Genomic DNA, 167,681 nt, shown 5'->3' with positions numbered 1-167,681 from the left:
AAACTACCGGCTCCGCGTGATCGCCCAATGCGGCTGAAAACCCATCCTCAAAACCTCAACAAAAAGCCTCATCCCCAATCTTTGGTGTAGACCCATGGTTTGGAGCGTCGCGATGCTCCGAATGCTTTCAAACCCTTGCTGCGCAATGGGGTTCTCATCCCCCCCCCTTGGCTTTTAGATGAAGGGGAGTCGCTGAGCGATTGGATTCTCGGGAAATGGGAGAATCTTTGGTGGCGGAACGGGAGGGATTCGAACCCTCGGTAACCTTTTGAGCTACGTTCCCTTAGCAAGGGAGTGCTTTAGACCACTCAGCCACCGTTCCGTGAAGCAGGTCGAGAGGTTTGAACCATAGTGGATCGTTCCCGTCAACCATTCCGATGAGAATCTTTCGGAAAGATTCTCAAAGGGGGATTATGAAGGTTTTTCTGTTTCTTCGGCAGGCAGGTCTGCGGCTTCATCCGGTGTGGGTTCTGTCGCTGGAATCTCAGCGACTTCCAAAGGATCTGCAGCGACTGGAGCGCTTTCTGGCGTGTCATCTGAGGCGGTGACAGCTTCCGATGGCTCGGGAGTTTGCGCATCCGCGGTTGGCTCGGATTCGGCGGCAAGCTCGGCAGCCTCTGCGGCTTCCAGGGTGACGCCCGTTTCGGCGACTGAAAGGGGATCTTCGCTCGGTTCGGATCCGACCTCAGGAGCACTGGCTGTCGAACCTTCGGTGGTTTCGGCAGTTTCGGAATCTGCAGGTGCCTTCGGCGATTTCTTCGCCTTTGGCTTTTTCGGTGGGGTTGGTTCTCTTGGCTCTTGAACCACGATGGTATCGTCGGTGTAGAGCAGGATGTGACCTTGGTTGAGGAGCCAGAAAAGGTCAGCAGCGTATTCGGTGGAAGGCTCGGTCATGCCTTCGGGGAGGATGGCTTTCCAGAAACCATCGAGCTTGGCCGGTTTGTTGGCGCGTATCCACTCGACCATTGCAGCTGGGCGTGCAGCCAACACGGCGTTGGGCGCGAGGGCATGGGGCCGGGCTGGACCGGTATGCAGCTTGCCTTGGCGCTTGAACACGGGGAGGTGTTCTGCCTCCAAAGCCCGGCACACGGCTGGAATCAGAATAGCTGGGTGCTTGCGGGCGTGGCTTCCTGCCATCTTGAGTGTGGTGAGCAGGGAGGGAGATAAGTTTTTCCCGGGGAGGGCGGCGGAAACTTCGGCCTTGTGAACTTCCTTGAAGACTTTGCCAAAGGTGGTTCCTGTCAACGCGCGTTCTGCCTCGGCTTGATCATCCATCCAGGGATTTGGATTGGATGGGGCTTCTTCAGCGGAAGGGCCGGAAGTGGCGGCTTCGGTTTCTTCTTCGGTTGAGGCTGTTTCGGAATCGATAGCGGGTGCAGGTGCCGGAGCAGGCGTTTCCGATTTAAGGCGCCAGCGGGTCTTTTGCTTCATGCTTTCCAGCCATGCATTGACTGCTTCTTCACCGCGTTCGGTTCGGACCTTGGCGGCGTAGACTTCGAATGGCATGTTCGAAAAGCGTTCCCGGTGCAGGCGGCGGAGATTCGGTTGGTAGGCGTGGAAATTTGGTGGTCCCAGCCATTCACCGGAAATGCCACAGCGGGCGACGGATTGGAAATTTCCATTGGGTGGATCGACCTCAACGATTTCTTCCTCCAACAGCTCCTTGCGGAGATCGGAATTCCAAAGGTGGCGCACTGCTTCTTCTTTGGTGAGAAAAAGGGATTCGTCGAGAATGCCAGCATACATGGGCGGCCGACTTGGCTCCAGTTCGAACACGGCGCGGCATCGTGCGCGCTCTGCCAGCAAAATGCGGGCAACATCGAACAATGGGTAAACTCGAGCGACCTGGTGAACTTCGCGACCGATCAGATGAATCGCCTGAGCATCCGGAAGCAGCGTTACGCGGACTCCTTCAGCAGGTGGAATTTCTTCGCGACGCGGTGGGCCGCTGCGGTCGTAACCACCACGCGAGTTGCGGCCATCCCGACCTTGAAATGGGCGGCGTTGACCACGGCCTTGATCATCACGGCGGGGCGGGCGCGAGTCTCTGTCACGGCCATCCTGACGGGGCGGGCGCGGCTCGGTTTCACCGCGTGCCCAAGCTGGGCCGAGAGCAAATTCGGACAGCAGTCCGCGCAATGGATCATTTTCTGAATCGGTCACAGCCCCGAGTTTACCGGGTTGATCTGAAAATGACAAACTTAGGTTTCATCGGAAATGAGGGAAATCATTCGACGGGTCGCTCCCTCGTGCTGATTTAAGAGCTGGGAGGCGTGATCCGTGAGCTGTTGCGCGCTAGAAGGCTCGAGAACACGGCGGATGGCAGCGGTCAGTTCAGCTTGAGAATTCACACAAATCGCAGCGTTGGTCTCCACCAAGCGACTTGCCAAAGGCTGAAAATTCTCCATGTGAGGGCCGAAAATCAATGGCTTATGAGCTAAAATCGCTTCCGCTGGATTTTGCCCACCCTCAGCAAGGAAGCTTTTGCCAATGATGACCATGTCCGCATGGGCGGTCCAATCGCGCAGCTCACCGGTGGAATCGACGACCAGGCAAGCCGTGGCAGGATCGGCAGGTGGAGTGAATTTCGAACGCAATATCGGATCAAATCCGAGCGTTCGCAATGCTTGGACGACCTCGGTCCGCCGCTCGGCATGGCGCGGCACGATGACCGGGAGCGAGTTGTCGGCGACATCGCGCATGGCAGAGGCAAGCCATGCCTCCTCGCCGGTGTGAGTGCTTGCCGCCAGGATGACTTTGCGGTTTTGCCCGAATGCATTCAGCATTTGCTGAAATTCCGGGCGTCGGGTTGGTGCACTTCCAGTGCCTGGATCGAATTTGAGGCTGCCGGTGACGTGGATTTTTTCAGTGGAAACTCCCAGGCTTTCCCAGACTGGCTGATCACTGCTTTCTTGGATCGCCAGTGCATCGAGCATGCCGAACAAGGGAGAAATCCATTTTGAGAATTTGCGGTAACGGCGTGCGGATCGCGGCGAAAGACGCGCATTGATCAAGCTCACCGGGATGTCACGTTGGTTGCAGAGTCGCAGCAAATGGGGCCATGCCTCACCTTCGATCAAAACCAGTTTCGCTGGTTCAAAGCGATTGAGGTAACGCCGGACCATGCAGGGGAAATCGAGTGGCGAGTAGGTGACGCGGATATTCTTCAAGCCGGAACTGGTGGCTACGGCGTGGCCCGTCGCTGTGCCGACTGCGATGACAAATGGCCGATCCGGCTCGGTGGTTCTCCATTCGCGGATCAGCTTCAAGGCGAGCATGGTTTCGCCGACGCTGATTGAGTGGATGTGAATTTGGCCGCAGGGCTCATGGCCAAGCTCGCTGGTATAAATCGATGCCCGTTCTCCGAGTCTCGTGCCAATGCCTCCCCGGCGGATCATTTTAACCACCCAGCCCGGAAATGCAGTGATGAATAGCAGCGGCAGAGCGAGCCGGTAAATCAGGAGGGCGATTTGAAAACGCATGGATCGGGGAAAAATGAGGCGGAAGAATCAGAGCCTGGGGATGTTAAGTCGATGGCGATGCTGATTTTGAAAACAGTAGAATTGCGCAGCCACCATATTCTCTGCGATCGAGCAGCGTCCACGCCGGACTTGTGGGAGTTGGCTGGCTTGCCGAGATTTCTGCGATCAGCCAGCCATCGTCACTCAAGCGCTGAGGGAGGTGTTCGGATTCCAGCAGGGTCCGCACATGATCCGGATCACCGTACTGCTTGAAGTAGGGGGGATCCGCGAAAATCAGATCATAAAGTGCGGTATCTCTCTTAAGAAAAGATGTCACTTCAGCACGGACCACATTGCCGTTGTCGAGGCGTGCCTTTTTCAGATTTTCGCTGATGACAGCGGTTGCCTGGCGGTGTTCGTCGACAAACGTGCAGGACGCGGCGCCTCGGCTTAAAGCTTCAAGGCCAATGGCTCCAGAACCGGCAAATAAATCCAGCACTTTGGCCCCGTCGATCGAATCGGCTAGGATGGAAAAGATCGCCTGACGGACGAAATCCGTGGTGGGGCGGGCAACTGCTCCGGGGACTTTGATGGCGGTGCGCCCGGCTTTTCCGGCGATGATTCTCATGGAGTTCCAGTAGTTGATATGCCGATGGAGGGGCCTCCGTGGCCGAGGCTTAGTGTGATGGATTTCTCGAGACGTCCATACATTTCCAGATCCAGCGCGACTCGTTGCGGCGTGGAAAGCTCGGTGAGTTTCGGCGGTTCATTTAATTTCGGAAGCATCCGTCTGACCAGATTCTCGATGGATTCAGGAGGGGCGACCATGCGGAGGATGCCGGCGGAGCGTCCGTCGGGTCTCAACGTGGCATTGCCTAGAAACGAGAGATCGTCACCGATTAGGCGGGCGTCGACACAGGAAATCGAGCCTTGGCGCAGGATCGTGACCAGGCGTCCGGTGTCGAAGTCTCTTTCCAAATCGCCTGCTTTCACGGAAACCTTTTCCAGTTCTGCGACCAGATCACCTTGGATCGATGCGGGGGCGAGCAGCAATCCAATGAGGCGTGCGTGCAAGCTGGCCTTTTCCAATTTCATCTGACTCCCGGCAGTCGTCAGAATTTCGGGAACCGATTGCGCGGGGAATTTGTATTCGAACTGGGCAGGCAGTCCGGCGAGCATTCCCAGTCGAGCTTCGAGACTCATTTTCAATCCATCGGTTTCCAGCTCTACCGGTTTTAGATCAAGGAAGGGGGCTTTCCAGGTCAGCGGGGCTTTGAGGTTGGAGAAAACCGTTCGTCCGGCACAATTCATGGAGCCGATGCGAAGTGTCGAACTCGCAGCATCTCCGGCGACAGGTAGGCTGGAGGTCAGGTGATTCAGTTCGAAAATCGGAGTATTGATTCCGGCATAGACGATGGAAAATGAGGCGTCGTGCAGGTGAATCCAGCTCGTGGGAACTGGCTTTTTGGGCTTCGGTGGAGTGGGGGGCAGCGGAGGCGCAACAATCGGAGGCGGTTGCGGTTTCGGCGGCGATGGCTGCACTTCTAGCGAGGTTGGACCCGTGAGTGGATCGGGTTCGGGCACGGGGGCCACCGGGGTTGGATTCGCAGCGACCTCAGGCGAGGGTTCTGGCGTAGCGGTGGGCTGCGCGGGCTTCTGCTCCGGTGTCGGAGGGATGAGCTGGGAAATCAGCTGAAGAGGGAGGACGATCTTGGGGGAATCCAGGTGCAGCGCGCGAATCTCGCGATGACCGCGCAGCCAGGCGCTCCAGACTGGCTCCAGACGGATTTTTTCAATTTTTGCCACCGGCTGGGGCACGGCTTTTCGCAGCGCGGGTGGTTGCATGAGGCGGACATTTGAGAGGGAAATGCCATTCCAGGGTGACCATGAGGCGCCGCCGATGCTTGCCTCTAGGCGAGTGATTTTCTCGATTTTGCCAGCGAGGAATCCGCGTCCCCAAGCCGATGCGAGAAACAGATTGCTGCCGCCAAAGGCAAGCAGCGGAATCAACACGAAGACGATGATGCCGAGGTAAAACAAGATCCGCAGCCACCGGCGGGGGATCCGGCGCGCTCCGCGATCAGGAGCTGCCTGAGTGGTCATCGGCTCAATGTTTTTTCGTGGATGGCTCTGGGCCCATTGGGATTTGCCCGGCCTTTCCGAGCGCGAAACGAAGAACCAAGCTCTTGTCGATCAGGAGAGTTCCCTCACTGGAAACTTCCTGAACGCGGTAGATGATCAGGCCGTAGGGTTTGTCCGTGTATTTTCCCAGCGCGATGTTTTCCTTGGTTTTGCCGAGGCTAGTTTCCTCTTCGAAACGCCATTCGGAGCCAGTCCAGGACCCCAGCGTGCTTTCGGAATCCGCTTTGATATCTTCCAGCCGTTTCATCTCGCCATTCGGAGAAAGGAAAACGTCTTTCTTGGGATCGTAGCGCAGCGTCGAAATAGCACTGGCGGCCCCGGTAGCAGTGAGGGTCCAAGTGTCACCACTGCTTTTGCGCAGCATGAGCATCAGGTCGTCACTGACAGGCTTGAATTCGCGCTTCGCCCAAAGCTTGAGGTATTCGTTGTATTCCTCCTGCGTGATTCCCAGCTTTTCGTGGTACGGGAGAGGTTCACCTGGTTTGGCTTTGGCCGAGTAATCGTTGAACCAATCCGGGTCTTTACTCGCGGCTTTCTCAACCTTTGCGACGTATTTGTCGATTTCCGGCGGAGGAACTACCATGCCGTTTTGCGCTCGCACTGGCACGTCTTGCTCAAAAAGACCACTGAACACCTTCGGAACCTCAGCAGCGTGGAGAGCGGCAACGATCGGAAGGACGGGAAGAAAGGCGCGGAATTTCATGCAAGTGAGTGGCGAAATGCTGACGGCGGCAGGATTGGAACTCAAGCGGCAATGCAACTGCGGTGCAATTTCAGTGCCTGCAGCATGGTGCTGATTTTGGGAAATGCGAGTTTTGTTTGAAAAATGCTTCAGACGTCAGCTCGGTTCTCCGGCAGGGAAAATTTCCTGAATGGATGACTCTTTTTTCTCGTCCATCCATCGCTCCAAAGCCCGCTGCATCGGGGCGAGAACTTCCGGGCGTTGCTCAGTCAGTTCGTGTTCGCCGAATGGATCATCCGTGAGGTTGAACAGCGAGAAATGCCGTTTTCCAGATGAGGTGGGCGTGCAGACGATTTTCCAATGCTGGGTCCGCAGGCATCGCTGCTTGGCCTGGATCAGCCGGTCCAGGTATTGGTCTTTGAGGACGAATTGATAATTGTAGTCCGGGTCGATCTTGGTGAGCTCATCCATCGGCGGGAGCTTCGGGCGTTCAACTCCCGGGACGGTGAACTGAATGAACGGAAATCCGGTTTCTCCATAAAACGGGCGCCAGGCTTCAGGTGAGTGACCGTGCAGCCATCCCGCAAAGCTTTGCCCCTGCCAGATTTTTGGTTTATCGGCCCCAGCCAAATCGGCGATCGTTGGGGCTACATCGATCAAACGCACCGATTCAGGAATGACTTTCGCAGGTTCTCCGGGGACATAAACGATCATCGGGATGTGATTGGCCTGCAGCCCGCCATTGAAGGTGAGGCCGTGCCCTAAGGTAACTCCAGGTTCGTAGAGATCATCGCCGTGATCGGCAGTGATGATGACAATGGTATTGTCCGCCAGTCCATTGGCTTTCAATGAGGCAAGGATGCGGCCGACACAGGTGTCAAATTGCCGGGTGCAGCCGTCGTAAAGAGAGCGGATTTGCGATACTTCCTCCGGCGGCAGAGCTTTCCATTTGGATTCCAAATCCGTGCCTCCGATGAAGGTATTGATGTCGAAATCGACCCCCGTTTGGTTGGCACCACGGTAGTTCGGATCGCCGAACATGCTGCAATACGGCTCTTGGGATCGATAGGGAAGGTGAGTGCACGAATAAAAAACGTGCCAGAAAAATGGCTTCCGGTGGATCGCTGGATCTGCCAGGCGATCCTCGACGCGCTTGGTGACAACCTCCGGAGTTACGAATTCGGCAAACGCTCCGAGTTGCGGGAAAATTTTGTATCCCAGTGGGTTGTCAAAATAGAGCGGAATTTCGAAGTGGGCCATCACCACCGCCTGGCTCATGTAGATTTTAAAGCTGTCGAAGCTGGAAACCGAGATGTCGTCGAATCCCAGCGGCATCACATGATAATAGCCCGCACACCAATCGCCGATTGCCGCCGTCGAGTAGCCTTTTTTCTTCAACACATCCGCCAGCGGGATGGTGCTCTTCTGGGTTTTTTCGACCGTTTGTCGATTGGGATACATTTGCCGCAAGCCGTGCGACTGAGGGTATTCCGAGGTCATCAACGAAGTGCCGGATTCCAAGGTCGAAGCAATCGGAGTGTAGCAGTTTTCAAAACGGGTCGATTTCTCTGCCAGGCGATCAATCACCGGTGAAACACCAGCGGCTGCCAAACCGTCTTTGCGCGTTGGATGATTCCCGCCCACGCCAAGCTGATCCGCCCGTAACGAATCCGAGCCAATGATGATGATATTCGGAGCATCGTGAGCCGACTCAATGGTCGGTTTACGAAGATTTCCGATTTCCTGATATCCGAAAATGCCAAGCACAATCAGGGAAAGAGCACCAGCGGTGATCCATCCCCGTTTCCCGTGGCGCTGGATGTGCCAAATCCCCACACCGATCAAAAATAGCACCGGTAGGACATGAAAGAGCTGGAAGAAGCTCTGCGGCCGGATCGCGTTTGGGATCACATCCAGCATGCCATAGTAGCTGTTGCTGAAAGCATTGTCGTGAAGGAAATACGGCCGGGTGTCCACCAGCCGGAGCGTGCAATAACCATCGATGATTCCAGTCAGCAGGAGTGCCCGCAGTGCAACGGCCCAGGCGGCGCGAAATTTGGATCTTTTCGTCCAAAATGATGCCAGCGGCTGCACCAAAAGCGCACCGGCAACTGCGAGTAACAGATACGCAGGGATGAGCATCAGATTTTGCCCGATCAGAAACCCCATGTATTCGTCTTTCGCCAGCGAAGCGAATTTGTTGTCCATGGAGCCGGACCCGCCCGCGAGGCGGATAATGGCCTGCACGAATTGGTAGATGAAAAAGACGGAAACGCCGCCAAAAACAGGGAAAAACCGGGCTGCCGGGCGCTTGGGATCGGGTAGGGGCGAGTGGCTCAAGGGGCGGCAAGCATGCTACAACTTCGGAACACATCAAGTCTGGTAACAGTTCAGATTCGCAGAAATGACCGATTCATGAATGGCGAAACCGCCGTTGAACCGTTCATCGTTTCAGTGGCCCAGCTGGTGAAGGGGGGACTGCTTGCAGTGCGCCGTCAGACCGGTGACTCCAGATGCTTGAGGAAACGTCTGCAGTCCGGGCGGTAGTCGTGTGCCTCATAAAAAACATGGGCGTCCTTTTCCCGCCTGTCGCTACTGGTCACTTCCATTCTCGTGCAGCCGATCGAGATCGCGAAATTTTCAGCAGCTTTCACCAAGGATGCTCCAATTCCTTTTCTCTGGTGAACCGGTTCAACCGCCATGGCGGTGATACGCCCAAGCATCGGGATTTCATGGAAAAGAGGAATGGCGTGAAAACTTAAAAATCCCACCAACTCGGTTTCTAGAATCGCGACGAATGTTTTACTCAATGGATTCTGATAGGCTGCGATGCGGGAAATGACATCAGCTGGCTCCAGTTTGTAGCCGAGTACAGCAATCAAATGGGAGAGGGACTCGGCATCTTCAGCACAAGCTTCGCGTATTTGATAAAACATGGTGCGGGTTGGATGATCTTGATTTATCAGCGAATGAATGTTTTTTGAATCCTTGTCTTTTTGTTAGATTTTCATTTGGGCTCTCGTTTCATGAGAAAGTGGGTTTCGGTTTCTCCGATGTCGACAAAGCCGTGCCTCAGATATAGGTTTTTTGCAGGATTGATTTTAATGACTTCTAGTTTGATGGGTAAGGCCAACGTGTCAGCCTCTTGAGTCAACAGAGTCAGGAGGTGAGATCCAATTCCTTGGTTCTGGTAATCTGGTAAAAGATAAAATTCGCCAAGGTGCAGTTCTTGATCGTTTTTGATAATTTCGATGGTCCCGATGTCACAACTCCCTAATGTGATGATTTCTGGCTTTTGAGTCTCCCAGTCCTTTTGATGGAAAGCAATTTGCAGCTGCTCGTCCCATCCCCATAGCGATTCAACATACCGCATCAACGCTGCTTTTTTGATCCTATAACAGATAAGGCGATCTTCGTCGCCGGGAAGTCTTTTGCTCAAAATAGATATGTCTATTGGTGTCATGGATTTCAGCAAAATTTTCTGTTGAGAATGATCCAAGGTGAGTGTTCTCCGCACTTTATCTGAGTAAACGTGCCTGAAGTCATTAAATCATGGTGAGGTGAGATTTCATTTTGAGGAGAACAAAAAATGAATCAAAAATCCAAATTTTTCCGAAAAAGAATCCCGGGTAATTGATGCAATGATTGAATTTTTCGAACAGGTTCAAATGAACACTTTTGAGGATTGACGGGATGTCCCTCAAAAGGCAAAGGTCCTGACTGTGGACCCGTCACTGAGCGCCCTATTTATCGACTGCGACTCGTTTTTTGCGAGTGTTGAGCAGCATCTTGATCCGTCCCTGCGAGGAAAAGCCGTGGGGGTGGCTCCGGTGATGGCCGAGACCTCGTGCTGCATTGCCGCATCGTATGAGGCTAAAGCTTATGGAGTGAAAACGGGAACTGGGATTCGGGAAGCACGGATCTTATGTCCCGGGATCCACATTGTTGAAGCGAAACCGGCAGAATATGTTAAAGCGCATCACCGGGTAATCGCTGCGGTGGAAGATTGCATCCATGTGGAGGCAGTCCTTTCGATTGATGAGATGTGGGCTTGGTTACCGCTCAATTGGCGGAATCCGGAGTTTGTTCGAAATCTCGGTCAACAGATCAAAAGCAAAGTCGCGAATGATGTCTCACCCGTCATCAAGGTTAGTATCGGGGCGGCACCGAACCGCTATCTGGCGAAACTCGCAAGCAAGATGCGGAAGCCGGATGGGCTTTTCATCATTGAGCAGAATGACCTCCCGGTGGCTTTGCATGAATTGCAGCTTTCCGATCTAACAGGTGTCGGACGGAGCATGGAAACTCGCTTGCATGCTGCGGGAATTCACTCCGTGGAGTCTCTATGTGGAGCCTCCAAGGAGGTTTTACGAGGCGTATGGGGAGGCGTGCTTGGAGATCGGCTGTGGTATCTTTTGAGGGGAATGATCATGCCTGATCTGGAAACGGTGCGGAAATCCATCGGGCACTCGCACGTGCTGCCGCCTGAGTCGAGAAAACCGGATCAGGCCTGGCCAATTCTTTGCAAGCTGCTGCACAAAGCATGTGAGAGGCTACGCAATCATGGTCTGGTGGCAGGGTCGTTGACGATACAACTCGGCTTTTTTGGAGGACCCAGGTGGTCTCCGGAGATCAGTTTTTTTGAGACTGACTCCACTTTGGTTCTGATGCGAGCGCTTCACCGGTTGTGGCGGGATCGACCGGAACCTCATGCGCGTCTTCTTCAAGTAGGATGCGTATTGGGAAAGCTACTGGATCGTTCCAATCACACGCCCGATTTATTTGGCGGAACGATTAACGAAAGTTGTCCGGAAGATGCGGCGAAACATGCGCGTCTTGATCAGGCCATTGATCGGCTACGGGCAAAATACGGACGGCAATGTGTTTATATGGGTTCGGTCCATCACTCCCGGGATAAGGCTCCCATGCGCATTTCATTCACTCATATTCCAGAATTGGGCATTGAGAATGATCGTCGTGACGATGGCTAACCGGGCAAGAAGATGGTTTCGTGGGTAGATTTGAGAAGATTGTTTTCTTAGGACAATTTATGAATTGGGTTATAAGCAAAAAAGATGGGTGATATGCTTTTAGGCTTGCACCAGGATGTGGGTGGCCACTAAGCGTGGTAGATATTCGAATGGTTTTTAATCTGAAATTTGTCGATTTCAGGAAACAAAATTCGAGATGTAGTTTCATCTGAAATACCCGTCATTTCATGAAAAATCCGCAAATTCTGAAGAGCTTCCATCTAAAATCTAACAATTGGCGGAAACTTCAGATCGGATTGATTGCTGCATTTTTAGGTGGATTTATTCTTGTATGGTTGGAGACTAACCACAAGGAGGATGGTGATCACCAAACTGCCGAAAAACGTCTTGATCGGGAGATTCCCCGGAAATCTGCGAAGCAGAACGAGGGGTTGCGTCAGGAATGGGTAGACAGCTGGAAAACTCAGCCGGATTCAGGGGCGACACAGCAATTGATCGATCAATTGATTCACTCCAAAAAGATCGGTCCGGCGAGCTTGTTAGAAGGAATCGCCTCGGCTTATGAGAACGATCCGTCTCGTTATCATGAGTCGATGATTCGAATGGCTGAGGAGTTGTTTGAGCATGACCCGGCGGGAACGATGAGCTTTTTAGCCCGGCTTCATGCATCACCGGGAATTGTGCCATTGGAGAGAACGTTGATGAATCGTTGGGTTCAAAACGATGTGGAGGGAGTTTTAGGTCAATTCTCAAGTGTCGCTGCTGAATCAAATGCGCGACCGTTCGTGCAACTGGCTTTTGTTTCGTCGATTTGCCAGCACGAGCAGCAATCGCAATTGCCGGAGTTTTTAGCGTGGATCGAAGATTTACCAAAGGAACAAGAGGGAATTCGGAATGCTGCTTTGGAAGCCTTGGTAGAGACTTCAAGTCCGGCAAATTTCACCCAATTGGATGCGCTTTTTAAAAACAATCTTCAGGATCAAGCGGTGTCAGCATGGGCATCACAATTGGTCTCCCGGCAAGTGGATGAACAGCCGGATGAAGCTCTGGAGTGGATCCGAACGGCTCCATCATGTGCTGGACGAACCATGATGTTAGAGGATGTCATGGGTGCGCTTTCCCGTTCCCATCCGGAAATGGCGGCGGAGTTGATCAATCAGCCCGATGAGCTATTCAAACTTTTCGGCATGCCCGGCGGACCACCACAGGAAGCGCTGCGCGATCGGGCACTTGTTAGACTTCTGGAAGCGACGATGGGCGAGAATCCGGAATATGCCATGGAAGTCGCTTCGTATTTTTCTGACCCGAAACTGGCCAGCGACTACACGGAAAAAGCGAGTCGTTTGATTCAGGCAAAGAAGGACTAGTCCTGCCGTAGAGGCGGAATTTCTGGATTTCTGAAAATCCTCGAACTGATTTATGAAAAAAACACTGATCCGATTGTTAGGCGGAGCGTGCATCGCTGCGATGATTTCGATAGCGGTATATCGTCTTGCCGCATGGTCTGACCGATCTTCTCAATCAAGTCCGGTTCAAACTCAATCATCCGGATCCAGCATTGCGTTAGGGGCCTTGAATTCGAGCGATCGCGAAACTGCGAGAAAAAGGGGAGTCTATGGGAATGGGGATGATTTGACGAATTCGCCCGATGGCAGATTCCAAGCAGATGGCCAGTTTCTAACAGTTCCTAACCGGGAAGGATTCCGGCTTCGGCCGTTCGCCGTCAGCATGCGTAGTGATGATTTCGCCTGGACGGCTGAGGATGGAAAAACGGACGAGGCCATGCGTGACCTGTCGCATACGGAGGAAGAAGAGGATCGCTTGAAGACCGATAACCAATGGGTCAATAAGCGGCAGTTGGTCTATTGCTCTGATTACATCGAAAGCTTGGGCAAAGAAGTTGCGACTCAGGGCGCCGCCTTAAAGACCGCGAAGTTGCCGGGTTTTGATGGAAAGGAATATGAAGTTGAAATCGTTCGTGCGGAGAGTCCGCAAGGGACGAACGAATGGAATATTTCAGGCACCTTGAAGGACCGGCCTGATACCATGGTCGCGATGTCCAGTGTCCACGGTTATACCTCATTGGTGATTGTTTCTCCCGAAATTTATATTGAAGGAGATGCACGGGAACCTGGTGAAGTGGTTCTCAATCAGATTGATCGCGTGGCACGTCAAGCCGCGCAGCCACAAGGACCTGTGGAAACGGTAAGCCCTTTTGATGTGGGGAGCCCCTCGTCTCCGTGAAGTCAAACCCACTTTTCCATAGATGTCCGATTCATTTGTGGAAAACCCGAAACAAAAACTGAACTGGAAATGAACATAACAAAAAAAACGAAATCCTGGATGTTAGGATGCCTATCATCAGCATTCGCGGTGCTACTGGCACCCGGAGCGATGGCGGCGGTACAGGCGGATGTTGCTTACGGCTGGACCCCGAATCAGGCGACCCGGTATGGCGGGTACAATGCCTTGGCATCCCGGATTTCAACCCACAACGCCATTAGTAATACGGTCCACTCAAATAGTGGAACAGATGTGTATTGGCGAATCGCCGGCTACTATCAAATCAGCACCGATAACACAAACGGTTCCGGCTGGTGGCTGGACTCGTTGGCAAACGGCAGCGATTGTGCCGGCTTCCGCAGCTATGCAAGTGGTCGCGGAGCGGACCTTTTATTCCTGTGTTGCCCTTACGTGGATAACGCCGGCCTCGCCTATCAACCGGGAAATCATGGAACTTCCGGTCGTGACTCGGTCCAGTGGGAAATTTTCTCACATGAGATCGGACACAACTATGGAGCAAGCCACGAAGCCGGAATGTGCGCCGGAACCCAGGGCGGCACCATCATGGCGGCATGCAACGGAGCCAACATTCCGTATTATTCCAATCCGAACCTCTCGGTTGGTGGGGTGACCATTGGTGATTCGACTCATAATAACACTTCCACGGTTTATAACAACCGGAGCACCCGGGCCAGTCAGGCATCGGCGATCAGCGCGGTCACATTCTATCAGGATGTGAACTATGGTGGTGCGATGGGAGCCATGTTGACTCAGGGATATTATAACATGGCGGATTTGGCTGCTGTAGGTATACCCAATGACTGGGCGTCTTCCTGCACCATTCCATCCGGGTGGACGGTTACCATCTATCAAGATATCAATTTTACAGGGACCACCTGGAATCTTTATCCTGATGCCAATGGCGGGCAGGCTTATTTCACCGGTTACTCCGGTTTGAACGATGCCATGACCTCTGTTTGGATTCACTAAGGGAATTCTACTCAAAAAAGACGTCGTCGGGAAATCCGGCGGCGTTTTTTGCTTTCTGGTAGGAAAGGCTAGACATCGTCCGCCAGTTCGCGGCATCTTCGCCGGGTTCCGTGTGGGAGCGTCGCTGGAAACAGGGATTTCTGCATAGAACATGGCTCTTGCCAGAGGCTGGCGAATTACTCAATTTGCTGGAAGAGAAGAGCTTATGAAAAATGCCGCCGTGGTGGAATGGTAGACGCTGCGGACTTAAAATCCGTTGTCCGCAAGGACGTGCCGGTTCGAGTCCGGCCGGCGGCACTTTCGTAAAAACCGAGAAAACAGCTCGTGGAGGCGCGCTTAAAGGTCGTGTATCACTTTCGGAGGAAAGGCAGCTCGTAGGGCATTGAGGACGGCCAAAACATCGATGACTTCCTGTAAAATCGCTCCCGTTACCGGATTCAGGTAGCCGAGAGATGCGAAGATCATGCCGATGATGCTCAAGGCCATGCCGCCGACCGCGCTTTGCAATGCAATGCCTCTCATCCTTCGGCTGATGTGCATGAATTCGTCGACTTTTGTTAGAGTGCTATCGAGAATCACAACTCCGGCGGCTGCGGCGGTAACATCACTATTTTGGCCGATGGCCATGCCAACAGTGGCAGCCATCATGGATGGGGCATCATTGATGCCGTCTCCCACATACAAAGTTTTGGCTCGCGATGTTTCCGCGCGGACGATCGCCAATTTTTCCTCAGGACTCTGCTGAGAGTAGATTTGTTCAATGCCCACTTCATCGGCCAAATAGCGCACTTCCGATTCACGATCGCCTGAAACAATCATCACGCTTTGAAATTGGTGTTTGGGGCCGAGGTGGTTCACAAATGGCCGACTTTCAGCACGCGGGGCATCGCGAAAGCGCAGCATTCCGGCATATCGTTCGTCGATGACGACCACGCACTCCAGTCCACCGGCGATTGCAGGCAACTCGTCAGCCCCGGATAAATTTTGAGCCAGCACTTGCTTGCGACTGGTGATCATCACGCTGTGCCCGGAAACCGTGCCGCGTAAACCCTGGCCGGGTTTTTCTTCAACCTCGGTTGCTTCGGGCAGCTGGATTTTTCGTTCAGCAGTGGCATTCAGAATCGACTGGGCAAGGGGATGCTTCGAGTATCTCTCCAAGCTCGCAGCCATGGTTAGAACGAGGTCATCCTTAAAATCCTTGGCGCTGAGCAGTTCGGTTAGTTTTGGGTTCCCATAAGTTAGAGTTCCGGTTTTATCGAAAATCGCAGTCCGGCAGCTGGTGATTTGTTCCAAAACCACCGGGCTTTTGACGATAATGGCACGGCGGGCGCAAAGTGAGATCGAACCAATGATGGCGATCGGGATTCCGATCAAAAGCGGGCACGGGGTGGCGATGACGAGCACTGCTAGAAACCGCAAGACCTCGCCACTGATGAGCCACGCACTGATTGCGACTAACAAAGCGATGGGCGTGTAGATGGCACCCAGTTGATCTCCAAGGCGGCGCAGTCGCGGGCGCTCCGCCTCGGATTTCCGCATCACCTCCATGATTTTCGCATAGCGGGAGTCCGCTGCCAGGCGAGTGGTGCGAATTGTTAGAACGGCACCTCCGTTGATCGCTCCGGAAATCACAGAAGAGCCGGAAGTTTTGGTAATCTGGAAAGGTTCTCCTGTTAGATAGGACTCATCCATGGTGCCATGCCCATCAATCACCACACCGTCAGCGGGACAGGTTTCGTGAGGATAAATGATCAAGGTATCTCCAACTTCGATCTGCTCCAACGAGACTTCCGAAACTCCCGATTGTTGTTTCTTGTGGGCAATGGTCGGCATTCGCTGCGCCAGTGCTGACAACACGGAGGAGGCACTTTGTAACGCATATCGTTCCAATGCCTCACCACCGGACAACATCAGGACGATGATGGAACCAGCGAGGTATTCTCCCAAGAGGACGGATGTGATGATGGAAATGCCACCTAACAGATCAGAGCCAAATTCACGTTTGAACAGCTTGCCTGCCAATTCGTAAAGCATCGGCAGACCGCCCACCGTGAGCGTGATCCAAAGCGGTATGGAATGCACGTTTGCCGAACTATGAAATCCGAAACGAAGGAGCAGATGGGCGCCAATTCCCAAAATGGCCAACGCGGCGATCCAATTCGCTTTTTCTGACCACAGGAGGTTCCAACGAGCTCGAAACGAATCGGCATTTCGCTGGGTTCGGGATTGGATCGAATCCACTGGCATCGGCAGAGAATGCCATCAAAAGTCGGGGACTGGCAAAGCTTGTTTTTGTCAGTCTTGGTGACGATCGAGAGGAGTGCCGTTGCTCTCTGCCGTTTTGCGCTTTGCGGCTGCGAGTTTGCGACGCATGGGCAATAAGCGAAACTGGAGATAGGCGATCAAGATCAGTAAGATATCCAATGGAACCCAAAGCGTCGGGTCCACCCAGTAATCGCCCCATACAAAGCTGCCAGCTGGGTAGAGCCAATCGATGCCACCCGATATGGAATCGCATGCCATGTGTAAAAGGTAGGCAAATGACATGAATGCGGCGACCCGAAGCGAAACCTGAATTTTTGGAATCCGCGAGACCATGAGTAGCAAAAGAGTGATACCGGCCCAGCACGGAAGACCGTGCGACCAGCTGTGCATGCGCGCGCTGAGCGAGAGGTGGGGGTTGAGGATATCCGGCAAGGCACCGAAGATCCCGATCAGGATAAATTCTTTGCCGGAAAACGGCCTTCTCCTTCCCAATGTATTGCGAGCAATCAATACCGGGGCCAAGGCATGCGTGAAGATGTCCATGATCTGGAGGAATTAGATCATGGAATGCGCCCAAAACACCACGCTGTCATTCACATTTGCGATCATGCGCACCTGACTGTCCTGGGAAATGACGAAACCAATCACCGATGGCTCGACCGAACACAAACGGTAAACCGAGCGGTGGCGTGTGCCATCACCTTGAACATTCCAACTGGTGACGAAGGTTCCACCCAAATCGTGTGCTTGGCCGACCTGCAGGACGTTGCGGTCCACGCGGATTTCTCCACCAAATCCGATCACGGACATCCGGTTATCGATGATCAATGCTCCGTCGACTTGCATGAGATCGGAGAAAAAGCGGGCAAGCTCGAAGAACGCTTCCTCCATTTCATCCAGTTCACTATCCGAACTGTTTTTGAAGACCTCCCATGCTTCATCGGCGTCGGCTCCTTTTGGGCTGAGCTGACCAACACGACGCAGGATGGATTTCAACAAGGTGCGAAATCTTAATTCGTGGACATTCGGTTCTGCTGAATATTTGCAATCGATCCAGCGTGTTGTCACATCCTGGCCTTCCTCACCTGCGGGTAAAACCACTAAACTTCCACCGTGGCCGCTGGTCCGCACCAAATTGATGATGCGTTTGACGAACTGGAGAGAAATTTGGTGGGCGAGCGTTGAGTAAACTTCGACATCGAGTGTATCGGGCAGACAGCCGTTGGCGAGTTCACCGATCAAGCGTCTGCGCATCCCATCAAATCGCTCCTGCAGCAGATTGGACTGGAACACATCGATTCGCGGGCCGTGGAATTCACGCCCACGCCACTCAGCGATCAAGCTATAGCAATCATAAAACAGCAGCCATCCGGGATCGCGGATGTGAACGACAGGGAAGGGAATATCTTTTCCCATCGGCTTGCGGCCACCTGCGACGAGATTCAGCCAACGCGGTCCGGTATTGATGATGCCCCAGATGCGGAATCCGCGGTCGCGATCCGGCCAGACTCCTACTGCGGAATGGAAGAAACTGGCAGCTGGACTAATGCGCTTGATCTCGTTGGGCGAAAGTCCGTGCGAAACCGCAAAGCGGATGACATAGAGGCTATCCGGGGAATTGGCAGAAGACTCGAATGAATCCGGTGGCGCAATGATGACTCTGGCGCGGACTGCGCGACCTTCCTCTTTCAGCAAACTTGCCGCGTAGAGCCAGTCGCACAGCTGTCGAATCTGGATTTCTGATGGATGTCCTTCTATTCCGGAAAGTTGCTCAAACATCTGATGAACCAGTTCGGCAAGGGTTGGGGCGCTGGTTTCCTGCTCATCAGTCATGCCAAAACCTAGATTTCTGATTCCCGGAGGAAAGCGGAAATGCTGCAAAAACGAACTTTCTGGTGCGGAAGATGAGTTCATCCATCCGTTGGCAAATTCCTCAGATGAGGCTACTTTTGGTTTAATGTGGGAATCGGATCAAAAAGCAAAAGATCAGGAACACGCCGAAGCCATGCAAGAGGCGGACGAACGCACAGCTCCGCCCGGCAAGGTCGTCTATCATGCGATTTTGAATGAGGCGGATTTCGAGCTCTCCAGGCCGAGTGCTGCTTTGGCTTGGTCCGGATTGGCGGCGGGACTCTCGATGGGATTTTCGGTGGCGACTCCGGCATTGCTACGAAGTTTTTTGCCTGAAGCGGAGTGGACCCCTCTTTTAAGTAAACTGGGTTATACCATCGGTTTCCTCATCGTGATTCTGGGACGCCAGCAATTGTTTACAGAAAACACGCTGACGCCCGTATTGCAGCTTCTGAAATGCAAAAAACTCTCGGTGTTCTGGAATGTCGCCCGGCTATGGGGGATTGTTTTGCTCGCCAACTTGTCGGGTGGTTTCGCCTTCGCCTGGATTGCAGCTCACGGCGATGTTTTCGATCCGAGTGTCCGTGAGGAATTTGCAAAAATCGGTCGCGAGGCGATGGCTCACTCGTTCGGGGTGACGATGGTGCGAGCCGTGTTTGCGGGATGGTTGATTGCAATGATGGTGTGGCTGATGCCCTTCGCAGAAGTCGCCAGAGTCTGGGTGATTATCATCATCAGCTATGTCGTCGGAATTGGCCACTTCGCGCACATCATTGCCGGAAGTATCGAATCGTTTTATCTGGTGGTGACATCTGAGATTTCGATTTGGAAATCGCTAGGGTCGTTTGTGATTCCGACACTGCTCGGAAATATCGTCGGTGGCGTGGCGCTGGTTTCAGCCCTTGCCCATGCCCAATTCAATCGTGAGGAAAATGCCAAGAATTGAAAACGGTTCTTCTCTTCAACGAGTTAAATAATCGACGGCTGTTAGAACAAACATCAGCAATAACCAGAAACCGCCAGCTGCAGCGAAAACTCGAATCAAGCCGCTTTGATAACGGACATGCATGAAAAACCAGACAATGAGGGTGGCTTTGGCGGCTGCCACGGCTAGTCCCACGACCAGCTTCAGAGATCCATGGAGTGGCATGAACGCCATGCCAAGGGACAGGGCAAGCAATAATACCAGTCCAATGTAAACTGATAAGAGTGTTGAGAATTTCATAGCCTTTCCAGTCCGGTTAGATAGAGCAACGGCAATAGAAATACCCAGACGATGTCGACGAAGTGCCAGTAGAGACCGATGGATTCGACTCGAATCCGATCCGTTTGAGTCATTGGATCCTCTTTTGTACGTAGATTTTTCATGATCATCCACGCCATCACTCCGGTTCCTGCGATCATGTGAAAGGCGTGAATTCCTGTCATGATGAAATAAAAGCAAAAGAACAACTGCTGATGAGCGATGGCTGAAGAATCGGTTCCGCTTACGTTAAAATGTCGGCCCGGAATGAGTTTCTCGGTGAAGTCTTGATGATACTCGATGGCTTTGATGCCTAAAAAAATTACGGCTAGAATCACAGTGGCACAGAGATGCCAGTTCGTTCGTTTGCGATTTCCTGCATGGGCAGCTGCAACAGCAAGGGCGACGAAAAAGCTGCTGGTCAGGAGAATGAAGGTATTCAGTCCACCTAACCAGACGTTCAAGTGGTCGCTCGCAGCGACAAAATCCGCTGAATATTTGTGCCGATAGATCGTAAATGCGAGAAATAGTGCACCAAAGAATAGAACCTCAGTGGTGAGAAAAATCCACATCCCGAGTGTCGCCATTTCCGCCCGTTGATTTGAATCGGACAGATGGTCAGGCAGATCGCTGATATGGTCCCGGTTCATGGCGTTACCTCCGTTTCCGATGACGCCACGGCATCCATTTTAAGGTAATTGTAAGGCTCATCGTCAACGGTCGGAACTACCTCGAAATTGTGAGAAGAGGGAGGGGATGCGATGGTCCATTCAAGCCCGGTGGCTCGCCATGGGTTTTGGGGGGCTTTTGGGCCTCGGAAAAATGAACGCGGTAGATAATACAAGGGGAATAGATAGCCGACTGCGAGGATCGTAGCTCCTGCGGTCGATAAGATGTTCAACATCTGAAATTGCTCAGGATAGGCGTGATACCTTCGAGGCATTCCCAGATAGCCAAGTAGAAATTGAGGAAAGAATGTCAGGTTGAATCCTACAAATATAATGAGTGCCGATAATTGACCGAGTTTTTCTGGATACATCCGGCCAGTGATTTTAGGCCACCAGTAATGAATTCCCCCCAAATAAGCCATGACCATCCCTCCCACCATGATGTAATGAAAGTGAGCCACGACAAAATAGGTATCGTGAACATGGACATCAACTGCCAGAGTGGCGAGGAATAAGCCGGTTAAGCCGCCGATGGTGAAGAGTCCGATGAATCCGAGTGCATAGATCATCGGAGTGCTCAGTGTGATTTGGCCTTTATAGAGTGTCGTCGTCCAGTTGAACACTTTGATTGCAGAGGGGATGGCGACCATGAAGCTAAGGAAGGAAAAAACAATGCCAGCAAACACACTTTGGCTGCTAACAAACATGTGATGTCCCCAGACCAGAAATCCAAGCACTGCGATGGATACGCTGGCGAATGCTATAAACCGATAGCCGAAAATACGTTTTCTTGAGAAACACGGAATGATTTCACTAACCACGCCAAAGCCTGGTAGAATCATGATGTAAACCGCTGGATGCGAGTAGAACCAAAATAGGTGCTGAAATAATAAAGGATCTCCGCCGATAGCTGGATCAAAAATTCCAACCCCACCCAATCGTTCCAATGCGACCAGTACCAAAGTGACCGCCAGCACGGGAGTTGCTAGAACGAGAATGATGCTGGTGGAGTAAAGTGACCACACAAATAACGGCAACCTGAACCAGGTTTGGCCTGGGGCTCGCATTTTGTGGATGGTGGCAATGAAATTGAGTCCGGTGAAAATCGAGGAAAAACCCGAGATGAAAACTCCCGTCGCCATCAGAATGACATGGGAGTTCGCATACGTGCTGCTGTAAGGTGTGTAGAAGGTCCAGCCGGTGTCCACTCCGCCGATCACGATGGACCAAAGTGTCAGTATTCCGCCGAACATGAAAACATACCAAGATGCTAAATTCAATCTGGGGAATGCGAGGTCTTTCGCGCCAATCATCAATGGCAGGAGGAAATTTCCCAAGACGTTCGGAATCGACGGAATCAGAAAAAACCAAACCATAACTACCCCGTGTAAGGTAAATAGACGGTTGTAAGTGTCTGAAGTCACTAGATCACCTTTCGGAGTGGCTAACTCGCTGCGCATCAATCCAGCCGCCACTCCACCGATTAGAAAGAAGATGGTAATAGAGATGAGGTAGAGGATGGCGATGCGCTTGTGATCTCTGGTCAGAAACCAGGATCTGAATCCCATTCCGCTCTCTGTTAGATAAGACTCGTTCATGGATCTGGATTGGCTGATTTTGTGCCAGGCGGATTCGGGCGTAGCTCAAGGTGACTAGAACCCGCATCATTCTTCATCGATTTGATGTATTCAATCAACGCCATGACCTGAGATTCATTGAGCTGGCTTTCATAGGTAGGCATAAGCGGCTCGTAACCGGCTGCAATCTGTTTCAGCGGCAGCAAGATGCTATCACGGATATAGGTTTCATCGGCCGTGACGAATTCGCCGCTATCAAGTGGTATGTTTTTCCCATAAATACCTTCCAGGAGTGGTGCATGGACACTGGAGCCGGGAAAATGGCATCCGGCACAGCCCATTTCTGCGAAAAGTTTGCCTCCTTGTTTTGCCAGCGATTGATTTTGATTACCCTCAGTCAGCCACTTTTGATAATCCTGTGGGGCCATGACGATCACCTCGCCAATCATGGCGGAATGCTTTGTTCCGCAGTATTCCGCACAATAGAATGGAAATGTGCCAACCTTGTCTGGTGTGAAAGAGAGAGAGACATATTTGCCGGGTAGAACATCCTGCTTCATCCGCATGGATGGCAGATACAGGCTATGGATGACATCTTCGGAGGTCATGAGAAGTTGAATCGGCCTGCCAATAGGGAGGTGGAGTCGATTGTGCTCGCGCCTGCCATCGGGATAGCGCGTTTCCCACATCCATTGGCGTGCAAGAATATACACAGTGTCACTTCGTGGGGCGGATTGGTCGCCTTCAATGTATAATTTTGCCCCCCATGCGAAGATGCCGATAAAAATAAGACCAGGCAAGATGGTCCAAGTGATTTCAAGTTTTCTTGAATCGATTTTCAGCGGTGTGCGGTCGGCTGATGAACCTGCTCGATATCGGATGATGCAATACGTTATTAAAAACGTAAGTAGTATAACGATGCCAATGCTGACCGCGAGCAAACTGTAAAATAGATAGTCGACCCGGGTGGCATGTTCGCTGGCTTCAACCGGCAGAATGGATGCGGTTAAAAATCTCATGAAGCCACCTCCTTCCCGGGGCCTCGAAGATTACGAACGATGAAGAAGGCAAGCCAGAGGAGGGTCATGGCAGCGCCGACTTGAAGCGTCCGCCAAATGATCATACCGTATTGTCCATGAATCGGGTTATATTGACAGCAAAGTAAAATGAGCTCTTTGACTTTGTTGCCTTCTTTTTCCTCTCCAGCCTGATGGATGGCTTTTACGAGCTCTTTTGGTGGAAATTCAATGCCGTAAAAATACTGCGAGATTTTTCCTTTCGGGGTCACTACCGTCAACCCGCTTGCATGTGCGAATTGAGTTGAATTCGGTATTGTCTGATACCGAAATCCGATGGCTTGAGCTAATGCCGATATCGATTTTTGGCTGCCTGTTAGAAAGTGCCAACCGTGTGCGGTTTCTGGTTTTCCGTAGAGCTTGACATAAGAGTGCTTTTTTTTAGCTCCGAGTTTGGCGGTTTCGTTGGGATCAATACTGACAAAAAAAACATCAAAAGAAGTTCCGACCCGCGGTTTGATCTCGGTGAGCGATTCCACCAGTCCATTCATCACCACCGTGCATAGCTGGGGGCATTCGAAGTAGCCCATTACCATAATGGCTGGGCGGTCCGATCGGAAATAGTCGCCGAGGGGATGTTCTTGTCCGTCTTCATCATCACGGAATGGCAGATTCAGTGGAAGTTGCTGACCGATGTTTTGATCTATGCCCACTCGTTGCGGATCCATGCTATCAGCCTTTGCCTGACAAAACAGGGTGAGGAATAGAGTCAGGAGAGTGATCCATTTCATGGGTGCTCCTCCTTCTCCTCGATAAGCTCCATCGCACGTTCGATGGGTACCTGCAGTGTGCCATGGTTTTGATCTATCCATCGATAGCCGGTTAAATGCTTTTGATTTTCTGCGTCGATTTCTTTCCAGTTTTTTCGAATGCTACTGATTTGCTCAAACCTTTCAGGTGATTTTATGGAATTGTGATTCGTTTTATAGATCATCGCTAGTATAGCCAAAATCAGACCTAGGCATGCCAGTGTCCCGATGACGAATTGCCAAAGATGACGTGGATTCGCATCCGTGGTTTCATAGGGTGTGCTTGAGCTATTCTTATCAAATGTTTTCACGAATCGAATGCTGGTAAGAATTCATGAATCTACCCCCGGAGAAGCTGATTACTGCAATGATGATGAATGGATCAATCCAATGAGCACCGCTGATTCCACGATTTCCGAAGGAGGGGGCGATGAGCCAATATAAATAAATGACCTGGCAGCCAAAGATGAGTATCGCGACCTTCTGCAAACGCCTTGCCTGATCTTTGATCGAGCGAGCCAGCAATAGAAAAAACGGCACAAATAAATTGAATACCGCAATCAGAATGGAAATCGCCAGCCAAATGCCTGTTCCACGTTTTACATACCAGCCGATCTCGGATTCCAGATTCCCCATCCAGATGATCAGGAATTGTGTAAAAGCTACATAACTCCAAAATACTACCATGGCCATGAGAAGGCCACCGATGTCCCTCCAAGCCAAGGGCTCGGATTCATCGCTGGCTATTGTTAGTGTGGCCAAGGCCATGGCCATTAGTGCGGCGCTCGCCATGAATACCACGGGGAAGCCACTGGAATACCATTTCGGATCAATGGCCATGACTTCATCGATTGCAAAGAAGTATCCGACCAATGAAAAAACGATTAAACCACCAGCACCCGGTTGTTTGCCTTTTCGTATTGCAAACGATAAGCCTCCAAAGACCATGAAGTAGATGGCCCATCGGATGGTGTAAAATATCCGGTTCAGGAAAATCGCCCGATCACCAACATCGCTCCAATGATAGATGGTTGGCACAAAAACCAGAATAGGAATGAGTGCGAGCAGGCTCGGAATCACGAACGCGTTCCCAGCAAGTAACGCTGGCAGAAGTTTTTTGCCCCAGCGGCCTCCGGTTGTTTGAAAAAGCAGAACGAGGAACAAGCAGCCTAGTGCTGGCTGAATCACGGCTAGAATCGCTATCAAGTATCCCTGAATCATTGACTGGGGTGCAAAAATGCAACCGGCGATACTCAAAGCTGCGGCTATGGCAGATAGGCGATAGAGTTTCCCGGAGGTCATGAACCACTCCTTTCCTGTTCGAGTTTTTTACGCATCTCGGGATCTGCGATATCATCCAAAGTTGCATGTTGCCCCCTTTGTAAGGCACGAATGTAACTCACCACAGCCCATCGATCGGTAGCCTTGATTGTCCCACGGAATGGATACATCCGGCCATAGCCATTGGTGATCACATCGAACAGATGTCCATCCGGCGCGTTTCGAAGACGCTCGGTATGATAGGAGGGTGGAGATGGAAAGCCGCGCCGGACAATGATACCTTTGGCATAGCCGTCCTCTCCATGGCACACGGCGCAATGAATGTTGAATAGAAGCCGACCTCGTTCGATTCTTGCCTTGGTATATGGCAATGGTGAGTGTTCGGCTGCATTGCCGGTCGCTGGATCCACGCCAGTGGAAATACTCGGGTTCTCATCCCAATCCTCTCTCGCCAATGTTCCATCTGGAGCTATTCGTGCTGAAGTTCCATTTGGAAACAAATTCGATTCCTCCATGGGTTCAAATCGCGGTGTATCTGCCATTTCGTCTTTGGAGCAGGATGCAAAACATAATGTGGCAACGATTGGCCAAATCCATGCCTTCATGATTCCACCTCCTCCCATGAATCTGCATATCTAGCAGTTAGAAATGCACGTGCCTGATCGCTGTCCGGTAGCAGCAGGTAGAATCCTGCTTGGGCTGATTCTCGGAAACGACTGTCGTTGAAAACAGGATGACTCAAACGAGGCAGCTTCGACAAAATGGCTAGAGATAACGCACCACCCAGCGCTGCGAATAAAATAGTCAGTTCGAAAGTGATGGGAACGAATGCCGGCCAGCTGAAGTGTGGCCTTCCACCAACGTTGAAGGGATAGTGGATGGTGGCAGCGAAGCACATGGTGCCAAATGCGAGAACCGCTCCGGATATGCCACAGACCAGCATGATCCATGGTATGGGTGAAGGTTTGCCACCGATAGCTGCGGTTAATCCTTCCACCGGAAATGGCGTAAACGCATCCATCGGTGCCAGCTGCTCCGCGCGTGCCTGATTCGCAGCTGCGACCAATTCGTCTGGCCCATCGACTTTGAGTAAGAGCCCGTAACTCATGGGTCCTCCTTCCGTTTTTCCGTGATGAATTCGCGCATTTCTGTGATGCTGATCATCGGGATCAGTCGAATGAAGAGGAATAGCAGGGTGAAGAATAATCCAAACGTGCCTGCGAACGTAGCCCAATCCCATCGAGTCCCGTGATAACTCCCCCACGAGGAGGGAAGGAAATCACGGTGAAGGCTGACCACGACAATGACATATCGCTCCAGCCACATCCCGATATTTGCGAAGATGGAGATGATGAACAATGCGACAACGTGGTGCCGCACCCATTTGAACCATAGCGCCTGGATGATGATCGTGTTGCAAAGGATCAACATCCAATAGGCTGGAGCATACGGGCCTGCTGCCCGATTCCATACCAGGAAGCGCTCGAAGCCGTCACCGCTGTACCAAGCCATGAAGAGTTCGCAATAGTAGCCGAACCAAACCATGGTTCCTGTCGCAAGCATCACCTTTGCGGCTTTATCCAGATGGTTATCTGTGATGAATGGTTTCAATCCATAGATGGCTCGGACCGGGATCAAGAGTGTCAAAACCATGGCGAAACCAGAATAGATCGCGCCAGCGACAAAAAATGGCGGGAAGATGGTCGAATGCCAACCTGGTACAATGCCAACCGCGAAATCCATTCCCACGATGCTGTGAACCGAGATGACCAACGGGGCAGCCAATCCGCCGAGGATCAGATAGACGCGATGGTAATGTTCCCAATGCTTCGCAGATCCTCGCCAGCCGAGAGAGAAAATCCCGAATATCTTCGCTCTGAAAATTTTACCCTGTTGAAATGCGCGATCGCGTAAAACTCCAAGGTCAGGAACAAGACCAATATACCAAAATACCAAAGATACCGTAGCATAGGTGGAAACTGCAAACACATCCCACACCAGCGGGCTGCGCCACTGTGGCCAAAGCCCCATGGTATTTGGATATGGAGTAAGCCAATAGCAATATTCAGGACGACCAAGATGAAGGATTGGGAAAAGTCCTGCGCAGGCGACGGCGAACAAGGTCATGGCCTCGGTGAAGCGATTGATTGAGGTTCTCCATTGCTGATGAAGCAGGAGCAGGATCGCGGAAATAAATGTTCCCGCGTGGCCGATGCCAATCCACCAGACAAAGTTGATAATCGCGAATCCCCAGGCGACGGGGACGTTGATTCCCCAGATTCCAACGCCTTTGATGAAAAGCCAGCCTATGGAAGCCAGGAGTAGCATCAATAGTGAGAACGCGATAAAAAATCCAAAGATCCAGCCACGCCGGATTTTTCGCTCCAGAACTGCGCCTGCAACGGCATGGTCGAGCTCTGGCACCGTGGTTCCTGGAGCCAGCAATTCATCAGAGTGGGATCGCGGCTCAGACATGTCGGTTGGTTTGTTCTGCTAGATAGATCGTTCGCGGCCTGGTGTTCAAATCACCGAGGAGTGAATACGCAGAGTTGTCCTTGCGTTGTCTGGCAACCGCACTCATTTCATTTCGTAAATCACCGAAGATGATCGCTTCGGATGGACAGGCTTGCTGGCAAGCCGTGCGGATTTCACCTTCTCGGACGCGCCGTTGTTCCCGATCCGCTTGAATGACGGCGCGCTGGATACGCTGCACGCAGTAGCTGCATTTTTCCATCACGCCCCGACCACGAACCGTCACATTCGGGTTTGCCTGAAGTGAGCGCGGATCGTTTTTGCCTTTTTTGATGCGATAGTCGAAAAAATTAAAGCGCCGGACTTTATAAGGACAGTTGTTCGTGCAATACCGGGTGCCGACGCATCGATTGTAGACCATGGCATTCAGGCCATCCGCAGTGTGGACGGTTGCTTCCACCGGGCATACCACTTCGCATGGCGCTTGCTCACAGTGCTGACAGGTAACTGGCTGATAGACGATTCGCGGATCACTTTCGTTTTCGCCGATAAAGTAACGATCAATGCGGATCCAGTGCATTTCACGTCCCCGGGCGACTTCTTCCTTACCGACCACAGGGATGTTGTTTTCAGCCTGACACGCCGTAACGCAGGCGTTGCAACCAATGCAGCTACTTAGATCGATACTCATCGCCCAGGCATAGCGACCGTTCAAAAGCTCCGCTGGGTTCTGATAGAGCGTAATGTTTGGAACTTCAGGCGGTCGTTCGTTGGTAGGATGATTCCGATCAATCTGCCAGTAAAGTTCACGCCCTTCCATCATGGAATGATGTTGGGTGGTAACAAGTTCCCCTGTCTTGCCCGTGTTGGATAAACTGCTGATCCTTTTGGCATGGCCCAAGGGAAATACATTGGTGCCGACGCCGTTGCCCAGTTCACCCGCAGCGATCCTTCCATAACCCGTGTGCAAGGTCACTGTTTCATCCGCCTGGCCTGGTAGTATCCAAATCGGAATTTCGATGCTTTGATTCAGGCGAACGATATCGCCATTCTTGAGTTTTCTCGACTTTGCAAATTCAGGGCTTACCAATGCCGCGTTATCCCAAACGATTTTGGTGAATGGATGGGGGAGTTCTTGCAACCATCCATTGTTCGCACCTTCACCCGTCCCGATATGGGGATGGGGCTGGATCACGAGATCAATTTGATCTTCTCTCAACGATGAATTGTAATCTGATGATTCGTCAGTCTCCGTATAAGTCGGTAGTGTGGATGCTTTCCGCAGCGCTTCGGGTGATGCGCAGCCTTGATACAGGGACTTCTTCCAAAAGTCATCGAATGTGAGATCTGTATAATTACCTAACAACTGCCAGGTATTTCGAACCAGTTCGTAAGGTGCCTTCTCCGGTTTTAGAATGCAAATCGCAGGTCTGCCGTTGTAGAGTGGCTCAATGATGGGTTGGCAGATTGAAGGCGATCCGTCGTAGGAAAGAAGATCTCCCCAAGTTTCCAAACTGTGTGCTTCCGGGAGATGCCATTCACAGGCGAGGGATGTTTCATCTTCATGACTTGCCAGGTGAGCTGTGAAAGTCGCGAATCGAAGCGCATTTTTGAATGGGATATCTCCCGGGGTATTGTAAATCGGGTTACCACCGAGAATAAGCAAGGATTGGATTGCACCGCCTGTTAGATCGTTTGTTAGACGGTCCAGCCCTGGAAAGCCTGTGATGGTATCGGGAGGGGTTTGTCCTTGAATCGACTTTGAACGCAATTTTTTGAGGTTGGGAGACAAGTGGCTGCCAATGCGAATCAAGGTCTTGCCTTCGAACTTCTTGAGATCGTCTCTTAAGGATTCCACAAATCGCGATTCGTGAGGTTCCAGTTGGATCGATGAATCGGTAAGCGCGTTGACGACGAGTTCAATTCTGGATGGGCGGACTGCCAAACGATGATCCGCTTTGGCTCCCGTTAGAGTCGGTGTTGGTTCAATGACATAAAGTCGATTGAGTTTGCTGCCGGATTTTCGACGGCTGGTGAATTCCCGAATGTAACGCAGACTGTCGGGATGATTGGTGAAAAAGTCATCATCTATCGAAAGGATTAAATCCGGTTTTGAGAAATTTACGGTCGGCTGTGGGGCTGTTGGAGCAACCCCGGAATGCTGATAGATTTTCGCCTTCGGGTAACTTGTTAGCATTTCTCCCAGCAGGCGCTTCAGCGTGGGCGAGCTTGTTGGCTCGATTAGGATTCCGTAACCTGCGCCTGATTCGGATGCATGGCGCTGCAGAATTTCCCGATGGGCCTCGTCGAACTTATCCCAAGTCGAGATACGGCCATGATGTAAAACCGTTTTTGAACGATCCGGATCATATAATCCCAAGACACTTGCTTGGGCAACGGCATCGGTTGCTCCAAGACTGGCTGGATGATCTGGATTGCCTTCGATTTTGGTAGGACGACCTGAATGACTTTCGACGAGTATACCCCGAGCGTGACCTCGAAATGAAATCGCAGATGCATAGTATTTTGGAACTCCCGGAACTGTATTTTCCGGTTGATCCACATAGGGGACGATTTTTTCCTGCGGCTGTCTGCCACAACTGGTGAGCCCCGCCAAGCCCAAGGAGGCTCCCATCAGCTGGATAAACTTGCGACGTCGTATCTCGGTGCTGCCGAGTTCCTGATGATCCAACCAAGCTGCTCCAGCGGGAAATTCATCCCGTAGCCAGGTGTCGAGTTCGCGACTGCCAGCCAGTTCATCCAGGGATCGCCATGTTTTCATCGATGACATGTGGTGCAATCGGTTAGATGTTGGCCGCCGATGCGGAACTGATGCAGCAGCTCGACTTTGCGATTTTCAGTTAAATTCGATCGTGCAGGCGCGGATGGTGAGTAGATATCCTTTGGCTCACGAATGTATTGCGCGGGATCGCGGTGGCAATCCAGGCACCAGCTCATATAAGTTTGTTGGGCTTTTCGAGTGAGACGCTGGTTGCCGATGTCACCGTGGCAACTGGTGCAGCCAATGCCATTGGAAACGTGGACGCTGTGGTCAAAGTAAACGTAGTCCGCTAGATCGTAAACGCGGTTCCATTTGAGTGGAGTCCCGGTTTGTTCGCTCTGAACTGCAGCTGCGAGCATCGGACTGTCCGTAAAGACGCCTGAATGGCAGGTGAGACAAGTGCTGGTAGCCGGCATGCCTGCGAACGAAGATTGATCCACGGTGCTATGGCAGAATCGGCAATCAATTTTCAATTCGGTCACATGATGATGATGACTGAATAGAATTGGTTGATCTGGTGCCATTTGTTGTCCCTGCCACCAGTCGGAACGGTATCCATAGTAGAAGATGACCGTTGCCGTTGTTATGCCGCTGAAGATGAGAAAGAGAATCCATCGCGCCAGGTAATTGACCGATGGTGGAAAGAGCTGCCGGGACAATCGGGCTGAATTTCTTCCACCTTCCATAAACCGGTCAGATTACGGATTGATCAGGGGTGTTGCGTCCTTGCGATTCCCTTGCGTGGGATTTTCAAAATCAACATCGTATCCGGAGTTTGGAATCGGTCGCATTTGTGAAGATAGCACGCGTCCATTTTCCGACAAATGGTTTCCTCGATTCCGGTACGAGAGATTGCATTGCGGAGTTCAAAAAAACCTTCATGGTAAGGCCATGAAGGTTTTTTGGGCGATTGCAGTTTTTTCGATGGCGACGGCGCGGATCGCGCTGGCACAGGTTGAAATCCCGTCGAACCCGCTTGTGAAGCCACCGCGTCCTGCGACGCGAACCACTCACGATGGCACGGAATCCGATACCAAGCTCGAGCTGAATCGAAATGATGGGAAAGTGCGCACGGTGACTTACGTGGTTCTCTATGACACACGGATTTGGACGAGTTCAGAGGGAAAGCCGTTAGAAGCGAAATTGATCGCCTTTGAAGATTTGGTGATCGAGAGCAAGAGTCTGGATAGCGGAAAAGCACCTACGCCGCCCAGCAAGCCCACCGTTGTGAAAAATGGAAAAGCACGGTTTTTGGTGCACAACAAACCCGTCGAGATCGCATTGGATCGTCTGAGTGCTCAGGATCAGGAACTGATAGCAGGCATCAAAGCAGCCATTGAGAAGAAGGCGGCAACGGCTTCAGCTGCTGATGGGAAATGAGATTCGGAATTCGGCTCCAGAGCCTTCGGGACTCAGTAGCTCGATACTGCCGCCATGTTGATCCAGCAATCTTTTGACGATCGAGAGTCCCAGTCCGGTGGAAGTTTCATTCGCCGTCGGTGAGGCACTCAAGCGAGAGTAGCGCTTAAACATCCGTCGACGATCTGCCACGGTAAATCCGGGCCCTTCATCTCGAATGTGAATGTGGCCAATGCGTTCCGATGGTGTGAACCAGATGTGGACGTTGCTTTCCGGGGGACCAAATTTAATGGAATTGCTGGTCAGGTTTTCCATCACTTGCTCCAGCACCCAAGGCGATACCGAAAGGGATGTGGCATCATCCATGTTCACTTGTAGCGAAATGGATTTTGCATCGGCCGTTGGACGGAGCCTGCTCGCCACGGAATGAATCACTTGATCTGGATATTCGCAATATTGCGGCGTTCCATCGCGATTGTCTTTGGCTAGTGATTCGACAAGTTTCAGCGATTTTCCGACCGATTCTGAAATCACGGCAAGCAGCGGGTGAAGGCGCTCAGGAATGGACTTCAAATCTTCTTCTAACAAAGACGACGCCATCATGATGCCGCCTAACGGACTCTTGAGATCGTGGATCGCGACGTCGAACGAATTGCGGATTTTCTCTCGAACCAAACTGCTTTCCAGTTGTTCGACCACGAGTGCGGCCAGATCCCGCGTCAGATCAATTTCATCAGTGGTCCAATCTCTTGGCACGTAATCGATCACACAAAATGAACCCAGGACGAGGTAATCATCGGTGAGTAATGGAAATCCAAGATAAGAGCGAATACCCAAGTCGCTGACCGCCAGATTATCGGCGACTAATTCGCTTTGATGCGTATCCGTGATGATGATCGGGTTACGGCTGAGGACCGCATGTTTGCAAATTGAATAACTAAGAGGGGTGCTGCGTTCCTTGATCAGATGTTCGGGTAAGCCGCAGGCTCCTTTGAAGATTTGTTGATCTGAGGTGACGAGGGAAACCAAACAGATCGGAGTTTTAAGAATATTTGCGCCGATTCGGGTGATGCGATCGAACTCCTTATCACGAGGAGTTTCCGTAGCCGTCAAGCGACTGATGAGCTTGAGTCTCCGAGGATCTTCGAGCGGATTGATTTGAGTATCGGGATCGAATGACTCGGGCACGGCGAAGTTCCTAGCGTGAATTTGGTAAAGATGCAATCGCGGGATACTGTTCGAAAGTCCGCGAAAATGCAGACCGTGCGTGCGGAATGCATCATCGACGAGCGGATAAAACGATAGCATTTCATCGAATCCATCATCTTTGATGAAGAAAGTTTCCTTTTGCTATCGAGGGTTGTTGCTGAATCGCAGAACCGCGCGGCACGCTGGCATTTTCGCAGCTGAATGATGAAACATGATGAACGAAAAACACCATGATCGTCTGAAATCTTACATGAACGATGTGATTTCGATGGAACGAGACATCATTCAAGCCGTCTCCGAGCAGTTGGAGGATGAGAGAGTGATTGCAAATCTAGAACTTCGCCGATGGCTGAAGCAAATGATTGCCGAGTCTGCAGACCGGTTGGATTGCTTGAAGCTGGTGGCGGAAGAAGAGGGGGCCAGTTTGGGCGTCGCCGTGAAAGAGGCGACCGGAGTGGTCGCTGGCACCTTATCGCAAATGTTCGGGAAATTACGGGATCACCCATTGGCCAATATGGTGCGGGATGATTTGATCGCGATGAATTTGACCGAGACAAACTACTCGATGCTCTACACATTGGCGCTTGCCGTCGGGCACTCCAAGTGTGCGGATATTGCGTTCAATGGCGTGGAGAGCGCACCGCCCATCATTTTGGCGCTTACCGAAATGTTACCAGGATTGGTGACGAGTGATCTAGCCCTTGAAGCCCCGCTCGTAAATCCTGAGGCTGAGGCCACGGTGCTGGCTGCCGTGCACGATGCCTGGAATGCTTGATGGCCTTTCGACTTAATCGATCACCGCATCGATGAGGGAAATGACGCCCTCTAGTTTGTTGCTGGCATCGGCAACGAAGTAGAGGCGTCGGCCGGAGCGGAGCATGCGTCGCAGCACTTCATCCATCGAATCATCTTTCTCTACGGTCTTAGCTGGCTCGATCAGCTCATCAGGAATTTTATCCTCGTGGGCGAGTTCCATGCCCTGCAGTAAATCGACGAATTTTTCGCGTCGGATCGAGCCCACCAGATTCCGTTCATGATCGATGAGCGGAAATAGCGTGTAGCTGTAATGCTTAAAGATATCGAGCACTACGGCGATATTGGCATCACGGGGGATGGAAATCACTTTAGGCTGCATACGCTCGCTGACCTTTTGCCTGCGCACCGCTTCAGGGACTTTTGCGATCAGTTGATCCATTTCCTCGCGAGATGCGTATTGAAGCGAACTGGTGGTCACTTGAGAAAGGAATCCAGGGCTTGCAAGGGAGAGACTGCCGAAGATTTCACGTGGCAATATCAGCAACTCCGAGGCTTCGGTCGCAACTGCGGTCAATTGGCGTGGAGTGCCCACCAAAAGTTCTCGCTCGCCAAAATACTCTCCGGGGAAAATCGGTTTCAGCGAACCTTCATCGTCGCGGATTTCGACTTTACCGCGCTGAAGAATGTAAAAATTCACTGCAGGATCGCCTGCGGAATAAACGGCGTCATCCTTCTCAAGATGCATCATTGCCAGGCGTGGAGTGGCCTCGGTTCGCAACAGACTGAGATCGCGTGGGAAAATGACGTCCAGGGTCCAGTCGATCAGCACCCGCAGTTTTCTCTCAAAGCCTGGTAGCTTGGTGAGATAAATCGTCCGCCACATCCACCAGGCAAAAAAGCCGGAGAAGGTAACGCCGCCAATTTTGGCTACTGCATTGTGGTGGCCGATGGAGGCCAGTTCTCCGAGTCCGGTGAAACTGAATGGCTCCATCGGTTTGCCATCCGTCTGGTGGCGAATGTTTTCCGCGACCAGCTTGCCTTGCCGTTGGGCGAATTGTGCGGTAGCGGGCGATGGCGTGCCGTCGGGCTGTCTGATCAGCGCGCAGTCTCCCGCAGCCCACACCCCGTCCAACCCGCTCACGCGCAGGTTGCTATCGGTGATGATGCGGCCATGATCCATCGGCAGATCGCCCCGTTTTTCCAATTGTAGGATCAGTGGGTGAGCTGCGTTGCCGACGGTGGTGATGACCGTTTTGGCAGGAATCACTCTTTGACCAAGGTGGACGCTGTTTGCGGTGACAGCGGTGACTCGTTGATTGAGAATGATGTCGATACCGCGGTTCTTTAGGTTTCTTTGAGCAAAGTGGCCGAGTTTTTCGCCAATTTGGGGCAAAATATAAGGGCCGCTGTGAATTAACACGATGCTCGCCGGGGTTTCCTTCAGCCAGGGGAACATTTTCTTCGCTCCCTCCAGCAAGTCTGCGATTTGTCCGGCGGTTTCGACTCCGGAATATCCACCGCCGACCACAGCGAAGCTGAGGAGCCTGCGTTTGGCCTCAAGATCACTCGTGATATTTGCTTCTTCCAAGCGGTCGATCACGGTGGTGCGGATGCGAAATGCGTCACCGACGGTTTTGATGGGCAATGCATGTTCGCCCATCCCGGGGACGCGGCTGAGATCGACGACACCACCGAGCGCGATCACCAGGTTTTTACAGCGGAAGTGGCTCTGGTGTGAGTAAGGGCCAGACTGGGCGATGACCTCTTTTTTCTTCAAATCCACATCTTTGACGGCAGCGAGAAACACTTCGGTTCCCGGACAAAGATTCCGAATGGGATTTACGATGTGTCTTGGGGAAAGGGAGGCACCGCAGACTTCCGCAAGCATTGGGTGGAACAGCATCACGTTTTGATCAGCGATCAATCCTACCTTTAGATGGCTCTTTTTCCCCAACCGCTGGGCTACGGCGACCCCGGCAAAACCACCGCCAATGATCAGAACATCAAACTCACGCAGAGGGGAAGACAAGCCGGAAGGATGTTCGGACGGAGCGGTGGTCGGTGAATCCATGAGTGAAGAATATCGATTTGCGTCGCAGCGACCCTACAGCGACCTGGGGGCAAATCATCTCCTAATTTTCTACCGCGTGATTTCAGTCACGCGCTGGACGACGAAAAAGCGCGTGGAATCGAGCAATCCCGACTCATTCCACGCGCTTTGATGAAACCGAATAATTTTTTTGCCCTGATCAGGCTTTCCGACGTCGATAGCCGACCAGCATGAGCAAGCCAGTGGCACCCAGGGCAATCGACCCAGGCTCAGGCACACTGTTGAGGGAGGCGAAACTGTGGCCAATCACGATGTCCGCATCCACGCCGGTAGCCACCAGACTGCCATCGACGGTGATATGGATTGCATTGACCTCCAGAGCGCCGTTGTCAAATCCAGCACCCGATGATGAGGTGTCGATTTGCTCGTTCAGGACAATGCGAACGCCCGCGAGATCAAGCAAAACGTTGTTTGCTGTGCTGAAGGCATCTACAGGAATCGTGATGGCACTTCCAGCCACGCTGATTTGCAGGTTTTCAACGCCTGAAGTTCCAGTGAGGGTCATGGCGCCGTAGTCGCCTGAAACCATGGCACTGGAAGTTACGGTATCTGCCGTTACCGAGAGGGTATCGGCACCGATTCCACCCAAAAGGGCGAGATCTAGCGAATCCACCATGGCGGTGGAAGTTGAGGTGCGAATACCGAAGCCGCCGTCTACATCGGAATCGATGGAGGTGGTGACCGCGCCAGTATCGACGTTACCGAGCAATAAAGTCGTGGAAGTCACGCTAATCACGGTATCGCTATCGGTGAACGGTGATGATGAATCATCAGCAATTTCAGCGACCGGACCAACTTCCAGATCGAGCAGGCCACTGCCAAGGAGAGTGACCGAGGCATCGACCGTTAGTCCGGATGCTTCACCAGCGCCGGTGACGACCGCTGCATGGGAGGTTCCAGCCACCGCGAGGGAGGCCATAACCATCATGGGCGCGATGCACCGATTCAACATGGTTGATTTCAATTTCATAAGGGATGTCAACAGTTTGTGTTAGAGAATCCTCCGGCGTGTGTAGGGAAGGGGGGACGCCGGAAGACTGTTGAAATCCTATTCGATTATCAGCAACGTCGGGAGTTTCTTGTCTAACCGAAGTTCTAACAGGTTACAAATCAGATGGCTCTCCGCAAAATTCAGGGTCGCATCGGTTAGAGAGCTCAATGTCCCTGTTTTAGGGGGATTCGCGGTGCGTGGGCCTACATCGGATGAAGGAAAAAACATCGTGATGGGGCGATCTGCTTATCAGTATATAAATCGATGCCCAATGATGCTCAGTTAGTTGCGATTTCACGCATCTTTCCGATCATCCATTACCACTTCTTTTTCTCTGCCCTGGATTCTTTCTAACAAATCTTCACTGTGAGGAGTACGGCATTCATCGGAGTTCGTAAACCTATGCATCGTGATGAGGTTGCTACGGATTGCAAAATGAAATTTTCAGAATGCAAATGGCAACGATTTTGTAGCGAAAAAGCTGATAGAATCCCCAATTTATAAGGGTTTAAGTGATTGGGTCGGCATCTGCTAAGGATGCGGGCAATTGTGATCCTATCCCACCATGATTACCGTACACACCAATCACCGCAATTTTCAGTTGGATCTCCTCAATGAGCGACTGCCATCCGGTGTGAGTTTGGTCAATCTGGCGAATCCCCTCGGAATTCAGAATGACGGCAATCACACCGTCGAATTTGAAGTGGATTTCCGATACACGAGTCCGACTGCTTTTGCGCTCTGGATTCTGCGCAAACTTCGCTCGATCCCGGGTAATCACGCTTTGGTCATTCACGAAGAGAATATCTGCCTCGAAATGCCGGAGGCGATCGATCTGGTGGCACGTGCTGTGACAAGACAGTCACACGTGGCGGCATAATTGCCAAAAGTCTCCGATCGCGCGAAATAACGCTCATATTTTTAGATCCATTTGTCACCCAAGTTCTGGTCACTCTCAGCGCCATGCAGGACCCCGAGGCGGAAAAACCATTAGCAGATTTGGTTAAGGAAATCATGAGCGCAGTGACAGCGGAAGACACCATGCCTTCCACAATTCCCGTGTTGTCCGTTGCCGCGGGAGATCAAGCTGGTGCCGAGGCTCCTTGAATGGCGCTCGCTCCGACCTGCAGTGGAATCCATGGTTGGTGAGATCTTGGAAGAGGAGTATCCTGCAAAAATCTAACAAAGACTAACAACTCATTGGTCTTTTTGATAGCGGACGATCGGTGTCCCGAATCCTTCAGAGATCACGTATAATGATTTCATGTCCTTGGTAAATGCGATCGACTCGGCTTGGGGTAACAGGTGGGGACTTAGCTTGATCGGTTTCCGGTCAAATGTATCGCTCCAGGATTCCTTCGTTTGATGTCGAAAGAGGAATACACCAAAATAGGTCACGACGGCTGCCATCGAGCCGTCGGCTGAAATATCCAATCCGGTCGGCTGGCTGGCAAAGTGAACGAGGCTCGCCTTCGGGGCATCCACGTGGGTTTTGCCAATTTTTTTCGCAACCTGAGTTGCTTTGGAATCCGAGGGTTTTAGGGGTAATTCGTAGACTATGGGAGTCTTGGTGCGTTTGCTGATGAGTAGAATTTTCTGCTCCTGAGCATCCACGGCTACGGCTTCGCAGTCACGTGGGCCACCTTCATATTGATATTCGATTTTCCAGGCGATGTGGATTTTGGAAGCCAGGCTTTGGCCGGTTTTAGGCAGGGCCGGTTCTTCCACAATGTAAAGCATCCTGCTTTTATGCGATGACTGGTTGTCGCCTGAATCTGCGATCAGTAGATAGGATTTACCCTTCAGAGTAAATGACGCGAGGTCTTCCCAATCCACGTTTTTTGCTCCTTTCACCCGGACCACGCCACGGTCGGTCCCGTCTAGATTGAGCAGGTGGAGATCGGCCATGGCCCCGCTATCATTCACGACCCACATGAACTGGGGATCAGTTGGGGAGAAGGCGAGGCCACTTGCTTCACCGACGGTCCATGATTGTAGTTTTGGGCGCTCCTTTTGCAGATGAAACGCGAGCTTTTCGTTGCTGGAAGAGGCGATCCCGTAGCTGAGCATGAGACCTGCGAGAACGAAAAAACAGGGGTTCCGTTGCATGAATGCTGGAGTTAACACCGCGGTTGCGGAATCCGCAATGGCGGTGGGTCGTTTTTTGCCGCCGAGAAGCAGGATTCGTGCTCGTCAACGGGTGTAAATTTGTGCAATTTTCCATGCGCCACCCAGTTTTTATTCCATACCATGTCGATCCACGTCGCGCTGCATCACCGAACGAGTTATCAATACGATCGACCAGTTGAGCACGGCCCGCACGTAGTGCGGCTGCGGCCAGCACCGCATTGCCGGTCACGCATCTTGTCCTACAGCCTGAAAGTCGGGCCGATGGAGCATTTCGTAAACTGGCAACAGGATCCGCAGTCGAATTACCTGGCGCGCCTGATGTTTCCTGAGCCTACCGATCGTCTCGATATTGAGGTGAATTTGGTCGTCGAAATGTCGGTCCAGAATCCGTTCGATTTCTTTCTCGAACCAAAAGCGGAAGAATATCCATTTTCCTATGATCCGGTGATCAAACGAGAACTGGAGCCATTTCTTGTCTTGGAAGAGCCGGGGCCGTTGCTGGCGAAATGGATCAATACCTATCAAAACCGCAAGCAGCGCACCGTTGACTTCCTGGTCGAGATCAACGCCGCGTTGCAGCAGGCGATCGATTATCGGATCCGGATGGAACCGGGAGTCCAGACGCCTGAGGAGACTTTGGAAAAGCTATCCGGCTCGTGTCGGGATTCGGCCTGGCTGCTGGTGCAATTGCTGCGCCACCTTGGTTTGGCCGCGAGGTTTGTTTCAGGCTATTTGATTCAGTTGAAGGCGGATGTCGAGTCGCTCGATGGCCCGTCCGGCAGCGAGGTCGATTTCACGGATCTGCATGCCTGGGCGGAAGTGTATTTGCCGGGAGCGGGCTGGATCGGCCTGGATGCAACATCGGGATTGTTAGCAGGGGAAGGGCACTTGCCGCTCGCATGCTCGCCTGAGCCGATGAGTGCCGCTCCGGTCACCGGCGGCACTGCACCGTGCAAATCAACCATGGATCATGAGATGCACATTACCCGCATCTATGAATCGCCCCGCACCACCTTGCCCTATCGGGATGAACAATGGGCGGGGATCATGGAAACAGGCGATCAAATCGATGCCGACCTGCGTGACATGGATGTTCGTCTAACCATGGGTGGTGAGCCGACGTTCATTTCCATGGATGATTTCGATGGTGAGGAGTGGAACAACGCAGCGATGGGACCCACCAAGCGGGTACTATCCGATAAGCTGATCAAACGCCTCCGCGAACGTTTCGCCCCTGGCGGGTTGTTGTTTTACGGCCAGGGCAAATGGTATCCGGGTGAGCAATTGCCACGCTGGTCGCTCGCTTGTTATTGGCGGAAAGATGGCCAACCGATCTGGGAGGATGTCAGCCTCATCGCAGATGAATCGCGCGACTATGGTTATGGCGAGCAGGATGCTCAGCGGTTTGGCAAAGCATTGGCGGAAGCCTTGGATACGGATGCAAAGTGGCTGATCCCAGCCTATGAAGATGCGTTCTACTATCTCTGGCGTGAGAAGCGATTGCCGCGAAATGTCGATCCGGTAAAATCAAATCTGAAGGACAAGCAGGAGCGGGACCGCCTTGCTCGGGTATTCGAACAGGGACTGGATGAGCCGGTTGGCTGGGTGATGCCACTTCAGAAACAGCCGACTCCGGCTGGAAAGGTTTGGGCCAGCGGACCGTGGTTTTTGCCAGACGATACGATGTATTTGCTGCCCGGTGATTCACCCGTCGGGTATCGTTTGCCGCTTTCCTCGCTGCCATGGGTTAAGGAATCCGAGTATCCTTATTCGATTCCTCAGGACCCAACCGCCCCTCTCGGAGCATTGCCACCCCATGGTGGTGCCCAGGTAATCCAGCAGTCGCAGGTCGGTTTGCAGGATCAGAAAATGGATCCGAACGCAGAGTCTGTCCATGGTTCGCTGCACTTGGACAAATCCGCCATCCCGCCTGTCGCTGGCGGTGATGGGACCGAGTTGCCATGGGAAAAAGAGCCGACCGATCAAGAATCCGCTGCGTGGCTGATTCGCCGGGCGATTTGCTTTGAGGCGCGTCACGGCCGTCTGCATGTGTTCATGCCGCCGCTCGATACCACCGAAGACTTTCTGGAACTGGTCGCGCTGATCGAGCAAACGGCAGCGAATTTGCAGATGTCGGTGATCCTGGAAGGTACGCCACCATCGTTCGATCCTCGATTGGAAGTGGTCAAGGTGACTCCTGACCCGGGCGTGATTGAGGTCAATCTTCAGCCCGCAGCTTCCTGGAGTGATTTGGTCAGAAATACGACGGTGCTTTACGAGGAAGCTCGCCAGTGCCGCCTCGCGACTGAGAAGTTCATGATCGATGGCCGCCATTGTGGCACCGGAGGAGGAAACCATATCATCATCGGCGGAGAAACTCCATCGGACAGCCCGCTGCTCCGGCGTCCGGATTTGCTGCGAAGCATGGTAACCTTTTGGAACCATCATCCATCGCTGAGCTTCCTCTTCTCCGGCCTGTTTGTTGGGCCCACTTCTCAAGCTCCGCGGATCGATGAAGCGCGTAATGATTCAATTCATGAGCTGGAAATCGCATTCCAGACCCTCGGCGAGGACCTCACGCCACCTCCGTGGAAAATCGACCGGGCCTTGCGGAATTTACTCATCGATTCGACCGGAAACACCCACCGTGCCGAATTTTGCATCGATAAGCTCTACAGTCCGGATAGCGCGACCGGGAGACTGGGCCTGCTCGAAATGCGGAACTTTGAGATGCCGCCGCATCATCGAATGAGTCTCGCCCAGCACTTGGTTCTTCGCGGGTTGGTCGCCCGTTTTTGGAAAGAACCCTATGAAAAACCACTCGTTCGCTGGGGTAGCGAAATTCACGACCGCTGGATGCTGCCTCATTTCATTTGGCAGGATTTCAAGGAAGTCCTGGATGATCTTTCGGCACACGGCTATCAAACGGATCACGATTGGTTTGCGCCACACTTGGAGTTCCGGTTCCCGAAAATCGGCGATTACCAACAACTCGGCATTGATCTGGAAATCCGGCATGCGATCGAGCCATGGCACGTGCTCGGTGAAGACGGAACGCCCGGCGGCACGGTTCGCTATGTCGATAGTTCGGTTGAGCGAATGCAAGTGCTGGCCCGTGGCCTGACCGGTGAACGGCATGTGATCACCTGCAATGGCACGAAAATCCCTCTTCGACCAACGGGCACCCATGGCGAATACGTTGCCGGCATTCGCTATCGCGCATGGCAACCGCCGAATTGCCTGCACCCGACCATCGCTCCGCACACGCCACTGGTTTTGGACATACTCGACACCTGGAACGATCGTTCCATCGGTGGTTGCACCTACCATGCCGCTCATCCTGGCGGACGCAATCACACCAGTTTCCCGGTGAATGCGTATGAAGCAGAAGCTAGAAGGCTGGCCAGATTCTTCAGACATGGCCATACGGGAGGTAAAATCATCGCAAAACAAGCACCAACCAGCCCGGATTTCCCCTTCACACTGGACTTGCGGATGATTCCGACCAGCTTGTGAGCGGATTTTGGAAGCGCACTCAGCATCAATGGTTCCCCGCAACCGCAGCACGCCCCCCATTGCCCGCGCTCTCGCATCTGGCGCGGACGGCGCGGTGTGGGATGAACTCGCCGATTCATCAGGGCGGATCCGCTCCATGTGGAAGGACACTGCGGCGAAAATGCAGTCGTGGTCTCCGGATGAACGTGGTGTGCTAAGCACGACGGCAGCCCGGATGATGGAGGATCTGGGCACGACTTTTAATGTCTACAATGATGTGGCGGACGGTGCGCAGCCGTATCAACTTGATCCTTTGCCATTGATGATTTCCCGCGATGAATGGGCCAAAGTTTCCACAGGTCTGGTGCAGCGGGCGCGCTTGATGGCAGCATTGGTTGCGGACCTCTATGGCCCGCAGCGATTGTTAGCGGAGGGGATTTTACCGCCGGATCTGGTTCACTCGAATCCCTTATACCAGCCGCAAACTCGTGGGATGCAACCCGTGGGTGGTCGGTTTTTGATCACCAGCGCTTGTGATTTGGTCCGGAATCCTGCCGGGCAATGGATGGTCCTGGCAGACCATACGCGAGGAACTGGTGGCTTGGGGCAGGTGCTGCAAAATCGCCACGTGGTCTCGAATTTGTTGTCCGATTGCTTCGAAGCCGCACCGATTCACCGGCTTGGCCGCTATTTTGAACTGGAAAAACTCACCTTGCAGGAATTCTGCGGTTTGAGAACGGAGACGCCGAATGTGGTCGTGATGACCCCCGGATTCCGGCATCCATCGTACTTCGAGTATGCTTACAAGGCGAGATTGTTAGGTTTTCCCTTGGTGGAAGCTGCGGATCTAACCGTTCGTGAGCGGCGGCTGTATCTGAAAACTCTTGGCGGATTGCGCCGGGTGGATGGAGTTGCCTGCAGGATCGATGATAATGGGATTGATCCATTGGAATACTGGACCCTCGGTGGAGGTGGGGTGCCGGGTATGATTGAGGCCTGGCGCAGCGGGAATGTGGCGTTGGCAAATGCTCCGGGTTCAGGTTTCGCCTCATCGCCAGCACTGATGCCGTTCCTGCCGAGGGCTTGTAAATTCTTGTTAGACGAAGATCTCAAATTGCCATTCGTGGAAACCTGGTGGCTCGGCCAGGCATCGATCCGGCGTCAAATTCTGGACCAGCTGCATCGCTATGTGTTGATGTCTGCCTTCAATCCGCAACCTCTGCTGCCAATTCGCTGTGGAACCCTTTCCGCTGCGGCTCGCCGTAAATGGGTCGCTGCGATCGAGGAATCACCGCACGATTTCGTTGTCCAAAAAGAGGTCTCACCGAGCCAAATGCCTGCGTTGGAGGGACGTTCCCTTTCTTCAAAACCATTCTTTTGGCGGACCTTTGCCGTTCACGCCAAGGATGGGCCAAGTGTGATGCCTGGAGGTATGGCGCGAGTGGGTAAATCCGGCAAGCCGCCGCAACTTTGGCCATGGCATGCTGGGCACACCAAGGATGTGTGGGTTGCTGATTCGGCGATTGCCACACCTGGGCCGACTGCGGTCCACAGCTTGAACAAGACGCCGCTGAAACATGTGACGGCGATGGATGTTCCCAGCCGGATCGCAGAACAACTTTTTTGGGTCGGTCGCTACGCGGAGCGGATCGAGTCAGTAACGAGACTGCTGCGTGTCACGTTGCGCCAGATGGGTGGTGAAAGCGGACGTCGTCAACGCGAGCATTTGGCTGCTTGTCAGGCCTTGATCGAAGGCAGCCGCCTCTTTCCTGAAACCGATGGCATCCAGTCCGGCGCTTTGTTAAGCACTCTAACAAGTCTGGTCCATGATACATCCGACTACCGCAGTTTGGCACGGTTGACTCGGTCGCTGATGAGTAACGCTGCTGCCGCACGGGATCGGCTTTCCGATGATACCTGGAGATTGTTCAACCGGCTAGAGGGATTGCTCCATTCCCCATCGCATGCTCCTCGTGCAACCGATCTTGCCCAAACTTTGGATACGCTCATTCTCCATCTTGCGGCTCTAGCTGGCATGGAAGCGGAAAACATGACTCGGGGGCAGGGGTGGAGATTTTTTGAAACCGGCCGCCGCATCGAGCGGGCGATCTCAACCTTGAAGCTTCTGCAAACAGCTGCCGGAGATGACGGGCTAAAACTCGACCCATTGTTAGAGACCTGCGATAGCGTGATGACCTATCGGCGTCGGCATTTTTCCCGCCCCGATTGGGAAGGGGTTAGGGATTTGATTTTCTGGGATACGCTCAACCCACGCTCGGTCGCCTTTCAGATGGAGGTGTTAGACCGTGAAATGCAGAAGTTTCCTGGAGATCCAAAGCAGGGACTGTTTCCGGATGTGATGGAACTTTTGGCGGAGATGAATGCTCGATTCGCCCAATCAGGCGAGGCAGGTATCGCGGAATTCGAATGGCTGGAGGAGGCTTTTGAAAAGCTGTCCGATCTGCTCACGCAGCATTACTTCAGCCATTCGGTCCGGAGAGTTTATTAACGTCTATCGCTCGAATATCATGGTTCGGGCGATGTGATGTTCTGGGGAAATTATCAGAACCGCCACCCTTCGGATCGTAGATATGTCTTTGCCGGTGTGGGTCAGGTAGTCGAATTTTCCGCGCAGGTCGGTGTAGCCGTCCTTGTGGAAACTGATCTCGCCCGATTGATCTTCGGCGTAAACCTTGACGTAGACTTTGGATACCGGCTTTGTGGTTTCACGGTCGAACAATTGCAAGGTCCGGGCAGCCGCCTGGTTGCGGACGATCACAGGACTGTCGTCCAGAATCTGCATGGAAGTCGCATCGCCGGATTTAGCCACGACCAGGAGATTTCCTGAAGCCAGGTTTTCCGGGACTTCGATAGCGGTGGTTGATTCTGCATCCGTTAATGCGATCTCCGCCGTGTGGTTTGGAATCATCGGTGGTTCATTCGAATCACGGTCCCCCTCAAGGAATGGATTGGCAGAGAATAGCACTTCGAGATCGACTTGGAAGTAATCCAGGGTCGCTTTGCTAAAGCCGTGGTGCTTGAGCAGCAACCCTCCGCTGGTATCGGATGTGAGTTGCAGTTCCTGTGCAGGCTCTTCCTCAGTTTCTCCCGGGAGTTCGGAGTTCTGAAAAAGTACGGTGATTTCCGTAGTTTGATTGACAACTGCTTGATAGCGGTCCTTCCAGATGCCTGGCGGAAGGCTGGATAAATAGGTTTTTGCAATTGCTGAAGCTTCCCCAGGTTGGCCTCGATAGAACAAAGAGGTTGCTTTCAGGAAATCATATTGAAGCCGGGAACCCAGGCCACTCGGGTCGATCTGATCGAATTCGGCGATTGCTTCCCCAATGCGATCCTGCAGGAAAAGCAATGCGCAAAGATTGAGCCGATCCTCGGCGCTCAGCTCGGGTTTCCAGGCCAGTTGATCGAGAAAATCTCGATAGTATTTGAGGGCTAGATCATGGGTCAGGCGCGGATTGTCGCTAAAAAAGTGGGAGCGAGGATTCACCACCGGATCAAATTCCAGTTGCGACCAATTGAGATGGATCTGCGGCCGGAGCTGCAGCAGTGACGAGTCCAACCAATCACCGAGATGATGGATGAGGTCTGAGTTTTCCAGATAATCTGAAATTCCCTGCTCGTCGCGATGCAGGAAGGCGTAAGCGAAAACATTGGATGAAAACAGCATGCGATCCCGCAGAATCGAGGCGATTTGTTGGTAAACCTTTTGGTCCTTCAGACGCCACAAAATGCGGTCGATTTCCAATCCTTCCAGGGGGGCGTTTCGCAAATAGGAGTAGACTTGTTCCGGACTTCCATTTGCAGCGATGCCACGCCAATCATTGGTGGCAAGGTCACTTGGATTTCCATTGACCACGAGCTGTTGCGGAGAGGTGCGAGCCAGGAGTTTGCCATTTTCCGAAATGCCGAATGGGCAAATGGAATAAGTCCCTTCGCTTGGAAAATAGAAGGCGAGATTAAGATTGATGACCCCGAAAGGTTGGATTTTTTTCGAGATCGATAGAGTCTCAGGTTGACCTGCCAGCGGGATGGCACCGGTAGGAATTTGTGCAAGAAGATCAATCTGATGGCCGAAACCAGAGGTGTTGGTCACCACAAGTGAGATCCCATAAGCCGTTCCGGTTTTGAATTCGCCGGAGACATCGTTGCTGATTTCCTGTCCGTCAACTCGTCGGGTGGGTTGGTGCAGGGGGTAGAATGATTGACGAGTCAGGAGCGGTGAATCCTCATTGGCTTGTGGGACAGCGACCGTGTCTTTATAGAAAAGAACCATCGGGGCGCGGGCTTTCACACGCATCGTATTGTTTTCGCTCACGATTTCCGGTTGCTCGGCCTTGAATGGAAGATCAAGCAGGGCCAGACACATCAATGCCTCGTTGCCATTCGTATGGCAGGCGTTGAAATTTGGTGAGAGAAATGGACCATTTCCATCCCAGGCAGCCAGGTCCACCCAGAATTGGTTGAGAGGAATGAATGTCTCTCCTGTGTTACCACGATGTCTGTAGTAGTTTGATTCCCGCCAGATTTGGGTCTTTGAATAGGTGATCTGGGGCTGCCACCCGAATGGATCATCAGCTTCAGATGGTGCGTAAAAGTATCCTTCTATGTCGGCCTCACCATAACTTTCAGTTAATCGATCTATTTTTTCGAGCTCGGATGGTGGCGCGATGACGATCAGCTTCCCATTAGGAGTGAGAGTGGCTTTTGAACCCTCTGGGAAACGGACGCCACTTCCCTCCAGAAGCTCGGTAATTGAGGGACGCGCGGATAATGCTGGATCCAAGGATAAACCTGCGAATGGGTCGCCAGCTTGCAAAGAGGGACCATAGAGCTTATTTGCAAAATCAGGAGATACAGTGAAGGTGCGACTGGCCATGTCTTTTCCTGCACCAGTTTGTGGAACGAGCTTTACGGAAAAGTCGTCCGTTTTGTAACGCATTCCAGTCGCCTCACAGATGTAATTCAATGCAGTCTCTAGCGGGATATTACTAAGGTGTAAGTCAGAGATCCTTCTCTGAGCGAAATCCGTCGCGGAGGCTTGGCCTTGATCGATCATCATGTTTATTCCTTTTTTCGACGGATCGAGCTCGGTGCTATCCAGCTCCACAGCGCGCAGCCGGAGAAAATCGACAGCTTCTCGAAAGGTGATATCATTAAAATCAATCCTCGGGATGATGATGCGACGAAGCTTGTCGGTGAGCAAGGGAGAGCCTGCTGAATACGAATCATACTCGGCCAATCCAAATGGGTCCACATCGTCGTTTTTGGCCAAGCCTAGCGTATCGATCACGGCGAGGTCCGTTCCCTGCAAGGTTTGAGTAAATAGCTGGGTCTGTTGTTCGGGAGGTGGTGCTTCCGCATCCCAGCGGAGTTTCAGTTCACGCGCGATGCGATCCCTGGCTTCCGGCAATGCTTGGGCAAGGAGTGCCTTTTCCGCTGCATTGAGTCGATTCCAAGCGTAGGGCCGAAGGTAAGGACTTAGATCACGCTGGAGTAAGAGATCGTCGATGAACTCCGGCTGCGGTTTTGCCGCCAGCATCGGTTTGAGGTATCTTTCGAAGAACGGTTTGTCCTTGCGGGCGATGAATAAATCCAGCTCGTGGCATTGATATTTGGCCAGGAGTTCCAATTTGTCTTCTTCGGTGAGGTCCGGCCATTTTGTTAGAAATCGGAATTCTGCTAGATTTCGATCTGCCGTCATGCCGATCAGAAATTGATGGGCATCTTCCAGTGTGTTGAAGGCTCGCCAATCCGCATCGAGCAGGTTTTCGATGGTTGCCTCGGAATCTTTGAACAGTGCAGCGGCGCTGTGGCGGGCCACGTATGGAGTCGCGGGATCCAGCCCCCGGATCAAGCGCTGGTCGCGTAACTCTGGAGCTGATGGCTCAAGCGACACCTTCAATCGGTCACTCCCGGAGGAGTCGGCTGCGATGATCTCAATGAACTGTGAGTTTTTAAAATCGGCGATCGGTAGACGGATGATTCCGTTTTCATCCGGTGTGAGGTCGAACCGAACGACAGCCGGGTGGGCGAGGAAGTCGCAATTTTCTGAAGAGCTGCCCATTGTAGTGCCATCGCTTGAATCCACCATTGGCAATGGTGGCGGGCTGTAGGGCTCTTGCGATGCCCTGGATAAGGAGCGGCCACCGCCACCGAGTAGGACATCCTGTTCATCCTGCACGGCTTCTTCATCAGGCCAGCGATGTAGCAGAGTGCCGGGCCGAGGTAGCATGGAACCTGGAAATTTTGTAGCACCGCGCCGTTCCAGAATGTAGCGCATTTCATCACCGACCTTTACGCCGGTTCGATAGCCACAAGGCCAATAGCCGACCTTGGTTTCGGTGCGATTTGCTGCCTCGAATGGGATGGCTCCGCGGCCTGGAAACCATTCTGGAAATGCATACCGGTGGCCAACCACCGTGACGCGGGTGGTGGCGGTGTTATTATTGATTCGAATCAAGAGGTCATCGCCATCCCGGGTTTCACTCTCCACCATTGGAACGGCGGAATTTCCTACGGGAACGATTGAATTTTTGGTGAAAATGTGATCATCGCGGCGCACTCCATCGTAAACGTGAAGTGCTGTCTTTGAATCTTTCTGGAGGAGGCGATAGCTGCCTGCTTTCAAGCCGGTGATGACGAGGAAATTTGCGTCGATTGAGATTTGGTCAAAATGATCGCTCAATGCAGAATCGGACGAGGTGGTCTCGATCAATGAAAGTTGGAGCCGGTTGGTTTTTGTTAGTCCCAGAATGTTCGGGAGCCGGATTGTCTCACCGGAGATGCAATCGATGGAATCAGGAACATCGGTGATTCTACGAGATGGATCGTAGTGGGTTTCCGCGAGATCTGTGCCTGACACGCGGGCTTCGACGATCTGATCCAAGTCGCCCAGCATGAAAATGCCATTTTCATCAGTTCGGCATGCTGCTTCGAATGGCTGAGAATAGCCACTGTGGAACAGGGTGAGGTTGAATGAACGGGATGGGATCGGCTCGCCATTGCGACCACGGATTTCCAATTGATGCCCCGAGGTAGTTGGAGCAAAGAAAACCGTGGCGATTTGATCGTTCAGCAGTGAATGGTTCAGTTCATAGCTGCTGGTGGAGCTCAGGACAACTGGTTCGCCGCCGAGTGGAGACTGATATGAACCTTGGAGCGTGATTGAAAGTGACTGGAGATTTGCCGGGACGTGGAACGGGATTGATAGGCTGGGTGCAAGTTTCAGGTCCTTGCCGATGACTCTTTGTGTCACCGTATTTCCTAACAAAGTGGCGTTTAGCGTTACGGAAACCTGGCTCAGTCGAGTCAGAGGAATTTCAATGCCATGGTTGGTTAGTTGGAGGCGTAGAAGAAGCTCAGCTTGCCGTTCTGCGATCAGCTGTTCACGCTCCAGATGGATTCCCATATTCAGCGCCACTTGATCCGTACGATCGCCCAGCTTGATCGGAACGGCGAGTTTGCCTGCTATCAAAGTCCCTTGATCGACTGCTTGCTGCAGACTGTCAGGAATAACGATCACGCCTGCTTCATCTGCTTGGATTTTTTCACTCCCGAGATCGAGCAAACCATCCATGATAGGCTCGTTTTTTTCGTTATAAATTCGAATGCTCTGAGACTCAGCCGTTCGATCTAACAAAGGGGTGATGGAGCCTTTTTGGATCAATGCCCGGGATGAGACTCCGTTGCTGACCAGTTCGACGACCCACGTGCCAGGACCGGCAAGCTCTGGGAGTTCAAGTTCCTCGCGGTGTAGCTGAATGGATGGTTGATCAAATTTCAGTTGGCGCTCGTGGTGAGGAATCATTCCATCGAGGTTAATCGTCAAATCAGGTCGGCTTTGATGGGATTTCAGATAGTCCGGCAAGTTGATCTCGAAAATTCGCACCAGCACCGAAGGGGTGTTTTTCAATTTCAACGGGAGTATCACCGAATCGTCCGAACCGAGAATTTGCGGCGTTTGTGGGGCGAAAGAGAGGGTGACCCGGTTCTTCAGTTGATCGAGTTCTTCGGGCGTGAGTCCTGCTCCCCAGACGGCGGGATCGGCGCTATGGAGTAGTTGCGCAACTGTTTGCAAATGCTTCAACTGGGAAGACTCGATATATGGGGCGAAGTCGGACGCGTCACTTGATTGAGCCAGGAAATGTTGCAGCAGCCGGGTCACCATTTCCTCGTCGTTTTGAACTGGATGGCAGCCAGTGGCCTGCAAGTAGTCTTTGGTTAGATTAGGGGACGATGTTTGCTGCCGGTTCTTATCAGTAAGAATGAACGGGTGGTTGGTCCTTGGGATGGCAAGGTAGTCAAGAAACTCAGCTTTGGGATAGTTCCCGAGTTCTTCCTGCAACAGCAGATGATGGTAAAGCACATGCAGCTTCAGCGAGTTCAATGCCGGAGGTAGCGACTTGGTAAATTCAAGACATGCCTGAAGATGGGCAGCGCGCGCTTTGAGATCGCGCTCCAAATCAACCGTGGAGTTCGGCCGCATGCTTGTCAGGTAGGCGATGGTAAATGACTCATCCGCCAGCAATGTGGGATGAGACTGTGCCAACTGCTTGAGCTGATCATGTGAGAGTTGGCTGGAGCAGGGGAGATTGTGAAAAATCGGCGGCCTTTCGAGAGCGAGTAACCGGTCTAACAATTTCATGAAGCCGGGCAGGTCAGGGCGATCGATTTTTAGAGCGAACCAAAGTGCCTCGGCTTCGTCGAAATCAGCAGCATTTTCCAACTCCTGATAGAGCCGCTGTTTGACATAAGTTAGATAGGGTTTGTCTGGATTTTTGGTAGAGGCTATTTTTTCAAATGAGGAAGTGGTGATCCATGCAGGATCCACCTGTGTCGGTGATTCCGGGGCGGCGGAAATCGTTTCTGGCGGAGTGTCGTTGAATTTGAGGCCGAGCTTTTCCACCAGCTTTGGCAAAGCCTTATCAGGATCATCCGTATAGTTGAGAACCAGTTGGCGGTTTTCCAGATCACCCAAACCCTTCTGGGAGACCGGGTTGTCCTTGCGACTGGATGCGGTTTTCCAGTCCTTAATGGTTCGTGCAAATTCGCTTTGGTTTCCAGTGAGCTGAAAATGAAGCGCCTGATAGAAAAAGAAATCACGACTGCCTGGCGTGAGCATGGACAAGGAGGCTTCACGCGTTACCGGGTCGGCGAAGCGTTCCCTGAACAGGTCCGGATTTGCCAACAGTTGCGTCGCGGTAAGGCAAAGAAAGGCCAGGGTTTTAATCATTCTTCGGGTATATTGGCCGATCTGTTAGCGTGGAAGCTTCAATTTGACGATCAGCGAGATTCATTGAATTCCTTCGGATTTCTTGACATTTAGGTATTCCTGTTGTTGAAAGGTCGTGCAGTATGGCGAAACGTAAATCGGCAGCGGTGAAGCTTCACCGCCTTGAGGCCCGGACACGGGTGATCAGGGGCGTTACCTCCATGGTATTTGTCGTCTTCTGTCTATCCATCGGCTTTGTGGTGGTTGCGACAGCCTTTCCTCAGCGCCGCAAGCTCCAGGAACTTCAAGCTGATTTGGAACAAGCAAAAGTTCGTGAAACGGAGGCTTTGGCAGACCGTGAGTATCACCAGATCGAACATCGTGCGCTTCGGGAAGATCCTGCCTTTCTTGAGATCCAGGCGAGAGATCGACTGGAATACTACCACCAAGGCGAGCGTGTTTTGAAATTCAAGCACCAGTAGCGGTTATCTGCTGGTAGAAAATTGATCTTGGCCCGCGCCTGCGAACTGCATTAGGCAAGAGCATGCGCAATGATATCGAACGGGTATTGATCGACGAGGCTGTCATCGAACGCCGCTTGGATTCCATGGCAGTGGAAATCGAGCGGGATTTCCCGGACGGAACGCTGGTTGTGATCATCCTTTTGAAAGGAGCACTGGTTTTTGCCGCGGACTTGTTGCGCCGTGTGCCACGCCCACTCGAAATCGAATGCCTGAATGTTTCCAGCTACGAAGGTCTTGAAAGTTCAGGACAGGTTAATTTCCTGGATCGTCATTTTCCGGACGTGAAAGACCGGCACGTGCTCCTGCTTGATGATATCCTTGATACCGGGCGCACTTTGCACGCGGTATCAGAGCGGCTTTACCAAGAGGGCGCCGCCGTAGTGCACACGGGTGTTTTGCTGGCGAAGGACAAGCATCGTGCGGAAGAAGTGGAGGCGGACTATGTTGGTTTTGAAATTGGAGACGAATTTGTGGTGGGATATGGGCTGGATTACAAAGGTCGCTACCGCAATTTACCCTATGTCGGTGTGTTGAAGTTGGAGGCGGCCAATTAGGAATCCGTAGCCAACATTTAGCGGGTTGCGATTCCCATCGCGCGCTCCATGGCACTCTGGAGATCGTTGATCCTCACCGGTTTCGTGACGAACTCATCCATGCCTACTTCAAGGCAACGGACCCGATCTTCGGCCATGGCGTGGGCCGTCAGGGCGATGATCGGAATTCGTGAATTCAATGATGCGATATCTCCAGAGCGGATTCGCTGGGTGGCGGTGTAGCCATCCATGACTGGCATCTGGCAGTCCATCAAGATGGCATCGTAATTGATACCTTCCGCCAGCCGCGCCAGGGCCGCCGCGCCATCTTCTACGACATCTACCGTATGTCCGAGTTTTCCGAGCAAGCGGCAGGCCACCATTTGATTGACGGCGTTGTCTTCGGCCAGAAGCAAATGCCAACTTTTTTTGGCTAATGGAGGATCATCGCTGGATGGTTTCGACATGCTGAGCTCTGGGTTTTCACCCAGGGTGCGGGCGAGAATTCGTACAAGCGATGCATGGCGGATGGGTTTCGCGAGGATGGCAGAAAACCGTAATTGAGCGGTCTCGTTGGAATCTTGAGTCCGCGTGGAGGAAAGAAGAATCAGTGGTAGTTTTGCCAGCTCGGGGTGATTTCTTATGGTCGTGGCTAATACGATTCCTGGAAGGTGCGGCATGTCGGAATCGATCAATACCAGATCAACTGGGGAGCTCGAATTCAGTGTCTCTAACAACTTGGAGACCGCCTGACGAGAATCCTTACAGGTCTCAGCTTTGATTCCGAGCTCCTGGATTTGCTTTGCTAGAATTTCTGCAGCCTTTTCGTTGTCATCGATAATGAGAACGTGTTTGTCGCTCGGAATGTAGTTTTTTGGCGCTGCAGCCGATGGTTGGGTGTGGCGCAATGTTAGTGCAAACCAGAATTTCGAACCCACCCCTGGAGTGCTCTCGAAGTGGATGGTTCCGCCCATCAATTCGACAAGCTGGCGCGAAATGGCGAGCCCAAGCCCGCTACCGCCATAACGACGGGTGATACTCCCATCGGCTTGAGTGAATGGGTCGAATAAGTTTTTCTGAAAAGCTTCAGGAATGCCGATTCCAGTATCGGAAACTTCGAAGATGATGGTGGTTCGGTTTTGTTGCGTTTCTGATTTGCGGGTTCTAACAATGATTTCGCCCTCAGAGGTGAATTTGACCGCATTACCAATGAGGTTGATCAAGATTTGGCGGATCCGGCCGCTATCGCCATAGAGTCGGTGATCCAATGCCGGATCGAAATCGTCCATCAGCTCGATCGTTTTCTCGAATGCGCGGGGGGCCAGCAGCAGCAACGTTTCTTCTATCAACTCCCGCGGATCAAATTCGGTGTAATCAATGGAGAGTTTTCCCGCTTCAATTTTGGAGAAATCGAGGATGTCGTTGATGATGTTTCTCAAGCTCTCGGCGCTATGTTGAATCACGCTGCCGAGTTCGTATTGCTCGGAACTCAGCGGGGTGTCCATCAGCATGCCGCACATGCCCAGGATCCCATTCATGGGAGTCCGGATTTCGTGACTCATGTTCGCTAGGAACTCCGATTTCAGCCTGGATGCTGCAACCGCTTCGTCACGAGCTTTGGCGAGATGTTGCTCTAGGGTTTTACGTTCTGTGATATCCTCAAGTTGGGAAATGAAATGGACCGGTTGGGAATCGGTATTCCGGACCAGTGAAGCGGTGAGGCGGACCCAGACGATATGTCCATCCTTATGGAAATAACGCTTTTCCATTTGGAAGTAACGCTTGTCTCCATCAATGAGTTCTCGCACCTGTTTCAGGTCGGTTCCCAAGTCATCCGGGTAGGTCAGTTCTTGGAAGGTCGTTGCTAACAACTCCTGCGTGCTATACCCCAAAATATCACACACGGACTTGTTCACCCGCAGCCATGAACCATCCAAGGCAACGATGGCCATGCCGATCCCTGCGAATTCAAAGGCGTGACGGAATCGTTCTTCGCTTTGCTCCAGTGCTTGCGCATCTTTTTGACGCTCAGTGATATCTTGTGTGAGCATCATCACTCCGCCGATTTCTCCGTGAATGTGATGCCAGGGTCTGACTTCCCATGAAAGCCACTGGCGACGACCATCCAGTCGGTCAAAAGGATCGGCCTCGTTGCGTAGGATTTCACCCTTCAAAACGCGCTGATGGTGCTCCTTCCAGGTATCATTGATTTCAGGAAAAACGTCATAGTGCGATCGACCGATGAGCTTTTGTCCTTTCAAACCATAGTCCTCGATCCATCGATTGGTGACCACGAGATAGCGCATTTCCTGATCAAACATGGCGACAGCTGCAGGCGCATGTTCAGCAAATAATCTCATGCGCTGCTCACTGATTTTCAGGGCAGTTTCCATTTTGCGGCGCACGGTGATATTGCGTGCCACACCGATGTAGCCGGTGACGATTCCGTCATCGTCGCGAATCGAGGCAATACTGATAGCGACAGGAATCTGCTTTCCGGATTTTGGAACGAAGGTCCATTCCCGTTCGTCATAGCCCGTGACTTTAACGGTTGAGGCAAGGGCTTCGAATCCCGCTTCGATTTTTCGGCCGGTTTCTTTTTCTACTTCCTGAGCCCGGGCAATCATCTCGGATTCAAGATGGAAAATCGCCGGAGTTTTTTTACCGATCAATTCATCGCGCGAGTAACCGAGCATACCTTCGGCTGCGCTATTGAAATGAATGATCGTTCCCTTGAGATCCGTGGCGATGATCGCAAGCTGAGTACCTTCAAAAATCGCCCGATTCAGCGAGCTCGCTTTTTGATCGAAAGCAGCGGCTTTGTTGCATCCTGATGAGCTTCCGCCAGAACCCGGACGTGGTGCGAATTTCCATGTAAAGAAACAGCACGCGATGCAAACCAAGCTCCAGACCAATGCCTGGTTTTGAAAAGTCGTGACTTCACCCCGGAGCGCGTAAGTCGCGATCCAGCCTACCAGTAAGGAGGCAAAACAAATGATTGCCGGAAAGATTAGTTTCGCGGATTGCAGGGATACCATGAAAAATGGGAACCCATATTTATTGAACCATCATGACAATTAGGCAAGACAAAGCGTCACGAATCACCAGATCTGATAGATATGGTGAGTATTCTCAATTCTTTGCTGGAATAGGATCGCTTTTCGAAGCAATGATTAAAAATGGCGCAATCACCGCGACCCAGTGAAACACGAATTCATATCGACCGCTCATCAGGAAAACATTCCCACGATCAAATAATAGTCCGGGGAGGATGACGACCAGCAGCGTGAGTGGCCAGCGGCAGCCTCGAATAAACAAAATGCTTGCGGCGAGCAATGCGGCAGCAAGAGTCAGCAGGTGACCGGCTAGAGCAATAAATCCACCGCCTCGGAAAGTGGCCAGGTAGCTCGAATGCTCATGCATCAGCTGCACGATCGGTTTTCCCGTTGCTGACAGACCGCGACCAAAAATTTTAGAATCCTGGAATTCATTCCAAAAGGTTCGGTAGGCCGAGAGGCGACCCGCACTGCCTCTTTCGACCAAACCTTCCAAGTGGATATCTCTCGTAGGCGCCGGAGTCGTCGGGCTGGTGAGGTTTTTTTCAATCGCTCTCTCAGAACTGCGAGCCATCAAGGTTTCCTTCACGTGGAGACTCAAAACCCCGCAGGCCAACACACCACCGAGAACGGCAACAGCTGGTATGAGAAATGGTTTTTGCCGGCGAAACAAAACCAGAGGGATTGCTGCAAGCAACATGAGCCAGGCGCTTCTCGATCCGGTCAAGAACACTGCAGTGCCCAGCCCTAACGCGAGCAACCACCATGGCCATGCTCGTTTTGCTTTCTGAACTGCGAGATACTCGAAAATCATCACCATCCCGACGGCAAAGACAAACGCGGCATGGTTGGCATGTTCCCAACCGATTTGACCTCCCCAGATCCGCAAAGGCCAGATCAGCACCAAGCGGGTAGGCTCAAAATACTTCGTGTTGTGACCCATTGGGATCAGTTGGTCGATCGCCAGGAAATAGCAGAAATAGGAAATGACGAACATGCTTCCCAACATCCAGGCCGCTGTGATTTTTCCGGTTTTCCACCAACGTGGCTGAAGAAAGGTCGCCACAATCACCGATAGCCCGATCAGGGCGATCAACCCTTGCACCAATTGGTAGCTGACGGTGCCGAGGCTTACTCCATGAAGCAAGCCGCCTATCAGGGAGGAAAGGTGGGCGATCAAGAGTCCGGCGATGGCGCACTTGCTCAATTTACCAGGGCCCTTGAAGCGGTTTGGAAACACTCTCCAGGCTAACAGCAGGCAGAGCGAAAATGCCCACATCCTCGGTTTTGCACAGTATTGAGGAGATGAGAAAAGCATCTGCGGAATCAGTCCCAGGATCAATGCAAGGAACACCGGAGCTGCATCCAGTATCTTGTCGAGAGGTGATCGAGAAGACGTGGATGGATGGCTGATTCGCTCCGTATTCTGCATCAAGTCGCTGGTCTGATTGGAAGGGACTACGCTAGAAAATCACTTCTTCTTCGCATTTTGTAGCGCTTGGGAGAACCAGTCGTTGCCCGGAGCCGAGTTGGGCTTGAAATTTCCAGGCCGTGGATTGCCGCCGGAACGCGATGGGGCAGGGCGTGAGTCGCGGTCTCCTCTCGGGCTGCGCTGACCTTCCAGATCCGGTTTCGATTTCATGGAAAGCGCGATGCGGTTCCGTTTCAGATCCACTTCCATGACCGTGACCTGAACTTTTTGGCCGACTTTCACCACCTCGGATGCATCTCGTACGAAATGATCCGCCAGCTGACTCACGTGGACCAATCCGTCCTGATGGACACCTACATCGACGAACGCACCGAAGGCGGTGACGTTGGTGACGATCCCTGGCAGTTTCATGCCGACTTGGAGGTCCGATGGTTTTTCAACGCCTTCGACAAATGAGAAAACCTCGAATTGTTTGCGCGGATCGCGTCCCGGTTTGGCAAGCTCGCCAAGAATGTCCTGAAGGGTTGGGAGACCCACCTCGTCACTGATGTATTTCTTCAGGTCGATTTTTTTGCGGGCGGCATCATTGCCTAACAATTCTTCCACCTTGCAGCCTACATCCGCCGCCATTTTTTCAACCAGTGCGTAGCGTTCCGGATGCACTGCCGAAGAATCGAGGGGGTGGGCACCGCCCCGGACGCGCAGGAAGCCGGCCGCTTGTTCGAAGGCTTTATCACCCAGACGAGAAACCTTTTTGAGTTGTTCGCGTGAGCTGAAAGCACCGTTTTCGTTACGATAGATGACGATGTTTTCCGCCAGCGAGCTGTTGAGTCCGGAGACGTAGGACAGCAACTGCTTCGAGGCGGTATTGAGTTCAACACCGACTGCGTTCACGCACGAAATCACGATGTCATCCAGACTGGTTTTGAGCGCGCGTTGATCCACGTCGTGCTGATATTGGCCGACCCCGATTGACTTCGGATCGATCTTCACCAGTTCGGCAAGCGGGTCCATCAAACGGCGGCCAATCGATACCGCACCGCGAACGGTGACGTCCTGATCCGGGAATTCTTCTCGGGCCACATCCGAGGCAGAATAGATGGATGCACCACTTTCATTCACGGTGATCACGGGAATCGAAGCCGGGAGTTTCAGCTTTCTAACAAATGCCTCGGTTTCACGGCTGGCGGTGCCATTGCCGATGGCAATCGCTTCGATGTCATACTTTTTCACCATCGCCAGCAGCTCGGTCGCGCTTTCGTAGAGCTGGTTGTTAGAGCCAGCTGTCGCGTAAAGAACGGTGTGGTGCAGCAATTTGCCCGAGCGGTCCAACACCACGGTTTTGCATCCGGTGCGGAAACCGGGATCGATAGCTAGCAGGCGTTTTTCTCCCAGAGCCGATGCCAGAAGCAGTTCTCTGAGGTTGTCTGCGAAAACTTTGATCGCGGTTTCGTCGGCGCGCTTTTTGGCTTGGAGTCGCGCTTCGGTTTCCATCGATGGCATGAGCAGGCGCTTGCAGCCGTCTTCCACCGCCAGCGAAACCTGATGGCCGGCTTCGGCGGAAGATTTCACCCAATCCGGCAATGCTTCTGCCGTGACCCGATCCAACGAAACTTCGACTCGCATCAGCAAAAATCCTTCCTTCTCCCCACGACGAATCGCCAACATCCGGTGCGATGGGATCGAAGAAAGAGGCTCGGACCACTCGAAGTAGTCACGGAACTTGGCGGCTTCCGGGTCTTCATCCTTGCCGTACATCACCTTGGAGGAAACCGTGGCCGTTTCTTCGTAGATTTTACGAACCCGGCCACGCAGCGCGGCATCGTCGGCCACGCGTTCCGCGATGATGTCGCGTGCGCCAGCCAGTGCGTCACTTGCGGTGGCGACTTCCTTCTCTTCATCAATGAATTTGGCGGCTTCGTCGGCAGGATCTGCGGATTGATTTTCCAGCAGCCAGTCGGCGAGTGGAGTCAGGCCACGTTCGATGGCCTTGGTCGCGCGAGTCTGACGTTTTGGGCGGAATGGCAGGAAAATGTCTTCGACTGTCGAAAGCGTGGTTGCAGCTTCGAGCTTTTTCTTGAGTTCCGGGGTGAGCAGGGATCTCTCTTCCAACGACTTGAGCACGGTCGTGCGGCGCTGGTCCAATTCCGCCAACTGGAGCATCCGGTCACGAATCGTGGTGATTTGCACTTCGTCCAACGATCCGGTCTGTTCCTTCCGATAACGGGAAATGAAGGGCACCGTGGCTCCCTCGGATAGCAATTTGGCAGTGGAAGTGACGGAGGAAAGCGAAATGCCGGATTCGCGGGCGATAGTCTCGAGATGGGTCATGAAAATGGGAGGACAGCGGTGTCGTGTGGGAGGGGATTAAGCTCAGTGCGGCGAGGCACGGCAAGTCAAACGGTCAGGGAAGGCAATCATCCAAAGGTAGACGGGCCATCAAAGTAGGGTGTGTTCCTCATCAAGCCGGAGACGGGCGGTCTCCAAATACCCGAGATCCAGCTCGATCCCGGTAAATCCGGCCAAATTTTGGCGTTGTGCGGCGATGGCGGAGGTTCCGATGCCCAAGAATGGATCGATCAGCCGGGTGGCTTTGCCTTTGCCATGAATTCGAATGCATTGTTCCACCAGTGCGATGGGAAAGGTCGCGGGGTGGGGGCGTTCTTTGGCGCGAGACACAATGGTGTCGTAGGGGATGAACCAGTTGTTGCCACGGCAGCGTTTGTCCACGCCATCCGTGTGGCCCCAGCGTGCGATGTTGGATTTATCCTGATAGGGAACACCGGCAGCCCGACGATCCAGAGCGATATCGCCGGTTTTGGTGAGATGGAACACGTATTCGTGGCAGTCGTTGACGTAGCGCTTGGAGTTGATTGGCTTGAAATGGCCAACGCTCAGGAACTCCGACTGCCGGGTTTCCACGGTGATGGATTTAATCCAGTGGAAAGTGTTTTGCAGCACAAACAAGGGCTCCGGGCCATCCGTCAACGCAAGAATGAGCTGATGCGGCAGCAGCGGATTGGCAGGCGAGGCACCGATGTTGAGAAAAAACGATGCGTCATCTGCCATCACGCGTTTCAGCTCCGCCGACCACGACTTGCACCAATCGATGAATTCATCGCGAGGTGCGGTGTCCTTGAAGCTGCTGTAGGCGATGCCCAAATTATAGGGAGGTGATGTCACCACCAGATCGAAGGATTGCTCGGCCAGGGTAGGGAGCAACTTCAGGCAATCGCCATGGAGCAGATTCATGGATTCAGGCAAGCTTCCGCAGCGCCATGCTTATGCGTGGTGAAGCAAGATCGAATTGGCCGCGAAATGGTCGGACAAAATGTCAGAAACGATCACGATTGGCGTGCCCGGGCGGGCGAGACCTTCGGCGACGAGATGCTCGCCGACGCGTTTGATCGTTTCCTCGATGTTGGTGGCAAAAGCCATGCGGAATGGCGTGATGCCCCGGGTCAAGGCAAGCTGGCGGCAGACACGCTCGTTTGGCGTAAAGGCATAGAAACCAGCTGTTTTTGGACGTAGCATGGCGACATGGTTTGCCAAAACTCCACGGCGAGTGAGGACGACCAATCGACCTTCCGGCAAGGAGTCTGCGAGTGTCACCGCAGCGCGTGCCACCTTCTGGCGCTCATCGCGCAGCAACACGTTATGGCCATAGCCAAGACCGCCAGAACGTTCAATTCGAGTGGCGATGCGGACGATCGCTTCGACGCAACGTTCCGGATAGCGACCGACGGATGTTTCACCGGAAAGCATCAAGCAGTCGGCTTCTTCGTAAGCGGCATTCGAAACGTCGGTAACCTCCGCGCGGGTAGGTGTCGGGTTCGAGATCATCGACTCAAGCATCTGTGTCGCAACGATGACGCGGGTTCCAAGTTCGTGGCAGCGTTTAACAATCCGGCGCTGCACGATCGGCAGGTCTTCAAAGTCAATTTCCACCCCGAGATCGCCTCGGGCGACCATGATGACATCGGCCTCCTGGATGATTGCATCGATGTTTTTCATCGCCTCCTGATCCTCTACCTTGGCGACGATTTGTGCTTCACCGTCAATCGCCTCCATGGCTTCGCGCAGCTCGCGCACGTGGGCGGCGTCGCGCACGAAGGAGCCGGCGATGTAGTCGGCCTTGCACTCCACGGCGAGTGCCAGATCCTTGTGATCTTTTTCGGTTAGAGCAGGGAGATTCAAGCGCACGCCCGGCAGGTTGATGTGGCGGCGTGACCCCATGGTCCCGGGAGTTTTCACGTAACAAAGAATCCGGTCCTCCATCACGGAGTCGATCCGCATGAGCAGTGCTCCGTTATCGACGACAAGCGTGTTGCCTTGCTTCACGTCGGCCATCAAACCATCATAATTGACCGTGGTTGAAAGCGGGATGGCGGGAGCGGTGCCCGAATTGCGGAATTCGACCACATCGCCGAGTTTCAGTTCAAACGGTTTTTCGAGATCGCCAGTGCGAATCGATGGACCGGTGAGATCGAACAAAACGGGGATTTGAGCTTTGCGTTGTTCAGCGGCGCGGCGCACGCGGCGCGTCATTTCTGCCGCCCATTCGTGCTTGGCGTGGCTCATGTTGAGCCGGAAAACGTTGGTGCCAGCGTCGATCAGGGTTCCGATCATTTCTTCGGATTCCGTTGCAGGACCGAGGGTGCAGATAAGTTTGGTTTTTCGAGGCATGGGAAATACAGGAAAGTGCGGGGATACCGCCCGACAGCAGTGGCGCGGTCGGCGTCCGCCTAGCAGAACCTTTTGCGACCCAGAGTGCAAGCCGGGGAAACTCGAAATCTGCATGACACGAAATCTTCAAGAAGTTGCCATTCGGCTTTTTTGTAATACCGGATTATGCGCTGGGTCACCGGGCGAGTTCGGCGTTCAATCCTGAAAACCCTCATTCGAATTCATGATTTGCCTTTATCGACCGTTCTATAACAGCCGCATGGGAGTTTGCCTATTGGCTGGATTCCTGTTGACCAGTCCACTCCATGCGGAGGACAAGAAGCCGAATATCGTCTTCATATTCTCTGACGATCATGCCTGGCAGGCGATCAGTGCCTACGGCGACGCCAGGAAATTGAACCAAACGCCCCATATCGATCGAATTGCTAAAGAAGGAATGCGGTTCGACCGCTGTTTGGTTCCCAACGCGATATGCGGGCCGAGTCGCGCGACCGTGCTGACCGGAAAATACAACCATCTCAATGGTTTCATGAACAACGCCAACAGCAAGTTTGATGGTTCGCAAATGACGTTCCCAAAGTTGTTGCAGGCGGCGGGTTATCAAACCGCACTGATTGGGAAATGGCATCTTCTTAGCACGCCTACCGGATTTGATTTTTGGCAAATCCTGCACGGGCAGGGCGTGTATTACAATCCACCGATGATCCGCAACGGAACGGACATGAAATTCGATGGCTATGTGACGGATATCATCACGGATACTTCCGTTGACTGGATTAAAAACCGGGACAAAACGAAGCCATTCCTGCTCATGTGCCAACAAAAAGCACCGCATCGCGAATGGGAGCCACCGGTTGATTTGTTAGGGAAAGAACCGGATCGGGTTTATCCTGAGCCTGAAACATTGTTCGATGATTACAGCGGCCGCGGATTGGCAGAGCATGATCAGGACATGACCATTGCGAATACCATGAACAAGAGGGATTTGAAATTGGTGGCACCGCGTGGATTGACAGATGAGCAGTTGGAGCAATGGAATCGCTACTATAAACCTCGTAATGAGAAGTTTGAGCAGGCGAACCTGTCCGGGAAGGAACTCGTATCGTGGAAGTATCAACGTTACATGCACGATTACCTGACTTGCGTGGAAGCGGTCGATGATGGAGTCGGCAAGCTTCTCAAGACCCTGGATGATGAGGGCCTGACGGATAACACCATCGTCATCTATTGCTCAGACCAAGGATTCTTCCTGGGAGAACATGGCTGGTTCGATAAACGTTGGATCTTCGAAGAATCCCTGCGCACTCCGTTGCTGGTACGTTGGCCCGGACATATCAAACCGGGTTCCGTCAATAACCAGATGGTGTCGAATCTCGATTTTGCCGAAACCTTTCTGGATGCGGCAGGGATTGAAATTCCATCAGAGATGCAGGGCCGCAGCTTGGTGAACCTCATGGAAGGCCATACTCCGGAAGACTGGAGAAAGAGTTTCTATTATCAATATTACGAATACCCGGGCGCCCATCATGTTCGCCCGCATTACGGGGTTGTTACGGATCGCTACAAATTGGTCCAATTCTATGGGACTCAATATCACGATCAGGAACTGTTCGATTTGCAGACCGATCCCCACGAGATGACCAACGTCATCGATCTTCCCGAGAATGCGGAAAAAGTGAAAGAACTTCGGGCTGAACTCGCGCGCTTGCGCACGGAGTTCAAGGTCCCCGAAGTGATCCCTCCAAAGTGGTTTGGAAATCAGCGCATCGATCAGGAACGCTGATGGCTGAGTGAACAATTGTTAGTGAGTATCTGTATCGAGCATCTCGCATTCCAGGCGGATACCGCTGCCGGAACCGTCACTCCCTGAGCTGCCCATGATCTCTAGCGGCTGACCTGGCTCTAGCTGGAGTTTGGATTTGATACTGAACGATGGCCTGTTATCGCTTGGGCCGGATCGATAGTTGAGTCCCAGCTCGGTCAATCCGGGATTGGCTGGGTTGGCATCGCCAAATGTCGGGCTGATTTCCATCAGCCGCTCTGGCTCCTGGCCGAGTTTGCTGGTGCGGCTGATGCTTGCCGTTAGACCTGAGATGCCGACCAGTTGGGTTTTACCATTGCCGGTTAGAGTGACTAAAATATGCGGTGTTTCCGGATCATCCAATGTGGAAAAGTAGCGGTCGAATTCATCGAGGCCGTCATTTTGATCATTGGAGATCGCGATCACCCGTTCGCCCAAAGGATCGTAAGCAATGAAGGATGATTCTTCGATGGCGGATGGGGTGTGCTGTTGCAACCACGGCCTGAAATCCAGCAAATCATAGGGAATCGTGGCACGCAGGTCATCCGGGGGCGCGATCGATGCCAACTTGGGAAATTGCTTTTTGAGAAAGTCGCCAACCGGACGCCATTCCGAAGCTCCATCACTGGTGGCGGCGAACGGATCATCCATGCCTTTACCAGCCGGCTTGGTCTCAATCAAATTGGCGAAAACATCCAACGGAAACGGAAGCGCGTGCACCCAGCGTCCGTCCGGCAATTGGAATCGAGTGGATTTGAATTCATCGCTCACGCTCACCGCATCATTCCCGTGCTGCACCAGCGTGATCTGGTCTGTTGGAGTGCCGTCGATCAGTTCGGCTTTTGAAGAGAGGACCAAATCCATTCCTTTGCCATCGAGTAAATCGCGCGCGAACCAGCGTGATCCACCGGTTTCCAAATCAAATGCCGTATCTACCGTCATCGGCTGCTGGTCGCCCAGCCAGCTGCGGGTGCTGATTTTCACACTCGTCACGGTGTTGGTATCATCCAGCAGAGCTGTGCCGGTAGCCCCTAACAGATAAAATGGATCAGCCGCCTCCACCTCGAATTCATCGCTATCTGTCAGCCATGAAACGGTGGCAGCCGGCTTGGATGAAATGACAGGCCGTGATTGATCTGGTGGGACCTCATACAAACTCAAGGTCAGGCGAATGTGGGAGGGTTGATCCTGTCCGCGCAACCGTTGATGGATTTTCCACAGGTCGGACATTTCTCCCTTAGCGGTGACACGACCGGATCGCGCATCCCAGATGATCCACTCGATCTGGAGTTGTTTATTCATCTCGCTATCGGCAAATAGCGGCCGGATGTCCCAGAGTTCGTCGCCCGGTTGAAAGAATACACACTCTTCTGGTGGATAAGGTAACCGGATTACTCCCGGGGCGTGGAATGGTTCTGGCACCAAATCATCGACCGGGGCCTTCCAGGATACGATTTCCACAGCAGGAAGGGACGTGGATAATGCCGGAAGGGCGATCAGCAACGCTCGGAAAAGATTCATGTTCAGAGAATCACCTCATTGGGAAATTGTCACAAGAGCCAAATGCCGCGAATTTTTTGAATTCGCATTCCCATTGCCCGCCAGCTGGATATAAGATTCCCGCAACAATGCCATCGCGCGGCCGACATCAAAGTTCCTCCAAAGAATGCCACCAAATCATGCGCCGAATCGAAGCGCTCGATGGTGTCGTCGGGGTGATCATTGGTCGGTCTTTCGGTGGGAAATCCTTGGGAGCAGGCAGTCGGACAGGCTCCCTGAAAGTCCAGCGGCAAGTCTCCGGCGGCTTGAAGGCTGTCACTCAATCATCCAAGGGTCTCCAGGAAATTTACATTCGCATCGAGCCAGGCATGGAAGAGAAGGTCAGCGCGGAAATTTTGAATCTGCAGTTGTGACCCAATGATGGACTTGGAGGAATCACTCAGATCATATCCATATTTTTATCGCATCGCTTATGATTCGCCCGAACCGTTGTCGTTTGTTGCCCTGGCTGAATTGGTTGATGTTATTTTACGGCGGATGGCTGGTTTTGGTAATTAGCGGTGATTATTGGCAGGCGATCCGGGAACATTGGGGAATTGCGGTGGCGATGGCCATGGGATCCTATGCTGCAGGTGCAACTCCGATGGGTGGGGGGACGGTCGGGTTTCCGGTCCTGGTTTTGTTATTCAAACAAGCACCCACGCTGGGTCGGGATTTTAGTTTTGCGGTGCAAAGCGTTGGCATGACCAGCGCCTCGATTTTCATCCTATGCAGGCGCCAGGAAGTGGAATGGCCGATGCTGCGTTGGGCGCTGCTTGGCTCTCTCATTGGCACTCCGTTGGGGATTTTATATATCGCCCCACTCGCACCTCCGGTCATCATTAAGTTATTATTTGCCGTGGTGTGGTGCAGTTTCGGAGTGCTTCATTTGTATCGATTGCGCGAGTTATGCCAACACGAAGGTATGGCTCCGGGAGCGCATCGCTTTGATCGAAATGCCGGATTCCTCATTGGCCTTCTCGCCGGCTCTACCGTCGCCGCGATCACCGGAGTGGGAATCGACATGGTTCTTTATGCGGTTTTGGTGCTGCTCTGTCAGGCGGATTTGAAAATCGCGATTCCGACTTCGGTCATCATCATGGCTTGGACTTCCTTGCTGGGAATCTTGCTGAAAAATCTCACCGCCAGTATCCAACCCGGTGTTTTTGAAAACTGGCTGGCTGCTGCTCCCGTCGTGATTCTGGGGGCTCCGTTGGGTGCGTTTGTGGTCGAACGGGTTGGACGTAAAGCCACGCTCCTCATCGTGTCCATCCTATGCATCGGTCAATTCGTTTGGACCGTTTCTGATGAATGGCAAAGGCTCGGCTTGGTCGGTGTGATTGGCGCCTTGGGAGGTGTGCTGGTTTTCAACATGGGCTTCGAATGGTTGCATCGAGCTGGCATGAAACTTGCACGGCGAGGTCAATCGCGATGAGCGTGACCGCCATTTTATTCTGTTCAATTCAGGTGGAGAAAAATCCGTGACGATAATATTCCGTAAATAATCTTGCTTCTATTGGATGGGATCGAATAAGAAATCGCCACGTTAATCGATCCAATCTGTTTCAACCGATGAAAGTCCTTCGCCTCTCCAATTTTCGAGTTTCCTGGTATCCAGGAATGGGCGTTGTCTGATGGCTGGATCAATCTAACCAATCTGCCAGCCCCAACCACTTCCCGCGGGCTGCGCAACCAGATGAGTCTTGGATGCAACCCGCAGATCGCGGGGTTTCTTTTTTCCAATTCACTCATTACCCATGTCAAACCGGTCTACTTCTGATCCTGACAGTACCCTCCAGCCAATCAAGCTGTTGTGGAAACTGATGTCTGGATTCCGCGCGTATTACGGCAGAGCGATTTTCGCCCTGTTTGTGTTTACGCTGATTAATTATGCCACTCCACTTGTTGGAAGTGCGACACTTGATTCCGCGTTTTCGAAGTCCGCGCCGGAAAGTCCTTTGACGCGCCAATTGATCGCCTGGATGGGTGGAGCCGAGTTTATAAGAAATCACCTTTGGTTTCCCGCTCTGCTGATGATCGGGCTCACGTTGCTTGCCGGATTTTTTAGTTTTCTAAAAGGCCGTTTCGCCGCGATGGCATCAGACGGCATCGCTCGGAAGGTAAAAGATCAACTGTATGATCATCTCCAGCGATTGCCTGCGAAATATCATGACCGCGCCGAGACCGGCGATTTGATCCAGCGCTGCACATCGGACGTGGAAACGCTGAGAATGGCTTTATCAAGTCAGGTCGTGGATATCAGCAATGCTCTGTTGCTTCTGATTTCAGCAGTGCCGATCATGTTCCTGTTAGATGCCCGGATGGCGCTGATTTCATTCACACTGGTCGGGCCCATCATTCTTTACGGATATTTTTACATCGGCCGGGTGAAGCACTTGTTCCTCGAAGTGGATGAGGCGGAAGGGCAGGTGACCCGTGTTGTTCAGGAAAATCTAACAGGCTTGCGGGTCGTGCGTGCGTTTGCCCGGCAGGAATTTGAAATGAAAAAATTTGCCGAACCTAACAAACTCTACCGCGATCGGAGTTTGCGCCTGTTGCGGTTGATGTCCTGGTATTGGTCGACCTCGGATTTGATCGTGCTCGCCCAACAGGGGTTGGTGCTGCTTTCGGGCGCTTGGTTTATTTCCCAAGGTTCACTCACGGTTGGGACTCTGTTTGCATTCATCATGTTTCTCAACATCCTGCTCTGGCCCGTGCGGCAAATGGGGAGAACCCTGACGGACCTCGGTAAGTCAGCCGTGGCTTTGACCCGGATGGGGGAGATTCTATCTGAGCCTGAAGAAAGCAAACCACCTGGCAACTGTGTGCCGGATGGCCCTGCGAAGGGTCGGATCGAAGTGAAGGATCTCGTATTCAGCCACGGGGAAGAAACTGCGGCGATCAATGGCATCTCATTCACCGTCGAGCCTGGCCAAACGTTGGCCATATTGGGGCCGTCCGGTTCTGGTAAATCAACGCTGATGCATTTGCTGCTTCGTCTGTACGATTATCAATCGGGTTCGATCCAATTTGATGACAGAGAGCTCAAGGACCTGGACCGTCAATGGGTTCGCTCCCAGTTCAGCGTGGTCATGCAGGAACCCTTTTTGTATTCCAAGACGATTGGTGAAAACATCCGCTTGGGTCGCGAAGGCGCGGCAAACGAGGAAATCCAGGAAGCCGCAAGATTGGCGGATATTCACGATACCATTCGTGGGTTTCCCTCGGATTATTCAACTCTGGTGGGTGAACGAGGGGTGACATTGTCTGGTGGCCAGCGCCAGCGTGTTGCTCTTGCCCGGGCATTGCTGCGTGAAACGCCGGTTCTGTTGTTAGACGATGCCTTGAGCGCGGTCGACGCGGAAACGGAAGCAACCATCCTGCAAGCGCTCAGGCAGCGTCATGGCAAAAGAACCACGCTCGTCATAGCTCACCGGCTTTCAACTTTGTCTCACGCCGACCGTGTGGTCGTTCTTGAACATGGCAAAGTGATCCAACAGGGAACTCACGAAGAACTTGTTGTCCAGGAGGGGCTCTATCGCCGCCTTTGGACCATTCAAAACGCCGTCAAGGCAGAGGTAGAATTATCAACGGGAGATCAATCTCCCATCCATCCCATTTCACGATGAAAGAAGAGGCTCAGGAAGATGTGTTCAGCGATCGGCTGGACCTGAAGTTGTGGGGGCGCGTGTTTCGGCATGCGTTGCCTTATCGGCGATTGCTGATACCGCTTGCGATTTCGGCGGTGGTCATCGCCTTGTGTGATGCGAGTTTTGCCTTGGTGACCCGTTGGTCGGTCGACTCTGTCGTTGGTAAAACAGAAGTGAACTTGTGGCCGCCGATTGCGGTTTACACAGGTCTAACATTCATGCTCGCGATCGGTGTCTGGACGTTCATCAACTCGGCAGGCGGCTTGTCGAATAACATGAGCCACGACATTCGTGAGGAATGTTTCAAGAGACTGCAGGAACTGGAATTCGCTTACTTTGATCACCGCCCAACCGGCTGGTTGATTTCCAGGCTTACTTCAGATTGTGACAAGCTCGCGCGAATCATCGCATGGGGAAGCCTTGATTTGCTCTGGGCAGTTTGCCTTGTCGTGGTGATCGCGGTGATTCTCATCGTGCTTCATCCGGTCCTTGGTTTGCTGGTTTTATCAGTGGTTCCGCCGTTGGTGGTAATCAGCGCGATCTTTCAGAAAAAACTGCTGCTGAGTTCACGCGAAACGCGGAAGTATAACTCGATGATCACGGCTGCGTTTGCAGAAGCGCTGCAGGGGTTGAGAACTTCCAAATCGCTGGTTCGGGAAAAGCAAAACCTGCAGGAGTTCCAGGGATTGTCGTCCCAGATGTATGGCGTTTCGATCCAGAATGCCATGCAGTCGGCGGTTTACATTCCGATCGTTCTAACACTTGGAAGTATCGCTGCGGGAATCGCCTTGTGGAGAGGTGGGGTGGATGTGCGAAGTGGCGGCATGAGTGTCGGCACCTTGGTCGCCTTCATTTTCTATGCCGGGCAGTTTTTCAATCCGATCAATCAAATCGCCCAGGTTTTGGTTAACATGCAGGGAGCTCAAGCCGCTGGTGAACGTGTGCTCAGTCTTCTCGCGACCACTCCGGGCATTTCAGATAGCGATGCGGTAAAAGCCAGATTGACAGAGTGGAACCGCCCGGGTCGTCCAGCGGAACTTGCGATAGACGGGTATCCCGACAAGATTGAGGCCATTGACTTCGACCATGTTGATTTCGCCTACACCACAGGTGAGCCGGTGTTGAGTGGCTTCAATCTAACCGTTAGTTCAGGCCAGACCATCGCGCTGGTGGGAGCTAGCGGTGGTGGGAAAAGTACGATTGTCAATTTGGCTGCACGTTTTTACGAGCCAACAGGCGGCCGCATTCTGGTGAATGGTCAGGATTTGCGAGATCGCAGTCTCGATTGGTATCAATCGAATCTCGGTATCGTTCTGCAAGGTCCACATTTGTTCAGCGGCACCATCCGTGAAAACATCCGCTATGGCCGGTTGGAAGCGACGGATGAGGAAGTCGAAGCCGCAGCGCGAAGCGTCAATGCAGATGGGTTCATCCGGGCGATGGAGAATGGCTATGAAACCGATGTCGGTGAGGGCGGGAACCGCTTGTCGACAGGGCAGAAACAGCTGGTTTCTTTTGCTCGGGCGCTGCTTGCCAATCCGCGGATCTTCATCATGGATGAAGCGACCTCATCGATCGACACGGAGACGGAACAACTCATCCAGAACGGACTGAAAGCGATCTTTCACGGCCGCATCAGTTTCGTGGTTGCGCACCGCCTGTCGACCATTCGAACGGCGGATCGCATCCTGGTCATTGAAAAAGGACGGATTCTGGAAAGCGGCAATCATGACGACCTGATGGTTGCCAAAGGGCACTATTACTTGCTCTATACGCGCCAATTCGAAGCGGAAAATGAAGCATCCTTGATTGATACTTTAGCCAACGGATGAAGTGAGTTGAGATCACTTTCGGGATTTGGACATCGCTTCCAGAGCCATCAAGCAAGCTGCAGTTCTGGTTTCAACATTCAAGGCCATGAAGATTTCAAGGACATGCTTTTTGACCGTGCTCTCGCTGATTCCGAGGATGAGTGCGATGTCGCCGTTGGTTTTTCCCTGCGCTAGCCAGAGTAAGGTTTCTGCGACACGCGGGGTTAAACCAAATGCAGCGATGAGTGGGGCTGGCGATGCAAAGTCCGGTTGGAATCCGGTCCCTGTTTGTTCGGCTCGTCTCAGCCGTGATGAGATCGCGTTCAGTAAATCGGATTTCGCAACGGGTTTGGTGAGGTAGTCGTCGGCGCCCAGATTCATCCCGGCGCGGATGTCTGGTTTTTCACCGCGTGCGGTGAGGAAGATGAAAGGAGTCGCTTCGGTGGATGACTGGCTGCGCAACTCGGCTAAGACTCCATAACCATCAAGTTCCGGCATCATCACATCGCAAAGAATCAAATCCGGGCATTCACTCAGCGCGAGATCGACACCTTCTCTTCCGTTTCCTGCTTCTAACGGACGATATTTTTCGAGACGAAGGATGGTGGCAAGGTTGCGACGCATTTCGGGTTCGTCCTCAATGATGAGAATGGTTTTCATGCTAGTTCGGGGAAAAGCGGAATGGTAACGGTGAAGGTGGTGCCGCTGGATTGCCGGGTCTCGACTTCGATTTGGCCCTGATGAAGCTCGACACTTTGTTTAACGATGACGAGGCCCAGTCCGGTGCCCGGTGTTTGTCCGACGTTGGACCCACGGCGGAATGCTTCGAACAAACTCGGCAAGTCTACGTCCGGAATTCCAATGCCATGATCGCGGATTTGGAAGATGACGGAGTGGTCATTCGCCTGAGCGCGGAATTTCACCGGCTGCTGATCTTTCGAATATTTGACTGCGTTGTTGAGCAGATTGAGCAGGATGTGCCGCAATAACCTTTCATCAACCAATGCTTCTAACGGAAGGCGCGCGGTGGAAAACTCAATCGGGCAAAAGTTCTCGGTGCTGGAGCGGACTTCGTCGACCAAACGACGACACAATCCGGAAAGATCGAGCGGACGGGGCAAAAATTCCATCCGACCGGAATCGAGCCGACCTAACAATAAGACATCTTCCATCAAGCCAGCCATTCGTTTTGAATTCTTGATGATCGATTGCAACTGCTCATCGCGCTCCGCTGCTTCCAACTGTCCAAGGTAATCGTGAAGTATCTCCGCAGATGATTGGATGATGCCTAGCGGTGTGCGAAATTCATGTGAGACCATCGACACGAAATTGCTCTTCAGTTGATTCAACTCGCGTTCTCTTTCCAAGGCCCGCTTGAGCTCGGTTTCGGCCCGCTTGCGCTCGGAAATATCGGTGACCACCGCTTGCATCAGATGCTTTGCACCGGACTGGATACGGCTAAGAACCACCTCAACCTGGATCTCATGACCCAGCGTGTGGATATGTGTCCATTCGAATCGAGCGGTCCCGGCCTCCAGGCATTTGCGGATTTCCCGTTCGGCAACGATCGAGGAAAGTTCCCCTGTGGATTGATATTCCGGAGCGAGTGAGGCCGGGTGTTTGCCCACAAATTCCGCAGGTGACATGCCAAAAATTTCAGCTGCGGCCGGATTGACTTCGCTGAAGCAATGGTCAGCCGCATGCAACATCACGCCGTGGCTGGATTCTTCGAATAAGGTGCGGAATTTCTTTTCAGATTCACGAATGGTTTGCTCCGCCTGGCGGCGTGGCGTGATGTCTTCCACGATGCCCCATAGTTCTTCCTGCCCATCAATTCCACGGATGAGCATGCCATTGATCACGATGGGAACCAGATGTCCGTCGCGATGGATGTATTCTTTTTCGAATGGACCAAATCGGCCTTCGCGTTTCACCAGATCGAGAATTAACAATTCCTGATCCCGATATTTTTCAGGCGTGATGTCCCAATAGGTGAGCTGTGTGGTTTCTTCGGGTGTGTATCCGATCGTCCGTGCGAACGATTCATTCACTTGAAGCAGATCTCCCTCCCAGCTGACACGCGCCATGCCTAACGGTGAAAATTCGAACAAGGCCTTGAATTTTTCTTCTGACTCGCGCAACGCCGCTGTTCTTTTCGCGATCCGTTGTTCCAGATTCTGGTTCAACAATCGCACTTCATATTCTGCGAGTTTTCGATCGGTGTGATCCTCATGAACACAAACGACCTCGATGATTTTCCCTTCCGCATCGAATACGGGAAACATCGTAGATCCAATCCATTTGAGGCCTCTGGAAAGTTCGTCTGAGGTCAGGCGCAACTCAAACGGAATCGGCGGGACGACGGATATGTCACCTTCGAATGCGCTGCGAATGTTGTCGGTGATACCTGCTTTTTGTAATTGCTCGTCTTGTAAGATATTAAAATCAATCAAATCCTCCGCGGATAGATGAAACAGTTTCTCATAGGCGCTGTTGATCTGCCTGCTCGTTCCATCTGGTGCGAAAACCTGCATGCTCATGGGGAGCTGCTCAAACACGCGGCGCCACCGGGTTTCTGAAATCCTGAGATCGGCTTCGATTTGTTTGCTTCGCTCGATGTTCCGGGTGGTGGTCAAAATTAAAGTTCGGCCTGCAGAAGATAACGCGGTGGCGACCACATCGACATGAGTTTCCCGTCCGTCGAGACGACGCAGCAACCATTCAAAGCGGTGACTTCCATTCTGAATGGCTGAGCTGATTGCCTCTGCCGCAACTTCGCGCGAGGTTCTGCCATCCGGTTGATAATCCGGCGCCACTTTGGCAGGCGAAATCCCGATCATCTCTGAACGATCCTTGGCACCGACAGCTTTTGCTGAAGCCTCGTTGCAGTCGACAAACATGCCAGTCGCTGGATCAACCAGAGTCATCGCATCGGCACTGCGTTCGAATAACAGACGAAACCACTCCGCGCTATCGTGTAGCGGTTCAGAGTTTCCATCGCGGGGCGTCAGCATGGGTGAGTTTTATGCACGAAACCGGATGGTTTGAAAAGAGGCAGGTGATGCACCTTTCGGCCCATTTACGAAATCGAGTTAAGCCGAAATAGTCGCCGACCTCGACCCCGATCTGCCGATGAACTTCACTTTAATTCTGATCTGCATCACCAGTCTGGCCCTGGCGATTCTTGCCCTTGCCGATGAGCCGAGGAACTTGGGCTCCGGCTTTGAACCCGATGGGAAATTTAAAATCGAGGTGGCCATTCCCGAGGGTTCAAAACAAGCCGTGCTTGAGATTTCGGATCGCCTGGAACCGGAATCCAGCTGGCGAAAAATGATCGGAACCCAATCGGAGGGTTCCGCTGCAACCGTGACGTTCTGGCTCCCTGAGCAAGTGCGCCCCGCAGGGCATATGTTCGCTCGTGTCAGCGTCAGTCCGGATGACGATTTGCCGACAGTGGAGCTTCATGACAGTAATTTATGTCAAATCGAGTATGCCACGACCAACGGAAGTCAGAGACAGTTAGATATCATTTCTTTCGCAACCGGTAAGATGACAGAGTGGGGGGATTTGCCACGTGCGCAATCGCAACAAATGCTTATCAGTTGGTTGCTGGAACAACCGGAGGTTGCCAGTGCCAGCGTTTCAGCCATTTCCGACAGCGTCTCGTTCTTGTTCAAAGATGGAACCATTGGGATGTTGATGAACAAACCCAGATTCTCAAATGATCCGCCGGAGTCTCAAACGATATCATCGGCGCTGAGCGATCCATTTTCTCCCATCGCACCTGGCAATGCGAAAGCATTCGATGCAGGAAATTCAACGATCGAGCTACCGGGCAGCAACCTCGCGATCACTTCATTTTCGCTGGAGGAACATTTTCCAAATTCGGGTCCGGTCATCAATGGCTGGTTGAGTGCCAACCAATACAATACACACCATTACTCCAGTCCGACCTTGGCGGAGATCATGAATTGGTCCGCATCACAAGAGATTGGTGTGATGTTTTGGCAAAGCCATGGATGCGGATATCGAAAACCCGATGGATCGGACGCAGTTGGGCTCGTCACTCGGCAGATTGCGACTCAGGGACAGTATTCGGCGATGCTGAAGAGCGGTGAGCTTGGGCTTGCGGGAGAGGAAGGGCAGCCAGCTCCATTTTACACGATCAATGCCGGGTTTGTGAAAAACCATCTTCGCTTTGCCAAGCACTCACTCGTGGTGGTCGATGCTTGTTTCGGTGCAACTGCCGACATCGCTCAGGCATTCATTGATCAAGGCGTTGGATCTTACGCGAGCTACGATTGGCTTTCCGGAAATTACAGCGGAACCCCGTGCCTGAAAATCTTTGACCGGCTGCTTGGAATGAATCAGGAACCGCCGATTTCCAGTCCGAAGGAGCGGCCATTTACGTTTGCTGCGGTTGATTGGTGGATGGATGTCCGGGGTTACTACTATGACCCTAGTCCAAAATACCCGGATCAGAACCGGCCCAATGCGAAGCTGATCTGGAAACATCATCCGACTCAGCCTTGTCATCTGCTCAAGCCTTCGATCATGCGGGTTTTATCCGAGTCGGCTTATGATAATGAACCTTACTCGAAATATCTCATCGAGGGAGATTTTGGTGCGGATCCGGGCGAGACCAAGCGAGCTGTTGAATGGGGCGGCGTGGCGATGAAAGTCGTTCGCTGGGAGCCTGACGTTGGAATCACGATCCGCGTGCCTTCTTCTCCTCCAGTCGGAGCGATCCAGGTGAAATTGAATGATCCATTTCCAACTGTTAGCAATCCCGTTCCGATCACTCAATGGACGGTTCCCTTCAAATACGAGATCACTGGGCTGGGCTCGAAAAAAGTCGTGATGGATCTAAACGTGAAGTTCCGTGGTGATATTCACGGCAGCCGCGGTGTACCTGAAATGCCGGTGCAATATCTTCCGACCGCATTTTCCAATATGGCGGATTGTACCGGAACCATTTCCGCCTCGGGCACTCACCAGCCAGAGACCGGGGTTACGGTGACTTGGTCGGGCGGATCCACATTAACATCGATCGATCCGAACACTCCAGAGAATGACGGATCATTGCAAAAGGTGATCTGGAATTCAGGGGCAATCGATATGCTTAATTCCCGGATCTTTCCGTTCGGTCTGGTGGCGGATGGCACTTACGTGGAAACCACCAAAATCGTCCAGCCGGACGGAAGTATAAACACGGTTCATGAGACGATCGGGATTGGTTTGTCCGGGCTTGGTTATCCTCCACCTGAAATATCGATCAATCCTCTGAATGCAGTTTTTCGCGGTAATACCCTCACATGGCCGACTTCAGAAGGGTCGGTGAAAATTTCCTGGCCTTCCGTTACGCCCCAGATGGCACCGGATGAAAATACACAACATTGATACCAAACACTCACTTCGATGAACTTATCTAACAAAAATATCAGACAACCCGGTGAAGAAAACTTCATGCCGGTATTCGGCGGAGAATTCGACTTTTTCTTAAATGGAACGACCACGAATGGATGGCTTTCCGGTGGCTTGTACATTGCACCACCTCAAGATGGTCCGGCCCCGCACATTCACCACCGCGAAGATGAATTCTTCCTGGTGATAGAAGGCCGGTTCTCGTTCTTCTTTGACGGAACATGGACCGAGGGTGGACCGGGGACAGCGGTGTATCTGCCTAGGGGAAAAGCTCATACGTTCCGCAACATTGGAGACACTCCGGGCAAACTCTACGTGCTGACAAATTCAGACGGGTTAAAATCGTTTTTTTCCCAATGTGAGAAGCCCTTTTATCGGCCCGATGGCCCGGATTTCCCAACCATCGCCGAGATCGGAGTCGCCCATGGGATCGAATTTGTCGATCCCGCAACCCTGGTGCCCTCCTAGGCGGGTCTAGTTGAGATTCGGAGCTGGATCGGGAGCGTTTCGATCCAGCTTTGAGGTGAGGTGGGAATTGATCTCACGAATGGGTTGCGATTGTCGGAGGATGGAGCAGGTTTGGCGCCGATGCACAGCGTTCCTGATTCCGGCAAGCCTACGATATTTGGCGTTTTACGTCCGATTGATTGGCTGCTGCTTGCGGTGCCGGTGGCATTTGCAATCCGCTACGTGCCAGGATGGAATCATCAAACGCTGCTCTTTTTGATTTCTGGAGTCGGTATCATTCCGCTGGCTGGATGGATGGGGCGCGCGACCGAGCATTTAGGCGAACGCGCAGGGCCTGGCATTGGAGGTTTGCTGAACGCGACTTTTGGCAATGCCGCGGAGTTGATCATCGGTCTGATGGCCCTTTCGAAGGGACTGACAGGCGTGGTGAAGGCATCAATTACCGGATCCATCATCGGCAACATTCTGTTAGTGGTTGGAGCATCATTGCTGGCGGGTGGCATTCGTTATCCCCGACAGACATTCAACCAAACGGCGGCACGTATTTCTTCGACATCGCTCAGCCTTGCCGCGATCGGTCTAACCATTCCGACGATCTTTCATTGGTCCGCCGCAGCGACGCCAGCGGGATGGTCGCCGGATTCGGAACAAAAACTGTCATTGGCGATCGCCGGATTGTTGTTGGTGACCTATCTATTGTGGCTGTTGTTTTCTTTGGTCACTCATAAAGGATTATTCAACGGTGAAGATGATGGGGATCCGGAGAATGATGCCTGGTCGATCGGCCGGTCCACGTTGATTTTGGCAGGTGCCACGATTCTGGTCGCTTTCATGAGTGAGTTCCTCGTTGGTTCGATTGAAGCTGCTCGGCATGCGTTGGGACTGTCCGAAGTTTTTGTTGGTGTGATCGTTGTCGCAACCGTGGGCAATGCCGCCGAGCACTCGACAGCGGTGGTGGTCGCTTTAAAAAACAAAATGGATCTGAGTCTCGGGATTGCCACTGGATCCAGCATTCAAATCGCCTTGTTCGTGACGCCCGTCTTGCTCTTTGCGTCCTACTTTTTCGGTCAACCGATGAATTTGGAATTCTCGCTGCCGGAAGTGGTTGCCGTTGGAGTCGCCGTCGCAATCTTGGTTCAGATTTGCGGGGACGGTGAATGCAATTGGCTCGAAGGGGCGCAGTTGCTCTCGGTGTATCTGATCATCGCAGTGTTATTTTATTTTCTACCGGAATCGACCCAAGAGCCGATGCCAAACTCTGCGCCCAAAGTCCTGAACGAAGCCAAACCGTAGATTTATGAGTCATCCATCATCATCGATTGCATTCGGTGCCCCGGGCATCGAACCCCGTTGGACGTCGAGTGCCAAGATTGGGGTCGGGACCGCTTATTCAAGCAGCTCAAATGTCTGGTTCACCTTGAGTCATGGCATCGTGAACGAAATTTATTATCCGCATGTGGATCTGCCGAATACGCGCGATTTGCAATTCCTCATCAGCGATGGCGAAACGTTTTGCCATCAGGAAAGCACGGACATGGATCACGAGGTCGAGTATCCAGAGGAAAACGTGTTATTCTATCGCTTGATCAATCGCGATCGCGGTGGGCGTTACCGGATCATCAAGGAAATCCTGGGCGAGCCGCATTCGCCGGTCTTGCTCGTTCATACCAAACTCGAAATCCTTGATCCTAGCTATGAAGGAAAGCTGCGCATGTATGTCCTGCTCGCTCCGCATGTGAAGGGGACGGGTCGAAATAACAACGCTCGCTGGGAAGATGTTGGCGGAAGAAATCTGCTGCATGCTTATCGGGAGGAAATTCATCTCATGCTCGGCTGCCACCCGGATTTCTCAAAGCGCTCGGTCGGATTCGTCGGAGCAAGCGATGGCTGGCGGGATTTGATGGATAACTTCCAGATGGATTGGGAATTTCAGTCAGCCGTGGATGGCAACCTGGCATTGACTGCAGAAGTCGATCTAACCGATGGCTTGGAGTTCACGGTTGGCGTTGGATTTGGCTATAGCCAGCAAAGTGCATCGACACAGCTCCTCCAGGCATTCGCGACGCCATTCGATCAGCTGAAAAAAAGATATTTCGAGCAATGGCAGCGGACTCGTAATGATATGGATCTGGCCAGTCACACGGGGGATGGCGCATCGATGGTTCGTTTGAGCAAGTGCGTGTTGTTAGCGCATGAAGATAAGATTTTCCCCGGAGCCTCTGTGGCTTCATTGAGCATCCCATGGGGCGAGATTAAAGATGATAGCGATCGCGGAGGATATCATTTGGTTTGGACCCGCGACATGGTCCACACCGCCACGGCATTGCTGGCTTGTGGTGAAACCGAATCGCCACTGCGTGCATTGATCTGGCTTTCCTGTGTGCAGGCACCTGATGGCTGTCTGCCACAAAACAGTGGGATCAACGGAGCACCGTATTGGCAGGCGATTCAACTCGATGAAGTCGCCGCTCCGATTTTACTGGCGTGGAGGCTTTTGCAGCATGATGCCCTGCGGGATTTTGATCCGCGGACGGTGGTCTTCCGTGCCGCCAGATTTCTGATTCTGAATGGTCCTGTCACGGGGCAGGAGCGGTGGGAAGAAAATGCCGGCTACTCGCCATCAACTTTGGCATCGCTCATTGCGGGACTTGTCGGTGCTGCCGAATTCGCAAGCCGCCAGGACGATGACGAAACGGCCCGGATTTTGTTAGATCATGCGGACTGGCTCGAAGCGAATCTCGAAAAATGGACCACCACCAAGTGCGGTGAGTTGTTGGAAGGAACGCCCAAGCATTACATCCGCATCACGCCAGCTGATCCCGGAGATCCTGTGGCTTCACCGGATCCAGATACCGTGGAAATCCACATCGCCAATGGAGGTGGCATCCACCCGGCACGAAACGTCATTAGCGGCGACTTCCTGCAATTGGTTCGGCTTGGCATCCGTGATGCAAGCGACCCGCTGATTGTCGACTCCATCGCGGTGCTCGATCATGTGCTGAAGCGTGAATTGCCGCAGGGCCCGAGCTGGCGGCGATACAACCATGATGGTTATGGCCAGAATCCCGATGGAACTGCCTTCGACGGAACCGGCGAGGGACGCTGCTGGGTCATTCTTACCGGCGAGCGGGGTCACTACGAACTTGCGGCAGGCAAGGACCCTTTGCCATTCATCCAAGCCATCGAGGATTTCGCCAATGAGGGCGGTATGCTGCCGGAGCAACTTTGGGATGCGGAAGACCTGCCCGATGGAAAAATGAAAATGGGCGCCCCGACCGGGTCGGCGATGCCACTTTGCTGGTCCCACGCGGAATACCTGGCGCTGGTGAACAGTCGCCGAAATGGCGTTTGTTTTGATCGAATGGAACCCGTCTATCAGCGCTACGTCGCCAATCGGGTTGCCGCATCTGTTTCGATCTGGACGCTCTCTCACCAGCTTCAGTCGGTCGATCCGGGACAAAAAATGCGCGTGGTTCTCGATCAAGCAGCGATGGTCCGATTCAGCACGAACGATTGGAATACGCACACGGATCTGGAACTGGTTTATCATGAAACTCTGGATTTGTGGTGGGTGGATTTGCCGACTTCAGAGCTGAAATCCGGGACCTTGGTTCGATTCACCTTCTGCTGGAAACAGGGAAATCATTGGGAGAACCGGAATTTCCACTTCGTCCTTCGATGATCTGCTGCAACTTGCAGTTGCAGAATAGCGATCAGACGGACAGATTGCGCCGATGAAAGACGCAAGAATCGGATTTGTGGGTGTGGGCAGAATGGGGGCCAACATGGCGAGGCGCTTGTCGGATCTGGGCTACAAGGTCACCGTCGTCTACGATCAGCACACGACCTTGGCGGAATCTCTAGCCGCCGAATTGGGCTGCTCCTCCGCCAAATCGCTGCCGGAGGTTACGGCCGGAAGTGACGTGATTTTCACCGTCGTGACGGACGATGCGGCGATGAACGGGATTTTTTCTGGCGAGGAATCCTTGCTGGTGGGGGCCGAAGGACGCCTCTTCATCAATTGTGCCACCGTGAGCCCGGCGGCCCACGAATCGGCGGCGAAAGCTGCGGCAGAAGTCGGTGCGCAAACCCTTGCCGCTAGCATGGCTTCAAGCATCACACAGGCACGTCAAGGCACGCTTTACCTCATGATTGGCGGGGACGAGGAGGTTTTCAAGAAGGCCGAACCGTTGTTGAACGATCTTTCGACCTCGCTGATGCACGTCGGACCGGTCGGAAATGCCGCGAAAATCAAAGCTTTGGTCAACATGGTGATGAATATCAACACCGCAGGCTTGGCTGAAGGGCTCGGACTGGGCGTTGCGCTCGGACTAGACCCCGGCGTTTTGAAGAAAATCTTCTCACAAACCGGCGCCAATTCGCGGGTTCTGGAGACGGATGGCGACGACATGATTGCGCGGGAACACGACTGCTACTTTTCGGCGGCTCATGCAGCCAAGGATAGCGGCATAGCGAATGCTTTGGCGGACCATGTCGGCATCAATGTCCCGCTTTCTCAGGCAACCCAGGCCCAATATGAGCGTTTGATTGACCTTGGCCTTGGCGATCTTGATAAATCGGCCGTCGCCGAACTCACATTTGCGGATCGAGCTGGCGCGTAAAAATACCTCTGAATTCATGACTTCCAGCGAGATACGAAATACTTTTGGCGAGCGAATCGATCACAATTTCCATCCCGGTACCCGCAGCAATGTGCTGGTGGTGCTCGGACATGGCGTGACCGGAAATAAGGACAGACCACTATTGGTCGCCTTGGCCAAAGGTCTTGCCGCGAAAGGTTGGCCATGCCTGAGAATTTCGTTTTCAGGGAATGGCGAGTCCGATGGCGAATTCACGGACTCCACCATTTCCAAGGAAGTCGGGGATTTGTCATCCGTGCTCACGTTTGTTCCGCAGGATGTAAGAGTGGCCTACGTGGGGCACAGCATGGGCGCGGCGGTCGGGGTGCTGACGGCAGCGCGTGATCCGCGGATTCAGCTGCTGGTTTCCCTCGCTGGAATGACCTACACTCGCGAATTTCTGGATCGCGAATTCGGCGATGTGACACCTGGCGAAGGCTGCATGTGGGATGATCCCGATTGCCCGCTTTCCGAGGCGTTTGCCGAAGACATGAAGAAAATCGACAACACGCTCGAAGCCGCGTCCGGCATCACCCAACCCTGGTTGATCATTCACGGAACGGCGGATGACGTGGTGCCGATTCAACACGGCAAGGATGCTTTCGCTGCCGCGAGTTGCGAAAAACGCTGGGTCGCAGTGCCGGATGCGGAACATTCCTTCGATCAAGAATCGTATCCACAAATCATCTCGTGCGTGGACTCGTGGTTGACCGCGAATTTGCTGTAAGAGATAAGTGAGCTGATGGCGCGCGAATACACGATTCATCGCACAACTCCGGCAGCTCATGCTTCCGGAATCGATTACGTTGCCGCGCTCAATACCGAGCAATATGCCGCGGTTTCATCTCCGCCAGGCAAGGCATTGGTCATTGCAGGCGCCGGTTCAGGAAAAACCCGGACCCTGACTTACCGTGTCGCTTGGCTGTTAGATCACGGAGTGGAATCGCGACAAATCCTGCTGCTGACGTTTACGAACAAGGCATCGCGGGAAATGATCGAACGCGTCCGCGAATTGGTGCCGCAGGATATTTCCGATCTTTGGGCCGGGACGTTCCATTCGATTGGGAATCGGATTCTACGCCGCCATGCAGAGGATTTGGGTTTCACTAGGTCCTTTTCAATTCTGGATCGCGATGACCAGAAATCGCTGCTTTCCGCCGTGGTGGCATCTTGTGAAATCGATACCAAACAGCGCCGTTTCCCGAAGCCGGATGTCTTGGCCAGCATTTTCAGCCTGATAGAAAACACGGGTGCCACCTTGGAACAGGTCGTTGCGGGCCGGTATGCCTACTTCTACGATTGGATCGATGAGATCGCGAAAGTGAAAGAAGGCTATGCGGCGAAGAAACAGGCGACCAACTCGATGGATTTCGACGATTTGTTAGGCCAGACGGTCCGCCTATTCGAGGAGCAACCGGAGGTGCTGGCACTCTATCAAAAGCGCTTCCGGCATTTGTTGGTCGACGAGTATCAGGACACCAACTCGGTGCAGGGCAGGATGATTTTCCTTCTAACAGGTGGATCTAACAGCCTCATGGCGGTGGGCGATGATGCTCAGTCGATTTATTCCTGGCGCGGTGCGGACATGGATCACATTTTGAGTTTTCCAACGACCTGGCCGGGATCGAAGGTATTCAAAATCGAGACGAATTATCGCAGTGTTCCGGAAATTCTCGATTTATCCAACGCCGCCATTCGGGCAAATACTGCCGGTTTCGAAAAGGATCTGAGATCGTCGCGCCAAGGCACGGGGATCAAGCCTGCGTTGGTCGCGGTGGAGGACCCGAACACGCAGGCGGCATTTGTCGCGCAACGCATTCTTGAGCTTCGGGATGAGGGCATCGAACTTGAGGAAATGGCCGTGCTTTACCGCGCACATTTCCAGAGCCTGGAGGTGCAGATGGAGCTGACACGACGCGGTATTCCATTTGGCATCACCAGTGGATTGAGGTTTTTCGAGCAAGCACACATCAAAGACGTTGCTGCCTTCCTGCGGTTTGTGACGAACCGAAAGGATGAAGTGAGCTTCAAGAGAATGACCATGCTCCTTCCCGGAATCGGCCCGGGGGCTGCGGAGAAACTTTGGCAAAGCTGGCTCAATTCCGGTTTCATTGACAACCCCCAGCCACCGCCGAAGTGGTCGGATCTTTTCCTGCAGTTCAAAGCTCCGAAAAAATCGGCGAAGCATTGGGAGCAGCTTTGCTACACGTTGGACGAATTGTCACCGGATGGCGAATTTGTGGCACCGTCGCAAATGATTTTCAGCGTTCTGGAAGGGGTCTACGATGACTACATCAAGGAAAACTTCGATAACTACGACAATCGTCGTAGTGACATCGAGCAGCTCTCCCAGTATGGTGGGAATTTCACGGACATCGAAGAGTTTCTGGCGCAACTTTCATTGATGAGCGCCGTCGATGGCGAACCGACAGGGGACCGCAGTGCGAACGATGATGAAAAGGTGACGCTTTCTTCCATTCACCAAGCCAAGGGGCTGGAGTGGAAGGCGGTGTTTTTGATTTGGCTGGCGGACGGGCAATTCCCGAACGGGCGGATTTTGGATTCGGATGATCAGGCGGCACTTGAGGAGGAACGGCGCTTGTTTTATGTCGCTCTAACCCGTGCGAAGGATGATCTTTATTTGAGTTATCCGATGATGAATCCCAAATCCTACACCGGCGACATCATCACCCGTCCTTCGAGGTTCCTTGAAGATTTTCCAGCGGAAATGGTTGAGGAATGGAAAGTCGGGATGGATCGGGGATGGAATGATGATGAGCCGTTTTGATCGGGCTGGCGACATGAGCGGATTTTCAGGGAGATGGAATTACCCGGCTGAATTGCCGGTCGTGGAGCATCGGGACGAGATTCTCGCTGCGGTTCGGAAGCACCGTGTCGTCGTGGTTGTCAGCGAAACCGGTTCCGGAAAAACCACGCAATTGCCGAAAATGGTGGCAGAGGCATTAGGCGAAAAGGGTGGCCGTGTCGGTTGCACCCAGCCTCGCCGAATTGCCGCCGCAAGCGTTGCAAAGCGGGTGGCGGAGGAGCTGTCGGTCGAGCTCGGCGACTTCGTCGGTTATCAGGTTCGCTTCGAAGATAAAACCACGCGGGACACGCGGATCAAATTCATGACGGACGGCATCCTCCTTGCCGAAACCCAGGGGGATCGTGATCTGGGTCAATATGCGGCTTTGATCATCGATGAGGCACACGAGCGTTCGCTCAACATTGACTTTTTGTTAGGTTATCTGAAAGGCGTCCTGCAGCGCCGCCCGGATTTCAAAGTGATCATCTCATCCGCAACGCTGGATGCGGGTTCGTTTGCAGGTTTTTTCGAGTTCAATGGGGAACCGGCACCTGTGATCGAAGCTCCAGGCCGGATGTTTCCGGTTAGCGAGTTTTATCTTCCGCCGAAAGACGATGAGGATTTGCCGCAACATGTGGCTCGTGCGGTGGATGAGCTGACGGTGGTCGACCCGACCGGCGATGTGTTGGTGTTTTTACCGGGCGAGCGGGAGATTCGTGAATGTGCGGATGTGTTAGACGGTCGGAAATACCGTGGCACCGAGGTTTTGCCCTTGTTTGCCCGCCTGGGTTTGGGAGATCAACAGCGGGTTTTTCAGCCGGGAAACAAGCGGCGGCTGGTTCTTGCCACGAACGTCGCTGAGACATCGTTGACCATTCCTCGCATCGCTTGTGTGGTCGATGCGGGCGTGGCGCGAGTTAGCCGATGGAGTCCGGGCAAAGGGGTGCAGAGACTTCAGATCGAGCCCGTGAGCCAGGCAAGTGCCCGGCAACGAAAAGGCCGATGCGGACGGGTGCGCGAAGGAACTTGCGTCCGACTGTATGAGGAAGCCGATCTAACCGAACGGCCTGAATTCACTGACCCGGAAATACGCCGCAGCTCTCTGGCTGGCGTCATCCTGCGAATGAAATCGCTGGGTTTGCCGGAAATTTCTGAGTTCCCGTTTCTCGATCCTCCGGCACCCAAGGCCATCGCCGAGGGCTACCGGACCTTGCGGGAAGTTGGCGCGCTGGATAAGGCGAAGAATCTAACCGATTACGGTCGGCAGATTTCACGACTGCCGGTCGACCCGCGCCTCGGACGGATGCTGATCGAGGCGCGTAAGGAAAATTGCCTGGCGGAAGTTCTTCCGATTGTCGCCGCCTTGGAATCGAACGATCCACGCGAACGCCCGGCGGAAAAAGCACGTGAAGCGGATGCGGCACATGCCAAATGGAAGGACGCCGAGAGTGACTTCATCGGGCTGCTGCGGATGTGGAAAGACGTGACGGAGTTCCGCGATGATCGCGGCCGCTGGAAGCGCAACGCGCTGCGGAAATTCGCCGGTGCGTCATTCCTGAATGCTCGCCGGGTGATGGAGTGGGCGAACGTTGCGGATGAACTAACAAGCCTGATCGAGCGCGAGTGGAAAATCAAAGTTGGTGAGATCGGCAGCAGTTTTGCCTACGCTGCCATTCATCGTTCATTGCTGTCGGGCGTCCCACGGCAATTCGGGTTGTGGGATCGGGAGAACAAAGCTTATCGCAGCGCCTCGGGCGGATTTTTTGCCGTATTTCCAGGCTCCGGATTATTCAACATCGGCAAGCGCTGGGAGTGGGTGATGGGAATGGAATTGGTCGAGACCTCGCGCCTGTGGGCGAGACGTGTCGCCAAGATCGATCCTGCATGGGTGGAGGCGGTGGCTCCTCATCTTTGCTCCAGCAAATACGGTGAAGCTCATTGGGACGAGAAACAGGGGGCGGTTTATGGCAAGGAACGGGTGATCTGTGGTGGCTTGCCGGTGGTTCAGGGGCGGCGCATTCACTATGGGCGTGTCGATCCGAAAGCGGCTCACTCGGTCTTTTTGCGCGAGGGCATCGTTGGCGGAGGACTGCGTCGCAAGGCGCGCTTTCTCCTCCGTATGGAAGAGCTGCGTGAGGAGTTGCAGGCGATCGAGCAAAAACTCAGACGGCCCGGCGGCTTGTGGAGCGATGAGGCGGTGTTGCGATTTTTTGAGGATCGCATTCCAGAGCGAATCAACACGGCCGCGGCGTTTCACAAATGGAATGGTGAGGATGAAGATCGCCTCATCATGCAGGTGGCTGATGTGCTCGATGAAGATATGGCATATCTCGGAGTTGAGGGATATCCAGACTCATTGGGATACGGGGATGACGAATATCAATTGTATTATCACACCGCACCCGGTGAACGGGATGACGGTGTGACGTTAGGAGTCCATGTGGATCAGCTTCCCGGACTTCCTGATTGGCTGCCGGATTGGGGCGTCGATGGCGATCTCGCGGAACGTGCGGAGGTCTTATTGCGGTCGCTTCCCAAGGATTTGCGAAAAGCCTGCCAACCCATCGCCCAAGTGGCGGAGGGATTTGCGGAGCTGTGGAGATTTGCCCCGAAGGACCAGCCGATTTTTCGTGCCCTTGCCGAGCATGTGAAAGATCGAACCGGCGCGTTTGTTCCAATCGATGCATTCGATGCTGAACGCCTGCCCTTGTCATTGGTGACCAAAATCTGGGTGTGCGATGATGAAGGCGAGGAACTGGCGATGGGAACCCATGTGGCGGTTTTGAAATTGCAGCTCGCCGATTACATGCGGGTTCGTTTCGAGGCGGCGGCCAATGCGGATGTCGAGCGCAGTGGCATCAGTTCTTGGGACGGAGAGAGTCTGCCGGATCAGGTGATGACGCCGGGCGGCGCGGCGTTTCCGGCATTGGTTGACGAGGGGAAAAGCGTCGGAGTCAAAGCATTCAGCGTGGCGGAAGAAGCGACCCAATCCCATCGCCGTGGCGGTGCGCGGTTGCTGTGTTTGGCGCATGATGGTGAGGTGGCTTATTTGATGAAAAAGTATCCCTTGGGGATGATGGCGAAAGTCGAGCTGTCACGTCTGGGTGATGGTGGCACCACACTGGAAGATCTCATACTACTCGCAGCTGAAGGTGCTGCAGGTGGTGAATTTCCGCGATCGCCGGAGGATTTTCGCCAGCTGAATCAAAACGTCAGGGGCAAGTGGTATGAGGCGGCGACGATGGTCGGCCGATCGGTGGATGATCTGCTCGACCAGTTGCCGGAGATTCGCGATTGGATCGCGGATAAAAAGGGCGATCGGAATTATGGCGAAATCGCGGATGACCTGGACGAGCAACTTGCTTGGTTATTGCGCAGACAATTTGCCTGGCGTGTAGGATTTTCCGGGCTGAAAGACTATCCGCGTCGGCTCAAGGCGATTCGCTCGCGGCTTGGGCGCATTGCTTCGCTACCCATGGTGAAGGATTTGGAAAAAATGCAGCGATTGCGCGAATACTGGTGCCCATGGTTCGCGCGTTGGATCGAAAATCCGGATGATGCCACCTTGTGGAATGCCGGGTGGATGCTGGAGGAGTATCGGGTTTCGTTATTTGCTCCTGATGTTCCCTGCATTTGGAAAATTTCTGAAAAGCGGATCGCTGAAGTGGTTGGCAGGCTTGCCTGATCCCGGGTGGAGTGCTTGGTTTGGGCAAATGAGAGCGCGAGTGACCAAGGATTTCCGATTTGAGGCGGCCCACACCTTACCAAGCCTGCCTGCGGACCACAAATGCCGGCAGATGCATGGTCACAGTTTCAAGGTCGAGATCTCGATCGAAGGTGAAGTCGATGAGACCATCGGCTGGGTTTATGATCACAAAAACATTTCGGATGCGATGCGTCCGCTGCTGGACAAGCTGGATCATTCGTATTTGAACGATATCGAAGGATTGGAAAGTCCCACAATCGAGCGGATGGCTGGCTGGTTTTGGAAGAAGCTGGCACCGCAACTTCCGGGACTGGCGGAGATTGTCATTTTCGAAACACCCACCGCACGCTGCTCCTTCCGAGGCGAATTTTGAGGGGTGGATTCTCCGCGTTTTTGATCCACAGTGATGGATGAAGACTCGGATCGAAAAGGACTCGATGGGGGAGATGGAAGTCCCCGCGGACGCACTTTATGGGGCATCCACCCAGCGTGCTGTTTTGAATTTCCCGATTTCCGGAACTCCGGTGCCGCCGCGACTCATCCATGCCTATGGCAGCATCAAGCGTGCAGCGGCGCAAGCGAACGCACGACTCGGCATGTTAGATGAGGCCGTGGCGGATCGGATTGCGAAAGCTGCGGGAGAAGTCGCCCGGGGCACCTATGATCGCCAGTTCCCAATTGATATCTATCAGACCGGTTCCGGCACCTCGACCAATACCAATGTCAACGAGGTGATTTCGCACCTGGCTTCCACCGAGGAGGGCAAGGTTCACCCAAACGATCACGTCAATCTGGGGCAATCATCGAACGATACTTTCCCGACTGCCATCCACCTTGCAGCGGGATGTGCGATCGAGAATCAATTGAAACCCGCGCTCTCCGGCCTTGCAGCGGCACTGTCCGAGAAGGCGAATGAATTTCACAAGATTCTCAAAATCGGGCGGACCCATTTGATGGACGCAACGCCGGTTTCCCTGGGTCAGGAATTCAGCGGTTGGGCCCGGCAAGCGGAATTGTCGGCAGCACGTGCGCAAAAGGCGCTCGATGCTTTGTTAGAGTTGCCTCTCGGCGGCACCGCGGTTGGGACCAGGCTGAATACCCATGAGGATTTCGCCAAAACGGCCATCGGATTGATCGCCGATGAAACAGGCATTTCATTTCGCGAAGCTGCGAATCATTTCGAAGCACAAGCGGCGAAGGACGCCTGTGTGGAAGCTCACGGACAGCTGGCAACGATCGCGGTTTCGTTGCACAAGATTGCCTGCGATATTCGGTTGTTAGGGTCTGGCCCGCGATGCGGATTCGGTGAAATCCGGTTACCGGCGACTCAGCCAGGATCATCGATCATGCCTGGCAAAGTGAATCCAGTGATGTCTGAATCCATGACCATGGTTGCCGCAAAAGTTGCCGGGAATCAAACCACCATGAGCTGGTGCGGGGTGGGGGGATTTCTGGAATTGAATGTCTCCATGCCCTTGATTGGTGCCTGTTTGTTAGAATCGATCGAGTTGCTTTCCAATGTGGCGACGGCTTTCCGGGACAAGTGTGTGGTGGACATCGAAGCCAACCCGGAACGTTGCAATGAACTGATCGAATTATCGCTTTCGATGGTCACCGCACTGGCTCCCAAGATCGGCTATGATCGGGCTTCGGCGATTGCGAAGGAATCGGTGAGTTCGGGGCGAACGGTGCGCGAGTTATGCGAGGAGCGACTTGAGGAGTTGAATTTGACTGCTGAACAGTTGGGCGAATTACTCGATCCAGTGCGGATGAGCGGATTGTAAAATCACAAAAAAAGCCGCTGTCGCATGACAGCGGCTTTCCAAATCGATAGATCCCGAAAGTGGATCAATGTCCTTGTGGCATTGGGAAAGGAAGGCCGGATGATTCAGGAGCGTCCTGAATTTCCACCAATTCCAATTCGAAAATCAACACGCTGTTCGGAGCGATGTCCGCACCGCTACGGCTTTCACCGTAGGCGAGGTCGCTTGGGATGTATACTTTCCACTTCGATCCTACTGGCATGCTGGTGAGTGCTTCCTTGAAGCCAGGGATGACCTGGAGTGTCATGGCAACAGGCTCGCCTTCTGGAGATTTGTCGAACTCCTTGCCGCTGATCAAACTTCCCTTGTAGTTGACCATGAAGATTTTGTCGCCGTCCTCTTCCTTGTAGGTCTGGCCTTTGCCTTCGGTCAGAACTTCATATTGGAGTCCGCTTTCGGTGGTTTTGACGCCTTCGCGCTTGCCGTTTTCTGCAAGGAACTCCTGGCCAGTCTTGAGGTTGGCGGCTGCTTTTTCGGTTTCACGAGCTTGCAGGGAGTTGCCAAAAGCGGTGAGGGCAGCGTCGATGTCGTCTTGGGAAAGGCTCAATTCCGCACCGTCCAAGCAGCTGAGGAAACCTTTCTTGAAGGCTTCGATATCGAGATCGGAGCTAACGATGCCGTAGCTGGCAAGCTGGCGACCGTTTTGGTAGCCGAGTGCATAGGAAGCATTGGTTTTGACCGTTGCAGGATCGATCGCAGGAGCGGCTTCCTCTGTGGCTGGAGCAGCTGGGGCTTCTTCGGCAGCGGCGGTTTGCGCGTGGGAAGTGATGGCTAGACCGAGAACCAACGCGGCCGGGATGAATTTACGAATCATGATCGTTGTTTAATAGGTGTTTTCGAACGGTATGAGAATGATTTCTCTCTGTCGAGAGTCGGGTCAAGGAATCCTGGTTTTTTAGCAGCAAGCCGAGCCATTGCAGGACGGCGTTGCTGGCAGATCTGGATCTGCCTCAGGAGGGGTAAGGGAAGGATTTGGAGCGAGGGTGGAAAGTCCCAATTTGGAAAGCAGGGCCCGGTCTTTCTCCACCGCAGGATTTTTTGCGGTGAGGAGTTTTTCTCCGTAGAAAATGGAATTGGCTCCGGCAAAGAAGCATAGCGCTTGGGTCTCGTCGGAAAGTCTGGTGCGTCCTGCGGAGAGGCGGATTTTTGCCTTCGGAACCGCGATGCGGGCGACGGCAATCATCCGCACGAGATCAAATGGGTCAACCTGGGGGTTTTCGGCCAATGGAGTGCCCGGCATCGGCATGAGAGAGTTGATCGGCACGCTCTCTGGCTGCGGGTTGAAATTCGAGATCACCTCAAGCAGACGCAGCCGGTCGGTGATGGTTTCGCCGAGGCCGAGAATGCCGCCGCAGCAGACCGACATCCCTGCGGCCTGCACATTGCGAATGGTGCGAAGGCGGTCTTCGTAAGTGTGGCTGGTGACGATGTTTGGATAATGTTCCGGCGAGGTATCCAGGTTGTGATTGTAGGCGGTTACGCCGGCTTCACGGAGGCGGACTGCTTCTTCAGGGCCGAGTTCACCGAGGGTGACGCAGACTTCCATTCCAAGGGTGGAAACGTCTTTGATGATATCCAGAACTTGCTCGAAGCGCTGGGTGCCACCGCGTACGCCACGCCAAGCGGCTCCCATGCAAAAGCGGGTAGAGCCCGTATCGCGTGCAGCTTGAGCGCGTTCCATGATGGCTGCTTTTTCCATCAGGCGCTCACTTTGGACGCCGGAATTGTAACGAGCGGATTGGGCGCAGTAGGAGCAGTCCTCGGAGCAGCCCCCGGTTTTGATGGAAAGCAGGGTGCAAAGTTGCACCTCTGCTTCCGGCCAGTTTGCTTCATGAACCCCGCGGGAACGCTGAATCAGTTCGAAAAACGGAAGGTCGTAAAGGCTCTGAAGTTCTGAAAGAGTCATGGAAGATGGAAAAGGACATGCAGGACCAAAGCCCGGACGTCAACTGCAACGGTTCATCTAACCCAGCTTCCGCTTACGGTGGGCAATTTATTGTCTGTAATCGACAGATATGAAGTCGGTCCTTTTGCTCCTTCCATAGGCATGCCAACGGATTTTTTCCAGACGGCACTCATGCTTTCGCCCGTGTGGCAGCCCCAGCTTTTGCAATAAGCGTTTTTGCTGAAGACCGAGCTTTTGATGCGTGAGAGATCGTTTTCATGCAGCACTTGTGTCGAGGCGGCCATGATCTCATTGCCGTAGTCGAGAAGGAATGCATAGCGGTTCGAATGGCCGAAATAGTCGAAGGTTTCGACCGCACCACGTGGACGGGAATTGATCGCGCGGATCAGATCTCCAGATGAATTGACCCAGATCAATGAGGTATTTCGTTTCTTTGCCAGATTGGCGATCCAGGTCGTGTAGGGTTGGCTGTCTTCCTGGCCACGGGTGACGTAGCTTGGTTTATAGACGATCCAGACGACTTTTACATCGTTGCCATACGCGGTGCGCAACTCGTCGATACGAATGGTGGATGCGCGAACGAAATTTCCCCAGAAGCGATCATGTTGATCATCCTTAACCCGGAGATTTTCCCATTTCCGCAAAGTCGGTCCGCCAGTGACGATGACGTGCTCCTTTTGTTGGGAAACTGCCGTGCAACTTGTCAAAATTAGGAATGTTATCGCTGCAAGCTTCTGCCAAAGTCCTTTCATGGCGCATATGCTAGGCGCACCTTGCGATTCTGCAAAGTGAGAACTCAAAAAGCGGGGGAGATGAGTATAAAAAAATCCACCCCGCCGGAGACGAGGTGGATTTGGAGATGTTGGCGCCCCTCAGTTCGCAGGAGCGGATCCGTTGCGGATGATGTCGAGGAAGCTCTGAGGCTCCAAAGCAGCACCGCCGATGAGTGCGCCGTCGATATCCGGCTGGGCCATCAGTTCGGCTGCATTGCCTGGTTTCACACTGCCACCGTATTGGATGCGGATCTTGGCAGCCGCATCAGGTCCGTAGATCTCAGCGATGAGCGAGCGAACAAAGGCGTGGGCTTCCTGAGCTTGCTCAGAAGTTGCGGTAACGCCGGTCCCAATTGCCCAGACGGGTTCATAAGCGATGACAATTTCGTTCAGATCCTTCTCCGAAATGTCCTTGAGTCCTTGGGTAACCTGAGTGCGGAGAACGGATTCCAGTTTGCCGCCTTCACGCTCAGCGAGGGTTTCGCCGATGCAGAAAATCGGCTTCAGGTTGGCTTCACGGGCCTTCTTGATCTTCGCGTTGATCTTCGCATCCGTCTCACCATAGATCGAGCGGCGTTCGCTGTGACCGAGGATGACATAGTGGACAAAGAATTCACGCAGCATCATGACGCTCACTTCACCCGTGTAGGCACCCGAATCGTATTCCGAGCAGTTTTGGGCGGCGATTTGAATGGCGTGGGCATTCTGTCCGGCAGTCGCGGTGTGCAAGAGGTCGGCCAGCTTTGGCAGGGAAACAAATGGTGGGGCGATGACGATTTCACTGGTGAAATTCATCCCCTGGGTCTTGGAAAGGAAGCTCTTCACAAAGTCTTCCGTTTCGGAAGCCCCCTTGTTCATTTTCCAGTTGGCGGCAAAAATCGGCTTTCGGCTCATGGTAGCTAAATAATCGTTTCGGGCAGATGGGGGGTAGAATCACGCGTCGCTCAATGCGGCGACACCAGGCAGCACCTTGCCCTCGAGAAGTTCGAGGGAAGCTCCACCACCGGTGGAAATGAAGGTCATCTGGTCATCCAGACCAAATTGATTCACCGCAGTCACGGAATCTCCGCCGCCGACGATGGTGACGCCTTCATTCTTCGCCATTGCTTCAGCGATGGCCTTGGTGCCTTTGGCAAAACTTTCGATTTCGAACACACCCATCGGTCCGTTCCAGATGATGGTTTTCGCTTTGGCAACTTCAGCGACGAATTCATCGATGGCGACGTCGCCGATGTCGATGCCTTCCCAGCCGTCTGGGGTCGCGCCACCTTTTTCGTATGGATCGGTGACTTTGGTTTCAGCGCCTTCCTTGAATTCCTGAGTGATGCGGGTGTCGGCAGGGAGCAGGAAACGGACGCCTTTTTCCTTGGCCTTGGCGAGGATATCAAGCGCGAGGTCGAGTTTGTCGGCTTCCACACGGCTGTTGCCGGTGGCGTAGCCTTGAGCCTTGCGGAAGGTATTGGCCATGGCGCCACCGATCAGGAACGCATCGGCTTTTTCCATGAGGGCGGTGATGACCTGGATCTTGTCCGAAACCTTGGCACCGCCCATGATCACGAGGAACGGTTTTTCCGGATTTTCCAGCTTGCCGACGAGGTATTCGAGCTCGCGGTCGAGCAGGAAGCCGGATGCGGATTGGGCGATGAAATGAGTCACGCCTTCGGTCGAGGCGTGGGCGCGGTGAGCGGTTCCAAAGGCGTCATTGACGAAGATATCGGCGGAGCCGGCGAGTGCCTTGGCGTAGTCCTTGTCATTGGCTTCTTCCTCAGGATGGAAGCGAGTGTTTTCGAGCAGCAGCACTTCACCCGGCTGTAAGGCGGCGCGGAGTTTTGCGACTTCTTCGCCCACGGATTCCGGAGCGAGTTTGACTTCCTGGCCGAGGATTTCGCTGAGGCGAGCTGCGGCAGGCGCGAGGGAAAACTTGGCTTCCGGGCCGCTTTTCGGGCGACCAAGGTGAGAGGCGAGGACCAATTTCGCTCCACCGGCGATGAGATGCTTGATGGAAGGCACGGCCGCCTGGATCCGGGTATCATCGGTGATGACGCCGTCTTGGAGCGGGACGTTGAAGTCAACACGCATGAGGACTTCCTTGGATTTTACGTCGAGATCGCGAATGGAAAGTTTTGCCATGAGCGGGAATCCCGCCTGAGTCCGCGGCCGGTGTCAAGTCACAGGTGATTCAGGCTACGGCGGATGAAGTTATTTCGGAAACGGCCCTTCCAAAAAACGGTAATACTGGCGACGAATATCCGTGTAACCGATCGATCCCTGAAAATTTTCCCCGAGGATGAATTGATTCGACTTGGCTGACCATTCGACCGCGGCTTTTCGATCTCCCTTGGCAAATTGGATTTCTGCCATGGTATCCATGTAGGCTGGATTCTCAGGAGCATTTGCAAGCGACTGATTTTCCAATTGTTCGGCTTCATCGAGGTGGGATTTGGCACGCGCCGCCATCCATCCAATCGTATTCAGGCTGTTGTGAGCGTTTGGGTATTTTTTGATGATGGGAGCGAATCGTTTCCATGATTCTTCAAACCAGGCATCGCTTTCTTGGGTCAAACCCGCAGCCCGTATGGCGGGGAAGAAATAGTCGGCCAAACTGCCCGCCGTCGGCATGAGCTTGTGGCAATCGTCCAGCATTTTCAGGGCTTTTTCTCGGTCAGTAGGCAAGAGATCCAAGGCCTTGTAAACATCCGCTCGGAGGCGATAAGACAGGTTTTCTGTGTTGGTGATTGCGAGGTAGGCAGTACTTTGGGAGGCAATGAATTCGGCTAATGCGGCAGCTCGCTTCCAATCACCGGTATCGGTCACGGTATCGAGCAGAGAAGTGAACACGAGGCGGACTTCGATGAGGTTATCCGAACACTCCATTGCGGCCCTGTCCCACCAGACCTTTGAGTGAGTGTAATCCCCAAGGTCGTCGTAGGCGCGTGCAATCCCGGTATTCTGACCTAGGGCTAATCGGTCAACCCATTGGTCCTGTTCGGCAGCTTCTTGATCTTTGCCGACTCGACGCAAGGCGCTGGCAGCGTAAGCATGCATGATCGGATTCAGTTTGCCCTCGTCCGTCTGGATTTGTTCCAAATAGAAATCAGCCAACTCCTGCCAACGGTTCGCCATGATCAAAATGCTGGGACGGAAACTTTCGATGGGGCTCCTATCGAAAACGGCAGGTTCTTGATCCATCAGACGTAAAACCTCACCAAGCACGGGTTTTTTCAAAATCAGGAACGTTATGTTATCGAGTAGCTTCTGGCGGCGGGGTTCAGGGGTGTCCCCAATCGCTTTCCAAAAGCGGCCCATCCATAGCTCCCGGCAGTTCGCGGCCTCGGGGACATCGTAAGAAATGCCGCTTTGTAGCGACATGATGCCATCGTAACGATCTGCAGCAGACGACTCAGGGGCTACAGTTGCCATCCAGTCCAAGATGTCATCCCACTGTGGCTCATTACCTAAAATCACGGTATAACATTCCTTCCAACGCTGGGCATCATCTCCTGCCCAATCCATGGTCAGCTTCCGGTCGTAGGATAATAATCCCCGGTCATGAAAATAGGAGATCTCTTTCAATATCTCACCATCTTCGCCAGAGGCGATTTTCTCCATGATCGGATCGAGTGCTTGTGCGATTTCTCCACTGAGACCGTGGGTAGCCATCAGTGAGAGCAGAATATCCAACTGATACAGGTCTCCTGAATCAGCTTGTTCGAATTGTTCTCTGGACTGATATTTCTTGTAAGCGTCTTGAAGTGCGCTGACCAGATCTGGTTGATCCGGGTCGATTCCCAAGCACTTGAGCGCTTCAGGAATATCCTCTTTGCTAATGTAATACTCAGCCGCAATGGCTGGTCGTTTGATGCGCAATTCTGATAGCACCAGATCGGGCCGGGCGAGTTGGTAAAGGGCCTGGGCGGTGCCGTCTTCCACCCAATTCTCATTTCCCTGGATTTGGCGGGTGAGGGGAAGCAGATCTTCGTCGCTCAAGCTGCCTTGGGTCCAACGTTGGATCGCCAATTTGAGGTAAGTTCTGGAGTTATCCTGAATATCGGAGTTTCGCATCTGGAGTTCGAGCAATGGCACCGGATCGCCATGCAGCGCCGCCAATGTCGCTCCCAGGGTTGGTTCCTCGACCTGACCTGCCTGGCGCAGTGCGGATTCCAAATCACCGGAAGCTCGGTATAGAGCAAATAGCCAGGCGTCCTTGCCCTTGGCAGTGGAGGTTTTCGCCTTCTCCAATTCTGCGCCTAGTGTGCCTTGGGCGCGAAAAAATTCAGCCAGAGCAAGCAAGCCGCTCGCATTTGCGGGAGCGAGTTCCAGCAGAGTTCGTGCTCCCTCGGTATCGCCGCCGACGATTTTTTCACGGGCAGCGTATAGCGCAATGTTGTGAATGTTGAAGCTCCTATCGGATTCCATCTCGATTCGGACGGATGGATCGGTTTCTGCGGCGAAGAGTCTCAGCACTTGTCCCAGCGCTCTCATTTGAGTCATCGCCTGGAGAATGCCGATTTTCCTGGCAGGGCGTGCGGTGGCATATTCTTCCGCCAGTTTTTCCACTTCTGGATCCGTATCCGGCGTGATCAGTAACTGGATTTTGCGGAGCACTTTTTGGGCACGGAAGGCGACCTCTGGATCGTCACTTTGAGCCGCTTGCTTCAACTCATCCATGGCCGTGAAACCCAGCTTCCAAAGCGCCAGCGTAGCTTCCTCACGCGTGTGGTAATCCTCGGATGCCAACTCGGCCACGAGTTCCGCAGTGGTTTTCGGTGCTGGGTTGGCCGGTTGCGCCACTTCCGCAGCATGCAGGGTGGCCAGGCACAAAAGGGCGGTGGTCAGGAACGCGCCGGAAAATTTCATCCCGATCAGATTCGGGGAATTTCCCCGGAAAGCAATCCTGCAAAAAAAGAGAAACCGCTGTGCCGTTCTTGGCGCTATGAGCCACGTTCCGTAAGCTCAACAGGTGGGGCCGTCCAGTTTAAGTCGGTCTTCCTATAAAGGCGTGACCTTTTTCGCCGGATGAATGGCCCCTGTCTATTCATATCGGTTCGGGCTAGCTGCCAAAATCGAACGCACACAGCAGTCGGCGGTGACCATAGGAGAGGACCGCTCCGCCGCAAACAAAATTCCGACAAATCGACTGATGATTTTCAGCACGAGATTTTGCCTGTCAGACAGCAGCGCCAGTGCTAACAATCCCGTCCATGAGACTGCTCTGCCTGTTTGCCGCAATGTGCCTGATCGCTCGCGGTGAATCCACCGGACTTCCCGATCCAGACGAGGCTGCTTACCCAGCGATTGAGCGCTTTGTGCAGGTTCTTGAAACCGTCCGCGCCAGGCACCCGGATGTCGATAAGCTGGCCTATGATCGTCTGGTGAACCACGCGCTAGAGGGCATGCTGGCTAGTCTCGATCCGCATTCGTCCTTCATTCACCCGGAAATGGCGCGAATGACAGACCTGGACACGGAGGTGCCGTCCATCGGGCTCTCGCTCGGGCTACGCGATGATGGCCCCTACATCGCGGCCGTGGCTCCACTCGGACCTGCTGCTCAGGCAAAGGTTTTGCCGGGAAGCTCGCTCTTGAGCATTGATGGTCAGCCTACAAAAGGAGCGGAATTTGGCGACCTGCTAGCCAGTCTGCATCGCCAGGCCGGTGAGGTGACCCATCTCAAAATCAAGCCGGTCAACGAGCCGAGACCCGTCGAGGTGGCATTAACTCACCGCTACATCGAGCAGCAGTCCGTAACCGAGGCCAAAATTCTCAACGATGAAAAGCATCTTGGCTACGTCCGTCTTGCCAGATTCGGAGCGACTTCCGCTCGCGAAATGGAGGCCGCGCTGGATGAACTGGAAGACAAGGGGATGACTTCGCTGATTCTGGATCTGCGCGGCAACGGAGGCGGGGATTTGCACGAAACCGTGAAAATTCTGGGTTTGCTGCTACCACCCAACACGGCGGTCGTTACCACACGCGGGCGCGATGGCGAAATGGGCGAGCCAATGAAAACCCCGGAACGCCAACGCCGGAAACGGGAATACCCGGTGACTGTGATGATCGATCGCATGTCCGCCTCGGCTTCCGAACTGACGGCTGGGGCATTGCAGGATCTGAAACGTGCCACCATTGTTGGCGAAGTGAGTTACGGCAAGGGATCGGTTCAAAACATCATCCCGATGGGCGGTGGCACCGCGTTACGGCTCACCATCGCCACCTACCACACGCCCTCAGGAAGAACGCCACATGGCGTGGGAATTACGCCCGACATTCCGGTGGAAATCACCACCGAAGATCGGGAGAATTTCGAAAATTGGTGCCGTCTGGATTCGCTCCCACCGGAGGTTCGCACACGGATTACAGCCTGGCACGACAAAACCCTGGAGAAAGCGATCGAGACCGCCGAAAAATGAAATTTCGGCGCCGTTCAGGATTCCACTCCAGAGAACTTGAAGTGTTCGATCGCCATTTGAACGTCCGCCAGCGCCGCCGTCATCAAGCTGCGGGTTTCATCATTCATGTCCTCCGACTTGATCGCGTCTTCCAACGCACCGGCGAGAACTTTTTCGCCGCGCACGCATTCGCTCAAAATCGCATGCAATTCCTCGGATGACATGCTTTCACGGACGCCCATCCACCAACGATGCGCTGCGCCTTCCAGAGTCCCGTTCGCTTCGCTCGGGGAATCCTGATCGGTGGTGACCAGCGCGGTCAGTTTCTTGGCAACCGCCGCACGCTTTTTCGAAATCTCGACGAAAGCCGTTGAGAGATCGGTTTCGTCCACCAACTTCGCCGCGTGGGCATAGCCATCGCGCGAGTCCACATATCGGGCGACGACAGCACTGAGTTTGGATTGATTCTCTGAAGGTTCGGCGGATTTCATTGAGGTGTTGATTTTGTAAAATTGAAGAAAATGTCTTTGGCTCAGCGTTTCGATTTGGGCGTGGCGAGGAACTTCAACACATCCTCCAGCGGTCGTGTGTTGAAGACATCCTGTCGCCGCAGCCAACCTTTCTTCGCCATCCGGACGCCGAGGCCAATGTGGTGCAATCGGGCAATCGAATGGGCATCCGGGTTGATCGAACACAGCACTCCTTTATCGCGCGCGCGCTTCCACCAACGCCAATCCATGTCCATCCGCTTCGGGCTGCAATTGAGCTCAATGATGGTCCGGGTTTCCGCAGCGCAGTCGATGATGCGCGCGTGGTCGACCTGGTAGGGTTCGCGCTTCAGCAGGACCCGGCCGGTGACGTGGCCGAGCATCGTTACATGCTCGTTTTCCATCGCCCGGCAGATTCGCCGAGTCATTTCATCTTCGGAAAGATTGAACACGCCGTGGACCGAGGCCACGCAGAAATCCAACTGCATCAGCAACTCGTCGTCGAAGTCGAGCGATCCGTCTTTTAAAATATCGACTTCCGAACCAGCCAACAGTCGGAATTTTTCGTAACCCTTGTTGAGTTCGGCGATCTCTTTGATTTGCGCCATCAGGCGTTGTTCATTCAGTCCGTTCGCCTGCGGCGAGGATTTTGAATGATCGGAAATCCCGAGATATTGCAGGCCGAGATCGATCGCTTCCTCCGCCATTTCTTCCAGGGTGTGGTGGCCATCGGACGCAGTGGTATGGCTGTGAAAAGTTCCGCGAAGGTTCTCCAGCTCGATCAATTTCGGAAGCTGGTTTTCCGCAGCGGCTTCGATTTCTCCACGGTTTTCCCGCATTTCCGGCGCGATGTAATCCAAGCCCAGCGCAGCATAAATGTCCTTTTCCTCGTGAATCGGCGGAAGTTCCGAGGTGTCACCGGTAAATCCATATTCATTCAGGGAAAGCCCCTGCTTCAGGGCCAGGGAGCGCAATGCGACGTTGTGCTCTTTCGACCCCGAAAAATACTGCAGGGCGAAAGGGAATTGCTCGTTCGAGACGGCGCGCAGATCACACTGAATGCCGTCATTGAGTCGCACCGATGCTTTGGTTTCGCCGCAGGCAATGATGGATTTCACTTCCGGTAACAGGGTGAAGTCTTTGCAAACCTGGGCCGGCTCCTTGGTGGCGACGAGGAAATCGAGATCGTGCACCGTTTCCTTGGCGCGGCGGTAGGACCCGGCAACTGCACTGCGCGAAACATCGGGATGCTGCCGCAGGGTTTCGAGAATCGTTTCCACCACGGGCGTTACCATTCCCAGTAAGAAGCGATCGGCGAAGCTTTCACGCAATGCCAATGCTTCCAGAATCTTGACCTGGGTTTTGGCACCAAAACCGGCGAGCTCGGCGACTTTGCCTGCTTCACAGGCTTGTTTCAGATCTGCAATCGATCCGATGCCCAACGATTCGTGAAGTGCCTTCACTTTCTTTGGGCCCAAGCCCTGCACATCGAAGAGTTCAAACAGCCCCTCCGGGAATTGAGATCGCAAATCCTGATGGAATTTCAAAACACCCGTGGATGCCAGCTCGTGCAGCTTTTCACGCAGTGCCTCGCCAATGCCTTTGATGTCTTTCAAATCATCTGCCGTCGCTTTGGCGACGATGTCACCGTCATAGTTCAGAACGGCCTCCGCGCCTTGGCGATAAGCACGGATTTTGAACGGATTTTCGCCTTTCAGCTCCAGCAAAAGAGCGATCTCTTCCAGAGTCCCGGCCAGCGTCTCACGAGTCATGCGCGGAGCATGAAATGGGCACTTTGGGAAGTGAAGGGAAATCAGAAAATCAGCTGAAAGTTGAATTTCTAACCGTCCGTATCGCGGCCGTGCAGTTTTTAGGGATGGATCATTTGAAAATCAACCGGTTGCTGGCCAATTTGGCCGTGCAAGTGATTGCGGGGGCTATCTGGGTCGCACGTGCCGCACCCTTGCCGGAAGGGAAAAGCCGTCATGTGGATTACCCTGAAGTTCGACAAGCATCCGAGGGCCTCTCCTGGCCAGTCGGGCAGGCGATTCCGATTTTCGCGACACCTGCCAAATCACTCGATGCGATCGCTGCCCAGGATCTTTCCCGGGATGAATTGATCACCTTTTCCGCCTTGCAAGGGCAGGTGAATAAAAAGCAACCGCGGATCTATCTGTTCGATGCCAGAGCGGAAGAAAAACCCGAGACCTGGCCGGATACCGCCGGGTTTGCGTTGGATCCGAAGTATGATCGCAATACGAAGCTCGATCTCGTCGATAAGTATAAGCGGGAAATTGCAGGCGTGGTTCTCTACGATCCCAATTTGAATCCTCACTACCGGAATTTGGCAGGTACGGCCGCTGCAGTGATGAATGCCATACCTGTGACGCAGGTTGTATACGACGATCTGAAGAATCATGGCATCCGCTTCAAGGTTGTTGAGGATCTAACAAAGCTCGATTTGAAATCCACAGTTGAGATTTATGAATATCTCTATCAGCACTATTGGCCGAAATGTGAAAAACGGTTGATAGTAAGCGCCAAGCCGTTGGATCGGAAAGGAGGAGGGGACTATTTCCACACTCGGGATATCGCAAGTGCGGCTGGCGCCGCGGTGGTATGGCTGGATACGACGGTCCCCGAGGAAAGAAAAATGCTCGGCAAGTTTTTCAATGACATGAAGGCGGGTGAATCGATCGCTCTGGGTTGGTATGCCACCGAGCGATCCGGAATCACGGCAGCTTCCGAATATGGCATCGGAACATTGCCGGCGGACTTCTTCATCAGTGCGAGTGTCTTTGCTGGAACGACACACGAAATTAAAATTCCGCCGGTTCCCAAAATGCCGGAACTCAAGGATAAGGTCTATATTGCCATTTTCATCAGCGACGGAGATAACATCCAATACACCCAGCACGCGATGCGGAAGAACTGGGATCGCTCTGCGGATGTTCGCGGAAAAATGCCTCTGAATTGGACGATATCTCCAGGGCTGGTGGATATCGCGCCAGTCATCATGAACTATTACTATGGCCAGGCATCACCACTCGATTGTTTTGTGACTGGCCCATCGGGCATGGGATACATGATGCCATTCAACACCCTGAATGAACCAGGAGCACCAGTGGGGGATTACCTCAAGGACAAGCAGCGCATGGATGGCTACGCCCGTCTAACAGAAACTTATCTGCAGCGCTCTGGCTTGCGGGTCTCGACCATCTGGGATGATGCCACAACGATGCAGCGTGATTCTTATGAAACCTTTTGCCGAAGCTTGTATGGGGCAACGGTTCAGAATTTCAAAGATGTGCCATCGGTAGAGGGTGGAGTTACCAATCGCCGGGTCTTATTTGATAAACTGAAAATTCCTTATGCCGGATCTTACGATCATATTTCCGGCTCCATTCATCAGGAGATACAACGTTGGGATGGCAAATCTCCAAAGTTCATCGCTTATCAGGCGGATGTTTGGGGAGATCTTAGTTTGCAAAAACTGATCCAATTGCACGATCGTTTGAACGAAGAATTTCCGGATAAAGTGGAGTTTGTGAGAGCGGATCACTATTTCAATTTATCGAATGAGGCAGGGGGGATTCCCTACAATTTGTGTTTGGATGCCAACACGCAGATTCGGACCAGCAGTGATACCAAGGATGTCAACGGGATCATGGATGGCACCGTAGACACGATGTGGACTTCAAAAGGTGTCGATAAGCCATGGATCGGCCTCGATTTTCAAAAACCACATGTGATCAGCCGCTACGTCATCCGGCATGCAGGTGCTGCTGGTTTGGCGAAGAATCTGAATACCAAAGCGTTCATGGTGCAAACCAGTCTGGATGGGAATATCTGGACAACAGTCGACGCTCAAAAGGCGAACACGGCTGATGTGACTGATATCGAGTTCGCTCCAGTGAATGCCAGATACCTTAAAGTCACGATTTACGATTCGGGTAAGGACTCAACCGCCAGGGTTGCGGAACTCGAAGTTTTTGGACACTGAAAATTTAAATAGCCTTTGCTTGTTATTCATTAGTGGCACCTGTGAGGTGCTTTTCCCACTTGGTGCCAGCCAAATCGCTTTTCATTTGATCGATCAAAAACGGCATCGAATCCCTTTCTGTGGTTAACACACCGACCACAGGATAAATGGCACCAAAAGACGCGAATATGTTAAATTGGAATGGCTGTTCCAGTGTTAGCTCGCCATCATAAACGGAATGCGAACCCAATTGATAGTTCAGATGTGCAATCAGTTTGCCTGATCGTTGTGAGATTCGGCCCAACTTTTGCCCTGTAGGTGGATTTACTTTTTGGTTTTCTTCGCCAGGGGTGGTGATTAAATAGCCGATTTGTACCGGCTGCGAAACCAATTCTGCGGGTAATTGCTCGCCGTATGTTGGTCTCCAAATCTTGAGCATAAACGGCGCATTTTGTGTTAAGTCTGGTTCATCCGTGATTGCCAGCAACAATGCGCCCTCTTGCATCGGCACAAGATCGAGTGGGATGCCGCGCAGAACTTCTCCTGACGGATCTTCTGTAGCATCGATGTTTTCAACAAATTCCGAGTAACTTAAATGCCGATGATTCCAAAGCTCTACTTTCACCGAAAGTGGAGTCTCTTCACCTTCGGGTGAAATCTGATAATTGAAAACACCTCCATTCAGGTCTTGCGCCCAATAACTGATGGTTTTGTGATAGCCCTTGCCATCCTCATCCGCGACCAAGGGCGCAACCAAGGGCTTGTCACCAACGTAGTGCCATAGGTGCACGTAACCTGGCTTGGTCGATCGGATCGTGGCTTCTCTGAAGTCAGTTCTGACCCCATCCAGTTCTGTTGCCTTTTTGTGAACCGAAATGCTTGTATCCTGCTGGGTTTTTTCTTGTCCCTTGAGCTCCCCAGTTGAAAACGCGATGCCTGATGCGACTAGAAAATGAAAAATAGTTTTGGTTGGTTTTACATTCATGGATTTTTATGTATGGGTATGAATAGAATGTATAAATGTATTTATTGGATGCAGGAAGTGTGAAAATTGACTTTTATCCAAGCAGTTTGGCAAAGCGTTGCGCTTTCTGACGGGGTAGTAAGATTGCCAGTCATGAATAGATCAGGTCTGCCATTTACCTCCCTGGGACACGATGCAAATGGTAACTTGACATCAGACAGTCGCTGGAACTATGTATGGAACACTGTAAATCAGCTCATCATGATGACATCGACTTCTACCGCCCTTGGCCAAGGTGTGTCATATCAGGAATTATCGTTCAGTTACGATTGGATCGGTCGTCGGGTGCGGAAACAGGTATTCAATCGTGCATCAGTCTTGACTCCATTAAAGGAGCTAAAGCCCAAAAATTGTGGGACCGAGGTGATGAAGCCGTTAAGGAAGAAAATAGGGCGAGAAGATTGCTCGGGGAGCGGCTTCGTAGACCTCAATATTGGGACAAAATAGAAGATTGGAGTTAACAATGAAATATATTTTATGTTTTTTGCTGGTTTTGGGATTAACATTTTCCCCGATATGGGCGTCTGATCTTCACGAGGTTGATTCTGATGTTGCAATTATATCTAATTCGGATTTAGGTATCAAACTTCAAGTTGAGCTGAAAAATAATGGGAGTCTTGCCCAAATTTCGTTCACTAAGGGGGGAGAGACTTACATCGTCCCAGATTCGTTAATTGTTGACTCAGGGAAGATGATATCTCTTTCGAGAATAAGAGTTCTTGTTCTAAGGGCGGATCCTGAATCAAGATCTGAAGAATCACCTTTGTACAGAATTTTTTTTGCGTGTGGAGCGAGTGTGATTAACGAAAGTAAGCATTATGCATTTAATTCTCGTGACGAAGTTTGGTTTGATTTTGTCTCGAGTTCATTCGCATCAAGAGGGCGGTGTGTCTCGATGGGCGACTTAACTGGTAAATGGAACTTGTACTCGAAAGAAAGGGATGAAAATGAAGTTAAGGTTGAGACTGTTGATTCAGTTGTTAATCCTTTTGGATCAAGTATTATTAGCAAAATAGAATGAATGGCCCTAAAAAATGCCCTCCTAATGAATGCCGTAAGCGTAGTCTCATGTTGCAAGCTTGGCCCAGCCCCAGGAATGCGATGAATACGATCTTTGATTTTTGGCGGCGTCTCGGTACGGCCAGCATACTTCTTGCGGCGTTGGTATCGTGTTCGTTCGCAACTGGCAATGAGAGTTCACAGAACTTTGGCAAGCTCACTCTAAAGCTCATCCACAAGAGCACTGATGGAACTGGCAATGCAACGCTTGAATTTTTTGACGGAAGCAGCCGTGCCTCTCTGGTTATACAAGAAGTGCCTCTCGAACGGCTGATCTCACCGGATGGCTCGAAGTTGGCTTTACCAACCAAAGGAGGGACGCTCCTGATCGTTAATACTAGCTCAACCATTAAGGACGTGGTAGATCGAAAGGTGGAACGCTCGTTTCAATTTTTTGCGCGAACTCCAAGAGATCATAAATCGACATTTAAAATCGGAGTCCGCTTTGATAAGTGGAAGTCTGGAGAGGTTCTAACCATTGGAGTCGCTGAACCAGATTCCGACAAGTTAGTTGATGTGCTCGTCAATATAGACGTGCCACGCGGGAGGGTAAGCGAGAGCTACTTGCAGCGAATGTTGCAGATACGTGATTTCGATAACGAAATTGAATTGAGGGTAATCAGTGCTGCGGATCGAGCAGAAGGTGATAGCGCCGCAAAGGATATCCCACCACAGCCTACAAAGCCATGACCTGCTAAAATGCAAAGTTTTCTGCACCGATCTGAAAGGACTAAGGGACTGGCGTAATAGTAAGAACTGCGCTTGCCGAATTTTGCGAGATGGTAGAACTTGATAATAGGCAAGTCTCTAATCTGAATCGGAACTTGACATCAGGCAACCGCTGGAACTATGAAAATCAGCCCATTAATATTAGTTTTTCTTTCGGTTTTCATGCTTTCGTGTTCGCTCATGCAGGGTGATTTGATTTATTCAAAGTCAAAATATTACACTTGGAATGGGTTTGTTTCTGATTCAACCAAAGTGAGATATGGGAAAGTTATAAATTTGAAAGAGTTCCCGGAAGGTTTGAGTGATCGTCAATGTAGAAATATAACGATTAATGAGGTTTTATTGGTCCGAAGAAAAGAAGATGGTTTTCATTTATTCCAAGTAAGCGAAGAAAAGATTGGTGAGGGAATATCAATTAAGGGAAAATTAGACTTCGGAAAATTGGTCGGGGAACGAATTGATCCTGAGTCAAAACTTCATCAGTTCCTTGTAGTATCGGATTAGCATGAACAGGTGCATGACAAAAGGACATGGTAACGTGATACTTGGATCGGTGGAGTTTTCTACACCGATCTCCCGTACCATTCGCGACAGGCCTCTTATGACACGCTTTACATTCTGCGGTTCCACCTCGATGGCGGAGGGTTCGTCAGAAGTGTTTTGCGGAAAGGTTCTACTGCCTATGGAACTCTACATGTTATTGTGATGGATCAGTACGCAGCAGAGAACCCAACGACTTCGTTTTCGATTCTAGCCGCAATCAAGTGGGGCCGACTGTCCCTCATGGAACAGGAGCAAGTTGGACATCATACCTATCGAAATCATGAGAAATATACTGTTTGCACCTTTTTGGTTCTGTTTATTTTTCTTTTCTTGTGTAATGAGCATACACTCAGAAGAAACTTATGATATTTTTAAGCTCAAGTGGAGAGCATCGGCGTTTTGGTAGCATCAAGGATCAAAAACCGCATGTGGAATCAAAGTTAAAGGACGGCTCCACTTGGAGGATTTGGTATATCATGTTAGGCACCCGATCCGAAGGTATTCGTGGAGAATTGGTCGCACCAGACGGAAGCCTGATTGTGGGGGAAAAGTTGGATGAAAAGAAGAATGTTCAAGGAGTAGTGTATGTTTGGAAGGGCTCATTTAAGGGGCGAAAGAATCTCTTTGATAATACTGGCTGGTTGCATGAGAAGCTGGATGAGTATTCGCCTTCAAGAAAGGTAATCGAGAAGGCTTCCAAGTGAAGTGAAGACTGAAATTTTGCATGACAAAGGGACATTTGGATCGGTGTAGAAAATTTTGTCTTTTAGTAGTTCCTGATATGGGTTAAACGAGTCAAGGATTCACCATAGAGAGGTAGCCCTTTTGTCATAATTACACAACGCCATGAAAGTTATCAATATCTTTAAATTGATGATTATTGCATTCATCCTTTCTTCTTTTGGTGTGGCGGAAGAAGTGAAGGTTGATCGTATATATCCCTATATTTTTGCAGAGTCGACTGGGGATAATAAATTTACAATATGTGATAAATCCATAAAGCCGATCCGGAGATTTGCCTTGGACTCTAATATGGAGTCTGTAAATACTTTAATGGCTCTAAGATATAATGTAATTTACCCGAATTCAGATGGGACTAAAATATTTTTGAGAGGTGAATACAATATTGTTGATTCGTCCTTTAGATTGACGGGGTGGTTTATTGTTTCTCCTTTTGTGTCGCGGGATGTCGTGGATGTGAATAAATTACCTCAAGAATACAAAACAGTTAAGCGGGTCAATCTGGTGGCTGATGACTTTCGGATTCCGGTAACTAATCTTAAGTTGTATGTAAGGACAATTGAGTAGCTCATGGAACGGTGTAGAAAACTTTGTCCTTTAGCATGTCTAGATATGGATAAGCGGGCTAGGTTTTAGTCCAGGGAGCTTCTTGATAGAGTCAGCTGCGTAAAAATCGAAGGGCCTGCTGGAAGACCTGCTTGATGAAGTTACTCGCTTGCTGGTCGGCTTGGCCTTCGCGGTTCTTGCATGTTTTTTGTCACCAGTGCTTTTTCTTGGTTGTTTGAGCCGAGCTTTCATCGTATCTCGTTGCCGAATTAGAATCATCGAATTCCCATGCTCTGATCGTACTTTCGTGCGGCTGACATCGTACTCCTGAAGGTTGGGTTGCGATGGCTGGGGAAGTCTTGGGGGGGCTGCCCCGGTCCACCGGGTATTACGAGGCATGGGGCAATCGCCAAGAGATCCAACCGCATTGCGACGCGCCGACCATTAGAAAGTAAATTGCGCCACCAAGAAGGCGAAGTGGATCTGGATACAAAAACGGCCGGGAAAAGATATCCTTCCCGGCCGCTTTGAGTGTTAGAGCTTAAAAATAACTCAGACGTGCAGAATTTTCGCCACGCTAGGAGCGCGCAGACGATGGGATTCTGGCATGCCGGAGCCAAGCAGTGGGCGGCAGTAGGCGTGGAACTCTTGAGTCACACCGTTGCCTTCCGCATTGATGAAGTTGTCTGGCATGTGGCGGGTCTTGCCTGCGACGTTACCGATTGGCACCAGCTGGTAATCGACGCTGTAATCAAGCACTGGACGCTTGATGGCGACCGATCCGTCAACGTCGTCCCACATGGCGAATTGAACGGCCTTTTCGCCGACTTCGCGTGCTTCACGGGCGTCACGATCTGAAACGACTCCCATGAAGGAGCGTTGCAGGTAGCCGAAGGTGTCGGAACGGACGCGCTTGATGCCGAGGCCGTCGCGGACGGTGTTGGCGAGCAGGTCGCCGAGGGCGCCGGTGCCGGAAAGCTGGATGTTGCCGTGGGAGTCGCGCTCTTCCTTGCCGAGGAGCTTGGTGATCATCGGAGTGCCGGATGCGTCGGAAATCCCTTCCGAAACGGCGATGGTGACGAGACCGTGTTGCTTGTAAATGCGGTCCACATCGGCCAGGAATTTGTCCGTATCGAACGCACGCTCAGGCAGATAGATCAAGTGTGGGCCGTCGTCGACATACTTGCGAGCGAGGGCGGAGGATGCGGTGAGGAAGCCGGCGTGGCGACCCATCACGACACCGATGTAGACGCCACGGAGGGCACGGTTGTCGAGGTTGATGCCGCCGAAGGCTTGAGCCACGAAGCGGGCGGCGGAGCCGAATCCCGGGCAGTGGTCGTTTTCCTCAAGGTCGTTGTCGATCGTTTTTGGAATGTGGATCGCGCGCAGCTCGTAGTTGGCGGCTTTTGCCTGCTCGTTCACGATGCGGACGGTGTCCGAGGAATCGTTGCCGCCGACGTAGAAGAAGTAGCGAATGTCATGGGCTTGCATGACCTTGAACATGCGCTCGCAGTATTCTTCGTCCGGCTTGTCGCGGGTCGAGAGCAGACCGGAAGATGGGGTGTTGGAGACTTGTTCGAGGTTGTGGGTGGTCTCGCGGGTCAGATCGACGAAATTTTCGTCAATGATGCCGCGGACGCCGTGCACAGCGCCATAAACGGAAGTAACCTGGGTGAATTTTCGGGCTTCGAGGGCGACACCGACAACGCTTTGGTTGATAACCGGGGTGGGGCCGCCGCCTTGGGCAACGAGGACTTTTCCTACTAAACGACTCATGGGGCCGCGAGAATCGATAATCTTCAGAGAGAAGCAAGCCTTGAAAAATGACCACCAGCGGCTTGCCGCAAATGCTAGGATTCAGACTTGCATGCAAATCCACCTGAAAAAGCCGCTTTGTCCGTGGTTGCCAGAAGTTCATTCCCGCGAGAAACCATGGAAAAATCGCCCAAAGCAGGTCGAAAAGGATGCCGCTTTCTATCTGGCTGCACTGCAGTTCGCGCAATTTCAATGGCTTGAAGGCAAGCCGGCACAAGCGATTCTGCAGCTGAACAAATCGTGGATGGCAGACGAGCCAGATCCTCAGTTCCAGCCTCCCTATCAGGCGCTGGTGTGGATCATGGAGAACTCAAAACGGGGAGAATCAGGATTTATGGGGAATCCTGTCAGGCATTTCCAGCACCTCGCGAGCCGGATGAGTGGCCCGCGAGCTGAAGTCCGAAGCTGGAGGGCCTGGGTGTGCTTCCACCTCGCGTCGAAGTGGCTGGATCACGGCTATCCGCGCGATGGCATCCAATTGGCACGGGAGGGTTTGTGGATTCCCAGCTGGGAGAGGTCACTCTGGGAATTGCGCAAATCAGGCTGGCCTGCCGAATACTGCTATGCGGAGAAAGCGATGCACACATCCGTAAATTATCGCGCAAACGAGTCTATGTCTCATTAGACAAATCGGTGGGTGCCGAGAACGTTCTCTCAGCACCCACCGGATTTGCTCGGGGGGAATTTATCACCATCGCAGAACTCGGGGGGAAGAACTGTCGCGGCAACGCAAAGACTAGTATCCCATTTTCGGCCATAACAGCATTCCGCGATCATGTAGGGCGATCTGTTTTAAATCTGTAAACCAATAAAGATCAGTGACATATATTCGATTGAAAATGCAACAGATGATTGATTGATACACTTGATTTTATTTTTTTATTTCGGCGTGCCAACTTTTTGTAATGCGACAACAGAGGCCAATGGCGAGTTTTTTCACCACTTTGGAGCCGCATTGCATGCATCTTGAAGATGAATCAAATTCATGCTGAAATGCTCATAGATTGACCCTTCATCGATTGCGAAAATCACGTGTTTATTCGGTGATCTTCTCTTTGGTCAGTGTTTTGCGCATGATGAGGATCTCTTTGCCCGCTTTGATGCCGACATAGAATACGAGAAATGCGTACCAGAGAATCGATGCGGCTGCCAACAGCATCCAAAACAGAACAAATGGGTCGCTCATGATCAAATTGGGTTCGTGTTGTTTGATTTACTGAGGGAGCCGATCAGCATGCCCAGAGCGGCTAGTCCAAAGGATGAAAATCCTGCCACAGCTGGCTTAAGAATAACTGGGATCACGTTTGCTAAACCCCTGGATTGGAAGATTTCCGGATGCGCGGTCCAGATTTGCTCCACGATCAGGAAGGTGATGGGTCCGATTGCTCCGAGAATCAAGGCGCTGATGGCACCTACTTCATTAGCCCGCGGCCAGTAAAGGCCCGCCACCAGCAGCGTGAACACACTGGAAAGGTAGATACTGCCAGTTACAGCCATGTAATCCCATGCATTTCCGGGAAGTTGATACCATAGGCCGTAGAACAGGAGAAAAATGCCGATACCGATCACAATGGATCGGGTAAGCAAAAGGCGTCCGGCTTTGGACAACGGTTTTTTCAGGCAGGGGGAGATGATATCGTTGTAGATCACGGTTGCCCAGGTGAGCAGATATCCGCTATCGGTGGACATTTCCGCTGCAAGCATGGCGGCGATGACAATGCCAATGATGCCGGCTGGTAAAATCGTCGATAGATAGCGGGGCATCGCGGTTTGAGAGTCGATCCCCTCCGGAAGTCCGCCGTTTTTGGAAAAGTAGACAAAAGCCGCAGCACCCCAGAGCACCGGCAAAAGGAATCGGCCGACGAAGTAAAATGCGGTCCGTTGATACATGGATTTGGCCGTCGCTGAGTCGCGCGCGGATAGCACCCGGCTGATGGTGGTTTGCCAGGTGGTGACCACCGCCATTTGGAAAACAAACATCCACAGCACATAGCCCCAGCCCATTTTGTCGGAGAGAAACGGGTTGAAGGGATCCGAGGTCATTTTCATCCCCGCCTTTCCAGTCCAAGCGGCCTTCAAATCGGCCACTAAACCGAAACCGTTACCGTTTGCATGAAGGACGAGCACGGTGGTGATGACCAAGCCGACTCCCATTACCAGGAATTGCAGGTAATCGGTGACCAGAACGGAGAGCATGCCTCCGAGCGCGGTATAAAGGAGCACCAGTCCGAGCAAAGCGGTCATCACCCACTTCAGCCATTCTGGAGGCATCCCGGTCGACCAGACTAAAAACTTTCCACCCAGATTGAGAAATACTCCCATGTTGAGCAGGCCGCCAAGCACCACGAAAAGTCCTGCCAGCCATCGGACGCGAACGCTGAAGCGCTTTTCGAAAAGCTCGGGAATGGTCATTACGCCAGCATCACGGAGTGGCTCGATCACAAACCCCGTTTTACCGACGATCCACATGGCCAGGCACATCAGAACGCCAACGGTGGCGCCAGCCAGACCATTTTCGAATCCAAGCTGGGCGGTGTACATGATGGTCACCAATCCCAACTCTGTTGCCGCCAATGAGGCAATGCCGAGATTCACATCCATTTCGCGACCCGCTACAGCGAAATCCTCCACGCCTTTGACATATCGACGCATCATCAATCCGACCGTCATACATCCGACTAAATAGATACCGACAATGAGCCAATCGATGAGGGTCAATGTCATAGAAAATCGATGGCTACCATTTCGAGCCATATTGCGGATTTTCTATCAGAATTAAAGAAGATTCGACTGATGAATCGAAAATCACTCGTCCAAACACGATGCAATAGTGCGAGTGCGAAAACTCCAAAATCTGAAATATCCCCATCGTGGACTGGGAAATTTAGCAATCTCAGCCTAGGCCGTTGATCGAGTTTGGTAGCACGAACAAGAAGTAGGCTTATTGCCAGACCAGCTTTAGCTGGCTTCATCAAACCGCAGAAGTCTGGCGCTGTTGAAAATGACGAAGAATGCGGAAAATTCGTGTAAGCAAGCGGCGATGATGGGACTGACGAGGCCTAGGGCGGAGATGATGATGAAGAGCACGATCAGGAGAAATCCCCATAGCAGGTTTTGATTGATGATGCTCAGCGTCCTGTCGCTGAGAGCAAGGAAGTGAGACAGATGGCGTAAATCGTTACCCATGAGTGCAATGTCCGATGTTTTTATGGCAACATCACTACCCAAAGCTCCCATGGCGACTCCAAGATCTCCCGCAGCTAGTGCCGGGGCATCGTTTACCCCGTCACCGATGACCAGAACACTGCGGCCCGCTTCCTTCAGAGAGAGAACTTCTTCCAGTTTTTCTTGGGGCAAGCAAGATGCCACATAGCGGTCGAGTCCGGCGAGATCGGAGATTTCCCGAGCGACTGCTGGGCGGTCTCCGGTTAGCATGAGGCATTCTTCGATGCCGAGCTGTCGCAATGCCTCAACTGTTTCTTTGGCTTCGGTGCGTAGGGTGTCGATGAATTGAATGGATCCAAGCCAGACGCCATGTCCGGCTAGATGGAGTGCGGAGTCAGTATCTGCGGTGTCCGGGGTCTCGATGCCTCGGGAACTGAGAAATTCCCTACGGCCAATGGCGAATGGGCCGCTGTGGATGCCTTGGCCAGGGACCTCAGTGATGTCGGGCAGTTGTTGATAGGAAAGATTTCTTTCCTCGGTGGCAGTGATGATGGCTCGGGCGATTGGATGCGTCGAACCTGCTTCCAAAGAGGCTGCCAAGGTCAGCAGTTCACTTTCCGTGATGGAGGCAGAGGGATGAATCGCTGTGACGGCGAGTCGGCCAGTGGTAAGGGTGCCGGTCTTGTCAAAAACAACGGTGTCGATGCCTTGTGCAACTTCGAATGAGCGGGAACTTTTGACAAGCACTCCCATCCGGGATGCCACTGCGAGTGCTGCAACCATAGCTGCCGGACTGGCAAGGACAAAGGCACACGGCATCGCGACGATGATGACGGAGATGGCGCGCTGCACATCACGAGTGAAAAAGAGAACGAAGCCGACGAGAATGAGGACCACGGGCATGTAGTAGCGGGTGTAGTCATCAATGAGGCGCATGACAGGCGCGCGGGAAGTTTTTGCTTCTTCAACGATGGCGGCGACGTGACCCAATACCGTGTCACCGCCGGTTAGAAGAACCCGGGCATCGACCGAACCGGTGAGGTTTGTGGTTCCTGCGTAGATTCGGGTACCGGGTGCTGCATCCACTGGCAGTGATTCACCGGTGATGGAGGCTTGGTCGAGAGTGGTGTGGCCTGTCAGGATCTCCGCGTCGGCACCGACTGTGTCTCCTGGACGCAGTCGGATGGTATTACCCGGCTGCAGCAGTGAAGAGTCGACTGTTTCTTCGCTCCCGTCTTCACACACGCGTCGAGCTTTGACGCGTGTGAGTCGAGTCAGCGACTGGATGGCTTCCTCAACCCCAAGTGTGGCTCGTTCTTCAAGGATCTGCCCGATGATTAAAATGGCTGCGACAACAATGCCGGTCGCATATTGGCTGGTCGCAAAGCAGGCAAGAATGGCCAGGGCGACAAATTGGTCCATGTAGTAACGGGTGGCTTCAAACCCGTCTGACTTCAATGAGGTGAGGCTATCATAAAAAACGGGAAGAGCGGATAGGGCGAGACCAGCCATCGCCCAGAGTGAGGAGAGCTCTTGTTGATCGGGTCTCATCCACTTCAACAACAAGGAGATGAGAAAACAGACCACGCCGATGGCAACAAGCGTCGCGCGCAGGTGGATGCCGGAGAAAAGGGGGACTGCTGGCTCGGGGAGCGCTTCTACAGGTGTCGGACTTGCGGCTTGAGATTGGTTCATGGGTTGCCGGGGAGGAGGAGATCGATCGATCCACCATCCGATGGTAGAATGGTGGAGGTTTTGATTTGAGGGAACACGGCTTCAAGGGTTTCTGCCTTGAGACGAGACTCGAGGAGGAGAGGGGCAGCGGTGTGTTCGTTTGCAAGTGCTAGAAATGAAGCGGCTTCGGCACTGGCACGGGAGAGCAGCTGGCTTGCGGCTGCCTCCGCATCGCTACGCAGACGATAGGAGTCTGATTTCGCACGGGGAATGACGCGGGCACGATACGTCCTGGCGTTTTCCACGAGAGTTCGTGACTCCACTCGGGCACTGGTAACTTCGGCAAAAGCAGCAACTGTTGCTTCAGGCGGTGTGAGCGTATTCACCTCAAACGCAACCAGAGTGACACCGAGTTTGAGTGCATCGAGCCGCTCCTGAGCGAGTGTCAGAACTTTTGTACGGAAGGATTCCATTCCGGCCCCGAGTGCATCATCGACGGACATTCCTGCGAGAACGCGGGTGGCTGCATCGAAGAAGGAGGCGTCGATGAACTTGGCGGCATCGGCTGTTGACGAGTGACTCAACCAAGAAATCGGGTCGGTGATGCGATAGCGGGCAATGAAGCGAGCCTGGACCAAATTGACGTCACCGGTAAGCGTGTAGCCACGGGTGTAGGGGTGAAGCCCAGGACCCGGCGGGATGGGGAAATCTGCTGCCGCAGCCATATCGGAATTCATAGTCGCGGTGCTTACCCCGCTGATGATCATTCCGGGCCGAAGTGGGGCTGACGGCATGCCACCGGCTGATATTACCACACTCTCTTCATCAGGTGCCCAAGCCCGAAGGAAAACTTCATGCTGGGTGCGCGTGGGTATCCGGACCACGCGGTCAATAGGCTCTGGAAGAGCAAAAAGCAGACCCGGGGGATGAACGTCTGGAATTAGACGCCCGAAGCGATAAATGACGGCGTCTTCATGCGGGGCGACGCGGGTGATCCCGGAGCAGAAATAAAACACGCCCAAGCCCGCGAGCAGCCAGCGAAGCAATCCAATGGTGGAGGCAAAGGCACTGAAGAGAGCGTGTCCGGAGCGGACACGGGCATTACGGCGGCGTTGTGACATGGGACTTCAGCGATTCGGATTTGAATCGTCACTTCCGGACTGCTCGGGGGTGACAGGGAGAGGGCTGGATTTGAGCAGGTCAAACGGGGAGGTGTCGGTATCGAGAATCAGCGTGGTGTTGGATTGAGTGACTTTGCGCAAGGACTCGAGTTCGCGGGTAAACCGGTAGAAATCTGGGTATTTTGCATGGGCTTCAGCGTATATGTGTGCGGCTTCGGCCTCAGCTTTACCTCGGGTCTCCTCGGCAAGTTTTGCAGCCTCAGCGAGCAAAACGGTTTTTTCGGCATCGGTTCTGGCTCGGAGTTCTTCTGCTTCCTGGCGACCTTCTGCGCGATACTTGGCAGCATATTGACCACGTTCAGCACGCATGCGATCGAACACGTAGGTGGTGTTTGCTTCCGGGAGGGCGATGCGTTGGAACCCGGATTGTTCGATGACGATCCCGAAAGCATCGAGCGCTTGCGGAGCGATCATGTTCGTCAAACGAGTTTCGATCTCGGTAAGCTTAAGGTTGCCTGGATCGGTGGCGACGAGTTGCTGGAAATCATAGCCACCCAACAAGGCGTTTCGTGCTGAGGTTGCGAGTGAGTCGAGCTTGGAGGGGGCGGCTTCCGGTGTGCCGAGCGCTTGGAGAAATTTTAAAGGATCTTCGATTCTCCAAGCGATGAAGACTGGTAGAATGACATTGCGTTTGTCGCGGGTGAGAGCTTCGGACACACGCGTGTCGTAAAATCGAAGCCTGCGGTCGAATCGAGTGACATGATCGATGGGCCATGGATATTTCAGATGCAACCCAGGCGTAGTGAAAGTTCGGACAGGAGACCCGAAACGTGTCAGCACAGCACATTCATTTGATGAAACCTGAAAGCCGCACATGACGAAACCGAGAAACGCGGCAACGGCTAGCGCGATGAGAATTCGGACTAAAGTTTGCAAACGGGACATGGAAAATAAAGTTAGGGTTTCGCTGCTGCTCGTTTAGAAGTAACGGTTCGCTTAATCACCGGATTCGCTGGACGGATTACAGGAGCCGGAATGTTGGAATTTCTCCCTGTGGTCGTAGGCGCTAGGGCACTGGTATTTCCAAAAAGGAAGGTGCTGTGTTGATGAACCCCAGCTGGGAGTAGATAGAGCTGGTGGATACCACTTAATGCATTTTCAATAGCCTCCAATCGGAGCCGGGTGGCGTAAACTTCCGGCTGTTCTTGCCAGACTGCCGCGGGGGCAAGAAATCTGGAAGACTCACCCTCGGCCCGCGCAACCCGTTCCTCGGCCAATGCTTGCGAGGTAATCGTCGCTTGGAGAGCGCTGATGTGAGCCTCGGAAAGGTTGGTGACCGAGGCCGTATGCGCTTGGTCGATCAGTGATAGCCGCTGTTCCTCCGCGCTGACCACGTCCTGGTAAGCGGGGGCAACTTCAACCGGGGGATGAACATCTTTGAACCCCACAAAGACAATTTCTATTCCCAACCCCAGGCGATCCACCTCGGTTTGCAGTCTCGCCTTGAGTAAGGAAGCAACTTCCTCACGTCGGGAAGTCATCAAATCGAAAGCGGAATAAGCAGGAGTCAGGCGGAGGAGTTCGTGGTATCCAAGTGTTGTAAGAGCGGTGCGTGGATCGCCGCCTGTCGTCAAATAGGACACGGCATCGCGGATGCGATAGTGAACCGGGACGTTGACCGTAAGAAGTTCCTCGCCACCTCCGACGAGTAGATTTTGTTCTCCCTCGAAATGCTTTTCTGCCCACAGAATGGGGCCGGAGAGATCACGTTCGAAGCCGAGCGAAATCTCTTCGATTTTACCGGTGACAACAGGTGTAACTTGGCCCCACGGCCAAGGAGCATGGAAATGGAGACCGGGTTTTAGAGGCAGTGGCTGGAAGAATCCGTTGGTAGATAGCACTCCCTGGCTATCGACGGCAATGCGGGTAACGCCGGTGCCTGCCCACAATCCGAGAATGGTTAGTAGGATAAGAGGAGCCGCCAGCTTCTTCGCCAAATGGATAAGCCAGGTGTCGCCCAACTTTACGCCGAATGCGCTTTCCATACTTGCGGAAAGGGATGCTAGCGGTCCCGCTTGACCAAACAATGAGGGTAAGACTAAACCATGACCAAATATAGCTGCCCGCCGCAAGCGTTTCGGGAGATACAGGCGGGCAATCGCTCGAACAATTTCTTCCGTGATCAGGATGAAAGTTAGTGCGCCAAAAAGGATTTCAGCCTGGCGGATCCAGAGCTTTTGAAAAAACAACAGAGCGACGATTACTACGATCGCCACCGCTAGGGCAGCCGCTGCCAATCGGGCGAGTGGAACCAGAGTATCGAGGGCGATATGCGGGGATTCTTTTCTACTATGTGAACCGTAAGTTGCCAGAAAGTGCAATATGAAGGTGATCACCGCCAGAACGACGGCGATGAGTTTCAGTCGTTCGTCCGATACTCCAGCGATAATGCCCCATCTGGGGAAATAGAATCGTCCAGGAACTGCCACCACCGCGATGGTCCCCAATGCAAGAAGTAGAGGTCGTAAACGAAAGCGTAATGGGGGAATCAAACTGGATATCGCAACCAAACTGATCCAGCCCAACAGCATCGCCAGGGTGCGGAAAAAGGCCAGCCCGGCGGATTGTGCTAGATACTCCCCGCCAATGGCGCAGGCAGTGAATGCGATGGCATAACAGCTGAGCAACGCTCGGGGTGGAGAAGATGATTCCATGAACGGTGATTCTACTCAGAAGACGAGCTTGGCGGAAATTGAGAAACGTGCAGCTTACACAATTTCCGCCAAATCGAGATCCGTCGGTGACAACGACATCAAGGCGTTGTCACACGCAGGCGGGCGAAGAAGCGGGTGTCTGTGGCAGGGATGGTCACGGTTACGTGATTCAATCCTTCTGTTTCAGTTTCCTCGGTGACGATGCTCACGCCGTTGGTGCCGTCGGTAGCCGTGGTCCACTCGGTCAATTCCGTGGAGTATTCGATATTCCAGCTGGTGCTTCCCGTTTCGCTAACCACGTAGAATGAATAGACCAGAACGTTGGAGCCATCTACCGTTTGGAATTCACTGGCGGGTTGGATGCTTGAGTCAGGAGTGGTTGGGTCTCCGCCAAGCAGAAACTCCAAAATATTGGGGATGCCATCACTATCGTGATCGTCCGTTGCGGATTCACTACTAATTTCGTAGTAATTAAGAAAGGTTGTGAATGGCTGGTTGACACTCAATAAGGCGCTGTCACTCGTGTCTGTTCCCGCCGAATTGGAAACAATAACGTAGTAGCTTCCCGCATCCGCCAGGGCAACTGAATCAATGCTGTAAGTTTCACTGTTGGCACCTGAGATGGTGGATTCACCTTTGTACCACTGATAGGTTAACGGAGATGTGCCATCTGCAACCACGGTAAAATCAACTGAATCCCCGATGTCGACCGTTGCCGAATCCGGATCATCAGTAATGGTCGGAGCAGTGCTGGCTGCATTGACTGTTAGCGTGACCGTTTCGCTGGTATCAGATCCGGCAGTGTTGGACACGATGCAATAGTAGCTCCCAGCGTCAGCAGTGGTGGTGCTGGAAATCGTGTAGGTGTCGCTCGTTGCATCGGTGATGGCTCCACTGTCGACTTCATACCACTGATAGGTGAGTGGAGAAGTTCCAGTGGCGACGACGGAAAAAGTGGCGCTTTCGCCCTCTGTCACGGTTACCGATGTGGGTTCAGTGGTAATCGTAGGTGCGGTAGTCGAAGGGGTATAGTTGATGACGAGCTGGCGGTCTTCAACCAGTTGCCCTGTGTAGGTTTCGTTGTCCCAGGTGATCGTCCCGCTGGTAGGAGTGTAAACGCAGCGGGCGAGTCCTGATGATCCATAAGTTGATTTTAAACTAGATACCACGTTGTCACTGGGAGTGGCCGTTACCTCGTCTGACGGCATCAACTGCGAAGTCACATACTCGGTTCCGTTCACCCGGACCTTGAGGTGAAAATGCCGGATTCGGCCGGTATAAAGTCCGGGTTTGATGGTTAGGAAAGACCAAGCACCTGAAGAATCGGTGGTGCAGGTGCCATAACCTTGGAAATTTTTATCCCGATTTGCATAGTTATTGGTGCTGCTGGAAGAGGATGAATACCAATATATCCCTCCATTGTCAGCCTCCCAAAGCTCAATCAGAGCGCCGGAGATCGCTGTGCCTGATGTATTCACCAAAGTGCCAGAGAGCTTGGTGACCGTCCCGGTGGCTTGCGAGCTGGTGGAATAGATGTGGATCAGATCATTATCCGTTCCCTCGGTGGTTTGCAGGTGCGGCGCGTAATTCGAGCTGCTCGAGTTCAGCACGGTGTTTTGCGAACTCATGGTGTAGTAAGGCCCTTCGGTGGTGGAGGGGGTCTCATCGAGCGCTGAGGCGTTCCCCACCAAAACCAATGAGACAATGGACGCCAGATAGGATCTAGCGAAAATCGCGGATTTCATTTTAGTTTTTTGATGTTTTCGGGGGAGCGGAAACAGTCTGTCGATGTTTATGGGGCTTTATTCGAAAGCATGCAATCGTGAAATTGTGAAGAAATGGTAAGAGAGTTATCTGCGGTGGAGAACCGAAAATTCGATGCGCGCTCCTCGCGCTCTAATTCCGCATTCAATCCCGGACGCTGAGGATGGTCAGAAATTCAATTCTCCAAAAGATTCCGAGAATTTCGATTTCAAATCCGCCCGGTCCGCGCCAAAGTAGTGGCGGTCATGATTACACTCACACCCAAAGCCGCCGCCGAGTTGGGCACGATGCTGCAAGCGCGTGCAAAATCTCCGCAATCCGGTCTCCGTCTTGCCGTCCGCCGAGGAGGCTGCGCTGGTTGGCAGTATGAGATGCAAGTTGCTGATCCTGAAAACGGTGATGTGGTGGTGGAAGAGGGAGCGGCTCGCGTAATCGTAGCGGCAGATAGCATTTCAAAGTTGGAAGGCTGCGAAATCGATTTTTCCGATGATCTCACCGATGCGGGTTTCAAAATTAACAACCCTCAAGCTGCCCGTTCTTGTGGATGCGGAACTTCCTTCGAGGTGGCGAATGAACCACCAGGCGCTCACGCTGTCCCGGATGGTGAAGCCTGCGGAACTCCCTGAACCTCATTTTCCGAACTAAGTGCCACGCCCAGTCGAGGAACCCGCACCGAAACGTCCGCCATACTTCTGGTGGTTGCTTGCGAACGCGCTCGCTTTGTGCTTTGCCGTGATCTCCTGGGAAGCATGCCTTACGGTTTTCAAAAATCCAGAACGGCCGACGAACTATAAAATCCTGAAGAGGCTGGGCCGCCTTCCTGAACTGGAAAATTACAATTCCTTGAAAGCACCGGCGGCTCCCGCACTGCCTCCCAAGGAGCTGTATCGAAAGTATTTTGGTGTCGAGAATGATCAGTTGGGGCGGATGAACTCCCTGTTGCTCCGGAATTACATCACCAATTTCGAGCGGCCGCTGATGCTCACCTATATCGAGGGGAATTACCGAATCAATCGGCTGAAAGTTTTATCGAAGTCGGATTTCCTGAATAAGGGCATCGCCGTGCAAGCGCAGGCCATGGTCAAGCCGGATGATTTTACCGCGCCTGCCCCTTATCCTGTGTGGATTGAGTATCTATTTCCCACGGACGACGCGAATGCGGTGAACACGCTCAAGCCCGGGGACTTGATGGAAATTCAAAAAATTCCCAACTGCGCTGCCGTGATCCACGTCGCGAAAGTCGTTGAGAATGATGAGCCAGCTTTGCTTCTCACTGTCATTCCGATCGTCTACGGACCTTATAAAGTCGGGAAATATAGCGAGTTTCTGATCAATCCTCCTACCGAACTCGATCCTTCAGCTGGATTCCCGGTGTTCAAAGAGTGAGGAACCATCAATCAATTCCGAACCACTGCGAAGGCTCATCCTGGCGGGCGCAGTGGAGTTGAGTTAGCCCGTGCCCAAGCCCGTCCAGGCACTCCCGCAGGTGACGCAGAACCACTTCAGGGGAATTGCAGTCCGAGCTAAGATGCCCCAACACCACACGGACGAGTCCCGGGTGCGCGATTTCCTGAATCAGATCGCGGACCTGAGCATTGGAGAGATGCCCATGGCGGGAGCTGATGCGTTGTTTGATGGACCAGGGGCGTTTGGTATCGGCCTCAAGTAAATCGTCGTCGTAATTGGCTTCGACAAACAGGGAGTTCAATCCCTTCAGCTGAGCGGACATGCTGCGCGTGACGAACCCGGCATCCGAAAGCAAACCAAGGCGTCGTTCGCGGTGGCCGATGACGAAGCCGACTGGATCGACTGCATCGTGCTGGATGGCGAAGGACTCAATGACCGCGTCGCCGATGGCAAATGGGTTTCCGGCTTCGAACAATTTCCAGGTTCCTCCTGCAATCCCGGTTTCCTTGACCACCCGGGCTGTCGCAGGGGTTGCGTAAACCGGGACCTGGAATTGCTTTAGGAAAACCCTCAGTCCGCGCACGTGATCGCCGTGCTCGTGAGTTAGTAAAATGCCGTCCAGCTGGCTCGGTTCGAGGCCAAGCAGCCGGATTCTGGTGCTCAACTGCTTCGCGCTGAGCCCGGCGTCCACCATTAGCCGCAGATCACCACATTCGATGATCGCGGCATTGCCGCCACTACCACTGCCCAGCACCGCAAATCGCATCACGGCGGCAGGTTGAGGAGGGGACGATGGGGAATCAAGAGTTGGATTGGAAATCGAGACCGAGCTCACAAGCAGCGGTTTTTGATCTCCTCGGTGATTTCGGTGATGAACTGGTCCACGCTCATGGTGGCGAGTTCCTCGCGATCCCGATGGCGCACGGAAACCGTGCCTTCCTCGACTTCGCGGGCGCCCAGCACCAGCATGTAAGGCACGCGCTCAAGCCGGGTGTTGCGGATCTTGGCGCCGATCTTGTCCGGGGAGCGGTCGATTGCGACGCGCACGCCAGCATTGGCGAGTTTGGCGACGATTTCCTCCGCTGCTTCGAGAGTCTTATCGGAAATTGGCAACACGCGGACCTGTTCCGGAGCCAGCCAGGTCGGGAATTTTCCTTCGAAATGCTCGATCAACAGACCGGTGAAGCGTTCCAGCGATCCGAATGGAGCGCGGTGGATCATCACCGGGCGATGCTGTGCGTTGTCGGTTCCGATGTAGCTGAGATTGAATCGCTCAGGGAGCACGTAATCGACCTGGACCGTGCCGAGTTGCCAATCGCGACCGATCACATCCTTGACCACGAAATCGATTTTCGGACCGTAGAACGCAGCTTCGCCGGCTTCTTCGGTGAATGGCACATCCAGGGTTGCCGCAGCGGCGCGGCAGGCGGCCTCCGCTTGATCCCATTTTTCGGGATCGCCGGTGAATTTGCTGTCGTCCGGATCGCGCAGACCGACCCGTACCCGGTAGTCATGCATGCCGAGAGTCGTCAGCACGGTTTTCACGAGGCTAAGGCAGCCGATCAGTTCCTTGGCAACCTGGTCCGGGGTGCAGAACAAGTGGGCATCATCCTGGGTGAAACCGCGGACGCGGGTCATGCCGCCAAGTTCGCCGGATTGTTCCCAGCGGTAAACCGTGCCGAATTCGGCGAGGCGCACCGGAAGATCCCGATAGGAGCGATGCTCGCTGGCGAAGATCTTGATGTGATGCGGGCAGTTCATCGGCTTGAGCATGTAGCCCTCGTAGGTGCCCTCGTTCAGTCCGTTCACCAGCGTTGCGCAGCTGGTGTCCTCATCGGCCAGTTTTTCCAAAATATCGCGCTCAGGAATCGGCGGATACTGGCTTTCCTGGTAATACGGGAAGTGGCCGCTGGTGCGGTAAAGATCGAGCTTGCCGATGTGTGGGGTGAACACTTGGGAATAGCCCTGCTTGTCGAGTTCCTGCGTGATGAAATCCTGCAGGGCGCGGCGAACCAAGGCACCTTTCGGCTTCCACAAAATCAGTCCCTGACCGACAGCTTCGTCGATGTGGAAAAGATGAAGCTCGCGGCCGAGGCGGCGGTGATCACGCTTTTTCGCTTCCTCCAGGCGGACCAGGTGTTGGTCCAGCTCTTCCTTGGTCGGGAATGCCGTGCCGTAGAGACGCTGGAGTTGTCCTTTGGACTCATCGCCCATGTAGAATGACGACGAAACGCTCATCAATTTGGAGTGTTTGGTTTTCGCAGTGGAGCCGACGTGCGGGCCCGCGCAAAGGTCGATAAAATCGCCATTTTGGAAGCAGGAGATTTCTTCGCCTTCCGGGATTTTATCGATCAGATCCAGCTTGAATTTGCTGGGATTTCCGGGGCGCTCGGACAAGCCGCCAAGCCGACCGCTTTCGGCCAGAGCCTTCGCTTCTTCGCGGCTGATGACTTTGCGTTCAAAGCGTTGGTTTTCCTTCGCCACCTTGCGCATTTCCGCTTCGATTTTCTCGAAGTCATCCGGGGTGATCCGGTGCTTCATGTCGAAATCGTAGTAAAAGCCGTTTTCGAGCGGCGGGCCGTAAGCAAATTGCGCATCCGGCCACAGGCGGAGGATCGCGGTCGCCATGACGTGAGCGGTGGAGTGGCGGAGCCGCTCCAGGTCAGTCATTTGTTGGCGTTCGTCGAGAGTTTTGCGTTCGGACATGAGAAAAATGGGATGGGTTGGAAGCGGGGAAGCGCTGGATGCGAATTAGTGATCCAGCAGGGCGAATTTCAGTTCGGCTTCGGAAACGATTTCGCCGTTTACGAGGCAGCGGCAACGGGTTTGGCCGATGGAGCCACGGATTTTCAGGGTTTCAGCCTCGATGAAGAGGGTGTCGCCAGGGAGGACCGGGCGGCGCCATTTCACTTTATCCGCGCTCATGAAGTAGCCGATCTTGCCGGCGTTTTCTGGGATGCGCAGCATCAGGATCGAGGAAACCTGAGCCATGGCCTCCAGCTGCAACACTCCCGGCATGATCGGATGGCCCGGGAAGTGGCCGATGAAGTAAGGCTCGTTGATGGTGACGTTCTTGATGCAGATGCACTTGGTATCGCCCTCGATGCCGACGATGCGGTCGACCATGAGGAACGGATAACGGTGAGGCAGGATCTTGAGAACATCGTTGATGTTGAGAACGCTTTCGCCTTTCGGGATGGCCATCGGGGCAGGAACCATGGCGCGCATCCGGTTGTATTCGGATTTGAGCTGGGCTGCCATTTTGGTGTTCGGGCCGTGACCGGGTTTGATTGCGATCACGTGACCGAGGAAGCGTTTTCCTGAAAGCATCAGATCGCCGATGAGATCCAGGGCCTTGTGGCGTGCGAACTCATTGGTGAACCGCATTGGCTCTTTGGAAAGGACTTCGCCACCGCGGATGACGACTGCGCTTTCGATCGATCCGCCTTTGATCAGGCCCTTCTCAAGCAACGGCTTGACGTCTTCGTAGTAAACGAAGGTCCGGGCTGCCGCGATTTCCTTTTCGTAGGTTTCCGGGGTGACGATGGTGGAGAAATATTGGGTAAAGCGACCCTCGGGGCCGACGTTCGTGACCGAAACGCGGAAGGTTTTGCTCGGGACGATGGTGATCAAGGTGCCATCACCGGTTTCCATGTGGATCGGCTCGCGAATTTCCCAGGTTTTGCGCAATTCCTTTTGCGCGACGATTCCGGCGGACTTGATGAGCTCGACAAACGGACGGGAGGAGCCATCGCCGATCGGCGGCTCGTTCGCATCCATTTCAATGATCGCATTGTCGATGCCCATGCCGGTGAGGGCGGAAAGAACGTGCTCGACCGTGTGAACCTTCACCGAACCTTCCGCCAGTGTGGTCGCGCGCTCCACCGTTTGGACTTTGTCCGCATCTGCGGAAATGAACGGTTGGTCAGGCAGGTCGATGCGGCGGAACTTGAATCCGTGGCCTTCAGGGGCAGGCTTGAGGGTCAGGGTGACTTTGGCTCCAGTGTGGAGGGAAGTGCCTTCGAGAGTGGCTGAGCCTGCGAGTGTATGCTGGAGGTCGGCGGACATGGGAGGCGCAGCTTCTAAGGTCTGTCAAAAAGATTCAAGTGGAATGCTGCCCGGTTTTCTGCTAATGCGCGGATCTTGCGAAATCTGCCAGCATTCGATCTGGCGGCTTGATTCGTTGGGAGTTTCGGCCTGTGGTTTGTAGTCATGATAAGACTCGGCTGTTTGATCTTTTCCGCCTGTTTGCTTCCACTGGCTGCCAAAGAGCTGGTTCCGGTCCCGTCCGGACTGTCCGATTACGCCCTGGATGTTGCTCCTGAAACCTCGAAGTTGCTGCTGAAAAAAGGCGATCTGCTGGCGATCTGCGGCGATTCCATCACCGAGCAACGCCGTTATTCGGTGCTCATGGAAACTTACATCGCCGCTTGTTTGCCTGAGCTGCAAATCCGCTGCCGCCAGTATGGCTGGAGCGGCGAGAAGGCAGATGGATTTCTCGGCCGGATGAAAAGCGATGTCCTGCGCTTCAAGCCGGACGTCGCCACCACTTGCTACGGCATGAATGATTTCAGATATGTGGCTTATCAGGATGACATCGCCGCTGAATACCGGAAAAACCAAGAGTCGGTGGTCAAGATGTTCAAGGATGCTGGCTGCAAAGTCGTTTTGGGATCGCCTGGCATCATCGATTCCGTGCCGCCGTGGGTGAAAAACTCAGTCGTTACCCAAAAAGAACTGAATCTGAGCTTGAGCCGATTCCGCAACATCGACGTCGACATTGCCGGGGAGGAACAAGTTCCGTTTGCGGACGTTTACACCCCGATGTTGCTGGCGGATTACACCGCGAAGACCAAAATCAGTCCTGATTTCAAAACTTCCGGCAACGATGGCGTTCACCCGGATTGGGCTGGGCACGTGGTCATGGCTTACGCGTTTCTGAAGGGCCTCGGTTTCGATGGAAATCTCGGCACCATCACCTATGACGATTCCAAAGGAACTGCGACCGCAACGGGTGGCCACGAAGTGCTCTCCACAACCGATGGCAAAATCACCCTGCGCAGCAACAAGCTGGCGTTTTGCCCCGGGCCTGGTCCGTTGGATAAGTTTGACTCGATCCAAACCGGCATGGAATTAGTGGCGTTTGATGACGATTTGAACCGCTTTATCCTGCAAATCCCGTCACCCAAAGCCGCCAGCTATCAGGTCACCTGGGGCGACCAGACCAAAAGCTTCAGCGCAGCTGAAATGAAGTCAGGGATCAATCTGCCGAAGGAATTTGATGCCAATCCGATGGTTGGTCCGTTTAACAAAATCGAGGAAGCGGTAGCCCGGAAACAGGCTTACGAAACCCGCCAGATCAAGGATCTTGCTCACGGTCCTGAAGGCTCGGCAGATATCGATGAGACCTTTGACTTGAGCGAAAAAGCACGTGCTCCGCTGGCTGATCAAGTCGCCAAGGCATTCCGGCCGCTTGAGCACACCATCACGATCGTTGCAGGATCGTAATTTCAGCACCCCAAAATTCCCCTCAAGTTGAGAACGCTGCGATTGGTATTCGGGGCTCTGTTGATCCTCACGGTTTCCCTGCAGGCCCATGTGGTCAGCCAGTTGTATGGCGAATGGGTTCCGCAAAAAGAGGGTTCCTGGGAAATGCGTATCCAGTTTGAGGCGGGATACGCGGCACCAGAGATTCGTGACGACCCGAAAGCGATGGCGCCCAGCCGGTCCTGGCTGGTTGGCTTGGGCGAGGCCCGGTGGAGTGAAATGCGCAAGGAGGCAGAGCGTTATTTGCGTGAGTCCTTGGAAATTCGCTCCGCTGGCCAGAAGGTGGATTGGCAGGTGTCGTTTCCTGATTTTGAGAAATCGCCACCGGATTTTCCGATTTTGTTGAATGACGGTGCCTATTTCATGACCGTGATTCGTCCGACCCGCATGCCGGAAGGATCGGTGGAATTGACCTGGAACAAGGGAACGCAGCCGACCTTGATTTTGGATTTCCCGGGCGATGAGGATGATTATCTGACGCTTGACCCCGGCGATACGAAAGTCATTCACATCGATCAACCGCAGAAGACGGAGAAGCGCGGAGCTCTGCTAACGTCCTTCCTGCAGGGATATCATCACGTGATTCCGGAAGGTTGGGATCACGTTTTGTTTGTGCTTGGACTATTTTTTTACCGCAGAAAATTGCGCCCGCTTCTCGGACAATCGCTGGCATTTACTGCGGCTCATACCGTGACACTCGGGCTAGCTGCGGCTGGGATTGTGAAAATTTCCGGCAATTGGGTGGAGCCAGCAATTGCGGTCAGCATTGTCGCAGTTGCCTTGGAAAATGTGTTCCGGGGCAGGGAAGACGGCCCGGAGAAAAAAGTTCGCCTGCTGGTGGTTTTTGGCTTCGGGCTGATACACGGCCTGGGCTTCGCCGGTGCGCTTTCAACCTGGCTGAAACCAGGCCAAGGATTTTTGCCGTCGCTGCTGCTCGCTAACCTCGGCGTGGAGGCTGCCCAGGCGACCTTGTTGATCACCGCATGGATTCTCACCATCCGGTGGTGGAAAAGCAAAGCATACCACTACGCCCGGATCGGGATTTGCATCGGCATCTCACTCATCGGCTGCTACTGGACCTTGCAGCGGGTCGGATTGATTCCCTAAGAAAATCTCAATCCGTCTCTGGTGCCGGCTTGAAGGTGAACTTGATGCCCTTTTTGCTCCAGGCACGGGTGATATCGTCTTCAAGTTGTTTGTAAGTTCTACCATCTAACAGAACTGCCAATGCATCCTCGCCTTCCTTGCCGCTGCGGAGGGCTTTCAGGAATGCCTTGATCCGTTTGGCATCGCCATCACCATCCATTTGGAAGAAGTAAGTGGCCATGAGCATTCCCGTGCCATAGCTGAGCTGTGGCGTGGATAGGAATTCCGGATAAGTCTGCATCATGTAGGTTTTCATGTCCGGGAGAGTGATGTCCTCGCCGAGCGCTCTGCCGCTGACATCATCACTGCCGTAAGCGGTGGCCGTTTGGATGATGCTCTTGAGGTTGAAGCGAACATCGAACGATCCATTCCGGTAGGGAGTGTTTGCCACATATTCGGCAAGCCCTTCTGTGAACCATCCCAAGGATCCCGGAGCATCATAAGGTTCCGGTGTTAATTGGTGCGTCAGTTCGTGGCAGAGCGTTGAGTTATCCTTGCTGCGATCCAGCATGTAACTGCTGCCCACAGGTTTAACTCCCAGGCTTTCTAAAGGCACCATTACCAGTCCCAATCTCGGCATGAAAACACCAGCGCTGCTCGGTGGGGCTCCGGCTTTGACATAGTCCTTTTTGTGCTCGAATAACAGGATCTTATTTTTGCCTGTTGTCGGGTGCCCGCCATTCAGACCGATCGGCAACATCGTGCAGTAAAGATTCGTCGCTTCGAACATCACGGCAAATCCTTTCACGACCGATTGGGAGAGCCTAACATCGCAGACGTATTGATAGTTTTGGCTCTCATACACGAAACGCTTGGCATCGGCATCTTCCTCAACCACCTGGATTTCCGGGTCTTCTTTGAAATTCACCCTTTCCGGCCACGGACTGTCAAAGTTGACGGGTTCCGTGGTGACAACCTCTTTGCCATCCGAAGTGTCGGCGGCTTCTCCGTTTTCCGGTTGTTCAATGTGCAGATTTTGAACGTATTTCTGATCCTCGGCAGATAACTTTTCGAGTGGGTAGGGTACTTCCCGACCATTTGCCAATTTTAGGATCACGTTGCTACCGTCCAAACGCACAAGTGTAGCCTCAACTTTGCGGTCTTGGGAATCCGTCCAAGTCCGAGGCTCAGCGGCCAAAACGAGAGAACAGGAAAGAAGCAGAAGGATAATAGGCCGCATGACGCGGCTGTCATTAGAAGGAATCTTTAAAACTGTCCAGCAATCCTGAAGTATATCGGCAAAATCATAAAACTTGCATTTGCCGTGGCTTCGATTATGTAGCGCGCGTCCGGTGACTTTTTGACCGGTCGGAAGCCTGGTGGTTTCCATCCTTTTTCTGTCTTCATCGATGAGAGATAGTCCAGGATTTCTCCTACTCTCATCGACACCGCCAGCCACCGAAACCGGACGGGCAGGCCCAAAATTGAATGACTCCAGACTCCTTCGAGGCGTTGCCACTGGCTGCGCCCCTTCAGCGCGTTCTACTCGAACTCGAATACCATACGCCATCGCCAATCCAGGCCCAGGCGATCCCATTACTCCTGCAAGGCCGCGATCTTCTCGGCTGCGCTCAGACCGGCACCGGCAAAACCGCAAGCTTTGCATTGCCCATCCTGAACGCACTGCACGAAAAGCCGACCCGGCTGAAGCCGAAATGCCCACGTGCCTTGGTGCTTACTCCGACGCGTGAGCTGGCAGGTCAGGTCGGCAAAAGCTTCGCGACCTACGGCAAATACGTCAAATTCCGCCAAACCCTCGTCTACGGTGGTGTTGGCCAGGTTCCCCAGGTCAATGCGCTGCGCAGCGGTGTGGATGTTCTGGTAGCAACTCCAGGACGCCTTCTGGACTTGGTGGATCAACGGCATCTCGACCTCTCACAAGTCGAATTTTTCGTGCTGGATGAGGTCGATCGCATGTTGGACATGGGCTTTTTACGCGATGTGAAGCGTGTGGTCAGCCTGATCTCCCCTCGTCGGCAATCGCTCTTTTTCTCGGCGACGCTTGCTCCGAACATCGTTCAGTTGGCCGAGACTATCTTGCACAATCCAGCTTCGGTGACGATTGCTCCTGAGTCGACCACGGCCGAGCGGATTGAACAACAAGTCTGCTTTGTGAATCGCGAAAGCAAACGGCCACTTCTTGAGAAACTCCTGAAAAGACAGGATCAATCGGACAGCCAGAAGCTCACCATCATTTTCTCCCGCACCAAGCACGGCGCGAACAAGCTTGCCAAGAGTTTGTGTGCAGCCGGATTTCCTGCGGATGCCATCCATGGAAACAAGTCTCAGGCGCAGCGCGAAAAAGCTCTGGAACGCTTCAAAAAAGGAATTGTCCCGACCTTGGTTGCTACCGACGTCGCCGCACGCGGTGTGGACGTGAAAGAAGTGGGCCTCGTGGTCAATTTCGACCTTCCAAACGAACCAGAAGCCTACGTGCATCGCATCGGCCGGACTGGCCGTGCAGGAGCGGATGGCAGTGCGGTATCGTTCTGCACCGAAGACGAATTGGAATATCTGCGTGAAATCGAAAAAGTGATCCGCATGCAGGTTCCGACCTGGGAAGATCATGGCTGGCACAATGCTGAACTCGCTGAGAAGCACCTGCGCGAAAAAAATCTGCGCTCCCGCAGCAACCATCAGCCTAAATCCGGCGGAAACGGCGGGGGAGGTCGTCGCAACCGGCGCCGCCGCCCTGCGAGAACCCGCTAAGGATCAACGAAACCGTGGTCGCCCGAAATAGCCCCTTTGTCCAGGGATGAAGGGGGTTAAGGACGGCCGCGGAACCATCCGGTAATGCTGGCCCGGGTTTTCTTGGCCGGCAGCACTTCATGCCAGAAGTCGCCCGATAAGAAGCACACCATGGTGCCCAATCGGGGCTCGATCAGCTCAAAAGGACCATCTTCACAACCAGGTGTGGTGCGGATTTTCAGCTCACCACCATCGCCTGGCTGCCAGTCCGGATTGAGATAAAGGATGACGGTCATCAGCCGGTCCATCGACAGCCGGTGCCGATCCAGATGGGGTTTGTAAAATGCCCCTTCAGGATAAATGGCGAAGTGTCCTTCAAAATCGAGCAGGCCGAGAAACAGCGATTGGTTGATGTCCTGGCGCAAGCGATCCAGGCGCTTGAGGTAGGCGTTCTGGCAGTTGGTGATTTCACTTTCCTGAAGCCACATCACGTGATCCTTCCGCACGTCCTCACGGATTTTCAGATCTTTTCCACGACCAACCCCCGCGCGACGGAATTCGCCTTCTTGCCATGCGGCACGCACCTCATCGCTCAGGCCGTGGGATTCAGCACTGGAAAGATAATCGCGGGTCACCGACCAGCCTTGCCGGTGAATGTCATCAATAATAGGGCGATGATTGCTCACGGCGGCGTTCTGATCGTTGAAGAGCGCAGAATCTGCTGCTCGGAATCACGCTGGACGAGAAAAAAATTCGCAGATTTTCGCATGACCGCGAGGTGCATGGAAACCGCGTAAAACCGTCGATGGCGTCTGAATTAATCGCTGAGTTTTCAGAAGATCACTTGCCTAACAACGGATCTTGAACGAGGAGTGATTCCGCTATGAAGAGATACCTGAACTTTCCCTTGTGCGGACTTACCGCGATCGCAATTGCTGCCAGCATGACCTCCGTCAATGCCCAGGAAAAAACGGAAACGACCGGCAAAATGGAGCACATGCACATGCCTGCCGAGCCTACCAAGCTCATCGCCGTCATCCACGGACTGGGTGACAGCAAAGTCAAAGGCACCGTGGTTTTCGAAAAAGTCGAAGGCGGCGTTAAAGTCACCGCTGAAATCGGCGGATTGAATCCGAATCAAAAGCACGCCATCCACGTTCACGAATTTGGCGATCTCGGCTCGGAAGACGGCACCAGCGCTGGTGGCCACTTCAATCCGGAAGGTCACGACCACGCGATGCCAGACAAGGAAATGCGTCACGCTGGTGATTTGGGCAACCTTGATGCCGACGCCAATGGTGTAGCGAAGAAAACCATCGTCGTCGATAACATCACTCTGGGTCACGGCAAGGACGGCATTCTTGGTCGTGCCGTGATCGTTCACGCCAAGGAAGATGATGGCGGCCAACCAACAGGAAACGCCGGTGCCCGCATTGGAGCTGGTGTGATTGGAATCTCCAAAGATTCCAAATAACAAATTTTGATAGATGCTGGAAAGCCCGTCCAGAATCTGGACGGGCTTTTTTTGTAAGGTGTTTTCAGTATCACCCGTTCATTCAGCAGATGGGCAGATGCATGGCTCACCTGCCAGTTCGATATCGATGGTGACATGCTTGAATTCCGGCTCGAGCCGGTTGCGCACCAACTGCTTGGTTTGAACAATTTGTTCGCGAGTCGCCGTTTCATTCATCACCAAATGAATCGAGAGAACATGGCTCTCGCCATCCAGTGACCAACCATGGATGTGGTGCGACGATTCAACATTTGGCAGCGCATGGATTTCTGCTTCGAAAGCCTTCAGATCAAAGCTCTCCGGAGTGCTTTGAAGAAACACCACCATGACTTTCTTGAGATTCCTCGCCACGTTCCAAAGCACAAACAGGGACAACGCAATGGAGAGCAGCGGATCAATGATCGGAACATCCCAAATGGACATCGCCGCTGCTCCTAACAGAACCGCGAACCACCCAAGGGTGTCTTCTAACAAGTGCCAACTAACGATCCGTTCGGTTAGCGAGGAGGCACCTTTCATCCGCAGAACCGCCGCGCCGTTGAAAACAATCCCGACTACAGCTAGCGCAATCATGCCAGGGGCATTGACGCTTTCAGGATGGAATAAGCGGGTGGTTGCCTTCCACAGAACGACCGCCAGACCTGCTACCAGAAAGAGACCGGTGATCAAACCGCCGAGAAGCCGGTAACGTTTGAATCCGTAGGTGTGGCGACTGGTTCGTCCCTTCTTGGATAGATGCTCGAAATACCAGGCTAATCCAAGTGACGCGGAATCGCCGAGGTCATGGAGCGCATCGGTGATGATGGCGATGCTGTTGGTCCAGATGCCGCCGAAAATTTCGAGAATGGTAAAGGCGACATTGAGAAAAAAGGCGACCTTCAGATTATCCGAACTCGCGTGATCATGCCCATGGAGATGCCCTGCATGGGAGTGGGAATGATCGTGAGACATGAGCGTGGCGACTGGAGATTTATGCCGTGGCCTGGCACCAAGCCATGGCTTCGGAACGTTGAGACAACTCAAAGTATTTCACCTCGGCCGAAGTAAATGGTTTCATCAATTTGGTCATCCAGTCATGCCAGGTTTTCTCCCCGACTATGGCAATTTTGGAAAAATCATTCATGTGCTCCAAACCGAAGCCAGCGTCGGTTCCAAGCCCGCCAGGCGTCCAGCCGTCGAATTGATCCATCTCCCAGTAAAGCTGCACCTTGCCATGGAGTTTGATGGCTTCGGAGATGACGGGGAGGAATGCTTTGTAATCTTCTTTGTCTAACTTTCCGGAGAGACGTAGTGCGATCAGTGAGCCTTTGGTTTCTGGTAAAATCTGATACATGGCTATCGATGGGTTGTTCTGTTAGCGAATCAAACACACCATCGCGCGCAATCGAGTCAGGTCAAACGGCAGATCCCATTTTTGCTTCAGCTGAAGTCCTCAGAGAAAATTCGGACGGCGCGTTCATGCCCGTAAATGATCAGCAAGTCATTCTCTTTGAAAATGAAATCCGGTGTTGGGATTTCATCGATCGCCGTCGGCTCGACATCCTCACCTTTTCCATGCGGGCGCCGAACTGTGATGAGATTCAAGTGATGCTTTTGGCGCAAGTTCACATCCCGCAGAGCTTTGCCGATGAACGAAGCAGGAACCTTCAGCTCGGCGATCGCGTGCGTGTCATCGACACTGAAATGTCGGATCAAGCTTTGGTTATCGAGACGCCGCGCGAACTGCGCTGCAGCGAGAGATTCCACTTGAATCGTGCCTTCGACACCTGCCATTTCTAACAGATGGCTGTGAAGGTCGTTCACGATTCGAACGAAGAGCTTGTGCTGTCCGGAACGAACGAGGCAGGTCGTGACCAGAACGCTGGATTCGAAATGTTTGCCAATCGCTACCACCACCATGTCGAGAGAGGTGAGTCCCAACTCATCGATAACAGTTAGATTCGAAGCATCGGCCACGACGGCGAGGGTGGCATGATTCTTCACCTTTTCGACCGCAGCTTCCGAAATATCAACTGCGACGACTTCATGTCCGAGTTCGGACAATTCGATGACTAGATTGCGCCCGAAATTACCCAGGCCGATGACTCCATATTTCATAATAACTTCAGTTCAGAGGAAGCCGTGCTTCCGGATATTGGAAGTGCCGCGGGCGTGGACGCCCCGCCATGGTCAGAGCAAAAGTAAGGATACCGATCCGACCCACCAACATGGTGAGAATGATCACGCATTTTGAAAAAGGTACTAGATCCGCCGTGATGCCACGGCTGACTCCGACAGTGGCGAATGCACTCACGCATTCGAACAATACATCGTCCAATTTGAATTCAGGATTCGCGAGGCTGACCGCCGTCGTGGAGGCCAGAATCCAAAGCAGCGATAGCACCAAAGTCACGTGACATCGATCCAGAACATCGCGGGAAATTCTCCTGCCGAACACATTCACATCACTACGGCCTAACAGAATCCGCCGCAGTTCCAGCATGCCCAATGCAAAGGTGGTCGTCTTCAGGCCGCCTGCAGTACCTCCCGGGCTTCCACCAATCACCATCAGGAAACACATGAAGATGACCGAAGGGATCGAAAGCTGGCTCAAATCTGACACATTGAAGCCTGCAGTTCTAGCCGTCACGCTGTTGAATAGGGCGACCCATGGGTGTCCGTATCCACCTTCGAATTCCAGCAACCAGAAACCGAGCATGCCGAACACCACCAGTAAAGCCGTGGTTACCAGCACCAGTTTCGAATGCACCGGCACCCAAACATACGGTCGCCGCCGTCTCATCATCGAGGTGATTTTTCGCAGGACCGGTGCAAAGGTAAGCCCTGGCAATTGTCCGGTAACGACGAAGCCCAATCCACCGACGATGATCAAGATCATGATGATCGATTGAATGCCATACGATTCCCTCGCCGCACTGTCCATCAGGCCGGTGGAGAAGGTCGAAAAGCCGGCATTGCAGAACGCGGAAATCGAATGGAACGAGGCATGCCATAAACCGTGTTCAAGATCGCGCCATTGATAGTAAAGCCCTGCGGCTCCAATCCCCTCGATCAACAACGTGGTTAGCACAATTGTTCTAACAAAGTGGGTCACGGCCCGCACGTTTGTCGTCGAAAACATCTCATTGAGGAACACCCTGTCGCGCAGGGAAATGCCCTGGCCACTCATCAACGCGATGAAATAGGCGAGGGTCATTACGCCAAGTCCGCCGACTTGGATCAGGCCAAGGATGATGCCTTGGCCCGCCAGAGTGAAATCCAGAGCGGTGTCCTTGACGATCAATCCAGTCACACACACCGCGCTGGTGGAAGTAAACAGCGCATCGAGCCAACTGATTCCGGTATTCGTTGCGTTCGGAGTTTTCAGCAATCCAGTGCCAATCAAGATAACGACGACAAAGCTCCCGACGACCAACATGCCGGGCGGAATTTTTTTGAACCACTCGCTGCGGGTCAGGTCTAACAATCGCAGCAAGCCCGGGACCACCAACGTAAGTTGGCTCGCGGTGAGTAATGTAAGTCCTACTCCGCGAACTGCGAATTCTTCCTGCTGATGCCAAAATCCCCAACGCCGGGAGAGGTAGATTTGAATGATCGCAAAGACAGGGACCACGATGAAAATGATCGCGCGTCGCCACTTTTTGCGTTCCTCGCGGATGGTGATCAGTCGATAGAGTTCCATCACCACGACCGCGACTGCGAGGACCAGTGAAATGATCGTCGCGATTTTGCGATCACCTGAAGTGAGTGGCCATCCGATTTCCCAAACGAGGAGCGCGGCTGCTCCGGTTCCGAGCAGGAATGCCACAAAATCCAAAATCAGAGGATGGCCCTCTGCATCATCCGTGCTCAGTCTCAAGGGCGCTATGCTATCCACGCCGCCCGCTGATCGTCAAGACCAGCCAGAGGGGCTGAATTCAGGTAAAGTCGCTCATGGATGGAAAGAAATCGCGCAACAAACAATCTGCGGTAATCTATCGATGTGAACTCCACCCATCGCTTTCAACAGCTGGCACCTGATCTCTGGATGAAATCATTTCCGCTGAAAATACTGGGCATGGATATTCAGCGAAATGTTGCCGTCCTGAGGCTGAAGAATGATCAGTTGGTGATTCATTCTACGGCACCATTCAGCGAGCAGGATATACAGGATATTACCAGTTTGGGCAATCCGACTTGGTTGGTCGACGCGCTTCTCCGGCATTCCACGTTTGCTCGAGAGGGTGTGAAAGCGTTTCCCGATGCTCGGTATTTGGCTCCTCCTGGATTTGATCAAGAGGCAGAGGTGACGACGGAGAATTTACTCCAACCACCTGCGGAATGGAGTGGGGAGATCGAAGTTTTATCCATCGATGGTGCCCCCGATTTTGGAGAGATTGTGATGCTTCATGTCGCTTCGAAAACCTTGGTGGTTTGCGATCTCATCATCAATTTCCCGCATGAGAGCAGCTGGATTCAAAAGCAATTTCTCAAGCTAGGCTCGGTCGGCGGCAAATCCCATCCGGGAATGACAAAACCATTTCAGAATGCCATTCAGGATCGGGCAGCTTTTATCCAATCGATCCGTAAATTGTTAGAGTGGGATTTCGATCGCATCATCATCGGCCATGGAGATCGAATCGAGTCCAATGGAAAACGACTTCTTGCCAAAGTCTTCATGGATGCCGGATATCCTGTGCAGTGATTGAGAAAAGACGCGTCTTGTTTATTTGCTCCCGCAATCGATTGCGGAGTCCGACTGCCGAAGCGATTTTTTCGAATCATCCGGAAGTAGAAGTGGATTCAGCCGGATTGAGCAAAGATGCCGAAGTGCCGCTATCGAGGGAACAGCTGGAGTGGGCGGATTTGATTCTGGTGATGGAAAAAATTCACCGATCCCGACTGAACCGGAACTTTGGAAAATATCTGCGCGGCAAAAAAATCGCGGTGCTCAATATACCCGATCAATACGACTTCATGGAGCCAGCGCTGATCGACTTGTTGGAAAAGCGCTGTGCCAACCACTTCTAACCGATGGCCATTGCGGTTGTTCGATCGTTCTCAGCAGGTGGCGAGTAGCGATTCCTCCCAGTCTTTCCAGACAGGATCAAGCTTCTTTGACTTCAACATTGCAGCGACTTCAGCAGGGCTGCGGGTATCGGTGATTTTGAATTGCTCGGTCGCACGCTCGCAGCCGGATTTCTGTTCCAGTTCGACCCGGCGGCCTTTGACTGTGAGGTGCACATCGTCGTGGCCGGCGCCGGTGTATCCGCCAGGTTCGGTGCGCGCACCGGCTGACATCTGGGTGATTCCAAGCGTGGAAACTGCATCGCGCAGTGCCGCGGGTTCACGAGTCGAAAGGACGATTCCAACCTGAGGAAATAGAATTCGGAACGCGGTGATCAATCTAACAAACGCAGCATCCGGGAGGAACAATGCCGGATCCGTTTCGTATTGATAGTTTCCTGCGTAAGGGCGCATGCGTGGGAACGCCACTGTGAACTGCGCCTTCCAGCAGTGCTTGTAGAGATACTCAAGGTGTGCTGCCAGAGCGAGGGCTTCATGCTTCCAATTGGCGAGGCCGAACAGGGCGCCGATTCCGATCCTCCGAAATCCACCCATGTAAGCACGTTCGGGGCAATCCAGGCGCCAGTTGAATTTCTTTTTCGGCCCGGCAGTATGGAGGATCTCGTAGGTCTCCCGGTGATAACTTTCCTGATAGACCACCAGACCTTCAGCGCCGTGGTTTACGATATCAGCATACTGATCGTCCTCCATCGGCCCGACTTCCAGACCAAGCGTCGGGATGAATGACTTCAAGGCATCAAGGCAGTCCTGAAGGTAACCCTCGGAAACAAATTTCGGGTGCTCGCCTGCCACCAACAAAATATTTCGAAACCCCAGCCCGTGCAGATGCTTTGCTTCTTGCACCACCTGATCGATTGTGAGCGTGGTTCGAAGGATGCCAGCATCTCGGGAAAATCCACAATAAGAGCAATTGTTCACGCACTCGTTTGAGACATACAGCGGCGCGAAAAGTCGCATCGTGTTGCCAAAATGGCGGCGGGTGAGTTGCTGGCTTTTCCGCGCCATTTCTTCCAAAGGAGGAGCGGTTTCATCCGAAATCATGCGCGACAACCGCCGCATGAGAGGTGTCGGATTTGACATGAGCTGCGGGAAAACTTCCGAAAATGACATCGCGGGCGAACCATGCGGGTGCATCGATTCGGAATCAAGGGGAACCTATCGCTTGGCTTTCGTGGCGATGATTTCCATCAACCCAAGCCACGTCCTGGCTTGAGTGGAATGGGGGAATTCTTACGGTTCCAAATACTTGTTCAGCGAATCACGCAAAGTCGTCCGCGCACGGAACAGCAGACTTTTCACCGCAGGAAGGGTCAGATTCAGGACTTCACCGATTTCCTCGTAAGGCATTTGTTCATAACGACGCAATATCACCGCCATGCGTTGTTGTTCCGGTAGTGCGGCGATGGCGGCATCAACCGCCGCTTGCAATTCCGCCTGCAGAATCTCCGAGTCAGGCTGGCGGGAAATATCGTCAGGCACCAGCGCGTGGGAGTTTTCTTCGCGCGCATCGGATGAAACCTCATTGCGACGCTTTTTTCGCCTGGATTCGTTGAAAACCAGATTCCGGGTGATGGTGAAAAGGTAGGTCGTGAACTTCGCTTCCGGGCGATAGCGTTTCGCGTGACGCCAGACCCGCAAAAAGACCTGTTGGGCAATGTCTTCCGCTTCAGAGCCATTGCCTAACATCTTGGCAACGGTGCCAATCACCGCATTCTGATGTCGCAACACCAGTTCCCGGAAAGCGGCGTGATCTCCCTGACCGATGCGGGACATCAATGCGATGTCGCGGGCATTTTCATCGGTGTGCGCAGGGGTAGGCTCGGCCTCCATAGGAAGGTAAAGGGGTGTCGCGGCGATTCCGGCGCTGAACATGCATTCTGAAACCGACCACAGCCACTAAAGTTGCGGAGAAGCTCGTGCTTAGCCACAAAAAACGAGTGAACCCCATTCGGTTCACCCGTTCATGGATCCGGAAAGCCAGATTGGCCGATCAGAGCAGCTCTTCGATCAATTTCTCAAGCTTCACAATATCGGCTGAGAACTTGCGAATGCCTTCCGCAGTTTTGTCCACCGCCATGGCGTCTTCGTTGAACATCAAGCGGAACGATTTCTCATCGAGTGAAATTTTCTCCAAATCTGACGCTGCGGCGATTTCCGGCGAGAGGCGTTCTTCCAACGGTTCGGTGGATTGCTGCAGCTCACCGAGCAAGCTGGGCCCGATGGTCAGCAGATCGCAGCCTGCAAGTGCCACGATTTCGCCAGTGTTTCGGAACGAAGCGCCCATGACCTCGGTTTTGTACCCGAATTTTTTGTAGTAGTTGTAAATTTCCTTCACCGAGATCACGCCCGGATCTTCATCGCCGTGGAAATCCTTGCCCGTTTCCTTTTTATGCCAGTCGAGAATTCGTCCGACGAATGGGGAAATGAGGGTGACCTTGGCTTCGGCGCACGCAACGGCTTGGGCAAATGAGAACAACAGCGTCAAGTTGCAGTGAATCCCTTCAGTTTCCAGAATCTCGGCGGCTTTGATGCCTTCCCAGGTGGAGGCGATTTTGATCAAGACCCGCTCGCGGGAAATCCCTTCTTTTTCGTAAGCGGCGATCAGTTCACGAGCTTTGGCAACGGTTCCATCGGTATCAAAGGAAAGCCGGGCATCCACTTCGGTCGAAACGCGACCAGGGACGATCTTCAGAATTTCCAAGCCGAACAGGATGAGAATCCGGTCGATAATTGCCTTGGTAAGATCCGGCCCCTTGAGATCTGAGCTTTTCAGGTCCTCGACGGCTTTCTGAATCAGGTGCTTGTATTCCTCCTTGCCGACTGCTTGGAGAATCAGCGACGGGTTGGTGGTGGCATCCCGTGGCTGGTATTCCTTCATGGATTCGAAGTCTCCAGTATCGGCGACGACGACGGTGAATTTCTTGAGTTGTTCGAGTTGATTGGCACTCATCTGACGATGCTAACCCGGCTCCCTGCGGATGAAAGGGAAAATGCGGAGTTTATTGCCAATCCGGTTTCATGGTGGATTCCGCATTTTTTCCAAATTTGTTCGCCAGATCGGAGAGTGTGAGCTTGCGACAGGTGGAAAGCAGGTACACGATAGGGATCATGCAGCCTGTAACAGAACGATTGCGGAATTTCCTCCAGTTTGTCGCGATCAAACTGATCGATGACCCATCACAGGCGCAGCTCAAAGTCGCGGAATTGAGTCCCAAAAAACTTCGATTCAAACTCGTTCTCGCTCAAGCGGATGTGGCGATGTTGATCGGTCGGAACGGATTTACTGCTTCGGCGATCCGCAATGTTCTGAAAGCCGCGGCGGAGCGCGCAGGAGTTCAGGTGAGCCTGCAAATTCATTCCCACGAAGAGGAGGCGGAATTGCTGGCCCGCGGGGATGGTCATTAAGCATCTAAGTATCGGCAGAAAACGATCTTCCAATCCGGACAGTCCTCTCGCTAGCGTGGCGGACGATGAAAGCCTACCTGGACCTGATGAGAGACGTGCTGGCGAACGGGGAAACCCGTGCGGACCGCACTGGCACCGGCACCGTCTCCGTTTTTGGACGTCAGGCCCGGTATGATCTGCGCGAAGGCTTTCCCTGCCTGACGACGAAGAAACTGCATCTCCGCTCGATCATTCACGAACTTCTCTGGTTTCTGAAAGGCGAAACCAATGTCCGCTACCTCACCGAAAACGGCGTCACGATTTGGGACGAATGGGCAGATGCAGAAGGGGAGCTCGGTCCGGTTTATGGCAAGCAATGGCGCTCCTGGCCCACGCCCGAAGGTCGATCCATCGATCAGATCCAGATGCTCATCGACGGTCTTAAAGGAAATCCCGAATCCCGGCGCCACATTGTCTCAGCTTGGAATGTCGGGCAAATTGGCCAGATGGCGCTGCCTCCGTGCCATTTGCTGTTCCAGTTCTACGTCCACGAAGCTCCCGAGGGAGGACGACCCGGACTTTCGTGCCAGCTCTATCAACGCAGCGCGGATTTGTTTCTCGGGGTTCCGTTCAACATTGCTTCCTACGCCTTGTTGACGGAAATGGTTGCCCACGTGTGCGGCTACGAAGCACGCGACTTCGTGCATACGTTTGGCGATCTCCATCTTTACACCAACCACCTCGAACAAACTGAACTTCAGCTTTCCAGAGAACCGAGAAAATTACCTCGTATCTGGCTTAATCCCAATGTGAAAGAGATCGATGGGTTCACCTTTGAAGACATCCGACTGGAGGATTACGATCCGCATCCGCACATCAAGGCCCCCGTCGCGGTTTGAGAAGGGTGGCGATCATTGAAATCAAGCAATTACACTCCAAGCGATGCTTCATTTGACGGCTGTGGTGGCGATGACTCCTAATCGGGTGATCGGGAAAGATGGGAAGTTGCCGTGGCATCTGCCCGAAGACTTGGCATTTTTCAAACGAACCACCTCAGGCCATCCCATCGTGATGGGGAGAAAAACCTTCGAGTCGATCGGGCGTCCCTTGCCCAAAAGGCGCAACATCGTCCTCACACGGGATCATTCTTGGACTGCGGAGAGTGTTGAAACGATTCACCATCCATCCGAGTTAGCGAATCTGCCTGGCCTGGAAGGCACGGTTTTCATCATCGGCGGTTCGGAGATCTACTCGGCCTTTCTTCCGCGATTGGACGATCTTTTGATCAGTCATGTCTTTGAGGATCATTCAGGCGATACTATTTTTCCGGAATTTGAGGATCAATTCCCAAAAGGCGAGGTTCTGGAATCGTTCGAATCCTTCGAAGTCCGCCGCTGGTGCCGCAGCAATTGACTTTTCACATCATCCAGTTTGATCTTTGATCAAGCGTATGTTTTTGAATCTGAAACGAACGGTGGAAGAGCTGAAGGAACTTCGTTCTTTGACTGGAGATGAAGACGGCGCACAGCGCGTTGCCTTCACGCCGATTTGGGCCAAGGCACGGGAGTGGCTGAAATTCAAAATGCAGGAGTTGCCGGTCGAAACCGAAATGGATGCTGCTGGCAACCTTTGGTTCACCCTGCGCGGCGACTCGGAGTCATCCTTGCTGATCGGCGGCCATATCGATTCCGTGCCAAATGGAGGCTGGCTCGATGGCTGCCTGAACCTGATGGCGGGCGTCGAAACCATGCGCCGGATCCACGCGCAGTATGAGGGCAAACCGCCGGTTACTGTGAAATTGGTCGATTGGGCGGATGAAGAAGGCGCGCGTTTCGGCAAGAGCCTGTTCGGCTCATCGGCCTTCTCGGGCAATCTCGATATGGACGAGGCGCGGGCCTTGGTCGATGCAAACGGCATCCATTTACCCGAAGCAGTGGCCAAATACGGTATCGATTTCGAGTATGTGAAAAATTCGGGAAAATTCGCGCAACATGCTGATGCTTATTTGGAGTTGCATATCGAGCAAGGCCCGGTTTTGCTCGATATGGAACTGCCGTTGGGTGCCGTTCTTGGAACTTTTGGGGTCGAGCGTCATGCCATCGTTTTTCGCGGTCAGGCAGCGCATTCCGGCAGCACGCCGATGAATCGCCGTAAGGATGCATTTCTGGCCGCTGCAAAAATGGCCCCGGAAATCTATCAGATCACCGACCGCCACGGCGGCGTCTGCACCATCGGCTCCTGCACCACCAAACCAGGTATCGTCACCAGTGTGGTCGCCGAATGCCGCCTGACCTTGGATCAGCGGCATCTGGACGCGGATTCGCTCGCGGCGATGCTTGCCGAGGCAAAATCCGCGAGCGAACGCTTCGCCGCAGAAGGGGGCGTGACCGTGGAGTGGGAACGTTTGTGGCAGATTGAACCGGTGATTTTCGATGAAACGTTGGTGAATTTCTGCGACACGGCGATTCAGGAAACTTGCGGAGTTTCACACCGCTTGCCGTCGGGTCCCTTGCATGACGCGGCTGAGGTGGCACGCGCGGGAATTCCGACGGTCATGATGTTTGTGCAAAGCCTCCACGGCATCAGCCACAACAAGATCGAAGACACCCGCGAAGACCATTTGGAACTGTGCGTCAAAGCCTTCGATGCCTTGGCGGAGAAAACGATTCATTGGATGGTCGAAAACCGAAAGGTGAAATGAACCTCGCCTTCTTCGCCTCGCACGGTGGGAGCAACATGCAGGCGGTGCTCGATGCCTGTTCGGCTGGGAATTTAACGGCAAAGCCGGTTCTGCTGATCAGCAACAACCGCAAATGCCTCGCGATCGAACGCGCCGTGACAGAAGCATTGCCAATCCGTGTGATCAACCGTGTGACCCATCCCGATCCAGATGAACGGGATGCGGCCATGCTCCACGAACTGCTGGAGCACCACGCCGAACTGATTGTTTTAGCTGGCTACATGAAGCATCTCGGTCCGCGCGTCATCGCTCGCTACCGGAATCGGATTCTGAACATTCATCCAGCCCTGCTGCCCAAATTCGGCGGGCAGGGGATGTATGGAGCTTTCGTGCATCAGGCTGTGATTGCGGCCAAAGAAACGATTACTGGAGTCACGGTTCATCTGGTCGATGAGGAATACGATCACGGCCAGATTCTGGCCCAAACCGAGGTTCCAGTATTTCCCGAAGATGACGCCGCTTCGCTCTCTGCCCGAGTTTTGCAACGCGAGCATACGTTCTTGGTAGAGGTCTTGTCAGGGATTGTAAGCGGGCAGATACGCTTGCCAGCCGCCCCTTAAAGCCGCGAAACTGAGTGCGTATGATTTCAGTCGATGAAGCCCGCGCATTGGTCAGCCGCTTGATTGAACCCCTGGAAGCGGTCGAAACCCATCTCGATGCGTGCTTGGGAAAAGTTCTGGCAGAGCCGATCGTAGCCGATGCCTTTTACCCGGCTGGTGATCGGTCGATGATGGATGGCTACGTGATTCGAAATGATGAAACGCCTGGCGAATTCCAGATTTCTGAGGTCATTCAGGCAGGAATGGTTCCGCAGCTTCCACTGGAAAAAGGCCAGGCAGCACGAATTTTCACCGGAGCCTTGATCCCTGCGAACGGTGATCGGGTCATCATGCAGGAATGCGCTGAAAAAGTGGATAGTATGGTGAAAATTACGGAATTCCCGGAAAAGGATTTCATCCGTCGGAAAGGCGGTGAAGCCAGTCCCGGTCAGGAGCTTTTGGCGCCGGGAATGCTCCTTGGACCTACCGAGCTCGCGATCCTTGCGCAGGTGGGTGCGGCAACTCCCAAGGTGATCCGGCAACCCATCGTTCGGCATTTGGCGACCGGAAACGAAATCGTAGCCCCGCAGGAAACTCCAGCTGCAGGACAGATTCGCGATACCAATTCGAGCCTTCTAGCCGCGCTTTTCCAGCAGTTAGGGATCGAGGAATTTCACACAACTCGATGCAGTGACGATCTTGAGCGGATGATCGAACTCGCTTCGGAACCCGCCGACTTGCTGCTGATTTCAGGTGGCGCGGGGGCAGGCGATTTCGACTTCGGTGCGGAAACCCTGCGCCGTTTGGGTTTCACCATCCACTTTGATCGGGTCAATCTGCGCCCTGGCAAGCCCCTGACCTTTGCCACCAAGGGACGGCAGGCGGCCTTCATCTTACCCGGAAATCCGGTTTCCCATTTTGTTTGCTTCCACTCGGTGGTGAAATTCGCCGCAGAGCGATTTTGCGGTCGCGCTGGCCATCGGGGTTTCGTCGACATCGAACTGACGGACGCTGATGCACTCAAGCCCGACCCACGGGAAACCTACTGGCCTGCCGAAGTCACCATCGTCGAGGGACGGCTTCAGGTTTCACCGAAGAACTGGTCGAGTTCCGGCGACACCTTTTCCCTGAGCGGAACCAATGCCTTGGTGCGGGTGAATCAACACAACCCAGCAAATGGCGTCGCGCAAACCCTGTTGCTCGACTTGCCGGGGATCGCCTGACAAGTTTTTCCCAGTCATGTCCTCTCCCGCATTTTCCCACCTGGATGCCGATGGCACCGCGCGCATGGTTGATGTCAGCGCCAAGCCCGTGCAACGCCGAATCGCCAAAGCTGAAGGCTTCATTGCATGCTCCACGGAAACGATCCAGGCGCTCAGGGATCAAAAAATTCCGAAAGGTGACGTGCTCACCGTCGCCCGAATCGCGGCAATTCAGGCGGCGAAAAAAACCGACGATCTGATACCGCTTTGCCACGGGCTGCCGCTGGATCAGATCGATCTCGATTTCGAAATCCAAGAAAGCGGGGTCGCCATCCGCGCGACTTCCATCACGTCCGCCAAAACCGGAGTGGAGATGGAATCGCTCACCGCCGTTTCAGTAGCCGCACTGACCATTTACGACATGTGCAAGGCAGTCGATAAAGCGATGGTCATTGGTTCGATCCGCGTCACCGAAAAAATCAAGGAATGAAAGTCGCCCGTCTTACCCTGAGCGATCGCGCGAGCGCGGGAGTTTACAAGGACCTCAGCGGACCCGAGATTGAGCGGGTTTTTGCCGACTCCGGCGTGGAAGTGGCGGAATGGGTCCGGCATGTGATTCCGGATGAGCAGACGGGGATTGAGTCGTTGCTGCGCGAGCTCGCCGATGTCGAAGCTTGCGATTTGATTCTGACCACCGGCGGGACCGGCCCGTCGCCGCGCGATGTGACGCCAGAGGCGACCAAAGCGGTGCTCGAGCGTGAATTGCCCGGCTTCGGAGAAATCATGCGGGTGCAAACTTTTCCGCTGGTTCCGACGGCGATTCTTTCCCGCTCGACCGCTGGAACGCGGGGCAAAACGCTCATTGTGAATTTGCCCGGCAATCCAAAGGCCATCGGCGAATGCCTGCCGCTGGTGATCCCCGCGATCCGGGAGGCCCTGCGCCATCTGCAGGGCGAGTAACCGGATTCGCGTTTCTCAACCTCAAGCCGCTTCCTGCTGCCAGCGGGTTGCGATTTCCTCCAGCTTCTTCTCATCAGGAGAAGGTGCGGAGCGGCCGAAATACTGGGTTTCCAGTAGATCAATTTCGCGCTCGATTTCCGCCCGTTGCTCCGTGCGCAGCGTTGGATCATCGCGCAGGCGCCGCAGGAACCCGAGGACCGTGACTGGCGTGAACTGAGTTGGCAGGGGAATCAGACGTGACACAGGAGCTGGCGCTTTAGGTCGGGTGAACTTCCAGCCGAGCCAGCCGAGTGGAATCAGCAACAAGGCAAACCACCATGCGGAGACGTGCTGAGTTTTTCCTTCAAGCGGCACCGTTGCCGCGACTGGCAGGAGATCCACATCCTCGTAGCGTTGATAGATCAGACCACCATCAGTCAGCGTTTCCACGTCAGGTTTTGGGAAATGAAATGCAACCGGCATTTGCCCGGAAGTCGGCTTCAATTCCACCCGCCACTCCCGCTCCGATACCGGAGCCAGGTCATCCGTGTCAGCATCAAGTTCCGAAACCCGGAGGCCTTGATCGCCCAGACGGACGACATCGAATCCATCAAACTTCGTAGGCATCAAGTTTTCCAGACTAGGGACCAGGCCATGGGCGGTCGCTTTGACTTCCAGGAACACGCTGCCGTTTTCTTTTTCGCTGCGCTCATCCAAAGTCTCGGTGATGCGAACATCGCGGAATGGGCGGGGTTGAGCCTTGCCACCGTTGCCGACGGGAATTTCCGCTGAAGTGATTGGCAGCACGACGTAACCGGAGGTATCCATGAAATCGAGATCGATCTTCAAGGGCGGGATGCGATCGACTTCAGGGCCTTTCGGTTTCAGCAAAAAGTAAGCGTATGGCGTGAGGCGCCATCCAATTTCCGCATCGGTGCGGGATTCTACTTTTTCCGAATGGAAGGTGAGCGACACCACTTCGAAATGTTCCTCCAGGGCAGCGCGTGCCGCTTTTTCGAACTTGTCGCGGTAATCTTCCGGGGGGCGACCGTAGTTCCAGGCATACTGAGCCCCCGTCTGATTTTGAAGGTAGCGTTGAAAGCCACCGGCTTCCCGCTCGATTTCCTTGGTGTGGCGCAGGTTGATTTTCAGACCAAATGGGGTGGTTGGATCAATCTGATCCGGACCATCAATGCTGGCACTCAATTCGATCTCCGTGACCAGATCCCGGTAGTAGGCAAGCACATCCATGGCATCGGACATTTCCTTGCGATCACCGACAATCTGCGAAACCGATTCGAGGTAGCGCAATTTGAGGTCGGGAGAGACATTGGCGAGGCGGGTGTTGAGGGTTGTCGCGAGTTTCTTCAGATGCCGCTCCTTGGCTTCGCCGGGGATTTTGTCGATCATCGCCTTGATTTTCGGGAACTCGTCCAGCGATGGCATTTGATCGTTTTTCAGCGCTTCAAGAATCGGCGAACCCAATGCGGCGTAGATCCAGGTTTCGAAAACCTCGTTGGTTTCTTTGCTTTCATCCGCCAATGGAAGAGTTGCGACATAATCCGCGGCTGCTTTCGCAATCGCATCCAGTGCGGCACGCTTTACCGCACTGTGTGAATTATCCCGAGCGAGGGTGCTGGCATAGTTGCTCTCTTCGAATTTGAGCGCGGCGAGCTGGTAATTCAGCTTCCAAAGATCGGCCGGTTTCTTTGCGATCGCATTTTGCAGCACACTGGCTGCTGCAGCGTAGCCATTGAGAACCTGTTCCTGCAGTTCCTTGTCCTTGCGGTTGGTTTTGTAAGCCTGCTGCACTTTTGGATTTGGCCACAGCCCGGCCAAATTCACCCGCATGCGACTGACAAGTGCCGCCAAGGTCGTGGAGTCCAATACATCGGTTGAGCCGAAAACCGTTTCGATGGATTCCACCCGCCAGACTTCCGCCTGGCTGTGGCAATTGATGAAGGCATCTGTCAGCTCTTCGTGGAAAGATTCGCCGAGGTTCAAGGCGCGGATGCCTTTCACCAAGCTCGCAAGCGCAACCAGATTCCGCTCCTGCTGCGACCGGGTGAGGGGGATGGCGCCAGCCTGACTATTATAGCCATAGTAATACATGTATTGCTGGCGATAAGACTGCTCCTTGTTCGGGTTGTGATTGTCCGACCAAACGGAAATCAATTCGCGAACGAGAGAAATTCCTTCTTCTTGGTTGTTTGCGGCGATTTGACGGATCAACGGCAACGCGGCTTCCTCCTCCTTCACTTTCAGGAACAATCTGGCTTCATCCGCGAGGCACTCATTGCGGGTGGTTGCTTCCACATGGGACAACCATGCGGCATCCGGCTGGCAATCGATCATGTCGCCAGTCGCGATCGGGCGAGTGCCCTGGCCGTTATAAACCGCTTGTTGCTGGGTGTAGAAAACATTCCCGAACGGGTCATACTGGGGGATTCGGCGGCGTGAATCGTTCTGATCTTTGACCCGGGTGACTTCGGCTTCATATCGCCATTGCCGGGCGAAGAGCGTGAGAATTTCCGCCCATTTCTCCGGGTCCGCGCTCTTGGTGGAAAGGAGCGATTTCACGGCGGCATGTTGCGTGCGGAGTTGCTCCAGCCGAACCGATGCGTCCGGGTTTTCCCGACTCAGCGAAGTCAGGGTGCCGAGAGTTCCTAACAATTCGAGGCCCTCTGCCTTTGGATTCGCAAAAGTTTTCTCAAGCCATTGCTGGCCTCTGCTATCGTCGAGTTCAGGGATCAGTGAGAGCGCTCGGAACAAGGCTTCGGAGCGGGCGTCGGCAGGGGCTTTGGAATCGGTCAGGAAGGAAGTTGAAATTTCCCAAGCCAGTGGCAGCGCGTCTTTTCCCGCTGCCTTGGGATCGGTTTGCGCAAGGGTCGCGCGATGCCGGGCAATCAGGTTTAGCGCTTTGTAGTCGGAGCTTTTGCGCGCCTCGGCTAAATCCGGTAAAAATGCGGTCGCTTCTTGGACCAGGCCGGATTCGATCAACACCAGCGCGGCTCTGGAACGATCGTCCTGCGATTTTCCCCCGAAGTGGCGGATGCCGGCGTCGAGCTTGCTGAAAAATTCCTTCGTCGGTTTGGGATCGGCCGGCAGCAGACTTGAAAGAATCTTGAGGGTGTCCGGTTCCGGTGGCTTCGGCGAAGCGGAAGCGAGGCCCAACCAATCGAGAGGTGGCAAAAATGATGGATCCGCATAAGGTTTGGCACCTTGTGCAGCGATCTCAGGCGGCGGATTGACAGGCGTGGGAGCTGCAGTTTTGGCAACCACCAACTGATAAACCTGAGGCTGTAGGGATTCCGGCAACTCCGCCATGAAAGCCGCCACTTGATCCCAACGACTCAAAATGATGTCGCGACGGAAAACTTCGACCTTCTTGCTGAATTCCTCCATTTCCTGATTCTGGTCCGCAGACGCAGGTGCAGGTGCAGGATTCGCAGGACTGGTTGTTGCCGGGTTATCGGAAGTGGCGTTGTCTGCCGTCGATTGATTTTCCGGTGCTGCTGGATTCTCAGGCGCGGCCGGGTTTACTGGAGCTTCTGGAACCGCAGGGGGGGCAGGATTTGGGGTGGCTTGTGAGTCTTCCGGTAACCGGGCTTCCAACATCTTCGCCGCGAGAATTCCCGAAGGGCTGCGGTCGATTTGCATCTGACTCAAAATCCCCATTTTCTGCTGCTCCGGCGTCACCTTTTTTTGCCCGCGACTTTGGTTCAGCAGGGTCCGGAGTTTCTCGAAATCAATCGGCGCTTCCTGGGAGGCTGCTCCTGCCGCTTGTGCTTGCTCTACGGAGGCTTCGGCTGGCTGGCCAGCGGCACCCGCGATCTGCCCGACGGCGGCGACCACTCTCATCCGTGTGGTCGCTTGTGGGGTAGTTTGGGCGTTTGCCAGGTTGGCGCAGAGGAGCAACGAAGCGGCAGGAATGCGATAGTTCATGGGATAGGGGAAAATGCTTGAATCAGATCAATGCGAAGAACTCAGGAACCTTCGCCATCGATTGGGGGTCCGGCGCTGGCTCCGCGGGAGTCTTCGCTCTTTTTCTTGCCCATCTTGGGGCTGGGTTTGTTGCATTTGCCTGATTTGCAATTGCATGGCTTCGGAATTGGAAGCCCGTAAAGCTCAGCCGGGTCCGCTCTTTCGAGACGAATGGCGGATTCCAGATCGTCCGCATGAACGGCAGCGGCTTTGGTGTCGCCTGCTGCCTGAGCGCGCTCAACGAGAAGCTTGCGCTCTTGGCGGGCTGCTTCGATTTCCGGCTCCCACTCCGTGTCTGGCAGACCTTCGAGTTTCATGAGGTAGGTCATGTAGAAGCGTGAAGACGCCAGCGCGGCCATGGTGCCGTCGCGAACTTTTGGATCGGCCTTGGGATCGGCTTCCAATTCGTTCGACAGAGCCTCAAGTTCGGTCCGTGCTTCAGGCAGGCCGGAGGATTGCATCTTGGCTTTCGCCAGTTCGAGCCGGATTTCACGTGACTCGGCCACGCGTTCTTTCGGCAGCGAGGCGAGCGAGAGTTCGTAGGCGTCAACCGCAGCAGGCCAAGCGGCCTCATTGGCATAACGTTGTGCGTCCGCGAGGTGAGTGGCGGTTTGATCAAGTGCGACACCGGTTTGACCCGGGCCGTAGTGGAATGCGACGAGTCCCAGCGGGACAAGGCACCAGAGGGTAAGGAATAGGATTTTCATAAGCGTTTCAGTCAGTCATGAAATTACGGGATGCAGCAGGAAAATGGAAGTCGCGAGTTTTCGGCCCTGGATTCCAGGCGGAACCGGCAAAGTGAAGCAAAATGGGCAGCAGTGAAAGTACCAAGGTTCCGAGGACTGTGGCGGTGATCGCCAGTTCTCTATATGATGCGGGACGGTTCGAGTCATCGCTTGCCAGTGAACCCAACTTGCTGAGCGTATCGGTCGGCACAAATTTCAAATTGGCATCGTGGTAAACCCCGCCGATCCGTGTCGCGATCTGGCGCAGGGTGGAGCTGTCCTGACGCGAATTGTGACCGTTGATGAAAGTTCCCGTCCCGGGATCGCCGACGCCAATGACGAGCACTCCACGGATGGATGGCGGCATGGTTGGCATGCCGGTGGGAGGCACGCTGTCGCCATCGCTCACCACCATCAATGTCGTAGAACCCCGTGGCCACGGTTTGGCGATGCGCGCCGCTTCCTCCAGTCCGTCCAATAGCTTGGTCTGTCCGGATGGGAACGCGTAGTGCATCGGGAGATCGTTCATCAAGTTATGTAAAACCTCCATGTCCCGAGTTTGTTCAACAACCGGCTTTGCTCCGTTATAAACTGCGATCACCGTGGTAAAAAGACGATCGCTGGCGATGCGTGCAAAGACTGAATCCATCACTTCGCGCGCGCGATGCGTCCGGCTTTCCTTGCCGGATTTTCCGGAATCCTGAATGCGCATGCTGGGAGAAACATCGAGCAGGATCAGCAGGTGTTCGCGATGCGCCGGATCGATTTCCTTGGGCACACCACGATGGGCAACAGGTGGCAGCACCAGCAACATGGCCAATCCCCAAACCATTGCGGTCAAGGCGGCGACTCGCAAAAACGGTGCGAGTTTTCCCGGCAGTCCCGGCTTTTTTCCGGGGCCGAATGCCAGCGGACCCACCCGGCGGATGCGCCCCGTGTGCAACCACTCGGCGCCAGTCGCCAGGATCAGTGCCGCCAGCGCGAGCAGAATGGGAAGTTTTACCATGGCGTGTGGCGCAAGCCGAAAAGGGTGAGCAGATAAAGCGCGCCAATCGAAAGACCGGCGAGCGAGAAGGGTTGGTAATAATCGACAGGATCCGGTTTCACGCGCTTGAGCGGTGCCTTGTTCATTTCATCGATCTTGGCAAAAACCGCGCCGAGTGCCTTGGGATCGTTGGCACCGAAAACCTCACCGCCGGTGATGTTCGCGATGACCGCAACTTCGTCTGATGGTGACCCTTCGGCGATATGGATGACGTAGACCGAGATGTCATTGGCTTTCAGGCTTTCGGCGATCGCCACGTCCTGGCCATTGCTCAGGTCAAAGCTCGCTCCGTCGGTGATCAGGACAATCATCCGGTCTCCTTTTTCCCGGGAAATCAGAACTTTTTCCGCCGATTTCAGCGCCATGCCGATCATCGTTCCGCCGAACCAGGGCGGTAGCTTCTCCGGCCGCAAAAATGGAGGCGCACATTTGAATGCCGAGACATCCGAGGTAAGCGGAATCCAGTTGAGAACCGCGCTGCCGAAAATCGTCAGGCCAAACGCATCACCCTTACGATAGGATATGAACTGATTGACCGAATCCATCGCCGCGTCATAACGCGTGGCTGAGCCGTAATTGGCCATCATCGATCCCGAAACATCCAGACAGAACTGGATGTTTGTCATTTCCCGTTCATCGCGCGGTTGCTCGTAGCGGCGCGGACCTGCGATGATGCAAATGCCGACGACGAGCAGGAGAATCGGCAGCAGGTCTGCACAGCGCAGGCAAAAGCCTAGCAACCGACGGCGGGGCAAGGGCTGATGATCGAAGGGCAGGGGGATGCGCCTTCCACCGCGCTTGCGCAGGTAAATCGCCAGTGCGATGGGAATGACCAGCAGGACCAGGAATGATGGATGGGCGAAGTTCAAAGGGATCGAGTCAGATTTCAGGCTTCGGTTTTCACGCTGGGCTCGGCAACCGCAGCAGCCGCCGTGGGTTGATAAGGCGCAAGTAGTTTCTGGATTTCAGCCTCGGAGGTTTCCGGGTTGCGTGCATGCAGCCAGCGTTCCAGAGCGAGAATCAACGGCGAGGCTTCCGGATGTTGACGCAGCTTGACCATTGCTTCCGAGGTCGGGGCATCTGCAATTTCGGGCAAGCGCTCGCGCCAGTGACCAAGGATCAGACGTTCCAACTTGGCACGGCCAGCATCGTCGATTTTTCCGTTGGATGCAGCATCGAGCAATGGCTTGAGACGATCCGCCAGGCTGGCTGGTGCTTCGGATTCGTTCGATGCCGCGGGCTTTTTCTTCTTCCAGAGAATGATGGCGATCAACCCGATGAACCAGACGCAGCAAAGCGTGATCATGGTCGTCCGGTAGCCACCGAGTGTCGGCATTTGCTCACTAGGTTTGACCTTGGGAAGTTCGATGCCGGGAGGAAGTTGGCTGGTGATCTCCAGTGGAATTTCTGGAAATGTCGGTGGTTCTGCTGAATTTACCGGTACCAGGAAATCGGCCAAGTTGTAGGTGCCTGCCTCAAGGCCCTGAATTTCGAAATCGTAGCGGAATCCATCTTTGGCGGGTTTCAATTCCAGCAGGCGAACCACCAATGGCGGTTCGCGATCGCGACGCGGTGCCGGTTTCGCCTCACCTCCAGGAATGTAAATATCCTGCAGCGTCAGTGGTTGGCCGATCCGTTGGGATGGCACCGCCGCAGACACAGTGGCGATGAGTGCGAGAAAAAGACAAAGGAATCGCATGCGGTCAGGAGGCTGAATTGCGGCGGACAAGGCCGCCCCGGGAACGGAGAAAATGACGGAAGGAGGCAAGGAACGGTGTGCCAAGCTCAATGAGGAAATGATCGATCGAAGCCTTTTTGAAAGATTCGACCAGGCGATCACTGGTGGAAAGCAGACTGCGGCCGTGAGTTAGAAATTCTCGACCGGACTCGACTTCACGCGCGCGGAAGAATCCTGCGCCAGTTAGCTGATCTTCGGCAGGGTCACGAAATGCCAGGCAGATGCAGTCGTGCCGGGAATTGATCAATTTTAGCGCTGGCATGGCATCCGGATCATGAAAGTCACTGAGCACGATCACCAGGGAGCGTTGACCGAGCGAAGGCTCCAGCGAAACCAAGCGCTTCCCGAGAGTCGTCGGTTCATCAAAATGATAATTCCGAAGTTGATGCAGCCACTGCAACAGCACATCGCGCGAGAGGCTGGGCTGAACAATCAGATCTCTACCTCCTGCGCCGAGCACACCGACCGGGCTGACGCGATCCAGACAAGCAAGCGCAAGTCCGCCGGCAACCTGCACGGCCAGTCCGTATTTCCCGGGCGGGTGAGTCGAAAGTGCCATCGATGCGGAAGTGTCGATCACCAGCCAAACCGGCATTTGTTTGGGAGTTTCGAATTGCTTCACATGCGTCTTCCCGGTGCGTGCTGTGACGCGCCAATCAATCGATTTCACGGGATCGCCCGCTTCGTAGCGACGGGATTGCACATACTCCAAACCTTGCCCAAGGAACGGACTACGATCTGTTCCGTAGCTAAGGCTGTCCGCCAGACGTTTGACCGCCAGTAGAAATTGGCGGCTATCCAATGGATCCGCGTTTTCAAGCCGGGCATCCATCGGGTCAGGAGATCGATTCTTCCAAAATGTCCTGCAACACTGCTGCACCAGTGCGGCCTTCGGCAAGTGCCTCGTAGGTAAGACGGATGCGGTGCAGAATGACGTCCTCGGCCAAGGCGAAAAGATCTTCGGGGATGACGTAGTCGCGACCTTGCAGCAACGCGCGTGCGCGCGACGCTTTCAGAAGCGAAATGCCAGCACGCGGGCTGCAGCCAACTTCAAGCTCACGGTGGTGGCGGGTCCGTTCGATGATGTCGACGACATGTTTCAGGAAAACATCACTCACGTGGATTTCGTTGGCAGCTTCCATTGCCGCGATGAGATCCGCTTCGGTGCCGATCGCTTTCTTTTCGATCATGTCGAACTCAGATCGGGCCACGGCACCGGAACCTTCCCGTTTCACGCCGAGCTTGAGGTTGCGGCGGAGAATTTCTTCCTCCTCGCTGGCGGTCGGGTAGCCGAGCCGATGGCAGAGCATGAATCGGTCGAGCTGGGCTTCCGGCAGCTCGAATGTTCCGCTTTGTTCGATCGGGTTCTGGGTCGCGATCACCAGGAAAGGTGTTGGTAGGGCATGCGACTCGCTACCGATCGTCACTTTCCGCTCCTGCATCGCTTCCAACAAGGCGCCCTGAACTTTCGGGGCTGCGCGGTTGATTTCGTCCGCCAGCAAAAGGTTGGTAAAGGCAGGGCCACGATGGGTGCGGAAATTGCCGGTGCGTTCATCCAGGATTTCCGAACCGAGAATATCGGAAGGCAGAAGATCGATGGTAAACTGAATCCGCCGGAACTGAAGGTGCATGGCTTGCGCCAAAGTGTTGACCAACAGGGTTTTCGCGAGGCCAGGCATGCCTTCCAACAGCAAGTGCCCGCTGGTCAGCAGCGCGATCAGCATCCGCTCCACGACAACATCCTGACCCACGACGATCTGGCCGACGCGGCTTCGGATTTCCTGAACGTATCGGCTGACATCGGGGAAGGGGATATTCGCAGTAATCATGATGGTTGATTGACCAATGAGTAAATGTGCGCTGCAGACGATTTTGTCTGTAAAAATCCGGACAATGTTGCTCAAAGACCGGAAAAAACCTGCGAATGAAAAATTTAATAAAAAAAGTGATCGAGCGAGAAAACCCCCAACGTATTGCTCCCTGTCGCAAGACAAAGGTGGTCCGACTGATGCGCTCCTAGGTTTTTGGGTTTTTCCTTAGAGATGATCAGTCGGACCGCTTCTTGCGGTCTTTCCCCAATGATATCGGGAGGAAATTTAGGAAATGCCTGCGGTGTTTCGAGCCGTGCCGCTAGAGGGAAGCAGAAAGTAGGAATTAACCGCCTATGATCTGATCATAAATGAATATCCCCTCGCCAACTTGATTCCCGGTGTCGAATAACTGGCTAGCACCGGACTCGAATTTCCTTTTCAGAGCAATGATCGAATCTTGTGCAGTTTCAATTTCGCAAATCCACAAACCGTTGGGCATTTCCTGAGTCAACCGATATAAGTAATGCGTGATTCCTCCTGAAGAACGCTCCTCAACTGATGTCGCGCTCAACAAAAGAGTCGCAATTTCGGAAGTTATTTTCCCAAGTGCCAGAGATCTGAATTCGTATGGCATTTGCGGAGCCGTGCGAATGGAACGTGGAACTAATACTAGTGCGATTAGATAAGTCAGAACCAAAAATCCAGCATAGATCGCACAGGAAATGACTAATACTTGGATGGGATGTCCGACCCAGACCTGCCAAAGAATTACACCACCAAACACGGCAGAACCCGCAATAATGAGTGTGTTGTGAAGCCCGTTGCGTTTCATGAATTACTTGCAGAACGATTGATTTTCAAGTGCGGGCGAAAGCTTGACTCACCTGTTGGCTGTAAGGGCTTTCATAACTTGGTTATAGATGAGTATGACATCAAGCCGGGTCGCGATAGTTGCTTCGAGCCAAGATCCGTCAGTTTACTTGGGGATGCGAGCATCGGATTCGTTTTGTTCGAACGTCAAAGCGCAGGAGATGGAACCTGTGCAGCCAGTTGCCATTTCCTACCTACTTCTTTGGCCTTAGATCGAAGGTGTCACGACCCCAGCTAGCCGACGTAGGTTTTGTTCATTCGCACCTTCCAGAAAATCCCTCATCTTTTCGGCGAAGGTCTCGTTCTCAAAGACCGCATGCCAAGACACAAGAGTTCCGCACTCGGTGCGATCGAGTGAAATCTTCAGATCGTATCGGGGTAAAGATGTATGGCGGATATGGACCCGTGCATCGGGAATGATCTCAACAAACTCCGACTCATTCGGGTAATCCCTACCGTCTGGTCCGTGCATGATGTATTTCCATTTACCGCCAGTGCGAAATTCGAAGATTTCAAATGTATTGCTGAACCCATCCGGTCCCCACCAGGTCGCATACTTTTCCGAATCTTCAAATGCTCCGAATACTTCCGCAGGAGTGACTGGAACCTCAATGTGATGTTCAAATATGGACATGTTTCTGCCAATCAAATAGTGTCAGTAGACGGCTGGCTGAATGCGTATGTTCGCGGTGTCAGTTGGTTTTGAAGAGTGATGATAAATCAACTGTGCGACTAACGGGATGTTCAAAATCTTCATTTGCAATTTGGAAAACGGCCGTATGGGGAGCGGCGATACAAAAATCAGATCATACGACTAAGCCGATAAGATCATCTGCATCAACAAGCCTTTTGTCTGCCACGCTGAAAACATAGGTCTTGTAGTGCCAGGGAGAATGACCTCCAGAACTGATAGTCGTAACAACAATAGATTTAGAGTCCGTGCTCCATTGAAGCTGGGAGGGGAGCCTTCCAGTGAAATCGTGTGAGAAGTCTAAATCTCCTAATTCATTTTTACCAACCCATGGGAAGACGACCAAACTGAAATCATCAAGATCCGGTTGCCAAATATAGTCTGATTCAGGAATGCGCCAAGTGGCCGTGAAAAAGGCATGATCGGGAGATTCAGACTTCAATATTGAATCATCTTGCTGTGTGAAGCCAGGAATGGATGTCACGGCCAACCATGCTAGAGCGAAAATCTTCATGCATTTGAAAGTTCAACACGGAGCTGGTTAGACGGTTGTCATGCCGCGGCTTTATTTTATGGAGGCGACGAAAAATTGTGTGCGCTGGACTACAGTGATCGTCACCATGGTCTTACCCTCTTGCCCAGGCTTCACCTCTGCGACCAAGTCCAATCGACCCAGCCGGGGGAGATCAAGGGTCCGGCAAAGCTTTTTCGGTTCGGTGGCAAAGAGCTTAGCGGTGAGGGGCACGTCATCGATCAGGGTCGGAGGGGTAGCATAGGCAAATCCCCGTGAGGCCGAGAATTTCTCCCACATACTTGGATCCCATTCCGTGTTGATAGTGGCAACCTCTACCTTTCCTTCAAATTTATCGGGTTGTTTTGCCAGGGTGGGTGGGAAATGCAACTCCCCCTGATGGTCCACTACATGGCCGCCGTCAGCATTAAATGCCAGCACTCGTAGAAACTCCTGCATGCCGTCTGATGTGGAACCAAAAGATGGCAATGCCATCAGTACTGATGTCATGAATGTGATTAGTGTTTTCATGGTTTTTGTAGCGAAAGATTTAGAGTATGGGACCGGCGGAAAGGAAGCAGGAATTCAAAGAAGGACATTTTCGCTGGTTCGGTGGCTCAACTTGTTCTTCTTAGGTTTTTCGTTCTCACGGCTCGTCGAAATAAAGTCTCTTCCAATCCTCAAGTTCAAATGCGGTCGAATTGGAGCAGTCCAGCCCGTAGGGTTGCCTGTCACGGCGTGTTCGGCCGCAGAATTACCATTCACCGAATTCCATCCACGCGGTCTCCCATGGATCGGCGGAAGCCGGACCTAATGCGAACTGATCCTGACTTGCACACGCCACGATCAAAAACGACGGATCTTCAGGATTATCCCAGCTCAGAAATACAGAGACAAATCTCTCTTGGACCTTCCACAAGGCAAAGAGTCCCCCTGACGCCCAGCATGGGGTGGCTTCATCCCAGCCATCCTTATTTGCTGCACAAGGACCGAGTTCGTCCGATATGATTTGGAGAGCTTCGTCCTTCAATTGCTCATAACGCTTCCTGGTTTCCGTCCAATCGGCTTCGTCTCGCGCTCGATCCTTTTCCCAATCCGTGTATTCCCAGTCGGCGAATCTCGCCTTGTCTTGATCCAAGATTCTGAATGTTGCTTGGTCAGACCCTAGGACCTCTTGAATCAATGAGCGTTGATGTGGTGTCATGTATTTAGCTGAACATATGAGGCCATCTGCGGCGGGAGGGAAGCTTCAAAGTCAATTATCGGGCTGATCGCCGGTTTGGCACCTCGACTTTGTTGGACTTGAATTATTGCGCGTTGGTTGGCGAGACGACGATCCACGGCACTGAGCTTGAATCCGCCCTAAACCTCTTTTTCTCCGCCCAATCCTTCAGCGTCGAACGGTAGATCTCCTTGCCATCCAGCTCGACGACAATCGTCCCAGCTAAGGTTCTCGAATAAATCGACTTCCCGTCAACTGTGGAGCTGGAGAACCCACCGAAGTAAAAGACGACTGCCACTCCCTCAGCGTTGGTATCGACAGGCTTACCAAGGGAATCCGGCAGCAGCTTGGTCTGGCGCTTCGGATCGAGCTCAAATTCTCTGTAGGTTCCCGCGTCCTCTAGTCGCACCTTTGCGCCTTTGATGGGAGTGCCAGAATTGGGGTCAACGACCTGCACCATCACTGGAAAAAATCCTCTTCCGTCGGCGATGATTGCGGCACTCGCGACTGAAGCAGCCGCGATCCATGCGAGGAGGAATGTCTTCATTGTTTTTGTTAACTGCCTTGTTCGCCCTACTCATTCACTTCGGTGATCTCCATGTCAAAGGCTTCGATGATCGCAAGCATGCACCCAGTCGCTGTAGGGATCACCGTGTGGGTCGAAGGTCGACCTCCCGCCTCGCTCTCCGTTTTCTTCAAAGTTAACAAGCACATCATCGCCATTCTTGAAAGCGTCGGGCATCGACATGAAATCCCAGGGATGTTGCAACCGGGGGGGCGTTTGGCGTTTGTCCACGGGGGCGGCGAAATAAAGTCTCTTCCAATCCTCAAGTTCAGATGCGGTCGGCCACCAAAAATGATCCAACGCGCGCAGATCAAAGTAGCCTCGCCACTCATCCTCATTCTCCGGCCATGCTTGAAAATCCATGCAGTGCTTGATCCGCCCGAATGCCTGTGGTGCCGCTCGATAACGGTTGTGATCAGTGAAACTGAAACTTACACTGAACGGCTCCATCTTTCTGGCGGACGTTTAATGCCCGTCACCTGTAACATCCTGTTCGCGTTTGCTTGGGTCGATTCGGTAGCGCACTTCTTCAAGCAAGAATCCCGGCCTCTCCTCCGATTTAGTCGATCCATCAGTCCGAAAACCGATGGCCTCATAAAAGCTCCGTCCTAACAAATTCGCCTCAAGCACCCAGAGCGTTACCGACGAAGCACCGCGCCTACGAGCTGCTTCGAAGGCAGCCTCGCAGAGTTGCCTACCACATCCCTGACGCCACGCGCATGGATCAACGTATATCGCAGCGATCTCAGCCACACCGGTCCCGTCATCATCTCTCGAGGGAATCAAGTGGCAAAAACCAGTGACGGTTGCCCCCAGGATAGTGACGAACAGATCACTGGATTCGTTATCGGCCTGCTGAGACCAGAACGTGACTCGTTTTTCAGGATTCAGGGCATTCAGGTAGTCATCCGGGATGATTCCCCGATAAGCACTTTGCCAACCTCCTACCTGAATCTCGGCGATGCGCTTGCCATCACCAGTTTCGGCCTTCCTTACCCTATGCATTGTATATTTCTCGCGAACGACCCAAACTCAGCGACACCGGGCGATGAGCTTGACTCGCAATGTTGTGTTCAAGTTATCCATCAATGTAAAATGCAGAGCTTGTCGGCTGTTGGCTGCAGCGCATGGTTAGGCCACGTCATGGTGTCCACCTGTAACGTCTCTTGGTGCGCGACCCTCGCTGATAATGCGGGTCGTGGGCGGGCACTGCAACCTCATCAACAAACTGAGCGTCCAAACGCTCGATTGTGCGCCTGGACGCAAGATTATCGGGGTCGCAGGTAATTGTGACGGCCTCGCAAACCGAGCGAACAAAAGGCGCAATAGCTCGACATGCCTGTAATGCGTAGCCATGACCTCGAAAGCTCTCGGCAATCTCAAACCCGACGTGACCGGCACAAACCCGAACGTGCTCCGTATCTCCGACACGAAAATTGATGTGTCCGACATCTGATCCGTCGGCGGCAATTATGCGGAAATGGAAATAGGGAACGAACCCGCGAGATGGCTCGCCGGACACAACCCGGGCAAGCCGCAGCGTGACCTCGCCCAAAGACAAAGTTTCTGGTGGGGTTGGCAGGTCGTCTGTGAGAGGTGCGGTCATAGTGGCCTAACGTCAGAGCGCAGCGAACTAGCAGCGTTGTCGCGGTTGCCTACCACGGCTTGTTGGGCAAATTCCATTTCAGTTGCCCATTCTGAATGTGGTGGATGCAAACGGCAAAACCATTCCGTAGAGAACCAAGCCAGTAGTAAGTCCCGCGACGATCAAAGCGCACCAAGATGCCCAGCGACATTCACCGTGCCGGACATGGATCCAGATGAACGACAGCAATAGCCCGCCGAATAGAAAAGGAGTCCATCGAAACGCAGTAATCGCAAACATGGTCATAGATCCAAATGAGTCCGTGCCATTGTAAATCTCAGAAAGGCCTCTAGCTCCTATGGCGCTTGCGAGGAACACAATGCAACCGAGCGCTACAATCGTGGCGGCTGTGCCTAGAAGTTCGGTAATCTTATCTCGTTTCAGCATCTGATATTTCAGTCCAATGTCGAGTCCTCCTACGCCTGACCTTGGGCGAGGCTTCGACGGTGGGCACGGGTTAATCCGCAAGAGCCATCGCACGGGTCGACTAGTAACAAAACAAAATAGCCCACAATGACAAGACTCAAGGATGCCATGCTTTGACGATGACCACGTGACCTGAGCTGTGATGCTCCATGCATCCGAAACAAGGATGTCAACGTCACCGGATGAATCATAGTTCAGCGCAGTCTCCGTCGATTGGTCCGCATCAATACCGAGGACGCTAGCAATAGCCGCCATTGAAGCCGCGCGCTGTTCCGATCCATAGCAATGGAGGTCATCTTCATCTACATCGGAGACCATGGTCGACAGAGCAGCCCCAGCGGTTGTTCAGCCGCGCCTGGTTCGCCTTTGGTTGCTCGCGGTCGCAGGTCATTGCATCTTCTGGCTGGGAATGACGCCTGAAAGCAGATCTGCCTCTCGGTCAAAAATCTTCAAAGCTTCGTTATACTCTGCCTCAGTCTTAAACTCAATCTGTGTTACCCGTCCCGCACTAATGGTTGCGACGATCTCGGGATACTGTTTCCGGAGGTCAAATAAGTAGTGTGACCGCATGGCTCCAGTGCCAGACCACTCCAACGTTGCCACATAGCCAAAGGCCACATCTTTGCCACTCACGAACTGCCCGCGATAAAGCTCAGGCTGAGCTCCAAAGAAAGGAGAAAACCACTCCGAATCATGAGCGGTCTCGATAGCGAGAAGAATAGTCCCGATGATTTTCCCAAAACTTCCCTCTTCGGTATACACAACTTGAATGACCTTACGGCCTTCGACGGTGGCAATGGTCGTGACAGTCGGCTCTTTCTGTCGGTCGATCCATGTGAGTGCCTTCTCTGTCGGCTTGGAAAACTGATCGTCAACATGTGGCATCTGACGATTCAGCAGGGACAGTCGAAACTCGGTAGAAACTTTTGCCGTCCAATTCGGCCCCTTGCCCCACGAATAAAGATAACAGTCTTTCGGAGCTCCGGATCGAAGATCATCATCGGCTCTCGCGACAATGGAGAATACTGTAAGCAGGACAATGATGAGAGAATGCATATTCATTGGATGAACGTTAGAGTGGTGGCAAGGCGGTGTTGAGCATCCAGAGCGAAGCGAACTACCGAGCTTGTCCGCCGTTGCCACACACGCTTGTTCTGTTATCTACTTCCCCATATTAGATCTTTTAGCAAACGCCATTCCTAAACCAATGATGGCGATTCCCACCGTGTTCCAAGCTCTGCCGCGATTGGCTGTGTCCAACTGTTGATCAATCGACACGAACTGGCGCTCCATATATCCAATGTCATCCATCGATTGATTTGCCCGTTTGGCTGCGCTTAATCTCTCCTGTATACGACCATAGTCGCGATTAAGGTCGTCACGGCAGATTGAATTCTCATACAGGCTAAACGTAAAAGCCAGAATACAGAGGAAATAGAGTGACAATATTACACGATTCATTTGAGGAGGAATTTTCTCACCGAATTTAAAGCCCTGTGATGCAACGGATTTTTGAACCGTTTTTGGTTTAGTTAAGACAGCGAATATTCGCCTCGAATTGGAACGGGGTTTGGTAGCCGAGCTTATTCTCTCTAACGATTTTCGTACCAGGCTTGCCACTTTTCAGCGTCGTATCCGAAGTCCTCGCCAGTCAGCGCGACCAATGCCTTGCGACAGTGGCCCCAGGTGCACTCGACCTTACCTGCCGTAACATCCGCTTCCGGGACACGCCGAATGTTACGGATTAATAGTGGGATTGAGGAGTCATCGCCGACACTATTAAGGAGGATGAAGCCCTCGTGATTTGGGTTCCAGGCAATCAGCTGGTGGATCGCCTCCCGAAGCTCATCCTCCGTAGAATCAGGATTTTCACAGACTTGTCGGAAGTTCTCTCGCGGCCAAATCACCATGCGGTAGTAGCCAAAGGCTGACATGGCCAGCAGAAGGGCCATTGCTGTCACGAGCCATGTGGTTGATCGACGAAACATTTGATATCAAGCGAACGTCAAAGCACACACCGCCTGACGGCGGCTGCGTGCCGACTGTGGATTGAAGGTTGTAGTCACGATGAAAATTGGACTCGGAGCGGGACAGGCGGTTGTCGCGCTGCGGCTTGTTCGCTTAGTCTTGTTGCATTACGCCCCAGCCATCAAGGTAACCCTCGAACTGCGAAACACGCTCAGCCAGGAGGGCCTCGAATCCGGCCACTGATTCATAGGTGACAATCATCTTTTTTGCAAGGTCCAAACACATCCCTCCAATCTCGTGAGGCTTTGTCTCAATATTCTCAAGCTTCTGGCCTGCTTTGTGATCCGCCAAAAACATCCTAGCGACCTTGTCCGCCTCTTCCTCGGTTGCGATCACCGCATGAAAATTGACGACGTGTTCTTTACTGAAGTCGAATCCGTGTGCCTCCATTCGCCGAAACACATCTCCGTTCTCATCGTCGGGATAAGTCATTATGATAGCGAATGTATAAGGCAATCCGCGGCGGGATGGAAGCAACAAAGTCGGCTATCGAGCTGATCGCCGTTGCCTGTCACATCTTGTAAGCTGAGGATATTCTGGTTGGGTGCTTGAGGAGAAGGCACTTGGCTAGCACGGTTTATATTCATACGGTCCTTGCAAGGCCATGGATGCGCGACCTGAGGGCTAGAAGCTCTGAAAGTGGAACAACAAGATTCAGGTTTTGAGCACCCGGCTTGTAGCTTGAAACCAAGCCAACAAGTTCGCCCCATTGGTTCAGAACCGGGCCACCGCTTGAACCCGGAGAAATTGGTGCGGTGATCTGCATGAGTGGGCTGTCGTCGTAACGATATCCACTAACGATGCCTGAACTGAGCGTGAACTCATCGCCCAGTGGATGCCCCAATGTGAAGATGTTTTCGCCGATCGCCGGTGGCTCACTAGCGATGGGCAATGGCTTGAGATCGAGGTCGCAAGAAAAGGCGGCCATGTCTACTCGCTCGTCACGGGAATACGCCGCACCGATAGGAGCGGTTTTTGCGGTATGGGAAGTTACCGTCACCGCCTCCGTATTGAGACGGTAGCTGGCAAGATTCTGCCTACCGGTGACATGGTCGGCGGTTGCCAAAAAACTGGTGTCCTTTCCCGCAAACGGTATCCGATCCAGGCAAAAGCCTGCCCCAAAAGAGTTGGTGGAATGGACGTGGATGATAACGACGGAATCGACGCAACGCTTGAAAATCTCAGAGCCATCAAGCTTCTCCCTCCGATTAAAGGAACCGTGAGGTAGCCGCCCCAATAAAAAACCGCCGACAGTGCCACCAGATACAAGGCCGAAGCCTCGCAGAAATTTGCGACGATTGAATGACTCGTTAGTTGACATTATTTTCTAGCGAACGTCATAAGACACCCATTCACTGTCGGGGGCGCTACAACTTCGGGATTAAGGGTTGGAATCATCTGAAAAATTCGACTCTGAACGGGTAGTGGATTGGTGTGCTCTGCCTTGTTAGCTCTTATTTTGTTATTCTGGTGATCCAAAATATTTGTCAAACACGCCTTTGTTTTTGTCTAGGTTCTTGTAGAACTCACGTAGCTGGGGAGTCCAGATATTCCGCAGTCCCTCCGGCATTTGTTGGAGATGCTGAGTAAACCTCTCCCCAATCTCCTTTTGAGATTTTGCTTCCTTCTCCTCCATCATCTTATTGACAGCTTTTCTCGCCGCATCAGATGGCAAAGGGAGCTTCTGGAACTCTTTAGCAAGGTGCGAAATTCGCTTTTCGCTGATCTTAAGCTTCCTGATAGCCTCATCCAATGTCACTTGATCATTGATTGAAAGAGTCAATGCTCCGGGAGACGAGACATGCGTGTAAAAATCCTCAGCTAGCTGTTCGTAAGTTGGTTTCTCGTTCTGAACCTCTGACTCAGGAGGTGCACCGAATAAGGTCGCTAAGCTAATGAGCATAAATGAGACGATTATTGTAATGTGTGTTTTCATATTATTGAGCTAACGTTCAATGTCCAGGCATGCGCGAGGGCTTGTCGCCTGCGGCATCTATTCGCCGTTTTCTTGGTCTTTAAGGTTAGAGGCGAACACCCGAGTAGGAGATGTAGAATAAGGAGAAGAGCATCGAGCAGATCGCGACTCCTTGTGCAATTTTCGCGATAGGTCCCCGAAGTGAGAACTGAAAGGCCAAGTGATTAAGCATGAGCATGATCGCTACAACACCGAGCCCGAACTTCTCATGGGGGTAGCCGGCAGGGAGCCCGTGGAACCATAGCAACCATTTTCCTAAGAGTGCGATACACATGACCAGCATTCCATAACGATAGACCGATGGCAATCGGCTGCTTTGCTTGGCGGAATGTATTTCGGAAATCATTTTATGGGCGAGGGTTAGAGATCAGAGACGGCGCGTTAGCGACGTTGTCCAGTAGCGGCTGGTTGGACTCATTTTTTCCAGAACTTCCAAGCTCACCTTGTCCAAAGATGGCCTCCACAATCTCAGCGAGCTGCCGTCGGCTAATGTGCTGAGTGGCCTGCATGAATCTTATGTCGAACGTAGAGCGCACGTGCCGCCAGGAGCGTGCGCGCGTGTCATTCACGGGCTTGGGGTTGCAGGTAAGGGAAATATCATCTCAACGAAACGGCTCCTAGCGGTTACGTGGCGCTGCTTGTTCGATCTTCTTCATTTGGTAAGTGGCATCGTTAAGGAAAGTGGTTAAGTCCTATCAGATTGAGCTCGGGGTCGGTAAAAATGATCCAAGACGAGTTGTTATTGAGAGTAACTGTAATCGCAATTCCTCCATTCTTCTTTCGAGGCTCAATCTTCACCTGATACGGAAAATCCTTTGGAATGCTAACCGAGTGATTGAACTTCTTTGTCTCTTTGTTCCTGTCTGTGAAGACTGTAATCCTACTCTTTATCCCGGGTAGGGTAATCATTTGGATCTCGCTAATACCATCCTTGTTGCGACTCGACGCTGAAACAACCCAATCATCACCAATCTTCCCATGCCATGTAGTTGGGTGATCTTTGCTCTCTTCCCACTTGATGCGATTGATCTGATCTGCGTCCTCCGCGCAAACGAACATTGGGGCGATAATCAGAAGGATGGCGATGATTCTTGGTTTCATTTTTATCGAACGTTCAATGTCCAAGCACGGGCGAGTGCCCGTTACCTATGACATCTTGTTAGCCGTTGGTTATTTCTTGGGTGACGAGTCGGCACTTGGATTCGATCTCGTCGAAATTGATCGTGAGGTAATACCCGGAATAGATGTGGATCTGCCAGCGATCTTTGCGCGGAACGAAGTATTTGTGGAGCCCCTTGTAGTTCAGCGGATCACAGCATGCCGCCGTAGCGCCAGCGGGGGGCTTGACCGAGACTCGAAACTGCTCACCAGCAGGGAGCTTACGGAAGTGGCCGCCAGTGAACGGCGCTCGCCACTGCGTCATGGCGATCACGTCCACCTCGGTGGTAGCCTCCCAAATCTGTCCCTCGTGAATCATGGAAAATCGTAAACGGTGACCGGAATGTCGTGCATGGAAAGTTCATCATGAATAATCGGCTCAATCTCGGACCAATCACCGCCCGCAAGTCCGCAACCGATACGCGGCATGTGGATGGTCGCCGCCAGTGATAGGGCGGACTCCCTCAGCGCGCCCATACAGCTCCGAACGGCATCATAACGAATCGGAGGAGTCCCGCTACGCCTCCTGATGTCCCGCTGCCCAATCATGTTCGCGACTGCGAGATCGCCTGCTACGGCAACGACCCGAACTGCACCCAATCCGAAATCGTTTTGGTCGCGCTCCGCATACCACTGCCGATAGTCAGATTCTGGTTCCGGCCACCTCCGGGAGATTGCGACTACGAAGCCCTTGCCCCAACCGCCGATGTCGTTGCAGATGTGGGCAATGATCTTGTGACCGTCTCGTACTGGGGCGGTCGCGTCGCCTGTTGTGTAGGTGATGTCGCGCACAATTTTCTTCGGCTAACGTCAGAGCACACCATCCGCCTGACGGCAGCTGCGAGTTGACTGTGGGTTGACTGTGGGTTGACTGTGGGTTGACTGTGGGTTGACTGTGGGTTGACTGTGGGTTGAGGGTTCTAATCACGGGAAAAATCCGACTCGGAGCGGGTCAGGTGGTTGGGTGCTGCGGCTTGTTCGGCGCTTGATGTTC

At 53.2% G+C, this 167,681-nt stretch carries 143 protein-coding genes, 2 tRNA genes and 1 other RNA gene; 53 read left to right on the top strand and 93 right to left on the bottom strand.

Going from position 1 to position 167,681, the window contains the following annotated elements; translation table 11 throughout:
- Positions 1–231: 231 nt before the first annotated feature.
- From JIN85_RS06650 to JIN85_RS06610, 9 genes are all read right to left on the bottom strand, one after another.
- Positions 232–322 (bottom strand) — tRNA-Ser (locus JIN85_RS06650).
- Positions 323–411: 89 nt separating this feature from the next.
- Entirely contained in the window at positions 412–2,199 is a 1,788-nt protein-coding gene (locus JIN85_RS06645) for a hypothetical protein (RefSeq protein WP_200268885.1), read from the bottom strand.
- Positions 2,200–2,201: 2 nt separating this feature from the next.
- Positions 2,202–3,482, bottom strand: a complete 1,281-nt coding sequence (locus JIN85_RS06640; RefSeq protein ID WP_200268883.1) for a 3-deoxy-D-manno-octulosonic acid transferase — start codon at positions 3,480–3,482, stop codon at positions 2,202–2,204.
- Positions 3,483–3,525: 43 nt separating this feature from the next.
- On the bottom strand, positions 3,526–4,089 hold the full coding sequence (gene rsmD / locus JIN85_RS06635) for a 16S rRNA (guanine(966)-N(2))-methyltransferase RsmD (RefSeq protein WP_200268882.1): 564 nt from the start codon (positions 4,087–4,089) through the stop codon (positions 3,526–3,528).
- Complete coding sequence (locus JIN85_RS06630; protein WP_200268880.1) at positions 4,086–5,564, bottom strand: AsmA family protein; 1,479 nt, start codon at positions 5,562–5,564, stop codon at positions 4,086–4,088. Before JIN85_RS06630 ends, rsmD begins: the two co-directional genes overlap by 4 nt.
- 4 nt (positions 5,565–5,568) lie before the next feature.
- Positions 5,569–6,306 carry a hypothetical protein gene (locus JIN85_RS06625; protein ID WP_200268878.1) on the bottom strand — a complete coding sequence of 246 codons (738 nt, stop codon included), beginning with the start codon at positions 6,304–6,306 and terminating at the stop codon, positions 5,569–5,571.
- A 135-nt stretch (positions 6,307–6,441) separates the two neighbouring features.
- The gene (locus JIN85_RS06620) at positions 6,442–8,532 is read right to left on the bottom strand and encodes a sulfatase family protein (protein WP_200268876.1); all 2,091 of its coding nucleotides are present in this window, start codon (positions 8,530–8,532) and stop codon (positions 6,442–6,444) included.
- Between the two features lie 248 nt (positions 8,533–8,780).
- Complete coding sequence (locus JIN85_RS06615; protein WP_200268875.1) at positions 8,781–9,221, bottom strand: GNAT family N-acetyltransferase; 441 nt, start codon at positions 9,219–9,221, stop codon at positions 8,781–8,783.
- 71 nt (positions 9,222–9,292) lie between these two features.
- Complete coding sequence (locus tag JIN85_RS06610; protein ID WP_200268873.1) at positions 9,293–9,748, bottom strand: GNAT family N-acetyltransferase; 456 nt, start codon at positions 9,746–9,748, stop codon at positions 9,293–9,295.
- 259 nt (positions 9,749–10,007) lie between these two features.
- On the opposite strand from JIN85_RS06610, the gene JIN85_RS06605 reads away from it, so the two are divergent.
- The 5 genes from JIN85_RS06605 (at position 10,008) to JIN85_RS06585 (ending at position 14,846) form a co-directional block, all read left to right on the top strand.
- On the top strand, positions 10,008–11,276 hold the full coding sequence (locus JIN85_RS06605) for a DNA polymerase Y family protein (protein ID WP_200268871.1): 1,269 nt from the start codon (positions 10,008–10,010) through the stop codon (positions 11,274–11,276).
- A gap of 227 nt (positions 11,277–11,503) precedes the next feature.
- The gene (locus JIN85_RS06600) at positions 11,504–12,643 is read left to right on the top strand and encodes a hypothetical protein (RefSeq protein WP_200268869.1); all 1,140 of its coding nucleotides are present in this window, start codon (positions 11,504–11,506) and stop codon (positions 12,641–12,643) included.
- 52 nt (positions 12,644–12,695) lie between these two features.
- A complete protein-coding gene (locus JIN85_RS06595) occupies positions 12,696–13,520 on the top strand; it encodes a hypothetical protein (protein WP_200268867.1) in 825 nt (274 codons plus the stop codon).
- Positions 13,521–13,589: 69 nt separating this feature from the next.
- Positions 13,590–14,549 (top strand): M12 family metallo-peptidase, encoded by a 960-nt coding sequence (locus JIN85_RS06590; protein ID WP_200268865.1) that lies wholly within the window; start codon positions 13,590–13,592, stop codon positions 14,547–14,549.
- Between the two features lie 214 nt (positions 14,550–14,763).
- Positions 14,764–14,846: transfer RNA gene (locus JIN85_RS06585), tRNA-Leu, on the top strand.
- 39 nt (positions 14,847–14,885) lie between these two features.
- Here JIN85_RS06585 and JIN85_RS06580 read toward each other — a convergent pair.
- Genes JIN85_RS06580 through JIN85_RS06570 form a run of 3 tightly spaced genes read right to left on the bottom strand, consistent with a single transcriptional unit; the run spans position 14,886 to position 18,647 of the window.
- On the bottom strand, positions 14,886–16,796 hold the full coding sequence (locus JIN85_RS06580; RefSeq protein WP_200268863.1) for a heavy metal translocating P-type ATPase: 1,911 nt from the start codon (positions 16,794–16,796) through the stop codon (positions 14,886–14,888).
- Positions 16,797–16,844: 48 nt separating this feature from the next.
- Complete coding sequence (locus tag JIN85_RS06575; protein WP_200268861.1) at positions 16,845–17,357, bottom strand: metal-dependent hydrolase; 513 nt, start codon at positions 17,355–17,357, stop codon at positions 16,845–16,847.
- Positions 17,358–17,369: 12 nt separating this feature from the next.
- Positions 17,370–18,647 (bottom strand): putative sensor domain DACNV-containing protein, encoded by a 1,278-nt coding sequence (locus JIN85_RS06570; RefSeq protein WP_200268859.1) that lies wholly within the window; start codon positions 18,645–18,647, stop codon positions 17,370–17,372.
- Between JIN85_RS06570 and JIN85_RS06565 the strand changes: the two genes are divergently transcribed.
- Positions 18,646–19,611 (top strand): formate/nitrite transporter family protein, encoded by a 966-nt coding sequence (locus JIN85_RS06565; protein ID WP_200268857.1) that lies wholly within the window; start codon positions 18,646–18,648, stop codon positions 19,609–19,611. The genes JIN85_RS06570 and JIN85_RS06565 overlap by 2 nt on opposite strands.
- A gap of 15 nt (positions 19,612–19,626) precedes the next feature.
- Here the strand turns inward: JIN85_RS06565 and JIN85_RS06560 are convergent, their stop codons facing one another.
- The 12 genes from JIN85_RS06560 to JIN85_RS06505 form a co-directional block, all read right to left on the bottom strand.
- Positions 19,627–19,890, bottom strand: a complete 264-nt coding sequence (locus JIN85_RS06560) for a cytochrome C oxidase subunit IV family protein (RefSeq protein ID WP_200268855.1) — start codon at positions 19,888–19,890, stop codon at positions 19,627–19,629.
- Positions 19,887–20,558 carry a cytochrome c oxidase subunit 3 gene (locus JIN85_RS06555; protein ID WP_200268853.1) on the bottom strand — a complete coding sequence of 224 codons (672 nt, stop codon included), beginning with the start codon at positions 20,556–20,558 and terminating at the stop codon, positions 19,887–19,889. The genes JIN85_RS06560 and JIN85_RS06555 overlap by 4 nt, the downstream gene beginning before the upstream one ends.
- The gene (gene ctaD, locus JIN85_RS06550) at positions 20,555–22,174 is read right to left on the bottom strand and encodes a cytochrome c oxidase subunit I (protein ID WP_200268851.1); all 1,620 of its coding nucleotides are present in this window, start codon (positions 22,172–22,174) and stop codon (positions 20,555–20,557) included. The genes JIN85_RS06555 and ctaD overlap by 4 nt, the downstream gene beginning before the upstream one ends.
- Positions 22,171–23,172, bottom strand: a complete 1,002-nt coding sequence (gene coxB, locus JIN85_RS06545; protein WP_200268849.1) for a cytochrome c oxidase subunit II — start codon at positions 23,170–23,172, stop codon at positions 22,171–22,173. The genes ctaD and coxB overlap by 4 nt, the downstream gene beginning before the upstream one ends.
- Complete coding sequence (locus JIN85_RS06540) at positions 23,169–23,897, bottom strand: SCO family protein (RefSeq protein ID WP_267906627.1); 729 nt, start codon at positions 23,895–23,897, stop codon at positions 23,169–23,171. Before JIN85_RS06540 ends, coxB begins: the two co-directional genes overlap by 4 nt.
- A gap of 59 nt (positions 23,898–23,956) precedes the next feature.
- On the bottom strand, positions 23,957–24,289 hold the full coding sequence (locus tag JIN85_RS06535; protein ID WP_200268845.1) for a hypothetical protein: 333 nt from the start codon (positions 24,287–24,289) through the stop codon (positions 23,957–23,959).
- Positions 24,276–25,166 carry a hypothetical protein gene (locus JIN85_RS06530; RefSeq protein WP_200268843.1) on the bottom strand — a complete coding sequence of 297 codons (891 nt, stop codon included), beginning with the start codon at positions 25,164–25,166 and terminating at the stop codon, positions 24,276–24,278. Before JIN85_RS06530 ends, JIN85_RS06535 begins: the two co-directional genes overlap by 14 nt.
- A 110-nt stretch (positions 25,167–25,276) precedes the next feature.
- Positions 25,277–25,864: a c-type cytochrome gene (locus tag JIN85_RS06525; protein ID WP_200268841.1), complete on the bottom strand. Its 588-nt coding sequence runs from the start codon at positions 25,862–25,864 to the stop codon at positions 25,277–25,279.
- Positions 25,861–26,367, bottom strand: coding sequence for a DUF3341 domain-containing protein (locus JIN85_RS06520; protein WP_200268839.1), 507 nt, complete (start codon positions 26,365–26,367; stop codon positions 25,861–25,863). The genes JIN85_RS06525 and JIN85_RS06520 overlap by 4 nt, the downstream gene beginning before the upstream one ends.
- Positions 26,364–27,734 (bottom strand): NrfD/PsrC family molybdoenzyme membrane anchor subunit, encoded by a 1,371-nt coding sequence (gene nrfD / locus JIN85_RS06515; protein WP_200268837.1) that lies wholly within the window; start codon positions 27,732–27,734, stop codon positions 26,364–26,366. The genes JIN85_RS06520 and nrfD overlap by 4 nt, the downstream gene beginning before the upstream one ends.
- Positions 27,727–30,513 carry a TAT-variant-translocated molybdopterin oxidoreductase gene (locus JIN85_RS06510; RefSeq protein WP_200268835.1) on the bottom strand — a complete coding sequence of 929 codons (2,787 nt, stop codon included), beginning with the start codon at positions 30,511–30,513 and terminating at the stop codon, positions 27,727–27,729. Before JIN85_RS06510 ends, nrfD begins: the two co-directional genes overlap by 8 nt.
- Entirely contained in the window at positions 30,510–31,172 is a 663-nt protein-coding gene (locus JIN85_RS06505) for a cytochrome c3 family protein (RefSeq protein WP_200268833.1), read from the bottom strand. Before JIN85_RS06505 ends, JIN85_RS06510 begins: the two co-directional genes overlap by 4 nt.
- Positions 31,173–31,404: 232 nt before the next feature.
- On the opposite strand from JIN85_RS06505, the gene JIN85_RS06500 reads away from it, so the two are divergent.
- A complete protein-coding gene (locus JIN85_RS06500; protein WP_200268831.1) occupies positions 31,405–31,893 on the top strand; it encodes a hypothetical protein in 489 nt (162 codons plus the stop codon).
- Here the strand turns inward: JIN85_RS06500 and JIN85_RS06495 are convergent.
- The gene (locus JIN85_RS06495) at positions 31,873–33,180 is read right to left on the bottom strand and encodes a GAF domain-containing sensor histidine kinase (RefSeq protein ID WP_200268829.1); all 1,308 of its coding nucleotides are present in this window, start codon (positions 33,178–33,180) and stop codon (positions 31,873–31,875) included. The two genes, JIN85_RS06500 and JIN85_RS06495, sit on opposite strands and share 21 nt — an antisense overlap.
- Positions 33,181–33,331: 151 nt before the next feature.
- On the opposite strand from JIN85_RS06495, the gene JIN85_RS06490 reads away from it, so the two are divergent.
- Complete coding sequence (locus tag JIN85_RS06490; RefSeq protein WP_200268827.1) at positions 33,332–33,856, top strand: hypothetical protein; 525 nt, start codon at positions 33,332–33,334, stop codon at positions 33,854–33,856.
- A 12-nt stretch (positions 33,857–33,868) separates the two neighbouring features.
- On the opposite strand, the gene JIN85_RS06485 is transcribed toward JIN85_RS06490, so the two are convergent.
- Positions 33,869–35,908 (bottom strand): FAD-dependent oxidoreductase, encoded by a 2,040-nt coding sequence (locus JIN85_RS06485; RefSeq protein WP_200268825.1) that lies wholly within the window; start codon positions 35,906–35,908, stop codon positions 33,869–33,871.
- Here JIN85_RS06485 and JIN85_RS06480 point away from each other — a divergent pair.
- Entirely contained in the window at positions 35,907–36,059 is a 153-nt protein-coding gene (locus tag JIN85_RS06480; protein WP_200268823.1) for a hypothetical protein, read from the top strand. The two genes, JIN85_RS06485 and JIN85_RS06480, sit on opposite strands and share 2 nt — an antisense overlap.
- A gap of 27 nt (positions 36,060–36,086) precedes the next feature.
- Here JIN85_RS06480 and JIN85_RS06475 read toward each other — a convergent pair whose 3' ends face one another.
- Positions 36,087–36,917 carry a hypothetical protein gene (locus tag JIN85_RS06475; protein ID WP_200268821.1) on the bottom strand — a complete coding sequence of 277 codons (831 nt, stop codon included), beginning with the start codon at positions 36,915–36,917 and terminating at the stop codon, positions 36,087–36,089.
- A 586-nt stretch (positions 36,918–37,503) separates the two neighbouring features.
- Here JIN85_RS06475 and JIN85_RS06470 point away from each other — a divergent pair.
- On the top strand, positions 37,504–37,818 hold the full coding sequence (locus JIN85_RS06470; protein ID WP_200268819.1) for a hypothetical protein: 315 nt from the start codon (positions 37,504–37,506) through the stop codon (positions 37,816–37,818).
- A gap of 317 nt (positions 37,819–38,135) precedes the next feature.
- Here JIN85_RS06470 and JIN85_RS06465 read toward each other — a convergent pair whose 3' ends face one another.
- Positions 38,136–39,047, bottom strand: coding sequence for a hypothetical protein (locus tag JIN85_RS06465; RefSeq protein ID WP_200268817.1), 912 nt, complete (start codon positions 39,045–39,047; stop codon positions 38,136–38,138).
- 141 nt (positions 39,048–39,188) lie between these two features.
- On the opposite strand from JIN85_RS06465, the gene JIN85_RS06460 reads away from it, so the two are divergent.
- Together JIN85_RS06460 and JIN85_RS06455 are read left to right on the top strand one after the other, a co-directional pair.
- Positions 39,189–42,584 (top strand): transglutaminase family protein, encoded by a 3,396-nt coding sequence (locus tag JIN85_RS06460; protein ID WP_200268815.1) that lies wholly within the window; start codon positions 39,189–39,191, stop codon positions 42,582–42,584.
- A 28-nt stretch (positions 42,585–42,612) separates the two neighbouring features.
- Positions 42,613–45,072, top strand: a complete 2,460-nt coding sequence (locus JIN85_RS06455) for a circularly permuted type 2 ATP-grasp protein (RefSeq protein WP_200268813.1) — start codon at positions 42,613–42,615, stop codon at positions 45,070–45,072.
- Positions 45,073–45,075: 3 nt separating this feature from the next.
- Here JIN85_RS06455 and JIN85_RS06450 read toward each other — a convergent pair whose 3' ends face one another.
- Positions 45,076–51,813, bottom strand: coding sequence for a hypothetical protein (locus tag JIN85_RS06450; protein WP_200268811.1), 6,738 nt, complete (start codon positions 51,811–51,813; stop codon positions 45,076–45,078).
- A 122-nt stretch (positions 51,814–51,935) separates the two neighbouring features.
- Here JIN85_RS06450 and JIN85_RS06445 point away from each other — a divergent pair, with 122 nt between their 5' ends.
- Positions 51,936–52,274: a hypothetical protein gene (locus JIN85_RS06445; RefSeq protein ID WP_200268809.1), complete on the top strand. Its 339-nt coding sequence runs from the start codon at positions 51,936–51,938 to the stop codon at positions 52,272–52,274.
- A 62-nt stretch (positions 52,275–52,336) separates the two neighbouring features.
- Positions 52,337–52,870, top strand: coding sequence for a hypoxanthine phosphoribosyltransferase (gene hpt, locus JIN85_RS06440; protein WP_200268807.1), 534 nt, complete (start codon positions 52,337–52,339; stop codon positions 52,868–52,870).
- Positions 52,871–52,887: 17 nt separating this feature from the next.
- Here hpt and JIN85_RS06435 read toward each other — a convergent pair whose 3' ends face one another.
- The 5 genes from JIN85_RS06435 to pyk form a co-directional block, all read right to left on the bottom strand.
- On the bottom strand, positions 52,888–55,887 hold the full coding sequence (locus tag JIN85_RS06435) for a PAS domain S-box protein (RefSeq protein WP_200268805.1): 3,000 nt from the start codon (positions 55,885–55,887) through the stop codon (positions 52,888–52,890).
- A 94-nt stretch (positions 55,888–55,981) separates the two neighbouring features.
- Positions 55,982–57,337 carry an O-antigen ligase family protein gene (locus JIN85_RS06430; RefSeq protein WP_200268803.1) on the bottom strand — a complete coding sequence of 452 codons (1,356 nt, stop codon included), beginning with the start codon at positions 57,335–57,337 and terminating at the stop codon, positions 55,982–55,984.
- A 39-nt stretch (positions 57,338–57,376) separates the two neighbouring features.
- The gene (locus JIN85_RS06425; RefSeq protein ID WP_234047275.1) at positions 57,377–59,668 is read right to left on the bottom strand and encodes a Tex family protein; all 2,292 of its coding nucleotides are present in this window, start codon (positions 59,666–59,668) and stop codon (positions 57,377–57,379) included.
- A 108-nt stretch (positions 59,669–59,776) separates the two neighbouring features.
- Complete coding sequence (locus tag JIN85_RS06420; RefSeq protein WP_200268801.1) at positions 59,777–60,589, bottom strand: DNA-methyltransferase; 813 nt, start codon at positions 60,587–60,589, stop codon at positions 59,777–59,779.
- Positions 60,590–60,619: 30 nt separating this feature from the next.
- On the bottom strand, positions 60,620–62,023 hold the full coding sequence (gene pyk, locus JIN85_RS06415; protein WP_200268799.1) for a pyruvate kinase: 1,404 nt from the start codon (positions 62,021–62,023) through the stop codon (positions 60,620–60,622).
- A gap of 223 nt (positions 62,024–62,246) precedes the next feature.
- Here pyk and JIN85_RS06410 point away from each other — a divergent pair, with 223 nt between their 5' ends.
- Positions 62,247–63,806 carry a sulfatase family protein gene (locus tag JIN85_RS06410; RefSeq protein WP_234047274.1) on the top strand — a complete coding sequence of 520 codons (1,560 nt, stop codon included), beginning with the start codon at positions 62,247–62,249 and terminating at the stop codon, positions 63,804–63,806.
- An 18-nt stretch (positions 63,807–63,824) separates the two neighbouring features.
- Here the strand turns inward: JIN85_RS06410 and JIN85_RS06405 are convergent, their stop codons facing one another.
- Positions 63,825–65,345, bottom strand: coding sequence for a hypothetical protein (locus tag JIN85_RS06405; protein WP_200268797.1), 1,521 nt, complete (start codon positions 65,343–65,345; stop codon positions 63,825–63,827).
- Positions 65,346–65,503: 158 nt separating this feature from the next.
- Between JIN85_RS06405 and JIN85_RS06400 the strand changes: the two genes are divergently transcribed.
- The 4 genes from JIN85_RS06400 to JIN85_RS06385 all read left to right on the top strand — a co-directional run bounded on the left by JIN85_RS06400 (position 65,504) and on the right by JIN85_RS06385 (position 70,845).
- On the top strand, positions 65,504–65,737 hold the full coding sequence (locus JIN85_RS06400; RefSeq protein ID WP_200268795.1) for a hypothetical protein: 234 nt from the start codon (positions 65,504–65,506) through the stop codon (positions 65,735–65,737).
- 59 nt (positions 65,738–65,796) lie between these two features.
- Positions 65,797–66,798, top strand: a complete 1,002-nt coding sequence (locus JIN85_RS06395; protein ID WP_200268793.1) for a sulfite exporter TauE/SafE family protein — start codon at positions 65,797–65,799, stop codon at positions 66,796–66,798.
- A 322-nt stretch (positions 66,799–67,120) separates the two neighbouring features.
- Entirely contained in the window at positions 67,121–68,992 is a 1,872-nt protein-coding gene (locus tag JIN85_RS06390; protein ID WP_200268791.1) for an ABC transporter ATP-binding protein, read from the top strand.
- A complete protein-coding gene (locus JIN85_RS06385) occupies positions 68,989–70,845 on the top strand; it encodes an ABC transporter ATP-binding protein (RefSeq protein WP_200268789.1) in 1,857 nt (618 codons plus the stop codon). The genes JIN85_RS06390 and JIN85_RS06385 overlap by 4 nt, the downstream gene beginning before the upstream one ends.
- 12 nt (positions 70,846–70,857) lie before the next feature.
- On the opposite strand, the gene JIN85_RS06380 is transcribed toward JIN85_RS06385, so the two are convergent.
- Complete coding sequence (locus JIN85_RS06380; RefSeq protein ID WP_200268787.1) at positions 70,858–71,484, bottom strand: response regulator transcription factor; 627 nt, start codon at positions 71,482–71,484, stop codon at positions 70,858–70,860.
- A complete protein-coding gene (locus JIN85_RS06375; RefSeq protein ID WP_200268785.1) occupies positions 71,481–73,838 on the bottom strand; it encodes a sensor histidine kinase in 2,358 nt (785 codons plus the stop codon). Before JIN85_RS06375 ends, JIN85_RS06380 begins: the two co-directional genes overlap by 4 nt.
- Before the next feature lie 118 nt (positions 73,839–73,956).
- Here JIN85_RS06375 and JIN85_RS06370 point away from each other — a divergent pair, with 118 nt between their 5' ends.
- The 10 genes from JIN85_RS06370 (at position 73,957) to JIN85_RS06325 (ending at position 89,652) form a co-directional block, all read left to right on the top strand.
- Complete coding sequence (locus JIN85_RS06370; RefSeq protein WP_200268783.1) at positions 73,957–76,224, top strand: hypothetical protein; 2,268 nt, start codon at positions 73,957–73,959, stop codon at positions 76,222–76,224.
- An 18-nt stretch (positions 76,225–76,242) separates the two neighbouring features.
- Entirely contained in the window at positions 76,243–76,716 is a 474-nt protein-coding gene (locus JIN85_RS06365; protein WP_200268780.1) for a cupin domain-containing protein, read from the top strand.
- Between the two features lie 120 nt (positions 76,717–76,836).
- Positions 76,837–78,009 carry a calcium/proton exchanger gene (cax, locus tag JIN85_RS06360; RefSeq protein ID WP_200268779.1) on the top strand — a complete coding sequence of 391 codons (1,173 nt, stop codon included), beginning with the start codon at positions 76,837–76,839 and terminating at the stop codon, positions 78,007–78,009.
- 4 nt (positions 78,010–78,013) lie between these two features.
- Positions 78,014–80,398 carry a glycoside hydrolase family 15 protein gene (locus JIN85_RS06355; protein ID WP_200268777.1) on the top strand — a complete coding sequence of 795 codons (2,385 nt, stop codon included), beginning with the start codon at positions 78,014–78,016 and terminating at the stop codon, positions 80,396–80,398.
- A 52-nt stretch (positions 80,399–80,450) separates the two neighbouring features.
- Positions 80,451–81,338 carry an NAD(P)-dependent oxidoreductase gene (locus JIN85_RS06350; RefSeq protein WP_200268774.1) on the top strand — a complete coding sequence of 296 codons (888 nt, stop codon included), beginning with the start codon at positions 80,451–80,453 and terminating at the stop codon, positions 81,336–81,338.
- Positions 81,339–81,354: 16 nt separating this feature from the next.
- Complete coding sequence (locus JIN85_RS06345) at positions 81,355–82,083, top strand: alpha/beta hydrolase (RefSeq protein ID WP_200268772.1); 729 nt, start codon at positions 81,355–81,357, stop codon at positions 82,081–82,083.
- Positions 82,084–82,098: 15 nt separating this feature from the next.
- Entirely contained in the window at positions 82,099–84,144 is a 2,046-nt protein-coding gene (locus JIN85_RS06340) for an ATP-dependent helicase (RefSeq protein ID WP_200268771.1), read from the top strand.
- Positions 84,065–87,847 carry an ATP-dependent RNA helicase HrpA gene (gene hrpA / locus JIN85_RS06335; RefSeq protein ID WP_200268769.1) on the top strand — a complete coding sequence of 1,261 codons (3,783 nt, stop codon included), beginning with the start codon at positions 84,065–84,067 and terminating at the stop codon, positions 87,845–87,847. The genes JIN85_RS06340 and hrpA overlap by 80 nt, the downstream gene beginning before the upstream one ends.
- A 28-nt stretch (positions 87,848–87,875) precedes the next feature.
- A complete protein-coding gene (queD, locus tag JIN85_RS06330) occupies positions 87,876–88,241 on the top strand; it encodes a 6-carboxytetrahydropterin synthase QueD (RefSeq protein ID WP_200268767.1) in 366 nt (121 codons plus the stop codon).
- A gap of 37 nt (positions 88,242–88,278) precedes the next feature.
- The gene (locus tag JIN85_RS06325) at positions 88,279–89,652 is read left to right on the top strand and encodes a class II fumarate hydratase (RefSeq protein WP_200268765.1); all 1,374 of its coding nucleotides are present in this window, start codon (positions 88,279–88,281) and stop codon (positions 89,650–89,652) included.
- Between the two features lie 64 nt (positions 89,653–89,716).
- On the opposite strand, the gene JIN85_RS06320 is transcribed toward JIN85_RS06325, so the two are convergent.
- From JIN85_RS06320 to ssrS, 7 genes are all read right to left on the bottom strand, one after another.
- On the bottom strand, positions 89,717–90,505 hold the full coding sequence (locus tag JIN85_RS06320; RefSeq protein WP_200268763.1) for an FKBP-type peptidyl-prolyl cis-trans isomerase N-terminal domain-containing protein: 789 nt from the start codon (positions 90,503–90,505) through the stop codon (positions 89,717–89,719).
- An 81-nt stretch (positions 90,506–90,586) separates the two neighbouring features.
- Positions 90,587–91,597 (bottom strand): biotin synthase BioB, encoded by a 1,011-nt coding sequence (bioB, locus tag JIN85_RS06315; protein ID WP_200268761.1) that lies wholly within the window; start codon positions 91,595–91,597, stop codon positions 90,587–90,589.
- A 53-nt stretch (positions 91,598–91,650) separates the two neighbouring features.
- Positions 91,651–92,304: a hypothetical protein gene (locus JIN85_RS06310; protein ID WP_200268759.1), complete on the bottom strand. Its 654-nt coding sequence runs from the start codon at positions 92,302–92,304 to the stop codon at positions 91,651–91,653.
- A gap of 165 nt (positions 92,305–92,469) precedes the next feature.
- Positions 92,470–93,264 carry a triose-phosphate isomerase gene (gene tpiA, locus JIN85_RS06305; RefSeq protein WP_200268757.1) on the bottom strand — a complete coding sequence of 265 codons (795 nt, stop codon included), beginning with the start codon at positions 93,262–93,264 and terminating at the stop codon, positions 92,470–92,472.
- 39 nt (positions 93,265–93,303) lie between these two features.
- The gene (locus tag JIN85_RS06300; RefSeq protein WP_200268755.1) at positions 93,304–94,500 is read right to left on the bottom strand and encodes a phosphoglycerate kinase; all 1,197 of its coding nucleotides are present in this window, start codon (positions 94,498–94,500) and stop codon (positions 93,304–93,306) included.
- A gap of 69 nt (positions 94,501–94,569) precedes the next feature.
- The gene (locus JIN85_RS06295; RefSeq protein WP_200268752.1) at positions 94,570–97,227 is read right to left on the bottom strand and encodes a hypothetical protein; all 2,658 of its coding nucleotides are present in this window, start codon (positions 97,225–97,227) and stop codon (positions 94,570–94,572) included.
- Positions 97,228–97,274: 47 nt separating this feature from the next.
- Positions 97,275–97,456: non-coding RNA, 6S RNA (gene ssrS / locus JIN85_RS06290), on the bottom strand.
- A 115-nt stretch (positions 97,457–97,571) separates the two neighbouring features.
- On the opposite strand from ssrS, the gene JIN85_RS06285 reads away from it, so the two are divergent.
- On the top strand, positions 97,572–98,777 hold the full coding sequence (locus JIN85_RS06285; protein WP_200268750.1) for a S41 family peptidase: 1,206 nt from the start codon (positions 97,572–97,574) through the stop codon (positions 98,775–98,777).
- A 14-nt stretch (positions 98,778–98,791) separates the two neighbouring features.
- Here JIN85_RS06285 and JIN85_RS06280 read toward each other — a convergent pair whose 3' ends face one another.
- Both JIN85_RS06280 and polX read right to left on the bottom strand, forming a co-directional pair.
- The gene (locus JIN85_RS06280; protein ID WP_200268748.1) at positions 98,792–99,247 is read right to left on the bottom strand and encodes a PA2169 family four-helix-bundle protein; all 456 of its coding nucleotides are present in this window, start codon (positions 99,245–99,247) and stop codon (positions 98,792–98,794) included.
- Positions 99,248–99,288: 41 nt separating this feature from the next.
- The gene (gene polX / locus JIN85_RS06275) at positions 99,289–101,016 is read right to left on the bottom strand and encodes a DNA polymerase/3'-5' exonuclease PolX (RefSeq protein ID WP_200268746.1); all 1,728 of its coding nucleotides are present in this window, start codon (positions 101,014–101,016) and stop codon (positions 99,289–99,291) included.
- A gap of 104 nt (positions 101,017–101,120) precedes the next feature.
- Here polX and JIN85_RS06270 point away from each other — a divergent pair, with 104 nt between their 5' ends.
- Positions 101,121–103,247: a galactose-binding domain-containing protein gene (locus tag JIN85_RS06270; protein WP_200268744.1), complete on the top strand. Its 2,127-nt coding sequence runs from the start codon at positions 101,121–101,123 to the stop codon at positions 103,245–103,247.
- Positions 103,248–103,269: 22 nt separating this feature from the next.
- Here JIN85_RS06270 and JIN85_RS06265 read toward each other — a convergent pair whose 3' ends face one another.
- Entirely contained in the window at positions 103,270–104,211 is a 942-nt protein-coding gene (locus JIN85_RS06265) for a hypothetical protein (RefSeq protein WP_200268742.1), read from the bottom strand.
- A 502-nt stretch (positions 104,212–104,713) separates the two neighbouring features.
- On the opposite strand from JIN85_RS06265, the gene JIN85_RS06260 reads away from it, so the two are divergent.
- From JIN85_RS06260 to JIN85_RS06240, 5 genes are all read left to right on the top strand, one after another.
- A complete protein-coding gene (locus JIN85_RS06260; RefSeq protein WP_200268740.1) occupies positions 104,714–105,271 on the top strand; it encodes a hypothetical protein in 558 nt (185 codons plus the stop codon).
- A gap of 80 nt (positions 105,272–105,351) precedes the next feature.
- Positions 105,352–105,999 (top strand): hypothetical protein, encoded by a 648-nt coding sequence (locus JIN85_RS06255; RefSeq protein WP_200268738.1) that lies wholly within the window; start codon positions 105,352–105,354, stop codon positions 105,997–105,999.
- Positions 106,000–106,158: 159 nt separating this feature from the next.
- Positions 106,159–106,542 carry a hypothetical protein gene (locus JIN85_RS06250; protein ID WP_200268736.1) on the top strand — a complete coding sequence of 128 codons (384 nt, stop codon included), beginning with the start codon at positions 106,159–106,161 and terminating at the stop codon, positions 106,540–106,542.
- 401 nt (positions 106,543–106,943) lie between these two features.
- The gene (locus JIN85_RS06245) at positions 106,944–107,285 is read left to right on the top strand and encodes a hypothetical protein (RefSeq protein WP_200268734.1); all 342 of its coding nucleotides are present in this window, start codon (positions 106,944–106,946) and stop codon (positions 107,283–107,285) included.
- 142 nt (positions 107,286–107,427) lie between these two features.
- Positions 107,428–107,889, top strand: a complete 462-nt coding sequence (locus JIN85_RS06240) for a hypothetical protein (protein WP_200268732.1) — start codon at positions 107,428–107,430, stop codon at positions 107,887–107,889.
- A 531-nt stretch (positions 107,890–108,420) separates the two neighbouring features.
- Here JIN85_RS06240 and JIN85_RS06235 read toward each other — a convergent pair.
- Positions 108,421–109,644, bottom strand: a complete 1,224-nt coding sequence (locus JIN85_RS06235) for a 6-phosphofructokinase (protein ID WP_200268730.1) — start codon at positions 109,642–109,644, stop codon at positions 108,421–108,423.
- Between the two features lie 91 nt (positions 109,645–109,735).
- On the opposite strand from JIN85_RS06235, the gene JIN85_RS06230 reads away from it, so the two are divergent.
- On the top strand, positions 109,736–110,308 hold the full coding sequence (locus tag JIN85_RS06230) for a hypothetical protein (protein ID WP_200268728.1): 573 nt from the start codon (positions 109,736–109,738) through the stop codon (positions 110,306–110,308).
- A gap of 411 nt (positions 110,309–110,719) precedes the next feature.
- Here JIN85_RS06230 and JIN85_RS06225 read toward each other — a convergent pair whose 3' ends face one another.
- From JIN85_RS06225 to JIN85_RS06195, 7 genes are all read right to left on the bottom strand, one after another.
- A complete protein-coding gene (locus JIN85_RS06225) occupies positions 110,720–110,869 on the bottom strand; it encodes a hypothetical protein (RefSeq protein WP_200268726.1) in 150 nt (49 codons plus the stop codon).
- 2 nt (positions 110,870–110,871) lie between these two features.
- Positions 110,872–112,407: a sodium:solute symporter family protein gene (locus JIN85_RS06220; protein WP_200268724.1), complete on the bottom strand. Its 1,536-nt coding sequence runs from the start codon at positions 112,405–112,407 to the stop codon at positions 110,872–110,874.
- Between the two features lie 234 nt (positions 112,408–112,641).
- Positions 112,642–114,543: a heavy metal translocating P-type ATPase gene (locus tag JIN85_RS06215; protein WP_200268722.1), complete on the bottom strand. Its 1,902-nt coding sequence runs from the start codon at positions 114,541–114,543 to the stop codon at positions 112,642–112,644.
- Positions 114,540–115,643 carry a protease modulator HflK gene (gene hflK / locus JIN85_RS06210; RefSeq protein WP_200268721.1) on the bottom strand — a complete coding sequence of 368 codons (1,104 nt, stop codon included), beginning with the start codon at positions 115,641–115,643 and terminating at the stop codon, positions 114,540–114,542. Before hflK (JIN85_RS06210) ends, JIN85_RS06215 begins: the two co-directional genes overlap by 4 nt.
- 6 nt (positions 115,644–115,649) lie before the next feature.
- Complete coding sequence (gene hflC, locus JIN85_RS06205) at positions 115,650–116,588, bottom strand: protease modulator HflC (RefSeq protein ID WP_200268719.1); 939 nt, start codon at positions 116,586–116,588, stop codon at positions 115,650–115,652.
- 11 nt (positions 116,589–116,599) lie between these two features.
- Complete coding sequence (gene hflK, locus JIN85_RS06200; RefSeq protein ID WP_200268717.1) at positions 116,600–118,357, bottom strand: protease modulator HflK; 1,758 nt, start codon at positions 118,355–118,357, stop codon at positions 116,600–116,602.
- Between the two features lie 98 nt (positions 118,358–118,455).
- Positions 118,456–120,102, bottom strand: coding sequence for an immunoglobulin domain-containing protein (locus JIN85_RS06195; protein ID WP_200268715.1), 1,647 nt, complete (start codon positions 120,100–120,102; stop codon positions 118,456–118,458).
- 264 nt (positions 120,103–120,366) lie between these two features.
- On the opposite strand from JIN85_RS06195, the gene JIN85_RS06190 reads away from it, so the two are divergent.
- Positions 120,367–120,747, top strand: a complete 381-nt coding sequence (locus JIN85_RS06190; protein ID WP_200268713.1) for a HesB/IscA family protein — start codon at positions 120,367–120,369, stop codon at positions 120,745–120,747.
- A gap of 19 nt (positions 120,748–120,766) precedes the next feature.
- Complete coding sequence (locus JIN85_RS06185; protein ID WP_200268711.1) at positions 120,767–121,507, top strand: hypothetical protein; 741 nt, start codon at positions 120,767–120,769, stop codon at positions 121,505–121,507.
- Positions 121,508–121,514: 7 nt separating this feature from the next.
- Here JIN85_RS06185 and JIN85_RS06180 read toward each other — a convergent pair whose 3' ends face one another.
- The 3 genes from JIN85_RS06180 to JIN85_RS06170 are packed head-to-tail and all read right to left on the bottom strand — an operon-like array spanning position 121,515 to position 125,596.
- Positions 121,515–122,363: an MBL fold metallo-hydrolase gene (locus JIN85_RS06180; protein ID WP_200268709.1), complete on the bottom strand. Its 849-nt coding sequence runs from the start codon at positions 122,361–122,363 to the stop codon at positions 121,515–121,517.
- Positions 122,360–124,234 (bottom strand): threonine--tRNA ligase, encoded by a 1,875-nt coding sequence (thrS, locus tag JIN85_RS06175; RefSeq protein WP_200268707.1) that lies wholly within the window; start codon positions 124,232–124,234, stop codon positions 122,360–122,362. The genes JIN85_RS06180 and thrS overlap by 4 nt, the downstream gene beginning before the upstream one ends.
- Before the next feature lie 45 nt (positions 124,235–124,279).
- Positions 124,280–125,596 (bottom strand): bifunctional UDP-3-O-[3-hydroxymyristoyl] N-acetylglucosamine deacetylase/3-hydroxyacyl-ACP dehydratase, encoded by a 1,317-nt coding sequence (locus tag JIN85_RS06170; protein ID WP_200268705.1) that lies wholly within the window; start codon positions 125,594–125,596, stop codon positions 124,280–124,282.
- A 144-nt stretch (positions 125,597–125,740) separates the two neighbouring features.
- Here JIN85_RS06170 and JIN85_RS06165 point away from each other — a divergent pair, with 144 nt between their 5' ends.
- Both JIN85_RS06165 and JIN85_RS06160 read left to right on the top strand, forming a co-directional pair.
- Positions 125,741–127,036: an SGNH/GDSL hydrolase family protein gene (locus JIN85_RS06165; protein WP_200268703.1), complete on the top strand. Its 1,296-nt coding sequence runs from the start codon at positions 125,741–125,743 to the stop codon at positions 127,034–127,036.
- 27 nt (positions 127,037–127,063) lie between these two features.
- On the top strand, positions 127,064–128,182 hold the full coding sequence (locus JIN85_RS06160; RefSeq protein WP_200268701.1) for a HupE/UreJ family protein: 1,119 nt from the start codon (positions 127,064–127,066) through the stop codon (positions 128,180–128,182).
- Positions 128,183–128,189: 7 nt separating this feature from the next.
- On the opposite strand, the gene JIN85_RS06155 is transcribed toward JIN85_RS06160, so the two are convergent.
- The gene (locus JIN85_RS06155; protein WP_200268699.1) at positions 128,190–129,401 is read right to left on the bottom strand and encodes an SHD1 domain-containing protein; all 1,212 of its coding nucleotides are present in this window, start codon (positions 129,399–129,401) and stop codon (positions 128,190–128,192) included.
- 248 nt (positions 129,402–129,649) lie between these two features.
- Between JIN85_RS06155 and JIN85_RS06150 the strand changes: the two genes are divergently transcribed.
- Positions 129,650–130,930: a DEAD/DEAH box helicase gene (locus JIN85_RS06150; protein ID WP_200268698.1), complete on the top strand. Its 1,281-nt coding sequence runs from the start codon at positions 129,650–129,652 to the stop codon at positions 130,928–130,930.
- A 56-nt stretch (positions 130,931–130,986) separates the two neighbouring features.
- Here the strand turns inward: JIN85_RS06150 and JIN85_RS06145 are convergent, their stop codons facing one another.
- The gene (locus JIN85_RS06145; RefSeq protein WP_200268696.1) at positions 130,987–131,595 is read right to left on the bottom strand and encodes a 2OG-Fe(II) oxygenase; all 609 of its coding nucleotides are present in this window, start codon (positions 131,593–131,595) and stop codon (positions 130,987–130,989) included.
- Between the two features lie 197 nt (positions 131,596–131,792).
- Between JIN85_RS06145 and JIN85_RS06140 the strand changes: the two genes are divergently transcribed.
- Complete coding sequence (locus JIN85_RS06140; RefSeq protein ID WP_200268694.1) at positions 131,793–132,383, top strand: superoxide dismutase family protein; 591 nt, start codon at positions 131,793–131,795, stop codon at positions 132,381–132,383.
- Positions 132,384–132,461: 78 nt separating this feature from the next.
- Here JIN85_RS06140 and JIN85_RS06135 read toward each other — a convergent pair whose 3' ends face one another.
- The 4 genes from JIN85_RS06135 to JIN85_RS06120 all read right to left on the bottom strand — a co-directional run bounded on the left by JIN85_RS06135 (position 132,462) and on the right by JIN85_RS06120 (position 136,299).
- A complete protein-coding gene (locus tag JIN85_RS06135) occupies positions 132,462–133,373 on the bottom strand; it encodes a cation diffusion facilitator family transporter (RefSeq protein ID WP_200268692.1) in 912 nt (303 codons plus the stop codon).
- A 19-nt stretch (positions 133,374–133,392) separates the two neighbouring features.
- Positions 133,393–133,755, bottom strand: coding sequence for a SpoIIAA family protein (locus JIN85_RS06130; protein ID WP_200268690.1), 363 nt, complete (start codon positions 133,753–133,755; stop codon positions 133,393–133,395).
- Between the two features lie 86 nt (positions 133,756–133,841).
- Complete coding sequence (locus JIN85_RS06125) at positions 133,842–134,519, bottom strand: potassium channel family protein (protein ID WP_200268689.1); 678 nt, start codon at positions 134,517–134,519, stop codon at positions 133,842–133,844.
- 7 nt (positions 134,520–134,526) lie between these two features.
- Entirely contained in the window at positions 134,527–136,299 is a 1,773-nt protein-coding gene (locus JIN85_RS06120; RefSeq protein ID WP_200268687.1) for a potassium transporter TrkG, read from the bottom strand.
- A gap of 180 nt (positions 136,300–136,479) precedes the next feature.
- On the opposite strand from JIN85_RS06120, the gene JIN85_RS06115 reads away from it, so the two are divergent.
- Complete coding sequence (locus tag JIN85_RS06115) at positions 136,480–137,106, top strand: hypothetical protein (protein WP_200268685.1); 627 nt, start codon at positions 136,480–136,482, stop codon at positions 137,104–137,106.
- The gene (locus JIN85_RS06110; RefSeq protein ID WP_325108488.1) at positions 137,103–137,432 is read left to right on the top strand and encodes a low molecular weight protein tyrosine phosphatase family protein; all 330 of its coding nucleotides are present in this window, start codon (positions 137,103–137,105) and stop codon (positions 137,430–137,432) included. Before JIN85_RS06115 ends, JIN85_RS06110 begins: the two co-directional genes overlap by 4 nt.
- A gap of 30 nt (positions 137,433–137,462) precedes the next feature.
- Here the strand turns inward: JIN85_RS06110 and thiH are convergent, their stop codons facing one another.
- From thiH to tal, 3 genes are all read right to left on the bottom strand, one after another.
- On the bottom strand, positions 137,463–138,569 hold the full coding sequence (gene thiH / locus JIN85_RS06105; RefSeq protein ID WP_234047273.1) for a 2-iminoacetate synthase ThiH: 1,107 nt from the start codon (positions 138,567–138,569) through the stop codon (positions 137,463–137,465).
- 150 nt (positions 138,570–138,719) lie between these two features.
- Positions 138,720–139,361 carry an RNA polymerase sigma factor gene (locus tag JIN85_RS06100; RefSeq protein WP_234047272.1) on the bottom strand — a complete coding sequence of 214 codons (642 nt, stop codon included), beginning with the start codon at positions 139,359–139,361 and terminating at the stop codon, positions 138,720–138,722.
- Between the two features lie 118 nt (positions 139,362–139,479).
- On the bottom strand, positions 139,480–140,439 hold the full coding sequence (gene tal, locus JIN85_RS06095) for a transaldolase (RefSeq protein ID WP_200268681.1): 960 nt from the start codon (positions 140,437–140,439) through the stop codon (positions 139,480–139,482).
- A gap of 158 nt (positions 140,440–140,597) precedes the next feature.
- Between tal and JIN85_RS06090 the strand changes: the two genes are divergently transcribed.
- The 8 genes from JIN85_RS06090 to mog all read left to right on the top strand — a co-directional run bounded on the left by JIN85_RS06090 (position 140,598) and on the right by mog (position 146,314).
- Entirely contained in the window at positions 140,598–140,894 is a 297-nt protein-coding gene (locus JIN85_RS06090; protein WP_200268679.1) for a KH domain-containing protein, read from the top strand.
- A 65-nt stretch (positions 140,895–140,959) separates the two neighbouring features.
- The gene (locus JIN85_RS06085) at positions 140,960–141,772 is read left to right on the top strand and encodes a thymidylate synthase (protein ID WP_200268677.1); all 813 of its coding nucleotides are present in this window, start codon (positions 140,960–140,962) and stop codon (positions 141,770–141,772) included.
- Between the two features lie 43 nt (positions 141,773–141,815).
- Positions 141,816–142,286 carry a dihydrofolate reductase gene (locus JIN85_RS06080; protein WP_200268676.1) on the top strand — a complete coding sequence of 157 codons (471 nt, stop codon included), beginning with the start codon at positions 141,816–141,818 and terminating at the stop codon, positions 142,284–142,286.
- Between the two features lie 37 nt (positions 142,287–142,323).
- Complete coding sequence (locus JIN85_RS06075) at positions 142,324–143,574, top strand: Zn-dependent hydrolase (RefSeq protein WP_200268674.1); 1,251 nt, start codon at positions 142,324–142,326, stop codon at positions 143,572–143,574.
- Entirely contained in the window at positions 143,571–144,173 is a 603-nt protein-coding gene (gene purN, locus JIN85_RS06070; RefSeq protein WP_200268672.1) for a phosphoribosylglycinamide formyltransferase, read from the top strand. The genes JIN85_RS06075 and purN overlap by 4 nt, the downstream gene beginning before the upstream one ends.
- 20 nt (positions 144,174–144,193) lie before the next feature.
- On the top strand, positions 144,194–145,375 hold the full coding sequence (locus JIN85_RS06065) for a molybdopterin molybdotransferase MoeA (protein ID WP_200268670.1): 1,182 nt from the start codon (positions 144,194–144,196) through the stop codon (positions 145,373–145,375).
- Positions 145,376–145,391: 16 nt separating this feature from the next.
- Positions 145,392–145,844 (top strand): cyclic pyranopterin monophosphate synthase MoaC, encoded by a 453-nt coding sequence (moaC, locus tag JIN85_RS06060; protein WP_200268668.1) that lies wholly within the window; start codon positions 145,392–145,394, stop codon positions 145,842–145,844.
- Positions 145,841–146,314 carry a molybdopterin adenylyltransferase gene (gene mog / locus JIN85_RS06055; protein WP_200268666.1) on the top strand — a complete coding sequence of 158 codons (474 nt, stop codon included), beginning with the start codon at positions 145,841–145,843 and terminating at the stop codon, positions 146,312–146,314. Before moaC ends, mog begins: the two co-directional genes overlap by 4 nt.
- Before the next feature lie 21 nt (positions 146,315–146,335).
- Here the strand turns inward: mog and JIN85_RS06050 are convergent, their stop codons facing one another.
- The 26 genes from JIN85_RS06050 to JIN85_RS05925 form a co-directional block, all read right to left on the bottom strand.
- On the bottom strand, positions 146,336–150,238 hold the full coding sequence (locus JIN85_RS06050) for a hypothetical protein (RefSeq protein WP_200268664.1): 3,903 nt from the start codon (positions 150,236–150,238) through the stop codon (positions 146,336–146,338).
- Positions 150,239–150,279: 41 nt separating this feature from the next.
- On the bottom strand, positions 150,280–150,984 hold the full coding sequence (locus tag JIN85_RS06045) for a hypothetical protein (RefSeq protein WP_200268662.1): 705 nt from the start codon (positions 150,982–150,984) through the stop codon (positions 150,280–150,282).
- A gap of 7 nt (positions 150,985–150,991) precedes the next feature.
- On the bottom strand, positions 150,992–152,008 hold the full coding sequence (locus JIN85_RS06040; protein WP_200268660.1) for a vWA domain-containing protein: 1,017 nt from the start codon (positions 152,006–152,008) through the stop codon (positions 150,992–150,994).
- Positions 152,002–152,916, bottom strand: a complete 915-nt coding sequence (locus tag JIN85_RS06035; protein WP_200268658.1) for a vWA domain-containing protein — start codon at positions 152,914–152,916, stop codon at positions 152,002–152,004. Before JIN85_RS06035 ends, JIN85_RS06040 begins: the two co-directional genes overlap by 7 nt.
- 17 nt (positions 152,917–152,933) lie before the next feature.
- A complete protein-coding gene (locus JIN85_RS06030) occupies positions 152,934–153,746 on the bottom strand; it encodes a hypothetical protein (protein ID WP_200268656.1) in 813 nt (270 codons plus the stop codon).
- A gap of 4 nt (positions 153,747–153,750) precedes the next feature.
- Positions 153,751–154,617, bottom strand: coding sequence for a DUF58 domain-containing protein (locus JIN85_RS06025; protein ID WP_200268654.1), 867 nt, complete (start codon positions 154,615–154,617; stop codon positions 153,751–153,753).
- Between the two features lie 4 nt (positions 154,618–154,621).
- Positions 154,622–155,614 carry an AAA family ATPase gene (locus JIN85_RS06020; RefSeq protein ID WP_200268652.1) on the bottom strand — a complete coding sequence of 331 codons (993 nt, stop codon included), beginning with the start codon at positions 155,612–155,614 and terminating at the stop codon, positions 154,622–154,624.
- 325 nt (positions 155,615–155,939) lie between these two features.
- Positions 155,940–156,428: a hypothetical protein gene (locus JIN85_RS06015; RefSeq protein ID WP_200268650.1), complete on the bottom strand. Its 489-nt coding sequence runs from the start codon at positions 156,426–156,428 to the stop codon at positions 155,940–155,942.
- A 246-nt stretch (positions 156,429–156,674) separates the two neighbouring features.
- A complete protein-coding gene (locus JIN85_RS06010) occupies positions 156,675–157,100 on the bottom strand; it encodes an SRPBCC domain-containing protein (protein WP_200268648.1) in 426 nt (141 codons plus the stop codon).
- A 172-nt stretch (positions 157,101–157,272) separates the two neighbouring features.
- Complete coding sequence (locus tag JIN85_RS06005; RefSeq protein ID WP_200268646.1) at positions 157,273–157,671, bottom strand: hypothetical protein; 399 nt, start codon at positions 157,669–157,671, stop codon at positions 157,273–157,275.
- A gap of 51 nt (positions 157,672–157,722) precedes the next feature.
- Entirely contained in the window at positions 157,723–158,199 is a 477-nt protein-coding gene (locus JIN85_RS06000; RefSeq protein ID WP_200268644.1) for a hypothetical protein, read from the bottom strand.
- A gap of 223 nt (positions 158,200–158,422) precedes the next feature.
- Positions 158,423–158,806: a chorismate mutase family protein gene (locus JIN85_RS05995; RefSeq protein ID WP_200268642.1), complete on the bottom strand. Its 384-nt coding sequence runs from the start codon at positions 158,804–158,806 to the stop codon at positions 158,423–158,425.
- A 169-nt stretch (positions 158,807–158,975) separates the two neighbouring features.
- Positions 158,976–159,437, bottom strand: a complete 462-nt coding sequence (locus JIN85_RS05990) for a hypothetical protein (RefSeq protein WP_200268640.1) — start codon at positions 159,435–159,437, stop codon at positions 158,976–158,978.
- A gap of 54 nt (positions 159,438–159,491) precedes the next feature.
- Positions 159,492–159,818, bottom strand: a complete 327-nt coding sequence (locus JIN85_RS05985) for a hypothetical protein (RefSeq protein ID WP_200268638.1) — start codon at positions 159,816–159,818, stop codon at positions 159,492–159,494.
- A 102-nt stretch (positions 159,819–159,920) separates the two neighbouring features.
- On the bottom strand, positions 159,921–160,460 hold the full coding sequence (locus tag JIN85_RS05980; protein WP_200268636.1) for a GNAT family N-acetyltransferase: 540 nt from the start codon (positions 160,458–160,460) through the stop codon (positions 159,921–159,923).
- Positions 160,461–160,596: 136 nt separating this feature from the next.
- The gene (locus tag JIN85_RS22110) at positions 160,597–161,061 is read right to left on the bottom strand and encodes a GNAT family N-acetyltransferase (RefSeq protein WP_200268634.1); all 465 of its coding nucleotides are present in this window, start codon (positions 161,059–161,061) and stop codon (positions 160,597–160,599) included.
- A gap of 78 nt (positions 161,062–161,139) precedes the next feature.
- Positions 161,140–161,487 carry a hypothetical protein gene (locus JIN85_RS05970; protein WP_200268632.1) on the bottom strand — a complete coding sequence of 116 codons (348 nt, stop codon included), beginning with the start codon at positions 161,485–161,487 and terminating at the stop codon, positions 161,140–161,142.
- Between the two features lie 426 nt (positions 161,488–161,913).
- On the bottom strand, positions 161,914–162,582 hold the full coding sequence (locus JIN85_RS05965; protein WP_200268630.1) for a hypothetical protein: 669 nt from the start codon (positions 162,580–162,582) through the stop codon (positions 161,914–161,916).
- 105 nt (positions 162,583–162,687) lie between these two features.
- Positions 162,688–162,987 (bottom strand): hypothetical protein, encoded by a 300-nt coding sequence (locus tag JIN85_RS05960; protein WP_200268628.1) that lies wholly within the window; start codon positions 162,985–162,987, stop codon positions 162,688–162,690.
- Between the two features lie 131 nt (positions 162,988–163,118).
- Positions 163,119–163,514 (bottom strand): hypothetical protein, encoded by a 396-nt coding sequence (locus JIN85_RS05955; protein WP_200268626.1) that lies wholly within the window; start codon positions 163,512–163,514, stop codon positions 163,119–163,121.
- A 133-nt stretch (positions 163,515–163,647) separates the two neighbouring features.
- Positions 163,648–163,986 carry a ribonuclease E inhibitor RraB gene (locus JIN85_RS05950; RefSeq protein ID WP_200268624.1) on the bottom strand — a complete coding sequence of 113 codons (339 nt, stop codon included), beginning with the start codon at positions 163,984–163,986 and terminating at the stop codon, positions 163,648–163,650.
- A 151-nt stretch (positions 163,987–164,137) separates the two neighbouring features.
- Positions 164,138–164,620: a S1 family peptidase gene (locus tag JIN85_RS05945; protein ID WP_200268622.1), complete on the bottom strand. Its 483-nt coding sequence runs from the start codon at positions 164,618–164,620 to the stop codon at positions 164,138–164,140.
- Between the two features lie 396 nt (positions 164,621–165,016).
- Positions 165,017–165,490, bottom strand: a complete 474-nt coding sequence (locus JIN85_RS05940) for a hypothetical protein (protein WP_200268620.1) — start codon at positions 165,488–165,490, stop codon at positions 165,017–165,019.
- A 711-nt stretch (positions 165,491–166,201) separates the two neighbouring features.
- A complete protein-coding gene (locus JIN85_RS05935; RefSeq protein WP_200268618.1) occupies positions 166,202–166,630 on the bottom strand; it encodes a hypothetical protein in 429 nt (142 codons plus the stop codon).
- 58 nt (positions 166,631–166,688) lie between these two features.
- Positions 166,689–167,006, bottom strand: a complete 318-nt coding sequence (locus JIN85_RS05930; RefSeq protein WP_200268616.1) for a hypothetical protein — start codon at positions 167,004–167,006, stop codon at positions 166,689–166,691.
- On the bottom strand, positions 167,003–167,479 hold the full coding sequence (locus tag JIN85_RS05925; protein ID WP_200268614.1) for a macro domain-containing protein: 477 nt from the start codon (positions 167,477–167,479) through the stop codon (positions 167,003–167,005). The genes JIN85_RS05930 and JIN85_RS05925 overlap by 4 nt, the downstream gene beginning before the upstream one ends.
- Positions 167,480–167,681 lie beyond the last annotated feature (202 nt).

Origin of the sequence: Luteolibacter pohnpeiensis, from assembly GCF_016595435.1 — a bacterium.
GTDB lineage: Bacteria > Verrucomicrobiota > Verrucomicrobiia > Verrucomicrobiales > Akkermansiaceae > Luteolibacter > Luteolibacter pohnpeiensis.
The sequence above is the reverse complement of the archived record's forward strand: the minus strand, read 5'-3'. Positions and strand labels throughout refer to the sequence as shown.

Excerpts from the sequence above, each read along its gene's own strand:
- JIN85_RS22110 (WP_200268634.1), bottom strand. The coding sequence starts at position 161,061 with ATGACCGCACCTCTCACAGACGACCTGCCAACCCCACCAGAAACTTTG.
- JIN85_RS06540 (WP_267906627.1), bottom strand. The coding sequence starts at position 23,897 with ATGGATCCGCAACGAGTGGGCATAGATCAAAACATCGGTCAGCAACTT.
- JIN85_RS06520 (WP_200268839.1), bottom strand. The coding sequence starts at position 26,367 with ATGAGTTACGGGCTCTTACTCAAAGTCGATGGGCCAGACGAATTGGTC.
- JIN85_RS06600 (WP_200268869.1), top strand. The coding sequence starts at position 11,504 with ATGAAAAATCCGCAAATTCTGAAGAGCTTCCATCTAAAATCTAACAAT.
- JIN85_RS06140 (WP_200268694.1), top strand. The coding sequence starts at position 131,793 with ATGAAGAGATACCTGAACTTTCCCTTGTGCGGACTTACCGCGATCGCA.
- JIN85_RS06365 (WP_200268780.1), top strand. The coding sequence starts at position 76,243 with ATGAACTTATCTAACAAAAATATCAGACAACCCGGTGAAGAAAACTTC.
- JIN85_RS06125 (WP_200268689.1), bottom strand. The coding sequence starts at position 134,519 with ATGAAATATGGAGTCATCGGCCTGGGTAATTTCGGGCGCAATCTAGTC.
- JIN85_RS06190 (WP_200268713.1), top strand. The coding sequence starts at position 120,367 with ATGATTACACTCACACCCAAAGCCGCCGCCGAGTTGGGCACGATGCTG.
- JIN85_RS06065 (WP_200268670.1), top strand. The coding sequence starts at position 144,194 with ATGATTTCAGTCGATGAAGCCCGCGCATTGGTCAGCCGCTTGATTGAA.
- JIN85_RS06610 (WP_200268873.1), bottom strand. The coding sequence starts at position 9,748 with ATGACACCAATAGACATATCTATTTTGAGCAAAAGACTTCCCGGCGAC.
- JIN85_RS06255 (WP_200268738.1), top strand. The coding sequence starts at position 105,352 with ATGAATACGATCTTTGATTTTTGGCGGCGTCTCGGTACGGCCAGCATA.
- moaC (WP_200268668.1), top strand. The coding sequence starts at position 145,392 with ATGTCCTCTCCCGCATTTTCCCACCTGGATGCCGATGGCACCGCGCGC.
- cax (WP_200268779.1), top strand. The coding sequence starts at position 76,837 with ATGCACAGCGTTCCTGATTCCGGCAAGCCTACGATATTTGGCGTTTTA.
- JIN85_RS06640 (WP_200268883.1), bottom strand. The coding sequence starts at position 3,482 with ATGCGTTTTCAAATCGCCCTCCTGATTTACCGGCTCGCTCTGCCGCTG.
- JIN85_RS06250 (WP_200268736.1), top strand. The coding sequence starts at position 106,159 with ATGAAAATCAGCCCATTAATATTAGTTTTTCTTTCGGTTTTCATGCTT.
- hpt (WP_200268807.1), top strand. The coding sequence starts at position 52,337 with ATGCGCAATGATATCGAACGGGTATTGATCGACGAGGCTGTCATCGAA.
- JIN85_RS06325 (WP_200268765.1), top strand. The coding sequence starts at position 88,279 with ATGAAGACTCGGATCGAAAAGGACTCGATGGGGGAGATGGAAGTCCCC.
- polX (WP_200268746.1), bottom strand. The coding sequence starts at position 101,016 with ATGACTCGTGAGACGCTGGCCGGGACTCTGGAAGAGATCGCTCTTTTG.
- JIN85_RS06155 (WP_200268699.1), bottom strand. The coding sequence starts at position 129,401 with ATGCGGCCTATTATCCTTCTGCTTCTTTCCTGTTCTCTCGTTTTGGCC.
- JIN85_RS05955 (WP_200268626.1), bottom strand. The coding sequence starts at position 163,514 with ATGTTTCGTCGATCAACCACATGGCTCGTGACAGCAATGGCCCTTCTG.
- JIN85_RS06495 (WP_200268829.1), bottom strand. The coding sequence starts at position 33,180 with ATGCTATCGTTTTATCCGCTCGTCGATGATGCATTCCGCACGCACGGT.
- JIN85_RS06575 (WP_200268861.1), bottom strand. The coding sequence starts at position 17,357 with ATGGACATCTTCACGCATGCCTTGGCCCCGGTATTGATTGCTCGCAAT.
- JIN85_RS06115 (WP_200268685.1), top strand. The coding sequence starts at position 136,480 with ATGGATATTCAGCGAAATGTTGCCGTCCTGAGGCTGAAGAATGATCAG.
- JIN85_RS06260 (WP_200268740.1), top strand. The coding sequence starts at position 104,714 with ATGAAATATATTTTATGTTTTTTGCTGGTTTTGGGATTAACATTTTCC.
- pyk (WP_200268799.1), bottom strand. The coding sequence starts at position 62,023 with ATGCCTCGAAAAACCAAACTTATCTGCACCCTCGGTCCTGCAACGGAA.
- JIN85_RS05960 (WP_200268628.1), bottom strand. The coding sequence starts at position 162,987 with ATGAATCGTGTAATATTGTCACTCTATTTCCTCTGTATTCTGGCTTTT.
- JIN85_RS06235 (WP_200268730.1), bottom strand. The coding sequence starts at position 109,644 with ATGAGTCGTTTAGTAGGAAAAGTCCTCGTTGCCCAAGGCGGCGGCCCC.
- JIN85_RS06395 (WP_200268793.1), top strand. The coding sequence starts at position 65,797 with ATGATTCGCCCGAACCGTTGTCGTTTGTTGCCCTGGCTGAATTGGTTG.
- JIN85_RS06375 (WP_200268785.1), bottom strand. The coding sequence starts at position 73,838 with ATGCTGACGCCCCGCGATGGAAACTCTGAACCGCTACACGATAGCGCG.
- coxB (WP_200268849.1), bottom strand. The coding sequence starts at position 23,172 with ATGAGATTTTTAACCGCATCCATTCTGCCGGTTGAAGCCAGCGAACAT.
- JIN85_RS05935 (WP_200268618.1), bottom strand. The coding sequence starts at position 166,630 with ATGAAACCAAGAATCATCGCCATCCTTCTGATTATCGCCCCAATGTTC.
- JIN85_RS06355 (WP_200268777.1), top strand. The coding sequence starts at position 78,014 with ATGAGTCATCCATCATCATCGATTGCATTCGGTGCCCCGGGCATCGAA.
- JIN85_RS06590 (WP_200268865.1), top strand. The coding sequence starts at position 13,590 with ATGAACATAACAAAAAAAACGAAATCCTGGATGTTAGGATGCCTATCA.
- JIN85_RS06015 (WP_200268650.1), bottom strand. The coding sequence starts at position 156,428 with ATGAAACGCAACGGGCTTCACAACACACTCATTATTGCGGGTTCTGCC.
- JIN85_RS06265 (WP_200268742.1), bottom strand. The coding sequence starts at position 104,211 with ATGAATGTAAAACCAACCAAAACTATTTTTCATTTTCTAGTCGCATCA.
- JIN85_RS06050 (WP_200268664.1), bottom strand. The coding sequence starts at position 150,238 with ATGAACTATCGCATTCCTGCCGCTTCGTTGCTCCTCTGCGCCAACCTG.
- JIN85_RS06390 (WP_200268791.1), top strand. The coding sequence starts at position 67,121 with ATGTCAAACCGGTCTACTTCTGATCCTGACAGTACCCTCCAGCCAATC.
- JIN85_RS06570 (WP_200268859.1), bottom strand. The coding sequence starts at position 18,647 with ATGACTGATGAGCAGGAAACCAGCGCCCCAACCCTTGCCGAACTGGTT.
- thiH (WP_234047273.1), bottom strand. The coding sequence starts at position 138,569 with ATGTCAAATCCGACACCTCTCATGCGGCGGTTGTCGCGCATGATTTCG.
- JIN85_RS06170 (WP_200268705.1), bottom strand. The coding sequence starts at position 125,596 with ATGTCCGCCGACCTCCAGCATACACTCGCAGGCTCAGCCACTCTCGAA.
- JIN85_RS05940 (WP_200268620.1), bottom strand. The coding sequence starts at position 165,490 with ATGAAAACACACATTACAATAATCGTCTCATTTATGCTCATTAGCTTA.
- JIN85_RS06240 (WP_200268732.1), top strand. The coding sequence starts at position 107,428 with ATGAAAGTTATCAATATCTTTAAATTGATGATTATTGCATTCATCCTT.
- JIN85_RS06020 (WP_200268652.1), bottom strand. The coding sequence starts at position 155,614 with ATGATTACTGCGAATATCCCCTTCCCCGATGTCAGCCGATACGTTCAG.
- JIN85_RS06380 (WP_200268787.1), bottom strand. The coding sequence starts at position 71,484 with ATGAAAACCATTCTCATCATTGAGGACGAACCCGAAATGCGTCGCAAC.
- JIN85_RS06475 (WP_200268821.1), bottom strand. The coding sequence starts at position 36,917 with ATGAAATTGAAATCAACCATGTTGAATCGGTGCATCGCGCCCATGATG.
- JIN85_RS06560 (WP_200268855.1), bottom strand. The coding sequence starts at position 19,890 with ATGAAATTCTCAACACTCTTATCAGTTTACATTGGACTGGTATTATTG.
- JIN85_RS06450 (WP_200268811.1), bottom strand. The coding sequence starts at position 51,813 with ATGATTAAAACCCTGGCCTTTCTTTGCCTTACCGCGACGCAACTGTTG.
- JIN85_RS06510 (WP_200268835.1), bottom strand. The coding sequence starts at position 30,513 with ATGAAAACATGGCGATCCCTGGATGAACTGGCTGGCAGTCGCGAACTC.
- JIN85_RS06430 (WP_200268803.1), bottom strand. The coding sequence starts at position 57,337 with ATGCAGAATACGGAGCGAATCAGCCATCCATCCACGTCTTCTCGATCA.
- JIN85_RS06285 (WP_200268750.1), top strand. The coding sequence starts at position 97,572 with ATGAGACTGCTCTGCCTGTTTGCCGCAATGTGCCTGATCGCTCGCGGT.
- JIN85_RS06010 (WP_200268648.1), bottom strand. The coding sequence starts at position 157,100 with ATGTCCATATTTGAACATCACATTGAGGTTCCAGTCACTCCTGCGGAA.
- JIN85_RS06485 (WP_200268825.1), bottom strand. The coding sequence starts at position 35,908 with ATGGATTCACCGACCACCGCTCCGTCCGAACATCCTTCCGGCTTGTCT.
- JIN85_RS06555 (WP_200268853.1), bottom strand. The coding sequence starts at position 20,558 with ATGAACCGGGACCATATCAGCGATCTGCCTGACCATCTGTCCGATTCA.
- JIN85_RS06580 (WP_200268863.1), bottom strand. The coding sequence starts at position 16,796 with ATGCCAGTGGATTCGATCCAATCCCGAACCCAGCGAAATGCCGATTCG.
- JIN85_RS06525 (WP_200268841.1), bottom strand. The coding sequence starts at position 25,864 with ATGAAGGCATGGATTTGGCCAATCGTTGCCACATTATGTTTTGCATCC.
- JIN85_RS06455 (WP_200268813.1), top strand. The coding sequence starts at position 42,613 with ATGGTTCCCCGCAACCGCAGCACGCCCCCCATTGCCCGCGCTCTCGCA.
- JIN85_RS06040 (WP_200268660.1), bottom strand. The coding sequence starts at position 152,008 with ATGGTAAAACTTCCCATTCTGCTCGCGCTGGCGGCACTGATCCTGGCG.
- purN (WP_200268672.1), top strand. The coding sequence starts at position 143,571 with ATGAACCTCGCCTTCTTCGCCTCGCACGGTGGGAGCAACATGCAGGCG.
- JIN85_RS06195 (WP_200268715.1), bottom strand. The coding sequence starts at position 120,102 with ATGAAATCCGCGATTTTCGCTAGATCCTATCTGGCGTCCATTGTCTCA.
- tpiA (WP_200268757.1), bottom strand. The coding sequence starts at position 93,264 with ATGAGCCGAAAGCCGATTTTTGCCGCCAACTGGAAAATGAACAAGGGG.
- hflC (WP_200268719.1), bottom strand. The coding sequence starts at position 116,588 with ATGTCCCGTTTGCAAACTTTAGTCCGAATTCTCATCGCGCTAGCCGTT.
- thrS (WP_200268707.1), bottom strand. The coding sequence starts at position 124,234 with ATGTCCGAACGCAAAACTCTCGACGAACGCCAACAAATGACTGACCTG.
- JIN85_RS06400 (WP_200268795.1), top strand. The coding sequence starts at position 65,504 with ATGCGCCGAATCGAAGCGCTCGATGGTGTCGTCGGGGTGATCATTGGT.
- JIN85_RS06090 (WP_200268679.1), top strand. The coding sequence starts at position 140,598 with ATGCAGCCTGTAACAGAACGATTGCGGAATTTCCTCCAGTTTGTCGCG.
- hflK (WP_200268721.1), bottom strand. The coding sequence starts at position 115,643 with ATGTCACAACGCCGCCGTAATGCCCGTGTCCGCTCCGGACACGCTCTC.
- JIN85_RS06420 (WP_200268801.1), bottom strand. The coding sequence starts at position 60,589 with ATGAATCTGCTCCATGGCGATTGCCTGAAGTTGCTCCCTACCCTGGCC.
- JIN85_RS06150 (WP_200268698.1), top strand. The coding sequence starts at position 129,650 with ATGACTCCAGACTCCTTCGAGGCGTTGCCACTGGCTGCGCCCCTTCAG.
- JIN85_RS06135 (WP_200268692.1), bottom strand. The coding sequence starts at position 133,373 with ATGTCTCACGATCATTCCCACTCCCATGCAGGGCATCTCCATGGGCAT.
- JIN85_RS06270 (WP_200268744.1), top strand. The coding sequence starts at position 101,121 with ATGGATCATTTGAAAATCAACCGGTTGCTGGCCAATTTGGCCGTGCAA.
- JIN85_RS06075 (WP_200268674.1), top strand. The coding sequence starts at position 142,324 with ATGTTTTTGAATCTGAAACGAACGGTGGAAGAGCTGAAGGAACTTCGT.
- rsmD (WP_200268882.1), bottom strand. The coding sequence starts at position 4,089 with ATGAGAATCATCGCCGGAAAAGCCGGGCGCACCGCCATCAAAGTCCCC.
- JIN85_RS05970 (WP_200268632.1), bottom strand. The coding sequence starts at position 161,487 with ATGCTGAAACGAGATAAGATTACCGAACTTCTAGGCACAGCCGCCACG.
- JIN85_RS06480 (WP_200268823.1), top strand. The coding sequence starts at position 35,907 with ATGAGTGAAGAATATCGATTTGCGTCGCAGCGACCCTACAGCGACCTG.
- nrfD (WP_200268837.1), bottom strand. The coding sequence starts at position 27,734 with ATGTCTGAGCCGCGATCCCACTCTGATGAATTGCTGGCTCCAGGAACC.
- JIN85_RS06245 (WP_200268734.1), top strand. The coding sequence starts at position 106,944 with ATGATATTTTTAAGCTCAAGTGGAGAGCATCGGCGTTTTGGTAGCATC.
- JIN85_RS06615 (WP_200268875.1), bottom strand. The coding sequence starts at position 9,221 with ATGTTTTATCAAATACGCGAAGCTTGTGCTGAAGATGCCGAGTCCCTC.
- JIN85_RS06435 (WP_200268805.1), bottom strand. The coding sequence starts at position 55,887 with ATGGTATCCCTGCAATCCGCGAAACTAATCTTTCCGGCAATCATTTGT.
- tal (WP_200268681.1), bottom strand. The coding sequence starts at position 140,439 with ATGAGTGCCAATCAACTCGAACAACTCAAGAAATTCACCGTCGTCGTC.
- JIN85_RS06165 (WP_200268703.1), top strand. The coding sequence starts at position 125,741 with ATGATAAGACTCGGCTGTTTGATCTTTTCCGCCTGTTTGCTTCCACTG.
- JIN85_RS06500 (WP_200268831.1), top strand. The coding sequence starts at position 31,405 with ATGAAGGTTTTTTGGGCGATTGCAGTTTTTTCGATGGCGACGGCGCGG.
- JIN85_RS06470 (WP_200268819.1), top strand. The coding sequence starts at position 37,504 with ATGATTACCGTACACACCAATCACCGCAATTTTCAGTTGGATCTCCTC.
- JIN85_RS05930 (WP_200268616.1), bottom strand. The coding sequence starts at position 167,006 with ATGATTCACGAGGGACAGATTTGGGAGGCTACCACCGAGGTGGACGTG.
- JIN85_RS06280 (WP_200268748.1), bottom strand. The coding sequence starts at position 99,247 with ATGAAATCCGCCGAACCTTCAGAGAATCAATCCAAACTCAGTGCTGTC.
- JIN85_RS06490 (WP_200268827.1), top strand. The coding sequence starts at position 33,332 with ATGAACGATGTGATTTCGATGGAACGAGACATCATTCAAGCCGTCTCC.
- JIN85_RS06130 (WP_200268690.1), bottom strand. The coding sequence starts at position 133,755 with ATGTATCAGATTTTACCAGAAACCAAAGGCTCACTGATCGCACTACGT.
- JIN85_RS06385 (WP_200268789.1), top strand. The coding sequence starts at position 68,989 with ATGAAAGAAGAGGCTCAGGAAGATGTGTTCAGCGATCGGCTGGACCTG.
- JIN85_RS05965 (WP_200268630.1), bottom strand. The coding sequence starts at position 162,582 with ATGCATTCTCTCATCATTGTCCTGCTTACAGTATTCTCCATTGTCGCG.
- JIN85_RS06025 (WP_200268654.1), bottom strand. The coding sequence starts at position 154,617 with ATGGATGCCCGGCTTGAAAACGCGGATCCATTGGATAGCCGCCAATTT.
- JIN85_RS06045 (WP_200268662.1), bottom strand. The coding sequence starts at position 150,984 with ATGAAAATCCTATTCCTTACCCTCTGGTGCCTTGTCCCGCTGGGACTC.
- JIN85_RS06085 (WP_200268677.1), top strand. The coding sequence starts at position 140,960 with ATGAAAGCCTACCTGGACCTGATGAGAGACGTGCTGGCGAACGGGGAA.
- JIN85_RS06410 (WP_234047274.1), top strand. The coding sequence starts at position 62,247 with ATGATTTGCCTTTATCGACCGTTCTATAACAGCCGCATGGGAGTTTGC.
- JIN85_RS06030 (WP_200268656.1), bottom strand. The coding sequence starts at position 153,746 with ATGCGATTCCTTTGTCTTTTTCTCGCACTCATCGCCACTGTGTCTGCG.
- JIN85_RS06370 (WP_200268783.1), top strand. The coding sequence starts at position 73,957 with ATGAACTTCACTTTAATTCTGATCTGCATCACCAGTCTGGCCCTGGCG.
- JIN85_RS06000 (WP_200268644.1), bottom strand. The coding sequence starts at position 158,199 with ATGAAAACACTAATCACATTCATGACATCAGTACTGATGGCATTGCCA.
- JIN85_RS06465 (WP_200268817.1), bottom strand. The coding sequence starts at position 39,047 with ATGCAACGGAACCCCTGTTTTTTCGTTCTCGCAGGTCTCATGCTCAGC.
- bioB (WP_200268761.1), bottom strand. The coding sequence starts at position 91,597 with ATGACTCTTTCAGAACTTCAGAGCCTTTACGACCTTCCGTTTTTCGAA.
- JIN85_RS06595 (WP_200268867.1), top strand. The coding sequence starts at position 12,696 with ATGAAAAAAACACTGATCCGATTGTTAGGCGGAGCGTGCATCGCTGCG.
- JIN85_RS05985 (WP_200268638.1), bottom strand. The coding sequence starts at position 159,818 with ATGGATTTTCAAGCATGGCCGGAGAATGAGGATGAGTGGCGAGGCTAC.
- JIN85_RS06445 (WP_200268809.1), top strand. The coding sequence starts at position 51,936 with ATGGCGAAACGTAAATCGGCAGCGGTGAAGCTTCACCGCCTTGAGGCC.
- JIN85_RS06345 (WP_200268772.1), top strand. The coding sequence starts at position 81,355 with ATGACTTCCAGCGAGATACGAAATACTTTTGGCGAGCGAATCGATCAC.
- JIN85_RS06630 (WP_200268880.1), bottom strand. The coding sequence starts at position 5,564 with ATGACCACTCAGGCAGCTCCTGATCGCGGAGCGCGCCGGATCCCCCGC.
- JIN85_RS06230 (WP_200268728.1), top strand. The coding sequence starts at position 109,736 with ATGCAAATCCACCTGAAAAAGCCGCTTTGTCCGTGGTTGCCAGAAGTT.
- JIN85_RS05990 (WP_200268640.1), bottom strand. The coding sequence starts at position 159,437 with ATGAAGACATTCCTCCTCGCATGGATCGCGGCTGCTTCAGTCGCGAGT.
- ctaD (WP_200268851.1), bottom strand. The coding sequence starts at position 22,174 with ATGAACGAGTCTTATCTAACAGAGAGCGGAATGGGATTCAGATCCTGG.
- JIN85_RS06100 (WP_234047272.1), bottom strand. The coding sequence starts at position 139,361 with ATGTTCAGCGCCGGAATCGCCGCGACACCCCTTTACCTTCCTATGGAG.
- JIN85_RS06225 (WP_200268726.1), bottom strand. The coding sequence starts at position 110,869 with ATGAGCGACCCATTTGTTCTGTTTTGGATGCTGTTGGCAGCCGCATCG.
- JIN85_RS06425 (WP_234047275.1), bottom strand. The coding sequence starts at position 59,668 with ATGACCCATCTCGAGACTATCGCCCGCGAATCCGGCATTTCGCTTTCC.
- JIN85_RS06460 (WP_200268815.1), top strand. The coding sequence starts at position 39,189 with ATGTCGATCCACGTCGCGCTGCATCACCGAACGAGTTATCAATACGAT.
- JIN85_RS06350 (WP_200268774.1), top strand. The coding sequence starts at position 80,451 with ATGAAAGACGCAAGAATCGGATTTGTGGGTGTGGGCAGAATGGGGGCC.
- JIN85_RS06295 (WP_200268752.1), bottom strand. The coding sequence starts at position 97,227 with ATGAAATTTTCCGGCGCGTTCCTGACCACCGCCCTTTTGTGCCTGGCC.
- JIN85_RS06565 (WP_200268857.1), top strand. The coding sequence starts at position 18,646 with ATGCCAAAACCTAGATTTCTGATTCCCGGAGGAAAGCGGAAATGCTGC.
- JIN85_RS05980 (WP_200268636.1), bottom strand. The coding sequence starts at position 160,460 with ATGCATAGGGTAAGGAAGGCCGAAACTGGTGATGGCAAGCGCATCGCC.
- JIN85_RS06625 (WP_200268878.1), bottom strand. The coding sequence starts at position 6,306 with ATGAAATTCCGCGCCTTTCTTCCCGTCCTTCCGATCGTTGCCGCTCTC.
- JIN85_RS05950 (WP_200268624.1), bottom strand. The coding sequence starts at position 163,986 with ATGACTTATCCCGACGATGAGAACGGAGATGTGTTTCGGCGAATGGAG.
- queD (WP_200268767.1), top strand. The coding sequence starts at position 87,876 with ATGAGAGCGCGAGTGACCAAGGATTTCCGATTTGAGGCGGCCCACACC.
- JIN85_RS06080 (WP_200268676.1), top strand. The coding sequence starts at position 141,816 with ATGCTTCATTTGACGGCTGTGGTGGCGATGACTCCTAATCGGGTGATC.
- JIN85_RS06005 (WP_200268646.1), bottom strand. The coding sequence starts at position 157,671 with ATGAAGATTTTCGCTCTAGCATGGTTGGCCGTGACATCCATTCCTGGC.
- JIN85_RS06215 (WP_200268722.1), bottom strand. The coding sequence starts at position 114,543 with ATGAACCAATCTCAAGCCGCAAGTCCGACACCTGTAGAAGCGCTCCCC.
- JIN85_RS06220 (WP_200268724.1), bottom strand. The coding sequence starts at position 112,407 with ATGACATTGACCCTCATCGATTGGCTCATTGTCGGTATCTATTTAGTC.
- JIN85_RS06405 (WP_200268797.1), bottom strand. The coding sequence starts at position 65,345 with ATGAATCTTTTCCGAGCGTTGCTGATCGCCCTTCCGGCATTATCCACG.
- JIN85_RS06340 (WP_200268771.1), top strand. The coding sequence starts at position 82,099 with ATGGCGCGCGAATACACGATTCATCGCACAACTCCGGCAGCTCATGCT.
- hflK (WP_200268717.1), bottom strand. The coding sequence starts at position 118,357 with ATGGAATCATCTTCTCCACCCCGAGCGTTGCTCAGCTGTTATGCCATC.
- mog (WP_200268666.1), top strand. The coding sequence starts at position 145,841 with ATGAAAGTCGCCCGTCTTACCCTGAGCGATCGCGCGAGCGCGGGAGTT.
- JIN85_RS06300 (WP_200268755.1), bottom strand. The coding sequence starts at position 94,500 with ATGGCAAAACTTTCCATTCGCGATCTCGACGTAAAATCCAAGGAAGTC.
- JIN85_RS06320 (WP_200268763.1), bottom strand. The coding sequence starts at position 90,505 with ATGATTCGTAAATTCATCCCGGCCGCGTTGGTTCTCGGTCTAGCCATC.